Origin of the sequence: Variovorax sp. PAMC28562 (assembly GCF_014303735.1) — a bacterium.
Lineage (GTDB): Bacteria > Pseudomonadota > Gammaproteobacteria > Burkholderiales > Burkholderiaceae_C > Variovorax.
Map to the genome: position 1 here is coordinate 2,100,481 of NZ_CP060296.1, position 225,728 is coordinate 2,326,208.

At 63.0% G+C, this 225,728-nt stretch carries 230 protein-coding genes and 4 tRNA genes (2 of these 234 only partly in view); 140 read left to right on the forward strand and 94 right to left on the reverse strand.

Features of this window, described 5'->3' with window-relative positions; all coding sequences use genetic code 11:
• Positions 1-1,480, reverse strand: the 5' portion of a protein-coding gene (locus H7F36_RS09875; protein WP_187054500.1) for a phospholipase D family protein. It extends 137 nt beyond the left edge of the window; the window shows 1,480 of its 1,617 coding nt (coding positions 1-1,480); it begins with the start codon at positions 1,478-1,480; the stop codon falls past the left edge of the window.
• Positions 1,481-1,602: 122 nt separating this feature from the next.
• Here H7F36_RS09875 and H7F36_RS09880 point away from each other — a divergent pair, with 122 nt between their 5' ends.
• The 3 genes from H7F36_RS09880 to H7F36_RS09890 all read left to right on the forward strand — a co-directional run bounded on the left by H7F36_RS09880 (position 1,603) and on the right by H7F36_RS09890 (position 4,807).
• On the forward strand, positions 1,603-3,741 hold the full coding sequence (locus tag H7F36_RS09880; RefSeq protein ID WP_410003084.1) for a TonB-dependent receptor domain-containing protein: 2,139 nt from the start codon (positions 1,603-1,605) through the stop codon (positions 3,739-3,741).
• 353 nt (positions 3,742-4,094) lie between these two features.
• Positions 4,095-4,547, forward strand: a complete 453-nt coding sequence (locus H7F36_RS09885) for a DUF3429 domain-containing protein (protein ID WP_187054502.1) — start codon at positions 4,095-4,097, stop codon at positions 4,545-4,547.
• Positions 4,544-4,807: a TIGR03643 family protein gene (locus H7F36_RS09890; protein WP_222620454.1), complete on the forward strand. Its 264-nt coding sequence runs from the start codon at positions 4,544-4,546 to the stop codon at positions 4,805-4,807. The genes H7F36_RS09885 and H7F36_RS09890 overlap by 4 nt, the downstream gene beginning before the upstream one ends.
• Positions 4,808-4,852: 45 nt before the next feature.
• On the opposite strand, the gene metK is transcribed toward H7F36_RS09890, so the two are convergent.
• Positions 4,853-6,034, reverse strand: a complete 1,182-nt coding sequence (metK, locus tag H7F36_RS09895; protein WP_187054503.1) for a methionine adenosyltransferase — start codon at positions 6,032-6,034, stop codon at positions 4,853-4,855.
• A 246-nt stretch (positions 6,035-6,280) separates the two neighbouring features.
• Between metK and H7F36_RS09900 the strand changes: the two genes are divergently transcribed.
• Together H7F36_RS09900 and H7F36_RS09905 are read left to right on the forward strand one after the other, a co-directional pair.
• On the forward strand, positions 6,281-7,135 hold the full coding sequence (locus tag H7F36_RS09900; RefSeq protein WP_187054504.1) for a lysophospholipid acyltransferase family protein: 855 nt from the start codon (positions 6,281-6,283) through the stop codon (positions 7,133-7,135).
• Complete coding sequence (locus H7F36_RS09905) at positions 7,132-8,007, forward strand: lipid A biosynthesis acyltransferase (protein WP_187054505.1); 876 nt, start codon at positions 7,132-7,134, stop codon at positions 8,005-8,007. Before H7F36_RS09900 ends, H7F36_RS09905 begins: the two co-directional genes overlap by 4 nt.
• 15 nt (positions 8,008-8,022) lie before the next feature.
• On the opposite strand, the gene H7F36_RS09910 is transcribed toward H7F36_RS09905, so the two are convergent.
• Together H7F36_RS09910 and yihA are read right to left on the reverse strand one after the other, a co-directional pair.
• On the reverse strand, positions 8,023-8,940 hold the full coding sequence (locus H7F36_RS09910) for an alpha/beta fold hydrolase (protein WP_187054506.1): 918 nt from the start codon (positions 8,938-8,940) through the stop codon (positions 8,023-8,025).
• 24 nt (positions 8,941-8,964) lie between these two features.
• Complete coding sequence (gene yihA / locus H7F36_RS09915) at positions 8,965-9,690, reverse strand: ribosome biogenesis GTP-binding protein YihA/YsxC (RefSeq protein WP_187054507.1); 726 nt, start codon at positions 9,688-9,690, stop codon at positions 8,965-8,967.
• A gap of 70 nt (positions 9,691-9,760) precedes the next feature.
• On the opposite strand from yihA, the gene H7F36_RS09920 reads away from it, so the two are divergent.
• On the forward strand, positions 9,761-10,405 hold the full coding sequence (locus H7F36_RS09920; protein WP_187054508.1) for a c-type cytochrome: 645 nt from the start codon (positions 9,761-9,763) through the stop codon (positions 10,403-10,405).
• A gap of 35 nt (positions 10,406-10,440) precedes the next feature.
• Here H7F36_RS09920 and H7F36_RS09925 read toward each other — a convergent pair whose 3' ends face one another.
• Positions 10,441-10,605, reverse strand: a complete 165-nt coding sequence (locus H7F36_RS09925) for a hypothetical protein (protein ID WP_187054509.1) — start codon at positions 10,603-10,605, stop codon at positions 10,441-10,443.
• Between H7F36_RS09925 and H7F36_RS09930 the strand changes: the two genes are divergently transcribed.
• The 4 genes from H7F36_RS09930 (at position 10,604) to H7F36_RS09945 (ending at position 15,946) form a co-directional block, all read left to right on the forward strand.
• Positions 10,604-12,814: a cytochrome c biogenesis protein ResB gene (locus H7F36_RS09930; RefSeq protein WP_187054510.1), complete on the forward strand. Its 2,211-nt coding sequence runs from the start codon at positions 10,604-10,606 to the stop codon at positions 12,812-12,814. The genes H7F36_RS09925 and H7F36_RS09930 overlap by 2 nt on opposite strands.
• 26 nt (positions 12,815-12,840) lie before the next feature.
• Complete coding sequence (ccsB, locus tag H7F36_RS09935; protein ID WP_187054511.1) at positions 12,841-14,157, forward strand: c-type cytochrome biogenesis protein CcsB; 1,317 nt, start codon at positions 12,841-12,843, stop codon at positions 14,155-14,157.
• Between the two features lie 104 nt (positions 14,158-14,261).
• The gene (msrP, locus tag H7F36_RS09940; protein ID WP_187054512.1) at positions 14,262-15,254 is read left to right on the forward strand and encodes a protein-methionine-sulfoxide reductase catalytic subunit MsrP; all 993 of its coding nucleotides are present in this window, start codon (positions 14,262-14,264) and stop codon (positions 15,252-15,254) included.
• Positions 15,255-15,256: 2 nt separating this feature from the next.
• On the forward strand, positions 15,257-15,946 hold the full coding sequence (locus tag H7F36_RS09945; RefSeq protein ID WP_187054513.1) for a sulfite oxidase heme-binding subunit YedZ: 690 nt from the start codon (positions 15,257-15,259) through the stop codon (positions 15,944-15,946).
• On the opposite strand, the gene lysA is transcribed toward H7F36_RS09945, so the two are convergent.
• Positions 15,913-17,133 (reverse strand): diaminopimelate decarboxylase, encoded by a 1,221-nt coding sequence (gene lysA, locus H7F36_RS09950; RefSeq protein WP_261802565.1) that lies wholly within the window; start codon positions 17,131-17,133, stop codon positions 15,913-15,915. The genes H7F36_RS09945 and lysA overlap by 34 nt on opposite strands.
• A gap of 80 nt (positions 17,134-17,213) precedes the next feature.
• Positions 17,214-17,564 carry an LPS translocon maturation chaperone LptM gene (lptM, locus tag H7F36_RS22455; protein WP_410003074.1) on the reverse strand — a complete coding sequence of 117 codons (351 nt, stop codon included), beginning with the start codon at positions 17,562-17,564 and terminating at the stop codon, positions 17,214-17,216.
• Positions 17,565-17,576: 12 nt separating this feature from the next.
• On the opposite strand from lptM, the gene cyaY reads away from it, so the two are divergent.
• Positions 17,577-17,909 carry an iron donor protein CyaY gene (cyaY, locus tag H7F36_RS09960; RefSeq protein ID WP_187054515.1) on the forward strand — a complete coding sequence of 111 codons (333 nt, stop codon included), beginning with the start codon at positions 17,577-17,579 and terminating at the stop codon, positions 17,907-17,909.
• 22 nt (positions 17,910-17,931) lie between these two features.
• Here cyaY and H7F36_RS09965 read toward each other — a convergent pair whose 3' ends face one another.
• The gene (locus tag H7F36_RS09965) at positions 17,932-20,337 is read right to left on the reverse strand and encodes a penicillin-binding protein 1A (RefSeq protein WP_187054516.1); all 2,406 of its coding nucleotides are present in this window, start codon (positions 20,335-20,337) and stop codon (positions 17,932-17,934) included.
• A gap of 231 nt (positions 20,338-20,568) precedes the next feature.
• On the opposite strand from H7F36_RS09965, the gene H7F36_RS09970 reads away from it, so the two are divergent.
• The 40 genes from H7F36_RS09970 to tatC all read left to right on the forward strand — a co-directional run bounded on the left by H7F36_RS09970 (position 20,569) and on the right by tatC (position 56,589).
• Positions 20,569-21,648 carry a pilus assembly protein PilM gene (locus H7F36_RS09970; RefSeq protein WP_187054894.1) on the forward strand — a complete coding sequence of 360 codons (1,080 nt, stop codon included), beginning with the start codon at positions 20,569-20,571 and terminating at the stop codon, positions 21,646-21,648.
• Positions 21,645-22,262 (forward strand): PilN domain-containing protein, encoded by a 618-nt coding sequence (locus H7F36_RS09975; RefSeq protein WP_187054517.1) that lies wholly within the window; start codon positions 21,645-21,647, stop codon positions 22,260-22,262. The genes H7F36_RS09970 and H7F36_RS09975 overlap by 4 nt, the downstream gene beginning before the upstream one ends.
• A 6-nt stretch (positions 22,263-22,268) precedes the next feature.
• Positions 22,269-22,949, forward strand: a complete 681-nt coding sequence (locus tag H7F36_RS09980; RefSeq protein WP_187054518.1) for a type 4a pilus biogenesis protein PilO — start codon at positions 22,269-22,271, stop codon at positions 22,947-22,949.
• A complete protein-coding gene (locus H7F36_RS09985) occupies positions 22,946-23,485 on the forward strand; it encodes a pilus assembly protein PilP (protein ID WP_187054519.1) in 540 nt (179 codons plus the stop codon). Before H7F36_RS09980 ends, H7F36_RS09985 begins: the two co-directional genes overlap by 4 nt.
• The gene (gene pilQ, locus H7F36_RS09990; protein WP_187054520.1) at positions 23,482-25,626 is read left to right on the forward strand and encodes a type IV pilus secretin family protein; all 2,145 of its coding nucleotides are present in this window, start codon (positions 23,482-23,484) and stop codon (positions 25,624-25,626) included. Before H7F36_RS09985 ends, pilQ begins: the two co-directional genes overlap by 4 nt.
• Positions 25,627-25,651: 25 nt before the next feature.
• Positions 25,652-26,203 (forward strand): shikimate kinase, encoded by a 552-nt coding sequence (locus H7F36_RS09995; RefSeq protein ID WP_187054521.1) that lies wholly within the window; start codon positions 25,652-25,654, stop codon positions 26,201-26,203.
• 46 nt (positions 26,204-26,249) lie between these two features.
• Complete coding sequence (gene aroB, locus H7F36_RS10000) at positions 26,250-27,350, forward strand: 3-dehydroquinate synthase (RefSeq protein ID WP_187054522.1); 1,101 nt, start codon at positions 26,250-26,252, stop codon at positions 27,348-27,350.
• Positions 27,335-28,474 (forward strand): deoxyguanosinetriphosphate triphosphohydrolase, encoded by a 1,140-nt coding sequence (locus H7F36_RS10005; RefSeq protein ID WP_187054523.1) that lies wholly within the window; start codon positions 27,335-27,337, stop codon positions 28,472-28,474. Before aroB ends, H7F36_RS10005 begins: the two co-directional genes overlap by 16 nt.
• On the forward strand, positions 28,462-29,730 hold the full coding sequence (locus tag H7F36_RS10010) for a CynX/NimT family MFS transporter (RefSeq protein ID WP_187054524.1): 1,269 nt from the start codon (positions 28,462-28,464) through the stop codon (positions 29,728-29,730). The genes H7F36_RS10005 and H7F36_RS10010 overlap by 13 nt, the downstream gene beginning before the upstream one ends.
• A gap of 28 nt (positions 29,731-29,758) precedes the next feature.
• Positions 29,759-30,337, forward strand: coding sequence for a DUF1415 domain-containing protein (locus H7F36_RS10015; protein ID WP_187054525.1), 579 nt, complete (start codon positions 29,759-29,761; stop codon positions 30,335-30,337).
• Entirely contained in the window at positions 30,334-31,230 is an 897-nt protein-coding gene (locus tag H7F36_RS10020; RefSeq protein WP_187054526.1) for a class I SAM-dependent methyltransferase, read from the forward strand. Before H7F36_RS10015 ends, H7F36_RS10020 begins: the two co-directional genes overlap by 4 nt.
• Before the next feature lie 9 nt (positions 31,231-31,239).
• Positions 31,240-31,935: a transposase gene (locus H7F36_RS10025; RefSeq protein WP_187054527.1), complete on the forward strand. Its 696-nt coding sequence runs from the start codon at positions 31,240-31,242 to the stop codon at positions 31,933-31,935.
• A gap of 180 nt (positions 31,936-32,115) precedes the next feature.
• Positions 32,116-36,861, forward strand: a complete 4,746-nt coding sequence (locus H7F36_RS10030) for a glutamate synthase-related protein (protein WP_187054528.1) — start codon at positions 32,116-32,118, stop codon at positions 36,859-36,861.
• A 54-nt stretch (positions 36,862-36,915) separates the two neighbouring features.
• A complete protein-coding gene (locus tag H7F36_RS10035; RefSeq protein ID WP_187054529.1) occupies positions 36,916-38,394 on the forward strand; it encodes a glutamate synthase subunit beta in 1,479 nt (492 codons plus the stop codon).
• 69 nt (positions 38,395-38,463) lie between these two features.
• Entirely contained in the window at positions 38,464-39,318 is an 855-nt protein-coding gene (locus H7F36_RS10040) for an ABC transporter ATP-binding protein (RefSeq protein ID WP_187054530.1), read from the forward strand.
• On the forward strand, positions 39,315-40,097 hold the full coding sequence (gene mlaE, locus H7F36_RS10045) for a lipid asymmetry maintenance ABC transporter permease subunit MlaE (protein WP_187054531.1): 783 nt from the start codon (positions 39,315-39,317) through the stop codon (positions 40,095-40,097). Before H7F36_RS10040 ends, mlaE begins: the two co-directional genes overlap by 4 nt.
• Before the next feature lie 13 nt (positions 40,098-40,110).
• Positions 40,111-40,617 (forward strand): outer membrane lipid asymmetry maintenance protein MlaD, encoded by a 507-nt coding sequence (mlaD, locus tag H7F36_RS10050; RefSeq protein WP_187054532.1) that lies wholly within the window; start codon positions 40,111-40,113, stop codon positions 40,615-40,617.
• Between the two features lie 35 nt (positions 40,618-40,652).
• A complete protein-coding gene (locus H7F36_RS10055) occupies positions 40,653-41,363 on the forward strand; it encodes a VacJ family lipoprotein (protein WP_261802566.1) in 711 nt (236 codons plus the stop codon).
• Positions 41,364-41,504: 141 nt separating this feature from the next.
• Positions 41,505-42,164: a phospholipid-binding protein MlaC gene (locus H7F36_RS10060; protein WP_187054534.1), complete on the forward strand. Its 660-nt coding sequence runs from the start codon at positions 41,505-41,507 to the stop codon at positions 42,162-42,164.
• Positions 42,165-42,188: 24 nt separating this feature from the next.
• Positions 42,189-42,467, forward strand: coding sequence for a lipid asymmetry maintenance protein MlaB (locus H7F36_RS10065; protein WP_187054895.1), 279 nt, complete (start codon positions 42,189-42,191; stop codon positions 42,465-42,467).
• Positions 42,468-42,550: 83 nt separating this feature from the next.
• Complete coding sequence (locus tag H7F36_RS10070; RefSeq protein ID WP_187054535.1) at positions 42,551-43,498, forward strand: ABC transporter ATP-binding protein; 948 nt, start codon at positions 42,551-42,553, stop codon at positions 43,496-43,498.
• Positions 43,495-44,259, forward strand: a complete 765-nt coding sequence (locus tag H7F36_RS10075; protein ID WP_187054536.1) for an ABC transporter permease — start codon at positions 43,495-43,497, stop codon at positions 44,257-44,259. Before H7F36_RS10070 ends, H7F36_RS10075 begins: the two co-directional genes overlap by 4 nt.
• A 5-nt stretch (positions 44,260-44,264) precedes the next feature.
• A complete protein-coding gene (locus H7F36_RS10080) occupies positions 44,265-44,507 on the forward strand; it encodes a BolA family protein (RefSeq protein ID WP_187054537.1) in 243 nt (80 codons plus the stop codon).
• Positions 44,508-44,561: 54 nt separating this feature from the next.
• On the forward strand, positions 44,562-45,851 hold the full coding sequence (murA, locus tag H7F36_RS10085) for a UDP-N-acetylglucosamine 1-carboxyvinyltransferase (protein WP_187054538.1): 1,290 nt from the start codon (positions 44,562-44,564) through the stop codon (positions 45,849-45,851).
• Positions 45,848-46,492, forward strand: a complete 645-nt coding sequence (gene hisG / locus H7F36_RS10090) for an ATP phosphoribosyltransferase (RefSeq protein ID WP_187054539.1) — start codon at positions 45,848-45,850, stop codon at positions 46,490-46,492. The genes murA and hisG overlap by 4 nt, the downstream gene beginning before the upstream one ends.
• Before the next feature lie 50 nt (positions 46,493-46,542).
• A complete protein-coding gene (gene hisD / locus H7F36_RS10095) occupies positions 46,543-47,874 on the forward strand; it encodes a histidinol dehydrogenase (protein WP_187054540.1) in 1,332 nt (443 codons plus the stop codon).
• A 49-nt stretch (positions 47,875-47,923) separates the two neighbouring features.
• The gene (locus tag H7F36_RS10100) at positions 47,924-48,322 is read left to right on the forward strand and encodes a hypothetical protein (protein WP_261802567.1); all 399 of its coding nucleotides are present in this window, start codon (positions 47,924-47,926) and stop codon (positions 48,320-48,322) included.
• A 58-nt stretch (positions 48,323-48,380) separates the two neighbouring features.
• A complete protein-coding gene (gene hisC, locus H7F36_RS10105) occupies positions 48,381-49,505 on the forward strand; it encodes a histidinol-phosphate transaminase (RefSeq protein WP_187054541.1) in 1,125 nt (374 codons plus the stop codon).
• Entirely contained in the window at positions 49,502-50,158 is a 657-nt protein-coding gene (gene hisB, locus H7F36_RS10110; RefSeq protein WP_261802568.1) for an imidazoleglycerol-phosphate dehydratase HisB, read from the forward strand. Before hisC ends, hisB begins: the two co-directional genes overlap by 4 nt.
• 14 nt (positions 50,159-50,172) lie before the next feature.
• A complete protein-coding gene (gene hisH, locus H7F36_RS10115) occupies positions 50,173-50,820 on the forward strand; it encodes an imidazole glycerol phosphate synthase subunit HisH (protein WP_187054542.1) in 648 nt (215 codons plus the stop codon).
• A gap of 24 nt (positions 50,821-50,844) precedes the next feature.
• A complete protein-coding gene (gene hisA, locus H7F36_RS10120; protein ID WP_187054543.1) occupies positions 50,845-51,588 on the forward strand; it encodes a 1-(5-phosphoribosyl)-5-[(5-phosphoribosylamino)methylideneamino]imidazole-4-carboxamide isomerase in 744 nt (247 codons plus the stop codon).
• Between the two features lie 143 nt (positions 51,589-51,731).
• On the forward strand, positions 51,732-52,574 hold the full coding sequence (locus tag H7F36_RS10125) for a D-hexose-6-phosphate mutarotase (protein ID WP_187054544.1): 843 nt from the start codon (positions 51,732-51,734) through the stop codon (positions 52,572-52,574).
• Between the two features lie 44 nt (positions 52,575-52,618).
• Complete coding sequence (hisF, locus tag H7F36_RS10130; protein WP_187054545.1) at positions 52,619-53,419, forward strand: imidazole glycerol phosphate synthase subunit HisF; 801 nt, start codon at positions 52,619-52,621, stop codon at positions 53,417-53,419.
• A gap of 20 nt (positions 53,420-53,439) precedes the next feature.
• On the forward strand, positions 53,440-53,832 hold the full coding sequence (gene hisI, locus H7F36_RS10135; protein ID WP_187054546.1) for a phosphoribosyl-AMP cyclohydrolase: 393 nt from the start codon (positions 53,440-53,442) through the stop codon (positions 53,830-53,832).
• Positions 53,829-54,206, forward strand: a complete 378-nt coding sequence (locus tag H7F36_RS10140; RefSeq protein ID WP_187054547.1) for a phosphoribosyl-ATP diphosphatase — start codon at positions 53,829-53,831, stop codon at positions 54,204-54,206. The genes hisI and H7F36_RS10140 overlap by 4 nt, the downstream gene beginning before the upstream one ends.
• Before the next feature lie 9 nt (positions 54,207-54,215).
• Positions 54,216-54,605, forward strand: coding sequence for a DUF4870 family protein (locus tag H7F36_RS10145; protein WP_187054548.1), 390 nt, complete (start codon positions 54,216-54,218; stop codon positions 54,603-54,605).
• The gene (locus H7F36_RS10150) at positions 54,595-54,954 is read left to right on the forward strand and encodes a histidine triad nucleotide-binding protein (protein ID WP_187054549.1); all 360 of its coding nucleotides are present in this window, start codon (positions 54,595-54,597) and stop codon (positions 54,952-54,954) included. The genes H7F36_RS10145 and H7F36_RS10150 overlap by 11 nt, the downstream gene beginning before the upstream one ends.
• A gap of 44 nt (positions 54,955-54,998) precedes the next feature.
• Positions 54,999-55,235: a Sec-independent protein translocase subunit TatA gene (gene tatA, locus H7F36_RS10155; protein ID WP_187054550.1), complete on the forward strand. Its 237-nt coding sequence runs from the start codon at positions 54,999-55,001 to the stop codon at positions 55,233-55,235.
• Between the two features lie 13 nt (positions 55,236-55,248).
• The gene (gene tatB, locus H7F36_RS10160) at positions 55,249-55,710 is read left to right on the forward strand and encodes a Sec-independent protein translocase protein TatB (RefSeq protein ID WP_187054551.1); all 462 of its coding nucleotides are present in this window, start codon (positions 55,249-55,251) and stop codon (positions 55,708-55,710) included.
• A 69-nt stretch (positions 55,711-55,779) separates the two neighbouring features.
• Entirely contained in the window at positions 55,780-56,589 is an 810-nt protein-coding gene (tatC, locus tag H7F36_RS10165) for a twin-arginine translocase subunit TatC (protein WP_187054552.1), read from the forward strand.
• A gap of 72 nt (positions 56,590-56,661) precedes the next feature.
• Here the strand turns inward: tatC and H7F36_RS10170 are convergent, their stop codons facing one another.
• Positions 56,662-57,828 (reverse strand): Do family serine endopeptidase, encoded by a 1,167-nt coding sequence (locus H7F36_RS10170; RefSeq protein ID WP_187054553.1) that lies wholly within the window; start codon positions 57,826-57,828, stop codon positions 56,662-56,664.
• Positions 57,829-57,905: 77 nt separating this feature from the next.
• Here H7F36_RS10170 and H7F36_RS10175 point away from each other — a divergent pair, with 77 nt between their 5' ends.
• Entirely contained in the window at positions 57,906-58,679 is a 774-nt protein-coding gene (locus H7F36_RS10175; RefSeq protein WP_187054554.1) for a Nif3-like dinuclear metal center hexameric protein, read from the forward strand.
• A complete protein-coding gene (gene pdxA / locus H7F36_RS10180) occupies positions 58,676-59,746 on the forward strand; it encodes a 4-hydroxythreonine-4-phosphate dehydrogenase PdxA (RefSeq protein ID WP_187054555.1) in 1,071 nt (356 codons plus the stop codon). The genes H7F36_RS10175 and pdxA overlap by 4 nt, the downstream gene beginning before the upstream one ends.
• Here the strand turns inward: pdxA and mscL are convergent.
• A complete protein-coding gene (mscL, locus tag H7F36_RS10185; protein ID WP_187054556.1) occupies positions 59,733-60,161 on the reverse strand; it encodes a large conductance mechanosensitive channel protein MscL in 429 nt (142 codons plus the stop codon). The two genes, pdxA and mscL, sit on opposite strands and share 14 nt — an antisense overlap.
• A 162-nt stretch (positions 60,162-60,323) precedes the next feature.
• On the opposite strand from mscL, the gene petA reads away from it, so the two are divergent.
• The 6 genes from petA to H7F36_RS10215 all read left to right on the forward strand — a co-directional run bounded on the left by petA (position 60,324) and on the right by H7F36_RS10215 (position 64,684).
• On the forward strand, positions 60,324-60,944 hold the full coding sequence (gene petA, locus H7F36_RS10190; protein WP_187054557.1) for a ubiquinol-cytochrome c reductase iron-sulfur subunit: 621 nt from the start codon (positions 60,324-60,326) through the stop codon (positions 60,942-60,944).
• An 11-nt stretch (positions 60,945-60,955) separates the two neighbouring features.
• The gene (locus tag H7F36_RS10195) at positions 60,956-62,392 is read left to right on the forward strand and encodes a cytochrome b (protein ID WP_187054558.1); all 1,437 of its coding nucleotides are present in this window, start codon (positions 60,956-60,958) and stop codon (positions 62,390-62,392) included.
• A 54-nt stretch (positions 62,393-62,446) separates the two neighbouring features.
• Positions 62,447-63,235 (forward strand): cytochrome c1, encoded by a 789-nt coding sequence (locus H7F36_RS10200; RefSeq protein ID WP_187054898.1) that lies wholly within the window; start codon positions 62,447-62,449, stop codon positions 63,233-63,235.
• Between the two features lie 96 nt (positions 63,236-63,331).
• Positions 63,332-63,943 (forward strand): glutathione S-transferase N-terminal domain-containing protein, encoded by a 612-nt coding sequence (locus H7F36_RS10205; RefSeq protein WP_187054559.1) that lies wholly within the window; start codon positions 63,332-63,334, stop codon positions 63,941-63,943.
• Between the two features lie 27 nt (positions 63,944-63,970).
• Positions 63,971-64,540: a ClpXP protease specificity-enhancing factor gene (locus tag H7F36_RS10210; RefSeq protein ID WP_187054560.1), complete on the forward strand. Its 570-nt coding sequence runs from the start codon at positions 63,971-63,973 to the stop codon at positions 64,538-64,540.
• A gap of 68 nt (positions 64,541-64,608) precedes the next feature.
• Positions 64,609-64,684: transfer RNA gene (locus H7F36_RS10215), tRNA-Thr, on the forward strand.
• Here H7F36_RS10215 and H7F36_RS10220 read toward each other — a convergent pair.
• The gene (locus H7F36_RS10220) at positions 64,658-65,404 is read right to left on the reverse strand and encodes a TetR/AcrR family transcriptional regulator (protein WP_261802635.1); all 747 of its coding nucleotides are present in this window, start codon (positions 65,402-65,404) and stop codon (positions 64,658-64,660) included. The two genes, H7F36_RS10215 and H7F36_RS10220, sit on opposite strands and share 27 nt — an antisense overlap.
• Positions 65,405-65,466: 62 nt before the next feature.
• Between H7F36_RS10220 and H7F36_RS10225 the strand changes: the two genes are divergently transcribed.
• The 3 genes from H7F36_RS10225 (at position 65,467) to H7F36_RS10235 (ending at position 67,740) form a co-directional block, all read left to right on the forward strand.
• Positions 65,467-66,498 (forward strand): aromatic ring-hydroxylating oxygenase subunit alpha, encoded by a 1,032-nt coding sequence (locus H7F36_RS10225; protein ID WP_187054562.1) that lies wholly within the window; start codon positions 65,467-65,469, stop codon positions 66,496-66,498.
• A complete protein-coding gene (locus H7F36_RS10230; RefSeq protein WP_187054563.1) occupies positions 66,495-67,460 on the forward strand; it encodes a PDR/VanB family oxidoreductase in 966 nt (321 codons plus the stop codon). The genes H7F36_RS10225 and H7F36_RS10230 overlap by 4 nt, the downstream gene beginning before the upstream one ends.
• A gap of 79 nt (positions 67,461-67,539) precedes the next feature.
• The gene (locus H7F36_RS10235; RefSeq protein ID WP_187054564.1) at positions 67,540-67,740 is read left to right on the forward strand and encodes a hypothetical protein; all 201 of its coding nucleotides are present in this window, start codon (positions 67,540-67,542) and stop codon (positions 67,738-67,740) included.
• Positions 67,741-67,810: 70 nt separating this feature from the next.
• Here H7F36_RS10235 and H7F36_RS10240 read toward each other — a convergent pair whose 3' ends face one another.
• The gene (locus tag H7F36_RS10240) at positions 67,811-68,119 is read right to left on the reverse strand and encodes a DciA family protein (protein ID WP_187054565.1); all 309 of its coding nucleotides are present in this window, start codon (positions 68,117-68,119) and stop codon (positions 67,811-67,813) included.
• Between the two features lie 170 nt (positions 68,120-68,289).
• On the opposite strand from H7F36_RS10240, the gene secA reads away from it, so the two are divergent.
• From secA to H7F36_RS10260, 4 genes are read left to right on the forward strand one after another with little or no spacing between them, the layout of a single operon-like run.
• Positions 68,290-71,076, forward strand: a complete 2,787-nt coding sequence (gene secA, locus H7F36_RS10245; RefSeq protein ID WP_187054566.1) for a preprotein translocase subunit SecA — start codon at positions 68,290-68,292, stop codon at positions 71,074-71,076.
• A gap of 29 nt (positions 71,077-71,105) precedes the next feature.
• Positions 71,106-72,335: a bifunctional glutamate N-acetyltransferase/amino-acid acetyltransferase ArgJ gene (argJ, locus tag H7F36_RS10250; RefSeq protein WP_187054567.1), complete on the forward strand. Its 1,230-nt coding sequence runs from the start codon at positions 71,106-71,108 to the stop codon at positions 72,333-72,335.
• 13 nt (positions 72,336-72,348) lie between these two features.
• Positions 72,349-73,224 carry an ATP-binding protein gene (locus H7F36_RS10255; RefSeq protein WP_187054568.1) on the forward strand — a complete coding sequence of 292 codons (876 nt, stop codon included), beginning with the start codon at positions 72,349-72,351 and terminating at the stop codon, positions 73,222-73,224.
• Positions 73,221-73,670, forward strand: coding sequence for an NUDIX domain-containing protein (locus tag H7F36_RS10260; protein WP_261802569.1), 450 nt, complete (start codon positions 73,221-73,223; stop codon positions 73,668-73,670). The genes H7F36_RS10255 and H7F36_RS10260 overlap by 4 nt, the downstream gene beginning before the upstream one ends.
• 10 nt (positions 73,671-73,680) lie before the next feature.
• On the opposite strand, the gene H7F36_RS10265 is transcribed toward H7F36_RS10260, so the two are convergent.
• The 11 genes from H7F36_RS10265 to H7F36_RS10315 form a co-directional block, all read right to left on the reverse strand.
• On the reverse strand, positions 73,681-73,896 hold the full coding sequence (locus H7F36_RS10265; RefSeq protein WP_187054569.1) for a DNA gyrase inhibitor YacG: 216 nt from the start codon (positions 73,894-73,896) through the stop codon (positions 73,681-73,683).
• 23 nt (positions 73,897-73,919) lie between these two features.
• Positions 73,920-74,675: a cell division protein ZapD gene (zapD, locus tag H7F36_RS10270; RefSeq protein ID WP_187054570.1), complete on the reverse strand. Its 756-nt coding sequence runs from the start codon at positions 74,673-74,675 to the stop codon at positions 73,920-73,922.
• Between the two features lie 30 nt (positions 74,676-74,705).
• Entirely contained in the window at positions 74,706-75,716 is a 1,011-nt protein-coding gene (locus tag H7F36_RS10275) for a hypothetical protein (RefSeq protein WP_187054571.1), read from the reverse strand.
• On the reverse strand, positions 75,713-76,723 hold the full coding sequence (locus H7F36_RS10280) for a hypothetical protein (RefSeq protein ID WP_187054572.1): 1,011 nt from the start codon (positions 76,721-76,723) through the stop codon (positions 75,713-75,715). Before H7F36_RS10280 ends, H7F36_RS10275 begins: the two co-directional genes overlap by 4 nt.
• A 2-nt stretch (positions 76,724-76,725) precedes the next feature.
• Positions 76,726-78,219, reverse strand: a complete 1,494-nt coding sequence (locus H7F36_RS10285) for an MBOAT family O-acyltransferase (RefSeq protein WP_187054573.1) — start codon at positions 78,217-78,219, stop codon at positions 76,726-76,728.
• Positions 78,220-78,299: 80 nt separating this feature from the next.
• The gene (gene coaE, locus H7F36_RS10290; protein ID WP_187054574.1) at positions 78,300-78,902 is read right to left on the reverse strand and encodes a dephospho-CoA kinase; all 603 of its coding nucleotides are present in this window, start codon (positions 78,900-78,902) and stop codon (positions 78,300-78,302) included.
• Between the two features lie 18 nt (positions 78,903-78,920).
• Complete coding sequence (locus H7F36_RS10295; RefSeq protein ID WP_187054575.1) at positions 78,921-79,880, reverse strand: prepilin peptidase; 960 nt, start codon at positions 79,878-79,880, stop codon at positions 78,921-78,923.
• Positions 79,880-81,100 (reverse strand): type II secretion system F family protein, encoded by a 1,221-nt coding sequence (locus H7F36_RS10300; protein WP_187054576.1) that lies wholly within the window; start codon positions 81,098-81,100, stop codon positions 79,880-79,882. The genes H7F36_RS10295 and H7F36_RS10300 overlap by 1 nt, the downstream gene beginning before the upstream one ends.
• A 21-nt stretch (positions 81,101-81,121) precedes the next feature.
• Positions 81,122-82,855 carry a type IV-A pilus assembly ATPase PilB gene (pilB, locus tag H7F36_RS10305; RefSeq protein ID WP_187054577.1) on the reverse strand — a complete coding sequence of 578 codons (1,734 nt, stop codon included), beginning with the start codon at positions 82,853-82,855 and terminating at the stop codon, positions 81,122-81,124.
• A gap of 119 nt (positions 82,856-82,974) precedes the next feature.
• Positions 82,975-83,051: transfer RNA gene (locus H7F36_RS10310), tRNA-Pro, on the reverse strand.
• Positions 83,052-83,098: 47 nt separating this feature from the next.
• Entirely contained in the window at positions 83,099-84,097 is a 999-nt protein-coding gene (locus H7F36_RS10315) for a polyprenyl synthetase family protein (protein ID WP_187054578.1), read from the reverse strand.
• Positions 84,098-84,283: 186 nt separating this feature from the next.
• Between H7F36_RS10315 and rplU the strand changes: the two genes are divergently transcribed.
• The 4 genes from rplU (at position 84,284) to proB (ending at position 87,194) form a co-directional block, all read left to right on the forward strand.
• Entirely contained in the window at positions 84,284-84,595 is a 312-nt protein-coding gene (gene rplU / locus H7F36_RS10320; RefSeq protein ID WP_187054579.1) for a 50S ribosomal protein L21, read from the forward strand.
• Between the two features lie 12 nt (positions 84,596-84,607).
• Entirely contained in the window at positions 84,608-84,877 is a 270-nt protein-coding gene (gene rpmA / locus H7F36_RS10325) for a 50S ribosomal protein L27 (protein WP_187054580.1), read from the forward strand.
• 68 nt (positions 84,878-84,945) lie between these two features.
• Positions 84,946-86,013, forward strand: coding sequence for an Obg family GTPase CgtA (gene cgtA, locus H7F36_RS10330; protein WP_187054581.1), 1,068 nt, complete (start codon positions 84,946-84,948; stop codon positions 86,011-86,013).
• A 5-nt stretch (positions 86,014-86,018) separates the two neighbouring features.
• A complete protein-coding gene (gene proB, locus H7F36_RS10335) occupies positions 86,019-87,194 on the forward strand; it encodes a glutamate 5-kinase (protein WP_187054900.1) in 1,176 nt (391 codons plus the stop codon).
• Here proB and H7F36_RS10340 read toward each other — a convergent pair whose 3' ends face one another.
• Both H7F36_RS10340 and H7F36_RS10345 read right to left on the reverse strand, forming a co-directional pair.
• Positions 87,195-87,632, reverse strand: coding sequence for a CNP1-like family protein (locus tag H7F36_RS10340; RefSeq protein WP_261802570.1), 438 nt, complete (start codon positions 87,630-87,632; stop codon positions 87,195-87,197).
• A gap of 133 nt (positions 87,633-87,765) precedes the next feature.
• Complete coding sequence (locus tag H7F36_RS10345; RefSeq protein ID WP_187054901.1) at positions 87,766-88,434, reverse strand: RNA pyrophosphohydrolase; 669 nt, start codon at positions 88,432-88,434, stop codon at positions 87,766-87,768.
• Between the two features lie 124 nt (positions 88,435-88,558).
• Here H7F36_RS10345 and H7F36_RS10350 point away from each other — a divergent pair, with 124 nt between their 5' ends.
• Together H7F36_RS10350 and H7F36_RS10355 are read left to right on the forward strand one after the other, a co-directional pair.
• Positions 88,559-90,304, forward strand: coding sequence for a proline--tRNA ligase (locus H7F36_RS10350; RefSeq protein ID WP_187054583.1), 1,746 nt, complete (start codon positions 88,559-88,561; stop codon positions 90,302-90,304).
• Positions 90,301-91,017 (forward strand): lytic transglycosylase domain-containing protein, encoded by a 717-nt coding sequence (locus H7F36_RS10355; protein ID WP_187054584.1) that lies wholly within the window; start codon positions 90,301-90,303, stop codon positions 91,015-91,017. The genes H7F36_RS10350 and H7F36_RS10355 overlap by 4 nt, the downstream gene beginning before the upstream one ends.
• Before the next feature lie 27 nt (positions 91,018-91,044).
• Here the strand turns inward: H7F36_RS10355 and H7F36_RS10360 are convergent, their stop codons facing one another.
• Positions 91,045-92,334, reverse strand: coding sequence for a hemolysin family protein (locus tag H7F36_RS10360; RefSeq protein WP_187054585.1), 1,290 nt, complete (start codon positions 92,332-92,334; stop codon positions 91,045-91,047).
• A gap of 21 nt (positions 92,335-92,355) precedes the next feature.
• On the opposite strand from H7F36_RS10360, the gene H7F36_RS10365 reads away from it, so the two are divergent.
• Positions 92,356-92,646: a hypothetical protein gene (locus tag H7F36_RS10365; RefSeq protein ID WP_187054586.1), complete on the forward strand. Its 291-nt coding sequence runs from the start codon at positions 92,356-92,358 to the stop codon at positions 92,644-92,646.
• A 33-nt stretch (positions 92,647-92,679) separates the two neighbouring features.
• Here the strand turns inward: H7F36_RS10365 and H7F36_RS10370 are convergent, their stop codons facing one another.
• The 5 genes from H7F36_RS10370 to hemA all read right to left on the reverse strand — a co-directional run bounded on the left by H7F36_RS10370 (position 92,680) and on the right by hemA (position 96,846).
• A complete protein-coding gene (locus H7F36_RS10370; RefSeq protein WP_187054587.1) occupies positions 92,680-93,186 on the reverse strand; it encodes a cupin domain-containing protein in 507 nt (168 codons plus the stop codon).
• Positions 93,183-93,509 (reverse strand): Grx4 family monothiol glutaredoxin, encoded by a 327-nt coding sequence (gene grxD / locus H7F36_RS10375; RefSeq protein ID WP_187054588.1) that lies wholly within the window; start codon positions 93,507-93,509, stop codon positions 93,183-93,185. The genes H7F36_RS10370 and grxD overlap by 4 nt, the downstream gene beginning before the upstream one ends.
• A 34-nt stretch (positions 93,510-93,543) precedes the next feature.
• On the reverse strand, positions 93,544-94,371 hold the full coding sequence (gene prmC / locus H7F36_RS10380) for a peptide chain release factor N(5)-glutamine methyltransferase (protein ID WP_187054589.1): 828 nt from the start codon (positions 94,369-94,371) through the stop codon (positions 93,544-93,546).
• A complete protein-coding gene (gene prfA / locus H7F36_RS10385) occupies positions 94,368-95,456 on the reverse strand; it encodes a peptide chain release factor 1 (RefSeq protein ID WP_187054590.1) in 1,089 nt (362 codons plus the stop codon). Before prfA ends, prmC begins: the two co-directional genes overlap by 4 nt.
• 115 nt (positions 95,457-95,571) lie before the next feature.
• Positions 95,572-96,846 (reverse strand): glutamyl-tRNA reductase, encoded by a 1,275-nt coding sequence (gene hemA / locus H7F36_RS10390; RefSeq protein ID WP_187054591.1) that lies wholly within the window; start codon positions 96,844-96,846, stop codon positions 95,572-95,574.
• Positions 96,847-96,952: 106 nt separating this feature from the next.
• Here hemA and H7F36_RS10395 point away from each other — a divergent pair, with 106 nt between their 5' ends.
• Positions 96,953-97,231 (forward strand): hypothetical protein, encoded by a 279-nt coding sequence (locus H7F36_RS10395; RefSeq protein ID WP_187054592.1) that lies wholly within the window; start codon positions 96,953-96,955, stop codon positions 97,229-97,231.
• A 14-nt stretch (positions 97,232-97,245) separates the two neighbouring features.
• Here the strand turns inward: H7F36_RS10395 and H7F36_RS10400 are convergent, their stop codons facing one another.
• The 6 genes from H7F36_RS10400 to ugpB all read right to left on the reverse strand — a co-directional run bounded on the left by H7F36_RS10400 (position 97,246) and on the right by ugpB (position 104,643).
• Positions 97,246-99,672: a DUF3772 domain-containing protein gene (locus H7F36_RS10400; RefSeq protein WP_187054593.1), complete on the reverse strand. Its 2,427-nt coding sequence runs from the start codon at positions 99,670-99,672 to the stop codon at positions 97,246-97,248.
• 52 nt (positions 99,673-99,724) lie between these two features.
• Entirely contained in the window at positions 99,725-100,462 is a 738-nt protein-coding gene (gene ugpQ, locus H7F36_RS10405; RefSeq protein ID WP_187054594.1) for a glycerophosphodiester phosphodiesterase, read from the reverse strand.
• Positions 100,459-101,466, reverse strand: a complete 1,008-nt coding sequence (gene ugpC / locus H7F36_RS10410; protein WP_187054595.1) for a sn-glycerol-3-phosphate ABC transporter ATP-binding protein UgpC — start codon at positions 101,464-101,466, stop codon at positions 100,459-100,461. The genes ugpQ and ugpC overlap by 4 nt, the downstream gene beginning before the upstream one ends.
• 12 nt (positions 101,467-101,478) lie before the next feature.
• Positions 101,479-102,330, reverse strand: a complete 852-nt coding sequence (gene ugpE / locus H7F36_RS10415; RefSeq protein WP_187054596.1) for a sn-glycerol-3-phosphate ABC transporter permease UgpE — start codon at positions 102,328-102,330, stop codon at positions 101,479-101,481.
• 1 nt (position 102,331) lies between these two features.
• Entirely contained in the window at positions 102,332-103,213 is an 882-nt protein-coding gene (ugpA, locus tag H7F36_RS10420; protein ID WP_187054597.1) for a sn-glycerol-3-phosphate ABC transporter permease UgpA, read from the reverse strand.
• Between the two features lie 119 nt (positions 103,214-103,332).
• Positions 103,333-104,643 carry a sn-glycerol-3-phosphate ABC transporter substrate-binding protein UgpB gene (gene ugpB, locus H7F36_RS10425; protein WP_187054598.1) on the reverse strand — a complete coding sequence of 437 codons (1,311 nt, stop codon included), beginning with the start codon at positions 104,641-104,643 and terminating at the stop codon, positions 103,333-103,335.
• A 179-nt stretch (positions 104,644-104,822) separates the two neighbouring features.
• On the opposite strand from ugpB, the gene serA reads away from it, so the two are divergent.
• The 18 genes from serA (at position 104,823) to H7F36_RS10515 (ending at position 123,426) form a co-directional block, all read left to right on the forward strand.
• Complete coding sequence (gene serA / locus H7F36_RS10430; RefSeq protein ID WP_187054599.1) at positions 104,823-106,052, forward strand: phosphoglycerate dehydrogenase; 1,230 nt, start codon at positions 104,823-104,825, stop codon at positions 106,050-106,052.
• Between the two features lie 181 nt (positions 106,053-106,233).
• A complete protein-coding gene (locus H7F36_RS10435; RefSeq protein WP_187054600.1) occupies positions 106,234-110,151 on the forward strand; it encodes a DUF3683 domain-containing protein in 3,918 nt (1,305 codons plus the stop codon).
• Positions 110,152-110,294: 143 nt separating this feature from the next.
• The gene (locus H7F36_RS10440; protein ID WP_187054601.1) at positions 110,295-110,708 is read left to right on the forward strand and encodes a gamma-butyrobetaine hydroxylase-like domain-containing protein; all 414 of its coding nucleotides are present in this window, start codon (positions 110,295-110,297) and stop codon (positions 110,706-110,708) included.
• Positions 110,709-110,798: 90 nt separating this feature from the next.
• On the forward strand, positions 110,799-111,530 hold the full coding sequence (gene ubiE / locus H7F36_RS10445) for a bifunctional demethylmenaquinone methyltransferase/2-methoxy-6-polyprenyl-1,4-benzoquinol methylase UbiE (protein ID WP_187054602.1): 732 nt from the start codon (positions 110,799-110,801) through the stop codon (positions 111,528-111,530).
• A gap of 31 nt (positions 111,531-111,561) precedes the next feature.
• The gene (locus tag H7F36_RS10450; RefSeq protein WP_187054603.1) at positions 111,562-112,623 is read left to right on the forward strand and encodes a Tim44 domain-containing protein; all 1,062 of its coding nucleotides are present in this window, start codon (positions 111,562-111,564) and stop codon (positions 112,621-112,623) included.
• 58 nt (positions 112,624-112,681) lie between these two features.
• The gene (locus H7F36_RS10455; protein WP_187054604.1) at positions 112,682-113,266 is read left to right on the forward strand and encodes an SCP2 domain-containing protein; all 585 of its coding nucleotides are present in this window, start codon (positions 112,682-112,684) and stop codon (positions 113,264-113,266) included.
• Positions 113,263-114,828: a ubiquinone biosynthesis regulatory protein kinase UbiB gene (gene ubiB, locus H7F36_RS10460; protein ID WP_187054605.1), complete on the forward strand. Its 1,566-nt coding sequence runs from the start codon at positions 113,263-113,265 to the stop codon at positions 114,826-114,828. The genes H7F36_RS10455 and ubiB overlap by 4 nt, the downstream gene beginning before the upstream one ends.
• 13 nt (positions 114,829-114,841) lie before the next feature.
• Positions 114,842-116,290 carry a sodium:solute symporter family protein gene (locus H7F36_RS10465; RefSeq protein ID WP_187054606.1) on the forward strand — a complete coding sequence of 483 codons (1,449 nt, stop codon included), beginning with the start codon at positions 114,842-114,844 and terminating at the stop codon, positions 116,288-116,290.
• Between the two features lie 74 nt (positions 116,291-116,364).
• The gene (locus H7F36_RS10470; protein ID WP_187054607.1) at positions 116,365-116,757 is read left to right on the forward strand and encodes an FmdB family zinc ribbon protein; all 393 of its coding nucleotides are present in this window, start codon (positions 116,365-116,367) and stop codon (positions 116,755-116,757) included.
• 8 nt (positions 116,758-116,765) lie between these two features.
• On the forward strand, positions 116,766-117,389 hold the full coding sequence (locus H7F36_RS10475) for a DUF502 domain-containing protein (protein WP_187054608.1): 624 nt from the start codon (positions 116,766-116,768) through the stop codon (positions 117,387-117,389).
• A gap of 38 nt (positions 117,390-117,427) precedes the next feature.
• Positions 117,428-119,230 carry an aspartate--tRNA ligase gene (gene aspS / locus H7F36_RS10480; RefSeq protein ID WP_187054609.1) on the forward strand — a complete coding sequence of 601 codons (1,803 nt, stop codon included), beginning with the start codon at positions 117,428-117,430 and terminating at the stop codon, positions 119,228-119,230.
• Between the two features lie 17 nt (positions 119,231-119,247).
• The gene (nudB, locus tag H7F36_RS10485; protein ID WP_187054610.1) at positions 119,248-119,715 is read left to right on the forward strand and encodes a dihydroneopterin triphosphate diphosphatase; all 468 of its coding nucleotides are present in this window, start codon (positions 119,248-119,250) and stop codon (positions 119,713-119,715) included.
• Positions 119,712-120,452 carry an endonuclease/exonuclease/phosphatase family protein gene (locus H7F36_RS10490; protein ID WP_187054611.1) on the forward strand — a complete coding sequence of 247 codons (741 nt, stop codon included), beginning with the start codon at positions 119,712-119,714 and terminating at the stop codon, positions 120,450-120,452. The genes nudB and H7F36_RS10490 overlap by 4 nt, the downstream gene beginning before the upstream one ends.
• 16 nt (positions 120,453-120,468) lie before the next feature.
• Positions 120,469-121,200, forward strand: coding sequence for a GTP cyclohydrolase I (gene folE / locus H7F36_RS10495; protein WP_187054612.1), 732 nt, complete (start codon positions 120,469-120,471; stop codon positions 121,198-121,200).
• A gap of 3 nt (positions 121,201-121,203) precedes the next feature.
• Positions 121,204-121,626, forward strand: a complete 423-nt coding sequence (locus tag H7F36_RS10500; RefSeq protein WP_187054902.1) for a BLUF domain-containing protein — start codon at positions 121,204-121,206, stop codon at positions 121,624-121,626.
• A 90-nt stretch (positions 121,627-121,716) separates the two neighbouring features.
• A complete protein-coding gene (locus H7F36_RS10505) occupies positions 121,717-122,541 on the forward strand; it encodes a DUF429 domain-containing protein (protein WP_187054613.1) in 825 nt (274 codons plus the stop codon).
• Positions 122,542-122,668: 127 nt separating this feature from the next.
• Complete coding sequence (locus tag H7F36_RS10510; protein WP_187054614.1) at positions 122,669-122,866, forward strand: CsbD family protein; 198 nt, start codon at positions 122,669-122,671, stop codon at positions 122,864-122,866.
• A 101-nt stretch (positions 122,867-122,967) separates the two neighbouring features.
• Positions 122,968-123,426, forward strand: a complete 459-nt coding sequence (locus tag H7F36_RS10515; RefSeq protein WP_187054615.1) for a BON domain-containing protein — start codon at positions 122,968-122,970, stop codon at positions 123,424-123,426.
• A 103-nt stretch (positions 123,427-123,529) separates the two neighbouring features.
• Here the strand turns inward: H7F36_RS10515 and H7F36_RS22160 are convergent, their stop codons facing one another.
• The 5 genes from H7F36_RS22160 to H7F36_RS10540 form a co-directional block, all read right to left on the reverse strand.
• Entirely contained in the window at positions 123,530-123,814 is a 285-nt protein-coding gene (locus tag H7F36_RS22160; RefSeq protein WP_261802571.1) for a hypothetical protein, read from the reverse strand.
• Positions 123,815-124,031: 217 nt separating this feature from the next.
• On the reverse strand, positions 124,032-124,412 hold the full coding sequence (locus H7F36_RS10525; RefSeq protein WP_187054617.1) for a phage holin family protein: 381 nt from the start codon (positions 124,410-124,412) through the stop codon (positions 124,032-124,034).
• 37 nt (positions 124,413-124,449) lie between these two features.
• Positions 124,450-124,827, reverse strand: coding sequence for a hypothetical protein (locus tag H7F36_RS10530; RefSeq protein ID WP_187054618.1), 378 nt, complete (start codon positions 124,825-124,827; stop codon positions 124,450-124,452).
• A gap of 114 nt (positions 124,828-124,941) precedes the next feature.
• A complete protein-coding gene (locus tag H7F36_RS10535) occupies positions 124,942-125,106 on the reverse strand; it encodes a DUF1328 domain-containing protein (RefSeq protein WP_187054619.1) in 165 nt (54 codons plus the stop codon).
• Between the two features lie 120 nt (positions 125,107-125,226).
• Positions 125,227-126,579, reverse strand: a complete 1,353-nt coding sequence (locus H7F36_RS10540; protein ID WP_261802572.1) for a CHASE3 domain-containing protein — start codon at positions 126,577-126,579, stop codon at positions 125,227-125,229.
• A gap of 104 nt (positions 126,580-126,683) precedes the next feature.
• On the opposite strand from H7F36_RS10540, the gene H7F36_RS10545 reads away from it, so the two are divergent.
• Together H7F36_RS10545 and H7F36_RS10550 are read left to right on the forward strand one after the other, a co-directional pair.
• Complete coding sequence (locus H7F36_RS10545) at positions 126,684-127,316, forward strand: response regulator transcription factor (RefSeq protein ID WP_187054620.1); 633 nt, start codon at positions 126,684-126,686, stop codon at positions 127,314-127,316.
• Positions 127,317-127,428: 112 nt separating this feature from the next.
• Positions 127,429-129,474: an AsmA family protein gene (locus H7F36_RS10550; protein WP_187054621.1), complete on the forward strand. Its 2,046-nt coding sequence runs from the start codon at positions 127,429-127,431 to the stop codon at positions 129,472-129,474.
• Positions 129,475-129,523: 49 nt separating this feature from the next.
• Here H7F36_RS10550 and H7F36_RS10555 read toward each other — a convergent pair whose 3' ends face one another.
• The 3 genes from H7F36_RS10555 to gpmA all read right to left on the reverse strand — a co-directional run bounded on the left by H7F36_RS10555 (position 129,524) and on the right by gpmA (position 132,653).
• A complete protein-coding gene (locus H7F36_RS10555) occupies positions 129,524-130,312 on the reverse strand; it encodes a HesA/MoeB/ThiF family protein (RefSeq protein WP_187054622.1) in 789 nt (262 codons plus the stop codon).
• A gap of 30 nt (positions 130,313-130,342) precedes the next feature.
• On the reverse strand, positions 130,343-131,779 hold the full coding sequence (locus tag H7F36_RS10560; protein ID WP_187054623.1) for a S41 family peptidase: 1,437 nt from the start codon (positions 131,777-131,779) through the stop codon (positions 130,343-130,345).
• A gap of 130 nt (positions 131,780-131,909) precedes the next feature.
• Positions 131,910-132,653, reverse strand: a complete 744-nt coding sequence (gpmA, locus tag H7F36_RS10565) for a 2,3-diphosphoglycerate-dependent phosphoglycerate mutase (RefSeq protein ID WP_187054624.1) — start codon at positions 132,651-132,653, stop codon at positions 131,910-131,912.
• A gap of 69 nt (positions 132,654-132,722) precedes the next feature.
• Between gpmA and H7F36_RS10570 the strand changes: the two genes are divergently transcribed.
• From H7F36_RS10570 to H7F36_RS10585, 4 genes are all read left to right on the forward strand, one after another.
• Complete coding sequence (locus H7F36_RS10570) at positions 132,723-133,130, forward strand: rhodanese-like domain-containing protein (protein ID WP_187054625.1); 408 nt, start codon at positions 132,723-132,725, stop codon at positions 133,128-133,130.
• A gap of 52 nt (positions 133,131-133,182) precedes the next feature.
• Positions 133,183-133,458, forward strand: a complete 276-nt coding sequence (gene grxC, locus H7F36_RS10575) for a glutaredoxin 3 (RefSeq protein WP_187054626.1) — start codon at positions 133,183-133,185, stop codon at positions 133,456-133,458.
• A 101-nt stretch (positions 133,459-133,559) separates the two neighbouring features.
• The gene (secB, locus tag H7F36_RS10580; protein WP_187054627.1) at positions 133,560-134,018 is read left to right on the forward strand and encodes a protein-export chaperone SecB; all 459 of its coding nucleotides are present in this window, start codon (positions 133,560-133,562) and stop codon (positions 134,016-134,018) included.
• Between the two features lie 54 nt (positions 134,019-134,072).
• Positions 134,073-135,095, forward strand: coding sequence for an NAD(P)H-dependent glycerol-3-phosphate dehydrogenase (locus H7F36_RS10585; protein ID WP_187054628.1), 1,023 nt, complete (start codon positions 134,073-134,075; stop codon positions 135,093-135,095).
• Between the two features lie 158 nt (positions 135,096-135,253).
• Here H7F36_RS10585 and H7F36_RS10590 read toward each other — a convergent pair whose 3' ends face one another.
• Positions 135,254-136,120: a segregation and condensation protein A gene (locus tag H7F36_RS10590; RefSeq protein WP_187054629.1), complete on the reverse strand. Its 867-nt coding sequence runs from the start codon at positions 136,118-136,120 to the stop codon at positions 135,254-135,256.
• A 6-nt stretch (positions 136,121-136,126) separates the two neighbouring features.
• Positions 136,127-136,333 carry a DUF3460 family protein gene (locus H7F36_RS10595; RefSeq protein WP_187054630.1) on the reverse strand — a complete coding sequence of 69 codons (207 nt, stop codon included), beginning with the start codon at positions 136,331-136,333 and terminating at the stop codon, positions 136,127-136,129.
• A gap of 41 nt (positions 136,334-136,374) precedes the next feature.
• Between H7F36_RS10595 and H7F36_RS10600 the strand changes: the two genes are divergently transcribed.
• Positions 136,375-136,887 (forward strand): outer membrane protein assembly factor BamE, encoded by a 513-nt coding sequence (locus H7F36_RS10600; RefSeq protein ID WP_187054631.1) that lies wholly within the window; start codon positions 136,375-136,377, stop codon positions 136,885-136,887.
• A gap of 29 nt (positions 136,888-136,916) precedes the next feature.
• On the opposite strand, the gene H7F36_RS10605 is transcribed toward H7F36_RS10600, so the two are convergent.
• Together H7F36_RS10605 and metG are read right to left on the reverse strand one after the other, a co-directional pair.
• Positions 136,917-137,138, reverse strand: coding sequence for a hypothetical protein (locus H7F36_RS10605; RefSeq protein ID WP_187054632.1), 222 nt, complete (start codon positions 137,136-137,138; stop codon positions 136,917-136,919).
• A 1-nt stretch (position 137,139) separates the two neighbouring features.
• Positions 137,140-139,254: a methionine--tRNA ligase gene (metG, locus tag H7F36_RS10610; RefSeq protein WP_187054633.1), complete on the reverse strand. Its 2,115-nt coding sequence runs from the start codon at positions 139,252-139,254 to the stop codon at positions 137,140-137,142.
• Between the two features lie 103 nt (positions 139,255-139,357).
• Here metG and H7F36_RS10615 point away from each other — a divergent pair, with 103 nt between their 5' ends.
• From H7F36_RS10615 to fdhD, 5 genes are all read left to right on the forward strand, one after another.
• The gene (locus tag H7F36_RS10615; RefSeq protein ID WP_187054634.1) at positions 139,358-140,395 is read left to right on the forward strand and encodes an isocitrate/isopropylmalate dehydrogenase family protein; all 1,038 of its coding nucleotides are present in this window, start codon (positions 139,358-139,360) and stop codon (positions 140,393-140,395) included.
• 5 nt (positions 140,396-140,400) lie between these two features.
• Positions 140,401-141,060, forward strand: coding sequence for a YceH family protein (locus H7F36_RS10620; RefSeq protein ID WP_187054635.1), 660 nt, complete (start codon positions 140,401-140,403; stop codon positions 141,058-141,060).
• Between the two features lie 78 nt (positions 141,061-141,138).
• The gene (apbC, locus tag H7F36_RS10625) at positions 141,139-142,230 is read left to right on the forward strand and encodes an iron-sulfur cluster carrier protein ApbC (protein WP_187054636.1); all 1,092 of its coding nucleotides are present in this window, start codon (positions 141,139-141,141) and stop codon (positions 142,228-142,230) included.
• Between the two features lie 22 nt (positions 142,231-142,252).
• Positions 142,253-143,197, forward strand: coding sequence for a LysR family transcriptional regulator (locus tag H7F36_RS10630; RefSeq protein ID WP_187054637.1), 945 nt, complete (start codon positions 142,253-142,255; stop codon positions 143,195-143,197).
• A gap of 33 nt (positions 143,198-143,230) precedes the next feature.
• Positions 143,231-144,160: a formate dehydrogenase accessory sulfurtransferase FdhD gene (gene fdhD / locus H7F36_RS10635; protein ID WP_187054638.1), complete on the forward strand. Its 930-nt coding sequence runs from the start codon at positions 143,231-143,233 to the stop codon at positions 144,158-144,160.
• Here fdhD and mnmH read toward each other — a convergent pair whose 3' ends face one another.
• Genes mnmH through H7F36_RS10660 form a run of 5 tightly spaced genes read right to left on the reverse strand, consistent with a single transcriptional unit; the run spans position 144,161 to position 148,538 of the window.
• The gene (gene mnmH / locus H7F36_RS10640) at positions 144,161-145,222 is read right to left on the reverse strand and encodes a tRNA 2-selenouridine(34) synthase MnmH (protein WP_187054639.1); all 1,062 of its coding nucleotides are present in this window, start codon (positions 145,220-145,222) and stop codon (positions 144,161-144,163) included.
• A complete protein-coding gene (gene phnE / locus H7F36_RS10645; protein ID WP_187054640.1) occupies positions 145,215-146,021 on the reverse strand; it encodes a phosphonate ABC transporter, permease protein PhnE in 807 nt (268 codons plus the stop codon). The genes mnmH and phnE overlap by 8 nt, the downstream gene beginning before the upstream one ends.
• A complete protein-coding gene (locus tag H7F36_RS10650; RefSeq protein WP_187054641.1) occupies positions 146,018-146,872 on the reverse strand; it encodes a PhnE/PtxC family ABC transporter permease in 855 nt (284 codons plus the stop codon). Before H7F36_RS10650 ends, phnE begins: the two co-directional genes overlap by 4 nt.
• Complete coding sequence (locus H7F36_RS10655; protein ID WP_187054642.1) at positions 146,869-147,669, reverse strand: phosphonate ABC transporter ATP-binding protein; 801 nt, start codon at positions 147,667-147,669, stop codon at positions 146,869-146,871. The genes H7F36_RS10650 and H7F36_RS10655 overlap by 4 nt, the downstream gene beginning before the upstream one ends.
• The gene (locus H7F36_RS10660) at positions 147,666-148,538 is read right to left on the reverse strand and encodes a putative selenate ABC transporter substrate-binding protein (RefSeq protein ID WP_187054643.1); all 873 of its coding nucleotides are present in this window, start codon (positions 148,536-148,538) and stop codon (positions 147,666-147,668) included. The genes H7F36_RS10655 and H7F36_RS10660 overlap by 4 nt, the downstream gene beginning before the upstream one ends.
• A 32-nt stretch (positions 148,539-148,570) precedes the next feature.
• Here H7F36_RS10660 and selD point away from each other — a divergent pair, with 32 nt between their 5' ends.
• Entirely contained in the window at positions 148,571-149,638 is a 1,068-nt protein-coding gene (gene selD, locus H7F36_RS10665; RefSeq protein ID WP_261802573.1) for a selenide, water dikinase SelD, read from the forward strand.
• Positions 149,639-149,836: 198 nt separating this feature from the next.
• Here the strand turns inward: selD and H7F36_RS10670 are convergent, their stop codons facing one another.
• A complete protein-coding gene (locus H7F36_RS10670) occupies positions 149,837-150,658 on the reverse strand; it encodes a hypothetical protein (protein WP_187054644.1) in 822 nt (273 codons plus the stop codon).
• Positions 150,659-150,785: 127 nt separating this feature from the next.
• On the opposite strand from H7F36_RS10670, the gene H7F36_RS10675 reads away from it, so the two are divergent.
• From H7F36_RS10675 to H7F36_RS10685, 3 genes are read left to right on the forward strand one after another with little or no spacing between them, the layout of a single operon-like run.
• Complete coding sequence (locus H7F36_RS10675) at positions 150,786-151,028, forward strand: type II toxin-antitoxin system Phd/YefM family antitoxin (protein WP_187054905.1); 243 nt, start codon at positions 150,786-150,788, stop codon at positions 151,026-151,028.
• Entirely contained in the window at positions 151,025-151,288 is a 264-nt protein-coding gene (locus H7F36_RS10680) for a Txe/YoeB family addiction module toxin (protein ID WP_187054645.1), read from the forward strand. The genes H7F36_RS10675 and H7F36_RS10680 overlap by 4 nt, the downstream gene beginning before the upstream one ends.
• A complete protein-coding gene (locus H7F36_RS10685) occupies positions 151,285-151,677 on the forward strand; it encodes a hypothetical protein (protein ID WP_187054646.1) in 393 nt (130 codons plus the stop codon). The genes H7F36_RS10680 and H7F36_RS10685 overlap by 4 nt, the downstream gene beginning before the upstream one ends.
• A 29-nt stretch (positions 151,678-151,706) precedes the next feature.
• Here the strand turns inward: H7F36_RS10685 and H7F36_RS10690 are convergent, their stop codons facing one another.
• The 16 genes from H7F36_RS10690 to H7F36_RS10765 all read right to left on the reverse strand — a co-directional run bounded on the left by H7F36_RS10690 (position 151,707) and on the right by H7F36_RS10765 (position 171,096).
• Positions 151,707-153,581, reverse strand: a complete 1,875-nt coding sequence (locus tag H7F36_RS10690; RefSeq protein WP_187054647.1) for a DUF3857 domain-containing transglutaminase family protein — start codon at positions 153,579-153,581, stop codon at positions 151,707-151,709.
• Between the two features lie 296 nt (positions 153,582-153,877).
• Entirely contained in the window at positions 153,878-156,070 is a 2,193-nt protein-coding gene (gene paoC / locus H7F36_RS10695) for an aldehyde oxidoreductase molybdenum-binding subunit PaoC (protein WP_187054648.1), read from the reverse strand.
• Positions 156,071-156,074: 4 nt separating this feature from the next.
• Positions 156,075-157,019 carry an FAD binding domain-containing protein gene (locus tag H7F36_RS10700; protein WP_187054649.1) on the reverse strand — a complete coding sequence of 315 codons (945 nt, stop codon included), beginning with the start codon at positions 157,017-157,019 and terminating at the stop codon, positions 156,075-156,077.
• On the reverse strand, positions 157,016-157,675 hold the full coding sequence (gene paoA / locus H7F36_RS10705; RefSeq protein ID WP_187054650.1) for an aldehyde dehydrogenase iron-sulfur subunit PaoA: 660 nt from the start codon (positions 157,673-157,675) through the stop codon (positions 157,016-157,018). Before paoA ends, H7F36_RS10700 begins: the two co-directional genes overlap by 4 nt.
• A gap of 33 nt (positions 157,676-157,708) precedes the next feature.
• Positions 157,709-157,897: a hypothetical protein gene (locus tag H7F36_RS10710; protein WP_187054651.1), complete on the reverse strand. Its 189-nt coding sequence runs from the start codon at positions 157,895-157,897 to the stop codon at positions 157,709-157,711.
• Positions 157,898-158,082: 185 nt separating this feature from the next.
• Positions 158,083-158,175: transfer RNA gene (locus H7F36_RS10715), tRNA-Sec, on the reverse strand.
• A 54-nt stretch (positions 158,176-158,229) separates the two neighbouring features.
• Positions 158,230-160,224, reverse strand: a complete 1,995-nt coding sequence (gene selB / locus H7F36_RS10720; RefSeq protein WP_187054652.1) for a selenocysteine-specific translation elongation factor — start codon at positions 160,222-160,224, stop codon at positions 158,230-158,232.
• Positions 160,225-160,240: 16 nt separating this feature from the next.
• Entirely contained in the window at positions 160,241-161,437 is a 1,197-nt protein-coding gene (locus H7F36_RS10725; protein WP_187054653.1) for a ferritin-like domain-containing protein, read from the reverse strand.
• A complete protein-coding gene (locus H7F36_RS10730; RefSeq protein ID WP_187054654.1) occupies positions 161,403-162,266 on the reverse strand; it encodes a phosphate/phosphite/phosphonate ABC transporter substrate-binding protein in 864 nt (287 codons plus the stop codon). The genes H7F36_RS10725 and H7F36_RS10730 overlap by 35 nt, the downstream gene beginning before the upstream one ends.
• Positions 162,267-162,295: 29 nt before the next feature.
• Positions 162,296-163,423, reverse strand: a complete 1,128-nt coding sequence (locus H7F36_RS10735) for an acyl-CoA dehydrogenase family protein (protein ID WP_187054655.1) — start codon at positions 163,421-163,423, stop codon at positions 162,296-162,298.
• 25 nt (positions 163,424-163,448) lie between these two features.
• Positions 163,449-164,909 carry an L-seryl-tRNA(Sec) selenium transferase gene (gene selA, locus H7F36_RS10740; protein WP_187054656.1) on the reverse strand — a complete coding sequence of 487 codons (1,461 nt, stop codon included), beginning with the start codon at positions 164,907-164,909 and terminating at the stop codon, positions 163,449-163,451.
• Positions 164,909-165,958: a formate dehydrogenase accessory protein FdhE gene (fdhE, locus tag H7F36_RS10745; RefSeq protein WP_187054657.1), complete on the reverse strand. Its 1,050-nt coding sequence runs from the start codon at positions 165,956-165,958 to the stop codon at positions 164,909-164,911. The genes selA and fdhE overlap by 1 nt, the downstream gene beginning before the upstream one ends.
• Before the next feature lie 13 nt (positions 165,959-165,971).
• Positions 165,972-166,601 (reverse strand): formate dehydrogenase subunit gamma, encoded by a 630-nt coding sequence (locus tag H7F36_RS10750; RefSeq protein WP_187054658.1) that lies wholly within the window; start codon positions 166,599-166,601, stop codon positions 165,972-165,974.
• 10 nt (positions 166,602-166,611) lie between these two features.
• Complete coding sequence (fdxH, locus tag H7F36_RS10755; protein WP_187054659.1) at positions 166,612-167,613, reverse strand: formate dehydrogenase subunit beta; 1,002 nt, start codon at positions 167,611-167,613, stop codon at positions 166,612-166,614.
• A 3-nt stretch (positions 167,614-167,616) separates the two neighbouring features.
• The gene (gene fdnG, locus H7F36_RS10760; RefSeq protein WP_187054660.1) at positions 167,617-170,691 is read right to left on the reverse strand and encodes a formate dehydrogenase-N subunit alpha; all 3,075 of its coding nucleotides are present in this window, start codon (positions 170,689-170,691) and stop codon (positions 167,617-167,619) included.
• A gap of 93 nt (positions 170,692-170,784) precedes the next feature.
• Entirely contained in the window at positions 170,785-171,096 is a 312-nt protein-coding gene (locus H7F36_RS10765) for a hypothetical protein (protein WP_261802575.1), read from the reverse strand.
• A gap of 103 nt (positions 171,097-171,199) precedes the next feature.
• Between H7F36_RS10765 and H7F36_RS10770 the strand changes: the two genes are divergently transcribed.
• From H7F36_RS10770 to H7F36_RS10780, 3 genes are read left to right on the forward strand one after another with little or no spacing between them, the layout of a single operon-like run.
• The gene (locus tag H7F36_RS10770) at positions 171,200-173,716 is read left to right on the forward strand and encodes an ABC transporter permease (protein ID WP_187054661.1); all 2,517 of its coding nucleotides are present in this window, start codon (positions 171,200-171,202) and stop codon (positions 173,714-173,716) included.
• A gap of 32 nt (positions 173,717-173,748) precedes the next feature.
• Complete coding sequence (locus H7F36_RS10775) at positions 173,749-174,174, forward strand: group II truncated hemoglobin (protein WP_187054662.1); 426 nt, start codon at positions 173,749-173,751, stop codon at positions 174,172-174,174.
• Positions 174,175-174,206: 32 nt separating this feature from the next.
• Positions 174,207-175,436, forward strand: coding sequence for an NAD(P)/FAD-dependent oxidoreductase (locus H7F36_RS10780; protein WP_187054907.1), 1,230 nt, complete (start codon positions 174,207-174,209; stop codon positions 175,434-175,436).
• Between the two features lie 24 nt (positions 175,437-175,460).
• On the opposite strand, the gene H7F36_RS10785 is transcribed toward H7F36_RS10780, so the two are convergent.
• Positions 175,461-176,153: a Smr/MutS family protein gene (locus tag H7F36_RS10785; RefSeq protein ID WP_187054663.1), complete on the reverse strand. Its 693-nt coding sequence runs from the start codon at positions 176,151-176,153 to the stop codon at positions 175,461-175,463.
• Positions 176,153-176,830, reverse strand: coding sequence for a RadC family protein (gene radC / locus H7F36_RS10790; RefSeq protein ID WP_187054664.1), 678 nt, complete (start codon positions 176,828-176,830; stop codon positions 176,153-176,155). The genes H7F36_RS10785 and radC overlap by 1 nt, the downstream gene beginning before the upstream one ends.
• Positions 176,831-176,925: 95 nt before the next feature.
• Between radC and H7F36_RS10795 the strand changes: the two genes are divergently transcribed.
• The 6 genes from H7F36_RS10795 (at position 176,926) to H7F36_RS10820 (ending at position 182,543) form a co-directional block, all read left to right on the forward strand.
• Complete coding sequence (locus H7F36_RS10795) at positions 176,926-177,408, forward strand: peptidylprolyl isomerase (protein ID WP_261802636.1); 483 nt, start codon at positions 176,926-176,928, stop codon at positions 177,406-177,408.
• Positions 177,409-177,413: 5 nt separating this feature from the next.
• Entirely contained in the window at positions 177,414-178,379 is a 966-nt protein-coding gene (gene ispH, locus H7F36_RS10800) for a 4-hydroxy-3-methylbut-2-enyl diphosphate reductase (protein ID WP_187054909.1), read from the forward strand.
• Positions 178,376-179,338: a threonine/serine dehydratase gene (locus H7F36_RS10805; RefSeq protein WP_187054665.1), complete on the forward strand. Its 963-nt coding sequence runs from the start codon at positions 178,376-178,378 to the stop codon at positions 179,336-179,338. Before ispH ends, H7F36_RS10805 begins: the two co-directional genes overlap by 4 nt.
• 48 nt (positions 179,339-179,386) lie before the next feature.
• Entirely contained in the window at positions 179,387-180,730 is a 1,344-nt protein-coding gene (serS, locus tag H7F36_RS10810) for a serine--tRNA ligase (RefSeq protein ID WP_187054666.1), read from the forward strand.
• A gap of 15 nt (positions 180,731-180,745) precedes the next feature.
• Positions 180,746-180,833 (forward strand) — tRNA-Ser (locus H7F36_RS10815).
• A gap of 222 nt (positions 180,834-181,055) precedes the next feature.
• Positions 181,056-182,543 carry a sensor histidine kinase gene (locus H7F36_RS10820; RefSeq protein WP_261802576.1) on the forward strand — a complete coding sequence of 496 codons (1,488 nt, stop codon included), beginning with the start codon at positions 181,056-181,058 and terminating at the stop codon, positions 182,541-182,543.
• A gap of 52 nt (positions 182,544-182,595) precedes the next feature.
• Here H7F36_RS10820 and H7F36_RS10825 read toward each other — a convergent pair whose 3' ends face one another.
• From H7F36_RS10825 to H7F36_RS10860, 8 genes are all read right to left on the reverse strand, one after another.
• Positions 182,596-183,192, reverse strand: a complete 597-nt coding sequence (locus H7F36_RS10825) for a LuxR C-terminal-related transcriptional regulator (protein ID WP_187054667.1) — start codon at positions 183,190-183,192, stop codon at positions 182,596-182,598.
• A gap of 68 nt (positions 183,193-183,260) precedes the next feature.
• Positions 183,261-184,595: a tryptophan--tRNA ligase gene (locus tag H7F36_RS10830; RefSeq protein ID WP_187054668.1), complete on the reverse strand. Its 1,335-nt coding sequence runs from the start codon at positions 184,593-184,595 to the stop codon at positions 183,261-183,263.
• Positions 184,596-184,634: 39 nt separating this feature from the next.
• A complete protein-coding gene (locus H7F36_RS10835) occupies positions 184,635-185,306 on the reverse strand; it encodes a site-2 protease family protein (protein ID WP_187054669.1) in 672 nt (223 codons plus the stop codon).
• A 57-nt stretch (positions 185,307-185,363) separates the two neighbouring features.
• Positions 185,364-185,999 (reverse strand): L-threonylcarbamoyladenylate synthase, encoded by a 636-nt coding sequence (locus H7F36_RS10840; protein ID WP_187054670.1) that lies wholly within the window; start codon positions 185,997-185,999, stop codon positions 185,364-185,366.
• A 59-nt stretch (positions 186,000-186,058) separates the two neighbouring features.
• Positions 186,059-186,916: a DMT family transporter gene (locus H7F36_RS10845; RefSeq protein ID WP_261802638.1), complete on the reverse strand. Its 858-nt coding sequence runs from the start codon at positions 186,914-186,916 to the stop codon at positions 186,059-186,061.
• A 68-nt stretch (positions 186,917-186,984) separates the two neighbouring features.
• Positions 186,985-187,839 carry a 3',5'-nucleoside bisphosphate phosphatase gene (locus H7F36_RS10850; protein WP_187054671.1) on the reverse strand — a complete coding sequence of 285 codons (855 nt, stop codon included), beginning with the start codon at positions 187,837-187,839 and terminating at the stop codon, positions 186,985-186,987.
• Positions 187,840-187,894: 55 nt separating this feature from the next.
• Positions 187,895-188,956, reverse strand: a complete 1,062-nt coding sequence (locus tag H7F36_RS10855; RefSeq protein WP_410003075.1) for a transporter — start codon at positions 188,954-188,956, stop codon at positions 187,895-187,897.
• On the reverse strand, positions 188,953-190,593 hold the full coding sequence (locus H7F36_RS10860; RefSeq protein WP_187054672.1) for an inorganic phosphate transporter: 1,641 nt from the start codon (positions 190,591-190,593) through the stop codon (positions 188,953-188,955). The genes H7F36_RS10855 and H7F36_RS10860 overlap by 4 nt, the downstream gene beginning before the upstream one ends.
• 107 nt (positions 190,594-190,700) lie before the next feature.
• Between H7F36_RS10860 and H7F36_RS10865 the strand changes: the two genes are divergently transcribed.
• The 20 genes from H7F36_RS10865 to H7F36_RS10955 all read left to right on the forward strand — a co-directional run bounded on the left by H7F36_RS10865 (position 190,701) and on the right by H7F36_RS10955 (position 210,015).
• Positions 190,701-191,687: a Bug family tripartite tricarboxylate transporter substrate binding protein gene (locus H7F36_RS10865; RefSeq protein ID WP_187054673.1), complete on the forward strand. Its 987-nt coding sequence runs from the start codon at positions 190,701-190,703 to the stop codon at positions 191,685-191,687.
• A 7-nt stretch (positions 191,688-191,694) separates the two neighbouring features.
• A complete protein-coding gene (locus tag H7F36_RS10870; protein WP_187054674.1) occupies positions 191,695-192,096 on the forward strand; it encodes a hypothetical protein in 402 nt (133 codons plus the stop codon).
• Between the two features lie 100 nt (positions 192,097-192,196).
• Entirely contained in the window at positions 192,197-193,279 is a 1,083-nt protein-coding gene (locus H7F36_RS10875; RefSeq protein WP_187054675.1) for an alpha/beta hydrolase family esterase, read from the forward strand.
• A 109-nt stretch (positions 193,280-193,388) separates the two neighbouring features.
• On the forward strand, positions 193,389-194,657 hold the full coding sequence (gene urtA, locus H7F36_RS10880) for an urea ABC transporter substrate-binding protein (RefSeq protein WP_187054676.1): 1,269 nt from the start codon (positions 193,389-193,391) through the stop codon (positions 194,655-194,657).
• Positions 194,658-194,784: 127 nt separating this feature from the next.
• Entirely contained in the window at positions 194,785-196,347 is a 1,563-nt protein-coding gene (urtB, locus tag H7F36_RS10885) for an urea ABC transporter permease subunit UrtB (protein ID WP_187054913.1), read from the forward strand.
• Entirely contained in the window at positions 196,344-197,522 is a 1,179-nt protein-coding gene (urtC, locus tag H7F36_RS10890) for an urea ABC transporter permease subunit UrtC (protein WP_187054677.1), read from the forward strand. Before urtB ends, urtC begins: the two co-directional genes overlap by 4 nt.
• Entirely contained in the window at positions 197,519-198,394 is an 876-nt protein-coding gene (urtD, locus tag H7F36_RS10895; RefSeq protein WP_187054678.1) for an urea ABC transporter ATP-binding protein UrtD, read from the forward strand. The genes urtC and urtD overlap by 4 nt, the downstream gene beginning before the upstream one ends.
• Before the next feature lie 13 nt (positions 198,395-198,407).
• Positions 198,408-199,100, forward strand: coding sequence for an urea ABC transporter ATP-binding subunit UrtE (gene urtE / locus H7F36_RS10900; RefSeq protein ID WP_187054679.1), 693 nt, complete (start codon positions 198,408-198,410; stop codon positions 199,098-199,100).
• 89 nt (positions 199,101-199,189) lie between these two features.
• Positions 199,190-200,425 (forward strand): MFS transporter, encoded by a 1,236-nt coding sequence (locus H7F36_RS10905; RefSeq protein ID WP_187054680.1) that lies wholly within the window; start codon positions 199,190-199,192, stop codon positions 200,423-200,425.
• Between the two features lie 162 nt (positions 200,426-200,587).
• Positions 200,588-201,490 carry a prohibitin family protein gene (locus H7F36_RS10910; protein WP_187054681.1) on the forward strand — a complete coding sequence of 301 codons (903 nt, stop codon included), beginning with the start codon at positions 200,588-200,590 and terminating at the stop codon, positions 201,488-201,490.
• Positions 201,491-201,545: 55 nt separating this feature from the next.
• A complete protein-coding gene (locus H7F36_RS10915) occupies positions 201,546-202,556 on the forward strand; it encodes an aldo/keto reductase (RefSeq protein ID WP_187054682.1) in 1,011 nt (336 codons plus the stop codon).
• A gap of 54 nt (positions 202,557-202,610) precedes the next feature.
• Complete coding sequence (locus H7F36_RS10920; protein ID WP_187054683.1) at positions 202,611-203,216, forward strand: chemotaxis protein CheB; 606 nt, start codon at positions 202,611-202,613, stop codon at positions 203,214-203,216.
• 189 nt (positions 203,217-203,405) lie between these two features.
• A complete protein-coding gene (locus H7F36_RS22165; RefSeq protein WP_261802577.1) occupies positions 203,406-203,831 on the forward strand; it encodes a hypothetical protein in 426 nt (141 codons plus the stop codon).
• Complete coding sequence (locus H7F36_RS22170) at positions 203,774-204,088, forward strand: SDR family oxidoreductase (protein WP_261802578.1); 315 nt, start codon at positions 203,774-203,776, stop codon at positions 204,086-204,088. The genes H7F36_RS22165 and H7F36_RS22170 overlap by 58 nt, the downstream gene beginning before the upstream one ends.
• 184 nt (positions 204,089-204,272) lie before the next feature.
• The gene (locus H7F36_RS10930; protein WP_187054684.1) at positions 204,273-205,313 is read left to right on the forward strand and encodes a VTT domain-containing protein; all 1,041 of its coding nucleotides are present in this window, start codon (positions 204,273-204,275) and stop codon (positions 205,311-205,313) included.
• Positions 205,314-205,334: 21 nt separating this feature from the next.
• Complete coding sequence (locus H7F36_RS10935) at positions 205,335-206,570, forward strand: MFS transporter (RefSeq protein ID WP_187054685.1); 1,236 nt, start codon at positions 205,335-205,337, stop codon at positions 206,568-206,570.
• A 110-nt stretch (positions 206,571-206,680) separates the two neighbouring features.
• The gene (locus H7F36_RS10940; RefSeq protein ID WP_187054686.1) at positions 206,681-207,181 is read left to right on the forward strand and encodes a GNAT family N-acetyltransferase; all 501 of its coding nucleotides are present in this window, start codon (positions 206,681-206,683) and stop codon (positions 207,179-207,181) included.
• Between the two features lie 8 nt (positions 207,182-207,189).
• A complete protein-coding gene (locus H7F36_RS10945; protein WP_187054687.1) occupies positions 207,190-208,446 on the forward strand; it encodes a helix-turn-helix domain-containing protein in 1,257 nt (418 codons plus the stop codon).
• 46 nt (positions 208,447-208,492) lie between these two features.
• The gene (locus tag H7F36_RS10950) at positions 208,493-209,167 is read left to right on the forward strand and encodes a hypothetical protein (RefSeq protein WP_187054688.1); all 675 of its coding nucleotides are present in this window, start codon (positions 208,493-208,495) and stop codon (positions 209,165-209,167) included.
• A gap of 44 nt (positions 209,168-209,211) precedes the next feature.
• Positions 209,212-210,015, forward strand: coding sequence for a DUF899 domain-containing protein (locus tag H7F36_RS10955; RefSeq protein WP_187054689.1), 804 nt, complete (start codon positions 209,212-209,214; stop codon positions 210,013-210,015).
• Here H7F36_RS10955 and H7F36_RS10960 read toward each other — a convergent pair.
• Positions 209,971-211,533 carry an acyl-CoA synthetase gene (locus tag H7F36_RS10960; protein WP_261802579.1) on the reverse strand — a complete coding sequence of 521 codons (1,563 nt, stop codon included), beginning with the start codon at positions 211,531-211,533 and terminating at the stop codon, positions 209,971-209,973. The two genes, H7F36_RS10955 and H7F36_RS10960, sit on opposite strands and share 45 nt — an antisense overlap.
• A 98-nt stretch (positions 211,534-211,631) precedes the next feature.
• Here H7F36_RS10960 and H7F36_RS10965 point away from each other — a divergent pair, with 98 nt between their 5' ends.
• Positions 211,632-212,246: a DUF938 domain-containing protein gene (locus H7F36_RS10965; protein ID WP_187054915.1), complete on the forward strand. Its 615-nt coding sequence runs from the start codon at positions 211,632-211,634 to the stop codon at positions 212,244-212,246.
• A gap of 28 nt (positions 212,247-212,274) precedes the next feature.
• The gene (locus tag H7F36_RS10970; RefSeq protein ID WP_187054690.1) at positions 212,275-212,496 is read left to right on the forward strand and encodes a hypothetical protein; all 222 of its coding nucleotides are present in this window, start codon (positions 212,275-212,277) and stop codon (positions 212,494-212,496) included.
• A gap of 19 nt (positions 212,497-212,515) precedes the next feature.
• Here the strand turns inward: H7F36_RS10970 and katG are convergent, their stop codons facing one another.
• The 4 genes from katG to H7F36_RS10990 form a co-directional block, all read right to left on the reverse strand.
• Positions 212,516-214,762, reverse strand: coding sequence for a catalase/peroxidase HPI (gene katG / locus H7F36_RS10975; protein WP_187054691.1), 2,247 nt, complete (start codon positions 214,760-214,762; stop codon positions 212,516-212,518).
• 74 nt (positions 214,763-214,836) lie between these two features.
• Positions 214,837-215,844 carry a succinylglutamate desuccinylase/aspartoacylase family protein gene (locus H7F36_RS10980; protein ID WP_187054692.1) on the reverse strand — a complete coding sequence of 336 codons (1,008 nt, stop codon included), beginning with the start codon at positions 215,842-215,844 and terminating at the stop codon, positions 214,837-214,839.
• Positions 215,845-215,913: 69 nt separating this feature from the next.
• Entirely contained in the window at positions 215,914-216,471 is a 558-nt protein-coding gene (locus H7F36_RS10985) for a hypothetical protein (protein ID WP_187054693.1), read from the reverse strand.
• Positions 216,468-217,436, reverse strand: coding sequence for a DUF3829 domain-containing protein (locus tag H7F36_RS10990; RefSeq protein ID WP_187054694.1), 969 nt, complete (start codon positions 217,434-217,436; stop codon positions 216,468-216,470). Before H7F36_RS10990 ends, H7F36_RS10985 begins: the two co-directional genes overlap by 4 nt.
• Before the next feature lie 155 nt (positions 217,437-217,591).
• Between H7F36_RS10990 and H7F36_RS10995 the strand changes: the two genes are divergently transcribed.
• Entirely contained in the window at positions 217,592-218,356 is a 765-nt protein-coding gene (locus H7F36_RS10995) for a hypothetical protein (RefSeq protein WP_187054695.1), read from the forward strand.
• A gap of 78 nt (positions 218,357-218,434) precedes the next feature.
• Here the strand turns inward: H7F36_RS10995 and H7F36_RS11000 are convergent, their stop codons facing one another.
• The 8 genes from H7F36_RS11000 to H7F36_RS11030 form a co-directional block, all read right to left on the reverse strand.
• Positions 218,435-219,265 (reverse strand): urease accessory protein UreD, encoded by an 831-nt coding sequence (locus H7F36_RS11000; protein ID WP_187054696.1) that lies wholly within the window; start codon positions 219,263-219,265, stop codon positions 218,435-218,437.
• Positions 219,266-219,274: 9 nt separating this feature from the next.
• A complete protein-coding gene (locus tag H7F36_RS22175) occupies positions 219,275-219,409 on the reverse strand; it encodes a hypothetical protein (RefSeq protein ID WP_261802580.1) in 135 nt (44 codons plus the stop codon).
• A 95-nt stretch (positions 219,410-219,504) separates the two neighbouring features.
• Positions 219,505-219,981 (reverse strand): nucleoside deaminase, encoded by a 477-nt coding sequence (locus tag H7F36_RS11005; protein ID WP_187054697.1) that lies wholly within the window; start codon positions 219,979-219,981, stop codon positions 219,505-219,507.
• A gap of 29 nt (positions 219,982-220,010) precedes the next feature.
• Positions 220,011-220,781 (reverse strand): ABC transporter permease, encoded by a 771-nt coding sequence (locus tag H7F36_RS11010; RefSeq protein WP_187054916.1) that lies wholly within the window; start codon positions 220,779-220,781, stop codon positions 220,011-220,013.
• Between the two features lie 5 nt (positions 220,782-220,786).
• A complete protein-coding gene (locus H7F36_RS11015; RefSeq protein ID WP_187054698.1) occupies positions 220,787-221,653 on the reverse strand; it encodes an ABC transporter ATP-binding protein in 867 nt (288 codons plus the stop codon).
• Positions 221,653-222,681: an ABC transporter substrate-binding protein gene (locus H7F36_RS11020; protein ID WP_187054699.1), complete on the reverse strand. Its 1,029-nt coding sequence runs from the start codon at positions 222,679-222,681 to the stop codon at positions 221,653-221,655. The genes H7F36_RS11015 and H7F36_RS11020 overlap by 1 nt, the downstream gene beginning before the upstream one ends.
• 93 nt (positions 222,682-222,774) lie before the next feature.
• Positions 222,775-225,075, reverse strand: a complete 2,301-nt coding sequence (locus H7F36_RS11025; RefSeq protein ID WP_187054700.1) for an NADP-dependent malic enzyme — start codon at positions 225,073-225,075, stop codon at positions 222,775-222,777.
• A 99-nt stretch (positions 225,076-225,174) separates the two neighbouring features.
• Positions 225,175-225,728: the final stretch of a cytosine deaminase gene (locus H7F36_RS11030; protein WP_187054701.1), read on the reverse strand. The gene runs 781 nt beyond the window's last position; 554 of the gene's 1,335 nt are visible here — the last part of the coding sequence; its start codon lies off the right edge, out of view — the gene reads right to left on this strand; it ends in the stop codon at positions 225,175-225,177.

Genomic DNA, 225,728 nt, shown 5'->3' on the forward strand with positions numbered 1-225,728 from the left:
TCAGCGCCAGCCGGTAAACCCCCTGTGCTTCGTCGATCTGGAACGCTTCGATCAGTTGGTGCGCAAGCTCGAAGCTTTGCACCCGCACGCCCAACTCGGTGTTGAGCCGGGCCGAGCGCGGATCGAAATTCATCGAGCCGACCAGCACCGATTCGCGATCGATCAGCGCAAGTTTGGCGTGCAAGCGGCCACGCGATTGTGCGAACGTCTTGCGCAAGTTGAGGCTGCGCTTGATCTGCGCCGAGCTGACTTCGTACAGCTCGACGCCGAGCTTGAGCATCGCGACCCGGTAGTTGTTGTAGTTGATGTTGACCAGTGGCTCGTCGGTATCGGCGAGCGAATTGGTTCCGACGGTCATGCTCACGCCGCGGTCGCGCAGCTGCCGCATCTGCGCGAGGCCCGCGTCGCCGGGAATGAAATAGGGCGAGATCACCACGATGTCCGAGCGGGCGCTGTCGAAGAGCGCGTGCGTGCGCTCGGCCAGCGTTTGCGGCGTGCTGAAGCGGCCGGTGATGGAGCTGCCGCTGCCTTCGTCGAGTGCCTTCAACGGACTGTCGGCGGCGGCTTGGGCGCTGGCACGGATGAGGTCGAGGCGGCCCTGCGCCAAGGCGACGCCGATGGGCGCATCGCCGAACATGTCGGCGTCGGGCACGGGCGCCGGTTCTGGTGCCGAAGACGGCGCAGTCAGCACGTCGAAGTTGGCGCGCAGCTGTTCTCGCGAGGCGTGTGGCACGGCAATGCGCGCCAACGAATAGACCACCTCGCTGTTCCAGTAGGTGTCGAAGAGCGCCGAAAGTTCGGTCACGACCGACCCGGCCATCATCAGGTCGAGGTCGATGAAGTTGTCGCCGGCACCGCGCAGGAAGTACTCGTCGGCGAGATTGCGACCGCCCGCGATCGCCATCGCGCCGTCGGCCACGAAGAGCTTGTTGTGCATCCGGTGGTTGAGTCGTCGGAACTCGCTTGCAAAGCTGATCCAGCGCGTCGCCATGCTCTCGCGGCCGGAAGCGAAAGGGTTGAACAGGCGCACTTCGACATTCGGGTAAGACGCCAGGCCGAGGAGCATCGGATCGAGGCCGCCCGTGTAGAAATCGTCCAGCAGCAAGCGCACCCGTACACCGCGCAAGGCGGCGTTACGCAGTTCTCGCAAGATCAATTTGCCGGTCTTGTCGTTGCCGAGCAGGTAGTACTGCAGATCGAGCGACGACTGTGCGCGGCGGATGAGTTGCAGCCGCGCATCGAGAGCGAACTCGGGTTGCGGCAAGGCACGAATGCCCGACAGCGCGGTGCTCCCGTCGGGAGGCTCGGCACGGTAGGGCGCGGTGAGGCGCCCCAGTTCGGTCGTGGTCGATACCGCGATTGCATGCACCGGTGGCGCGGTCGAGGGCGCGGGCAAACCGGCACAGGCGTTGAGCAGCAGCACGCCGAGGGCGAATGACCAGCGCCAGAGCGACGAGCCGCAGTGAAAGACGATGCGCATGCAGTTCCGGCGGTTGAAGACAATCTAGACGATGAAGGGGTCGGGATCGAAGTGGCCCGGGAACCGGAGCATATGCGGGTCTAGACACCTGCAGCAAAATCGATCGGATGAAACGACACATCCTGAAGGTCGCCGCTTTCCAGTCGATCACTGCGCTGCTGGCGCAAGGGCTCGTGAGTGTGCCGGCCGGTGCCCAGACCGCGGCGGATACGGCGCCCGCGCTGCCCACGTTGCCCGCAATCACCGTATCGACGCCCCGTGGCGCCGCCTCGCCTTTCGATGTCGCCGGCTCGGTCGACCGGGTCGAAGGCAGCGATCTGCGCAACGACAAGCTGCAGGTCAACCTCTCTGAAAGTCTGGGCGCGGTGCCCGGCCTGCTGGTGCAGAACCGCCAGAACTATGCGCAAGACCTGCAGTTGTCCATACGCGGCTTCGGTGCCCGATCGACCTTCGGCGTGCGTGGGGTGCGCATCTACGTCGACGGCATTCCGGCCACGTTGCCGGACGGGCAAGGTCAGACGTCGAACATCGACATCGGCTCGGTCGATCGCGTCGAGGTGCTGCGCGGACCTTTCTCGGCGCTCTACGGCAACTCGTCGGGCGGCGTGATGCAGGTGTTCACCGAAAACGGAGCGGGACCACCCAAGCTCAGCTATTCGTTTGCCGCTGGCGCCTACGGTGCGTTGCGCCAAAGCACGATGGTCAGCGGCTCGTCCGGCGCCGTCGATTACTTGCTGAGCGGCAGCCACTTCAGCATCGATGGTTACCGCGCGCACAGCGCTGCGCAACGCGACATCGTCAACGGCAAGCTGGGCATCGCGCTGGACAACGGCGACAAGCTCACGCTGGTGGTCAACAGCGTCCACTTGAAGGCACAGGACGCACTCGGTCTCACGGCGGACCAGTACGCGATGGCGCCCCGCAGCGCGCCACTCGCGGTGCAATACGACACGCGCAAGACGGTCGATCAGACCCAGGCTGGCCTGACCTACGAGCGGCGCATCGACGCGTCGCAAACGTTGCGCCTGATGGTCTACACGGGCGAGCGAAAGACGACGCAGTTTCAGGCGATCCCGCCATCGGCTCAATTGAACCCGCTGCAGTCGGGCGGCGTGATCAATCTGGCACGCGATTACGGCGGCATCGACTTGCGCTGGTCTGCCAAGCTACAACTGGCCGACCGTCCCTTCGACATCGTCGCGGGCCTGGCGTACGACAGCCTGCGCGAATGGCGTACGGGCTATGAAAACTACATCGGTCGCATCACGGCGCCCATCCTCGGCGTGCAGGGCCGGCTGCGTCGCAACGAGCGCAACACCGTGTGGAACCTGGACCCCTACGCGCAGGCGACGTGGCAGTTCGCCGAGCGCTGGACGCTCGAAGCCGGCGTGCGACGCAGTGCGGTGCACTTCGATTCGCAAGACCGCTACATCATCGGCGCCAACGGCAATGACAGCGGCAGCGCCCGGTACGAAAAGACCTTGCCTGTCGTGTCACTGCGCTACGAGGTGACACCGGATGTGGCGGTGTACACCTCGGCCGGCCGAGGTTTCGAGACGCCGACGCTCAACGAGCTGTCGTACCGCGCTGGCGGCGCCAGCGGACTCAACTTCGCGTTGCAGCCGGCCGTCAACGACAGCGTGGAAGTAGGGGCCAAGGCCAAGGTCGGCGGTGGGTTGCTGACCGCCGCGTTGTTCCGCACCGGCACGCGGGACGAAATCGTCACCAACACCAACATCGGCGGTCGCGCCACCTTTCAGAACGCGGGGCGTACCCGTCGCGATGGGTTCGAGTTGGGATGGCAACACGAGACCGCGAACTATTGGCGCACGCAGCTCGCCTACACCTTGCTCGACGCGCGTTACCGGGATCAGTTCTGCTCGCCGTCACCTTGTGCCGCGAACAACACCGTGGCGGCCGGCAATCGAATACCTGGCATCGCGAGACAGTCGGTCTTCGCGTCGTTCGGCTGGGCGCCTCCGGAGGGCTGGCATGCGGGTGCGGAGCTGCGGGCACTGAGCCGCATCCAGGCCAACGATGTCAACAACGCGCGCGCGCCAGGCTACATGCTGGCCGCACTCGAAGCGGGCTATGCGAAGCGGCTCGAGCATTGGGAGTTGAACGCGTTCGCGCGGGTCGACAACCTGTTCAACCGACGCTATGTCGGCTCGGTCATCGTGAACGAAGGCAATGCGCGGTACTACGAACCGGCGCCCGGGCGTAACTGGACGGTGGGCGCGGGCGCTTCCTATCGCTTCTGAGGCGATGCGCGCCGGCTTGCAACGCCGGCAATGGGCTGCGAGTTGCAGGGACAAGGCGGCTGTGAGTCCCGCACACCAGCGCCACAGGCTAGGCTGCAACGCGAGTCCGCAATCCGGAGCTGTCGATGACCGCGGTGACTTTCCGAGCCTGACGTTCCAACTTTTTAAAGACCTTCTATGCCAGACGACGAACGCTGTTGCGGAACCGGTACCTGCATCATCGATGCGCGGGGCCACTGCTGGTGCGGCCAACAATGGGACGGAGAAAAAATGTGCCGTCCCAGCCAGCTCGAAGCACCCTCTGGCACGCCCGAAGCGCCGCAAAAGCAGCTGGGCACCCAAGCAGAATCCTCTTGACCGCAACTGTCCCGCTGGGCCCGACCCGTTGGGCACAGGCGCTTGGCTACGGTGGTTTGATGCCGTTCGTCGGGCTTGCGTTGGCGGTCTGGCTGCTGGGGCCGACCGACCGTGCCCGCAGCCTTTCAGCTCTGGTGGCCTACGGCGCTTCCATCCTCGGTTTTTTGGGTGCCGTCCACTGGGGCCTTGTCATGCGCGATGCGTCGGGTGGTCGGTCGACGGGTTCGCTCGTGTGGGGCGTGACACCCGCCCTGGTCGCCTGGATTGCGTTGCTGATCGACCCTGTGACGGGTCTCTGGATGGTCGCCGCCGGACTGTGGGCCTGTTTTGCGGTGGACAGCGTGACGTACCCGCACTTCGGAGTTCGCGGCTGGTTGCCGATGCGTCTGGCGCTGACCGTGGTCGCGAGTCTTTGCTGCGCTGCGGGTGCGATCAAGGTGATGCAATGAACGAAGCCGCGATGCCAAGTCTCAGCGATGCCGATATCTCCCGCATCGTCGAAATGGCCTGGGAGGATCGCACCGCATTCGAGGCGATCGCGCTGCAGTTCGGTCTGAACGACTCGGCGGTCGTCGCCCTCATGAGGCGTCAGTTGAAGCCCGCCTCGTTCAGGACGTGGCGCAAACGAATGGCCGGCCGGGTGACCAAACATGCGGCGCTGCGCAGCGCCGAAGTGCAGCGCCACCGCGCGACCCACACGCGGCAGTAGCTGACGTAGCGGGAGTTACCCGCCGCAGCTCGTCGTAAGCCCGCCTTACAGGCCGGCCGCTGCCCGCAGCTTGGGCGCGATGCTGGTGTTTTCCCAGGTGAACTCGGGCTCTTCGCGGCCGAAGTGGCCGTAGGCGGCAGTCTTCTGGTAGATCGGGCGGAGCAGGTCGAGCATCTGGATGATCCCCTTCGGACGCAGGTCGAAATGCTCGCGCACCAGGGCGGCTATCTTCTCGTCGGAGATCAGGCCCGTGCCTTCGGTGTAGACCGTGATGTTCATCGGCTCGGCCACGCCGATCGCATAGGCCACCTGGATCTGGCATTGCCGCGCGATGCCGGCGGCCACGATGTTCTTGGCCACGTAACGCGCGGCGTAGGCGGCCGAGCGGTCGACCTTCGACGGGTCCTTGCCCGAGAACGCGCCACCGCCGTGCGGGCAGGCGCCGCCGTAGGTGTCGACGATGATCTTTCGTCCTGTCAGGCCGCAATCGCCTTGCGGGCCGCCGATGACAAAGCGGCCGGTCGGATTGATCAGGTATCGGGTGTTCTTCAGCCATTCCTTCGGTAGCACCGGCTTGATGATCTCTTCGATGATGGCTTCGGTGAACGAGGCCTTCATCTTGGTTTGCGTCTCGCTCTGGTCGGGATGGTGCTGGGTGGAAAGCACCACGGTGTCGATGCTGTGCGGCTTGCCATCGAGGTAGCGCATGGTCACCTGGCTCTTGGCATCGGGGCGCAGGAAAGGCAGACGGCCGTCCTTGCGCAATTGCGCCTGGCGTTCCACGAGGCGGTGTGCGTAGTAGATGGGCGCGGGCATCAGCTCGGGCGTCTCGTCGCAGGCGTAGCCGAACATCAGGCCCTGGTCACCGGCGCCGGTGTTCAGGTGGTCGTCCGATGCGTGGTCGACGCCTTGCGCGATGTCGTTGGACTGCTTGTCGTAGCAGACCATCACGGCGCAACCCTTGTAGTCGATGCCGTACTCGGTGTTGTCGTAGCCGATGCGCTTGATAGTGTCGCGCGCCACCTGGATGTAGTCGACGTGCGCGTTGGTGGTGATCTCGCCGGCGAGCACCACCAGGCCGGTGTTGGTCAGCGTTTCAGCGGCGACCCGGCTGCGCGGGTCCTGCTCGAAAATCGCATCGAGGATCGCGTCAGAAATCTGGTCGGCAACCTTGTCGGGGTGGCCTTCGGAGACGGATTCGGAAGTGAAGAGAAAGTCGTTCGCCATTTTTTGAAACTCCATCAAAGTTGAAAAGGCGCGTTGCCGATTCCTTTGGGATCTCTGGCGAACGCTTTAGCAGAATGCCGATATGGCAATGCACAATCGCTCGGCGCTTGTGCGTGTCGCCCTGCAAGTAGTTCCATTAACTCAGCGACAATTTGAATTCTATTCGAGCTGCGCCGAGTGCGCATCGCCTGTGAATTTCATGTGCCGATGCGCAGGCTTCGTGTTTCAAAACCCCCCTCGTTTTCGATGATCACTCTGTTCCGCCTGCTCGCCCGCGTGCCGCTGCCATGGATGCATCGGATCGGCGCGGGGCTGGGCTGGCTGGTGTATGCGTGCTCTCCGACTTACCGCGGGCGCATGAAGGCCAACGCCGAGGCGGCGGGTTTCACGCGTGCGCAATACCGGCCTGCCATCGGCGCGGCCGGAAAGATGGTCGCGGAGCTGCCGTGGCTCTGGCTGCGACCACCCGGCGTCAGTGTGCTGACGCGTGTGCGCTGGTTCAATGAAGACGTGTTCGAGCAGGCACTCGCCACGGGGCGCGGCGTCATTCTCGCGACGCCCCATGTCGGCAGCTGGGAGATGATCGGCCAAGCCATCGCGGAGCGCTTCGCACCGGAGCACGGGCCGCTCACCGTGCTGTACCGCCCGGCGCGCAAGGCCTGGCTTGCGGACCTCACCGCAGGGTCGCGCGACCGGCCCGGCCTGAAGGCGCTGCCCACCACGCTGGCCGGCGTGCGCGGCCTGATGCGCGTGATGCGCAGCGGCGGCTACACCGGCCTGTTGCCCGACCAGGTGCCACCGCAAGGGCAGGGCGTGTGGGCGCCGTTCTTCGGCCGGCCGGCCTACACCATGACCTTGCTGGCGCGCCTTGCGCAGCAGACCGGCGCGCAGGTCCTCATGACCTGGTGTGAACGGCTGCCCGATGCGCGTTTTGTGATCCACTTCGAGGCAGTCGATGCGCCCGCGTTGCACGACGCTGGCGCGACACCCGAGGCCGCCGCCACTGCAATGAATGAGACCTTGATGCGACTGATCGAACGACTGCCCGGACAGTACCTTTGGGGCTATGGCCGCTACAAGCGACCGAGGGACGAAGCGTGAGCCTCGGTGCCAAGCTCGGCATCGGCTTCATGCGCATGCTGGCGCACGTGCCGTTGCCATTGATTCGCGGTTTCGGTGCCGCCATGGGCGTCTTGCTGCACACCGTCGCGCGACCGCGGCGGCACGTGGTCGACGTCAACCTGAAGCTCTGCTTTCCGGACTGGACGCCGCAACGGCGCCGCCGCGTGGCGCGCGAAACCTTCGTACATGTGGCACAGGCCTGGCTCGACCGCAGCTGGCTGTGGCATGCGCCGCTCGCGGTGGTCCAGGCGCGGTTGAATCTGCACGGCGCCTTGAGCGAGCTCGAAGGCGAGGCGCCGACCATCGTGTTCGCGCCGCACTTCTGCGGGCTCGATGCGGGCGGCACGGCGCTGTCGATCGGCGTTCCGCGTCCATGGACTTCGATCTTCACGCCGCAGCGCAATCCGCTCATCAACGACTGGCTGGAGGTGGGCCGCACGCGCTTTCATCGCGAGGTGCGGGTGTTCGATCGCACCTCGGGCGTGAAGCCGATCGTGAGCGGCTTGCGCAAGGGCGGCTTGTTGTACCTGTTACCCGACATGAATTTTGGGCCGCAGGAGTCGATCTTCGTGCCGTTTTACGGGGTGCCGGCGGCCACTGTGCCGTCGCTGTCGCGCTTCGCCCGGCTGGGTCGCGCGAAGATCGTGCCGGTGCTCTCGCGGATGACGAAGACCGGCTACGACATCGAAGTGCTCCCGTCGTGGCAGAACTTTCCGACCGACGACGTGGAGGCCGATACCGCCTTGATGAACAAGCGTCTCGAAGGCTACATAGACACCATGCCGTCGCAGTATTACTGGGTACACCGGCGTTTCAAGACGCGGCCTGACGGCGAGCCCGCGGTCTATTGACCGCTGGGTCGCGGGCTATCGATTCAGGAAAGTCTCGATCTCCCGTGCCACCAGCGCAGGCTGCTCGTGGACGATCCAGTGGGTCGCGTTCGGCACCTTCTTGACCGTCAGATTCGGCACGTAGTCTTCAAGCCCATCGAGCAGGCCCGGCAGCAGCGCGGCATCGTCGAGCGCCCAGAAGACGAAGGTCGGCACATCCACGGTGAAGCGCTCGCGCGGCAGCACGGGGATGCTGTCGATCCAACCCCCTGCCGCATCGGGCAAAGGCGGCTTCATCGGTGTCACGCGGTACAGGTTGCAGGCACCGGTCAGTCCGGCGCTCCACACCTCGCGGTACTGGTCCTTGACCGCTTCGGTGAGCCAGCCGAAGCCGTCCGGGCCTGCCTTCATCAAAGTGAAGAACGGCCACATGCGCTTGAAGTCGTCGGCTGACAGCAAAACCTCGGCATCGGGCCGCGACAGGAAGTGCATGTAGGCACTGGCCTTCTGCTGCGCCGGGTTGTCGCGCAACTCCCGCATGAAGGTGCCGGGATGCGGTGAATTGATGATGACCAGCTTGCCGACCTGCGCCGGAAAGGCGTTGCCGTAACCCCATGCGAACGCGCCGCCCCAGTCGTGCGCGACCAGCGCGGCCATGCTGCCGTCGGCGCTTTCGGTCGCGACGAGTTGCTGGATGTCCTGGATCAACAGATGCGCCTTGTAACTGGCCACGTCGGTTGGTGCGCTGGATTTCTCGAAGCCTCGCAGATTGGGCGCGACACAGCGATAACCACCGTGCGCATCGCTCGAAAAATACGCGAGCAACTCGTCCCAGATGAACGCTGCCTCCGGGAAGCCGTGCAGAAATACCATCAAGGGCCGTCCCGGCTTGCCGGCGGCCCGGCAACTCAGCGTGGTGCCGTTGGGCAAGGTGCGTTGAAAGGTCTCGATCATCAGTTCGTCTCCTGTTGTTTTGACTCAGTCTGGATCGGCAGGCGCCTCTTTCGCCGCCGGCTCGGGCACTTCAGGATGTGCCCATCGCCAGATCAACTCGGCCGCCTCGCCGACGCCCTGTTTCTTCAGGGCAGAAAACAGTTTGACCTCGCCGCCGCCGCTCTGCAGTCGCGCAATCGACAGTGCCTTTGCGCCTTCGGAGCGGGTCAGCTTGTCGGATTTGGTGAGCAGCACGAGAAACTTCAGCCCTTCGGCGACGCGGGGCCGAATCACGTCGAGCAGGATCTCGTCGAGTTCGGTCAGGCCGTGCCGCGGGTCGCACATCAGCACGACGCCGCGCAGCGTTTCGCGCGTCATGAGGTAGTTGCCCATCACGCGTTGCCATCGCAGCTTGGCTTCTTTGGGCACGGCTGCGTAGCCGTAGCCGGGCAGGTCGGCCAGCACGGCATCGTCTACCTTTTGCTTGCCCAGACCGAAGAGGTTGATGTGCTGGGTGCGCCCCGGCGTCTTCGATGCGAAGGCCAGCCGCGTTTGCTGCGTCAACGTGTTGATGGCAGTGGACTTGCCTGCGTTGGAGCGCCCGACGAAAGCGAATTCCGGGAGGTCGAGCGGCGGCAAGTGTTCCAGTTGCGGTGCACTGGTCAGGAAATGGGCGGTGTGCAGCCAGCCGAGCGCGATGCGTTCGCGTTCGGCGGTTGCGGGGTCCGGGCCGGGCCGGGTGTGGGCCGGCTTCGGCGAAGGGGTGGTCATCTGTAGGCTTTCGGAACGGGGCGCCATTGTAGAATCGCGGCGTTTTGCGCCATAAATTCGAGCCCCTGATATGAAGTTTGTTGCCCATTTTCTGCTTGCAGCCCTCCTGGGCATCGCCGTCAGTTCGAGCTTCGCTGCAGATGAGCCCGCGGCCGCGCCGGCCAAGCCAGCCAAGCCGGATCTGGTCAAAGGCGAGGCGGCGTTCGCTGCCAAGGCCTGCGCTTCGTGCCATAACGCGGACGGTAACTCGGCGGTGCCGGCCAACCCCAAGCTGGCGCAACAACACCCGGAGTATTTGTACAAGCAGTTGGTCGAGTTCAAGGCCGGCAAGCGCAAGAACGCGGTCATGCAGGGAATGGCCGCCACGTTGAGCGACGATGAAATGCGTGACATCGCGTGGTTCATGGGCTCCATAAAAATGAAGCCAGGCTTCGCGAAAGACAAGGCAACGGTCGCACTTGGAGAAAAGATCTATCGCGGCGGCATCGCCGATCGCCAGATTCCAGCTTGCGCCGGTTGCCACAGTCCCGATGGTGCGGGTATTCCCGCACAGTACCCGCGGCTCGGAGGCCAGCACGCCGACTACATCGCGACCGAACTCACCATGTTTCGCGATAACGTCCGCACGAACAGTATCCAGATGACGGGTGTCGCTGCCAAGCTTAACGACCGCGAGATCAAGGCTGTGTCTGATTACATTGCCGGATTGCGCTGAACTTGCCCCCAGGTTGGCTCACTGCGTGTAGCCGGTCACCCCCTGACCGGGGGCAGCACCAGCGGCCCGGCGAAGCCGGTTCCGCGGTGCTTCACGAACAGAAGCGCATGAAACGCAGTAGTCGTTTTTGAACTAACCGCCAATAAATCAGACCAACAGGCGGGCTTATCCAGGGGGATGGCCCGCTTTTTTGCTTTCATGTCTATCTCCACCCACGGTCTTCGTGTTCGTCGCGGCCCGCAATCGCTTCGCGCGGCGGTGGAACTGTTTTCGTCGATGCGGTTCGCGATCTCGTTGCTGACCATCATCTGCATCGCATCGATCATCGGCACGGTGCTGAAGCAACACGAACCGATCGGCAACTACATCAACCAGTTCGGCCCGTTTTGGTCCGAGCTTTTTCATACCGCCAAGCTCGATTCGATTTACAGCGCTTGGTGGTTTTTACTGATCCTGCTTTTTCTGGTGATCAGCACGTCGTTGTGCATCGGGCGCAACACGCCGCGTATCGCGGCCGACCTCAAGACTTTCAAGGAAGACATCCGCGCGCAGAGCCTGAAGGCTTTCGGCCAGCGCGCCGAGACGGTGCTGGCTGAAACGCCGGAGGCCGCAGCCAATCGCATCGGGCAGTTGCTTGCGGGCGGCGGCTGGAAGGTGAAGCTGCAGCGGCGGGACTTGTCGGTGAGCGCCGCCAACGGCTCGCCGGATGCTTCAGGCTGGATGGTCGCTGCGCGCGCCGGCGGCGCCCATAAGCTCGGCTACATCGCGGCCCACAGCGCCATCGTCTTGATATGCCTTGGGGGCCTGCTCGATGGCGACCTCGTGGTGCGTGCGCAGACCTGGTTCAACGGCAAGAGCGTGTTCGCCGGCGGCGGCATGATCGCCGACGTCGCGCCAGAGCATCGCCTGTCTGCCAGCAATCCGACCTTTCGCGGCAACATCCTGGTGCCCGAGGGCGGCCGATCGAGCGTCGCGATCCTGAACCAGTCCGACGGTGTGTTGTTGCAAGAGCTGCCGTTCTCGATCGAGCTCAAGAAGTTCATCGTCGACTACTACTCGACCGGCATGCCCAAGCTCTTTGCCAGCGAGGTGGTGCTGCACGACCGCGAAACCGGCAAGGAGACGCCGGCGCGCATCGAAGTGAACCACCCGGCGAGCTACAAGGGCGTCGAGATCTACCAGTCGAGCTTCGACGACGGCGGATCGAGCGTAAAGCTCAAGGCGGTGCCGATGGCGGCCGCCGCCAAGCCTTTCGAGGTCGAAGGCGTGATCGGCGGGCCGTCTGTCGCCATCACCAACGGGGCCGACAAGCTCACGCTCGAGTTCGCTGCGCTGCGGGTCATCAACGTCGAGAACTTTGCCGACCCGCAGGCCAACGGCGCGGTCGACGTGCGCAAGGTCGACCTTCGGCACGATTTCGAGTCGCGCCTGGGTGCCGCGAACAAAACCGACAAGCCCAAGACGCTGCGCAACATCGGCCCGAGCATCGGTTACAAGCTGCGCGACGCAGCGGGGCAGGCACGCGAGTACCAGAACTACATGATCCCGGTCGACACCGGCGACGGCCAGCCGGTGTTCTTGCTCGGCATGCGCGAACGGCCCGAAGACCAGTTCCGTTACCTGCGCGTGCCGGCCGACGATCAAGGCTCGATGGATGGTTTCGTGCGCATGCGCAGCGCGCTGGCCGACCCGGCCCTGCGGGCCCGCGCCATCGATCGCTACATCGCGCGCGCCGCCGATCCGAAGCGGCCAGAACTCGGCGAGCAGCTGCGTACCTCGGCGACGCGTGCGCTGGCCCTGTTCTCTGGCGCTGAACGAGCACGCTCCGACGCAGTGAGCGCCGGCGGCTGGCAGGCCATCGCCGAGTTCATGGAGGTCAATGTGCCGAAGGCCGAGCGCGAGCGGGCCGGCGCGGTGCTGGTACGCATCCTGAACGACGTGCTGTTCGAGGTGCTCAACCTGAGCCGCGAAACGGCGGGCCTCGCTGCCTTGCCGCCCGATGACAAGTCGCAGGCTTTCCTGACGCAATCGGTGCTGGCGATCAGCGACGCGCACTTCTATCCGGCACCGGTCGCGATGATGATGACGGACTTCAAGCAGGTGCAGGCCAGCGTGTTCCAGGTAGCGCGTGCGCCGGGCAAGAACGTGGTCTATCTCGGCTGCCTGTTGCTCATCACCGGCATTTTTGCGATGCTGTACGTGCGCGAGCGTCGGCTCTGGATCTGGCTTTCGCCGAAGCGCGCCGAGGGTGACGTGGTGTCGGGCACCGACGCATCGATGGCCTTTTCGGTGAACCGCAAAACGCTCGACAGCGACCGTGAGTTCGAGCATCTGAAGCACAAGTTGCTGGCCTTCTCGAAGCAGAATCCGGTTTCTCCAGTTTCCCCAGACTCCCCCCAGACTCCCTGACAACGCGGGTATCCAGGACAAAGCGCATGACTACGACGACCCTCACTCTCAACGACAGCTGGCGGTCGCGCCGCGACACCTTCGACTGGGTGTTTGCCGCGCTGGTGCTGGCCGGCGGGCTCTTTGCGTTCACGCGCTACGGCGCCTCGATGGACTATTACGAAAAGCCCATCCTGCTGGCCGCCATGGTCGCCGGCGTGTCGCTCGGCTGGTTCTGGCGGCCGCTGCGGGTGTTGGCCCTGGTTGTGGCCTTCGCGTCGCTGTTGGCGATCAGCTCGTACCAGGGCGACCTCGGGCGTGCCGATTCGGTGTTCTGGCTCAAGTACTTCCTGTCGAGCCAGTCGGCCATCCTGTGGATGAGCGTGCTGTTCTTCATGAGCACGACCTTTTACTGGCTCGGCTTGTTCGGTGGACGTCAAGGCAACGCACTCGAACTCATCGGCTCGCGCATTGCATGGGCCGGCGTCACCATGGCGCTGATCGGCACGATGGTGCGCTGGTACGAGAGCCACCTGCTCGGCCCCGACATCGGCCACATCCCGGTCAGCAACCTGTACGAGGTGTTCGTGCTGTTCAGCTGGCTGACGACCAGCTTTTATCTCTACTTCGAATCGACCTACAAGACCCGCTCGATGGGCGCCTTCGTGATGCTGGTGGTCAGTGCGGCGGTCGGCTTTCTGCTCTGGTACACGCTGGTCAAAGGCGCACATGAGATCCAGCCGCTGGTGCCGGCGCTGCAAAGCTGGTGGATGAAGCTGCACGTGCCCGCCAACTTCATCGGCTACGGCACTTTCTCGCTGGCCGCGATGGTCGCCTTTGCCTACCTCATCAAGGAACAAGCGCAGGAAAAACGCTGGTACAAGCTCACGCCCATCTGGCTGCTGGGTGTGGCGCTCTGCTTCGTGCCTGTGGCGTTTCGCCAGCGTGTGCAGGAAGCCGGCGGCAGTTACTGGGTGGTGTATGCGGGTATCTCGGCACTGATCGCCGCGGGCATTCTGTTGGGTCGCAAGCGCATCGCTGCACGGTTGCCGTCGAACGAGGTGCTGGACGATGTCATGTACAAGTCCATCACCGTGGGCTTCGCCTTCTTTACGATCGCGACGGTGCTCGGCGCGCTGTGGGCGGCGGACGCCTGGGGCGGCTACTGGAGTTGGGACCCCAAGGAAACCTGGGCGCTGATCGTCTGGCTCAACTACGCGGCCTGGCTGCACATGCGGCTCGTCAAGGGTTTGCGCGGCACTGTGGCGGCCTGGTGGGCGTTGGGTGGCCTGGCGGTGACCACCTTCGCGTTCCTGGGCGTCAACATGTTCCTGAGCGGGTTGCACAGCTACGGGACGTTGTAGGGTCGATTCAGCGTCCATCGAATCCGGGCGAGCGACTTGCGCGTAACCAAAGCAGGGTCGTGCACGAACTAACTTTTGCAACAACGATTCCGCGAAAGGTTTCCATGTCGATCGGTTCACGTCAAGATGGCTTCATTCACTCGTCTTCCAGCGAGATCACCCCACGCAGCATCTACGAGGGCCGGCGCGACCTCTTGAAGCTGATGGCTGGCGGCGCCGCTGGTGCGGCACTGGCCGGTTGGGCTTCGCGCGAAGCGATGGCGCAAACGGCCGGTCCCGGTAAGCTTGCCAAACTGCTTGGCGGAAAATCTGCCGTGGTGGGGGCGATGTCGACCGAAAAGGTGAGCGACTACAAAGACGCCACCACGTACAACAACTACTACGAGTTCGGCACGGACAAGGCCGATCCTGCAAAGAACGCCGGCACGCTCAAGACCCATCCGTGGACGGTGGAGGTCGAAGGCCTGGTCAAAAAGCCCGGCAAGTACGGCATCGAAGACCTCATCAAGATGAGCGCGCAGGAAGAGCGCATCTACCGCCTGCGCTGCGTCGAAGGCTGGTCGATGGTGATCCCATGGGTCGGCTACTCGCTGGCCGAACTCATCAAGAAGGTCGAGCCGCAAAGCAATGCGAAGTACGTCGAGTTCGTGACGCTAAATGACCCGAAGACGATGCCATTCGTCGGCTCGCGCATTCTCGATTGGCCATACGCCGAAGGGCTGCGAATGGACGAGGCAATGCACCCCCTTACGCTGCTGGCCTTCGGCATGTATGGGGAAGTGCTGCCGAACCAGAACGGTGCGCCGGTGCGCATCGTCGTGCCATGGAAGTACGGCTTCAAGTCGGCCAAGTCGATCGTCAAGATCCGCTTTGTCGAAAAAGAGCCGAGTACTGCCTGGAATAAGTCGGCGGCAAACGAATACGGCTTTTATTCGAACGTGAATCCGAGCGTCGACCATCCGCGCTGGAGTCAGGCCACCGAGCGACGCATCGGCGACGGCTTGTTCGCCAAGCGTCGCAAGACGGAAATGTTCAATGGCTATGAAGCACAGGTCGGCCAGCTCTACGCCGGCATGGACTTGAAGAAGTTCTACTAGCCATGGCAACGTCCGGGCCCGTGCTCGTGCTCAACAAGCTGTTGCTGCACAAGGCCGCAAAGCCGATCATCTTTCTGGTCTGCCTGCTGCCATTTATTCGGCTGGGCTACGGTGCTTTCACCGACGGACTTGGCGCCAATCCGGCGGAATTCCTGATCCGTGCGGCGGGCGACTGGACGCTGCGCTTTGTCTGCATCGTGCTGGCGGTCACGCCACTGCGTGTGATGACCAAGCTGAGCGGCTTGGCACGATTCCGCCGCATGCTCGGGCTCTTTGCCTACTTCTACGTCGTGTTTCACCTGCTGAGTTACAGCTGGTTCGACATGGGTTTCGACATTGCAGACATCGCGAAAGACATTGCCAAGCGGCCGTTTATTCTGGTGGGCTTTGCGGCCTTCGTGCTGCTCACGCCACTCGCGGCAACATCGTTCAATCGGGCTATCAAGGCGATGGGCGCCAAGCGCTGGCAGATGCTGCACAAGCTGGTTTATGTAATCGCCGGGCTCGGGCTGCTGCACTTCTTCTGGATGCGTGCGGGCAAGAACAATTTCAACGACGTGTTCGTCTACGCCGCCATCGTCGCAGCACTCCTCGGATGGCGCGTCTGGCACTTTTTCAGCAAGAAAAAGAAGATGCAATCGTCACCGGTGGTGCGTCCTCAGCCTTCGCGGGGAAGCTCGCTGCGGAGCTGATCCTCGAGCGTTTCGCGACGGCGGATCAATGTGGCTCGGTCGCCGCTGACCATCACTTCGGCGGCGCGGCCTCGCGTGTTGTAGTTGCTCGACATGCTCATGCAATACGCGCCTGAAGAGAGCACTGCGAGCAGATCGCCGGCTTGCACATTGAGCGAGCGGTCCCGGCCGATCCAGTCGCCGCTTTCGCAGATCGGACCGACCACGTCGTAAATCGTCCCGTCATCCGATCCACCAGATCGCATCTGCAGCGGCACGATATTCTGAAAGGCCTGGTACATCGCAGGACGCGGCAGGTCATTCATCGCCGCGTCGATGATGCAGAAGTTCTTGTCTTCACCCGGCTTGACGTAGAGCACTTCTGTCACGCACACCCCGGCGTTGCCCACCAGTGAACGACCGGGTTCGATGATCAGCTTGCGATTGCCGAAACCGCGCGCATCGAGCCGGGCCAGCAACTGCTTCCACAGCGCATCGGCAGCCGGTGGCACCTCTCCGTTGTAGTCGATGCCCAAGCCACCACCGAAGTCAAGATGATGGATTGGTACGCCCGCGGCTTCGATGGCTTCGACCAGATCGAGGATGCGTTCGCACGCATCCAGGTAAGGAGACATCTCGGTGATCTGCGACCCGATGTGGCAATCGATTCCTACGACGTCCAGTCCTGGCAGCTTCGCCGCATGGCGGTATGCGTGCAGTGCACGGTCGTGCGCGATGCCGAACTTGTTCCCCTTGAGACCCGTAGAGATATACGGATGCGTCTTGGGGTCGACGTTCGGGTTGATGCGAATGCTGATGCGGGCTCGTTGGTTGCTGGTCGATGCCACTTCGTCCAACACGTCGAGTTCGGCTTCGCTTTCAACGTTGAAGCAACCGATGCCGGCGTCCAGCGCCTGCTTCATCTCTGCGCGTGTCTTGCCGACGCCGGAAAAAATGATGCGGGCCGGATCGGCACCGACCGCGAGTGCACGCGAGAGCTCACCGCCCGACACGATGTCGAAGCCACAACCGGCTTCGGCAAAGACGCGCAGCACGCCGAGCGACGAATTGGCCTTCATCGCATAACAGATCAGCGCGTCCCTGCCGTCGAAGCCGCGTTGATAAGCGCCGAGCGCATCGAGCATCCACTGCTTCGAATAGACGAAAAGAGGCGTGCCGTGTTCGCGCGCCAGCGCAGCGAGCGACATGGCCTCAATTTGCAGTGTGTCGTCTCGTCGCGCGATGTGGGGATGGCCTGGAAGCGTCGCGGGTTCCTGGAGCTCTGCCGTCACTTGGTGGTCCCGCTTGTTTCAGGCGTTCCGGGCGGAGTCGTCATGGCTCGTGTTCCGGTTCCGCCCGGAGTTGCCTCGGTGCCGGGCGCTGCCGGCGTTGCAATCGGGGCATCCGTTGCGCCAGGCAAGCGTGGCGTCAGAAGGTCGGGCAGGGTTGCGCGATCCTTGGCTGCCGCATCCTTGGAAAGATAGAGCGGTCCGCGCTGACCGCAGCCGCTCAGTACGACGAGTGACGCCGCGCACAATACAGCAGCAAGCATCGACGTGCGAACCGTATGGCGACCTCTGCAGACCCTGTGCAGGTCGCGGCGGTGGTCGCTCACTAGAATTTGGAGAACATTCAACATGGCGAAATTGTAATGACCGACCTCGAATACCTGGACCACGCTGAATCCGCGCTCGCCGCCATCGAGCAAGCCTGCGATCGTATCAACGACGCGACCGATGCGGACATCGACAATCAGCGTGTCGGGGGAATGATCACGATCACTTTTCCCAACGCAAGCCAGTTGATCGTGAACCTGCAAGCGCCGTTGAAAGAGATCTGGCTCGCGGCGCGGTCGGGCGGTTACCACTATCGTCACGATGGCGCGGCTTGGGTCGACACCAAGACCGGCAGAGAGTTGTTCTCGCAATTTTCAGAAGAAGCCAGCACGCAAGCGGGGTTGCCGCTCGAGTTCACCGCCGACTAACTGCCGATCGAACGAAGCCAGCCTAGTTCCGGAACAGATCCAGGATTCGATTGCGCTCTTCGGGTGGCGGCGTCGGCGCAACGGGCGCACCGGTGAGCGCCTCGGCTGGCACCACCGGCGCCGTGTCCAGACCCAGGCTCGCCACACCACGGCCTGGCGCGTAGTCGTCGAAGTACCACTCGCCACCGACGTTGACCACGCCCGATGGCGGGGGCAACTCGGCTACCGGGACGCCCTTGAGGGCAGTCTCCATATACGAGATCCAGATCGGCAGACTCAGCCCGCCGCCCGTCTCGCGGTCGCCGAGCTTGCGGGGCGTGTCGTAACCCATCCAGGCAATGGCTGCCATGGTCGGTTGGAAGCCGGCAAACCAGGCATCGAGCGAATCGTTGGTGGTACCGGTCTTGCCATAAATGTCGGTGCGCTTGAGCGTCGCCTGTGCCTTGGCCGCGGTCCCGCCGCTGGCCACTGACTGCAGCAGGCTGTCGATCATCCAGGCATTGCGCTGAGGAATTGCGCGGATGGTTTCGTTTAACAGCGGCGGCTGCTTTTCGACGAGCACCTTGTCCTTGTGATCGGTGACTCGGGTCACGAGATACGGGTTGACACGATAGCCGCCATTGGCGAACACCGAATAGGCCGTCGCCATCTGCATCGGTGTGACCGAACCGGCACCGAGCGCCATCGGCAAATAAGCCGGATGCTTTTCGCGGTCGAAGCCGAAGTTGGTGATCCAGTCTTGCGCATAGTGAGTGCCAATCGACTGCAGGATGCGGATCGAGACCAGATTCTTCGACTTCATCAGCGCCCGGCGCATCGACATCGGCCCTTCGAAGCCGCCGTCGTAGTTCTTGGGCTCCCACGGTTGACCGCCTGTGGTGCCGGCATCGAAGAAGAGCGGGGCGTCGTTGATGACGGTCGCCGGCGAGAAGCCTTTTTCGAGCGCCGCCGAGTAGATGAAGGGCTTGAAGCTGGAGCCCGGCTGTCGCCATGCCTGGGTGACGTGGTTGAACTTGTTCTTGTTGAAGTCGAAGCCCCCGACCATCGCCTTGATCGCGCCATCGCGCGGATCGAGCGCGACGAACGCGCCTTCGACCTCTGGCAGCTGGGTGATTTCCCAAGTGTTCTTCGGTGTCTTGGCAACACGGATCACTGCACCACGGCGGATCTTGATGTTGGGGGGTGCCTTGTCGGACAGTCCGGATTGCGGCAGCTTCAGGCCTTCGCCGGTGATCTGAACCGCCTCGCCATCGGCGCGCACCGCATTGACTTCTTTCGGCGAAGCTTTGAGCACGACCACCGAAAGCAAGTCGCCGTTGTCCGGATGGTCGCTCAGCGCGTCGTCGATAGCTTCGTCGAATTCCTTCGGGTCGGCCGGCAAGTCGACGAATTTCTCGGGGCCGCGGTAGATCTGGCGGCGTTCGAAATCCATGATGCCTTTGCGCAGCGCTTTGTAAGCGGCTGCCTGGTCGGCGGCCACGAGCGAGGTGTAGACCTTGAGGCCGCGTGTGTAGGTGCTGTCTCCGTATTGCGCATACATCAGCTGACGCACGGTCTCGGCCACATATTCAGCGTGCAGCCGGTTCGTGTCCTGGCCGTCGCGAAGCTGGAGGTCTTCTTTCTTTGCCACTGCCGCCTGGTCGACCGTGATGAAGCCTGCTTCCTGCATGCGGTCGATCACGTACAGCTGTCGGCCGCGCGCGCGAGACGGATTGTTGACGGGATTGTTGGCGCCCGGCGCCTTGGGTAACCCTGCCAGCATGGCGGCCTGCGCGATAGAAATATCTTGCAGCGGCTTGCCGAAGTAAGCCTCCGAGGCGGCCGCGAAGCCGTAGGCGCGGTTGCCCAGATAGATCTGGTTCAGATAGATCTCGAATATCTGGTCCTTGCTCAGCATGTGCTCGAGCTTGAAGGTCAGCAAGATCTCATAGATCTTGCGGGTGAGCGTCTTTTCCGAGCTCAAGTACACGTTGCGCGCCACCTGCATCGTGATCGTGGAGGCGCCCTGGCTTTTCACGCGGTTGACGTTGGCCAGCCCTGCGCGAACCACGCCCTTGTAGTCGACGCCGCCATGTTCATAGAAGCGGGCATCTTCAGCCGCGAGGACTGCGTCTTTCATCACCTTCGGGATGGTGGCGATCGGGGTAAGGTTCCGGCGTTCTTCGCCGAATTCGCCGATCAGCGTGCCTTCCGAAGAGAAGACTCTCAGCGGCAACTTGGGTCGATAGTCAGAGAGCTCGGAAATGTCTGGAAGGTTGGGATATGCCACCGCCAACGCGACGGCGATCACACACAGAATCGACACCACGGCGGCAACAGCAAGCCCCAATGTCCAGAAAATGATCCGCAAAAGCCAGGTCAGCCATACCGACCTTTCAGGGGGTGGAGCGGGCTTGCGGGGGCCGTCGGGGCGTGTTGAGTCGGGCATTGAGCGGGATGGAGTCACCGCGCATTATAAAAAGTGAAATGCGCCGTATTGAAAGCGCCAACGCGCATAAAGTCGGCCGCGAAAATTCGTGACCTTTGTTGCAGGTCTCGTGACCTTTTGACAACGGATGCGCGCTCTACACCTTCTTCAGCTTTGTTGCCGGTGATTGTTGCTGATAGCATGCAACCACTCGCAAATATTTCCAATCGTTACAACCGACAGGACCGTAACTTGACCGACTTGGGATCGCTTTTTCGCCGGCAGCCTGCGCCATTGCTCGGCTTGGACGTTAGTTCGTCCAGCGTCAAGCTGGTAGAACTCGGTCGCGATGCCACCGGGAAACTGGTGCTGGAACGTTGCGCCATAGAACCGCTGGAACGCGGATGGATCACCGACGGCAACGTCGAGAAGTTCGACGAAGTTGCTGAAGCCGTGCGTCGCGTGGTCCGCAAAAGTGGCACCCGCACTAAAAACGTCGCACTGGCTTTGCCGCCTTCTGCCGTGATCACCAAGAAGATCGTGCTTCCGGGCGGTATGAGCGAGCAGGAACTCGAACTGCAGGTCGAGTCCGAAGCCAACCAATACATTCCCTTTTCCCTAGACGAAGTTAGTCTTGACTTCTGCGTGATGGGGCAGAGCGCCAACTCCACGGGAGACGTCGAGGTGCTCATAGCGGCATCCCGCAAGGAAAAGGTCCAGGACCGTCAGGGTCTGGCAGAAGCTGCCGGCCTGAAAGCGATGATCCTGGATGTCGAGTCTTATGCTTCTCGCCTTGCAACTGCAAGGTTGATCGAGCAGTTGCCGGGCCAAGGCCGGGACGCCGTCGTCGCGCTGTTCGAAGTCGGCGCGTTCACTACCAGCATGCAGGTGCTTCGGAATCAGGAAGTGCTGTATGACCGGGATCAGGCCTTCGGCGGCGCTCAACTCACTCAATTGATCGTGCGGCAATACGGTTTTTCGGCAGAAGAGGCTGAAACCAAAAAGCGCAGCGGCGATCTGCCTGACGACTACGGTTCCGGCGTGCTCCGGCCGTTCGTGGCCAGCATTGCGCAGGAAATTGCGCGGGCGCTCCAATTCTTTTTCACCAGTACGCCGCACAACCGTGTCGACTACGTACTTTTGGCCGGCGGTTCGGCTGCTTTGCCCGGCTTGACCAGTGCCGTCACCCGTCAAACTTCGTTTGCATGTTCGTTGGTCAATCCCTTCGACGGCATGGAAATCGGCGCAAATATCAGGGAGAAGAAGGTGCGTCGTGAAGCGCCCTCCTACCTGACTTCTTGCGGTTTGGCGATGCGGAGGTTCCTGCAGTGATTTTGATCAACCTGCTTCCGCACCGCGAAGCGGCTCGCAAACGCCGGAAAGAGACCTTTTACGCCTCGCTGGGCGCAGCTGCTTTGCTCGGCGTGCTGCTTGCCGGCGGCGCCTACGTTTGGTACCAAACGCAAATTTCGGGTCAGCAGTCCAAGAACACGTATCTTCACTCCGAGATCACCAAGCTCGAAAGCGAGATCAAGGAAATCTCGACGCTCCAATCTGAAATCGCAGCACTGCGCGCGCGGCAGACCGCCGTGGAAGATTTGCAGGGCGATCGCAATCTGCCGGTGCATCTGCTCAACGAATTGGTGCGCCAGTTACCGGATGGGGTTTATCTCACCAGCATGAAGCAGGACAACCAGACGGTGACGTTGCAAGGCATGGCGCAGTCGAACGAACGCGTCTCTGAACTGCTGCGCAACCTGGGCAACAACAGCCCCTGGCTTGTCAAGCCGGAACTGGTCGAAATCACGTCCGCCAGCGTCAACCTGACGCCGCGCGACCAGCGTCGGGTGGCTAACTTCACCATGCGCATCGGCGTCAAGCGACCGACCGATGTGGAAAAGGGCGCACCTGGCGCACCAGCGGCATCGGCCGCTGCAAAGGGGTAGGAAGCCATGGCAACACGACGCCCCACACGCAATATCGATTTCGCCGCCTCCATGCGGCGGTTCGGTGATCAGTTTCGCGGACTGAACCCTAACGATCCTTCGATGTGGCCATTAGCGCCACGCTTCGCGCTGTTCATTGCGGTAGTCATCGCCGTGCTTGCGGCACTCTGGTTCGTCTGGCTGACAAATTCGAATGACGAGTTGGAGGCAGAGCGCGCAAAGGAAGTGGCTCTGCGCGTCGACTTTCAAAAGAAGGTCGCACTGGCAGCCAACCTCGACCTCCTTAAAAAGCAGCGCGAGCAGGTCCAACAATATGTGACGTTGCTTGAGAAGCAGCTGCCCAGCAAGGCTGAAATGGACGCTTTGTTGTCGGACATCAACCAAGCCGGATTGGGTCGAAGTCTTCAGTTCGAGCTGTTCCGTCCTGGGCAGATCGTAGTGAAGGACTATTACGCTGAACTGCCTATCGCGCTGAAGGTGACCGGGCGCTATCACGATATGGGCGCCTTTGCCGCCGACGTCGCCAACCTGTCTCGCATCGTGACGCTGAACAATCTGGCGATAACGCCGCAGAAAGATGGCGGGCTCACCATGGACGCCACTGCGCGTACGTTCCGCTACCTGGATCCCGACGAGCAGGCTTCCCAACGCGCTGCCGCCGCAGCTGCAGCAAAGGGCAAGAAATGAGCGCGCGTGACTTGCTATGCATAGGTGCTGCAGCGTTTGCACTTACGGCATGCGGCAACTCCGACCGGGACGATCTTCAGCGCTGGATGGCGGAGCAGCGCGCGCAGGTCAAGCCGACCGTGCCGCCGATTTCCGAGCCCAAGAAATTCACCCCGCAGGCCTACACAGAGGCGGCTTCGTTCGAGCCCTTCAACATGCAGAAGCTGACGCAGGCTTTGCGCCGCGATTCGAACCAGCCGAGCAGCTCGGGCTTGATCGCCCCGGAGCTCTCCCGTCGGAAAGAATCGCTTGAAGCGTTTCCGCTGGATTCGATGGCGATGGTTGGTAGCCTGACCCGCAATGGGCAGCCGGTTGCGCTCGTGAGCGTTGACAAGCTGCTCTACCAAGTACGTGTGGGCAATCACCTTGGCCTTAACTACGGCCGCATTACCAATATCAGTGAAACCGAACTCGGCCTGCGTGAAATCGTGCAGGACGCCGCCGGTGAGTGGATCGAACGCGTGGCGACGTTGCAGTTGCAAGAGAAGGCAAAATGAACCGACAAAAAACAGTGCTTGCTCGGTGGCTGCGCGCCGCCAGCGTGACCCTCGTGGCGCTTGGGGTGGCTGCCATTGCGCAAGCGCAAAACGCCATTGAATCGATCACGAGTTCGGTCCAATCGGGCACGGAAGTCATCCGCATCGATTTGACCCAGCCGCTGTCGGCGGTGCCAACAGGCTTCGTCATACAGGCGCCTGCACGAATTGCGCTTGATTTCCCGGGCATCACCAATGCCATCGGTCGTTCCACTGTCGATGTCAACCAGGGTAACTTGCGTTCTGTGAACGTTGTCCAGGCAGGCGATCGGACGCGTCTGGTTATGAACCTCAAGCAGGCGACCGCATACAAGACCGAGATCCAGGGCAAGTCCCTGATCGTGTCCCTCGAGCCGGTGGCAGGTACCGCATTGGTTGCTTCGACCCAGTCGTCGTTCGCCGAGAACCGCAACCGCGATATGGTGCCGCTGCGCGATGTCGATTTCCGGCTCGGCGCCGACAACACAGGGCGTGTGATCGTCGATCTGGCGAACAACCAGGTCGGCGTCGACATCAAGCAGCAAGGCAAGAACCTGGTGGTCGAATTCACCAAGTCGACGCTGCCTGAAGGCCTTCGCCGTCGCCTCGACGTGTCCGACTTCGGTACGCCGGTACAACTCATCACCACCCAACAAGCCGGCGACCGTGTTCGCATGGTCATCGAGCCGCGCGGCGAGTGGGAGCACAGCGCCTACCAGAGCGAGAACCAATTTGTCGTCGAAGTGCGTCCCCGCAAGGTCGATCCGACGAAGCTGACGCAAGGCGTGGGCTACAACGGCGAAAAACTGTCGCTGAACTTTCAGAACATCGAAATTCGCTCGCTGCTCCAGGTTATCGCGGACTTCACGAACTTCAATATCGTGACGTCGGATTCGGTGACCGGCGCCCTGACGCTGCGTCTGAAAGATGTGCCTTGGGACCAAGCCCTTGAAATCATCATGCAGGCCAAGAACCTGGGCATGCGCAAGAACGGCACCGTGCTCTGGATCGCGCCGAAAGACGAAATCAACGCCAAGGAGAAGGTGGAGTTCGAAGCCAAGGCTGCGATCGAAAATCTAGAACCGTTGCGCACGCAATCGTTCCAGCTGAACTACACCAAGGCGGTGGACTTGCAAGGACAGATCACCGGTTCGGGGTCGGCAAGCGGTGGTTCGGGTTCCAGCAGCGCTCGCTTGTTGACAGCGCGCGGCAGCGTGATTGCCGAGCCGCGTACCAACCAGCTGTTCGTGACCGATATTCCGGCGCGGTTGGCTCAGGTTGCCGAAATGATCGCCAAGCTGGACATTCCGGTTCGCCAAGTTCTGATCGAAGCACGGATCGTCGAAGCATCCGACACCTTCGGCAAATCGCTTGGAGTACGGCTCGGGGGTGGCATCGGTGGCGGCGTTGTCGGATCAAACAACGGCAATCGTGTTTTCGGCAACCTCGGCGTGGGCCCGACCGTGACGCCTGCGACCGCGACCACTGCTGGCAGCGCGCTCACTACGTTCACCAACTCGAACTTCATCAATTTGCCTGCGACCAGTCCGAGTGGTACCGGCAACGCACCTGGCACCTTCGCCATCTCCCTGTTCAACTCCAGTTTCTCCCGGATGCTGAACCTCGAAATCTCCGCGCTCGAAGCCGACGGCAAGGGCAAAGTGGTGTCCGCTCCTCGCGTTGTGACTGCCGACCAGACCAAGGCGCTCATCGAGCAAGGCACAGAACTGCCGTACCAGGTTGCGACGTCCAGCGGTGCGACCTCGATCGCTTTCCGCAAGGCGAACTTGAAGCTGGAAGTGACGCCGCAGATCACACCGGAAGGCAACATCATCCTGACGCTCGACGTCAACAAGGACACGGTCGGGCAGGCAACGACCGCCGGCTTCGCGATCAACACCAAGCACGTGCAGACGTCGGTGCTGGTTGAGAACGGAGGCACTGTGGTGATCGGTGGTATCTTCGAACTCACCGAATCCAACGATGAATCGCGTGTACCGGTGCTCGGTGAAGTGCCCTACCTTGGCGCACTGTTCCGTACGCGCAATCGCGTTGCAAACAAGACCGAAATGCTCGTCTTTATCACCCCGAAGATGATTACCGACCGCAACGCCGCGCGCTGATCGCGCGCAGCGTCAGCCGACCCGCGTGGCGGTCGCATTCGTCGGTCTGCCCGGCGCCGGAAAATCCGCAGTAGGACGGCGCCTGGGTCAGCGCCTGCAGCTCCCTTTCGTCGACACAGACCAGGTTATCGAGCACCGCATCGGCTGCTCGATTCGCGAATTTTTCGATCGTGAAGGCGAAGTCGCTTTTCGGGACATCGAACAACAGGCGATTGCCGATCTGGCTGCGAACGCGCACGGCGTGCTGGCCACGGGCGGTGGTGCTGTGCTCCGCGAAGCCAATCGAACGCAGCTGCGCGATCATTTTCACGTCATCTATTTGCGTTCTTCGCCCGAGGATTTGTTTCGCAGACTGAGACACGACGTCAAACGCCCTTTGCTGCAGGTTGCCGATCCGCTGGGCCGGCTCCGTGAATTGCATGACGCGCGCGACCCCCTGTATCGGGACACCGCGCACGATGTCGTGGACACGGGCAGACCATCGGTCGCCATGCTGGTCAACATCATCGTGATGCAGCTGGAACTTGCCGGCATCGTCATCCCGGAACCGCAGGCGCAGATCGCGCCGCCGGTTTGACGCGGTGCGTCGCAGCCGCGTTGCCGTCACCTCTACACTCGGAGCCATGCCACAGACAGCACTTCGTGACCGTGTCGAGATCGATCTCGGCGACCGCAGCTACCCCATCCTGATTGCTGCCGATCTGCTCGACGAGCCCGATGCGTTCGACGCAGCGCCCGTCGCTTCGATGGCATTGATCGTCACCAATACGACGGTGGCGCCGCTGTATGCCGCCGCCTTGAAAACGACGCTCTCGAAGCGCTACCGCAGGGTCGAGACGCTTGCATTGCCTGATGGCGAAGTGCACAAGGATTGGGCGACACTCAATCTCATCTTCGACGCGTTGCTCGGGCACGGCGCCGATCGCAAGACCGTGCTGTTCGCGCTCGGCGGTGGTGTCGTCGGCGACATGACCGGCTTTGCGGCAGCGAGCTACATGCGCGGCGTGCCGTTTGTCCAGGTGCCGACGACGTTGCTGGCGCAGGTCGATTCGTCGGTGGGTGGCAAGACTGCCATCAATCATCCGCTCGGCAAGAACATGATCGGCGCGTTCTACCAGCCGCATCTGGTGCTCTGCGACCTTGCCACACTGCAAACGCTACCACCGCGCGAACTGAGCGCCGGGTTGGCGGAGGTGATCAAGTACGGTCCGATCTACGACATGGTGTTCTTTGACTGGATCGAGGCCAACGTCGATGCGCTGGTTGCGCTGGAGCCGGCCGCGCTGGCTCATGCGGTCAAGCGCAGTTGCGAGATCAAGGCCAAAGTGGTGGCGCAGGACGAGCGTGAAACAGGCCTTCGGGCCATTCTCAATTTCGGCCACACCTTCGGTCATGCGATCGAGTCCGGTCTGGGATACGGCGAGTGGCTTCATGGCGAAGCGGTTGGTTGCGGCATGGTGATGGCGGCCCATCTTTCTCACAAATTGGGAGGCGTCGACGCAGCGTTCGTCGCGCGACTCACCCGCTTGATTCAGCGAGCCGGCTTGCCCATTACAGGGCCGGCCCTGGGGGCAGAGCGCTACCTCGAACTGATGCGCGTCGACAAGAAATCGGAAGCCGGCGAGATCCGGTTCGTGGTCATCGACACGCCCGGCTCAGCCAAAGTGGCCGCTGCGCCTGAAGCCATGGTGCGCGAGGTGCTTGCTCAATGTTGCGAGGCCTGATCGCGCCTTACGCCTGCGACCCGGCGCAGTCGCGTGGCCGGCTGCATGACGAGCCACCAGCGCCCACGCGCGATGACTTTCAGCGTGACCGCGACCGCATCGTGCACTCCACCGCGTTCAGGCGGCTGGTCTACAAAACACAGGTGTTCCTGAACCACGAGGGCGATCTCTTTCGCACCCGCCTCACGCACTCGCTCGAAGTCGCGCAATTGGGACGATCCATCGCGCGTGCACTCCAGTTGAACGAAGACCTGGTCGAAGCGATCGCGCTGGCGCACGACCTTGGCCACACGCCCTTCGGCCATGCTGGTCAGGACGCGCTCAACGACTGTATGCGGACGCATGGCGGCTTCGAGCACAACTTGCAAAGCCTGCGAATGGTCGACACGCTCGAACATCGCTATCCGCAGTACGACGGGCTCAACCTCAGCTTCGAGACACGCGAGGGCATCCTCAAGCACTGCTCGCGCGCCAACGCCGAACGCATCGAAGCCGAAGAGCCCAATGGTGTGGCCCGGCGCTTTCTTGACGGCACACAACCCGCGCTTGAAGCGCAACTCTGCAATCTGGCCGACGAGATCGCCTACAACGCGCACGACATCGACGACGGAGTGCGCTCCGGACTGATCACCGTCGAAAGCCTGGCCGAGGTCGAACTGTTCGAGCGGTATCGGCGAGAAGCGCTGCAAGAACATCCGCAACTGCACGGACGGCGCGTGCTGTACGAGACGATTCGACGGATGCTCAGCGCGCAGGTCTACGACGTCATCGACGCAACCCAAGCTGCGCTCGCTGCTGCGACACCGGCCGATGCGGACGCCGTGCGTCGCTCTTCACCGCTGGTGCGGTTCAGTGAGCCGATGCGGGCGCAATCGATTCAACTCAAGCGGTTTTTGTTCGCTAACCTGTACCGTCATGCGCAGGTGACTGCGACCTCGGAGCGCGCCCAGGCGGTGGTACGCGGCCTGTTCGCGGCCTACCTCGATCGCGCGGACGACATGCCCGAATCGTTCGCCGCCCGCACCGATCGCCATCGTGCCGTGGCGGACTACATCGCCGGCATGACCGATCGCTTCGCGATGCGCGAGCACGAGCGCCTGACCGGCCAGCGATGGATGGCGTAGCGCCCGCCAACGTTCCGACGGCGCGCATACCCGCAGCAGCGTTCGCGGTGATCGCGGCCGGTGTGGGCGCAGCGCTTCATCTCGGCAAGCTTCCGCCAGCAGTGCCCGCGCTTCAGGCCACGCTCGGCATCGGTCTTGTCGAAGCAGGCTTTATGTTGTCTTTGGTGCAAGCTGCCGGCATGACTTTGGGGCTGCTGGTCGGGTTGGCCGCCGACACCATTGGACTGCGACGCAGCATGCTGATCGGGTTGCTCGTCGTCACTCTCGCCAGCATCGGCGGCGGCTGCGTGACGCCGGGGCCGTACGCGCTGCGGTTGCTTATGGTGCTGCGCGCATTGGAAGGCATCGGCTTTCTGCTGACGGTGATGCCCGCGCCTGGGCTCATTCGGGCTGTCGTCCCTGCCGGCCTAGAGAAGTTGGCGATGGGTTTTTGGGGCGCCTACATGCCGCTGGGGGTCGCTCTCGCGTTGCTGCTAGGTCCGATGCTTATCGCGTCGATGGGATGGCAAGGCTGGTGGTGGGCTTTGTCTGCCGTTTCAGCATGTGCTTGTGTCTGGGTTTGGCGGTCGGTGCCGGCCGATCTCGCGATCGCCGCGGTTGTCGCGGTCGGTGCGCAAGGTGGCCCACGTTGGACGTCGCGGCTCGGCGAAACCTTGCGCGCCGCAGGCCCGCGCCGCGTTTCGCTCGCCTTCGCGGTGTACTCGTCGCAGTGGATAGCAGTGATCGGTTTCCTGCCGGCGATCTATGCAGGAGTCGGCGTGCCGGCGGGTTGGAACGCAGTGCTGACTGCATTGGCGGCAGCGATGAACATCATCGGCAATCTGGTCGGCGGACGTCTGCTGCAGCAGGGCGTCGCGCCCGCGTTCGTGTTGCGATGCGGTTTCGGAACGATGGCGGTCGCCGGCATCGTGGCATTTGCCCAATGGGGCCACGGCGTCGACGCAGTGGTGTTGCCGCCGGCAGTTCGGTATGCGGCGGTGTGCCTCTTTTCGCTCAGCGGTGGGGTGGTGCCAGCAACGCTTTTCATGCTTGCCGTGCGAGTGGCGCCCAGCCCCACGACGATTTCCACGACCGTGGGCATGATGCAGCAGGCGTCGGCGCTCGGCCAGTTTCTTGCACCGCCCGTCGTGGCCTGGTTGGCGCATCGCGTCGGGGGATGGCAATGGACATGGGTCGTCACGTTGGCGTGCTCGGTGGTGGGCATCGTGCTGGCGGCCAGGCTAGGCAGCCCACGCACCTCGATGGGTGCGGCGTGAGGGTCCCATGGGCACCCATCAACGTGACATGAGCATCGCTGCCACAATCCCAGGGACGCAGGCAGAGGCCGATACGCGACACTGGCTCGAGCGTGCTGTCATCGGGCTCAACTTGTGTCCTTTTGCGAAGGCGGTGCACGTCAAGGGGCAGATCCGGTACGCCGTTTATTCGGCGGGAAATGACGATGCCGGCTTGATGGAAGCGCTGATGCACGAGGCGGCGGTGCTGGCGAAATGCGCGCCCTCCGAGCGGGACACCACACTTTTGATCGCACCCAACACCTTGGTGAATTTTTTGGACTTCAACGATTTCACGCAGCGTGCCGAGCGCAGACTGGCGCGGGCCGGTTTCGACGGCGAGCTTCAGCTCGCGAGCTTTCATCCGCGCTTCGAATTCGCGGGGGCCGCGCCGGACGACATCGCCAACGCCACCAATCGCGCGCCGTATCCGACGCTGCATCTGCTACGTGAAGAGAGCGTGAGTCGCGCCGTCGATGCCTTTCCCGAGGCGGACGCCATCTTCGAGCGAAACATTGAAACGCTGACAACGCTTGGGGCTGAAGGATGGGCTGCGCTCGATGTCGGCCCGGGAGGCTCATTCCGATGAGCACCTTTGTCAAAGCCGCTGGTGCGCACAAGACAGCGAAGGTCGGGAAAGCAGCGAAGGCCGAAGCGGATGTGCTCCAAGAGCTGCGCCCTGGGCAATCGATCGAGTTGCTGAAAGAGCTCCACATCCTGACCCGCGAAGGCCGGCTGAACCAGGATTCGCGGCGCAAGCTCAAGCAGGTGTATCACCTGTTCCAGTTCATCGAAAAACAGCTGCGGGAGTTGCCGGATGGCGGCGCGCATGCAACGCTGGCAGACCATGGTGCCGGCAAGTCTTACTTGGGTTTTATCGTCTACGACCTTTTCTTCAAAGCGCTTGGCGACGGTCGCGTGTATGGCATCGAGACGCGTGCGGAGCTCGTCGAAAAGTCACGCGTGCTGGCCGCTCAGCTCGGCTTCGGACGCATGTCTTTTCTCAACCTGACTGTGGCCGAGTCGACCGAATCTCTGGCGTTGCCCGACCGCATCGACATGGTGACCGCGCTGCATGCGTGCGACACCGCGACCGACGATGCCATCGCCTTCGGACTGGCCAAACAAGCGGCCTTCATGGTGCTGGTGCCGTGCTGTCAGGCGGAAGTGGCCGCATGCCTTCGCGAAACGAAAGCGCTGTCGCTCTCGCGCACGCCGCTCGCAGAACTGTGGCGCCATCCGCTTCACACGCGCGAGATCGGCAGTCAGCTCACCAACGTGCTGCGCTGCCTGCTGCTGGAAGCGCATGGCTACCAGGTGACCGTGACCGAGTTGGTGGGCTGGGAACACAGCATGAAGAACGAACTGATCATCGCGCGCCGCACCGGTCAGTTCAAAGCCAGTGCGGCCGAGCGGTTGAAGGGATTGCTGGGCGAGTTCGGCCTGTCGTCGTTGCTCGAAACTCGTTTTCGGCTGCCCTGAACGCGCGCTATGGCACGGCTGCCTCGACTCACGCTGGCGGACCTTCCGCACCACGTGATCCAGCGTGGCAACAACCGGCAGCCCATCTTTACGGACCGCATCGATCGCGAGCGACTGCTCGCACTCGTGGCGGACGCCGCCCCGCGATTGGGCGTGGCGTTGCATGCGTACGTGCTGATGGACAACCACTTTCATTTGCTGCTCACGCCTTCGACCGTCAGCGGTCTGCCACAGCTGATGCAGGCTGTGGGCAGAGGCTATGTGCGTTGGTTCAACGACCGGCATGGCCGCAGTGGCACCTTGTGGGAAGGCCGATATCGGTCGACCGTCATTCAGCCCGAGCTTTGGATGATGAGATGCATGGCCTACATGGACCTCAATCCATTGCGTTCGGGCGCGGCGATCGACGTGGCCGAATTTGCCTGGTCGAGCTACGGGCATTACGCTGGCCAACGGCATGACAAAGCGCTCACGCCGCCTCCGCAGTACTGGCTGCTCGGCAACACGCCTTTTGCGCGCGAGGCGGGCTATGCGGAGCTGGTGCGGCGGGGAATTTCGGCCTCCGAAGTCGCGTCATTGACCGACGCTGCCCTGCAAGGATGGGCATTGGGCGATGTGACGTTCGTCGAATCGTTACAGAAGACAACAGAGCGCCGGGTCATAAAGGCAAAGGCAGGCCGACCAGTGCGCGAACCGGCGCCGTAGAAGCGCCCTCGATGCATTGCCAGTGCTGACCTGGATGCTATTGTTTTTGATATGTCCCTTATTTAACTCGACAGCTCTGGTTTTTAAATAAATTGGAATCTGACCCCAAATAAAGTATTTGGCATTGTTTGTGCATCGCAATATCCTCGAAACCCCTGCGAAAAAAATGAAGGAGCGCCCATGACCACGGACGACGAAATCAAGCATCTCGAACAACACGGTCTGTATTCGGCCTCGAATGAGCACGACGCCTGCGGCCTCGGCTTCGTCGCCCACATCAAGGGCGAAAAGCGTCACGACATCGTGACGCAGGCGCTCAAGATCCTCGAGAACATCGACCATCGCGGCGCGGTCGGTGCAGACAAGCTGATGGGCGATGGCGCCGGCATCCTGATCCAGATTCCCGATGCGCTGTACCGCGAGGAGATGAGCAAGCTGGGCGTGACGTTGCCTCCGTACGGCGAGTACGGCGTCGGCATGATCTTCTTGCCGAAAGAGCATGCGTCGCGCATGGCCTGCGAGCAGGAGATGGAGCGCGCCATCAAGGCAGAAGGCCAAGTGCTATTGGGCTGGCGCGATGTGCCGGTCAACCGCGAGATGCCGATGTCGCCGGCGGTCAAGAAGACCGAACCGATACTGCGGCAGGTGTTTATCGGTCGCGGCAACGACGTCATCGTGCAGGACGCGCTGGAGCGCAAGCTCTACGTGATTCGCAAGACCGCGAGCGCCAACATCCAGAACCTGGCGCTCAAGCACAGCACCGAGTACTACGTGCCGAGCATGTCGAGCCGTACCGTGGTCTATAAGGGCCTGCTTCTGGCCGACCAGGTCGGCACCTACTATTTCGACTTGCTCGACGAGCGCTGCATCTCGGCCATCGGCCTGGTCCATCAGCGCTTTTCTACCAACACTTTCCCGAAGTGGCCCCTGGCGCATCCGTATCGCTACGTGGCGCACAACGGCGAAATCAACACGGTGCGCGGCAACTACAACTGGATGAAGGCGCGCGAAGGCGTGATGGCCTCGCCGGTGCTCGGCCCCGACCTGAAAAAGCTTTACCCAATCAGCTTTGCAGGTCAGTCGGACACCGCGACCTTCGACAACTGCCTCGAACTGATGACGATGGCCGGTTACCCGATCAGCCAGGCCGTGATGATGATGATCCCCGAGCCGTGGGAGCAGCACACCACGATGGACGAGCGCCGCCGCGCGTTCTACGAATACCACGCCGCGATGATGGAGCCGTGGGACGGCCCGGCATCGATCGTCTTCACCGACGGCCGCCAGATCGGCGCTACGCTCGACCGCAACGGGCTGCGTCCATCCCGTTACTGCGTGACCGACGACGACCTGGTCATCATGGCCAGCGAGTCGGGCGTGCTGCCGATTCCCGAGCACAAGATCCTGCGCAAATGGCGCCTGCAGCCGGGCAAGATGTTCCTGATCGACCTGGAACAGGGGCGCATGATCGACGACGACGAGCTCAAGGCCTACGTCGTCAACACCAAGCCGTACAAGCAGTGGATCGAGAACCTGCGCATCAAGCTCGACAGCGTCGGCTCGACTGTGACGCCGGTGGAAATTCCGGCGAGTGCGGTATCGCTGCTCGACCGTCAGCAGGCCTTTGGCTACACCCAGGAAGACATCAAGTTCTTGATGAGCCCGATGGCCCAGGCCGGCGAGGAGGCCATCGGCTCGATGGGCAACGACAGCCCGCTGGCGGTGCTCTCCAACAAGAACAAGCCGCTGTACAACTATTTCCGGCAGATGTTCGCGCAGGTGACGAACCCGCCGATCGACCCGATTCGCGAAGCCATCGTCATGTCGCTGGTGTCCTTTGTAGGCCCCAAGCCCAACCTGCTGGACATCAACCAGGTCAACCCGCCGATGCGGCTGGAGGTGAGCCAGCCGATTCTCGACTTTGCCGACATAGCCAAGTTGCGAGACATCGAGCAGCACACCAAGGGCAAGTTCAAGAGCACGACCCTCGACATCACCTACCCGGCCGATTGGGGCCGCGAAGGCGTCGAGGCCAAGCTCGCATCGCTCTGCGCTGAGGCGGTCGATGCGATCAAGAGCGGCAGCAACATTCTGATCGTCAGCGACCGCGCGGTCAGCCTGACGCAGGTTGCTATTCCTGCCTTGCTGGCGTCCAGCGCGATCCATCAGCACCTGGTTCGCGAAGGCTTGCGCACGACCGCCGGCCTGGTGGTCGAAACCGGCAGCGCCCGCGAAGTGCATCACTTCGGCGTGCTGGCCGGCTACGGTGCCGAAGCCGTGCACCCGTACCTCGCGATGGAAACGCTGGCGGCGATGCACGCTGATCTGCCAGGTGACCTGTCCGCAGAGAAGGCTGTCTACAACTACGTGAAGGCGATCGGCAAGGGCCTGTCGAAGATCATGTCCAAGATGGGCGTGAGCACCTACATGAGCTACTGTGGCGCGCAATTGTTCGAGGCCATCGGCCTGAACAGCGACACGATCGGCAAGTACTTCACCGGCACTGCGAGCCGGGTCGAAGGCATTGGCGTCTTCGAGATTGCGGAAGAAGCCCTGCGCATGCATGCCGCCGCGTTCGGCGACGATCCGGTGCTGGAAAGCATGCTGGATGCCGGCGGCGAATACGCCTGGCGCACGCGCGGCGAAGAACATATGTGGAGCCCCGACGCGATCGCCAAGCTGCAGCACAGCACGCGTGCCAACAACTGGAGCACGTACAAGGAATACGCGCAGATCATCAATGACCAGAGCCGTCGCCACATGACTTTGCGCGGCCTGTTCGAGTTCAAGCTCGATCCGTCCAAAGCGATTCCGGTGGAAGAGGTCGAATCGGCGGCCGACATCGTCAAGCGCTTTGCCACCGGCGCGATGTCGCTGGGCTCTATTTCGACCGAAGCTCATTCGACGCTGGCCGTCGCCATGAACCGCATCGGCGGCAAGAGCAACACGGGCGAGGGTGGTGAAGATCCGAACCGCTATCGCAACGAGCTCAAGGGCATCCCGATCAAGCTCGGCGACACGCTGAAAAGCGTGATCGGCGAGGCCAACGTCGAGGTCGATATGCCGCTGCAAGCCAACGATTCGCTGCGCTCGAAGATCAAGCAGGTGGCATCGGGCCGCTTCGGCGTCACGGCGGAATACCTGACTTCGGCCGATCAGATTCAGATCAAGATGGCGCAAGGTGCCAAGCCGGGCGAGGGCGGCCAGTTGCCCGGCGGCAAGGTGACCGAGTACATCGGCAAGCAGCGTTATTCGGTGCCGGGCGTGGGCCTGATCTCGCCGCCGCCGCATCACGATATCTATTCCATCGAAGACCTGGCGCAGCTGATTCACGACCTGAAAAACGTCGCACCGCACGCCACGATCAGCACCAAGCTCGTGAGCGAAGTGGGCGTGGGCACCGTCGCTACGGGCGTCACCAAGTGCAAGAGCGATCACATCGTGATTGCCGGACACGACGGCGGCACCGGCGCATCGCCGTGGTCGTCGATCAAGCATGCCGGTGGCCCGTGGGAAATCGGCCTGGCCGAGACGCAGCAGACGCTGGTGCTGAATCGCCTGCGCGGTCGCGTGCGGGTGCAGGCCGATGGCCAGATGAAGACCGGTCGCGACGTCGCGATCGGCGCGCTGCTGGGTGCCGATGAGTTCGGTTTTGCCACCGCGCCGCTGATCGTCGAAGGCTGCATCATGATGCGCAAGTGCCACCTGAACACCTGTCCGGTGGGCGTGGCCACGCAAGATCCGGTGCTGCGCAAGAAGTTCTCTGGCAAGCCTGAACACGTCGTCAACTACTTCTTCTTCGTCGCAGAAGAGATGCGCCAGATCATGGCGCAACTGGGCATGCGCACGGTCAACGAAATGATCGGCCGCGCCGACCTGCTCGACATGAAAAAGGGCATAGCGCACTGGAAGGCCAGCGGCCTCGATTTCAGTCGGCTGTTCGCGCTGCCGAACGTGCCGGCCGACGTGCCGCGTTTCCATGTCGAGAACCAGGACCACGGGCTGGAGCACAACCTCGACACCAAGCTCATCGAGAAGTCCCGTGCGGCCATCGACAAGGGCGAGAAGGTGCAGTTCATCGAGGTGGTTCGCAACGTCAACCGCACGGTTGGCGCCAAGCTGTCGGGCGCGCTGACGCGGGTGCATCCTGAAGGGCTGCCGGACGATTCGATTCGCATACAACTTGAAGGCACGGGCGGGCAATCGTTTGGTGCATTTCTGGCGCGCGGCATCACGCTGTACCTCATCGGCGATGCCAACGACTACACCGGCAAGGGCTTGTCGGGCGGTCGCATCGTGGTGCGCCCGAGCCTCGACTTCCGCGGAGAAGCGGTGCGCAACACCATCGTCGGCAACACGGTGATGTACGGCGCCACGACCGGCGAGGCCTACTTTTGCGGCGTGGGCGGCGAGCGCTTTGCCGTACGGCTTTCGGGCGCGACCGCGGTGGTCGAAGGCACGGGCGACCACGGCTGCGAGTACATGACCGGCGGCACGGTGGCGGTGCTCGGCAAGACCGGCCGTAACTTCGCGGCCGGCATGAGCGGCGGGGTGGCTTTCGTCTATGACGAAGACGGCCAGTTCGCTTCGCGCTGCAACATGGCGATGGTCACGCTCGAAAAGGTGCTGACCACCGCCGAGCAGACCGCGACCATCAAGCGCTCGATCTGGCACAACGGCATCACCGACGAAGCGCAACTGCGCAAGCTGCTCGAAGAGCATCACCGCTGGACCGGCAGCAAGCGCGCGCGCGAACTGCTCGACGACTGGCCGATGGCGCGCAGCAAGTTCGTGAAAGTGTTCCCGAACGAATACAAGCGCGCGCTCGGCGAGATCCACGACCGGAAGTTGGAACTCGCCAGCAGCGGCAACAACGCGCAGGCGGGGCTCGAATCCAAGGCGGTTCGCACGCCGGCCGCGGTCTGACGCGCAGCGCGCACCGATCACGACACGATCTACAAAAACAGACAGGACAGCACGATGGGAAAGATCACCGGCTTCATGGAGCATGAGCGCATCGAAGAGGGCTACAAGCCCATCGACGAGCGCGTCAAGCATTACAAGGAATTCGTCGTCGCCCTCACGCCCGACGAGGCCAAGGTGCAAGGCGCCCGCTGCATGGACTGCGGTACGCCGTTCTGCAATAGCGGCTGCCCGGTCAACAACGTCATTCCGGATTTCAACGACCTGGTTTATCGCAACGACTGGAAAAACGCCTTTGCGGTGCTCGACTCGACCAACAACTTCCCCGAGTTCACCGGCCGCATTTGCCCCGCGCCGTGCGAGGCCGCCTGCGTGCTGAATGTGAACGACGACCCGATCGGCATCAAATCCATCGAGCACGCCATCATCGACCGCGCATGGGACGAAGGCTGGGTCAAGCCGCGTGTGGCCAAGCACAGGACCGGCAAGAAGGTTGCCGTGGTCGGTGCCGGCCCGGCCGGACTGGCTGCGGCGCAGCAGTTGGCACGCGTTGGCCATGACGTGACGCTCTTCGAGAAGAACGACCGCATCGGCGGCCTGCTGCGCTACGGCATTCCGGACTTCAAGATGGAGAAGACGCACATCGATCGGCGCGTCGAACAGATGAAGGTCGAGGGCGTGACCTTTCGCACCAGCGTCGTCATTGGTGCTGCGAAGGAGCCGATGGGCAAGGGCTCGAAGGTTGTCAACCTGGCCAAGGAAACCGTCACGCCCGAGCAGCTCGACAAGGAGTTCGACGCGGTGCTGCTGACCGGTGGATCAGAGCAGTCGCGCGATTTGCCGGTGCCCGGCCGCGAACTGGACGGCATCTATTTCGCGATGGAATTCCTGCCGCAACAAAACCGGGTCAATGCGGGTGACAAGGTCAAAGGTCAGCTGCGTGCCGATGGCAAGCACGTCATCGTGATCGGCGGCGGCGACACCGGCTCGGATTGCGTCGGCACCAGCAACCGCCATGGCGCGGTGAGCGTGACGCAATTCGAAGTCATGCCACAGCCGCCGGAGGAAGAAAACCGGCCGATGACCTGGCCTTATTGGCCGATCAAGCTGCGCACCAGCTCCAGCCACCAGGAAGGGTGCGAGCGCGAGTTCGCTATCTCGACCAAGGAATTCATCGGCGAAAAAGGAAAGATCACCGGTCTCAAGACCGTCCGCGTGGAATGGAAGGACGGCAAGATGGTCGAAGTCGCGGGCAGTGACCAGATTCTGAAAGCCGACCTTGTATTGCTGGCGATGGGCTTCGTCAATCCGGTGGCCAATGTGCTCGACGCCTTCGGTATCGAAAAAGACGGACGCGGCAATGCCAAAGCCACGGTCGATTTCACTGGCGGTTATGCGACCAACGTCCCCAAGGTGTTTGCTGCGGGGGACATGCGGCGCGGTCAGTCGCTCGTGGTGTGGGCGATTCGCGAGGGTCGTCAGGCGGCAAGATCGGTCGATGAGTTCCTGATGGGGTTCAGCGACTTGCCGCGTTGAAGCGATTGATTCACCTGTAGCTGCAGTACAACGGTTGCCCCCTTATCATGGGGGAAACCCCACGCCGGGATGCCTCACGAGGCGCCCGGCTTTTTTTATTCAATGGACCCTTTGCCGCCTCCCCTCGTCGCGTTCCGTGAAGTCGTGTTCGGTTACGGCACGCGTCCAATTCTCGATGGCGTCTCTTTCGAGGTGCCACGCGGCAAGGTCACGGCATTGATGGGGGCTTCGGGCGGTGGCAAGACCACGGTGCTCAGGCTGATCGGTGGTCAGTTGCGGGCCCAGCGCGGCCAAGTGCTGCTCGATGGCAAGGACGTGGGTTTGATGAAAACCGACGCGTTGTATGCGGCGCGGCGACGCATGGGCATGCTGTCTCAGTTCGGCGCACTTTTTACCGATATGAGCGTGTTCGACAACGTCGCCTTTCCGATCCGCGAACACACGCGGCTCACAGAGGCGTTGATCCGCGACATCGTGCTGATGAAGCTCGACGCGGTCGGCCTCCGTGGCGCGCGAGATTTGATGCCGAGCGAGGTGTCCGGCGGGATGGCTCGGCGCGTGGCGCTGGCCCGCGCTATCGCTCTGGATCCCGAACTGGTGATGTACGACGAGCCGTTTGCCGGTCTCGACCCGATTTCGCTCGGCACCGCGGCGCGCCTGATTCGGAGTCTGAACGACACTTTGGGGCTGACCAGCATCGTCGTGTCGCACGACCTCGACGAGACGTTTCGCATCGCCGACCACGTGATCGTGCTGGCCAACGGCAAGATCGCCGCGCAGGGCAGTCCGAGCGACGTACGCCAGAGCGCTGATCCGCTGGTGCACCAGTTCGTCAACGCGCTGCCCGAGGGTCCGGTGCATTTCCACTATCCCAGTGTCAGTGTCGAAGAAGACTTCGGCCAGGTGAAGGGCGAGCAGCGATGAGTTGGTGGAAGCCTTCCGATATCGGTTTTGCGGTGCGCAGCAAACTGGCGAACCTGGGCTACGGTGCGCGGCTCTTCCTGCGCCTGCTGTTCCAGGGCGCGCGCAGCCTTCGTCGCTTCGGCCTCGTGCGCGACCAGATCCACTTTCTGGGCAACTATTCGCTGGCCATCATTGGCGTGTCCGGGTTGTTCGTCGGCTTCGTATTGGGGCTGCAGGGCTACTACACGCTTCAGCGCTACGGGTCCTCCGAAGCGCTCGGTTTGCTGGTCGCACTGGCGCTGGTGCGTGAGCTCGGTCCGGTGATCGCGGCCCTGCTTTTCGCAGGACGGGCTGGTACGTCGCTCACGGCCGAGATCGGTCTGATGAAGGCGGGTGAACAATTGAGCGCCATGGAAATGATGGCGGTCGACCCGGTGCAGCGCATCCTCGCGCCGCGCTTCTGGGCGGGCGTCATCACGATGCCGTTGCTTGCGGCGGTATTCAGTGCCGTGGGTGTCGGCGGCGGCTACGTCGTGGGCGTGCTGATGCTCGGCGTCGACCCCGGTGCGTTCTGGGGCCAGATGCAGGGCGGCATAGATGTGTGGCGCGACGTGGGCAACGGCGTTCTCAAGAGCATCGTCTTCGGTTTTACGGTCACCTTCATTGCGCTGCTGCAGGGCTTCGAGGCGCAGCCAACACCGGAAGGCGTCTCGCGCGCCACAACACGCACCGTGGTGGTGGCCTCGCTGGCCGTTCTCGGGCTCGATTTTCTGCTGACGGCAATGATGTTCAGCATCTAGAAAGACTACATCAATGCAACGCTCCAACAAAGATATATGGGTCGGGCTCTTCGTGCTGATCGGCGCGGCAGCGCTGTTGTTTCTCGCACTGCAATCAGCGAACTTGCTGAGCCTCAACTTTCAAAAGACTTACAGCGTCACGGCCCGCTTCGACAACATAGGTGGCCTCAAGCCACAGACGGCGGTCAAGAGCGCTGGTGTGGTGGTCGGGCGCGTCGAATCGATCACGTTCGACGACAAGAACTTTCAGGCAAGCGTGACGCTTGGGTTACAGAACCGCTACAGTTTCCCGAAAGACAGTTCCCTGAAAATTTTGACGAGCGGCCTGCTGGGTGAGCAATACATCGGGATTCAGGCCGGCGCAGACGAGAAAAATCTTCAGGCAGGCGACACGATCACCGACACCCAGTCGGCCGTCGTTCTCGAGAATCTGATCAGCCAGTTTTTGTTCAGCAAGGCGGCAGACGGAAATACGCCGCCAGCAGCCCCAGCGACCCAAGCGACTCCTAATAAAAAATGAAAACTACGATTGATTCGATGAGCGCTACCAAGAACATGGTGCGCTTTGCCCATTGGGCGACTGCGGCAGTCTTGCTTGCGTCGACGTTCGGCTGTGCAGCGGTCAGCGGCCAGGCGCCTAATCCGGCCGACCCTCTCGAGCCGTTCAACCGAAGCGTTTTCCGTTTCAACGAAGGCGTCGACCGAGCTGTGCTCCGCCCTGTTGCGACGGCTTACCGCGACACACTTCCGCTGATGGTGCGCACCGGTGTCAGCAACTTCTTCGGCAATCTCGGAGACGTCTGGAGCCTGGCAAATAACGTGATGCAGCTCAAGCTGCAAAACAGCGCCGAAACTTTCATGCGTCTTAACGTCAACACCATCTTTGGTCTGGGTGGCTTGCTCGACATCGCCTCGGAAGCCGGTATCGAGCGTCATCGCGAAGATTTCGGGCAGACACTTGGGCGCTGGGGTGTTCCTACGGGGCCCTATGTGGTTTTGCCGTTGCTTGGCCCGTCGACGGTCCGCGATACCGCCGCGTTGCCTGTCGATCACTATGGTGATGTGCTGTCGGTCGTGCACGACATTGGCGCACGAAACTCGCTCTACGCATTGAGAGTCGTCGACGAGCGCGCCACTTTCTTGCGAGCCGGTCAAATGCTTGACGAAATAGCGCTCGACAAGTATTCGTTTACGCGGGACGCGTTCATGCAGCATCGCCGCAGTGAAGTCTCAGGTGGCAGCGCCTCGGGCGGTGATGGCGAGTAGGCCGAAAAATGGCCACTGGCAATTCTTTTGTGCTTTGCATACGTTTACAAGCAGTGGCGATTGCCTGGGGAACCCTGTAGTCGGCGCCTCGCTCCAAACCGTTTCGACAGCAACACAGTTATTTTGCGGAGACTGAATCAAATGAAATCCACCACCATATTGCCGCGCAGAACTCTTGGGCGATTCGTGCTCGCCAGCGTGCTTCTGCTGGGCGGCGCAATGTCTGCCGTATCGTCCGCTCGGGCCGCGGATGAGTCGCCCGATGCGCTTGTAAAGCGCATTACCGCCGACGTCCTCGATACGATCAAAGCGGACACGTCGATCAAGGCCGGCGACACACGCAAGATCATGGCGCTGGTCGACAGCAAGATCATGCCGAACCTCGACTTCCAGCGCATGACCTCGTCGGCGGTCGGACCGGCTTGGCGTCAAGCCACCCCTGAGCAGCAAAAGCGGCTGCAGGATGAGTTCAAGTTGCTGCTGGTCCGTACTTACGCTGGCGCGTTGGACCAGGTGAGCGATCAAACCGTGACGGTTCGCCCGTACCGTGGCGCGCCGGACGACAAGGAAGCACTGGTGCGTACTGAAGTGCGTGGCCGTGGCGATCCGGTTCAACTCGACTACCGCCTGGTGCGCACGCCGGGCGATGGAAGCGGCTGGAAGGTCTACAACCTGAATGTTTTGGGCGTCTGGCTGGTGGATACTTACCGCACCCAGTTCGCCGAGCAGATCAACAGCAAGGGCATCGACGGTTTGATCGCGGCGCTGGCGGCACGCAACAAGACCGACGCCAAGAGCTGATATCGCCACCGCTTCAAACACATGATGCTTGTCCTGCCCTCCAAGCTCACGCATGAAGAGGCACCTGCGTGCATGCGCATGCTGCAGCAGGGCATGGCAGGCCAGTCGGAGCCCGGTACGGCGACAGTCATCGATGCCAGTGCGCTTTCGCATTTCGATTCGTCGGCGATCGCGGTGCTGCTCGAATGCCGTCGTGAAGCCAGCGCGCTCGGGCGCGGTTTTGCCGTCAAGGGGCTCTCGGCCCGCTTGCGTGAACTGGCCTCGCTCTACGGTGTTGCCGGCCTGTTGCCTGCCGCTCCTTGAAGTGGTGCCGGTGGTCGAATAAGCGCCGTGCTGCCCCTACGGCGCCCCAGATTCGCGCCGACCCGTAAAATCATCGGCTCCCCATGCCAGCGATCTCCTTTCAATCGGTCTCCAAGACCTATCCTCCCTCCCGTCAACAGCGCGCTCAAGGCAAACCCGGCTTGCGTGCGGTCGACGATGTCAATTTCCAGATCGAAGAGGGCGAATTCTTCGGCCTCCTGGGCCCGAACGGTGCGGGCAAGACGACGCTGATCAGCATGCTCGCCGGGCTTTCGCGCCCGACGACAGGCAGCATCAGCGTCCGCGGCTTCGACGTGCAACGCGACTTTGCCGATGCGCGACGTCAGCTCGGCGTGGTGCCGCAAGAACTCGTCTTCGACCCTTTCTTCAATGTGCGAGAGTCGTTGCGCATTCAGTCCGGCTACTTCGGCATCAAGAACAACGACGCGTGGATTGACGAGCTGTTGCAGAGCCTTGGTCTGGCCGACAAGGCGACCGCCAACATGCGCCAGCTCTCAGGCGGTATGAAGCGTCGCGTGCTGGTGGCTCAGGCGCTGGTGCACAAGCCTTCCGTGATCGTGCTGGACGAGCCTACCGCCGGTGTCGATGTCGAACTGCGCCAGACGCTCTGGCAATTCATCGCCAAGCTCAACAAGCAGGGCAGCACGGTGCTGCTCACCACGCACTACCTCGAAGAAGCCGAAGCGCTATGCAATCGCATCGCGATGCTGAAACAGGGCCGCGTGATTGCGCTCGACCGCACCAGCGCACTTCTCAGTTCGGCGGCCAGCAACGTGCTCCGTTTCAAGACGGATGCGTCGCTGCCTTGGGCCATCGCCCAACACGCCCGCATCACCGGGCGCATCGTGCAGTTGCCCGCGCAAAACGCGCACGAAGTGGAACAACTGCTGACCGCGATCCGCGAAGCTGGCGTGGCGGTGGAAGACGTCGAGATGCGCAAGGCCGATCTTGAAGACGTGTTCATCGACCTGATGGCGGGCGAGCGGGCTCCGTTGGAGGTGGCACGATGATCGCCGTCACAGGTTGGCACGCGTTGCTCTACAAGGAGGTGCTGCGCTTCTGGAAAGTTGGATTCCAGACGGTCGGGGCGCCTGTTCTCACCGCGGTGCTTTACCTCATGGTGTTCGGCCACGTGCTTGAAAACCACGTCAAGGTGTATGGCTCCGTCAGCTACACCGCGTTCCTGATTCCGGGTCTGGTGATGATGAGCGTGCTGCAAAACGCGTTCGCGAACAGCTCCTCGTCGATCATCCAGAGCAAGATCATGGGCAGCATGGTGTTCGTGTTGCTGACGCCGCTGTCGCACTGGGGCTGGTTCTTTGCTTACGTCGGTTCGTCGATCATCCGCGGCTTGGCAGTGGGGCTCGGCGTTTTCATCGTGACCATCTTCTTCGCCATGCCGCCGTTCGCGGCGCCGGTGTGGATCCTCGTGTTCGCGTTTTTGGGCTCGGCAATGCTCGGAACACTCGGTTTGATCGCTGGCCTGTGGGCTGAAAAGTTCGATCAAATGGCGGTGTTCCAGAACTTCCTCATCATGCCGATGACCTTTTTGTCGGGAGTGTTCTATTCAATCGGATCGCTGCCGCCGTTCTGGCAGGCCGTCAGTCACCTTAATCCGTTTTTCTACATGATCGACGGCTTCCGCTACGGCTTTTTCGGCGTGAGCGATGCGTCGCCTTGGCTCAGCTTCGGCATTGTCGGAGTCGCTTGGCTCGTCGTGAGCGCCATCGCCGTCAATCTGCTGCGCATTGGTTACAAGATTCGGGGCTGAGCAAGATGACATCCGATGAACTTCAATCGATCATTCAATCCGGCTTGCCGTGTGAGCACATCATGCTGGAAGGTGACGGCCGGCATTGGTATGCCACCATCGTGTCGGCGGAATTCGAAGGCAAGCGCGCCATCCAGCGACATCAGCGCGTCTACGCCACCCTCGGTGCGAAAATGCATACAGACGAAGTGCACGCACTCTCGATGAAGACTTTCACGCCGACCGAATGGGCGGCGTCGCAAACATAGCGGCTGCATTTTTGACAGCCGCCCGATGGCCCTGATTTTTTCGCTGGATTCTCGATGGACAAACTTCTTATTCGCGGTGGGCGCACGCTCCAGGGCGAAGTGCTCATTTCCGGCGCCAAGAACGCCGCGCTGCCCGAGTTGTGCGCGGCGCTGCTGACCGACCAGCCGGTGACGCTGCGCAATGTGCCGCGTCTGCAAGACGTGTCGACGATGCTCAAGCTGGTCCGCAACATGGGCGTCGCGGCCGAGCGCGACGACAACGGCATGGTGCGGCTCGACGCGAGCGATCTGACCAATCCGGAAGCGCCGTACGAACTGGTCAAAACCATGCGCGCCTCGGTACTGGCGCTCGGCCCGCTGCTGGCGCGCTTCGGTCACGCCAAGGTGTCGCTGCCGGGCGGCTGCGCCATCGGATCGCGTCCGGTCGACCAGCACATCAAGGGCCTGCAGGCCATGGGCGCCGAGATCGTCGTCGAGCACGGTTACATGATCGCGCGGCTGCCGGAGGGCCGTACGCGGCTGCGTGGCGCCAGCATCCTGACCGACATGGTGACGGTGACCGGCACCGAAAATTTCTTGATGGCTGCGGCCCTGGCCGAGGGTGAAACGCTGCTCGAAAATGCGGCGCAAGAACCCGAGATCGTCGACCTTGCTGAAATGCTCATCAAGATGGGCGCGAAGATCGAAGGCCACGGCACCAGCCACATCCGTGTCCAGGGCGTTGCCAAACTGCATGGCTGCGAACACGCAGTGGTGGCCGACCGCATCGAGGCCGGCACGTTCCTCTGTGCGGTGGCGGCCACCGGCGGCAATGTGCTGCTGCGCCATGCACGCGCCGAGCACATGGACGCGGTGATCGACAAGCTGCGCGAGGCCGGCTGCAAGGTGGCTGCGGAAGCGGGCGGCGTGCGCATCAGCTCGCAGGGGCCGGCGCACGCGCACCTTACGGCGCAGAGCTTCAGCACCACCGAGTACCCGGGCTTTCCGACCGACATGCAGGCGCAGTTCATGGCACTCAACGTGATCGCCAAGGGCGCCTCGATGGTCACGGAAACCATCTTCGAGAACCGCTTCATGCATGTGAACGAAATGGTTCGTCTCGGCGCGACCATTCACGTCGAAGGCAAGGTTGCGATGGTCGAGGGTGTAAAGCAGCTGTCGGGCGCCACGGTCATGGCGACCGATCTGCGAGCCTCCGCCAGCCTGGTCATCGCCGGCCTGGTGGCCGACGGTGAGACACTCATCGACCGCATTTACCACCTCGACCGCGGCTACGACCGCATGGAAACCAAGCTGCGCGGCCTGGGTGCCGACATCGAGCGCCTGACAGGAGCGCCTGCTTGATCACGCTGGCCTTATCAAAAGGGCGCATCTTCGACGAGACGCTGCCCATGCTGGCCGCGGCCGGGATCGAGGTCACTGAAGACCCTGAAAAATCGCGCAAGCTGATTCTCGCGACCAACCAGCCCGATGTGCGCGTGGTGCTGGTCCGGCCGTCCGATGTGCCTACTTATGTGCAGTGGGGCGGTGCCGATATCGGGGTCACCGGGCTCGACACCATGATCGAGCACGGCAACGCCGGCTTGTATCTGCCGCTCGACCTGAAGATCGCCGCCTGCCGCATGAGCGTGGCGGCGCGCGCCGACTTCGACTACGCCCATGCAGTGCGACAGGGCTCGCGCCTGAAGATCGCCACCAAGTTCGTCGGCATCGCGCGCGACTTCTTCGCCGTCAAGGGCGTGCACGTCGACCTCATCAAGCTCTACGGCAGCATGGAACTGGCGCCACTCACCGGGCTGGCCGACGCGATCGTCGACATCGTTTCGACCGGCAACACGCTGCGGGCCAACAACCTGGTCGAGGTGGAGCACATCATGGAAATCAGCGCCCGACTGGTGGTGAACCAAGCGGCGCTCAAGCTCAAACGCGAGCCCATCCGCCGCATCATCGATGCGTTCGCGTCGGCGATTGCGACGACATCTTGATCCTCGCGCCGTGACTCTTTCCGCCTTCTTCCCTCCGATCCTTTGACGTCATGAAATTGACCGCCTACCCAGCGCGACTCTCCACTGCATCGGCCAATTTCGAGGCCGAGTTCAAAGCGCGACTTCATTGGTCCGCCGAGGCGGATGCCGCCATCGAAAAAGTGGCGGCCGACATCCTCGCCGACGTACAACAGCGCGGCGATGCGGCGGTGCTCGCGTACACGCGCCGCTTCGACGGGCTCGATGCCGCATCGATGCAGCAAATCGAGCTCACGCAGGCGGAAATGAAAGCCGCTTTCGAGGAGTTGCCCGCCGTGCAGCGCGAGGCGCTCCAGTCCGCGGCTGCACGAGTGCGCAGCTTCCATGAGGCGCAGAAAAAGGCATCGGGCGAGAGCTGGCGTTATCGCGACGCCGACGGTACGCTGCTCGGCCAAAAGGTCACGCCGCTCGACCGCGTCGGCATCTATGTGCCGGGCGGCAAGGCAGCCTATCCGTCGAGCGTGCTGATGAACGCCATTCCCGCCCACGTCGCCGGAGTTGGCGAAATCATCATGGTCGTGCCGACGCCGCGCGGTGAAAAGAACCCGCTTGTGCTGGCTGCGGCTTATGTCGCCGGCGTTACGCGCGGCTTCACGATCGGCGGCGCTCAGGCCATTGGCGCGCTGGCTTACGGCACGCAAACCATTCCGGCCGTCGATAAGATCACTGGTCCGGGCAACGCCTACGTGGCGGCCGCCAAGCGCCGCGTGTTCGGCACCGTCGGCATCGACATGATCGCCGGCCCAAGCGAAATCCTGGTGTTGGCCGACGGCACCACGCCACCCGACTGGGTTGCTATGGACCTCTTCAGCCAGGCCGAGCACGACGAGTTGGCGCAGAGCGTGTTGTTGAGCCCCGATGCGGCGTACATCGATCGCGTGCAGCAGGAGATCGATCGGTTGCTGCCCGACATGCCGCGCGCCGGCATCATCGCTGCGTCGTTGAACGGCCGCGGTGCGCTCATCCACACGCGCAGCATGGAAGAAGCCTGCGAAATCAGCAACCGCATCGCGCCCGAGCATCTGGAGGTGTCGAGCAGCGAGCCGCATCGGTGGGAGCCGCTGCTGCGCCACGCCGGGGCCATTTTTCTGGGCGCTTTCACCAGTGAAACGCTCGGCGACTACTGCGCTGGGCCGAACCATGTCTTGCCGACGTCCGGCACGGCGCGCTTTTCAAGTCCGCTCGGCGTCTACGATTTTCAGAAACGCAGTAGTCTGATCGAGGTGAGCGAGCAGGGCGCGCAAACGCTCGGCCCGATAGCCGTCACGCTGGCCGAAGGCGAGGGGCTGTTCGCCCATGCCCGTGCAGCGGCGATGCGACTGCGCAACTCCCGGGGTTCCTGATTTCAGTGCTTCAGTCCTTCAGTCCCGCAACCAATTCGCGATGTCCGGTATGTTTTCTATGCTGAGGCGCTGGGCCACCTTTCATCGAATTTCAACGCTGACCAATTTGGGCGCGGTGTTCGTATTTGCAGTGTTGTGCACGACTGCCGCCAATGCGATGACGATCCGCCAGTTCAAGCTGCTCGAAGCAAACGAGAAAAACGGCAAGGTCTACGCCGGCTACTACCTGGTCGGCGTGATGGAGGGTTTGCGCGAGGCCAGCGAGGCGTCGCAGCGCGAAGGCCGGAAGCCACCGTTCTGCGTCGAGAATCGCAAGCTCGATCCTGAGATGGCGCGCTCGCTCTACCAGACAGAATTGAAGCGCAACGCCGAAAGTTATGAAGCCGATATGCCCGTTCAACTGGTGCTGTCGGCAGCGCTCCGCAACAGTTACCGCTGCACGCACTGACCGATCCCCGCGACGCACAATCTTGTGACCTCGCAACCTTTCGATCTCCTGATTGCCCATGACTCCTGCATCGTCCGCCGACGTTTCGAACCCCGCGCTGCAACGCTTTCGCGCCGACGTGAAATCAATGCATGCCTACGCGGTGCAAGACGCGAACGGCATGGTCAAGCTCGACGCGATGGAAAACCCGTTCGGCCTGCCTCCTGCGCTGCAGGCCGAACTGGGCGCGCGGCTTGGCGCGCTGGCCATCAACCGTTATCCCGGCGATCGAGGTGTGGACCTGCAGCGTGCGCTGGCTGCGCACGCCCGCATGCCCGAGGGTTTCGCGCTGATGCTCGGCAATGGGTCGGACGAGCTGATTTCGCTTTTGGCGCTGGCGTGCGACCTGCCCGGTGCGACGGTGCTGGCGCCGGTGCCCGGCTTTGTGATGTACGCGATGAGCGCGCACTTGCAGGGGCTTCGGTTCGTCGGTGTACCGCTCACCGCTAACTTCGAACTCGATGAAGCGGCGATGCTGGAAGCGATCGCGCTTGAGAAGCCCGCCATCGTCTACCTCGCTTATCCGAACAATCCCACCGCTAACTTGTGGGACGACGGCGTTATCGAGAAGATCGTCGATGTGCAAGGCGCGCAGGGCGGCTTGGTCGTGATGGACGAGGCCTACCAGCCCTTCGCTGGCAAAAGCTATATCGGCAGGATCGCTAAGCTTAGGCATGTGCTCTTGATGCGCACGCTGAGCAAGTTCGGGTTGGCCGGCGTGAGGCTCGGTTACCTGATGGGCCCGGCAGCGCTCATCGCCGAGGTCGACAAGGTGCGCCCGCCCTACAACATCAGCGTGCTGAATTGCGAGTGCGCGCTGTTCGCACTTGAGCATGCCGCGGTGTTCGAGGCACAGGCCGAAACCATCCGCGCCGAGCGCGCCAAGTTGCTCGCCGCGTTGACAGCGTTGCCCGGCGTGACCGTTTGGCCGAGCGACGCCAACATGATCCTGGTGCGCATCGAGGGGGATGGGCAGGCTGGCGGCGACCGCGCCGGAAAAACCTTCGATCGCATGAAGGCGCACGGCGTGCTCGTGAAGAACGTTTCTAAAATGCATCCACTGCTCGCGAACTGCCTGCGCCTCACAGTCGGAACCGCCGACGAGAACGCTCAGATGCTCGCGGCGATCCGAAAATCCTTATGAATACCCCCACGGCACCCGATCAGGTTCTCGCGGCCGCGGCCGGCGTTTCTTCCGGCGTGCCCGGCGCGCGTACGGCCTCCGTTACCCGCAACACGGCGGAAACAAAGATCACCGTCAGCGTCAATCTCGATGGCTCCGGCAGGGCGAAACTGTCAACCGGCATCGGTTTCTTCGACCACATGCTCGACCAGATCGCGCGCCACGGCCTGATCGATCTCGACATCCATTGCGAGGGCGACCTGCACATCGACGGCCACCATACGGTCGAAGACGTGGGTATCACGCTGGGCCAGGCGGTCGCCAAGGCGATCGGCGACAAGAAGGGCATTCGCCGCTACGGCCACGCCTACGTGCCGCTGGACGAAGCCTTGAGCCGTGTCGTGATCGATTTTTCGGGCCGTCCCGGGCTGGTCATGGACGTGCCGTTCACCAGCGGGATGATCGGCACTTTCGACAGCCAGCTTACCTACGAATTTTTTCAGGGCTTCGTGAACCACGCGTTCGTCACGCTGCACATCGACAACCTGAAAGGCGTCAATGCGCACCACCAGTGCGAGACGGTCTTCAAGGCGTTTGCGCGGGCCGTGAGAGCCGCGCTCGAAGTCGATCCGAGATCGATCGGCGTCATTCCGTCGACCAAAGGCTCCCTCTGAAAGATTCGAACGGCATGGCCAACACGGTTGCGGTGGTCGACTACGGCATGGGCAACCTGCGCTCGGTGTCGCAAGCCGTGCAGCACGCCGCCGACCAGGTCGGCGTACAGGTCTTTGTGACCTCCGACCCCGACGTCGTGCGCAAGGCTACGCGCGTGGTGCTGCCGGGCCAGGGTGCCATGCCCGACTGCATGCGCGAGCTGCGTGATTCGGGCCTGCAGGCGTCGGTGCTGGAGGCCGCAGCCAGCAAGCCACTGTTCGGCGTGTGCGTCGGCATGCAGATGCTGCTCTCGCACAGCCACGAAGGGCCGACCGATGGCCTCGGGCTCATTCCGGGTGACGTGGTCAAGTTCGACCTTGCGGGCAGGATGCAGCCCGACGGCAGCCGCTACAAGGTGCCGCAGATGGGGTGGAACCAGGTCCGCCAGGCGCAGCCGCACCCGATCTGGGCGGGTGTGCCCGACGGGAGCTACTTCTATTTCGTGCACAGCTTCTACGCGAAGCCGACCAATGCGAAGCACAGCGTCGGCGAGGCGGACTACGGCGCGCCCTTCACGGCCGCCATCGCACGCGATAATATTTTTGCTACCCAGTTTCATCCCGAAAAGAGCGCCGACTACGGTTTGCAGCTCTACCGCAATTTTCTTCACTGGAACCCTTGAGCCCCGTTTCCGGGCCGCCATGCCATGTTGCTGATTCCCGCCATCGATCTCAAGGACGGCCACTGCGTTCGCCTCAAGCAGGGCGACATGGGCCAATCGACCATCTTCAGCGAAGACCCGGCCGCCATGGCGCGCAAGTGGGTCGAGGCCGGCGCGCGGCGCCTGCATCTTGTCGACCTGAACGGCGCTTTTGCCGGCAAGCCGCAGAATCACGCCGCGATCAAGGCGATCCTGCGCGAAGTCGGCGACGAGATTCCGGTGCAGCTGGGCGGCGGGATTCGTGATCTCGACACCATCGAGCGCTACATCGACGACGGCCTCCGCTACGTGATCATCGGCACCGCCGCCGTCAAGAACCCGGGCTTTTTGAAAGATGCCTGCGTGGCGTTTGGCGGCCACATCATCGTCGGCCTCGACGCGAAGGATGGCAAGGTCGCGACCGATGGCTGGAGCAAGCTCACCGGCCACGAAGTCGCCGATCTGGGCAAGAAGTTCGAAGACTACGGCGTCGAATCGATCATCTACACCGACATCGGCCGCGACGGCATGTTGTCGGGCATCAATATCGAGGCGACGGTGCGGTTGGCGCAGGCGCTGACGATCCCGATCATCGCCTCCGGCGGCTTGTCGAACATGGACGACATCGACAAGCTGTGCGCGGTCGAAAGCGATGGTGTCGAGGGCGTGATCTGCGGTCGGGCGATCTATTCCGGCGATCTCGACTTCGCACTGGCGCAGGAACGCGCCGACGAACTCGGCGCGGCCTGACAGCCTGAGCCGGCGGCGACCCGGCCTGCCCCGTGCGAGACGCCGACAGCGAGGGTCGATCAACCTCTCGATCAGCCTCGGAAACACGTCCGACACCATGAAGGTGGACCGACCGACGCCGCACGCTCCATAGAATCGAGCGCATGCCGACTCAATCTCTACTTTTTCGCGGACAGCCAGCGCTGGCAGTGGCGCTGCCCGGCGGCGATCGCGCGGTGGTGGCGTTGCACGGCGCGCACCTGTTGTCGTGGACCACGGCCGATGGCATCGAGCGGATTTACCTGAGCCCGGCCGCGCAGTTCGACGGGAAGAGCGCGATCCGCGGCGGTGTGCCGGTGTGCTGGCCGCAGTTCAACGAGCGTGGCCCTCTGCCCAAGCATGGTTTTGCGCGGAACGTGCTTTGGGAGGCCGTGACCGAAGCTCCGGAAACCAAGGCGGGCGAGCTGACGCTGGTGCTGCGCGACAACGACGCCACCCGGGCGCTCTGGCCCCACACCTTTGATTTGCGCCTTGGTATTTCGCTGACACCCGGCAGTTTGCGCACCACTCTCGTGGCCATCAACACCGACAGTGCACCGTGGAGCTTCGCTGCCGCGCTGCACAGCTATCTGCACGTCGACGACATCGCCGATGCTCGGTTGGAAGGCCTGCAGAATGCGAAGCGCTGGGACTCGGTACGCAATGAACGGCACGTCGAGATGACTGAATCGCTGCACTTCGACGCCGAGTTCGACAGCGTTTACGGTGCACCGGTGGCGCCGCTGAAACTGGTCCAGCCTTCCGGCACACTGCAGATCGCCCAAAGCGCAAGTTGCACCGAAACCGTGGTCTGGAACCCAGGCGCCGCGCTCAGCGCCAAGATGACCGACATGCCGGATGACGGCTACAGGCACATGCTTTGCGTGGAAGCCGCGCGCATCGACGAGAACGTGCTGCTGGCACCCGGCGCGCAGTGGCAGTGCTGGCAACAATTCACCGTGCTCTGAATCTCTGTTTTTTCGATTTTCTGCTGACTCTTTACGACCGACCCATGCTCGCCAAACGGATCATTCCTTGCCTCGACGTCACCGGTGGCCGTGTCGTCAAGGGCGTCAACTTTCTCGAACTGCGCGATGCCGGCGACCCAGTGGAAATCGCAGCGCGCTACAACGCACAAGGCGCCGACGAACTCACGTTTCTCGACATCACCGCCACCAGCGACGGTCGCGATTTGATCCTGCCGATCATCGAAGCGGTGGCGTCGCAGGTATTCATTCCCCTGACCGTCGGCGGCGGCGTGCGCACCGTCGAAGACGTGCGGCGGCTGCTCAACGCGGGCGCCGACAAGACCAGCTTCAACTCCGCCGCCATCGCGAACCCGCAGGTCATCGACGACGCCTCGCACAAGTACGGCGCGCAATGCATCGTGGTCGCCATCGATGCCAAGCGTCGCAGCGCCGAAGAGGCTGAGCGCACCGGGCCGAACGGTCTGCGCGTCGGCCCCGGATGGGATGTGTACAGCCATGGCGGGCGGCAAAACACGGGATTGGATGCTGTGCAATGGGCCATCGAAATGGCACGCCGCGGCGCCGGCGAAATCCTGTTGACCAGCATGGACCGCGACGGCACCAAGAGCGGCTTCGACCTGGAACTCACGCGTGCCGTGAGCGATGCGATCGGCATCCCGGTGATCGCTTCCGGCGGCGTCGGCACACTGGCCGATCTGGCGGACGGCGTGCAGACCGGCGGTGCCGATGCGGTGCTGGCGGCGAGCATCTTTCATTACGGTGAGTTCACGGTCGGCGAGGCCAAGACCCTGATGGCCTCCCGTGGCATCCCGATGCGGATTTAGCGATCCGGGACAATGCACCAATGAATTGGCTCGATGAAGTGAAGTGGGACGCGAACGGCCTGGTGCCGGTCATCGCGCAGGAGCGCGGCAGCAACGACGTGTTGATGTTCGCCTGGATGAACCGCGAGGCGCTCGAAAAGACCGCCGAGCTCGGCCGCGCGGTGTATTACAGCCGGTCGCGCGAAAAGTTGTGGTTCAAGGGCGAGGAGTCGGGCCATGAACAAAAGGTCCACGAGATCCGGATGGACTGCGACAACGACGTCGTGTTGCTCAAGGTCACGCAACTCGGCCATGAACCCGGCATCGCCTGCCACACAGGGCGCCACAGCTGCTTCTTCAGCAAGTACGAAGGCGGGCAATGGACGGCGGTCGAGCCTGTCCTCAAAGACCCTGAAACGATCTATAAATCATGAGCACGAGCCGAATCGACGACGCACTCGATCGCCTTGCTGCGGTGATCGAAAGCCGGTTGCCCGCCCGCGGCGGCGATCCGGACACGAGCTACGTGGCCCGGTTGTTGCATCGTGGCCCGGATGCCTTTCTGAAAAAGATCGGCGAAGAAGCCACTGAAGTCGTGATGGCCGCCAAAGATGCCGACCACGGCGGCGACGCAAAAAAAATAGTGAACGAAGTGGCGGACTTGTGGTTCCACTGCATGGTGGCACTGGCACATTACGGGCTGTCGCCGCGTGACGTGGTGGCCGAGCTGGAGCGCCGCGAAGGCACAAGCGGCATCGAAGAAAAGTCCTTGCGCAAGGCGCAAGACCGCGAAGCATCAAACGACTGAAAGGACGTCATGGCCAACGACATCGTGACTGTTCAACCCGACAACTCGCTCAAGACCTGGGGCTGGGTCAGCTACGTGCTGCATTTGGTGGTCGCCATCGGCGCCGTGTTGCCCGGTGCCCAGGTGTCGGTCGTGCTGCTGCTGGTGGCGCTGGTGATCGACGTGGTCAAACGCGATGATGCGGCCGGCACTTGGCAGGCGTCGCACTTCAGCTGGCGCATTCGCTCAGTCTTGTGGGCTGGGGTGCTGTACCTGCTGACCTCGTGGCTCTGGCTGCTGCTGTTGGTGCCGGGCTGGATTGCCTGGGGCTTGATCTCCCTGTGGTTTCTCTACCGCATCGTCAAGGGAATGATCCGCATGAACGACGGCCGCCCGATGGACACCAGCAATGTCGTCTGACCCGAACTGCGTTTTCTGCAAGATCATCGAAGGCAAGATTCCTTCGCGCAAGGTCTACGAAGACGACGACCTGTTCGTCTTCCACGACATCGCGCCTTGGGCGCCGGTCCATTTCATGATGGTGCCCAAAGACCATATTCCGTCGATGGCGCAACTGACACCCGCACACGCCGCGCTGATGGGAAAAATTATGACGCTGGCGCCCAGCCTAGCGACGGAGCAGGGCTGCCGGCCTTACCCGGAAGGCGGCTTTCGCGTCGTAGTCAATACCGGCGCCGAAGGTGGGCAGGAAGTGCACCATCTCCATGTTCACGTCATGGGCGGCCCGCGTCCGTGGCTGCGCGGCTGAGATCGCCGCAAGACTAAAATTCATACATTCTTCAGGAGTCTTCCATGGGTTCTTTTTCTATCTGGCATTGGCTGATCGTGCTGCTGATCGTGGTGATGGTGTTCGGCACCAAGAAGTTGCGCAATATGGGCAGCGACCTCGGCGGTGCCGTCAAGGGTTTCAAGGACGGCGTCAAAGACGGGTCGAACACCGACACGGCGGTACCGCCTGCCGGTCATGTAACGTCGAACCCGGCCGCCGACAAGTCGACGATCGACGTCGAAGCGCGTCAGAAGTCCTGAGCCGCCGCACCCAGTGTTCGACCTCGGTCTAGAGAAGATGGCGCTGATCGGCGTGGTCGCGCTGGTCGTCATCGGTCCCGAAAAGCTGCCCCGCGTGGCGCGCACCGTCGGCATGCTGCTGGGCAAGGCGCAGCGCTATGTCAACGACGTCAAGTCCGAGGTCAATCGGTCGATGGAGCTCGATGAGTTGCGCAAGATGAAGAGCACTGTCGAAGACGCGGCGCGCGACGTTCAAAGCAGCATCCAGTCGAGCGCGAGCGATCTCGAAAAGCAGCTCTCCGGCAGCAGCGCCGAAACGTTGTCGGCGTTGGCTGAGCCGGAGCCGGTGGTTCCGGAATACAGGCATCCCCGCAAAAACTGGCGCCTGAAACAGGGCGCCACCCCGCAGTGGTACAAGTCGCGCAACGGTGTGCGCACCAAGGCGCTTTCGGGTGCGGCGCGCGTTGCGCGCTTCCGCCCCCACAAGATCAACTAGCGCACCACCCCAGCGACCCTCGCGCGCCGCACGGCGTCCGACAGCGCTCCTTGTTCTCCATTGCTCCCCATGGCTGATTCCGATACCCATAACAAAGAAGACGAACTGGCCGGCACCGAGCAGCCTTTCGTCGCGCATCTCGTGGAACTGCGCGATCGATTGCTGTATTGCGCCTACGGTCTTGCCGTCGCTGCGGCGCTGCTCGCCATCTGGCCCGGCCCCAGCGGTCTGATCGACATGATCGCGGTGCCGATTCGCGCGCACATGCCCACCGGGGGCAAGCTGATCGCCATTGGCGTGTTCTCGCCGTTTTTCGTGCCGCTCAAAGTGTTGGGCATGACCTCGGTGTTGCTGGCGCTGCCCTGGCTGATGTACCAGATCTGGATGTTCGTCGCGCCTGGCCTGTACAGCCACGAAAAACGCTTTGCCCTGCCGCTGATTTTCTTCGGCAGCTTGCTGGCGTACACCGGCATCGGCTTCGTGCAGTTCTTCGTGCTGGACAAGATGTTTGGCTTTATCCAGCGCTTCACGCCTGTGTCGGTAAGTGCGACGCCCGACATCTCGTCATACGTCGAAGCCATCCTGTCGCTGTACATCGCGTTCGGCGTCGCGTTTCAGGTGCCGATCGTGGTGATGTTGCTGGTGCGTTTCGAGATGGTCACCGTCGAAAAGCTCCGCTCTTTTCGTGGCTACTTCATCGTGGTCGCGTTCGTCGTCGCCGCCGTGTTGACGCCGCCCGACGTGGTGTCGCAACTGGCACTCGCCATCCCGATGTGCCTGCTGTACGAGATCGGCATTCTCGGCGCGAAATACTTCGTAAAGCACAGCAAGAAGCCCGACGACATCGCGGCATCGACCGAAGTCGATGCCAAGCTTTGAGCTGAAATTGGGCTGATGGGCTGATGGGCCGAAGGGCGCTTGAGCCGAACTCCGTCCAGCGGCGGTCGGCGCTTATTCGTTGTCTTGCGCAGGTGCCTTGCGAATCGGCGTCTTGGGTCGCAGGCCGGGCGTCACGTCGAGTTCCATCTTGTCGCCGCCGCGGCGCAAGGCGAAGCGCGAGGCGTTGCCCGGCTTGAGTCCGGCGACCGCGGTCAACAGCTCCTGCACGTTGTCGATCTTCTTGTCGCCCACACCGGTGATGACGTCACCCGGACGAATCCCCGCTTTGGCAGCCGGCCCGGCCTGCAGAACGCCGGTGATGATGACGCCGGTATCGGCCTTCACACCGAAGGTTTCGGCCAGCTCGGGCGACAGGTTGTTCGGCTCCACGCCGATCCAGCCGCGCCGCACCTGGCCTTCTTTGACGATGCCTTCAAGCACGATCTTCGCCATCGACACGGGGATCGCGAAGCCGATGCCCATGCTGCCGCCCGAGCGCGAATAGATCGCGGTATTGATGCCTTCGAGGTTGCCGTTCACGTCGATCAGCGCACCACCGGAATTGCCCGGGTTGATGGCGGCGTCGGTCTGAATAAAGTTCTCGAAGTTGTTGATGCCCAACTGGTTGCGGCCGAGTGCGGAGACGATGCCGCTGGTCACGGTCTGGCCGACGCCGAACGGGTTGCCGATGGCCAGCACCTGATCGCCCACTTCCAGCCCGTCCGAATTGCCAAGGGTAATGACCGGCAGCTTGTCGAGTTCGATCTTGAGCACGGCCAGGTCGGTATCGGGGTCGGTGCCGATGACTTTGCCATGCGCATGCCGGCTGTCGTTGAGCGTAACTTCGATCTCGTCGGCGCCCTCGACCACATGGTTGTTGGTCAGGATGTAGCCATCGGCGCTGACGATCACGCCGCTGCCCAGTCCGACTTGTGGCTGGTCGCCCCCCTGGTCGCCGAAGAAAAACTTGAACCACGGGTCGTTGCTGCGCGGATTGCGCTGTGCGGCCTTGCTGGTGTTGATGCTGACTACGGCGGGAGATGCCTTCTTGGCAGCAGCGCTCAAGCTGCCCGGCGCGATGTTGTTCAGTGCGCCTGCGGGCGCTTCGACGACCGACACCACTCCACCGAGCAACGTGGCACGTCGGTTGACCCATTCGGGCTTGAGCGTCGACACGACGAAAAAAGCTGCCAGCAGCACGGTGACGGCTTGGGCGAACAGCAGCCAGATACGTTTCATGGGAAGTGGAAAGGGGGAAAAAAAGAAAACGCATTGTCCCTCAGCGCCTGGCCTTCGGCCGCGGCCACAATGGCGTGATGAGCACGACCCGCCACGAACTCCTGCATGCGTTCGACCTGCTGCTGGCCCCCGCACGATTCAAGGACTACGGGCCCAATGGCCTGCAAGTCGAAGGCCGTACGGTGGTGCGCAAGATCGTATCCGGTGTCACTGCCAGCCGTGCGTTGATCGAAGCCGCCATTCATGCCGAAGCCGACGCGATTTTTGTCCACCACGGCTTGTTCTGGCGCGGGCAGGACGGGCGTGTCACCGGCTGGATGAAGCAGCGGCTCGGGCTGCTGCTTGGCGATGACGTAAATCTGTTCGCGTATCACCTGCCGCTCGACGCGCATCCCGACCTCGGCAACAACGCGCAGCTCGGGCTCAAGTTGGGCTTGGTCGCGCAACCCGGCTCCGGCGGTCGGTTCGGGGAGCAAGAGCTCGGGTTTCTCGGCGGACGTACCGATGGCGCATCGTTCCCCAGCGCCGCTTTGCTCGCGATTCATGTTGAAAAAATACTCGGACGCCCGGTCACGCTGGTTGATGGCGCGCATCGTCCGATCAAGACTATTGCGTGGTGCACCGGTGGCGCGCAAGGCCACTTCGAGGCAGCGATCGCGGCGGGTGCCGACGCCTTCATCACCGGAGAAATTTCAGAGCCGCAAGCGCATTACGCGCGCGAAATGGGTGTGGCGTATCTCGCCTGCGGCCATCACGCGACGGAACGCTACGGTGCGCCTGCTGTGGCCGGGCATATCGCTGCGCAGCTCGGCTTGGCCCACGAGTTCATCGACATCGACAACCCGGCATGAAGACGACGAAGCCCATTGCAATTACGTTGGGCGACCCGGCAGGTATCGGCCCCGAGATCATCGTCAAGGCTTTTCGGGATGCGCCGGATGCCACGCGAGGTTGCTTCGTTGCGGGTGATGTTGCGACGGTGCGCGCTGCATGTGCGGCGCTGGCGTCACCGGGGCAACTGGCTTGGCCGGTGGCATTGCTCGACAGCGCAAGCGAGGCGGTCGATGTTCCGCCTCGTTGCGTTCCGGTGCTGCAAGTGGTCGAGCCGCCGCCCGTTATCGCCGTGGGCATCGTGAGTGCATTGGCAGGAAAAGTGGCGGGCGAATGCGTGGTGTGGGCGGCGCGTGCTGCACTTCACGGTGACATCGCTGCGATCGTGACTGCGCCGCTTCACAAGGAGTCCCTGGCTGCGGCCGGTTTTCCATATCCCGGTCACACCGAGTTGCTGCAGGCCGAGTCGGCGGCGTATCTCGGGCGCCCTGTCTCCAAGGTGCCGGTGCGCATGATGCTGGCAACCGACGAGCTGCGAACTGTGCTCGTCAGCATCCACATGTCGCTTCGAAACGCTATCGATGCCGTGACGTTCGAAGGCGTGTTGCAGACGTTGCGCATCACGCATTCAGCTTTGGGAGCGGCGCTCGGGCACGCGCCGCGAATCGGTGTGGCTGGCCTCAATCCCCACGCAGGCGAGGGTGGGTTGTTCGGCTCGGAAGAGCAGCACATCATCGCGCCGGCGATAGCCGCGGCGCGTGCCGAAGGAATTGACGCGCACGGACCGTATGCGCCGGACACCGTGTTCATGCGCGCGCGCGGCAAGCCAGGGCGCAAAGGCGAGTTCGATGTGGTCGTCGCGATGTACCACGACCAGGGGCTGATTCCCGTCAAGTACCTTGGTGTCGATAAAGGCGTCAACGTGACGCTGGGCTTGCCGCTGGTCCGCACCAGCCCCGATCACGGCACGGCGTTCGACATTGCCGGCACCGGACGCGCAGATGCATCGAGCCTGATCGAGGCGCTGCGCGTGGCCCGCACGTTGGCTGGCGTCGGCAGAGATAAAGCTGCAGTTACGAGCGTTTGAGGCTGTCGCGGATTTCGCGCAACAACACGATGTCTTCGGGCGTCGGCGCAGGGGGTGGCGCCACGTCGTCGTGCCTGCGCAGTTTGTTGATCTGCTTAACCATAAGGAAAATGATGAAGGCAAGAATCGCGAAGTTCACCGCCACGGTGATGAAGTTGCCGTAGGCGAGCACGGGTACGCCAGCCTTCTTCAGGTCGGCCAGCGTGTTGGCTACGCCGGGTGGCGCTGTCCCCATCACGACGAAGTAGTTCGAAAAATCGAGCTTGCCGAAAACGAGCCCGACGATCGGCATGATGATGTCGCCGACCAGTGAGTCGACGATCTTGCCGAACGCTGCCCCGATGATCACGCCCACTGCCAGGTCAACGACGTTGCCTTTGACCGCGAACTCGCGAAATTCCTTGATAAAACTCATGCCGGTTCCTCGTGCGCTAGGGCTGATTCAGGCGTCGAGTATAGGAGACTGAAACGGCGTTGCGGGGTGGGCCGACGCCCCGCCGCACGTTGAATTCGCCTGTATCGCTCCGCTACAATCGCGGGTTGAGCCAAGCCCCAGCGAAGAAGATTGAGGACCCCCATGAGTGACATCACTGTCGGCCAACCCAGGATCGACACCAGCAGACGTACGTGGTTGATCGCATCCAGTTGTGCAGGCGCAGTGGGCGGCGTCGCCGTCGCAGTGCCCTTCATCAGCACTTTCGAGCCTTCGGAAAAAGCCAAGGCAGCGGGTGCACCGGTCGAAGTAGACATCAGCGCTCTGAAGGTCGGCGAGAAGATGACCGTCGAATGGCGCGGCAAGCCGGTCTGGATCCTGAAGCGCACACCAGCGCAACTCGCCGAGTTATCAAAGCTTGATCCGCAATTGGCGGATCCGCTTTCGAAGCGTCACCCCGACGAGTTCACTCCCAAATACGCGCAAAACGAGCACCGTTCGATCAAGCCTGAATTGCTGGTCGTCGTCGGCATCTGCACGCACCTCGGCTGCTCGCCGAGCGATCGCTTTCAGGCAGGTCCGCAGCCGTCGTTGCCCGCCGATTGGGAGGGCGGTTTCTTGTGCCCTTGCCATGGCTCGACCTTCGACCTGGCCGGCCGCGTGTTCAAGAACAAGCCCGCACCCGACAACCTTCCGGTGCCTCCGCACATGTACATGACCGACACGCGTTTGCTCATCGGCGAAGACAAAAACGCCAAGGCTTGAGAGACAAACACATGGCTGAATTCCACGAGATATCGCCCAATGCACCAGCCGGTGAAAAGCTGCTGAACTGGGTCGACAACCGGTTCCCGCTGACCAAGCTGTGGAACGATCAATGGGGCAAGTACTACGCTCCGAAAAGTCTCAACTTTTGGTACGTTTTCGGTTCGCTTGCGATGCTGGTGCTGGTCATACAGATCGTGACCGGCATTTTTCTGGTCATGCACTACAAGCCCGATGCAACGCAGGCGTTTGCGTCGGTCGAGTACATCATGCGCGATGTGCCCTGGGGTTGGCTCATCCGCTACATGCACTCGACGGGCGCCTCGGCGTTCTTCGTCGTGGTGTATCTGCACATGTTCCGCGGGCTTCTTTACGGCAGCTATCGCAAGCCGCGCGAACTGATCTGGGTCTTTGGTTGCGCGATCTTTCTGTGTCTGATGGCTGAAGCCTTCATGGGCTATCTGCTGCCATGGGGCCAGATGAGCTATTGGGGCGCTCAGGTGATCGTGAACCTGTTCGCCGCGATCCCGTTCGTCGGCCCTGACCTCGCATTGCTGATTCGCGGCGACTACGTGGTGAGCGACGCCACGCTCAACCGCTTTTTCAGCTTCCACGTGATCGCCGTGCCGCTGGTGTTGCTCGGCCTGGTGGTTGCGCATTTGATCGCGCTGCACGAGGTGGGATCGAACAATCCGGACGGCATCGAGATCAAGGCGAACCGCGGCGCCGATGGCCATCCGGTCGATGGCATCCCATCGCATCCTTACTACACGGTGCACGACATCTTCGGCGTGGTGGTGTTCCTCACTATCTTCTCGGCGGTGATCTTCTTCGCGCCTGAAGCGGGTGGCTACTTCCTGGAGTACAACAATTTCATCCCGGCCGATTCTTTGAAGACGCCGAACCACATCGCACCGGTCTGGTATTTCACTCCGTTCTATTCGATGCTGCGTGCGACCACTGACGACATGGTCAACGTGTTCGCGCTCATCCTCGCGATCGCGGCGGTCTGGAACTTCATCAAGGGTAAGTCGGGCATGTTCATCAAGGTGGCTGTCGTGGTCGCGGCTTTGGTGCTGATCGCCTTGCTGAAGTCGTTCGACGCCAAGTTTTGGGGCGTCGTGGTGATGGGTGGTTCGGTCATCATCCTGTTCTTCCTGCCGTGGCTCGATCACAGCGAAGTGCGGTCAATTCGTTATCGCCCGAGCTGGCACAAGTATGTGTACGGCGTGTTCGTGTTCTTCTTCTTGATCTTGGGGTACCTAGGCATCGAGCCGCCAGGCGTATGGGGCGGCATCACGATCGGCTCCCTCACGCTCGACATCGCGCAGACGGTTTCGCAAGTCGGCACGTTGCTCTACTTCGGTTTCTTTCTTCTGATGCCTCTCTGGAGTCGCGCAGGCGAGTTCAAGCCGGTGCCCGACCGCGTTGTTTTTGCTGCGCACTGAGGCCGGACCAGCATGACCAAAAAGACAAATACATCGACAGGCTCTGCGACCACGATGAAGACGCTGAAGCAGGGTATTGCCAGCTGGCTGGCAACGTTCAGCCTCGCCCTAGGCTTGGCCTTTGTGGTGGCTGCCCCGGCTGCTGCCGAGAGCGAAGGTTATGTGTGGGACAAGGCGCCCAACAAAACAAACGACGTTGCCGCGTTGCAAAACGGCGCCAAGCTCTTCGTCAACTACTGCCTGAACTGCCACTCGGCTGCGTTCATGCGCTACAACCGGCTGCAGGACATCGGCATCACCGAGCAGCAGATTAAGGACAATCTTCTGTTCACGACCGACAAGGTCGGCGAGACCATGAAGGCCAACATCGATCCTCGGCAGGCCAAGGAATGGTTCGGCGCCAATCCACCCGACCTGACTTTGGTCGCGCGCTCGCGCGCTGGCCATGGCGGCACTGGCGCTGACTATCTTTACACCTACCTGCGCACGTTCTACCGCGACGACACCAAAGCGACGGGCTGGAACAACATGGCCTACCCGAGCGTGGCCATGCCGCATGTGCTGTGGGAACTGCAAGGTGACCGTCGCCCGGTCTACGAGAAGATCGAGCAACACGGTCATGAGACCGAGGTGTTCAAAGGCTGGCAACAGGTCACTCCGGGCACCATGACGCCTTTGCAGTACGACCAGTCCATTGGCGATCTCGTCAGCTACCTTCAATGGATGGCCGAGCCTGCACAAAACACGCGTGTACGCATCGGTGTGTGGGTCTTGTTGTTCTTGCTGATGGCGGTGGTCTTTACGTGGCGGTTGAACGCGTCTTACTGGAAAGAAGTCAAGTAGCGTCCGCTTACCGCCGATCGGCCGCTGACGCGTCCGGTCCTCCAGAGTGGGTTGCTGATGCTGCCCACTCTTTTTGATTTTTAGGAGTCTTTCGCCATGATGGTTCTGTATTCAGGAACAACCTGCCCCTTTTCCCATCGCTGCCGCTTTGTCTTGTTCGAGAAGGGCATGGACTTCGAAATTCGCGACGTCGACCTCTATAACAAGCCAGAAGACATCAGCGTGATGAACCCGTACGGGCAAGTGCCGATCCTGGTCGAGCGCGACCTCATCCTGTACGAGTCGAACATCATCAACGAGTACATCGACGAGCGCTTTCCGCATCCGCAATTGATGCCCGGCGACCCGGTCGACCGCGCACGCGTCCGGCTGTTCCTGCTCAACTTCGAAAAGGAACTTTTCGTGCATGTGTCGACGCTCGAAAACCGCACGTCGAAAGGCAACGATAAGGCGCTTGAGAAGGCCCGTGCACACATTCGCGATCGCCTTACGCAGCTCGCGCCGGTTTTCTTGAAGAACAAGTACATGCTTGGCGACAACTTCTCGATGCTCGACGTCGCGATTGCACCGCTGCTTTGGCGCCTTGACTACTACGGCATCGATCTCAGCAAGAACGCTGCACCGCTGCTCAAGTACGCCGAACGCATTTTTTCGCGCCCGGCCTACATCGAAGCGCTGACGCCGTCTGAAAAGGTCATGCGCAAGTAAGCGCTCTTTGCCGGTGACTTTGTCGAAATGATCAACGCGCTCGAATCGTCTTCCACGCGACCGTACCTCATTCGGGCACTGTACGAATGGTGCACCGACAACGGGTTCACGCCCTATGTCGCGGTACTGGTCGACGAGACCGTGCAGGTCCCGCGCGAGTACGTCAAGAACGGCGAGATCGTGTTGAACATCAGCTTTGACGCGACGAGTTCGCTCAAGCTCGGCAACGACTTCATCGAGTTCAAGGCTCGCTTCGCAGGCACGGCGCGCGAGATCAACGTACCGGTCGGTCGCGTGATCGCCATCTACGCGCGTGAGAACGGGCAGGGGATGGCTTTTCCGGCGCCTGCGCAGCCGGCCGCTGCAAAAGGCCCACAGGTAACTCAGTCAACCGTTGATATAGGCGACGGGCGTTCACCGGTGCGCGCAGCGCAACGCGGCCACGGTGCCAGCGACACCAAAATCATGCACCTCGTCACTGGCGACGAGTTGCCCGGCCACCGTGGCACAGCCGAAGATGCACCGACGGATCAGGACGATCCGCCGCGGCCCCCAGCGGGCGGCGGCGCCAAGCCCTCGTTGAAACGCATCAAATAGTCGACGAAGTCGAGGCTACAAGTTGACACCGCGATGCGCGCTACGCGCACCGCTAAAATCAAGATCCCGCCGCTTTAGCTCAGTTGGTAGAGCAACCGCCTTGTAAGCGGTAGGTCGTCAGTTCGATTCCGACAAGCGGCACCATTCATGACCGGGGCTCAAGATGCCCCGCACAAACAATCCCAGCACGGCGCTCAGGCGCTTCATGCCACTGGCGAGCCTTGGCGGCTCGTAGTTCAGCCAGCGGCGCACCTCGATCAGGTACAGGCTGAAGATCAGCGAAGCGATCTGGTCGGCGGGCACGTCATCCTGTGCTTCTCCGCTTTTCTGTGCAGCGCGCACCATCTGTTCGATGTGGCCCAAGATCACCGGGCGGCGGGCGTAGAAGCGATGCGCCTCTTCGCCGTGGTTAGCCCCCGGCGCCAGAAATTCGGACGTCTCGCGCAGCGCCGGACGCGCCAGCCGCGGTTCGCTGGCCCAGTAGCGGTATCGGAGCTCGAAGTACGGTAGCAATCTTTCGCGCAGCGAGCCTGGTCTTTCCAGCAATGCTTGTCCTTTGAGATTGACCGCGTCGAGCTCGTCGTTGACCACCTGCAGCAACAAGTCGCGCTTGTCCTTGGCGTAGACGAATACCGTGCCGGTGGACACGTCAGCCCGCGTGGCGATCTCGCGGGTAGTCGCCGCCTCGTAGCCATGCTCGATGAACACAGCGCGCGCCGCCTCGATGATGCGCTTGCGTTTGTCGGTTTTGCTCCGCTCGCGCAGGCCCGCTCGGGGTGCTTGTGTCGGCTCAGTCTCAAAGTTGGGCATTTGCGCATTATCTAATCGTTGACGAGAAAATTGAGCAAAGTTATATTTGAGCACGCTCAATTAAATGATTCCATCGCCTGAATGGGCGAGCGCCATTCCACGAAAGAGAGACACGCATGTTCCCGAAGAATGCTTGGTATGTCGCCTGCATGCCCGAGGAAATCGACGACAAACCATTGGGTCGAAAGGTCTGCAATGAGGCGATCGTTTTTTATCGCGGCCCGGACAACGTGGTCGCAGCGCTCGAAGACTTTTGCCCGCATCGCGGTGCGCCGCTCTCACTCGGCTCAGTGGTCGAAGGCAAACTGGTCTGCGGTTATCACGGGCTGGAAATGGGATGCGACGGCAAGACCATCGCCATGCCGGGCCAACGCGTGCGCGGCTTTCCAGCGATACGTGCTTATCCGGTGATCGAGCGCTACGGCTTTGTCTGGGTCTGGCCCGGCGATCCAGCGCAAGCCGACGAGGCCAAGCTCCACCGGCTCGAGTGGGCCGAAAGCCCCGAATGGGCGTATGGCGGCGGGCTCTATCACATCGGATGCGACTACCGCCTCATGATCGACAACCTGATGGACCTGACGCACGAAACCTACGTTCATGCGACCAGCATAGGGCAGCCGGAAATCGACGAGACGCCGACCAAAACGACCACCGAGGGCGACGAAGTGATCACCGCCCGCCACATGGAAAACATCATGGCGCCGCCGTTCTGGCGCATGGCGTTGCGCGGCAACCATCTGGCCGACGACGTGCCGGTGGATCGGTGGCAAATCTGCCGCTTCACCCCTCCGAGTCACGTGCTCATCGAGGTGGGCGTCGCCCACGCAGGCAACGGCGGCTACAACGCCGACGCCAAGTTCAAGGCGTCGAGCATCGTGGTCGACTTCATCACGCCTGAAACCGAGACATCGATCTGGTACTTCTGGGGTATGGCGCGTAACTTCAATCCGAACGACAAGGCGTTGACAGCCAGCATTCGCGAAGGCCAGGCCAAAATTTTCGGTGAAGACCTCGAGATGCTCGAGCGCCAGCAAAAGAACCTGTCGGCGCACCCTCACCGCGCGTTGCTCAAGCTGAATATCGACTCGGGCGGAGTTCAGTCGCGCCGCGTGCTCGACCGCATCCTCGCGGCGGAGAGCGCTTCGTGACGGCCGGTGACCATCAGGTTCGCGTCGCTCGCAAGGTCGACGAGACCATCGACATTGCGACCTTCGAACTGGTCAGCATCAACGAGCGTCCCTTGCCGCCGTTCTCGGCAGGTTCCCATATCGACGTGCACTTGCCCAACGGCTTGACTCGCCAGTATTCGCTGTGCAACGACCCGAAAGAAGCGCATCGCTACCTGATCGGCGTGCTGCGCGACCCAGGCTCGCGTGGCGGCTCGCAAAGCCTTCACGATGCGGTCAACGAAGGCGACATCTTGCACATCGGCGCGCCGAAAAATCACTTTCCGCTGGCGCACGAAGCCAAGCACAGCGTGCTTGTCGCTGGAGGCATCGGGGTCACGCCGATTTTGTGTATGGCGGAGCGCCTCGCGGTGACGGGAGCGTCGCTGGAAATTCACTACTGCACTCGCTCGCCCGAGCGCACTGCGTTCCGTCAACGCATCGCAGCTTCTGCGTTTGCAGCGAAGGTGCAATTCCATTTCGACGACGGCGATTCAGCGCAGAAGCTGGACCTCGCCCGGTTGTTGTCCACGATGAACCCAGGGGTGCATTTGTATGTCTGCGGGCCCAAGGGCTTCATGGACTGGTTGCTGAATGCCGCCCGCGCCGCGGGCTGGCCGGCGGAGCAACTTCACTATGAATTTTTTGGCGCGGAAGTCGTCAAATCAAACGACGACGCGAGCTTCGAGGTGAAGCTTGCGAGTTCGGGCAAGGTCGTCTTCGTCTCCAAAGAGCAGACCGTGGTGCAAGCCCTGGCCGCCGCCGGCATCGAGGTGTTGACTTCGTGCGAGCAGGGCGTCTGTGGTACTTGTCTGACGCGCGTGCTCGAAGGCGAGCCCGACCATAGGGACATGTACCTGACGCCGGAAGAGCAGGCGGTCAACGACCAGTTCACGCCGTGTTGCTCGCGCTCGAAGTCTAGGCTTCTGGTGCTTGATTTGTGACCTTCAACTGCGAGATTTTCTGATGTCTTCCTCAATTTCAAAATTCGTTTTGGCGTTCTTCGTTGCCACCACTGCCGGCATGCTCAACACAGCTGATGCCGCGCCTGTGAGGCGACACGGCGCTCACCCGGTCAAAAAGGCGCAGACCGCTGTCGATGCACCCAAGCCGGAAAAACTGGTTCGGGCGCCCGGCGGCGTCATGGTGCCAAAGCAAGCAACGGCGGGACGCAACCCGGGCTTCATGGACGACGGAGCGAGCAAGCGCGGCGAGAAGCCCTGAGCCACTCGAGCAGCTTGCGCGCGCCCTGAGAAAGCAAAAAGCCGTGAGTCGGCCAAAGCGGCGCTCGCAGTCAGCGTCGAGTCTGCTGCACCTTGATTCGCAACGTCGCCACCTCCCAGCCCCGGGCCTTCAGGCGCGCAACGATCATGGGTGCAAGCTGGCGTAGCTTGGCAGCGGCTGCGCTGCCATTGACCAGTACGCACCACACATCGCCGTCGGCCGGGCCTGGCTGAACCGCGGCACGCATGTCTTTCGGGATCAGCTCTTCCACCGCTTTTAGACGTTCCGAGGCGTCGCGGGCGCGTGCCAGCAAGCCCGCGAGGGTGGGGGAGCCGTCGGCAGCCTGGAGCAATGTGAAGGTGGTTGTTCGGCGGATCATGGGGAAATAACGGACTGAAACAAGCCGGCTAAAATGCGCGGTTTGTCGGCGCATGCGCCTGACATCAGGGCCGCTTGCTTTTCATGGAAGTGCGCCCAATTGCTTTCACCATATCTTAGGGATCTGGATCGCAGCGCCCCGCGTACAGGGTGTCCGTCGATCCTCCACTCATGGCAACCAATTTCCTGACCCAGATTTTCGGCAGTCGCAACGACCGTCTCCTGAAGCAATATCGGAAGACGGTCGAGCGCATCAATGCGCTCGAATCCGAGTTCGAAAAGCTGAGCGACGACGCCCTGCGCGCCAAGACCGAGGAGTTCAAGGCTCGCGCCGCCAAGGGCGAAACCCTCGACGACCTGCTGCCCGAAGCCTTTGCGACCGTGCGAGAAGGTTCCAAGCGCGTCATGAAGATGCGCCACTTCGATGTGCAGTTGCTCGGCGGCATGGCCCTGCACAACGGCAAGATTTCTGAGATGCGTACCGGCGAGGGCAAAACGTTGACCGCCACGTTGCCGGTGTACCTGAACGCGCTGTCGGGCAAGGGAGTGCATGTCGTCACAGTGAACGACTACCTGGCCAGCCGCGACGCGAAATGGATGGGCCGGCTCTACAACTTTCTCGGTCTCTCGGTCGGCATCAACCTGCCGAACATGCCGCGCGAAGAAAAGCAGCAGGCCTACGGCAGCGACATCACGTACGGCACGAACAACGAGTACGGCTTCGACTATCTGCGCGACAACATGGTCTACGAGCCCGGCGATCGGGTTCAGCGCGGCCTGAACTACGCCATCGTCGACGAGGTCGATTCCATTCTGATCGACGAGGCTCGCACGCCACTGATCATCAGCGGCCAGGCCGAAGACCACACAGATACCTACCTCGCGATCAACAAGGTGGTACCGCTGCTCACCAAGCAGGAAGGTGAAGCCGATCCCCGCACCGGCGAGGGCGTTACCAAGCCCGGCGACTTCACCGTCGACGAAAAAACGCATCAGGTCTTTCTGACCGAAGACGGTCACGAGAATGCCGAGCGCATCCTCAGCGAGTTCAAGCTCTTGCCCGATGGCGCATCGCTCTACGACCCTGCCAACATCACGCTGATGCACCACCTCAACGCCGCGCTGCGTGCGCGGCACCTCTATCACCGCGATCAGCATTACGTGGTGCAAGAGGGGGAGGTCGTGATCGTCGACGAATTCACTGGCCGCCTGATGACGGGCCGCCGCTGGAGCGATGGTTTGCATCAGGCCGTCGAAGCCAAGGAAGGCGTGCAGATCCAGGCCGAGAACCAGACGCTGGCGTCGATCACGTTCCAGAACTATTTCCGCCTGTACGGCAAGCTGGCCGGCATGACGGGCACGGCAGACACCGAGGCCTACGAGTTCCAGGAAATCTACGGACTCGAAACCACGATCATTCCGCCGAACCGACACAGCAAGCGCGAAGACCAGCTCGACCGCGTCTACAAGACCACGCGCGAAAAGTACGAAGCTGCGATCGAGGATATTCGGGAGTGCTACGACCGCGGTCAGCCAGTGCTGGTCGGCACCTCGTCGATCGAGAACTCTGAAATCATCGACGAGCTGCTGAACAAGGCGGGCCTCCCGCACCAGGTGCTCAACGCGAAGCAGCATGCGCGTGAGGCCGACATCGTGGCGCAAGCCGGCCGCACGAAGATGATCACCATCGCGACCAACATGGCCGGTCGCGGCACCGACATCGTTCTTGGCGGCAACGTCGAGAAAATGATCGAGCTGGTCGAGGCCGACGAGGGCCTGGACGATGCGGGCAAGCAGGCTGAAATCGCAACGCTGCGCGTCGAATGGGACAAGGACCACGAGTTCGTGAAGTCGCTTGGCGGCTTGCGCATCATCGCGACCGAACGGCATGAATCGCGTCGTATCGACAATCAACTGCGTGGCCGCTCAGGCCGGCAAGGCGATACGGGCTCGTCGCGCTTTTACCTGAGCTTGGACGATCCGCTGATGCGTATTTTTGCAGGCGATCGGGTGAAGGCGATCATGGACCGGCTCAAGATGCCGGACGGAGAGGCCATCGAAGCCGGCATCGTCACGCGCAGCATCGAGAGCGCGCAGCGCAAGGTCGAGGCGCGCAATTTCGATGTGCGCAAGCAGTTGCTCGAGTACGACGATGTTTCGAACGATCAGCGCAAGGTCATCTATCAGCAGCGCAACGACATTCTTGATGCATCCGACCTGACGGCGCAGATCGAGGCGCTGCGAGAAGGCTGTTTTACCGATCTCGCGCGACAGTTCGTCCCGCCGGAATCGGTCGAAGAGCAATGGCAGCTGGCTGCGCTCGAACAGTCGTTGAACACCGAGTGGGGCCTCGACATTCCGTTGCAACAAGAAGTCGAATCGGCTGCATCCATTGCCGACGAAGAGGTCGTAGAAAAGGTCGTTGCAGCAGCCAATGCCGCCTTCGACGCCAAGGTGGCGTTGATCGGGCAAGAGAACTTCACGCAGTTCGAACGCATGGTCTTGCTGCAAAGCATCGACACGCATTGGCGCGAACATCTGGCATCGTTGGACTATCTGCGCCAGGGCATCCATCTGCGAGGCTATGCGCAAAAGCAGCCCAAGCAGGAATACAAGCGCGAGGCTTTCGAGCTCTTCGGCCAGCTGCTCGACTCGGTCAAGAACGACGTGACGCGTCAGTTGATGACGGTGCGGGTGCAGTCCGGTGAACAGCTCGAAGAAGCCGCCGAAGCGCTCGAGAGCCGCGGTGAGAACCTCGCCAACATTACCTACTCGGCGCCGACGGAATCGGGCGAAGTCGAAGTGCGCGTTGAGGAAGAAAGCCAGCGTCGCATCGCCGCGGCCGGGCTCGGCACGCTGGGCGCCGAAGCCGCCGCGTTGGCGCGCGTCGGGCGCAACGATCCATGCCCGTGTGGCAGCGGAAAGAAATTCAAACACTGCCACGGCAAGTTGAGCTGATTGGCAAGGAACCAGAACCATCTACCGCCATGCCCGTCAATCTGTCTGCCCCTGATCCTGCCGCCCTGTTCGCGGTGCCTGGCGTTCGCATCGGTGTGACCGAAGCGGGCGTACGCAAAGCCAATCGCAAAGACCTGACGGTCGTGTTGATCGACGAAGGTGCGGCGGTCGGCGGTGTTTTCACCCAGAACCGCTTTTGCGCCGCGCCGGTGCAGGTGTGCCGCGATCATCTGAAGGCGGACCATGGCATTCGTGCCATGGTCATCAACACGGGCAACGCCAATGCCGGCACTGGAGAAGATGGCCTGGCGCGCACGCGGACGGTGTGTGTTGCGCTGGCGCGGCATCTGAACATTTCACCAGAGCAGATTCTGCCGTTTTCGACGGGCGTGATCATGGAGCCGTTGCCCGTCGATCGCATCGAAGCCGGCTTGCAGGCGGCCCTGGCCGATGCGGCCCCTGAGCATTGGGCGCGTGCGGCCGAAGGCATCATGACCACCGACACCGTGCCCAAAGCCTTCAGCGAACGTGTGCTGATTGGCGGCGCCACGGTGACGATCACCGGGATCAGCAAGGGCGCAGGAATGATCCGGCCCAACATGGCGACCATGCTCGGCTTCATGGCGACCGACGCAAAGATCGACGCGTCGTTGATTCAGCCGCTGGCGCAGCAATTGGCCGATGCGTCCTTCAATCGCATCACCATCGACGGTGATACCTCGACCAACGACTCGTTCGTTGTCATCGCGACGCAGAAGGCTGGCAACCAGCGCATCACATCGCTCGATTCGGCAGACGGTCAGGTTTTGGTGGCGGCGATGCAGAACGTGGCGCGCCAGCTCGCACAGGCGATCGTTCGTGACGGCGAGGGCGCGACCAAGTTCATCACGATCCGTGTCGAAGGCGGCAAGAACTCGGCGGAGTGCCGCCAGGTCGCGTACGCCGTCGCACACTCGCCGCTCGTCAAGACCGCCTTCTTTGCCAGCGACCCCAATCTCGGTCGCATCCTGGCCGCTGTGGGCTATGCGGGCATCGACGATCTCGACCAGACCGGCATCGATCTCTATCTCGACGACGTGCATGTGGCCGTGCACGGAGGGCGCGCCCCTGACTATCGAGAAGAAGATGGCCAGCGCGTGATGAAGCAAAGCGAGATCAATGTACGCATCGGCCTGGGTCGAGGCGATGCCAGCGACACCGTGTGGACATGCGACCTGAGCCACGACTACGTGTCGATCAACGCCGACTACCGCTCCTGACCAGGCGCACGCGATGAACGAGAACTTCGAACACCTGCTCGTACGCGCTGAGCAACTCATCGCGCGCATCGAATCGATTCTTCCGCAACCGTTGGTCGCACCGACCGACTGGAACGCGTCGATCGCGTGGCGCTACCGCCGTCGCAGCTCGGGCCATGGTTCGCTGGAGCCGGTTCGCCACGTCGCCACCATGCCGCTCGATGCGCTGAAAGAAATCGAAGTTCAGAAAGAAAAGATCGAGCGCAATACGCGGCAGTTCGTCGAGGGAAAGCCTGCCAATAACGTGCTGCTGACGGGCGCTCGCGGCACCGGTAAATCGTCGCTCATCCGCGCATGTTTGCAGGCTTATGCACCGCAAGGCCTGCGCTTGATCGAGGTGGACAAGGCGGAGCTGGTGGACTTGCCGGACATCGTGGATGTCGTGTCGGGTCGGCCGGAGAAATTCATCGTCTTCAGCGATGACTTGAGCTTCGACGAAGGCGAGCCCGGCTACAAGGCGCTGAAGTCGATTCTCGATGGATCCATCTCCGCGCCGACGCCGAACGTGTTGATCTACGCGACCAGCAACCGGCGTCACTTGCTGCCGGAGTACATGAAGGACAACCTCAGCTACACCCACACAGAAGAAGGCGAAGTACACCCTGGCGAGGTGATCGAGGAGAAGATCTCGTTATCGGAGCGCTTCGGCCTGTGGGTCAGTTTCTATCCGTTCAGTCAAAACGAGTACCTGACGATCGTGGCGCAGTGGTTGTCTTCTTTCGATATCGACGCCGCGGCCATCGATGCGGCCAAGCCTGAAGCGCTGGTGTGGGCCTTGGAGCGTGGCTCCCGAAGTGGGAGGGTGGCTTACCAGTTCGCGCGCGACTATGCGGGGCGGAGGGCGGTGTGAGCGACGTGCGCAACGCGAGCGACGTGATCACCGAGACGCGTCTTCACACCGAAGTCGCTGTCGGCATCCTTATCCGGAAAAGCGACGATGCCTTGCTCCTGTCGACGCGCCCGGATGGCAAACCTTACGCCGGTTACTGGGAGTTTCCGGGCGGCAAGGTAGAGGCGGGTGAAAGCATAGAGGAAGCATTGCGGCGCGAGCTGCACGAAGAGCTCGGCATCACGATCGACAGCGCCTCGGTGTGGAAGGTGACCGAGCACGACTACCCGCATGCGCTGGTACGGCTGCACTGGTGCAAGGTCACCGCTTGGACCGGTGAACTAGAGATGCGCGAAGGCCAGGCGATGCGGTGGCAGCAGCTGCCGTTGGACGTCGCGCCAGTGTTACCCGGCGCAGTCCCAGTGCTGGGTTGGCTGGCTGCCGAGCGCGGTGTGCCCGGCCCCTGATCCTGCCCGTCTACTGAAGCCGCGGGTCGCCGAACGGATCATCATCGGGCGGTGCATCGGTCGGCATCCTGAACTCTTCACTTGCCCAGGCGCCCAGGTCGATGCCCTTGCAGCGCGCGCTGCAGAACGGCCGATTCGGATTGGCTGGCCCATAGACGCTATCGCCGCCGCATGCGGGACAGCGAACGATCCGGTCGCCGGCCTTGTTCACTTTGCTCGTCGCCACGTCTTCTCTCCTCCCGTCCTATCTCAAGCGCACAGGGTCAGCTCGAGCGGCGCGTCATCGGTGCTCTGGTGCAACCGGTCGTCGTCCTCGTGGCGCATCAATCTCACCGAGACCATCAAGCGGTTGCCGCTGATCTCAGGAATCAAGCCGAGCTTCGGATCGATGCGGAGGCGCAGCAACTGGAAGCTGCGTCCTTGCGGCAACGTTTGCTGAAACTGGCCGTGGGCTGCGATCACCTTGTAAGGAACATCGGCATCACGCAGCAGCTTGAGCAAGAGGTAAATCGATTCGGCCAATGGCGCGAGGGTCGTCAGCCAGCGCTCGATGTCGGTTCGACGCATCTTGGCCGTACCGTTTTGCCACGCAAAGTACGCGGGCAAATCGAACTGGCACGTTCCGCCGGGAATGCCGACGCGGCTGCGGATACTCATCAGCCATTCGTTTTCCGTGAGCGACTGTCCGGCCTTTCCAGGCACGGTATTGAGCGCGGCGAAGTTGCGTTCCAACTGCGCAACCACCTGGTCGAGCGCGGCCACCGAGATTTGCGGATTGCCGCGATAACTGTTGAAAACGTTCTTGTGCTTGTCGAGATCGCGCAGCACATCGGCCTTCAAGTCGGCGCGCGCTGCCACGTCCATGATCTCGAAGATCGTGACGAGTGCGTAGTGGTGCAACAGCGCGGAGTCGGAGGGCACCAACTCGCCAAGGCGGCGAAAGAGATGCTCCAGCCGAAGGTAGGTCCGGATGCGCTCGTTGAAGGGGTACTCGTAGAGGATCACGCTGTTCCGTGCTGGTCGGGAATCATAGTCTCACGGCACCCGCGGCGCGGGCGGCGCCAAGACTTGGCGGACAGCCTGCAGCATGCGGTCGCCCACGATCAATTGGCCATGCATCGAGAGGTGCGTGTCATTTGGGAAATAGAAATCGCGGACTCTGGCGCGCTCATCGGCGGCAAAACTGAAAAGGTCAGGACCCAGGTCTGCAGTCTTGAAGGCCGCGACGAAGGGGGCTGCATGTTGCGTGTCGACGTACACCGTCGTCTTGTCGGGAATCACCATCCAGACGAACTTGAGATCGGATTGAGCTTGAGTAAATATCTTCATTTGCTCGACCGCCTCCGGTTTGAGCGGTGGATTGTCTGTGTCCTCGACAAAGAAGAGAGCCTTCTCGCACAGCTTGTGACTGAAGTAGCTGCAACCGCCCGGAACCGGGCGCACCCAGGTCTCGTCTCCAAAGAGCGCATCGCCCGAGAGCTTGCGGACTTTTCTCATGTTGGTGTACGTGATGAGTCCGGTCGTCAACTTGGCGCTCCAGTTCAGCGCAAAGCCGGGCACGGCTTCGAGTGGTTCGAGAAACGGAACGGTCTTGACGACGGGCTCCTTCGACATGGTCGTACAGGTGGAGCCCCCCTTGAGCCGGTCACCCAGCAGGCGCTCGACACTCTCGACCACGACGAGCTTGCCCTTGAATCCGGCGCGCCGTATCCAAGGTGTGAAGTCTTTGCACAGCGGGCCGGTCTGGCCCCAGTAGATCGTCGCTACTTGGTATCCCTCTTTGACGAGTCGTGATTGCCAACGCAGCGTCATTGAAAAGCTGTCACCCACCACCAGCACGTCAGCTTGGTCCAAAGGCACGCCTTTGATGTGTGCCTTCGTTACGATCGGAGGTGCGGCTTGCCACCCGAACTCTGCATCCGAAAGACGGCCGATTCGCGTGAGGTCGCCATAAGGCGCCGGAGTGAAGAGCGTCACCAGAAGCATCGTGACAATGACCACGAAGCCCGCGGCAAAGTAGCGAAGCCACAAACGCGCCGGCATCATTTTTCAGAGTCCTTTACGGCTTGCAACATACGGGCGCCGACCAACTGATAGCCGGCAGGAGAAAGATGCGTGTCATTCGGTGAGTAGAGGTCCATTACATGGTGCCGGCTGTTGGCGGCAAGCGCAAAAAGATCGGGACCCAGGTGCAGCGCACCAAGCGCCTGCACAAAAGAAGACGCGTGGTCTTGATTCAGGTACACCGTGGTCTTGTTCGGGATCACCATCCAGATAATCTTGGGCATTCCGGCTAGCCCGTCGAATCGAGCCATCAAAGCGGCAGAGCTTGGACTCAGCATTGGATTGCGATCGTCATCAACCAGAAAGATTCCCTTATTACACAGGCGATTGCTGAATTCCTTGCAACCGTTTGGCAAAGGACGCGACACGATCAAGTCGCCCCATCTCGGGTGGTCGAATACGAGATCGGCCCGACTCGTCTTGATGGCCCGCGTATGAATGTAGGTCAGCCAGCCGCTTGCCCACTCGGCGTCCCAGTTCAGGCGCTGCGGCAGCGTCATGGCGGTGTCCGCAGCCAGTTGGGTGGCGCGTGGAATGGCCTGAAACGGCAGCGACATGGTTGTGCACGCCGCAGCTTCGTCGAGACGTTCAGGAAGAAGGCGTTCGATGCTTTCAATGATGACGTAGCGCCCCTTGAACCCTGAGCGACGCAGCCACTCGGGAAAGTTGGCGCACAACGGGCCAGTCTTGTCCCAGTGCGTCGTGACGACGCGGTAACCACCTTCGACCAGTGCTGCTTGCCAGGCAAAGCGGATCGAAAAACTGTCGCCGATGACGAGCACGTCGGCTGCGGAGACGGGGGAGTCGACCAAATACGCACTATCGAACTTGGGACCCGGTCGACGCGCCGCAAACTCGGTTTCGGAAATGCGCCCGACGCGTGTCAAGTCTCCGTAGGCAATCGGGGTGAGCAGGGTGATCCAGAGCAACGCAAAGCAGACGACAAAGCCGACGCCGTAAATGCGAAGCCACAGAACTCCCGGCTTCATGACTAGAACTGGAAATACAGGAAAGGGCTGTAAGTGCCCAGCCGCGACACGCAGAGGCCCAGAAGAATGACGGTGCCCAGCGCGGTCAGTGCCGGCGCGATCCGCGCGAGCACCGCACGATGGGCGACAGCGCCAGGAACTGGAATCCAGCGATCGAGCGAGATGGTCGGCGGCAATGCAAGGCAAATCACCATGCCGACCAACAGCGTCTGGAAGAACTCAGGCTTGCGGAAGGGCACGACGAACTCGGCAAAGGCGCTGACCGGTGCGCCGTGTATACCCAGCATGCCCTTGTAGATCTCGATCGCCGCATTCATGCTTTCGGCGCGGAAAACGACCCAAGCCACCATGACGCAAACGAAGGTCAGGAACCAGCCCAGCACGCTTGCAAGCCGACCGCTGGACGGTTTGCCATGACGTACTTTGCTGGTCCAGAGGTGGTTGATGACAAGGAATGCGCCGTGTAGCGCACCCCAGATCACGAATGTCCATGCGGCACCGTGCCAGAGGCCGCCCAGCAGCATCGTCATGAAGAGGTTGAAGTAGCGGCGACCGGGGCCCTTGCGGTTGCCGCCCAGCGGGATGTAGAGGTAGTCCCGCAGAAAGGTCGACAACGAGATATGCCAACGCCGCCAGAACTCGATGATGTTGGTCGATTTGTAGGGCGAGCGGAAATTCAGCGGGAGCTGTACGCCCAAGCAAAGCGACAGCCCGACAGCCATGTCGGAGTAGCCGGAAAAGTCGAAATAAATCTGCAGTGTGTAGGCGAGCACGCCCAGCCAAGACGTATACAGCGAGGGCAGAACGCCGGTGTGCACGCCGTTGAACACCATGTCGGCGTATTGGCCGAGACGGTCCGCAATCAGCAACTTCTTGGCGAGCCCGAAGGTGAAGATGGCAATGCCGAGCGCTAGCTTGTTGCTGTCCGCGCGGTAGGTCAAGGGGTTGGCGAACTGCGGCATCATTTGGGCGTGATGCAGCACCGGCCCGGCCACCAGGTGCGGAAAGTACGTGACGAACAAGACGTACGGAATGAACCGCCGCTCCTTCACCTTTCCCTGCCAGCAGTCGACCAAAAAAGCGATCTGCGTGAACGTATAGAACGAGATGCCGATGGGCAACGCGAGGTGCAGCAGCGGCAGCGGGGTTGCGCCGCCCGCCGTCAGACCTGCATTGACGTTCTCCATGAAGAAGTTCGCGTACTTGAAGACGGCGAGCACACCCAGGTTGATCGTGAGCGCCACGATCAAGGTGCGTTTGCGGATGGCGTCGACGCGGCCGGGCTCGGGCGTCAGGCGCTGCGCGATCCAGTAGTTGAAGCAGATCGAGGCGAGCAGCAGCGGCAGCGCCTTGACGCTCCACCAGCCGTAGAAGAAGAGCGACGCCAGGGCGAGAAAGCCGGCGGCTGCCCGCGCGTTCCGGTGACCGATCAGAAAAAACCCGATCAACACCAACGGAAAGAAGAAAAAGATGAACGCGTACGAATTGAAAAGCATCGAGGGATCGGACTGACGTCTTAAGACTCTTTGGGGGTCTTGTAAGTTCGTGGTGGCTCGGCGCCGAGCGTGGCCGCGAATTATCGCGTAGGTCGCTCGGCCCAGTGACCCATCAGTACCTTCACCTCGTTGGCCAACTGTGCGAATGACTTTCCGACGTTGAAGATGACTGCATCCGCGGCTTTCAGTCGCGAGCTTCTGCTGGCTTGCAAGACGAGTACGGACAATGTCATTTCCTCAGTCCAGTTCGAGCGGTCCATGACGCGGGCCACCTGGACTTCAGCGGTGGCGTCGACCACCAGTATGCGATCGACCTTCTGACGCCAGCGACCCGATTCGACCAGGAGAGGTACGTCGAACACGACCAACGGGCCCTGGGCTATCGTCGCCTGCCGATCGCATTCGGCGCCGATCATCGGGTGAAGAATGGCTTCGAGCCTGGTTTTTTTGGCTGGATTTTCGAAGACGATCGATCGCATCTGCGCGCGGTCGAGTGAGCCGTCCATTGCAATGACGGCGTCGCCAAATGCCTCTCTGATAGACCCTATGGCCGCTCCGGAAGGCTGCGTCAGGGCGCGCGAAATCGCATCGGTGTCTACCAACGCGGCGCCGCATGCGACGAGCATGGCCGCCACGGTGCTCTTGCCGCTGCCGATTCCGCCGGTGAGACCGAGGCGTTGCATCAGTCGGTCCGTTGCGTCTCAGGTCGATCCGAACGGAAACACGAAAGGGAAGTGCTGGCGAACTTCGACCGGACCGATCACGAGGCATAGCAACCCCGCCCCGGCAAGGAACGGGCCGAACGAGATTGGGATGTCCTTGTGCGCGATCCGGCCTGCCCAAAGCAGGATCACTCCCAGAATGGCGCCGACAACCGACGACATCAGGATGATTGCGATGAGGTAGTCGGAGCCGAGCCAGGCACCCAGCGCGGCCAGCAGCTTGAAGTCGCCATAGCCCATGCCTTCCTTGCCAGTTGCAAGGCGATAGGCGTGGTAGACCAGCCAAAGGCTCAGGTAGCCCAGTGCGGCACCCCAGACGGCGGCTGGCAACGAGGTTCCAGTCAAGCCCAGCGCCGCTCCCAACAGACCAAGCCACAACAGCACATAGTTGAGCGAATCCGGCAGCAATTGGGTGTCGAGGTCGATCAAAAATTGACACACCAGCAAAGCAGCGAAGGTGGCCCACAGCGCACCAGTGAAAGTGATGCCGAAGCGGTAGGCGCACAACGCAAAAAGCACACCGGTCACGACTTCGACGATCGGGTAGCGAACGCTGATCGAGGTCTTGCACTGCGAGCATCGCCCGCGGAGCGCCAGATAGCTCATCACCGGGATGTTTTCGTACCAGCGAATCGCGTGACCACAAGCGCCGCAGCGCGATGCGGGCTTTGCCAGATCGAGCGTGGGGAGTGCGTCGAGCGCTGCGCGAGCTTCGGCCGCACTGGACTCGAGTCGGGCTGGTACCGGCACCTTGGTGCCGAAGACTTGAGTCCAAAGGGAAGGGCCGACTGGTGGGCGCAGCAGGCCGCCGACGGACTCGTCGAGCCAGCCACGCAACATCATCACCGGAAGCCGGTAGATCACGACATTGAGAAAGCTGCCTATGACAAGTCCGAGCATGCCAGCGAACCCGGCATCGATCCCCTGCGACACCAACATCAGACGACTTGACCGAGCTTGAAGATGGGCAGGTACATGGACACCACGATGCCGCCGATGAGCACGCCCAAAAACACGATGATGATGGGCTCCATCAGGCTCGACAGGCCAGCGACCATGTCGTCGACTTCGGATTCGTAGAAGTCGGCCGCCTTGCCGAGCATGTGATCGATGGAGCCCGACTCTTCGCCGATGGCCGTCATCTGCAAAACCATCGATGGGAACAGGTTCGCGTTGGTCATTGCGCTCGTCAGGCTGGTGCCGGTAGAAACCTCTTGCTGAATCTTGACGGTGGCGTCGGCGTACACCGAGTTGCCCGAAGCGCCCCCCACGGAATCGAGCGCCTCGACCAAAGGCACGCCGGCTGCGAACATCGTCGACAACGTGCGAGTCCATCGTGCCACGCAGGATTTGTCGATAAGCGCACCGAAGATAGGCAACTTCAGCAGCACCCGGTCCATCACCTTTTGAACGCGTTCGTTGCGCTTCCATGCCTGCATGAAAAAGTACAGACCGCCGCCGATGACGCCGAAGATCAACCACCAGTAAGCCACGAAAAATTCGCTGATCCCCATCACGATCAACGTGGGAGCCGGCAGGTCCGCCCCGAATGAACTGAAAACCGACTTGAACGCCGGGATCACGAAAATCATGATGATCGCAACCACCACGAAGGCCACTACAACGACCGATGCGGGATACATCAAAGCCGATTTAATCTTCGACTTGATCGCTTCGGTCTTTTCCATGTAAGTGGCCAGGCGGTCGAGCAACTCCTCCAAAATACCGGCCGCTTCACCTGCCTCGACCAGATTGCAGTAGAGGTTGTCAAAATACTTCGGGAACTTGCGGAACGCCGAGGAGAGCGAAGTGCCTGTTTCCACGTCGCTGCGCACGTCGTTGAGCAGTTTGGAAACGCTGGGGTTGGCGTTGCCTCGGCCCACGATGTCGAACGACTGCAAAAGCGGCACGCCTGCTTTCATCATGGTCGCGAGTTGGCGCGTGAAGATGGCGATGTCTTTAGGCTTGATCGACTTGCCGGAGCGCATCCGGCGCTTCTTGATCTTCGATGCGAGCACGCCCTGGCGGCGCAACGCGGCCTGGACTTGGTTCTCGCCCGCCGCGCGCACTTCGCCGCGGACAGCCTTGCCATTGCGGTCCTTGCCTTCCCATTCGAAGACGAATTCTTTAAGAGTGCGTGTCGATGCGGCGGTGGCCATGTGATCTCCGGTTCGCAGTGTTTATTGGTTGGTGCACGCGACCACTTCTTCGAGTGATGTCAGCCCCTGCATGACTTTCCGAAGGCCGGATTGACGCAGCGAACGAACGCCCTCCGCCTCGGACTGCCGAGCGATGTCCAGCGCACTGCCGTCGCGCAGGATGATTTTTTGAATTTCTTCGGTGATCGGCATCACCTGGTAAATGCCGACGCGGCCTTTGTAGCCGCCGTTGCATGCCGAACAGCCCACGGGGCGGTAGGGCGTCCAGCCGCTGTCGGCGTCCGTCGCCGAAAAGCCGGCGTCCAGCAATGCTTCGCGCGGAATTTCGGCCGGCGTCCGGCACACGATGCAAAGGCGCCGAGCCAGCCGTTGCGCCGTGATCAGGATGACGCTCGATGCGATGTTGAAAGGCGCAATCCCCATATTGCGCATGCGGGTCAACGTGGTCGGCGCGTCGTTGGTGTGAAGGGTCGACAGCACCAGGTGGCCCGTTTGTGCCGCTTTGATGGAAATGTCTGCAGTCTCCAGATCCCGGATTTCGCCGACCATGATGATGTCGGGGTCCTGCCGCAAGAAGGCGCGCAGGGCCGTCGCAAAGGTCAGTCCGGCCTTTTCGTTGACGTTTACCTGATTGACGCCCGGCAAGTTGATCTCAGACGGGTCTTCCGCGGTGGCGATATTCACACCCGGCTTGTTAAGCAAATTCAGGCAGGTGTAGAGCGACACCGTCTTTCCCGAGCCGGTGGGTCCGGTCACCAGAACCATGCCGTAAGGACGACCGATGGCCTGAAGCAAACGCGCCTTCTCGTCGGCGTCGTAACCCAGTGCGTCGATGCCCAGCCGGGCGCTGCTCGGATCGAGAATCCGGATAACGATCTTTTCGCCGAACAAGGTCGGCAGCGTGCTGACCCGGAAATCGATGACACGGTCGGCGCCGATCTTGAGCTTCATGCGACCGTCTTGCGGCACGCGCTTTTCAGAAATGTCGAGCCGCGATATGACCTTGATGCGTGATGCCAGCTTGTCTTTGATGACTGTCGGCGGGCTCGCAATCTCGCGCAATTCACCGTCTACGCGAAATCGAACGCGGTAGTTGTGTTCGTACGGCTCGAAGTGAATGTCCGACGCGCGCATGCTAAAGGCGTCCAGCAGCATCTTGTGCAGGAAGCGCACCACGGGCGCGTCTTCGACTTCGGCGACGGCCTGCTCATTGGCGTCACCCGATGTGTCGGCCGTGACTTCGTCGAACTCGAATTCGGCGCCAACGATGTTGTCGATGGTTTCTGCCGCGCTGACCGCATTGGCCTCGACCATGCGCGAAAGCTTGTCGTACTCGGCGATGACCCAGTCGACGCCCATTTGCGACGCAAACTTGATCTTCTCGGCGGCTTGCTGGTCTGACGGGTCGGCGGTAGCGACGATGAGTCGGTTGTTTCGCTTGCTGAGAACGACGATGCGGTAAGCCTGACATAGCTTGGTATCGAGCAGGTCTTTGGGCAGACGCTGTGGGTCGATTGCATCGAGGTCTAGCAGCGGAGCGCCGAAAGCGCTGGAGAGCGTGTGGGCAAGGTCGGCGGCCGACACTGCGCCTGTGCCGGTCAATTCGGCAATGAAACTGGTGCGACTCGACTGCGACTTTTGATAGATATCTTCAGCCGTCTTGGCAGGCAATTTGCCGGCGGAGATCAGAGCGCGCGCTAGACCGGGCAGCGCAACTGGCAGGTTTTCTTTGACGAGAGGTTCGGCAGCGGCCATGCAGCGAGTGTAAAAAGCGTGAGAAAATGCTTCACGATCATCGCTGATCGCCTTAATACTGTAAACCGCAATCGCTGTGCCGTATCGCGCAGCTTTTGGCATTACAGCCACACAAAGGCTGGTCGGGGTGAGAGGATTCGAACCTCCGGCCTCTACGTCCCGAACGTAGCGCTCTACCAGGCTAAGCTACACCCCGATTTGTTGCAGCACGGCGGCGCTTCGGGGCTCGCACTTTGCGAATTCCTAAGCGCGCCGGTCGAGTAACTGAGCCGCTAATTGTAGCAAACCGTTCGTGTGCGAATTGGATGGAAAGTCCCGGAGAGCGTCGATAGCGCGTTGCGCTTCAGTCGCAGCCGCGGCTCGCGTGGCGTCGAGTGCGCCGGTCTGGCGCACGATCTCGACAATAAGCGGCAATTGGCTTGTATCGCCTGCTTCGATCGCTGCTCTTACCAGGGCGCTCTCGTCCGGCTGCGCTCGTTGCATCGCAAGAATCAACGGCAAAGTCGTCTTGCCTTCGCGTAGATCGTCACCCAGGTTTTTGCCGGTTTCGCTGGCGTCTCCGGCATAGTCGAGCACATCGTCGATCACCTGAAATGCGGTGCCGAGTGCCTGACCGTAGGTCGCGCATGACTCTTCCACGTCTGCGCCAGCGCCAGCCAAAACCGCGGCGAGCCGGGTGCTGGCCTCAAACAGCTTTGCCGTCTTGGAGCGGATCACCCTTAGATAAGCGACCTCATTGAGCGATGCGTCGTGCATGTTCATCAGCTGCAAAACCTCGCCTTCAGCGATCACGTTCGTCGCTTCTGCCAGGATTTGCATGACGCGCATGTTGTTTGCATCCAGCATCATTTGGAATGCCCGCGAGTACAGAAAATCGCCGACCAGAACGCTGGCGGGGTTGCCGAAAGACTCGTTGGCCGTGGGGCGACCGCGTCGCAGGGTCGACTCGTCGACAACGTCGTCGTGCAGCAACGTTGCGGTATGAATGAACTCGACCACTGCAGCCAGGTTATATCGCTGGTCGCCGGTGTAGCCCAGCGCACCGGTCATCAGCAGCAGCAGCGCAGGGCGGAGGCGCTTTCCGCCGGCAGCGATGATGTACTGCGAAACGTGACTGACCAAAGGAACGCCCGTGTCCAGTCGCGCAGCAATCACGCGGTCGACTGCCTGCATGTCATTGGCAATCAAGCCGAGCACGGCGGCTGTGGAGGAGGCTGATGCGTCAGCGGGGGGAACTGGCAAAGCAAGGGCGCCGGAGCGCTAAAAATGGGCGTCGAAACGGGCCGAAGCCGTGGGGCGCTAATTATAGGGAGCAGCGAGCTCGTGTCGTTCGCCGAGGCATCAAACCATGTTAGCGACCGCAAACCGTGCTATAATCTCGGGCTCTACGGAATTCGTCCGTGGAGCTTCCTATTCAAGAGGTCATTCATGTACGCGGTCATAAAAACCGGGGGCAAGCAGTATCGTGTTGCTTCCGGCGAAAAAATTAAAGTAGAACAGATTGCTGCGGACGTAGGCCAGGAAATCGTGATCGACCAGGTTTTGGCTGTCGGAGACGGCAGTGAAATCAAAGTTGGCACGCCCCTGGTGTCCGGCGCAACCGTGACAGTCACAGTACTGTCGCACGGCAAGCACGACAAAGTGCACATCTTCAAGATGCGCCGTCGGAAGCACTATCAGAAACGTCAAGGCCATCGCCAGCAGTTCACCGAACTGCAAATCGGCGCGATCGCCGGCTAAGGAACCGACACCATGGCACAGAAAAAAGGCGGCGGCTCAACGCGAAACGGGCGCGATTCAAAGCCCAAGATGCTCGGCGTCAAGGCCTTTGGCGGCGAAATGATCAGCGCAGGCGCGATCATCGTGCGCCAACGTGGCACCCGGTTCCACCCCGGCGTGAATGTCGGCATCGGCAAGGACCACACGCTGTTCGCTCTTGTGAGCGGACATGTTTCGTTCGCCATCAAGGGTTCGCTGAATAAGCACACCGTCAACGTGATGCCGGCGGCTACCCAAGCCTGATCGATCGCTCGATCCGCTCCAAGGAGCCCCGCTTGTCGGGGCTTCTTCATTTGTAAACTGGATATCCCATGAAGTTCGTCGACGAAGCTTTTATCGACATCGCTGCTGGCGATGGCGGCGACGGCTGCGTGTCGTTCCGGCATGAAAAGTACAAAGAATTTGGTGGTCCGAATGGCGGCGACGGTGGTCGAGGCGGTCACGTCTTCGCCGTGGCCGACTCCAACCTCAATACGTTGGTGGATTTTCGTTTCTCGCGCCGGCATGACGCCAAGCGCGGCCAGCATGGAATGGGTTCCGACATGTTCGGCGCCGCAGGTGACGACGTCACGTTGAAGATGCCGGTCGGCACGATCATCACCGATGCAGAAACCGGCGAAGTCTTGTTCGAACTGCTGGCACCGGGCGAAGTCATCACCATTGCCAAAGGTGGCGACGGAGGTTTCGGCAACATGCGCTTCAAGAGCGCAATCAATCGAGCTCCTCGTCAAAAAACGCCCGGATGGCCAGGCGACAAACGCAGCCTCAAGCTCGAACTCAAGGTGTTGGCTGACGTCGGGTTGCTTGGCATGCCCAACGCAGGCAAGTCGACACTCATTACTGCGATTTCAAACGCGCGCCCGCGCATCGCAGACTATCCGTTCACTACGCTCCATCCGAACCTCGGCGTGGTGCGCGTAGGCCCCGAGCAGAGCTTCGTGGTTGCTGATCTGCCTGGTCTGATCGAAGGTGCGGCAGAAGGCGCCGGACTCGGCCATTTGTTTTTGCGTCATCTCCAGCGCACGCGGTTGCTGCTGCACGTCATCGATATCGCTCCTTTCGACGAAGGTGTCGACCCGGTTGTTCAGGCGAGAGCGATCGTCGGCGAGCTGAAGAAATACGACGCAGCGCTGTACGAGAAGCCTCGCTGGCTGGTGTTGAACAAGCTGGACATGGTGCCCGACGAAGAGCGTGCCGCCCGCGTCAAAGATCTCGTAAAACGGCTGCGCTTCAAAGGTCCGGTATTCGAGATATCTGCGCTCACGCGGGAAGGTTGCGAACTGCTGGTGCAGGCCGTCTACCGTCACGTGAAAGCGCAGCAACTTGCCGAACAGCCCCCGGCCGAAGTCGATCCGCGCTTCGCCGAACCGGCGCCTTGAAGATGGTGGCATCCACCGTCTTGCGCGACGCGCGGCGTATTGTCGTCAAAGTCGGCTCGAGCCTTGTAACGAACGAAGGGCGCGGCCTCGACGAACATGCGATTGGTCAATGGTGCCGGCAACTCGCGACGCTGGTGCGCGAAGGGCGCGAAGTGGTCATGGTGTCGAGCGGCGCCATCGCCGAGGGCATGAAGCGGCTGGGCTGGCGGGTGCGGCCGCACGAGATCAACGAGCTGCAAGCGGCCGCGGCCGTGGGCCAAATGGGCTTGGCGCAGATCTACGAAACCAAGCTGCGCGAGAATGGCATCGGCAGCGCGCAAGTGCTGTTGACGCACGCTGATTTGGCCGATCGCGAACGCTATCTCAACGCCCGGTCGACACTCGTTACGCTGCTGCGCCTCGGCGTGGTTCCGGTCATCAACGAAAACGACACGGTCGTCAACGACGAGATCAAGTTCGGCGACAACGACACGCTGGGTGCGCTGGTCGCCAACCTCGTCGAAGCCGATGCATTGGTCATCCTCACCGATCAACGCGGACTCTTCACGGCCGATCCGCGGAAGGATGCTGAAGCTCAATTCGTCCACGAAGCAGCTGCGGGCGATGCATCACTTGAGGCCATGGCGGGGGGCGCCGGTTCGAGCTTGGGCCGAGGCGGCATGATCACGAAGATTCTGGCAGCCAAGCGTGCGGCCGGCTCGGGTGCCTCCACAGTCATTGCGTGGGGACGTGAGCCCGATGCCCTGCTGCGCCTTACTCGCGGTGAGTCGATCGGCACGTTGCTGATCGCACAAACCGCGAAGCACCAGGCCCGCAAGCGCTGGATGGCAGATCACCTGCAGATGCGTGGCGCGGTGCGGGTCGATGCCGGCGCTGCTGCCAAAGTGCGAGGCGAAGGCAAGAGCTTGCTACCGATCGGCATGACCGCGGTGGAGGGCGACTTCTCGCGGGGCGATGTGATCGCTGTGCGTGACGAGGCCGGCGTCGAGCTGGCGCGTGGCCTTGCCAACTATTCGAGCAGCGAGGCGCGGTTGCTCTGCCGCAAGCCTTCTGCCGAATTCGAGCGCTTGCTCGGCTACGTCGCCGAGCCGGAAATGGTCCACCGGGACAACATGGTGCTTATGCCGTCGGCTTCGGCTACGACGACCGGCCAATCCAACGGATCGTTCGGCGGACGCTGATCACTGCATGCCGGGGATTTCCGGTTCGCGCATCGGCTGCTTTATATAGCGAACGATCTCGGCGACCGAGGCACGTGGCGCGTGACCTCTACACAACCCCTGATTCGCCAGTTCCTTCGCATAACTGGACCGCAAATCGCGAAAGCTCTTCCACTCCGGGTTGGTTGCGGCACGCCAGCCATCGCTCCCATAGCGCGCATAGCTCTTCGTCTCGTCGCTCGCACAGCGCACGCCTTCATAGAACGCGTTGATACCGCCACCAGTTGAATTTGAAGCCACGACCACATAGCGAACGATGCCGTCGCCGGTGATCACGATGGTGGCCGGATCCACGCCAAACTTCGAAGTCATATACGAAGGCATTTCGATCGACAGGAGCCTGTTCGCATCGAACTTGGGCGGCGCTGGAACTTCAGTCTCTTTCCACTCGACGTCCATGCTGGTGCGCGTTGGCAGTGGTGGCGAGCCGGCTTGAGCCCAGTCGGGATTGCTCGTATCCCGCCCCGAGCTTGCGCAACCCACACCAGCGACCGAGACAAGCGTGCACCAGCAAGCAAATGTGAGAGCGCGTTTAGCGCGGCGCGTGAAGCGGATCGGGAGGGTAGGGAACATCGTTCGCAAGGTTGGCATTGGCAGGAGCACTCGGGTCAGGGTCGAAGCTGGCCCCTGGTGGAAGCTCGAAGTTGGATTCATAGCCTGCAGCAGAAGGATGGCGCTCGAATTCTCGGGCGCGCACATTGCTGCGCAGGAAACGGTTACGAAAATCCTGTCTAGGCAGGTAGCGTGAAAGTTCGGTGAGCGCCATTTCATAAACGCCGCGTTTGAATTCGACCACCACGTCAAGCGGCACCCAGTAGTCGTGCCAGCGCCAGGCGTCGAATTCCGGATGATCGGTCGCGCGCAGGTTCAGATCCCAGTCGTGACCGGTGAGCTGCAGTAAATACCAGATCTGTTTCTGGCCCTTGTAGTGACCTCGTGCGTCCCGGCGAATAAACCGATCCGGCACCTCGTAGCGCAACCAGTCGCGGGTACGGGCAACGATTCGCACATGCTCCGGCTGGAGCCCTACTTCTTCATGCAGTTCCCGGAACATCGCTTGCTCCGGACTCTCGCCTCGATCGATGCCACCCTGCGGAAACTGCCAGGAGTGAGTGCGTATGCGCTTGCCCCAAAAAACCTGGTTTCTCTGGTTGAGCAGGATGATGCCGACGTTGGGCCTGAAGCCGTCCCGGTCGAGCATAATCAAACCCCAAATTTCTATGAACTGAGTCGATTATGCACGCCGTGTTACGCACGGCAAGCGACCGGTTTTGAGGGCTTTACCGGCCTTCTTCTTCCCTTTAGATCGTCCTGGCGCGCGCAAGATGAAAGCATCCCGTTTTTTTGTCTCCACCTTGAAAGAAGCTCCGGCAGATGCAGAGGTCGCGAGTCATCGTCTGATGATGCGCGCCGGCATGATCAAAAAGCTCGGCATCGGCATCTACACGTACATGCCGATGGGCCTGCGCGTGATCCGCAAAATCGAGGCGATCGTGCGTGAAGAGATGAACCGGGCCGGCGCCGTCGAGCTCGCGATGCCGGTGGTTCAGCCGGCAGAGTTCTGGCAAGAGAGCGGCCGTTTCGAGAAGATGGGCCCTGAGTTGCTTCGCATCAAGGACCGGCATGACCGCGACTACGTCGTCCAGCCGACCAGCGAAGAAGTGGTGACCGACATCGCGCGGCAGGAGATCCGCAGCTACAAGCAGCTGCCTAAGAATTTCTATCAAATTCAGACCAAGTTCCGGGATGAACGACGCCCGCGCTTTGGCCTCATGCGCGGACGCGAGTTCACGATGAAAGATGCGTACAGCTTCGATCGCGACCTTGACGCTGCCAAGCTCAGCTACAAGGCCATGTCCGATGCCTACCGCCTCATCTTCGATCGCTTCGGACTGCGCTATCGCGCTGTCGCTGCCGACAGCGGCGCCATCGGCGGCGACCTGAGCGAAGAGTTTCAGGTCATCGCCGCCACCGGCGAAGACGCCATCGTGTATTGCGCTGACAGCGACTATGCCGCCAACATGGAAAAGGCCGAGGCGCTGGCGCCAGCCGGCACTCGGCCAGACGCTTTCAATGCGCTCGCCAAGACGCCGACGCCCGGCAAGAGCACCTGCGCCGACGTGGCGGAACTGTTGGGCGTGCCGCTGTCCAGCACTGTCAAGACGCTGGTTCTGGCCACCGACATCGTCGACGCTACAGGCGACATCAAAGGCGCGAAAGTCTGGCTGTTGCTGCTGCGCGGCGATCACGACATGAACGAGATCAAGGTCGGCAAAATCGCCGGGCTCGACCAGGGCTTCCGCTTTGCCACGATCTCCGAAATCGACGATCACTTCGGCTGCAAGCCCGGCTACCTCGGTCCGCTGAATCTCAAGAAACCGCTCTCCATCGTTGCCGATCGCGAAGTGGCTGTCATGGCCGACTGGATCACCGGCGCCAACCAAGTCGACTTCCATATGAACGGCGTGAACTGGGGCCGCGACCTGCCTGAGCCCGACGTAGTGGCGGACATCCGCAACGTCGTCGCTGGCGATCCTTCGCCGGACGGCAAGGGCGTGCTGGCGATCGAGCGTGGCATCGAGGTCGGGCACGTCTTCGTGCTCGGCACCAAATACAGCAAGGCGATGAACGCCACGTTTCTCGACGAGGGCGGAAAGCCGCAATTTCTCGAAATGGGCTGCTACGGCATCGGCATCACGCGCCTGCCTGCCGCCGCCATCGAGCAGAACCACGACGAGCGCGGCATCATCTGGCCCGACGCGATCGCGCCCTTCACCGTCGTGGTGTGCCCGATCGGCATGGACCGCAGCGCCGACGTCAAAGCGACAGCCGAGTCGCTCTACGAAACGCTGCTGGCATCCGGTGTCGACGTGCTGATCGACGACCGCGGTGAGCGCCCCGGCGCCATGTTCGCGGACTGGGAACTGATAGGTGTACCGCACCGTATCGTCATCTCAGACCGCGGCATCAAGGAAGGCCAGTTCGAGTATCAGCATCGCCGGGACACAGCGGCGACGAAGGTGCCAGCCGGCGAGGCCGCTGCGTTCCTGAAAGCGCGACTGGCGGGATGAGCGGCCGCGCGCTGCCAGCGCCGTTGGCGGCGCGCACTGTTCCAGGCCCGGCGGCTTTGTCGCGGCGGCGTCTGGTGCTCGGCGCGTCGCTGGCACCCTTGGCGATGTCGATTCACGAGTCGGCCCACGCCGGCGCACAAATCGAAGAGCCGCTGATCGACTCCGTTCGAACGGCCTTGTCGTCAGCCATTCATAACAAGGCACCGCCGATCCCGGAATTCAGCGACACCGAATCGCGCCTGCGCTACCTTCGATGGCTAGGGGCCATGAGCGAACGCCTGTTGAAGAAAGTGCCGGACTGGCCGACCCGCAAAGAGCTTTTGCAAACGATTTGGTACGAATCCAAGCGGTCCGGGCTCGACGTGAGCCTGGTGCTCGGGCTGGTCCAGGTCGAGAGCAACTTCCGCAAGTTTGCAGTGTCGAGTGCCGGCGCTCGCGGCTACATGCAGGTCATGCCGTTCTGGACTCGCGTGATAGGCGACAGCGATCCGGCCAAGCTGTTCCACATGCAGACCAACCTGCGCTTCGGCTGCGTCATCCTGCGTCACTACCTCCAGCGCGAGAACGGCGATTTGTTCATGACGCTTGGCCGCTATAACGGCAGCCGTGGTCGCTCGCCGTACCCGGATGCGGTGTTTGCCAATCAGCGCCCGTGGCTCTTCGCCGACCGTACACCCGACAAGATCCCGCCCGTCGAGCCGCCGCGCGGATAGTCGTCCCAGTCGTCCTGCGTTCCTGGATCAGGCTTTCTTGCTGACCAGCACTTGGTCCACGCGGTGGTTGTCGACGTCGACCACTTCGAACGCGTAGCCGCCCCAGTTCACGCAATCGGTGCGCTTGGGCACGCGGCGCAGCATCACCATCAGAAAGCCCGCCAGCGTTTCGTATTCGTCGGCGTGCGGCAGCGTATCGATGTGGAGCGCACGCATCACATCCTGCACCGGCGTCACGCCGTCGATCAACCAAGAGGTGTCGTCGCGCTTGACGATCTGCTGCTCCTCGTCTTGCGCACCGACGAGGTCGCCCATCACCGTGCTCATCACGTCGTTGAGCGTGATGACGCCGACCACCAGGCTGTATTCATTGACGATGATCGCGAAGTCTTCGTGCGCCTGCTGGAACTGTTCGAGCACTTCGGTCAGCGACAAGCGATCCGGGATAACCAGCGCCTTGTGCAGCGGCACGCCCTGGTCGAGCGCCAGCGGCTGGCCGCTCAACACACGCTGGAACATGTCCTTGGCATCGACATAGCCGAGCACGTGATCGATATCCCCGTCGCACACCGGATACGCGGAGAAGGGTTCGGCCACGATGCGCGCACGCAGCACCGATTCAGGGTCGTCCTTTTGAAACCATGCAATGCGGTCGCGAGAAGTCATCACGCTGTGAACCAGTCGCGTGTCGAGCTCGAAGACGTTGGCGATCACCTGTTGCTCCCGCACCGCAAGCACGCCGGCCCGCGCGCCCGCTTCGGTCATCGCGAGAATATCGGCCGACGTGATCTTGTCGATGCGCTGCAGCGGAATGCCGAGCAGTTTGAAGAGCACATCCGTGCTGCGCGTGAAGAACCAGACGAGTGGCTTGAAGGTCGTGATCAGCACGCTCATCGGACCGACCATGCGCACCGCGAGGTGTTCCGGGTCGCTCATGCCGAGCCGCTTGGGGAAGAGATCGGCGAACACCAGGAACACCGCGATGATCGTCACGAACGAGGCCAGAAATGCGCCGGTCTTCGCTGTATCGGGCCCGAACCAGATGCCGAGCAAACCTTCGAAGAACGGGCTGAGCGCGCCTTCGCCCACCACGCCGCCCAAAATGGCGACCGCGTTGAGACCGATCTGCACCACGGTGAAATAGTGGCCCGGCTGCTCCTGCACTTTCAGCACTTGCTCCGCCCTGGCATCGCCTTCGTCGGCCATCTGCCGCAGCCGCAGGCGGCGCGATGCAGCAAGCGTGATTTCAGCAAGAGAAAAGAACGCGCTCGTCGCGATCAGAACGACGATGGCGAGCAGGCTTTGGGTCAGGGTCATGGCAAGTCGATGGAGAGTGCCATGGTGCCATCGAAACGGCGGTGCCCGGGGCCGGGCCTCGACCTACTGCGCGAAGCCGATGCGGCTTTTTCCAGCGGCTGCACGGGAAGCCGTGCCGACTATCTGCGGCACCCGCGTAGTTTTTTTTACGATTCGCGCGGCAATGCGATCTACGTCGGGAAAACAGAAAAGCTGGACCTCTGGTCGGAAGCAAACAATGCGCTCGCTCGGGACAGGATGGAACTGCAACGTGTTCGGCCCGTTGACCATCCCCGCACCAATGTCGTCTTCAAGCCGGCATTCCACACCTGAAATGACCCAAACCCCGTGGCTCTGCCGAGGTGCTTACACCGCGCCTTGCGGGTGCGTCGGATCGATCCAGAGAACAGACTCGGGCTTTTCCACCGGTGCGATGTCGAGGTTGACGGCCACCGCCTCGCCGTCGCTTCGGCACAGCACGCATTCGAGTGCTTCTGTCGCGCTCGCATTGATTTCCTGGTGTGGCACGTAGGGCGGCACGTAGATGAAATCACCTGGGCCGGCTTCCGCGGTGAACTCGAGGTGATCGCCCCACCGCATGCGGGCCTTGCCTCGGATTACGTAGATCACAGACTCGAGGTGCCCGTGGTGATGTGCACCGGTCTTGGCGTCCGCATGGATCGTTACCGTGCCGGCCCACAGCTTTTGCGCGCCGACGCGGGCAAAGTTGATGGCGGCCGCGCGGTTCATGCCCGGCGTTTGCGCCGTGTTCACGTCGAGCTGACCTGCCTTGACGACGCGCACGCCATCGTGCTTCCAGGCCGGCTCGCCGTGCGGATGCACGCGGCCGTCGCCTTCGTGTTCGTGACTCAAGCCGCGCTGCCGTTCAACGCCTGTTGCAGCTCACCCGACTCGTACATCTCCATCAGGATGTCAGAGCCGCCGACGAATTCGCCCTTGATGTAGAGCTGCGGAATGGTCGGCCAGTTGCTGTATTCCTTGATGCCCTGACGGACTTCCGGGTCGTCGAGCACGTTGACGGTCTTGAGCGACTTGGTGTCGACGCCCACGGCCTTCAGGATCTGGATGGCTCGGCCGGAAAAGCCGCACATCGGAAAGCTGGCGTTGCCCTTCATGAAGAGCACGATTTCGTTGGTCTTGACGAGGTCGTCGATGCGTTGCTGGGCGTCGGACATGGGGAGCTCCTTTATGGAATACGAATTGATGGGATTATTTCACCGTGCGCCAAACCCCGCCGGAGCAACGCGCGATGCCGGCGAGGTCATTCCGGCTTTGCACTTCGGCAAAGCCGCGCTCGGCCAGCAAGGCCCGTACGGCGGCGGCTTGATCGTGGCCGTGTTCGAGCAGCAGCCATCCACCTTCGGACAGGTGCGGCGGCGCGGCGCGCACGATGCGGCGCAGATCGTCGAGGCCGTCCGCGCCGGCGGCCAGGGCGGCAATGGGCTCATGCCGCAGAGCGGCAAGGTGGCGGTCATCGGCCGCGATGTAGGGCGGGTTCGAGACGATGACGTCGTAACTGACCGCGGCGCCATCCAGCCAGTCGGCCAGAGTGAATTGCACCGTCAAGCGCAGCCGCGTGGCATTCGCTGCGGCCACTGCCAATGCATCGGCGCTGGCATCGATCGCACGCACCAAAGCATCGGGCCGTGCGTGAGCCAGCGCCAGGGCGATAGCACCGCTGCCGGTGCCGAGGTCGAGCACGGTGGGTGACGCCAACGCGTCGAGCCGCTCCAGCGCCCAATCGACCAGCGTTTCAGTGTCGGGCCGTGGAACCAATACGCGGGCATCGATCTTCAAGGTAAGCCCGTGGAATTCCTTCTCGCCGACGAGGTAGGCCAGAGGCTCGCCGGTCGCACGTCGCTCTACCTGCCGTGCGAAGGCCGGCCACGTCGATTCGGAAAGTTCGTCGGTGTCGTGCGCCAGTAACCAGGCCCGGTCGTGCAGCGGGCGTCCGATCGCATGGAGCAAGAGCAGCTGCGCATCGAGCCGGTCGATGCCGAGTGCCAGCGCCGCAACCAATGCCTGCGCGATCGTCATGCCGGCAGGCTCGATTCGAGTTCGGCCAACTGCTCGGCTTCGCGTGCGGCTTGCAACGCGGCCAGCACGTCGCCCAGGTCGCCTTCCATGATCGCCAGCAGCTTGTAGAGCGTCAGGTTGATGCGGTGGTCGGTGAGTCGCCCCTGCGGGAAGTTGTAGGTGCGAATGCGATCGCTGCGGTCGCCGGTGCCGATCAGGCCCTTGCGCTCGGCCGCGTCCTTGGCCGCGCGCTCGCTGCGGTCCTTTTCATGGATGCGGGCGGTCAGCACTTTCATGGCCTGGGCCTTGTTGCCGTGCTGGCTGCGACCGTCCTGGCACTCGGCGACGATGCCGGTCGGAAGGTGCGTGATGCGCACCGCCGAATCGGTCTTGTTGATGTGCTGGCCGCCCGCGCCGCTGGCACGGTAGGTGTCGATGCGCAGGTCGGCCGGGTTGATCTTGATGGCCTCCTGTTCGTCTGGCTCGGCCAACACCGCGACCGTGCAGGCGCTGGTGTGGATGCGGCCTTGCGTCTCGGTCGTCGGCACCCGCTGCACCCGGTGGCCGCCCGACTCGAAGCGCAACTGGCCAAACACATCGGTGCCGATTACGCGGACCACGACTTCCTTGTAGCCACCCAGTTCGCTCTGGCTTTCGCTGACGATCTCGCAGCGCCAGCCCATGCGCTCGGCGTAGCGCGTGTACATGCGAAGCAGGTCGGCCGCGAAGAGTGCCGATTCGTCGCCACCGGTGCCGGCGCGGATTTCGACGAACGCGTTGCGCGAGTCGTCCGGGTCCTTGGGTAGCAGGAGGCGCTGCAGCTCTTCTTCGAGCTGAGCCAAATCGGCTTCGGCGCCTGCGATTTCGTCGCGCGCCATGTCGACCATTTCCGGGTCCGCGAGCATCCCGCGTGCGCCCGCAATGTCGGACTCCCGCCGCACATAGCGCGCATAGCGGCCGGCGATTTGCGTGACCTCGGCATGCTCGCGCGAGATGGTGCGGTACTGCGCCATGTCGCTCATGATGTCTTCGCGCGACAGCAGGAAGTCGAGCTCTTCCAGGCGTAACGCATAACGCTCGAGTTGATGGCGCAGGAATGATTTCAAGGTGGAAAGACCAAAGGCAATAGGAAAAGGGGACGCCGCCATTGGCGACTGAAGCGGCTGCACTCGACAAATGCGCACACCGCTGAACGGGCCATCGGCCCACCGGCCAGCGTCGCTAACGCTCTTTGCGCAGGAACAGGCGCGAGATGGTCTGCGCGGTTTGCTCGCGCGCTGCGACGTCGCCGGCGTGAAGCTCGGTCATTGCGCCGTGCAACATCTTCTGCGTCAGCCCGCGCGCCATGGCTTCGAGTACCGCCTCGACCGGCTCGCCCTTGGCCAGCATCTTGCGGGCACGTGCCATCTCCGTTGCACGCCATTCATCGCTCTGAGCGTTGAGCTGTTGAATGAGCGGCACCGTACCGCGCTGGTCCAGCCACTGCATGAAGCTCTGGACGCCGGCGTCGATGATGACTTCGGCTTGCGCCACCGCGGCCTGGCGGTTGGCCTGGCCCTGCTGCACCACCTGCGCCAGATCGTCCACTGTGTAAAGGTACACGTCTTCGAGCGCCTTCACTTCGGGCTCGATGTCGCGTGGTACGGCCAGATCCACCATGAACATCGGCCGGTGCTTGCGTGCCTTGAGCGCCCGCTCGACCGCGCCGAGGCCAATCAGTGGCAACGTGCTCGCAGTGCAACTCACCACGATGTCGAACTCTGCGAGTCGACCCGGCAAATCGGCCAGGCGCATGGATTCGGCGCCGAAGCGCGCGGCCAGCACTTCGCCGCGCGCCTGAGTGCGATTGGCGATGGTGATCGACTTGGGCTCCTTCGCCGCGAAGTGCGTCACCGCCAGATCGATCATTTCGCCGGCGCCGACGAACAGTATCCGAGTCTGTTTCAGGTCTTCGAACAATTGGCCGGCGAGGCGCACCGCCGCCGCCGCCATGCTGATCGAATGCGCACCGATCTCGGTGGCAGTGCGGACTTCTTTCGCGACCGCGAACGAGCGCTGAAACAATTGGTTGAGCGTGCTGCCCAGCGCACCGGCCGTTTCGGCGGCGCGCACCGCGTCTTTCATCTGGCCGAGGATCTGCGCCTCGCCAAGCACCATCGAATCGAGCCCGCTGGCGACGCGGAACGCGTGACGCGCAACATCGTCGTTGTGCAGGGTGTAGGCATGCGAGCGAAGCAGGGCAGGGGCCACGCCGCCGCTCTGGGCCAACCAGCCCATCGTGTGGTCGAGCGCGATGTCGTCTGCTGCGGCGCAATAAATCTCGGTGCGATTGCAGGTCGAAAGGATCGCGGCTTCGATTTGGGGATGGCGACCAGCGGGGAAAGAACTGCGCAGGCTCTGCAACGTCGGGGCCAACTGGTCGATCGCGAACGCGAAACGACCGCGCAGGTCGAGCGGCGCGGTCGTGTGGTTCAAGCCGAGAGCCCAGACTGACATAGCTGACAATTATAAAATTTATAGCGCCCCAGGGCGGGCGGTCTCCATGTGGCCGAGACTATCAGCGGTTTAGCCTACGCCGCCCCGCTTTTTTTTGATCCCCGCCGTGTCTCCATTTCAACTGCTCGACTCCCTGCTCAACCTCGTAGCGCCGGCCTTTTTCATCGCGCTGGTGCTGGCGTTGGCAACCCGTTTTTTGATGAGACGACGAGCAGGAGCGCCAGGGTTCTGGACGCAGACAGGCATCAATTTCCTGGCGGGTACTGCGGTGATGGTTGCCGGTCTGGTCCTCTACGGCCATGACGGCATGATGTGGACCTATGGCGCCTTGGTGATCGTCTGCGGTACCGGGCAATGGCTGCTGGCCGGCGGTGCACGGCGATAGAAGGAACGGGCAGGTCACGCAGGGCGCGGTCCCGGGTCCGGGCCTGGAACTTCGGCAGGTTGCGATGCAGAGGCGGGCGGCGCGACTGGCATTGGCGCAGCGGCATAGGCCGCCAGCGGCAATTGCGCCTTGTTTAGCTCGTCGAGGATCGTGAAGAGCAGGTCGCTCCGCACACCACCCGCCAACCTCGGGTTCTGCACATAGGCGATCAGCTGGAAGATCAAAAACCCGCCTTCGATGCCATCCAGCATGAGCGATGGTTCCGGGGTCGGCAGCACGCCCGGATGCGCACTGCAGGCCGACAGCATCACATCGCGCGCCCGGTGCGCATCGGTGGTCAACGGCATCGGCAAACGAATCAAGACACGGCCCTCTGCATTCGCCAGCGTCATGTTGCGGACGGTCTTGGTGATGAATTCCGAGTTGGGCACGATCAAGGTCGACCGGTCGCCCAGCTGGATTTCGGTGGCACGCACGTTGATTCGCTTCACATCTCCTTCGGCCGTGCCCAGCACCACCCAATCACCTACTTTGACCGGCCGCTCCGCCAGCAGGATCAAGCCGGAAATAAAGTTCTGCACGATGGCCTGCAGCCCAAAGCCGATGCCGACCGACAGCGCGCTCGCGACCCAGGCGATGCGATTCACACCGATGCCGAGCGCAGACAAGGCAAACGCGATCACCACGATCGTCCCGACGTAGCCAAGCAGCGTCGTGAGCGAACTGCGCATGCCGACTTCGAGGCTGGTCTCCGGCAGGTAGCTGTTTTCGAGCCAGCGCTTGAACACGCGCAGCAAGATAAAGCCGATGAGCAACGCGGTGATCGCGCTCACGATGGCGCCCGGCACCAGCTGGAACTCACCGACCTTCAGTCCGTTGCCGTAAGTGCCGCTGCGCTGAAACACCTCGGCGGGGCTCGTGCCCAGTGGGGTGATGAGCGACACCAGCATGTAGAAGAAGAGGGCGACGCGGCCCAGCCCGGAAAGCACGACCGCGGCTTGGTCGAGCGTTTGCGGCTGCAGGTCGAAGGCCTTCTGCAGCCGTTGACCGAAGCTGCTCTTCGATGCGACGACCGCCATGAACAGGTCGTCGACGAACTTGAACAGCACGTAGAAGGCCATCGCCACGATGCCGGCCCATGTCAGCTGCGTGGCCAGAAAGCTCGCCAGCGCCACATACCCAAGCGCGACCAGCACCCATATCGCGACCGTCAACACGGCGATGGCGGCGAGCAGCAAACCGACCCACATCGGACGTTCGGCAGGCTTGCCGGTGTCTGGGTCGGCTTCGGCGCTCAGTGGCTTGACGCGATGCAGCACGATGGCGGTCAACGCGGTGAGCCCGAGCGCTGTGAGCACGTGCGTGGCAACCACCGCCGCGAAGCTCGCGTCGACCAGCGCATTGATGCGCGCCGGTGCCCAGACCAGCGCAGCCACTACCGCAACGAACCAGGGAAGCGGGGCGAGCCTTGCCGCAGCGGCTTCGGACATCGGCGGCAGCCGCCACGAAGGTCGGCCGGCCGACAACAGCGCTCGCCCGAGACCAATCACGAACGCGAGGAAGATCAACGACTGCACGACGCCCCGCACCGCCGTGCGCGATTGTTGCGGCCACAAGTCGCGCTGATCGAGCATGTAGAACGCCCAGTGCCCGGCGATGGCGACAAGCAGCACGTTGGTGGTCACGATGGCGATCACCAGCAGGGAGCGTCGCAGTCGGCCTACCGGCAGAATGCGCGCCGCAAGTCGTGCCAGGCCTTTCTCGGCGGCCCAATTGCCGAGTGTGGCGATCAGCAACGCCGCCAGCAGCACCGCGACCACCGCATCGCGGTGCGGTGGCTGGCTCGCCACGGCAATGCCACCTTTGACCGCTTCGATCAGTTTGCCGATGCGCGCCGTGTCGTCGGGCCATGCATCGTGCAGGTCGTTCCAGAAATCGCTTCCGAGCGGCGAGGCGGCGCGCTCGGTGAGCTGCGCCTCGAACAGCGAACGACGCTGCGCCAGCAAGTCGCTGCCGCGCTGCTGCGAGTCGATGATAAGCAGCCGCGCAAGCCGGATATCGGCGTCGAGCCCGTTGCGCTCCTTGGTGAGCGCAGCACGTTGGCGCGTGATGTCGGGGTCTTCGGTCGCGCCCGCAGCCGGCGCGTTGCCGAGCTCGCCCAGCCGCGCGTTGATGTCAGCGAGCTGGCCGGCATGCGATGCCACGAAAGCCTCGCCCTGTTGGCCGATGTCGTTGATCTGCGTCAGCCTTGCGCCAACGTCTTTCGCGCTGTCCAGCGCGGCGGGCAGCCGGTCGAGCTGGGCTCGCAGTTCGGCCACGCTCGGTTCGGGGACGGCTGCCGCAGCGGAAGCGCTGTTGTCCTGCGCATGGGCCGCAGCGCACAGCACAACGGCGAGCAGGAGCGCCGGCAGGTGCGAGATCCAGGTCTTGGTGCTGATCATCGAGCCTATTACACCGCGACGCCCATCCGGCGGCCCCATGGGCTCGCTCCGGTCACGATGCCGGACTGAAGAGGTCGATGCGGTCGGTGATGATGCCGTCGGTGCCCAGCGTCAGCAGACGCTGCACGGCACAGTCGTCGTTCACGGTGTAGCTCAGGGTGCGCATGCCGGCCGCCCTGGCTTCGGCCACCGTCGCCGCGTCCCACAACGCGTGGTCGCAGACGATGGCAACGCAGCCGAGGCGACGTGCGGTGTCGAGCCAGCCTTCGCTCAAGTGGTCGAGGAGCAACCCGCGTGGCAGATCGGGCTGAGTGGCCGCTGCACCTTCGAGAGCTTCGACCTGAAACGATGTCAGCAGCGGCGGTACCGCAGCGTCTTGCCAGAGTCGCGCGGCATGCGAGGCCACGACCTCGCCCGTCTCGCGTTCGTTGCCGGGCGTCGGCTTGATCTCGATGTTGAGGAAGTAGTCGTTCGCCAGGCAAAAGCGAGCGACGCTTGCGAGCGTGGCAAGCGGTTCGCCGGCGAAAACGCGTGAATGCCAGCTGCCGGCATCGAGCAGCGCCAGATCGCTCCACGGCAATTTGCCGCCGATGCCCTGACCGCTGGTGGTGCGATCGAGCGCGGCGTCGTGCATCAGGAAGGGCACGCCGTCGGCGCTCAGCTTGGCGTCGCACTCGAACATGCGGTAGCCGTGCGCGGCGCCGACGCGGATCGCAGCCAGCGTGTTTTCAGGCGCCAGCTTGCCCGCACCGCGGTGAGCGACCCAGCGCGGATAAGGCCACGGCGTCAATCTGCGCGCTTTCCGGAGCCGGCATCGAACCAGTGCAGCTTGTCTTGCCGCGCCGCGATCTTCACGCTGTCGCCGGCAACCGGTGGATGGTCGCCCTCGTCGGTGCGCATGATGATTTGCTCGTCGCCGATGCGGCCGTAAACCAGCCGTTCGGCGCCCAGCAGCTCGACTTGCTCGACCTGCACCGTCCAGCCGTTTTCGTCGAGCTTCATGTGCTCGGGCCGGATGCCCAGAATATGACCCGACCTGACGCCCGGTGCATGCCGCAGCAGGTTCATCGGCGGCGAACCGATGAAGCTCGCGACGAAGGTGGTGGCAGGGCGGTTGTAGACCTCTTCGGGTGTTGCGAACTGGTCCATCACGCCACCGTTCATCACGATGATCCTTTGGGCCAGCGTCATTGCCTCGACCTGGTCGTGCGTGACGAAGAGCGATGTGATGCCGAGCTCGCGGTGCAGCTTCTGGATCTCGAGACGCGTTTGAGCGCGCAGCTTGGCGTCGAGGTTGGAAAGCGGTTCGTCGAACAAGAACACCTGCGGTTGCCGCACGATCGCGCGACCCATCGCCACGCGCTGCCGCTGGCCTCCGGAAAGCTCGCGCGGCTTGCGTTGGAGCAGGCTGCCGAGTTCGAGAATCTTGGCGGCCTTGTCGACACGCGTCTTGATCTCCGGCACCGGCACCTTGGCGATTTTCAGGCCGTAGGCCATGTTGTCGAACACGCTCATGTGCGGATACAGCGCGTAGTTCTGGAACACCATCGCGATGTCGCGCTCCGACGGCTCGAGGTCGTTGACCACGCGGTCCCCGATGCGGATTTCGCCCGCTGAAACTTCTTCGAGCCCCGCGACCATGCGCAGCAGCGTCGACTTGCCGCAGCCCGAAGGCCCGACGATGACGATGAATTCATGGTCGGCAATCTCGGCGCTCACGCCGTGGATAACCTGATTCGCCTTCGGCCCGATGCCGTAGCGCTTGATGACGTTGCGTAGTGAAAGAGAAGCCATATTTTCTTTGTCTTATTTTTCAGTGTCCACGAGGCCCTTGACGAACCACTTCTGCATCAAAACCACGACCAGCGCGGGCGGCAGCATCGCGAGGATCGCGGTCGCCATCACCACGTTCCAGTCGTTGGACGCGTCGCCGCCGGCCATCATGAGCTTGATGCCGACCACCACCGGGTACATGTCTTCGCCCGTGGTCGCCAACAGCGGCCAGAGGTACTGATTCCAGCCGTAGATGAACTGGATCACGAAGAGCGCCGCAATCGAGGTTTTCGACAACGGCAGCAGCACGTCAATGAAGAAGCGCATCGGGCTCGCGCCGTCCATGCGGGAGGCTTCGGTGAGCTCGTCCGGCACCGTCATGAAGAATTGCCGAAACAGGAAGGTCGCGGTGGCCGATGCGATCAGCGGGACCGTGAGGCCGGCGTAGGTATTGAGCATGTGCAGGTTCGACAGCACCTGGTAGGTGGGCAGGATGCGCACCTCGACCGGCAGCATCAGCGTCACGAAGATCATCCAGAACACGATCTTCCTGAAGCGGAACCTGAAATACACGATGGCAAAGGCCGACAGCAAGGAAATGCTGATCTTGCCGATCGAGATGACCATCGCGGTCACGAAGCTGACCCACATCATGTGGGCCACCGGCGCGTTCGATCCATTGCTGGTTTCGCGGCCGAAGAGCGCGGCCTTGTAGCTCTCCCACATATGGCTTCCGGGCAGCAGCGGCATGGGGGCCTGAACGATTTCCTGTGCCGTATGCGTCGATGCGACGAAGGCAAGATACAGAGGGAAGGCGACGACCAGCACGCCGAGAATCATGACGACGTGCGCCAGGATGCCGTGGGTTCCGCGTTTTTCGACCATGTCAGTAGTTCACTTTCTTTTCGATGTAGCGGAACTGCACCACCGTCAACGCCACCACGATCACCATCAGCACGACGGACTGCGCAGCCGAGCCACCCAGGTCCATCGCCTTGAAGCCATCGTGATAGACCTTGTAGACCAGGATCGAAGTGTCCTGGCCCGGACCGCCGTGCGTGGCCGCATCGACGATCGCAAAGGTGTCGAAAAACGCATAGACCACGTTGATGACCAGCAGGAAGAAGGTGGTTGGCGTCAGCAAGGGGAACTGCACCGTCCAGAAGCGGCGCCAAGGTTTGGCTCCGTCGATGGCCGCGGCTTCGATCAACGATTTCGGGATCGACTGCAGGCCTGCCAGGAAAAACAGAAAGTTGTACGACAGCTGCTTCCAGATGGCCGCCATCACGATCAATGCCATGGCCTGGCCCGAATTGAGCAGATGGTTCCAGTCGATACCGAACTTGCCCAGCGCATACGACACCACGCCGAGCGAGGGCGAAAACATGAAGACCCACAGCACTGCGGCCACCGATGGTGCGACCGCGTACGGCAGGATGAGCATCGTCTTGTAGAACATGCCGCCACGCACGATGCGATCGGCGAAGACGGCCAGCATGAGTGCCAGTGAAATGCCGATGCTGGCGACCAGTACCGAGAAGAAAGCCGTCGTCTTGAAAGACGCCGCATAGCTCGGGTCGGCGATCAATTGCCTGAAGTTGTCGAAGCCTACGAATTCGATCGAGGTGCCGAACGCATCCTGTTGCTGCAACGACTGAAAAACGGCTTGGGCGGCCGGCCAGAAGAAGAACACCAGGATGACGACCGCCTGCGGGAGGATCAACAGCCAGGGCAGCCAGCCGGATCGAAAGACGACGCGTTTTTCCATGGGGTCCTTACGTGAAAATCCCGCCCGACCGTCCTTGCAGCAGGACCGGCGGGGCGGGCGATATTAGCCGGAGCCGGGCACGGCGCCGGACGCGGGCCCGGCGAGGGCGACCGCGAGGGTTAGCTCTTGTTTGCCTTCTGGAAACGCTCCAGTTGCTCGTCGCCGCGCTTGACGATTTCGTCGAGCGCTTCCTTGGCCGTCTTCTTGCCGTTCCAGACCTGTTCGAGTTCTTCGTCCTCGATGGTGCGAATCTGCAGGTAGTTGCCCAGCCGCACGCCGCGGCTTTTGTCGGTCACCTTGCGGATCATCTGGGTCACTGCGACATCGGTGCCCGGCTTTTCCTTGTAGAAGCCCGACTCCTCGGTCAGTTTGTAGGCCGCCGTCGTGATGGGCAGATAGCCCGTGCGCTTGTGGCTGGCCGACTGCACTTCGGGCTGCGACAGGAAAGTGAAGAATTTAGCGATGCCTTTGTACTTTTCAGGCGTCTTGCCCGACATGACCCAAAGGCTGGCGCCGCCGATCACGGTGTTCTGCGGCGCGCCGGGAACGTCCGGGTAAAAGGGCAGTGGGGCCAGGCCATAGGCAAACTTGGCGTTCTTGGCGACGTCGCCGTAGAAGCCGGAAGACGTCTGGATCATGGCGCATTCACCTGAAGTGAACGAGGCTTGCGGCACGCTGCTGCGGCCCTTGTAGATAAACAAGCCCTGCTTGGCCATGTTGGCCAGGTTCTCGATGTGGCGCTGGTGCAGCGGCGAGTTGACCTTCAGGCGTGCGTCCAGGCCCTGCAGTCCGTTGCTCTTGGTCGCGAACTCGACGTTGTGCCAGGCCGAGAAGCTCTCGAGCTGCGTCCAGTTCTGCCACGCTGTGGTGAACGGGCACTTGTGACCGCTGGCCTTGAGCTTGGCGGCGGCAGCGACCACTTCCGGCCAGGTCGACGGTGCCTTGTCGGTCGGCAGGCCAGCGGCCTTGAAGGCGTCCTTGTTCCAGTAGAAGATCGTCGTCGAGCTATTGAAGGGGAAGCTCAACATCTGGCCGTTCGGTGCCGTGTAATAGCCAGCCACCGCGGGCACGTAGCCGCTCGGATCGAACTTTTCGCCCGCGTCCTTCATGACCTTGCCGACTGGAATCACGGCGCCCTTGCTGGCCATCATGGTGGCGGTGCCCACTTCGAACACTTGCAGGATGTCGGGCGCGTTGCCCGCGCGAAACGCTGCGATGGCGGCAGTCATCGACTCCGAATATTCGCCCTTGAAGGTCGGGACGATCTTGTATTCCTTCTGGCTCTCGTTGAACTGCTTTGCCAGGTCGTTGACCCACTCGTTGTTGACGGCGGTCATCGAATGCCACCACTGGATCTCGGTCTGGGCCTGCGCCGTGTGGAACAGCGTCGCGGCCAACGCCGAAACCACGGCGAGCGTCTTGAATCGCATGAAGACTCCTGAAAATTGGGAAAATAAAGGGGCGGATGCTAGGTCATCTTTGTGACGGTTCCGCGTCGCCATTTGTCGCATGGAAGACTCGTGCCAACCAGCCGGGGAAACCCTTTTTGAAGCGCCGCTATCCAGATAGGGGCGTCGCTTGCTGCGATGCACCATGCTAGCCTTTGGGTATGAGCAAGACCTCTCTCGACAAAAGCAAAATCAAGTTTCTTCTGCTGGAGGGCATCCATCCTTCAGCGCTCGAAGTGATCCGCGGCGCTGGCTACACGCAGATCGAAACGCTGCCCAAGGCACTGCAGGGCGAAGAGCTGAAAGCCAAGCTGGCCGATGTTCATTTTTTGGGGATTCGGTCGCAGAGCAAGCTCACCGCCGACGTGCTGTCGGCGGCGCCCAAGCTGGTGGCGGTGGGGTGCTTTTGCATCGGCACCAATCAGGTCGATTTGAATGCTGCCCGCGAGCGCGGCGTGGCGGTGTTCAACGCGCCGTACTCCAACACTCGCTCGGTGGCTGAGCTGGTACTGGCTGAAGCCATTCTTTTGCTGCGCGGCATCCCCGCCAAAAACGCGCTGGTGCATCGCGGCGGGTGGATGAAGTCCGCCGCCAACTCGCATGAAATTCGCGGCAAGACGCTCGGCATCGTCGGTTATGGGTCGATCGGCACGCAGTTGTCGGTACTGGCCGAAGGGCTGGGCATGCACGTCACGTTCTATGACGTCGTGAGCAAGTTGCCGCTGGGCAATGCGCGTCAGATCCCGCAACTGCACGACCTGCTGGCGCAGAGCGATATTGTGAGCCTGCATGTCCCGGAGTTGCCGTCGACGAAATGGATGATCGGGCCAGCCGAGATCGCCGCGATGAAGCCGGGCGGCATTCTGATCAACGCGGCGCGTGGCACGGTGGTCGATATCGATGCGCTGGCCGAGGGCATCAAGAGCCAGAAACTCTGGGGCGCGGCCATCGATGTGTTCCCGGTCGAACCTGGCAGCAACAACGAAGAATTCCAGTCGCCGCTGCGAGGTCTGGACAACGTGATTTTGACGCCACACGTGGGCGGCTCGACGATGGAGGCGCAGGCCAACATCGGCGGTGAGGTGGCTGAAAAGCTGGTCAAGTACAGCGACAACGGCACCTCGGTTTCGTCGGTGAACTTTCCGGAAGTGGCGCTGCCGGCGCATCCGGGCAAGCATCGTCTGCTGCACATCCATCACAACGTGCCGGGCGTTCTGTCGGAGATCAACAGGATCTTTTCTGACAACCACATCAACATCGCGTCGCAGTTTCTGCAGACAAATGAAAAGGTCGGGTACGTGGTGACGGACATCGATGCGGCTTCTTCGGATCTGGCGTTGGAGAAGTTGGCGCAGGTGCCTGGGACGATTCGAAGCCGGGTGTTGTTTTAGTTGTCGTTGGCGGGGAGCGTATTTGTCGAAGGTTTAAGCGGGGAAGCTCCGCTGCTGCTCCCCTCGGAAAGCGGGGTCCGCGCAAACACCGGACGCGAAGAGCAGTCAACACCACCGCTGACCTAAAATCACAATCCCGGCAAGAGGGTGCGCAGCGCCCGACCGAGGCCCACTTTCCCCGATGAATGCACCGACCGCTTTGACTGCGTTGTTGTCGCAGGCCGCAGAGCCCGCACGATTGCGTGAGATCCCGTACAACTACACCAGCTTCTCCGATCGCGAGATCGTGATTCGCCTGCTGGGCGAACGCGGTTGGGAGTTGCTGCAGAACTTGCGCTCGGAGCGCCGTACCGGCCGCTCGGCTCGCATGCTCTACGAAGTGCTCGGCGACATCTGGGTCGTGCAGCGCAATCCGTATCTGGTGGACGATCTGCTCGACAACCCGCGCCGTCGCGGTCAGTTGGTCGATGCGTTGAACCACCGGCTGACCGAGGTCGGCAAGCGCCGCACTCCTGATGCCGATGCCGAGCGAGACGCGTTGGTCGGCGAACTCACCGCGTTGGTGAGTTACGCCATCGTAGCGTTCGACGCCATGTTCCGCGATGTCGCCGCCTTGCGTCGGAAAGCCACCCGCGTGCTGCGCCGACTGACAGCCAAAGACAACATCAAGTTCGACGGACTTTCCCGCGTATCGCACGTGACCGACGCGACCGATTGGCGAGTCGAATATCCGTTCGTTGTGCTGTGCCCGGACACCGAGGCCGAGATGGCGGGCATGGTCAAGGGCTGCATCGACTTGGGCCTGACCATCATCCCGCGCGGCGGCGGCACCGGCTACACCGGCGGCGCGATTCCGCTGACCTGGAACAGCGCGGTGATCAACACCGAAAAGCTCGAAGCCATGACCGAGGTCGAGCTGATGGCGTTGCCCGGCCTAGCTGCGTCGGTGCCGACGGTCTGGACCGAAGCCGGCGTGGTGACGCAGCGCGTCGCCGATGCGGCCGAGCGCGCGGGCTACGTCTTTGCGGTCGATCCGACTTCGGCCGAAGCCTCTTGCGTCGGCGGTAATGTCGCGATGAACGCGGGCGGCAAGAAGGCCGTGCTGTGGGGCACCGCGCTCGACAACCTGGCTTCCTGGCGCATGGTGACGCCACAGGCCGAGTGGCTCGAAGTCACACGCGTCGGCCACAACCTCGGCAAGATTCACGATGCTGACAACGCAGTGTTCGACCTGCAGTATTTCGCGGCCGATGGCACGACGAAATTGCGCAGCGAGCGCCTGACGATCCCGGGCAAGACCTTCCGCAAGGAAGGCCTCGGTAAGGACGTGACCGACAAGTTTTTGTCGGGCCTGCCGGGCATCCAGAAAGAGGGCTGCGACGGGCTGATCACCAGCTGCCGCTGGATCGTGCACAAGATGCCGGTGCACACGCGCACCGTGTGTCTGGAGTTTTTCGGCAACGCCAAGGACGCGGTGCCCAGCATCGTCGAGATCAAGGACTTCATGTTCGCCGAGCAAAAGCGCAGCGGCGTGCTGCTGGCCGGCTTGGAGCATCTGGACGATCGCTACCTGAAGGCGGTCGGCTACGCCACCAAATCGAAGAAGCACGGTGGCCTACCGAAGATGGTCTTGTTCGGCGACATCGCGGGTGACGACGCCGACGACGTGGCGCGCGCCACCTCGGAAGTGGTGCGCATCGCCAACTCGCGCAACGGCGAAGGTTTCATCGCCATCAGTCCGGAAGCGCGCAAGAAGTTCTGGCTCGACCGCAAGCGCACGGCCGCCATCAGCAAGCACACCAACGCTTTCAAGATCAACGAAGACGTGGTGATTCCGCTGCCGCGCATGGCCGAGTACACCGACGGCATCGAGCGCATCAATATCGAGCTGTCGCTGCAGAACAAGATCGCATTCGCGGATGCGCTGGAAGCGTTTTTTACGCGCGGTAGTCTGCCGCTCGGCAAGACAGACGATGCCAACGACATACCTTCGGCTGAACTGCTCGAAGACCGTGTGGGCCAGGCAATCGATCTGCTTCGAGAAGTGCGCGCGCTGTGGGCCGGTTGGCTCCAAAGCGTCGATGCGCTCTTCCCACAGTTGCAGGACCATTCGTTGCGCGCCAGCTGGAAGACGCAGATCCGTCTGCCGCTGCAAAGCATCTTCACCGGCGCGGAGTTTCAGCCGATCCTCGACGAGTGCAACGCCATTCACCAGCGCGTGCTCAAGGGCCGCGTGTGGATCGCCCTGCACATGCATGCCGGCGACGGCAACGTACACACCAACATCCCCGTCAACAGCGACAACTACGACATGCTGCAGACCGCGCACGCCGCGGTGGTGCGCATCATGAAACTGGCGCGGGAACTGGACGGCGTGATCTCGGGTGAGCATGGCATCGGCATCACCAAGCTGGAATTCCTGACCGATGAGGAACTGCAGCCGTTCACCGACTACAAGATGCGTGTCGATCCGGAAGGGCGGTTCAACAGGGGCAAGCTGTTGCGCGTGACAGCGCAGAGCGCGCTCCACGCGGACCTTACCAACGCCTACACGCCGAGCTTCGGTCTCATGGGCCATGAGTCGTTGATCATGCAGCAGAGCGACATCGGCGCCATTGCCGATTCGGTCAAGGATTGCCTGCGCTGCGGCAAGTGCAAGCCGGTCTGCGCGACCCATGTGCCACGCGCCAACCTGCTCTATTCGCCGCGCAACAAGATCCTCGCGACCTCGCTGCTGGTCGAGGCCTTTCTGTACGAAGAGCAGACGCGGCGCGGCATCAGCCTGAAGCATTGGGAAGAGTTCGAAGACGTGGCCGACCACTGCACGGTTTGCCATAAGTGCCTGTCGCCGTGCCCGGTCAACATCGACTTCGGCGAGGTCTCGATGAACATGCGCAATCTGCTGCGCAAGATGGGGCAGAAGAGCTTCCGGCCCGGCAACGCAGCGGCGATGCTCTTTCTGAACGCGACCAATCCGCAGACCATCAAGGCGATGCGCGTCGGCATCGTCGGTATCGGCTTCAGGGCGCAGCGTCTGGCAAACGACCTGTTGCGCCGCGTCGCGAAGAAGCAGACCGCCGCGCCGCCATCGACGCTAGGCCCGGCACCGATCAAGGAACAGATCGTCCACTTCATCAACAAGAAGATGCCGGGCGGCCTGCCGAAGAAGACCGCGCGGGCGCTGCTCGACATCGAGGATGCGGACTACGTGCCGATCATTCGCGACCCGAAGACGACGACGTCGGAAACCGAGGCCGTCTTCTACTTTCCGGGGTGCGGATCGGAGCGATTGTTCTCGCAAGTCGGGCTCGCAACGCAGGCGATGCTGTGGCATGCCGGTGTGCAAACAGTGCTGCCGCCGGGTTACCTGTGTTGCGGCTATCCGCAGCGCGGCAGCGGCCAGTTCGACAAGGCCGAGAAGATGATCACCGACAACCGGGTGCTCTTCCACCGTGTGGCCAACACGCTCAACTACCTCGACATCAAGACAGTGGTGGTGAGCTGCGGCACCTGCTATGACCAGCTGCAGGGCTACCAGTTCGACAAGATCTTTCCGGGCTGCCGGATCATCGACATCCACGAGTACCTGCTCGAAAAAGGCATCACGCTGGCGGGTGCGGTCAATGGCGCAATGAACGGTGCCAAAGATGGCGCGGCAGGCGGCTACCTGTACCACGACCCCTGCCACAGCCCGATGAAACTGCAGGACCCGATGAAGACCGTGAGAGCGCTGGTCGGCAACGCAGCTGGAGACAACGTGCTGAAGAACGATCGCTGCTGTGGTGAATCGGGCACGCTCGGTGTCACGCGGCCCGACATCTCCACTCAGATCCGCTTTCGAAAGGAAGAAGAACTGAAAAAAGGCGAGACCGACTTGCGGGCGACCGGCACTGTCGCGGCACAAGGCAACGTCAAGATATTGACCAGCTGCCCGAGCTGCCTCCAAGGCCTTAGCCGCTATGGCAACGACCTGAACAACGGCTTGCTCGAAGCAGACTACATCGTGGTCGAAATGGCCAATCTGATCCTCGGCGCAGACTGGCTGCCGAACTACGTGGCCGCGGCCAACCATGGCGGCATCGAGCGCGTACTCGTATAGATGAAGCTCGCCCCCACGCTCGCGCACTTCGTGTCGCTCCGCCGGCCCCCTGCCGGGGGCAACACCGGCGGCCCGGCGAAGCCGGTTCCACGGTGTTTCTTTAACGAATCCTGTGCGGCCTGGTCGCACAATTGAGGGCAAACATGGCAGGCTTGAAACTGGGCGCACCGACGCCACAATCGATCACCGTACATGGCCAATCGCGCGTGCTGGAGGTCGGTTTCTCGGATGGAGCGAGCTTCCGGATTCCGTTCGAGCTGATGCGCATCTATTCGCCGTCGGCGGAAGTGCAAGGTCACGGGCCGGGTCAGGAGATCCTGCAAACGGGCAAGCGCGAGGTGACGCTGGTCGAACTCGAATCGGTAGGCAACTACGCGGTCAAGCCGGTGTTCAGCGATGGGCACGAGTCCGGCATCTACTCGTGGGACTTGCTGTACGAACTGGGCGCTAGGCAGGACGACTTATGGGCTGAGTACGAGCGTCGCCTTGCCTCTGCGGGGGTCGATCGCGACGCACCGATGCCCGGCAAGGGCGGCCACGCCTGCGGCAGTCATTGACGCGCTGGGAGCAGAGTCACTGATGCAGTAGCCATTGGCTTTGCGGGGTCGTCGTCTTGATGTCAATGCTTCCGCCCTAACATCGGGCGCATGAGTACCACCCATTTCGGCTACGAGAAGGTCGACGAGAAAGCGAAAGCCAGTCGCGTGCGCGGCGTTTTCGATTCGGTCGCGACACGCTACGACCTCATGAACGACCTCATGTCGGGCGGCCTCCATCGCGCCTGGAAAGCCTACACCGTGATGGTCGCCAACGTCGGTGAAGGCTCCAAAGTGCTCGACATCGCGGGTGGCACCGGCGACCTCGCACTCGCGTTTGCCAAGAAGGTGGGCGTCACCGGCGAAGTGGTACATACCGACATCAACGAAGCCATGCTGCGCACTGGCCGCGACCGCCTGCTCGATGCCGGTGTCGCATTGCCGACGATGGTGTGCGATGCAGAAAAGCTCCCGTTTGCCGACAACCATTTCGACGTCGTGGCCGTGGCGTTCGGCCTCCGCAACATGACTCACAAAGACGTGGCACTGAAGGAAATGAACCGCGTGCTGAAGCCGCGCGGCAAGCTGCTGGTGCTGGAGTTTTCGAAGGTTGCCAAGCCGCTCGCCAAAGCCTACGACTGGTATTCGTTCAAGGTGTTGCCGGCCCTCGGCAAGCTGGTGGCGGGCGACGACGCGAGCTATCGCTACCTTGCCGAATCGATCCGGATGCATCCCGACCAAGACGACCTCAAGACCCTCATGAAAGAGGGCGGTTTCGGGCACGTGGACTATCACAACATGACTGGTGGCGTGGTTGCCTTGCATGTTGGAATCAAATGTTGAAAAGGCGATTTCTCGCCGAAGAGGAGACGATATGAACAAGGTATGGACGGTTTTGGTTGCAGGCGCTCTGGTGCTGGGCAGCGTGCAGGCCGACGCGGCTCGACTTGGCGGCGGCGGCAAGTCTTTCGGTCGCCAGTCGGGCAACGTGACGCAGCGTCAGGCGACCGTGCCGGCTACGACGCCAGGCTCGCCCGCGGCGCCGGCGCAGAACGCCAGCCCGACGGCTCCGCGTCCGGCCACGCCCACGCCCGCCGCCGCGGCACCCAAGCGCCCTTGGGGCGCCATGCTCGGTGGCCTTGCCGCCGGTCTCGGTCTGGCGTGGCTCGCACACTCGCTCGGTCTCGGCGCCGGCTTCGGCAACATCCTGATGATCGGCCTACTCGTGCTGGCAGCCGTGGTCGCATGGCGCATGTTCGCAGCCCGCTCGCGCAACGGCGCATCGGCTGGCGGTAACCGGCAGGGCGGCTTGGCTTTCGAAGGGGCAGGCAACCCGGCCAACGTCAGCGCCCCTGCGCAGTACAGCCCCGGCAATGTCGGCAACGACGCGTCGGCGCGGCCTTGGGAGCGTCCTGCGCCCGCCGCTTTCGATGCGACGCCGGCTTCGTCCGGGCTTGGTGGCAGCAGCTTGTCTGCCGCTGGTGCGGCAGCCGGTGCAGCTGGCGGCAGCATGATCGGTTCAGCACTGGGCGGGTCTCAGTCGTGGGGAATCCCGTCCGGCTTCGATGTCGACGGCTTTCTCATCGCGGCCAAGCGCAACTTCGTGACCCTGCAAGATGCCTGGGATCGTGCCGACGTTTCCATGCTGCGCTCGATGATGACGGACGACATGGTCGAAGAAATTCGCACCCAGTTGGCCGATCGCGCCGGCCACACCGGTGGCGCATCGAACAAGACCGACGTGGTCGCGCTCGACGCCAAGCTGCTCGGCATCGAAGAAATGCCCGACGTCTACTTGGCCAGTGTCGAGTTCTCTGGAATGATCCGCGAAGACGCTTCTTCCGGGCCAAGCCCGTTCCGTGAAGTTTGGAACATGACCAAGCCGACCGGCGGTACCAGCGGCTGGCTCGTGGCTGGCGTGCAAGCCCTGCAATAGCCGACGGCCTACGCGCTGGCGGCTCACTCGAGTCGCCCGCTCACGCAATAATGGGGACATGGTCAAACCGTCGTCCCCATTCGCTTTTCTGAATGATCTGCTCAACCGCGTCGGAAGTAGATTGCAGCCGCCGCCGTGGGCCGTCCACGAGGTGCAACACCGCGCCGTTCTGTTCCTCAACCACGTCCTGCAACAAGAGCCCGAAGCGCAGCAGCGGGTGTTGCGGCAGCAGGGCAAAGTGGTGCAGTTTCGGTGGCGCTTTGTCAAGATGGCCTTGGTCGCGACGCCGGCCGGCCTGCTCGACTTGGCTTCCGAAGGCGCCGTGCCCGACCTCACGCTCACACTGACCGAGGCATCGCCTTTCGACCTCGCCCGTACCACCTTGAGCGGCGATAAGCCGCCGGTGCAAATCGTCGGCGACGTGCAACTGGCGGCAGAAGTCAACTGGCTGGTCGACCATGTGCGCTGGGATGTCGAAGACGACCTGGCGCGCGTGATCGGCGACGTACCGGCACACGCTGTGAGCAATGCGGCGCGCCGCGGGGTCCAGGCCTTGCGCAAGTTCGTTGGTGACCGCCGCGCCGCCACCGGCGCAGCCCCGGGCGCCGACGCGAGCAGCGTCGGGCCCGCAGGCACCGCATGAGTCGTTTCTATCGGGGCATCTTTATCGTCTGGGTGGCACTGCGCTACGGCCTCGACGAGATAGTGCTGACGAGCTTCAAGAAGCCTTGGCTGGGCGTGCTCGCGCGCATGATTTCGGTCGGCCGCAACCTCGATGCACCTCGCGGTCAGCGCTTGCGCGAGGCACTCGAGCGTCTCGGGCCGATCTTCGTGAAGTTCGGGCAGGTGCTGTCGACCCGGCGCGACCTGCTGCCGCCAGACATCGCCGACGAGCTGGCCTTCCTGCAGGACCGCGTGCCGCCGTTTGCTTCGTCGATCGCGATTGCGACCATCGAGCGGGCGTTCCGGCGGCGGGTGAGCGAAGTCTTCGTGCAGTTCGACGAGACGCCGGTCGCCAGCGCGTCGATCGCGCAGGTGCACTTCGGCAAGGTGCTACTGCGCGACGGCACGTTGCGCGATGTCGCGGTCAAGGTGCTGCGGCCCAACATGCGCGGCATTATCGAAAAGGACCTGGCGCTGATGGCCATGATGGCTGGCTGGCTGGAGAGCCTGTCGGCCGACGGCAAGCGGCTGAAGCCCCGTGAAGTCATCGGTGAGTTCGACAAGTACTTGCACGACGAGCTAGACCTCGTGCGCGAGGCGGCCAACGCCGCCCAGTTGCGTCGCAACATGGTCAAACTGGAGCTGGTGATGATCCCGGAAATGTTCTGGGATTTCTGCCACCCGGAAGTCATCGTGATGGAGCGCATGACCGGCGTGCCGATCGCACAACTCGACCGAATCCGGGCGGCCGGTGTCGACATTCCCAAGCTGGCGCGCGACGGCGTGACCATCTTTTTCACGCAGGTGTTTCGCGACGGCTTTTTCCATGCCGACATGCACCCGGGCAACATCCAGGTCAGTCTGGAGCCGGCGACCTTCGGACGCTACATCTCGCTGGACTTCGGGATCATCGGCACGCTGACCGAATCCGACAAGGAGTACTTGGCGCAGAACTTCGTCGCGTTCTTCCGGCGCGACTACAAGCGGGTGGCGGAGTTGCATCTGGAAAGTGGCTGGGTGCCCGAGGGCACACGCATCGACGAACTCGAAGGCGCGATCCGTACCGTGTGCGAGCCGTACTTCGATCGGCCGTTGCGCGAGATCTCGCTCGGCATGGTGCTGATGCGGCTGTTTCAGACCTCACGCCGCTTCCACGTGGAGATTCAGCCGCAACTGGTGCTGCTGCAAAAGACGCTGCTCAACATCGAGGGGCTGGGGCGACAGCTGGACCCGGAACTGGATCTTTGGGCGACGGCCAAGCCCTTCCTCGAAAAATGGATGGTCGACCAGATCGGCCCGCGCAAGCTCTTGGAGCAGCTCAAAGCCGAGGCGCCGCGCTACGCGAAGCTGTTGCCGCAGCTGCCGCGGCTTTTGCACGACTACCTGGAAAATCGCCCGGCCGACCATCGTCGCGAGCTGATGGAATTGCTGGCAGCGCAGAAGCGCACCAACAAGCTTTTGCAGGCGATCGTCTACGGTGGCATGGGTTTTGTATTGGGTCTGCTCGCCATGCAGTTGTTGCTGCGGGTACGGATTTTCTAGAGGAGAGCTGGCCGTGCTGCTCACGTTGGTCGCTGTCTACCTGCTGATCACCATCGCCATTGGCCTGTATGCGGCCCGGCGCGTCAAAAACACCACCGACTTCGCAATCGCCGGGCGGCATCTGCCGCTGTACATGATCGTGACGACGACATTCGCGACTTGGTTCGGCTCGGAAACGGTGCTCGGCATTCCCGCCAAGTTCATCGAAAGCGGGCTGCACGGCGTGATCGAAGACCCGTTCGGCGCAGGCACCTGCCTGATCCTTGTCGGGCTCTTCTTTGCCGGCAAGCTCTACCGGATGACGTTGCTGACGATCAGCGACTACTACCGCGAGCGCTACGGCCGCATCGTCGAGGTGGCGTGCTCCCTCATCATCATGCTGAGTTATCTGGGTTGGGTGTCGGCACAGGTCACCGCGCTGGGGCTGGTGTTCAATGTGTTGTCGGCCGGTGCCATCAGCATCCCGATCGGCATGACGATAGGTGTGGTGTCGATCCTGGCGTACACGCTTTTCGGCGGCATGTGGGCAGTCGCGGTGACCGACTTCATCCAGATGATCATCCTGGTGCTGGGCCTGGCCGTGATAGCGGTGTTTGCGGGCAACATGGCGGGTGGTGCCGGCAAGGTCATCGACTTCGCGACCAGCAAGGACCTCTTCAAGTTCTGGCCCGAGCCGAGCTTCAAGGACATGATCTTCTTCTTTGCTGCGGCCATCACGATGATGCTGGGCTCCATTCCTCAGCAGGATGTGTTCCAGCGCGTCATGTCGGCCAACAGCGTCAAGTCGGCAACGCGCGGGCCGATCATCGGCGGGGTGGCGTACATCCTCTTCGCCTTCGTGCCGATGTTCCTCGTGGCCAGCGCGCTTTTGATCATGCCGGAGGAGGCGGCGCAGCTGCTCAAGGACGATCCGCAGAAGGTGCTGCCGACGCTGGTGCTCGAAAAGATGCCGTTCGTGATGCAGGTGCTGTTTTTTGGTGCATTGCTGTCGGCCATCAAATCGACCGCCTCCGCGACGCTGCTGGCCCCGAGCGTGACTTTCACCGAGAACATCTGGCGGCAGTTTCGCCCGGCCGGCAACGACAAATCGAATCTCAAGACGATGCGCGTGACCGTGCTGGTATTTAGCGGTGCCGTGCTGGCCTATGCGATCCGGATGCAGGGCACTCCAATCTATGAACTGGTTTCCGGCGCTTACCAGGTGCCATTGGTGGGCGCCTTCGTGCCGTTGGTGTGTGGACTGTACTGGCGGCGCGCGACCACGCAGGGCGCCATTGCTTCGATCGTTCTGGGCATCGGTTTTTGGGTGTTGTTTTTGGCGATGCCTTGGGGAGCCGTCTTCCCGGCGCAACTGGCAGGCCTCGTAGCCTCGTTTGTCGGGATCGTGGGCGGCTCGCTCGCACCCCAGTGGGTCGGCAACACGCACACTCCGCATCGTCCGCTGGCGACCGAGCTAGCCTGAACTTCAGTAGGGGAGCGCCCTTATAATCGAGGGCTTTGCAAGCGGCGTTCTGCCGCATTTTTGCTTGCCCCTACATGCCCATTTACGCCTATAAATGCAGTTCCTGCGGCTTCGCCAAAGACTCGCTGCAAAAAATGTCCGACGCACCGCTCACGGTGTGTCCGAACTGCGGCAAGAGCACGTTCGAGAAGCAGGTGACCGCGGCAGGCTTTCAGCTCAAGGGCTCGGGCTGGTACGTGACCGACTTCCGCGAGGGTGGAGGCAAGAAGCCGGCAGACAAATCAGACAAGCCCGGCGACACGCCGGATCAGAAGTCGGATGCCAAGTCGGCCGAACCCGCCAGCGGCGGCAGCGCCGACGCACCGGCTGCAAGCCCCGCAGCGCCGGCCGCTTCGCCCGCGCCCGCCGTGGCCAGCACGCCTGCCGCCGCGCCGCCTTCGCCAAAGCCAGCAGCCAAGGGCGACTGAGACTTTTCATGCACGCGATTCGCAAATGGCTCCTGTCAGGCTTGCTGGTCATCGTGCCGCTGGTCATCACGCTGGGCGTGCTGAACTGGATCATCGGCACGCTCGACCAGACGTTGTGGCTGCTGCCCGACGACTGGCAAAAGTGGCTGTTCGACCACAAGGTGCGCGGCCTGGGCGTGCTGCTTACGCTGGCCATCCTGCTGGCAGTGGGCGCGGTCGCCAGCAATTTCGTCGGCAAGCGGTTGCTGGGATGGGGCGACGCGGTAGTGCGGCGCATTCCGGTCGTGCGGTCTATTTATTCGAGCGTGAAGCAGGTGTCCGATACGCTGTTCTCCGAGAACGGCAATGCGTTTCGTACGGCCGTGCTGGTGCAATGGCCGCGTGAGGGTCTCTGGACCATCGCTTTCGTGACGGGCACGCCGGGTGCCGATGTGCTCGAGCACATGGGTGGCGGGGACTATCTCGGAGTCTATGTGCCGACCACGCCCAATCCGACAGGTGGCTACTTCGTGATGCTCAAGCGAAGCGATTGCATTGAATTGAAGATGAGCGTGGACGACGCGCTCAAGTACATCGTGTCGATGGGGGTGGTCGTTCCAGGCGGTCCGTCCACGGTGGCGATCAAGCAGTAAACAAGACAAGACGCGCCCCGCGGGCGCCGGAAATCATCATGCTCATGCGTTCTGAATATTGCGGTCTGGTGACCGAGGCCCGATTGGGTGAAACCGTCAGCCTTTGCGGTTGGGTCAATCGTCGGCGCGACCATGGCGGCGTCATCTTCATCGATCTGCGCGACCGCGAAGGCTACGTGCAGGTGGTGTGCGATCCCGACCGTGCCGGGCAGTTCGCTATTGCCGAAGACTTGCGCAATGAGTTCTGCGTGCAGGTCAAGGGCCTGGTGCGAGCACGGCCTGAAGGCACGGTCAACGACACGCTCAAGAGCGGCAAGATCGAAGTGCTGTGCCATGAAATCAAGGTGCTCAACCCGTCCGTGACCCCACCGTTCACACTGGACGACGACAACCTGAGCGAGACGACGCGCCTCACGCACCGCGTGCTCGACCTGCGCCGCCCCGCGATGCAGCGCAACATGATGCTGCGCTACAAGGTGACGATGGAGGCGCGCAAGTTCCTCGATGCCAACGGCTTCATCGACATCGAGACGCCGATGCTCGGCAAGTCGACGCCCGAAGGCGCGCGCGACTACCTGGTGCCGAGTCGTGTGCACGACGGCAGCTTCTTCGCGCTGCCGCAGTCGCCGCAGCTCTTCAAGCAGCTCCTGATGGTGGCCGGCTACGACCGCTACTACCAGATCGTCAAATGCTTCCGCGACGAAGACCTGCGCGCCGACCGCCAGCCGGAGTTCACGCAGATCGACATTGAAACCTCGTTCATGGCGGAAGAAGAAATCCGCGAGATGTTCGAAAAGATGATTCGCCAGGTGTTTCGCTCGGCGGCCGCCATCGATTTGCCCGTGTTCCCGACGATGACGTACTCGGACGCCATGTTCAAGTACGGCTCCGACAAGCCCGACCTGCGCGTCAAGCTCGAGTTCACCGAGCTGACCGAACTCATGAAGCGCGTCGACTTCAAGGTGTTCTCGAACGCCGCGACGATGGATGGCGGCCGCGTCGTCGCCCTGCGCGTCAAGGGTGGCGGCGGTGAAGGCGGCATGCCGCGCAGCGAGATCGATGCCTACACTGAGTTCGTCAAGATCTACGGTGCCAAGGGCCTGGCGTACATCAAGGTGAACGATGCAGCGGCCGGCCGTGAAGGCCTGCAAAGCCCGATCGTGAAGAACCTCGACGACGCCACTCTGGCCGAGATCATCGCGCGCACCGGCGCCCGCAACGGCGACATCCTGTTCTTCGGCGCCGACAAGGAAAAGGTCGTGAACGACGCGATCGGCGCGTTGCGCGTGAAGATCGGTCACAGCGCTTTCGGCAAGAAGGCCGGGCTCTTCGACGACCGCTGGGCACCGCTTTGGGTGGTCGACTTTCCAATGTTCGAATTCGACGAAGAAGGTCAGCGCTGGTCGGCCGTACATCACCCGTTCACCGCGCCCAAGGACGGTCATGAAGACCTGATGGACACGGCACCGGAGAAGTGCATCGCCAAGGCCTACGACATGGTGCTCAACGGCATCGAGATGGGCGGCGGCTCGGTGCGTATCCATCGCGAGGAAGTTCAAAGCAAGGTGTTCCGCGCGCTCAAGATCAACGCAGAAGACGCGCAGCACAAGTTCGGCTTCCTGCTCGACGCGCTGCAATACGGCGCGCCGCCGCACGGCGGCATCGCCATCGGTCTCGACCGCCTGGTGATGCTCATGACGGGCGCCGAATCGATCCGCGACGTCATCGCTTTTCCCAAAACCCAGCGCGCGCAGGACTTGCTCACGCAGGCGCCGAGCCCGGTCGACGAGAAGCAACTGCGCGAGCTCCACATCAAGCTGCGTAACGTCCAGGAAGCCTGACGGCATCGGGAGGCACGATGACCGAACGTGCCTGGAAAATCCCCGAGTCGGTGTTGGTAGTGATCCATACGCCTGCACTCGACGTACTACTCATCAGACGCGCCGACGCCGATGAGTTCTGGCAGTCGGTCACCGGCAGCAAAGATGCGCTTAAGGAGCCGTTGGCACTGACCGCCGCACGCGAAGTCGGAGAAGAAACCGGTATCGAGTGCGGCGAAGACAGCGCGTTGGCATCGCAACTGGTCGACTGGCAGGTACAAAACGTGTACGAAATCTATTCGCAGTGGCTTGGTCGATACGCGCCAGGCACAAGGCACAACACCGAACACCTGTTCAGCTTGCGCGTGCCCGAGCGGTTGGTGCCTACGCTCGCACCGCGGGAGCACACCGCTTGGAAATGGCTGCCTTACCGGGATGCGGCCGACGCCTGCTTTTCGCCGTCCAACGCCGAAGCTATTCTGTTACTGCCACAATTTGCGCAATGACCGGTTCGAGCTCGACATTGCGTGTGGCCACCTACAACATCCATAAAGGTGTGCAAGGGATCGGCCCCGCGCGTCGACTGGAAATCCATAACTTGGGGCATGCCATCGAGCAGCTCGACGCCGACATCGTCTGCCTGCAGGAAGTGCGCAAGATGAACCGGCAGGCGGCAGCGCGCTTCAGCCAGTGGCCCGAATTGCCGCAAGCAGATTTTTTGGCGCCCGAGGGGTATACGGCGGTCTACGAAACCAACGCGGTGACACGGCACGGCGAACACGGCAATGCGTTGCTCACGCGTTGGCCGGTACTGCGCCAGGGCCACCATGATATTTCAGACCACCGATTCGAGCAGCGCGGCCTGCTGCATGTAGTCATTGACATCAACGACCGACCGGTGCACGCCATCGTCGTTCACTTGGGCCTGATCAAGGGCAGCCGCGTGCGGCAGATCGTGCGACTGCGTGAGTTCATCGAGCGTGAGATTTCGCCCGACGAAGCCGTCATCGTAGCGGGCGACTTCAACGACTGGGGCGCGCGCATGCGCGTCGCAATGAATGCAATGGGCCTGCGTGACGTGCACGGTACGCGCACGCTGACCTACCCATCGCGATTGCCCGTCGCGCAGCTCGATTTTATTTATGGGCGCCATATCGAGCCGGTCGAATGCTCTGCCCCGCGCGGTCCCATCTGGTCGCGCATGTCGGATCACCTGCCCTTGGTGACCGATTTTTTGCTTTGATTGATAGGATTCCAGCATGTTGAAGAAAGCTGATACCGCACAGGGCGCCGACCGCGGCGATGACGACGAAGGCACGCCCGTGTCGGTCAAGATTCGTGAGCGGCTGACCGCGGCGCGCAAGCGCTTCAACGCCAACGACAACATCGCCGACTTCATTGAGCCGGGGGAAATGGCGGCGTTGCTCGACGAGGTCGAGATCAAGATGAAGGGCGTGCTCGAAAGCCTGGTGATCGACGTCGAGCACGATCACAACACCGACAACACAGCGCGGCGCGTTGCCAAGATGTACCTCAACGAGGTGTTCGCCGGCCGCTATGTTCCGCCGCCCAAGCTGACCGAGTTTCCCAATGCCGAGCACTTGAACGAACTGATGATCGTCGGGCCGATTACGGTGCGCAGCGCATGTTCGCACCACTTCTGCCCGATCATCGGCAAGCTCTGGATCGGCATCATGCCGAACGAGCACACCAACGTGATCGGGCTGTCCAAGTACGCACGGCTTGCCGAATGGGTGATGGGTCGTCCTCAGATCCAGGAAGAGGCCGTGGTGCAACTTGCCGACCTCATTCAAGAAAAGACGCAGCCCGATGGCCTCGCCCTCGTCATGGAAGCAGAGCACTTCTGCATGGCATGGCGCGGCGTGAAGGAAATGGACAGCAAGATGATCAACTCCGTCATGCGCGGCGTGTTTCTTAAAGACCCTAACCTGCGTCGCGAATTCCTTTCACTTCTGCCGCGAAAGGGCTGAATGATGTTGGTCCGACTTCTCTATGCAAGCCGCGCGGTCGACACCAGCGCGGCAGCCATCGAATCCATCCTCGGTCCCTCGCGCGCACACAACACCGCGTGTGGCATTACCGGCATTCTTTGCTATGGGCAAGGCATCTTCTTGCAGGCGATCGAAGGCGGACGTACCGCTATCAGCGAGTTGTACGGGCACATTCAGAAAGATCCCCGCCACAAGGACGTGCTCCTGTTGCATTTCGAGGAAATCACCGAGCGTCGCTTCGGCGGCTGGACGATGGGCCAGGTCAATCTGTCGCGGCTCAATTCTTCCACGCTGCTCAAGTATTCTGAAAAGCCCGAACTCAATCCGTATGCAGTGTCAGGCAAGGTGTCGATGGCCTTGCTGGAGGAGTTGATGGCGGGTGCGGCGATCGTGGGTCGGCACTGACCTGTGGTCTGACGCCGGCTTGAATACGGCGGTCGGTTCAGTGTTCACGCTAGCTTCTGCCCCGGCGCATTCGATCGCAGGCTCGTCGTCATGCTTCTCTTAGGCTGCGACTTTTCTAGCGCGCCCACCTCGCGCAAGCCGATCGTCGTCGCGGTCGGCACTCTTCACGGCAGCCATGTCGTCCTCGGCCGCTTCGAACATTTCGCTTCGCTCGATCAATGGGCCAATTGGCTCCATGCGACGCCTGAATGGACCGGAGGATTCGATCTCCCGTTCGGACTGCCGCGCGAACTGGTCGAGCAACTCGGCTGGCCCCTGGAGTGGGTGGCCTTGATGGCGCACTACGCTGCGCTGGCCCGTGCCGACATTCGGCTCGCATTCTCTGCGTTCTGCGCAGCGCGCCCTGTGGGCGGCAAGTTCGCGCACCGCGCTACCGATGGTCCGGCGGGGTCGAGTCCATCAATGAAGTGGGTCAATCCGCCAGTGGCTTTCATGCTGCACGCGGGCGTTCCGCGACTCATCGCTGCGGGCGCTGCATTCCCGGGCTTGCAGGCTAGAAGCGACAAGTCCCGGCGCATCGCGTTGGAGGCATATCCCGGCATGCTGGCGCGTGAACTGATCGGGCGCCGCAGCTACAAGAGCGACGATGTCAAAAAGCAGACGCCCGAACGTGCCGTCGCACGCGCCGACTTGCTGTCTGCTTTGGAGCAGGGAGCAACGCGGCTCGGCCTTGCGCTTAAATTGAACGACCCGCAGCGTGCCCTGCTCCTCGCCGATGCGCGTGGCGACCGCCTCGATGCCGCACTGTGTCTGGTGCAAGCAGCATGGGCGCTGGCGCGAAAAAACGAGCCACCGGTTGGGTTCGGTTTGCCCTCTGGCATCGATCCGCTTGAAGGATGGATCCTTACGGCGTGAGCTTCGTTGTCCTACGTCGGTATGCGGCCTGCGGCCCCATCGGTATTTGCGCTACACATTTAGATTGACACCAGTGGTTCTTATTTCTGAGCCACGTGTTCATCTACTCATTTGGAAGGAAAACGTCATGAACAAGGATCAAGTTGAAGGTCGTCTGGATCAAGCCAAGGGCAAGGTCAAGGAAGTTGCTGGCAAGGTCGTGGGCAACGAAAAGCTCCAAGGCGAAGGCTTGGGCGACCAGGCTTCCGGTAAGGTGCAAAGCACTTACGGCGATGTCAAGGAAAAGGCAAAAGACGCCATCAAGTCGGGCGCTGACAAGCTCTGACTTCGACCGTACCGCACCGCGTGCAGGTGCCCGCCAACGTGCGAGCGTTTGCGGGCAATCCATGCGATGGACCAAGCGTCGCAATCGGCAGGAGCTTCTCTATGAACAAAGCGATTCGCACCTTTCCGCGGCCAATGGCCGCGTTTTTCGTTCTCGCGATCGCAGGGGCCGCAGCGCTTTCGGCCTGTGACAGCGGCAACAACCGAACCGTAGGCGAGAAGGTCGACGCGGGCATTGCCAAGACCGAGCAGGCTGCAAAAACCGCGGCGGCGAAGACCGGGGAAATGATTGCGGACCCTAAGCTCAAGGCTGATATCAAGGATGCGGGCGCGGCAATCTCCGCCACGGTAGACGATGCGGCGATCACCGCCGCTGTGGCTGCCGGCCTTGCGAAAGACCCTGACTTGAGCGCGATCAAGATAAACGTCACCACCACCGCCGGGGTGGTCAATCTCAAAGGCCCAGCGCCTACCGCAGAGGCCAAGTCACGCGCCGAAGACATCGCCAAGAGCGTACACGGGGTGACTTCTGTAAAGAATCAGCTGGAGGTTCGAGCCTGAAGTGTGTCGATTTCAAACATGCAGCAAAAAGCCCGGTCACCCGGGCTTTTTGCTGCATGAGTGCGACCAACTTGTCTGTCGCAGGAATGGACTGCTCCTGCAATCACCCGTTCGCGGATTTAGATGATTCGTCCGGAACGCGGTTTTGCATCAACGTATTTACAACATCGGCAATGTCGGATGTCTTCATCGCAGCCGCAATGACCGCAGTCACCGAGAGCAGTCGCCAAGGCTTGACCAACACCAGCACTGCACCGGCTGCAGTGGCAATGGCGACCAGCTTGAAGGGTTGCTGACGCGCGTAATGCTCCAGCAGTGGCTGGGCAAGCTGTCCTACCGTATTGGCGGGATGGCGGCGCCACCAGCGTTGGCCAACACGCTTGGCCATCGAAGTCCATGCGAATCGGTCTAGAAGCCCTGGACGGTCGCCTTTGCCGACGTACGCTTCATTGTCATAGTTGGTGCCGCCGTTGCCGTCGCCGTCCCCAAAGCTCTCGCTTACCGCAGGCTCCGGCCGCCCGCCTCGCAGCTGGTGAACCAGCGCTCTGCGAGACAGTGCAAGGCGCTCTTGCGCGGTCAACGCGAAAGACGACGAAGAGGATGCATTAGCGGCCACGGTGTTCTCCAGCTGCGTGAAGAGCACTCATGTCGGCACCGAGTTGCTCGCGGAAGTCGTCGAACGGGTGGAACGCAGAAGGCCGCGCCGCGAGGTAGCCAGATATAGCCGCAACGAACACTGCAACTCCCGGAACAATCACCAGCACCCAATTGAACGAACCATGCAGCACGCCGAGCATGACGGCAATGCCGATTAGCCCAAGCGCCAACAGGGCGCTAACGATGGCCAGCACGCTGGCAATGATCCGTCGGAAGACACCGCGCCCTGCGGCCGCAGTTTCTTCTTTCAAAAGAGCGGCGTAATTGGCAATGTGATCGGCGACCAGTTCCGGGTGCCCGAGCACCGTTGAAAAAATGGGATGAAGCATGTCGTGCGTTGGGCGAGAGCAAGCCTGGCTTCAGCGGCTAGTAGTCGTCCCGACGGCGGCTTGCGAGCACAATCAACGCGGTGATGGCCGCACCGGCCGCTGCTGCGACAAGCACCGAACGAACCGGCTGGTCGGAGATGTACCGGCCGGTGACATCCGCGGCCTTTTCGATGTTGCGTTGCGCACGTGCGCTGGTGCTCGATGCGGCGTCGAGACCGCGCTGAACTGCTTGCTGGACACGTGCCGCCAACTGTTCGACGCTGGGTTCGAAGTCGCGCTTCATGTCGCGTACTTTTTCACCCGCAGCATTCACTGCGTTTTGTGCGTAGGCACGGGTACTGTCAATGGCGTCGTTGGCCGTTTGGCGTGCATCGTCGGCAAGTTGCGATGCGGTCTTGGAAGCGGTGGTATTCATTGTCGAATTTCCTTTCAGTGAGTGTGACAGCGTAGCGGACGGAGGTGATTTTTGAACTGAGGCGTTTTCCGCAAGTATCCGGACTCCGTCGGTGGATTGAAACCCTTCAGGCGTTCACCCTTTGCGGGAGCGGCCCATGAAGAAGCTGATCAGGGTGAGCACCGCGAAGACGAAGAAAAGTATCTTGGCGATGCCAACGGCGCCGGCAGCGATGCCACCAAAGCCAAACACCGCAGCAATCAGCGCGATGACCAGAAAGACAACTGTGTAGTGCAGCATGAAGGGCTCCTTGGAATACCTCCGTCCACCTGCTGGACGGATGCTTTACACAGTAAGTGGCGCTACTCAAAACCCCTGTCAGCAGCGGCGGTCGCAGGGCGTAGGAGAGGGACGAATCGGTCAATCCGGTGACGGAGCTTTGGTAGCCGGCAGCATGGCACTTACCAGAGTCCCCTGTCCATCCGTCGATGTAATGGTCAGCTTGCCGTGTGCTGCTTCCACACGATGACGCATGCCGGCGAGTCCGTGCGTTGCCGGGCGTACCTTGCGCGGATCGAAGCCCTTGCCGTTGTCTCGAACTTCGGCAATCACATGGTTTTCGTAGTTCTTCAGAACGATCGTCGCCTCGTTGGCTTCCGCGTACTTGCCGATGTTGGTCAGGCTCTCCTGGACCATGCGATAGATGGTGAGCTGAAGCCCCTCGTCCAGCACCACTTGCTCCAGCGCCATCTCGACCCGGATGCCCGAGCGGTCAGCAAATTCGCGCCCCAGAATCTCCAGCGATGCAATGAGACCCAGGTTCGACAGCGACGATGGCCGCAAATCTTCGATGATGCGGCGCTTGAGGGCGATGCCGCTGTTGAGCAGATCGGTCAAATGTTGGAGTCGCTGCGTCGCGTCGGCCGAGTCGGCCAGCTTCGACTTCAACCGCGCAACGTCCAGCTTGGCTGCCGTAAGCAGCGAGCCGAGTTCATCGTGCAGCTCGCGGGCGAGATAGCCTCGCTCGTTTTCACGTACGTCCTGCAGGTGGGTTGCCAGCTCGGCGAGCATGGCCGTGCGGTTGCGCACTTCGTCTTCCAGCACGTTGCGTTCGCGCTGCAAGGCTTCTTGCTGGCGCTCTCCGGCCGACTGGAGTGCATGACTCTGCCGCAAATACAGGTAGAAGGCGACCAGGGCCGCAAGTGCGACGACCGCGATGCCGATGCGTGCCAGCTTCAAGGCTTCGGCGATCTGTGCCTGCCCCTTGAACAGCGCTTCGTTGCTGACGGCCACCAACTGGTCGGCCTGTGTGCGGATGGCGTTCATCTCTTCGCGGCCGACATCCGTCGTCATCACGAACTTCCATGCGTCTTCGGCGCCGGACTTTCGCAGCCTTACGCTCATGTCCATTTCCGCTTGCTTGCGTGATACGTGGCTTGCCAGCAACGAAAGGCGCGCGAGCTCGACGGGATGGTCGGTGTACAGCGTGCGGAGCATCGCAAGCTGCCCGTCGATCTGCTTTGCCGCCGCATCGTAGGGTTCGCGGTAGCGTTCATCGCCCGTCAACAGATATCCCCGTTGGCCCGTTTCTGCATCGAGGATGGTCTGCATCAACCCGTTGAGGACCAGGCGAACCTGTTGTGCCTGGCTGATTTCTGCCAGTGCGCGGTTCGATTGACGGAACCCCACTTCATTGATGCCGACCAGCGCGCAAGCGGCCAGAACGGCCAGGGTAAGGCCGAGGGCCATCTTCGGGAACGCTAACCAACGCATGAACTCTCAGGATGCTCCGTGTTCAATTTCGGGAATAATCTGTGGGATCAGGGACCGGACAATCAGCAGTGCATCGACCTGCGATGCAACGTAGAAAGTAACAGATGATCAAGATCGGGATTGTGGACGACCACGCCATCGTGCGCTCGGGGCTGCGTCAGTTTTTCTCCGAGCATGTCGACCTGCGAGTAGCAGGCGAAGCGGCGAGCGGTCGGGAGGCCATCGAACTGGTGCGAACCACGGAACTGGATGTTCTCGTGATGGACTTGTCCATGCCGGGTCAAAGCGGAATCGACGCTCTGGCAATGATTCGCGCCAAGGCGCCCGACGTCGGAATCCTGATTCTGAGCGGATACCCTGAAGAGCATTACGCGATGAACCTGATTCGCCAAGGCGCGAGCGGTTACCTCAACAAGGAATGCGATCCGATCGAAATCGTGAACGCGATCCGTACCGTGTCGATGGGCCGCCGCTACATCACGCCGGCCGTGGCCGAACTGCTGGCGCGTCAGCTCGACCGGAAGGACGACGCAGCGCCGCATGAGCAATTGTCGGAGCGCGAATTCCAGGTCTTCCTGAAACTGGCCAAGGGCGAAACCGCCGGCGACATCGCCAAGACATTGTCGCTGTCGGTCAAGACGGTCAGTACCTACCGCACGCGTTTGATGGAAAAGATGAACCTGTCGTCGAACAGCGATCTGACCTACTACGCATTGAAGAACAAGTTGATCGACTGATCCGACCTGCTACACCCGGCACGCCAGCGCGTGCAGGGCGTAGGCAATGCCGCACGCCTTGTGCGGCCCGGCACCGACCTCCTTCCGGCCAACGGCCCGGTAGTCTCCGCGCATGAATGCAAGCGCTACGAGCCCATCTTCTCGCCCGACGCAGCGCCCGCTCGCGCTCAAGGTGCTGACAGTGGTCGTCGCGTTGCTCCTCGTACTGGCTCTGGTTGTCGTGTTCTTTCCGTGGGATGTGCTTCGCGGACCGATCAACCGGTACGTCAGCGAAAAAACCGGCCGCAAGTTCGAGATCACGCGGCACCTCGATGTGGGCGTCGGCCTTCGTGGCGCGACAATCAAGTTCGACGGCATCGAATTCGCCAACCCTTCCTGGGCGCGCGAACCTTACCTTGTTAAGGCGGACCGCGCTGAGTTCGACATCCGGTTTTGGCCGCTGCTCGCCAAGAAGGTGATCATCCCCCGTTTGTCGCTGACCTCACCCGTCCTCGGGTTACAGATGGAGCAGGACGGAAGACGTACTTGGGCGCTCGGCAAAGACACCTCGGACACCAGCACCACGCCGACGATCGGACTGCTCCAGGTCGATGGCGGCGCAGTTGACTTTCTCGCCAAACACCTGGGTGTCGACTTGCATGTCGACTTCAACTTCGACACCAGTCGCGGCGAGATGCCGCTCGACTACAAGGTCAAGGGCACATACCAAAAGCAGCCGTTGACCGCTGTCGGCCGGACCGGCAACGTCTTGCAATTAAAAGCCGCCGGTGCGCCGCCGTTTCCGCTGGAGATCAAGGCGACCGCAGGTCACACCACACTGAGCGTGCACGGCACGGCTGCCGAGTTGTCAACGCTGGAAGGCATCGACGCCAAGTTCGACATCAAGGGCCAGAACCTCGGCGACCTGTTCCCGCTGCTCGGCATCGCATTGCCGCAAACCTCGCCTTACGCACTCGGCGGCGAGCTTCGCAAGAACGGCAAGCTCTGGAGCGTGGCGGCCATGAAAGGCAAGCTGGGCTTGTCCGACATCGGCGGCGATATGAAATTCGACCAGGGACATAAGCTGCCCTACCTTTCGGGTAGCTTGCGTTCGCGTGTCATGGACATGGACGATCTCGGCCCGTTGATCGGCCTACCGCCGACAGAGCGGTCTGCCAACGCGGTAGAAGGCGTTGCCCCTCCGCCCACGATTTCGCAAGTCAAGAAGGCCCAACGCGATCCGGGTACCCGCGTGCTGCCGACCGCGAGGCTCGACTTCGAGCGACTGCGCGCCATGAACGCCGACGTCTCCTATGTGGCGGATCGCATTACCAACGTGCGACAGGTGCCGCTGGACCGGGGCAGCGTGAAGGTGAAGTTGGCCGACGGCGTGTTGACCCTCGATCCGCTCGACCTCGGCGTGGCCAGCGGCAGGATCGGCGGTGCGATTCGCATCGACGCGGCAAAGAATCCTGCCGACATCCGCGCGTCGCTCGATGTGCGGGGTATGCAGCTCAACCGGTTGATCCCGAAGGTCGAAACCTTGAAGACCAGCTTCGGCAAACTCGATGGGCGAGTGAATCTGTCGGGTCAGGGCAACTCGGTCGCATCGTGGCTTGCGACCTCGTCGGGCGATATCGCAGCCATCACTGGCAAGGGCCAGTTCAGTAATCTGCTACTCGAGTTTTTAGGACTGGACGGTGGCGAGATCATCAAGTTCTTGCTGCGTGGAGACCACAATGTGACGCTGCGATGTGGCGCGGTCGCGCTCAACGTCGACAAGGGGTTGATGAGTACACGCACCATCGTCTTCGACACCGATGACACTGTCTTCAACGCGACGGGCAATGCGAGCTTTGCCAACGAGTCTCTGGACTTCGTGATCAAGCCTCAGCCCAAAGACATGAGCATCCTGTCGTTGCGTACGCCGTTGACGATCAAGGGTACGTTTGGCTCACCCAAGCCATTTATCGAAGTGGCGCCACTCGCGGGTCGCGGCCTGGTGGCCCTGGCGCTGGGCGCGATCAACCCGTTGCTCGCTCTGGCCGCCACGATCGAAACCGGACCAGGTCAGGATGCCGATTGCGAGGGCGTGCTGGCGGACGCGCAAAAGCCGGGTGTGGGTGCTGCCGCCAGCGGCGCCGCCAAGGCAAAGTCTGCCAAGACCGCTGTCCCATAAACAGGCAGCCGAGCGCCCATGCATCGGTAGCGCGACGACAGCCGTCTATCTATCCGCGGCTCGCGCAGACGGGGCAACTCGGATCGCGCGCCACCTTCACTTGGTCGAAGGTCGTCGCCAGCCCATCGAACATCAGCAGCCGGCCCGCCAGGGAAGTGCCTATGCCTGCCAGTAGCTTCAATGCCTCGTGGGCCTGCAAGGTGCCGATTGTGCCGACGACGGGAGCAAAGACGCCCAGCACGCTGCACTGCGTTTCTTCGACCTCGGCGTCTGGCGGGAACACGCAGGCATAGCAGGGCGACTGATCGTTGCGCAGGTCATATACGCCGAGTTGTCCGTCGAATCGAATGGCTGCACCGGCCACGAGCGGTCGGAGATGCATGACGCAGGCGCGATTGACGGCATGGCGGGTGGCGAAATTGTCCGAGCAATCGACGATCAGATTCGACGAAGCGACCAGCCGGTCCAACAGGCCACCGTCCGCCCGCTCGCCGATCGCTTCGATCGTGATGTCTGGGTTGATCGCACGCATTGCAGCTGCAGCGGAGTCGACCTTGCGCTGTCCGACGCGCGCGGTGGTGTGCGCGATCTGACGCTGCAAGTTGGTGAGATCCACCGTGTCATCATCGATGAGGGTGATGTGGCCGACCCCCGCCGCGGCGAGGTAAAGCGCCACAGGGGAACCAAGTCCGCCGACGCCGACAACCAGAACACGCGCTGCAGTGAGCCGCGCCTGGCCGTCGATATCGAGTTCTTCCAGCAGCAGGTGCCGGGAATACCGAAGCAAAGCTCGGTCATCCTCGCTGTTCCCCCCGCTGTTTGCCTCATCGTCGTCCATGGGAAAAACAGACTCGCTCAGTTCAATCGCTCAATTTTCTTTCTTCTCTTCCTTGCGCTCGACCTGCGTATTGCTCACAACCACCGGGTTGCCTTTGAGCTTCGCCAGTGCCTGCACCAGAGCGAAGTCCTTGTCGGTGCCGAACTCAGGCACCTTGCGATCTTGCGGCGGCTTCTTGGCTTCCTCTTCGAGGCGCTTGCGTGCGTCATCGCGGGCCTTTTCGCGTTCCGGGTCTTTGACCTCCGCACCCTGACCGCTGGAAAGATGCTTTTCGAGATCGGCTTCGCGCATACGCAGCGCGGCGAACGGGCTCCCCTCGGCGCTCTCGTCGACCAGCACGTTTGGCACGATGCCCTTGGCCTGGATCGAGGTGCCGCTCGGCGTGTAGTAACGCGCCGTGGTGATCTTCAGGCCGGTGTCCGGACCCAGCGGACGCACGGTCTGCACCGAGCCCTTGCCGAAGGTCTGGCTGCCCATGACGGTACCGCGCTTATGGTCTTGCAGCGCGCCCGCCACGATCTCGCTCGCGGATGCAGAGCCTTCATTGACCAGCACCACCAACGGCACGGTCTTGAGGCCTGCGGGCAGGCTCTTCAACGGATCGCTGCCGGCACGGCGCTGATAGAACTCGGGGGACGCCTTGTAGACCGACTTGCTTTCAGCCAGTTGACCGTCGGTCGTCACCACAGTCACGTTCTCCGGCAAGAAGGCAGCAGAAATGGCGACGGCCGCATCCAGCAAGCCGCCCGGATCGTTGCGCAGATCGAGCACCATGCCCTTAAGGTTGGGCTCCTGCTTGTAGATTTCTTCGACCCTCTTCACGAAGTCGTCGACAGTGCGTTCCTGGAACTGCGACAGGCGAATCCATGCATAGCCGGGTTCCATGACCTTGCCGCGAACCGACTGCGTGCGGATTTCTTCGCGCGTGATGGTCACGGGAAAAGTGCGGTTCTCGTCCTTGCGAAAGATGGTGAGTAGCACCTTCGTGCCCGACTCGCCGCGCATGCGTTTGACCGAGTCGTTGAGGCTCAGGCCGCGCACCGCCGTGTCGTCGATCTTGGTGATCAGATCGTTCGGCTTCAGGCCCGCGCGGAAGGCCGGTGAGCCCTCGATCGGTGATACGACTTTGATGAGCCCGTCTTCCTGCGAAATCTCGATGCCGACGCCGACGAAGCGGCCGGTCGTGCCTTCGCGAAATTCCTTGAAGGACTTCTTGTCGAAGTACTGCGAGTGCGGGTCGAGACCGGCGACCATGCCGGAAATTGCATCGGAGATGAGCTTCTTTTCGTCGATCGGCTCGACGTAATCGCTTTTCACCATGCCGAAAACGGCCGCGAGTTGTTGCAATTCTTCGAGTGGCAACGGGGCGAGAGAGCCCCGTGCAACCGTCTGCAAAGAGACGGTGGTCAACACGCCAGCAACGGCGCCGGCGGCGATCCAGCCGGTGATCTTCAGTTTCTGGCCCATTTGAGAGTGTCCTTGTGGCTCAAACCAATATACACAGCTTGGAAGCAATTTGCCTGCCGGGGTTCCCCAGCCTTGGCACAAACAGTCAACGCATCGACAAGCGGCATGCGCTCCTGCGTCAACGGTGGCTTCAGCCCTTGCCTTGCGATGCAACCGCGGCCGCAGCTTTGGCTGCCGCGTCTGCATCGCCGAGGTAGTAGTGTCGCAGCGGTTTTAAATCGTCGTCGAGTTCATAGACGAGCGGAATGCCGTTTGGAATATTGAGGCCGACGATATCCGAATCGGAAATGCCATCGAGGTATTTGACCAACGCTCGGATCGAGTTGCCGTGCGCTGCGACGACGAGGCGCCGACCGGAGCGGATGGCCGGTGCCATCGACTCGTTCCAGAACGGCAAAACGCGCGCCACCGTGTCCTTCAGGCATTCGGTCAACGGAATCTGCTCTGCCGCCAGCTTGGCATAGCGCACGTCGCCGCGTTCGCTGCGTGGGTCGGTCGGCTCCAGCGGCGGCGGCGGCGTGTCGTAGCTGCGGCGCCAGACCAGCACCTGCTCGTCACCGTATTTCTTGGCCGTCTCGGCCTTGTTCAACCCTTGCAGGCCGCCGTAATGGCGCTCGTTGAGACGCCATGAATGCACCACCGGCAGCCAGGTGCGATCGAGTTCGTCCAGCGTGTGCCAGAGCGTGCGCGTGGCGCGCTTCAGCACGCTGGTGTAGGCCACGTCGAACTCATAGCCTTCGGCCTTGAGCAGGCGCCCGGCCTGCTTGGCCTGGTCGACACCGGTCGGCGTCAGGTCGACGTCGGTCCAGCCGGTGAAGCGGTTTTCGAGATTCCAGGTCGATTCGCCATGGCGAATCAGTACCAACTTGTGCATTTGGGGCCTTTGGCGACGCGTACGAAACGTGCCATTCTAAAATCGGCGGTTTGCCATTCAAGGACTACCGTGAAATTCATCATCGACAACTGGGTGCTCATCCTGATTGCGCTCAGTTCGGGCGCGATGCTCGCATGGCCGCTGATTCGCGGCGGAGCAGGCGGCTCGCTCACAGCGCAGGGCGCGGTGCAACTCATCAACCGCGAGCGCGCAGTGGTCGTCGATGTGCGCGAGCCCGATGAGTACGCTGCTGGCCACGTGACCAACTCGCGCAACGTGCCGTTCGACCAGTTGGAGGCCAAGCTGTCGAACACGGTCAAGAACAAGTCGCTGCCGGTCTTGCTGATGTGCGCGACGGGTGCCCGCGCCGGCCGCGCGCTGGCCATCGCAAAGAAACTGGGTTACGAGCAGGCCCAAGTGGTGGGCGGCGGTCTCAAGGGCTGGAAAGACGCTAACCTGCCCATAGAAAAGGCTTGAGCGCCTCGCCTCACTACTGACGGGCCTCCCACGGCCCCAGAACTGGATGACCATGCAACCCGTAAAGATGTACACCACCGCCGTTTGCCCGTACTGCATTCGCGCCAAGCAGATTTTGAAAGCCAAGGGCGTCGAGCAGATCGAAGAGATCCGCATCGACAGCGATCCGGCCGCACGCGCCACGATGATGGAAGTGACACAGCGCCGTACCGTGCCGCAAATCTTCATCGGCGACACGCACGTCGGTGGCTGCGATGAGCTGATGGCGCTCGACAGCCGCGGCGGCCTGGTGCCTTTGCTTCAAGGGACGCAGAGCGCGTCCGTCTGATTCCCTGAGTTCGGCGCGGCGATAATCTCCGGCTACCCTCCATCAGCCCGCTGCAGAAATATGTCTCCGGCGGGCATTGTTTTGATCCTCGAAAGTTAGCCATGGCAGACACCCTCGATCCCGTGTTCCAGATTCAACGCGTCTACCTCAAGGACCTGTCGCTCGAGCAGCCGAACTCGCCCGGCATCCTGCTGGAGCAAGAGCAGCCGACGGTCGACATCCAACTCGGCGTCGATGCCCAGCCGGTGACCGAAGGCATCTACGAGATCACCGTGTCGGCCACCGTGCAGACCAAGATCCAGGACAAGACCGTGTTTCTGGTCGAAGCCAAGCAAGCCGGCATCTTCGAGATCCGTAACCTGCCCGAAGACCAGATGGGTCCGATCCTAGGCATCGCTTGCCCGCAAATCGTCTACCCGTACCTGCGCGGCAACGTCGCCGACGTGATCCAGCGCGGCGGCTTCCCGCCGGTGCACCTGGCCGAGATCAACTTCCAGGCTATGTACGAGCAGCAGCAGGCGCAGGCCGCCGGTCAGCCGCAGGCGATCACGACGCAATAAGCGTTTCGGGCTTCGGTAACTCGCTGGGCCTGGAGTTCCCATTCCGTTGAAGCCATGAAGATCAGCGTGATCGGCGCCGGCGCCTGGGGCACTGCGTTGGCGGTCAACGCGGCAGCGCGGCACGAAGTGGTCTTGTGGGCACGCGATGCTGCACAGGCCGAACGCATGTCAGCCGCGCGAGAGAACGTGCGCTACCTACGGGGCATTCACTTTCCCGCAGGCATGTCGGTCCGCGCGGTTGGGCAAGGCCATCTTGTTGCCGATGCCGAACTGGTCATCGTCGCGACGCCAGTGGCGGCGTTACGCAGCCAGCTCGTAAGCCTCCGCGGCACTGCGGTGCCGGTTGTATGGCTCTGCAAGGGCGTTGAATCGGCGTTGGTGGCTCCGGGCTGCGAGCTTGGCGACAAGCCTTTCTTTGGCTTGCTCGCTCATGAAGTCCAGGCGCAGGTGGCGCCAGAACTGCTGGCCGGCGTACTCAGCGGGCCCAGCTTCGCGCAGGAAGTAGCGCAGTCGAATCCCACTGCCTTGGTTGCCGCAAGCCGTCATGCAACCGTACGCACGGCGCTTGTAGAAGCTTTCCACGGTCCCAGCCTCCGCGTCTATGCAAACGACGATATCGTTGGCGTCGAGGTGGGCGGCGCCGTCAAGAACGTGCTGGCGATCGCGACCGGTTTGTGCGATGGCCTGGCGCTCGGACTCAACGCGCGTGCAGCGTTGATCACTCGCGGCCTGGCCGAGATGACGCGCTTCGGCGTGGCGCTGGGTGCGCGACCTGAAACCTTCATGGGTCTATCAGGGCTTGGCGATCTCGTTTTGACCGCCACTGGCGACCTGTCGCGCAATCGCAAGATCGGACTGCTGCTGGCAGAAGGCCGTTCGCTCGAACAGTCGGTCGCGTCGCTGGGTCACGTGGCAGAAGGTGTGTACTGCGCGCGCACGGTGGTGCAGCGCGCGCGCTATCTTGGGATCGATATGCCGATCGCAGAAGGCGTCGTGGCCTTGCTGAACGGATCGCAGAGCACGGCCGCGGTAGTCGCCGCATTGATGGGTCGCGAGGCATCGGCTGAAGGCAGCTGAGAGGGGCTCAAAAGGCGCCTGAGAGTAACGTTGGGACCAGCCGACTTGCCGGAAACGCGTAGTGCGCGTTACGGCTCGATACACTCGAGACGACGGGCGCTGCGGGTCGGCGCTACCCCTTCGTATCGAACCCAACCCGGTTCGTCGGGTGGCGTGTCTTAAACGTGCGTCGCTGGGGCGGGCGTGTATGCCAACCTCACATAGATCGGGGCGAATGCCTCGGCCTGCGTGATGTCGATCAACGTTTCTTTCGCAAGCTCGAGCATCGCGATGAAGGTGACGATCAGCACCGGCGTGCCGCGCGTCACGTCGAAGAGCTTTTCGAACTCGACGAACTGGCGCCCCTGCAAGTGCCGCAGGACGATGCTCATGTGCTCGCGCACGCTCAGCTCTTCACGCGAAATGTGGTGGTGCTGCACGAGCTTCGCGCGCTTCAGGATGTCGGCCCAGGCGTCGCGCAGATCGACCGCGTCCACATCGGGAAACCGCGGCTTGAGCGATTGTTCGATATAAACCTGCCCTTTCCAGAAATCGCGGCCGTGTTGCGGCGCTGCGCTGAGGGCAGCGGCATGCAATTTGGTCTGCTCGTACTCGCGCAGCCGGCGCACCAGTTCGGCCCGAGGGTCTTCGGCTTCTTCGCCATCGGCCGTCTTTTTAGGCGGCAGCAGCATGCGCGACTTGATCTCGATCAGCATCGCTGCCATCAGCAAGTACTCGGCGGCCAGCTCGAGGTTGGTGTGGCGAATTTCGTCGACGTAGGTGAGGTACTGCCGCGTCAACCCCGCCATCGGAATGTCGAGGATGTTGAAGTTCTGTTTCCGGATGAGGTAGAGCAACAGATCGAGCGGCCCTTCGAAAGCTTCGAGAAAAACTTGCAGCGCCTCGGGCGGGATGTACAGGTCTTTCGGCATTGCGAAAAGCGGCTCGCCATACAGGCGGGCCAACGCGACCTGATCGACCACCTCGGGCATAAGTGCGACGACCTCGTCGCCGTCGCTGTTGCCGCTCCGCGCGTCTCTGCGCATCGACGCTTACTTGACGATCGTCTGGTAGACGTAGGGCTGCATCGGCACCCGCGCTTCACCGTACTCGTCGAGGAGGCCGCGGTCGAGGTGCTTGTCCCACAGCAAGGCTCGCCCGGCGCGTTGCTCAGCCTCCAGGGTCGGCTTCTTTTCCTTCATTTCTTTGATGAAGCTGGTGATCTCGGACGTGTAGTGGGCGCGGCGAAAGAAGGACATAGACTGAAACCTCGGTTAGCTCAATTTTACGGGGGGAAGCGATGCGCGGACGAAACTGGATTCACGGGTGGGCGGCCGTCTGCCTTGTGGCACTGCTGACCATGCTGGCGGGCTGCGACAACCAGGCCATCCGCGAGCTGGAAGAGGGCGTTGCGACCGAAGCGGACGTGCGCGCCCGGTTCGGGCAACCCGAGAACGTCTGGGATGCGCCCGGATCGCCTGGCAGTCGGGTGTTCGAATACAACCGCCAGCCGCAAGGCCAAAAGAACTACATGATCACCATCGGCCCCGACGGCAGAATGACCGCGCTGCGACAGGTGCTGACACCCGAGAACTTTGCCAAAGTGCAGGCCGGCATGCCGATGGAAGTGCTCCGCAAGCTGCTCGGCAAGCCGGCCAAGGTCACGCCCTATGCGCTAAAGCGCGAGACCGAATGGGAATGGCGCTGGGTGCAGCCGCCGAATTCGCCGATGGTGTTCACTGCGGTGTTGAACGACGATCAACGCGTGGTGCGCAGCGGCTCTTCTCCAGACAAGGGGACCGAGGCGCCCTGATCGATGCGCAAGTCCCGCCCGCGCGGCGCTCAATCCTTGCTGGGAATCACCGCATCGGCTGCAGCACCGACCGCCTTGCCGGTGATGCGCGCGGTGCCGATGACCGCATCTGCGCCCAATCCGACGACCCCGGCCCCCACGCTGACCACGGTGCTCGCGACCGACACCACCGCGCAGCCCGAAAGCAGCGCACAGCCCGCGACCACGAGTGCCAATGCCGGCGTGGTCAGTGCGAGCCGCAAGCGCATCATTTCATCGCACCCGCATCCCCGGCACCGCACCCGGCCAAGGTTCCAGCACGTGGATTCCTGGATTGGCTTTTTCGTCCGCGTGACTCGCGGCGAGCACCATGCCTTCGCTGATGCCGAACTTCATCTTGCGAGGCGCCAAGTTGGCGACCAGCACGGTCAGCTTGCCGACCAGTTGTGCGGGTTGGTAGGCTGAGGCGATGCCGCTGAACACGTTGCGCATCTTGCCCTCGCCCGCATCGAGCGTGAGCCGCAGCAGCTTGGTCGACCCTTCGACTTTTTCGCATGCAACGATCTTTGCAATGCGCAAATCGATTTTGGTGAAATCGTCGATTGTGATGGTCGAAGCGATGGCTTCGCCGCCCGGCGCGACGTCGGCGGCCACGGTTTCGACTTCGGTCTTCAGATCGGGCACGGGCACGGCCGCTTCGTTGGGCTCGAACAATACGTCGAGCACCTTGGCATCGACGCGCTGCATCAGGTGCTTGTAGTCGCCGATCACGTGTCCCGCAGCAAGGGGATGGTTGGCATCCATCCAAGTCAGCGGCTCGATGGCCAGGAAGGCCTCGACGTTGAGCGCCAACGCCGGCAGCACCGGCTTCAGGTAGAGCGTGAGCAAACGGAAAGCCTCGATGCAGACGGTGCATACGTCGTGCAGCCGCGCTTCCATTCCTTCTTTCTTGGCTAGCTCCCATGGCTTGTTGGCATCGACGTAAGCGTTGACGCGGTCGGCCAACGCCATCGTGTCTCGCAGGGCGCGCGCGAAGTCGCGATCGTCGTACAGCTTGGCGATATCCGCCGCGCCAGCACGCAGCGCCGCGAGCAGTTCGGCGCCATCACCTGACGCCTCGCCCAGCTTGCCGCCGAAGCGCTTGCCGATGAATCCCGCCGCGCGGCTCGCGATGTTGATGTACTTGCCGACCAGGTCGCTGTTGACCCGCGCCACGAAGTCGTCGGGGTTGAAGTCCAGGTCTTCGTTGCGGCCGTTGAGTTTGGCCGCCAGGTAGTAGCGCAGCCATTCCGGATTGAGGCCGACCGACAAATACTTGAGCGGGTCGATGCCGGTGCCGCGGCTCTTGCTCATCTTCTCGCCGCTGACGGTCAAGTGGCCGTGCACATAGATCGCGTCGGGCGTCTTGCGGCCGCTGAAGTGCAGCATGGCGGGCCAGAACAGCGTGTGGAAGGTGATGATGTCCTTGCCGATGAAGTGCACCTGCTCCAGATCGGGGTCGGCCATGTACTCGGTGTACGAGATGCCATCGCCGCCCAGCTCGATGCAGCGCTTGTCCAACAAGTTCTTTAGCGATGCAAGGTAGCCGACCGGCGCATCCATCCAGACGTAGAAATACTTGCCGGGCGCGTCCGGGATTTCAATGCCGAAGTACGGCGCGTCGCGGCTGATGTCCCAGTCGCCCAAGCCACCGTTACCGTCTTCGTCCTTGTAGAGCCACTCGCGAATCTTGTTCTGCACCTCTGTCTGCACGTGGCCGGGGGCCGTGGTCCAGTTCTTCAGGTACGCCTCGCAGCGCGGGTCCGACAGCTTGAAGAAGAAGTGCTCGGAACTGCGAAGCTCGGGCTTCACGCCGGACAGTGCCGAATATGGGTCGATCAGCTCGGTCGGCGCGTACACCGCGCCGCACACTTCGCAGTTGTCGCCGTACTGGTCTTTCGAGTGGCACACCGGGCATTCGCCCTTGATGAATCGATCGGCCAGGAACATACCCTTGGCCGCGTCGTAGAACTGCTCGACCGTCTTCACCGTCACCAAGCCTGCCTTGTCGCGCAGGTCGCGGTAGATCTCCTGTGCGAGCTGGTGGTTCTCCGGTGAATCGGTCGTGCTCCAGTTGTCAAAGGCGATATGAAAGCCGTCGAGGTAGGGCTTGCGGCCGGCCGCGATCTCGGCCACGAAGGCCTGCGGCGTGATGCCGGCCTTGTCGGCCGCGATGGTGATGGCGGCTCCGTGCGCGTCGTCGGCACAAACGAAATTGACCTCCGCGCCCTGCATGCGCTGAAACCGCACCCAGATGTCGGCCTGGATGTATTCCATGATGTGGCCGATGTGGAACTTGCCGTTGGCGTAGGGCAGGGCAGTGGTAACGAAGAGCTTGCGCGGGGACATCGAGAGACGCTTTCAGAGGGAGACCGGCATTTTAGGCGGCGTATGCTGCCTGCCAGCGTGCCCGCTCGGACGCCCCCATTTCCCTGAACTGTCGAGAGGCTTCATGACGTCCATCACCATCCCCGCAACACTAATCCCCGGCGACGGCATCGGCCCCGAAATCGTCGACGCCACGCTGGCCGCGCTCGATGCATTGCAAGCGCCGTTCGAATGGGACCGCCAGGTCGCAGGCCTCGGCGGCGTGCAACTGGCCGGCGACCCGCTGCCGGCGGCCACGCTCGACAGCATCCGCCGCACGCGCCTCGCGTTGAAGGGCCCGCTCGAGACACCGTCGGGCGGCGGCTACCGTTCGTCGAACGTGCGTCTGCGCGAAGAGTTCCAGCTCTACGCCAACCTGCGCCCGGCGCGCACCGTCATTCCGGGCGGGCGCTTCGACAAGATCGACTTGTTGGTGGTGCGCGAAAACCTCGAGGGTCTCTACATCGGCCATGAGCACTATGTGCGCATCGACGACGATCCGCACGCGGTCGGCATGGCAACCGGCATCAACACGCGGCAAGGCTGCCGCCACATTCTCAAATACGCCTTCGACACCGCCATCGCCACCGGCCGCAAGAAGGTGACGCTGGTGCACAAGGCCAACATCATGAAGGTGCTGACCGGGCTGTTCCTCGAGACCGGCCTGCAGATGTACGAAGACGCGCAATACAAGGGCAAGTTCGAGCTCGACACCATCATCGTCGACGCCTGCGCGATGAAGCTGGTGCTCAACCCGTGGCAGTTCGACATGCTGGTAACCACCAATCTTTTCGGCGACATCCTGTCCGATCTGGTGGCTGGTTTGGTCGGTGGACTGGGCATGGCGCCGGGGGCCAACATCGGTGCCGATGCGGCCATCTTCGAAGCGGTGCATGGCTCTGCGCCCGACATCGCCGGCAAGGGCATCGCCAACCCTATCGCGCTGCTGCTGGCCTCGGCCTTGATGCTCGACCACTGCAAGATGCCGCAGCTGGCGACGCGGCTGCGAAGCGCGATCGATCAGACGCTCAACATCGACAAGGTGCGCACAGGCGACCTCGGCGGCACCGCGAACACGGCGGCCTTCACCAAGGCGCTGGTCGCCCGCATCAAAGGAGGCTGAAGCGCATGGCGCAACCTCTGCCAACGCTGTCGCTGCTCGAAACCCGCGTGCTCGGCGTGCTCGCCGAAAAGCAGCGCACCGTGCCCGACAGCTATCCGCTCACGCTCAACGTGCTGGTGTCGGGCTGCAACCAGAAGACCAGTCGCAACCCGGTGATCGAGGCGACCGATACCGAAGTGCAGGGCGCCATCGACAGCCTGAAGGGCTACAGCCTGGTGAGCGAAACCAGCGGCGGCCGGAGCTTTCGGTATGCGCACAATGCCGACCGCGTGCTGCAGGTGCCGTCGCAGTCGATCATCCTGTTGACCGTGCTGATGCTGCGCGGCCCGCAGACGCCAGGCGAGTTGCGCATCGCCTGTGACCGCATGCACAATTTTGCCGATATCTCGTCGGTCGAGGGCTTCCTGGACGAGCTGGCGGAGCGACCCGCGGGCGCGTTGGTGATGAAGCTGGCACGCTTGCCCGGTGCGCGCGAAAGTCGATGGGCGCAGCTGCTCAGCGGCACGCCGGCGGAAGATGCAGCACGGCCCGAGTCGACTGCGAGCGGCGATGTGTCGCTGGGCGAAGTCGCTGCGCTCAAGGCCAACGTGGCGCGGCTCGAAGCCGAAGTCGCCGATCTGAAAGCGCTCGTCGCCCGCATTTGTTCCGAGCTCGGGATGACCTGATCCCGGCCTAAGGAATGGCCCGAGCAACCACTGAAGACGGGGGTGCGCACTAGACTACTCGCCATTCAGGAGTTATCCATGGCAGTTACCCAAGAGGCGCTGATCGCCGCGCTCAAGCCGGTCGTCGATCCGAACACCGGCAAGTCTTTCGTCGACAGCAAATCGCTGAAGAACGTGCAGATCGCCGACGGCGACGTTTCTTTCGACCTCGAACTCGGCTACCCGGCCAAAAGCCAATACCCGGCGCTGCGCAAAGCGCTGGTCGCGGCGGCCAAATCATTGCCGGGCATCGACAACGTGTCGGTCAACATCACCCTGAACGTGGTGAGCCACGCGGTGCAGCGTGGTGTGCAGCTGATGCCCAATGTCAAGAACATCATTGCGGTTGCGTCGGGCAAGGGCGGTGTCGGCAAGAGCACCACCGCCACCAATTTGGCGCTGGCGCTGGCCGCCGAAGGCGCTTCGGTCGGCCTGCTCGATGCCGACATCTACGGACCGAGCCAGCCGATGATGATGGGCATCGAAGGCAAGCCCCCGAGCATCGACGGCAAGACGATGGAGCCGATGCGCAACTACGGCGTGCAGGTGATGTCGATCGGTTTTCTGGTCGATCAGGACCAGGCCATGATCTGGCGCGGCCCGATGGCGACGCAGGCGCTCGACCAGCTCCTGCGCCAGACCAACTGGAAAGACCTCGACTACCTGATCGTCGACATGCCGCCCGGCACCGGTGACATCCAGCTGACGCTCAGCCAGCGCGTGCCGATGACCGGCGCTGTGATCGTCACCACGCCGCAAGACATCGCACTGCTCGATGCGCGCAAGGGCATCAAGATGTTCGAGAAGGTCGGCGTGCCGATCCTCGGCATCGTCGAGAACATGGCAGTGCACGTCTGCTCCAACTGCGGCCAGGTGGAGCACATCTTCGGCGCCGATGGCGGCAAGAAGATGGCGGCGCAGTACGACATGGCGTATCTGGGCGCGCTGCCGCTCGACATCAACATTCGCCTGCAGGCCGACAGCGGCAAGCCGACGGTCATAGCCGACCCCGACGGTGAAGTGGCCGGCCTCTACAAGGCGGTGGCGCGCCAGGTCGCAGTCGGTATCGCGGAAAAGGCCAAGGACTTTTCGGCCAAGTTCCCGACCATCTCGATCAGCAAGAACACCTGAAGACTCAGGGCGCGTCTAAGCAATGAACCTGCTCGCCTCGATGCGCTACCTGGTCGCGTTGAGCGAGCACCGCCACTTCGGCCGTGCGGCCGAGGCGTCGCACATCACACAGCCGGCGTTGTCGAACGCATTGCGCGCACTCGAAGACGAGTTCGGCGTGGTCATCGTCAAGCGGGGCCGCGCGTATGTCGGCCTCACGCATGAAGGCGAGCGCGTGCTGGCGACAGGCCAGCGCATGCTGCGCGACAACGAGGTGCTGCAGCAGGAACTGCGCAGCGACGAGGCGCACCCGCGCGGGCACCTGCGGATGGCCGCGGTGCCCACCGCCATTCCGATGCTGGCACGCTTCGCCGCGATGCTCCAGCAGCGGCAGCCGGGCATCGTGCCGACGGTTCTTTCGATGAGCTCGCAGCAACTCGAAATGGGCCTGGAGAACCTGTCGCTCGACCTCGCGCTGGGCTACACCGAACGCATGCGGCTGAAAAACGTGAAGCTCACCGCCTGGCCGCAGAGCATCGAGCACTACTACCTGTTGCGCCGCGCGCCCAAGCCTTCGAAAGACAAGCTCGCCATCGGCGCACCGATGCGATGGGCCGATGCCGGCGCGCTGCCCCTGTGCCTGCTCACGCCCGACATGCACAACCGCACGATCATCGATCTGGCACTGCGCGAGGCCGGCGTGGAGGTCGCGCCGGCGATCGAGACCAACTCCGTGTTGACGCTGGCGCTCGCGGTGATCGCAGGCGACGTGTGCAGCGTGCTGCCGGGCGCCATGGTCGCTGCCGTGCGCGGGTTGCGCGAGCTCGAGGCACTGCCGTTGGTCGCGCCTGAAGTGCGCACACCCATCGGCTTTTTGACGCAAGACGGCGTGCGGCCGTCACGCGCGCTCGGCGCGGCGCTCGAATTGCTGCAAACCCCCGAGTGGAAGGCGCAGATCGCCCAGCACAGCGGCGCGCTGGACGCGTAGCAGACGACGCGCCGTTCGGCTATCGTGACGACGATGTCAGTTCCAGCCACCGCTCCTACCGCTCCCAGCCCGGCCACCGCACGACGCAACGCTTCCGGCGAGCTGTCGATCGCACCGGTCGAGCGCCGCGCCGTTCGCGTCTACGGCGAAAAATCCATACCCGCCGAGGGCGTGGTGCGCGATGACACGCTCGCCGCCGAAGTGCCCGTCGCACTTGTCTTCAACGGCGTTTCGCACGCGGTGATGATGGCGACGCCGCAAGACCTCGAAGCCTTCGCGCTCGGCTTTGCGCTGAGCGAAGGCATCTTCGACACAGCATCCGATTGCCGTGGCATCGAGGTCGTGTCGATCTCAGCGCGCGATGCCGGCTTGCCCGACGGCATGCCCGCCATCGAAGTGCAGCTCGATATTTCGACGCGCAGCTTCGAGCGCCTGAAAGACCGGCGCCGCAGCCTCGCGGGCCGCACCGGTTGCGGCATTTGCGGCGTCGAAAGCTTCGCGGCGCTCGACCTCACGCCGCTGCCGTTGCCACCGCGCGACTGGATCGAGCGCATCGACCTCGCGACCGTGCTGCGGGCTTTCGATGCGTTGCCGCCGCGGCAGACGCTGAACCGCGAAGCCGGCGCCATTCACGCGGCCGGCTGGGCCACGGTTCAAGGCGATCTCGTCGAAGTGATGGAAGACGTCGGCCGTCATAACGCGCTCGACAAACTGCTCGGCCACCTCGCACAAACCGGGCAACTGGGCGAGCCGGGTTTCGTGCTGATGTCGAGCCGCGGCAGCCACGAGCTGGTGCGCAAGTGCGCGCGATTGGGATTGAGCGCGATGGCGACCATCTCGGCGCCCACCGCGATGGGCGTGCGCATGGCCGAACTCACCGGCCTTCGGCTGTGGGGCTTGTGCCGTGCGCCGCGCGCAGTGCTCTATGCATCGGGCGCGGGTGAGTCTTCGGCGGCGGCGTGATCACTTGCCGTGAAGGGCAAGCACTGCGTCGGCTGCGAGTTCGATGCCGCCTCCGGGCTGCGCAGACAAATCAGCGACAACGACCTTGCTTCGCTCCGGCCACTGTTGGAAATGAGACGTTTGAGACCTGTCGTAGAGCGGGTCGTAGTGCAGCGCCATCAGCTCGGCGAACAGCGGTGACAGCGCGCCACTGAGCGCCCAGGCCTGCCAGCGCGCGACCGTTTCCTTGCCCCGCATTTCTTTCAGCTTGCCGAGTTGCATCGCCAGCAGTTCAGCATCGTCGCCGAGGTAGGCATAGTCGCGCAGCAGGAAATCGAGGCGGGCTTCGGCACTGGCTTCGATCTCGATACACGGCGCCGCCCGCATATTGCCGACCAACGGGATCGGCACCGACAACCGCCCAATGCGTGCGCTCTCGCCCTCGACATACAGCGGCTTCGACAGATCGAGTGCTTCAAACGCCGTCGCGATGAGCGTCTCGAAGTGCTTTTGCGATGGCTGTTCGATGCCGGGCAGCGCGCCGAGCAGCGACCCTTTGTGGCGCGCGCAATCTTCCAGGTCGAGCACCTGCGCACCGCGCGCGGCCATGGCTTGCAGCACGCGCGTCTTGGCGCTGCCGGTCGGCCCGCAGATGATGCGCAGGTCGAGCTGCGGCGACATCGTTTCGATCACTGTCAGCACCTCGCGCCGGAAGCTCTTGTAGCCACCGGCCAATTGCTTGGCGTCCCAGCCGACCAGCCGCAACCAGCTGACCATCGACCCGCTGCGCAACCCGCCGCGCCAGCAATAGACCAGCGGCTTCCACTTGGCCGGCTTGTCGGCGAACTGTTCGCGCAGATGCTTTGCCAGGTTGGCCGCGACCATCGCGCCACCCACGCGCCGGGCCTCGAAAGCGCCGGTCTGTTTGTAGATGGTGCCGACAATGCGCCGCTCGTCGTCGTCGAGCACCGGGCAGTTGATGGCACCCGGAATATGGTCGAGCGCGAATTCCGCCGGCGAGCGCGCATCGATGACCGTTTCGAAGCTCTTGCGGTCTCCGACTTCGGTGGGTTTTCTATGCATAGGCTGGCCCCAGAACGCGCCGCAACCGGGCGCTCGCGAAATCGACGATGGCCACGAGCACGAACATCGCGATCAGCACGGTCATCGCCTGTTGTTGTTGAAAGATCGAAAGGTGAAAGTACAAAAGTTGCCCCAAGCCGCCACCACCGACGAAGCCGAGCACTGCGGCCATGCGAATATTCATCTCCCAACGGTACAGCGTATAGGCCAGCCATTGCGGCATCACGATGGGCAAACTTGCGTAGCCGAAGGCGGCGATGCTGCCCGAGCCCGCCAGCACCAGCGCCTGTTCGGGTTCGCGAGGCGCGTTCTCAAGGCTTTCGGCAAAGAGGCGGCCGAGTACGCCGGTCGTGTGCAGCGCCAGCGCCAGCACGCCGGCAAAAGGCCCGATGCCGGCCGCCAACACCATCAGCGCAGCCCAGACCAACTCGGGCACGCTGCGCAAGAAATTCAGCACGAAGCGCGTCGCGCTCCGCGGCACCACGCCCCAGCGGCCCGAGGCAGGCAAGGCCAGCACCGCGCCGACCAGTGCCGCGAGCAGCGTGCCGAGGGCCGATACCGCCAGCGTCTGCAGGGTGCCCCAGCCGACCTTGCCCAAGAACGCCGGCGATACGTCCGGTGGAAAGAACTCGGCGATGAATTTCGCCATGAGCCGCAGCGATTCGCCCGAGCCCAGCGCGCGAAAGTCGATGCCCAGATAGACGAAGCTGGCGACCACCGCCACGAGCACCAGCCCGATGGCCGTCCAGCAGCGCAGGCAAGGCGATGGCGCGGGAGGCAATACGGGAGAAGCGCTCATGCGAGCAGCTTGCGCAACAGGGTGCTCAGCATGTCGGCAAACAACACGAGCGCCAGGAACACCAGCAGGATGCTGCTGGCCTCGCCGCCGGCCAGCATCTTCATCGACTGGTCCATCAGCTGGCCGAGCCCGCCGGCGCCGACGAAGCCCATCACCACCGACGCGCGCACCGCGCATTCCCATCGATAGACGGTGTACGACGCCAGCTCTTGCCCGGTGTTGGGCAACAGGCCGTAGAGCAGCGCGGTGACGCGCCCGCTGCCGCCTTCGAGCAGGGCGCGCGCGGGCCGCGTGTCGGTCGACTCGAAGATCTCCGAGTAAACCTTGCCCAGCATGCCGCCGTAGGTGATGGCCAGCGCCAGCACACCCGCGGCGGGGCCGAGCCCGAGTGCGCGCACGAAGATCAGCGCCCAGACGATTTCAGGAATGGCGCGCAGCACCATCAGCACCGATCGGCCTGCTTGCCGCACGACCACAGATCGCACCCGGCCCGGCCCCGGCCCGATGCGCGACACCGACAGCGCCCGCGTGGTGATGAAGGCGAGCGGCACTGCGATGACGAAGGCAAGGGCTGTCCCGGCAGTCGCCATCGCCACCGTTTCGAGCGTCGCCTTCAGCAGCAGCTTCAGGAACTCGGGTTGGGTCGATGGCGGAAAGAAGCCCGCCAGAAAGCCGCCCATGACCGACAGGTTGCCGGGTGCGAACAGCGCAGCCGGGTTGAACTCGGCCAACTGCAGCATCGGCCAGCACAACACCAGCGCGAAGACGAGCCAGCCGAGGCGACGCTGCGCCAGCGGATCGCGCAGAGTGCGCTCCGGGGCGCGTGCCGGGATAGGCACCGGGATATTCATGCGCGGCAGACCGCGAGATGCATCGGCACTGCGCTGTCGGCAGCGCCTTGCGCGGTGTGCTCGTTCGCATACAACGCCGTCAACATCTCCTGCGTGACCTCGTCCCTCGGCCTGTCGAACACGACGCGCCCTTCGCGCATGCCGACGATGCGCGGGAACCAGCGCAGCGCCAGGTCGACCGCATGCAGCGAGGCGATGAAAGTGGCACCGGTCGCTTCGCTCTGCGCGACCAACTCGCGCAGCGTGGCATCTGCCAGCGTCGGGTCGAGGGCGGAAACGGGCTCGTCGGCGAGCAGCAACGCCGGTCGCTGGTACATCGCCCGCGCCACGCCCACGCGTTGCAACTGCCCGCCGGAGAGCCGGTCGCAGCGGTCGAACAAACGGTCCTGGAGCGACACGCGCGTCAGCGCTTCGTGCGCGCCGGCGATGTCCGATGGGTGCAGCAGCGACGCAATGGCGCGCGGCAGCGTCCATTCCCCCAAGCGCCCCGACAGCACCGCAGTCACCACGCGCAGCCGCGGCGCGATGGGCGGCGCCTGGTGCACGGTCGCGATGCGGGCGCGCAGTTTGCGCAACGCGGACGGCGACAGTTTCCAGGGATCGACGTCGAGCACCGCGACACGCCCTTCGACCGGATGCAGCGCCGCACCCAGCACGCGCAACAGCGTCGTCTTGCCTGCGCCCGAAGGCCCGATCACCGCCAGCCTTTCGCCGGCACCCGCCGACAGCGAAATGCCGGTCAGCGCACGGTGCCCGTTGGCGTGAACGAAACCGACGCCGTCGAGCGCGAAGCTCACTTGATCAGGCCAGCCGATTTGCCAGCGGTCTCGATGCTGTCGTAGTTGGACGATTGGGTCGGAATGAACTTGCTGGCGCGTTGCAGGCCCATGATTTCCTTCTGTGCCGGATTGGCCGGGTCCAGCTTCAGGAAAGCATCGGTCAGCTTCTTCTGCAGCGCCGGATCCATGCCGGGGCGAACCGTCCAGTTGTAGTCGTAGAAAGGCGGCGTGGTCGCCAGCACCCGCACCTTGGCGGCATTCGGGTTCTTGGACTCCACCAGCTTGTCCCACACCGATGCGTTGAGCACGCCGGCCTCGGCGCGCGATGCGGCCACGAAGGCCACGGTGGCGTCGTGCGCGCCGGAGAACGCGACCGTCTTGAAGTCTTTTTCCGGGTCGATGCCGGCTTGCAGCAAAAAGTAGCGCGGCATCAGGCTGCCCGAAGTCGACGACGGCGCGCCGAAAGCGAAGGTCTTGCCTTTGAGGTCGGCCAGCGTCCTCGCGGTGCTGTCGATCGGCACGATGAACTTGCTGGTGAACACCTCGTCTTCAGCGCGCTGCACGATCGGCACCACGCCGCCGTTGGTGCGAATGCGCGCCTGCACGTAGGTGAAGCCGCCAAGCCACGCCAAGTCGATCTTGTTGGAGGCGAGGCCTTCGACCACGGCGGCGTAGTCGGTCACGGGCGTGAACACCACGTCCATGCCCGTTTCCTTCTTCAGGTAGTCGCCCAGGGGCGTGAACTTGCGCTGCAGCTCGGTCGGCGCCTCGTCGGGGATGGCGGACACGCGCAGCACGTTGGCGCTCTGAGCGTGCGCACCGAGGGCTGCGAACGAAACGGAAAACGCGAGCACGAAACGAGTGATTGCGTGGGTAAATGTCTTCATGGGGGAAATGTCCTGCTTCGATAATGCACGTCATGAAACCAACACTGATGAACCCGCTGGCGCCGCTGCGCCTCACGAGCTTTTCTCATGGTGGCGGCTGCGGCTGCAAGATCGCGCCGGGTGTGCTGTCGCAAATTCTAAAGAGCGGCGGCAGCGGACTGATTCCGAAGGAATTGATGGTCGGCATCGAGACCGCCGACGACGCCGCCGTCTACCGCCTGAACGACGAACAGGCGCTCATCGCGACCACCGACTTCTTCATGCCGATCGTCGACGACCCGTATGAGTTCGGCCGCATCGCAGCCACCAACGCCATCAGCGACGTGTACGCCATGGGCGGCAAACCCATCATGGCGCTGGCGTTGGTCGCCATGCCCATCGACAAGCTGCCCGTCGAAGTCATCGGCGAGATCGTGCGCGGCGGCCAGGACGTGTGTCGCGCGGCCGGCATCCCCATCGCGGGCGGCCACACCATCGACTCGGTCGAGCCGATCTACGGCCTGGTCGTGATGGGCCTGGTGCACCCCGATCGCGTGCGCCGCAATACCGGCGCCAAGGCCGGCGATGTGCTGATCCTCGGCAAGCCGCTCGGCGTCGGCGTGCTGTCGGCGGCGCTGAAGAAGGAGCAGTTGTCAGAGGCCGGGTATCGGCAACTGATTGACACGACGACCAAACTCAACACGCCCGGCATCGCACTGGCGCAGCTCGACGGCGTGCATGCACTGACCGACGTGACCGGCTTCGGCCTGGCCGGCCATGTGCTGGAACTGGCGCGGGGTGCGGGGCTGACTGCGGTGATCGAGTGGTCGAAGGTGCCGCTGCTGGAGGGCGTCGAAGCGATGGTGGCCGAAGGGTTTGTGACCGGGGCTTCGGGGCGGAACTGGGAAGGCTACGGCGCTGATGTCCAGTTGGCGGAGGGACTTTCGAAGACTGCGCAGAGTCTGTTGAGCGATCCGCAGACTTCGGGGGGGCTGTTGGTGAGTTGTTCGGCTGAAGCGGTGGACGCTGTGCTGGAGGTGTTCAGGACCGAAGGGTTTGGCGGCGCTGCTGTCGTTGGGCGGGTCGAGAGCGGGTCTGCGGGTCTGCGGGTCCACTCCTGAGCTGTGAACGCCAGCTTCAGAAGGCAGACTCAACCGGTCTACGCAAGAGATTCCGGATCGCAAGGCCTCGGCGGTGGTTCCTGATTTCCCCATGATGAACGATGGCCGCCGCATGAACAAGAAGGCGTCGAAGGGGCACGTACGATTGCCACAGCACCTCACCCGGTAGAGCGGTGGGCAACTGCTTTTGAAATGGCGTCAAAAAGATCGCACGCCGACCGAGTCGAGTGACCGCGTCCAATGCCCTGGAGAAATAGGCGCTGCCGTGCTTGTGTCCGGTTCCTGACGGAAAATGATCGGCGCGTCACCGTTCGCGAGAAATTGGCGAATTTCATCAGATAGCTCATGTTCCGGATGCGGGTCGAAGAGCGGAAACTCCCCGCTGTGGCGCGGTTGAGGCCAATCCGGCTGGTCCTTGGCAAACCACGACGGAAACAAGGTCAGCGAAAGATCCGCGACGGTATGCATATGCTCGACCAAGTGCGCCACTGGCTCAAGCCCTTTGCGTTGACGCTCTTTGTTCAAGTCTGGGACGGCGATCCGATCGATCAGTTTGGCGTCAATGCCGTTCCAGATCCAACGACGCCAGCTAATCGGCAGCCACGCAGGAATACCAATTGGCCCTATCGTCAGAGGATCGTGGACGGTTCGCATATTCGCCGGCGCCAGATAGCCGCCAACGATCGGCAAGTCGGGCCGTTCAGCCCGCGCCAGCGATGCCGCGGGCAGCGCGAAGGGATGAGTGAGCAGCAGGCACTGCTCATCTGCTGGCAAGGCTCTGACGAAGGTCGGGATCTCCACCAAGATGGAAAGGACACCGCGCCACAGCGTTTCGAACGCCTTCCGTGAATCCCAAAGGTCGGGATTATTGATGAGAGCGAAATAGTCCTCGCGGCTCCCAAGCGCATGAAACGCGAATCCAGCCTCCCGAACTAGTTCCTCATGAACGGCCGGGGCCAGGAACGTGATCCGGTGTCCTCTCCGTTGCAGGGCCTGCCCAAGGCTGATGAATGGATTCACATCACCAAGTGTGCCAATTGAGACCACGACGATATGAGCTGCTAGGCGCGCAGATTTTGTCCAAGGAATGAAAGTTGACCGACGGTACGTTTTTTCGTACGCTATCGAATGTTTGGAGAACACCATGATCACCCCTATCACAGCGAGCGAAGCTCGTGCAAGCTTGTACCGTCTGATCGATCAAACCAGCGAGTCGCATCAGCCGATTCTTATCTCGGGCAAGCGCAGTAGTGCGGTCCTTGTTTCGGCCGATGATTGGCAGGCGATACAGGAAACGCTGTATCTGCTGTCCGTCCCCGGCATGCGCGAATCCATCAAGAAAGGCATGGCCGAGCCGTTGGACAAGAGCGCCAAGAAGCTTTGCTGGTGAGGTGGGAAGTCGTTTATGCGAAGCACGCAATCAAGGATGCCAAAAAGCTTGCTGCGGCGGGCTTGAAAGGCAAGGCTCTGGAACTGCTCGAAGTACTGGTCGTCGATCCATTTCAGAATCCGCCACCGTACGAAAAGCTTGTCGGGGATCTTGATGGCGCGTACTCGCGGCGAATCAACATCCAACATCGCCTTGTGTATGAAGTTTTCAAAAAGGAGCGCATCGTTCGCGTGCTTCGAATGTGGAGTCACTACGAATGAATCAGGTTCGAATCGGCGGCGGGTCTGAATATGTTCTCTTCGAACTCCTTTCGCACGAAGTGACTGATGGCTGGTATGAAATGCGGGCAAGTGTCGCTGTCCCTGGTTTCACTTCCGCAGTCAACGCGTTCCTTGAACCGACCGACTTCGCTCGATTCGAGCAGCAACTCAAAGTGCTGTACGACACACTTCAGGGAACGGCTGAACTTCATCCACGTGAGTCGCAAATCAACGTCGTTCTCACTGGAAACGGCCGCGGCGGCATTGAAGTGACCGGCGACATTTCTTCAATCAGTTGGACGAACAAGCTTCAATACGGCTTCACGATCGACCAGACCTTTCTGGTAGACACACTGGCCCAGCTTGAGCAACTCGGTTCAGGCGTTTGAGGCTTGCAGAATTCGCTTGCTTGCCCGCATCACTCATACAGCAACTGCGTCCGAAGACTCCGCTCCACCTTCCGTGCAAACACCTTTTGCGCTTCCATGTCCGTCCCCGCACACACCGGCTGCGTCGCGACCATCGTCATGGTCCGCACGAGCTTGAGTGATCCGGCTTCTCGCTGAACTGTCTGCCGATACTCGATGCGGCTGCCGGTCACGTCGAGCGTGTGGTGTTCGGAAGGCGGGTCTCGCAGTAGGCGCACGTTGTCGGGTAGCTTGAGCTCGACTGTCTCGCTGACTTCGCCGTTGGGGCAACCGTAGGGATAGTGGCGCTCCGTCCTCAGCGATGCCACCCAGGGCGCCAGGGCATTGAAGCCTGACGGAGGCATGCGGATCGCACCGGGTCCGGGCAAGTCCAGAAAGTTTTTTGTGTCGTAGTCCAGGCCGAATTCTGCTTCTGCGCTGTCTGCACGCAGGTCAGGCCGGCGCAGTACGCCCGTGCCGTTGGCGCCTGCTTGGGCGAGCATTGACGTCACCACCTGCGCATCGGAAATCGATTGCATCGCCGCGAATGTTCCGCGCAATGTGGCGGCACCCAAGCCGGTGCCACGAACGGAAGTCTTGACGACGGCCGATTCATCTCGCGCGACATCGATCACCTGCTTCACCGCCGTCAACCCGCCGTCGGACAGCGGGGTGCTGGCCCATTGGCCCGACTTCACATGGAGCACCTGCTTGCCGCCGTCGGCGAAAGGCAAGGTGCCAAAGGCGTTGTAGCGTGCCGTGCTGTCCAAGTACAGGTTCAGCTGCGGCACGTAAGTGATCATGTGGTTGAACGCCTGGAGTGTTCCGGCGCGCGGCATCCAGAACGCGTTGCCCGCGCCGATCAACACGGGCGTGCTGTCGATTCCCTTGGCGCGCAGCAATGCGCCGAGCAAGACCGCCTGGTCCTTGCAGTCGCCATAGGCGTTCGAAAGAATGCTGTCGAGCGGTCTCGGAATGAAGCCACCGCGTTCGAGGACAACGTTCACATAGCGGATGTTCAGACGCACCCAGTTGTAGAGTGCCTCGGCCTGTTTGCGCGGGTCCGACACGCCCTGGGTCAGTTGATCCGCCAGCGCAACGATGCGCGCAGTGGGCGCAGAAATATCGCCAGTCAATTGACCGTAGGCGGTGGCAAGGGCAGCACCGTCGGCCATGGTGCTGACGACCATCCTCGGGCTGTAGTCGCTTCGCGCCACGCTGCCTGCTTCGGGCGCGACCGCCTTTGCGTTGTCGCTGCTAAAGACGTGCTTCACCCGGCCATCGGCCAGCGTTTCCTGCACATGCGGAAGGTCGATGGTTTGCACGTCCAGTGGCATGTCCGCAGGGGCGGTAACCGTGAAAACAAAATCCTGTCGCGCGGAGTGCGGCGAGATGAACTCCATGGCGCTGAACTGGCCTGGGAGGATCGGAACGCGCTGAGTCACACGCGTCTTCAACAGGATTTTTGCGCCTGGCGTGACTTGTGGAAAAACGATGGTCTTGACCTTCTGGTCACTGAACATCGGCGCGGCCTGCGATGCATAGGGTTCCTGCACGAAGATGGCGGACGGCGGGACGTCGATCTCCTTGCCGTCCGGCGTGATCAGCCGCGCCAACACGATTTCGGTGGTTTCCAGGCTGGCGCTGTACGACTGCGCGATTTGCGCGACTTCGCGCACGCCGGCATCGTTGAGCACCACTCGGATCGAGTCGATTTCCTTGACGAAGCGGCCGTCGCGTTCGACGATGTAGTCGACATGGCGCCGCTCGTAGGCAATGCCGGGCGTGAAGCCGGTCTCCGCACTTGATGCAGCCGGCAACGCTGACTGCGCGACGGCGTGGTGAGAGACCGCCAGCAAAGCAAGAACCATCCAGTAGCGGATCATTTTTTTCTCCCTGTGCGTTTTCTGCTGGCTTGGGCGGTGAGGCCTTGGCTGTGCGGCGCAGTTTAGTTTGCGCGGCGAAAGATGCAACAGGAGGTGTGCTGCGCGCAGTTCCAGTCAAACGACTCCAACCGCACGCGAAAGATACCTGTGATTACCGCGGTAGTCGGCAAAGGCCGGCGTCTTGTCGTCGACCATTTCGAGAAAGCCGCGCGGCCCACCGCTGTGCTGAACGTGGGATCAGCCGGTTGTTGACACCGTGGCTATGTAGAAACTGTTTTGCGGCCGGCGTTTAGACGCTAAGCCAATGACCGAATGATCTTGTCCAGCGTCAGCGGATAGTCCCGCACCCGCACGCCACAGGCGTTGTAGACCGCATTGGCGATGGCCGCCGCGCTGCCGCACAAGCCCAGCTCACCGACACCCTTCGCTTTCATCGGCGACGATTTGTCGTCCACCTCGTCGAGGAAGAACACGTCCTGCTTCGGAACGTCGGCGTGCACCGGCACGTGGTACTCGGCCAGGTCGTGATTGACGAAGTAGCCATAACGCGTGTCGACGACCAGCTCCTCCATCAGCGCTGCGCCGAGGCCCATGGTCATCGCGCCGATCACCTGGCTGCGGGCGGTCTTCGGGTTGAGGATGCGGCCGGCCGCGAAGGCGCCGCTCATGCGCCGCACGCGCACTTCGCCGGTGGCCGCATCGACGCCGACTTCCGCGAAGTGCGCACCGAAGGTGGCCTGCGCGTAGGTCTTGGCCAGGTCGCCGAACTCGATGCCGTCTTCCACGCTGATGCCTTGCCGGCCTGCCACTTCGGCGAGTGTGAAGCTGCGGTTGCCCGAAATGATCTTGCCCTCGTCGAAGCGCGCATCGCCCGCCATCAGGCCGGCCTTGCGTGCAATGGCTTCGCGCAATTTCATGCAGGCCGCATAGACACCGGCCGTCGAACTGTTGCCACCCCATTGCCCACCCGATCCGGCCGATACCGGAAAGTCCGAGTCGCCCAGCCGCACGACCACCTGTTCGAGCGGCACGCCGAGCATTTCCGCCGCGGTCTGCGCAATGATCGTGTAGCTGCCGGTGCCGATGTCCGTCATGTCGGTCGAGATCGTGACCACGCCCTTGCCGTCCACCGCGGCGCGCGCCGCCGATTTCATGGTTAGGTTGCCGCGGAACGCGCTGGCCATGCCCATGCCGACCAGCCATCGGCCATCGCGCACCAAGCCGGGCGTGGCACGCCGTTGGTCCCAGCCGAAGCGCTGTGAGCCGATGCGCAGGCAGCCGATGAGGTCGCGGTGCGAGAACGCACGGCCAGGCTTCTCGGGATCGACCTGGGTGTCGTTCGCGATGCGCAGCGCAACGGGGTCCATCTTCAGGCGCTCCGCCAGCTCGTCCATGGCGATTTCGAGCGCCATCAAGCCGGAGGCCTCGCCCGGCGCACGCATGGCGTTGCCTTCGGGTAAATCGAGCGTGGCGAGACGGTGGGAGGTGATGCGGTTGTCAGCCGCGTAGAGCAGGCGCGTCTGCATCGCGGCGGTCTCGGGCTGACCGCCGGGCAGGTCACCGGACCAGCTCTCGTGCGAGATGGCGACCAGCTTGCCGTCGTTGCCGGCGCCCAGCTGGATGCGCTGGATCGTCGCGGGACGATGGGTCGTGTTGTTGGGAATTTGCGGCCGCGCGAGCGCTACCTTGACCGGTCGGCCGGCCACGCGTGCCGCCAGCGCCGCCATGACGACGTCGCTGCGAATCCACAGCTTGGAGCCGAAGCCCCCACCGACATAGCTCGACACCACACGAACGTCCGCCGGCTGCAGGCCGAGCACTTCCGCCAGGTCGCGCTTCGCCCAGGCGATCATCTGATTCGAGGTCCACACCGTGAGCTTGCCCTCCTGCCACGACGCGATGCTGGCAAAGGGCTCCATCGCCGAGTGGCTCTGGTGGGGCGTGGTGTAGGTCTGGTCAACCTTGACGGCGGCGTTCGCGAAGGCCTCGGCGAAGTTGCCGACGGCAGTGTCCGGCGGGTCGTCCATCTTCGGCTTCACGGCCGAGGCACGTTCTTTGGCCAGGTCGAAGCGCCCTTCGACGCGGTCGTACTCGACCACGATGAGCTGCGTGGCCGCTCTGGCCTGCTCGAACGTCGAGGCCACCACGATGGCTACCGCCTGATCGAAGTGATCGATGTCGGGCCCCGCCATCAGTTTGGCGGTGATGGCCTGGGCCTTGTCGACCTTGCCGGCGTTCTCATGGGTGACCACGGCGATCACGCCGGGTGCCGCGCGCGCGGCGCTGGTGTCCAGGCGCCGGATGCGTCCTTTGGCGATGGCGGCGCCGAGGATGACGCCGTACGCCTGATTCGGCACCACGTCATGCCGCTCATAGGCATAGGGCGCGGTGCCGGTGGTTTTGAGCGGGCCGTCGATGCGGTCGTGCGGCTTGCCGACCACCTTGAGACGGTCAATCGGATTGCGGGTCGCGGGTTGATCGAATTTCATGATTTCAACTCCTCGCTTCTGCCAGCACCGAGGCCAGCGTACGTTCCACCAGCAACGGCTTGAACGCGTTGTGTTCGCTGGTGCGTGCGCCTGCGAGCGTGACGCGCGCAATCGACGCAGCATCGGCCTGCGATTCGGCCGCCTCGACGCGCCACGGCTTCGGTGCCAGACCGCCATAGGCAAAGCGCCCCCGCCCATCGGGCTGGACCACCGCAGCCACCGAGATCAGCGCAAACGCATACGACGCGCGATCGCGCACCTTGCGGTAAATGTGCTTGCCGCCCAACGGCGCCGGCAGCGTTACTGAGGTGATCATTTCGTCGCGCGCCAGGGTGTTTTCAACCTGTGGCGTGGTGCCGGGCAGGCGATAGAAATCGGCGATCGAGATCGCGCGTCGCGTGCCGTCGGCTCGCACCGTTTCCACCGAGGCGTCGAGCAGGCGCATGGCGACCGCCATGTCGCTCGGATGCGTTGCGATGCACTGGTCGCTGGTCGACAAAATCGCCAGGTTGCGATCGAAGCCGCCGATTGCCGTGCAGCCAGAGCCCGGCTGACGCTTGTTGCAAGGCTTGGTCGTGTCATAGAAATAGGGGCAGCGCGTGCGTTGCAGCAGGTTGCCCGCGGTCGTCGCCTTGTTGCGCAACTGGCCCGAGGCGCCCGACATCAAAGCGCGACTGAGCACGGCGTAGTCGGCGCGCACGCGCGGGTGTGCAGCGAGGTCGGTGTTGCGTACGAGCGCGCCGATACGCAACCCGCCGCCTTGCATGTCTTCGACCTGGCCCAGGTTCAGGCGGTTGATGTCGATGAGGTGCGTCGGCGTTTCGATCTGCAGCTTCATCAGGTCGAGCAGGTTGGTGCCGCCTGCGATGAGCTTGGCGCCGGGCGTATTGGCCAGCGAAGCGGCCGCACCTGCGGGCGTCGTGGCGCGCTCAAAAGTGAACTGCTTCATGCGGCGTCTCCGGCGACTTCCTGGATGGCGTCGAGGATGTTGGCGTAGGCGCCGCAGCGGCAGATGTTGCCGCTCATGCGCTCACGGATTTCTTCCGGCGTGGCCCGTTGGATGGCCTTGATGTCGACACTTACGTGGCTCGGTATGCCAGCCTTGATTTCCTGCAGCGTGCCCACTGCAGAACAGATCTGGCCTGGCGTGCAGTAGCCGCACTGGAAGCCGTCATGCTTGATGAAGGCGGCCTGCATCGGATGCAGTTTTCCGGGCGCTCCCAGCCCTTCGATCGTCGTGATCTCGTCGCCGTCGTGCAGCACTGCCAGCGTCAGGCAACTGTTGATGCGTCGACCGTTGACCAGCACGGTACAGGCACCGCATTGGCCGTGGTCGCAACCCTTCTTGGAGCCGGTCAGATGGAGGTGTTCTCGCAGCGTGTCCAGCAAGGTGGTGCGGGTGTCGAGGTCGAGTGCGTGCGTCTGGCCGTTGACTTTGAGTTCGATGGGCATCATGGGCAGGGGTCCCGCGCCTTTGGGTGCAGATGTTTCGGCCGTTTGCGCACGGCTCGCCGCAATGGGCAGCACTGTGCCGGCGGCAGTGGCCAGGCCGCTCGCGAGCACGTCGCGCCTGCGGACTTCATAAGAGTCTGGTTGTATCGACATGGTGGGTTTCAGGGATGGTTACCGGTCTGTTCTTCAAGGCGCCTCTTCGGGCGCCTGGTGGGGAATGACGTCTTCGGGGCTGGGCGAGTTCTGGCCGCCTTCGGACTTCACGGTGCCCTCTTCGAGGTGCAGCTCAGCCATCTTTTCCTGGGCCTCGTGTCTCGCTTGCTCCAGCAGCGATTCGTTATCGAGCGCGTCGGGGGTCGGTGATGTTGCAGACATGGGAGTTCCTTGCGTGGGGCAGGCGACTAAGTGCCCGAGGTATCGACGTTGGAGGCGTTGCTGACCTTTTCATCAGAACGATTCAAAACACCTTGCCTCGGCACCGCGCCGTGCCGCGTCGGACTTGACGCCGAGCACTGGTGCTCCGGCAACAGGAGAACGCTACCGTCTCGCTGGAGCGCGGGCGGAAGGGAGAGGGAGTCGAACCCTCCCGGCGACGCGTGGCGCCACCCACCGGGTTTGAAGCCCGGCCGCCCCACCAGGGACGATTCCCTTCCATGTCTTGTTGCTCATGGAATGATTCATGTCGACGACGACGACGACGACGACGACTACGACGCAGCAGGCTTGCTGCTGCCCGACGCACCGAACAGCACGGTATCGGGCCGCAGCAAATGCACATCCTTGACGCGTCGCGTGTAGCCGACGCGGTCGAAAAACTCGAGCAGCTGGATCGCGCGCTTGCGACCGAGGCCGGTCGCGTCTCTGAAGCTCGCGGCTTGCAGCCCTTCCGGCAACGCGAGGCAGTCGCGTGCCAGTGCGGCCAGCCGCTCGATGGTCGCCGCTGGATAGTACAAGTCCTTGACCACCTGGAATGTCAGACCGCGCCGCGCCAGGCTGGCGAGGGTCTGGCGCACGACCGCATCCGATGCGCCGCAGCCTTTGGCGAGGTCGCGCACCCATGCGGGATCGAAGCCGCCGTCTGCAAGCACGGGCAACAGCTTTTGACCCAGCCGCTCTTCGGTGGCGCTGAGCACGGCCGCATGCGCGGGCAGATGCAGCCAGTGGCCGCTGCGTGCCAATGCGCCGTGGTCTAGCAGCGCCTCGATGGCGTGCAGCCACAGCGCATCGCCGGTGCGTGGTGCGGCGAGTCGCTTGAGGCGGCGCGGGTCGGGGCCGACTTCTTCGGGTGATGTAGCGTGGAATTCAGCGAGGCGGTCGGTGATGCGCTGTTGCAGCGCAGCGAAGTGCGTGCCGGCGATGAGTGCGCCGGTGTTCAGCGCGCTTGCAATCGATGCGCCGGCCAGCCGCACGGCATCGGCTGGCAACGGCAACGCCACGTCTGGCTGCAGCGCGAGCGCACGCGTCACGCGGTTTGCATCGATGCCGAGCGGCGCGCTGGCGAGGAGCGCCGCCACGAGCGCGGCGCGGTCGTCCAACGCCCACGCTGCCAGCGCGTGCAGGCGCTCCGGCGTTCGTCGATAGCGCACGGGCGCAAAGGGATCGAGCACGCGCACGCCTGCGATGGTTCGCACCGCGGATGCGTCGCGCAGCACGCCGCGGTCGCCGTGCCATGCGGCCATCGGCTCGCGCAGCACGAGTTGCGCGAGCGCGGTGTCGCCGGGTCCCAGCACATCGCGGTCGAGCAATGCGACCGAAGCCATCACGTCGCTGGTGCCGAGGTGCGTGTGCACGGTCGTGCCCGAGCGCAACGCGTGTGCTTCGCCGGGCCACAGCATGAGCTGCACGTCGATGCGATCGGTGCTCAGCGCGATGCCGGGCGCGCAAACCCACTGGCCGCGATGGACCTCGTCTTTGGCAACGCCGGCCAGCGCGAGGGCGCAGCGCTGACCGACATGCGCGGACTCGGCTTGCTCGTTCTGTGCGTGGATGCCGCGCACGCGCACCTTGCGCTCGCCGGGGACGATGAGGAGTTCGTCGCCGATGCGGACGTGGCCGGCCATGACCGAGCCGGTGACGACAGTGCCAACGCCGGGGAGGGTGAAGGAGCGGTCTACTGCGAGGCGGAAGGCTTGGGGTGCGTTGGGTGCTTGCCCCCATCCCTGCCTTCCCTCGGGAAGGGAAGGAGCAACACGGGCTGCCTCGGCGACCAGGTGGTTGCGCAGGGCATCTACGCCTTCGCCGGTCGTTGCCGACAGCGCGAAGCCCGGCGCGCCTGCAAGCGAGGTGTCGGCGAGCAGGGCATCGATGTCGGCGCGCACCTGTGCCACGCGCACGTCGCGTTCGGCGGTATCGATGCGGTCGATCTTGGTGATGGCGACGGTCCCGCGTTGCAGGCCGAGCAACGCGACCACGGCCAGGTGCTCGCGCGTCTGCGGCATCACGCCGTCGTCGGCCGCCACCACCAGCAAGGCGTGGTCGACGCCGGTGGCGCCGGCCAGCATGGTGTGCAGCAGGCGCTCGTGGCCGGGCACATCGACGAAGCCCAGTGAAATGTCATCGGCAGTGCGCAGGTACGCGTAGCCCAGCTCGATAGAGATGCCACGCCGCTTCTCTTCGGGCAGCCAGTCGGTGTCGACACCGGTGAGCGCGCGCACCAGCGTCGTCTTGCCGTGGTCGATGTGACCTGCGGTGCCGATGATCATGGCGCGCGCCTGGCCATCACATGAAGTTGCGCGTGTGCATGTCAGCCAGGCGATCTGCTTCAGCACGCGCGAAGCCCAACCGCCCGAGCCGCGCACGCCGGCCGGCAGACATGTCGCGCTTGAGTTGCTGCACCGCCTCGTGCCCACGCGCGATGGCCGGCACCGTGAGCTCGCCGGCGGCCAGCAGCACCAGCGCATCGAACACTTCTTCGTTCAGGCCCGCGCTGTTGGCAAGCGCGTCGTAGCGCTGCTCGATCGCATTGCGCAAACGGATCTGGTAGTCGGGCTCCTCGGCCAAGCGGTACTCCAAGTGCGCCATACCGAAGGCCACGTGCCGCGCCTCGTCGCGCGCTGCCAGCCGGGCGATCTGCCGCGTCACCGGATCGGGCGCGTGCGCATGCAGGAAGTTGAGCAGATTGATGAAGCTGCCTTCACCGAGCACCGACAGCAGGAAGGTCGCGATCGAGAAATCCGGCGCCTCGAAGAGCGACTGCAAGCTGGCCTGGCCGCCCGCGGTCGACAACGCAGGTTTGCCGCCGCGCAAGGCCACGCGGCGCGTGAACACTTCGATGTGTCGCGCCTCGTCGGCGCATTGCAGCGCCAGCAGTTGCAGCACTTCGCGGTAGTGCGGATGGATCTGGCCGAGGTGCCGCGCCGGCACCAGCAGCGCGGCGTTCTCGTTTTCGATCAGGTACGTCATCACCTGTACCACGGCCGCTTCGACGGCGGGCGGCAGGTCGAAAGGTGTGTCCCAATCGACGGCAGTGGCCGGATCCCATTGCGCTGCGGCGGCTTGCGCGTAGAGCGCGCCGGCGGTCTCTGCCCACAGCTCGTTGCGGCGATGCAGTGTGAAGGCGAAGGGCGGGCTGCCGGCTTCGACCGTGGCACCGCGTGCGGCCAGACCCCAGCCAGCGAGGGCGTCTTCGGCCGGCGCGTCGCTTGCAGACTGCGCGCCATGCCAGCGCCCTTCGGCGTGCGAAGCGCGGGTCAACAGCGCCTGCGTTGCGCCGGACTCGCCCGTGTCGAAGCGCACGCCGTGCCCTTGCTGCCGGCACCATGCTTCCAGGTGAATGTCCCAGGCCGGCGCCGTGCCTTGCACACGCAGTTCGCCGCTCGCAGGCACCTCGGCCAGCGCACGGCGGATGAGCAGCAGGGCGCCTTGTTCGAGCCCGAGCGACTCAATATCGATAGTCGGTGTTGAGGATGCGGCCATCTTGGCTGTAGAACTTTTCGTTGTCGACGGCGCGTTCGAGTTGCGCGTAGCCACTGGTGCGGCCGGCGCGCCATTCGCGCAGGCCTTCGAGTTCGAGCAGCGGGCGCACCAGCGGGTCGTCCCAGCGCATCGACAGCAGCAGCGTCACGAAGTGTTCGATCTGACGTTCCGGCGCGCCGGGGCTGGTCGTGAAGTTGCAATGGTCGAAGGGCGCTGTGCTCGCGATGACGCGTGTGCTGCCGGCGGGCAACGTGCCGTCGAGCCCGAAGGCCAGGTGGTTGCCCGCGATGAGGCAGCACGCATCGACCTCGTGGGCCATCAACGCGCGTGCCGCATCCCGTTCGCCGCCGATGTGGTCGCCATGCTTGCCCCCGAGCACGTCGAAGATCCTGAGCGTGAAATCGTCGCGCTGGATCAGGCCTTCTTCGGTCCGCAGATGGTCCAGTGGAATGAGCGTGGCCTGGGGCGAATCGAGCGCACCGGCGCCCAGCGTCTTGTCGCGCAGGTCGGATGCTTTTTCGATGTCACTGTCGGCGCGCACGACGATCACCGAGCGCAGGTCGATGTCGGTGTCGCGCATCGCGACCGACTTCACCTGCAGCCCCTTGCTGCGCGCGATGCGGTCGGCCCGCACCCACGCCAGCGGCGAGTTCCACGCGAGGTGGATCGAGCCATCGAACTGCGCCTCGACCTGTCGTTCGTAGTTCGAATACAGCACGTAGTCGAAAAGCAGGCCGTGCGCGATGAAGAAGGCCTTGAAGCCTTCCCAGATGGTGACGACCTTGGGCGCATAGGCGACTGCGCCCATCACCAGAGTTTGTTCTGACATGCGGTGTTCTTTCAGTGATTGATCGATGTTCAGAACAGCGGCAGGCCGGTGATGGCCTTGCCGATGAAGTCGTACAGCACGTCGGACGTCGGCGCCATCACGCTCGATGCGCGTGCATCGCGGAACAGACGCTCGATGCCGGCTTCCTTGCGAAAGGCGGCGCCACCGCACACGCGCATCGCGATGTCGGTCACTTCGAGCGCGGTCTCGGCGGCAGCGGCCTTGACTTCGAGCACGCGCAGCATGGTGTCGGCGCGGCCGGCACCGATGGCGGCCACCGTGTCGTCCAGCAGCGCCTGCGCCATGTCGGTCTTGATGCGGCCGCGTGCCAGGTAGGCGCGGATCGTCGGCAGGTCGGCCAGCGAGCTGTCGAGATGCAGGTGGCGCGTCTGGCTCACATGGCCGATGGCGCGCGACATGGCGCCTTCCATCAGGCCGACGGAGCACGCCGCGGCGAGCGAGGTGAACCATGGCAGCACGACGCCCATCATGGTGTCGAAACCCTTGCCGTCTTCGCCCAACTGATCGGTCGCCGCGACGCGGACGCCTTCGGCCGTGACAGGTGTCGATGCGTTGCCGCGCAAGCCGAGTCCATCGAATTTGAAGGGCTGGCTGAGCCCTGCCGCCTTGGCTTCCACGTACCAGAGCGTGCTGGCGCCTTCGGCCGCGAGCGGCTTGCTCGACCACACATAGCTGTCGGCTTCGAAGGCCGATGTGACCCAGCTCTTGCGCGCGTCGAGCACCACCGCATCGCCCTGGTCGCCACTGTCGAGCCGTGCGGTGCCGGTGGGCGCCCAGAAGTGGCTGCGCGAATCGGCTTCGGAGAAAGCCAGCGTGCTGAGATGCTTGCCCGCGGCGATGGCCTTGCGCACCGACTCGTTGCCCTGTTGCTCGATGACCGCCGTCGCGCAGTAGTGCATGCAGACGACCATCGCCGTCGAAGGGCAGGTCTGCGCGATGCGCGACACCATCTGCACTGCTTCTGCAAGGCCCTTGCCCATGCCGCCCACGCTGGTCGCGGAGACGAGTCCGAGCAGGCCCGCACTGCCCAAAGCCCGGATCACCTCGCGCGGAAAGCGGCCCTCGGTGTCGGTGCGCTGGGCCAGTGGCGCCAGCGTGTCGGCGAGGATGGGGGTAAGCAGGTCGAGATGGGACATGGGATGAATCAAGCGTAAGTGGGGTCTATTGCAGTCGTTCGCGCAGGGCGGGCAACTGGTCGACGAAGGGCGCGCTGTTTTCGAGGCACCGCAGGTCGAGCAACAGCCGATCATCCGCGATGCGGCCGATCACCGGCAGCGGCAGGCTGCGCAGCGCGGTCGCCAGCGCATCGAGCGCGGTGCCGATGCCCTTCTTCGACGTGCCCGCAGGCGCCAGCGCAAGACCGGCGGAAGGCAGGCGTTCGACCGGCAATGAGCCGGAACCGATCTGGCCGAGCAGTTCGACCACCTCGACGGTGAAGCGCGGGCTGACCGCGTCGGCCACCGCACCCCGAACCGCATGCGCCAATGCCCGGATGGCGTCGGCCGGCCGGGTCAGCAGGCGCAGCGTCGGCAGGTCTTGTGCCAGCCGCTCGGGCCGCAGGTAGAGCATGAGAGTCGCTTCGAGGGCAGCCAACGGCAGCTTGCTCATGCGGAGCGCGCGCTTCATCGGGTACTTGCGGATGCGGCCGACAGCCTCTTTGCTGCCGACGATCAAGCCCGCCTGCGGACCACCGAGCAGCTTGTCGCCGGAAAAGGTGACGACATCGCAGCCGGCCGCCAGCATCTCTTGCGGCAACGGCTCGCGCGGCAAGCCGTAGTGCGCAAGATCGATGAGCGAGCCGCTGCCCAGATCCGTAGCGAGCGGCACGCCGCGCGCATGGGCGATGGGCGCCAGCACGGCTTCGTCGACTGTCGCGGTGAAGCCTTGCACCATGTAATTGCTGGTGTGCACCTTCATCACGAGTGCAGTGCGGTCGCTGATGGCGCGCTCGTAGTCGGCGGGATGGGTGCGGTTGGTGGTGCCGACCTCGACCATGCGCGCGCCGGCGCTCGCCATCACGTCCGGCATGCGAAAGGCGCCGCCGATCTCGACCAGCTCACCGCGCGAGACGATGACTTCGCTCTTGTCCGGCGTCGCGCCCGCCAGCGCCGCGATGGTCAGCAGTACGGCGGCAGCGTTGTTGTTGACGACCGTCGCAGCCTCTGCGCCGGTGATCGTGCAGAGCAGTTCCTCGACGATCGAATCGCGATCGCCACGGCCACCGGACGCCAGGTCGTATTCGAGGTTGTTGGGCGACGCCATCAGCGTGAGCATGTGCTGCAACGCTGCATCGGCCAACAGGGCGCGGCCGAAGTTGGTGTGAATGACGGTGCCGGTGAGATTGAACACGGCCTGCATGCGCGGTGCGAGGCGTCTTCGCACGCGAGCGGTCAGCGCATCGGCGACGGCTTCGGGCTTTACTGCTTCTGCTTGCAACGTACCGGCAACTGCTTGCGCACGCAGACTATCGAGCAGCGCACGCGCTTCCTTCACCACCAGCGTGTGGCCGTGCTCGTGAAGCAAAGCGCTTGCCGTTGCACCGCGCAGCAGCAAGTCGACCGAAGGCAGATCCTGGGGCCTTGCCTTCGAGCCGTGGACCACGGACTCTTCGGGCGCGGCCATCAGCCGCCTCCGCCGTCGTGGTCTGGCGGACTCGGCTCCGGGTCGCCGAAGAGCAGCATCAGGTTGTGGCCGCTGCGCTCGAAACCGGCTTCGGACACGAGCAGGTCGAGCGCTACGCTGGCGAGGTCGTCGGCGACGGGCTCGACCTCGGGGTCTTTCTCCATCGAGACCTGCTTCAGGTAATGGCCGCAGGTGTCGCAGCATTCGGCCTTGACGGCGCCCGCTTTTGCGCCCGGCAACCCAGCGGTGGTCCTAGGCGCAGCGCCTTGTTCGACCGCCAGCTCCTGGTAATGGATGCCTTCGGTACTCTCGCAATGCGTGCACTTGATGCGAACGAAATGCCACTGCGTGCTGCACAGCGAACAGTGCAGATAGCGAAAGCCGGCGTCTTCAGCGCCGATGCGCGTGATGCTGGTGGTCGGTACGCTGCCGCAGCACGGGCATTCGGTCGCGGGCTCGGTTTGGCCGAAGACGCGTTCGCCGTGCGTGTCGGCAGTGAGCATCGCCAGCTGTGCCCAATACGTCTGCAGGCCGGCGGCGATCAACGGTGCCGTCGCCAGGTCGAGCCCTAAAGTGATGCGACGCGAGAGGTGATCGGCCTGGTGCTCGATCCAATGGTCGGGGCTGGCGAGCAACCGGTCGACGGTGTCGCGCGCCGGCCCTGCGGTCAGTCGCTCCCTGAACACGCCGAGCAGCCGCCGCAGGCCATCTCGCCAAACCGGGTCGCGCGGCCAGCCGAAGGCCGGCATCGGCGGCTTCAAGGCTTTGGCGGCGGCCTGGCAGGCTTCGGTATCCGGTAGTGCGACCGCCGGGTAGTTTTGCAGCACTTCGTGCTGTGCCGTTGCCAGGTCTGCGATGAAGATCAGGTACTCGCGCATCGGGTGCGACGCGGCGAGCTGACGCAGCCGAAGTTGCCGGTCGGAGAACAGATTGAGGCGCTCGGGCGGGCGCACGAACGGCATCTGCCGCCCGGCCTGCAAGGCGATTTCTTCGGCACTCAGAACCCGAATATTGCGGACAGGAGGGGCGTTGCCGGTATTGCTTGTCATCGGAGCCGATTATTCACGGCTTGTCATTCCCGGTCATTTCGCGGTGCCACAACGGGTGGTTGAGCTTGGCCCACGCTTCGGTCACCGTGCCGCGCGTCATCGCCCGCGTTGTCCCCTTGACCCAGATCGCGGCGTAAACGTGTGTGATGACCGACAGGATCAGCACGATGGCCGAGAACGCATGCACCAGCACCGAAATGCGCCGCAGGGTGATCGGAAAGAAGCCGACGAACCAGGGGCTCCAGAAAACAAAGCCGGTGAGAAATAGCAGCACCAAGCTGACGCCGAAGGCCCAGAACACCAGTTTTTGCCCGGCGTTGTATTTGCCGACCGGCGGCATCTTGGACTTGTCGCCCTTGAGCATGCTCGGCGCGTTCTTCATCCATTCGACGTCGACGCGATTCAACACGTTGTCGCGCCACACCGTAAAGAACAGGATGGCGAAGCCGAGCACCATCGCGACGCCCATGAACGGGTGCAGCACACGCGTCCACGGACCGCCGCCGAACAGTCCGCTCAGGAAGAACAGGCTCGGGTGAAAGAAGGCCAGCCCCGAAAGGGCGGCTGCGACGAACATCATCGCCACGAACCAATGGTTCAGGCGGGTCGAGTCCGGGTAGCGGCGCAGGTAGCGAATCGTCATGGCGTGCTCCTTATTCCACAGGCGGCACATCGGCACGCGAAGACGGACCCGACCTTGCCAGCGCAATGCGTGCCGCGTCGTTAGGCGGTGGCGGCGGCCCTTCGATGATCTCCACGTCGCCGCTGGCGTCGCCGTCGATGCCGGCTTTTTCTTTCGGCTCGATCGGCCCGACCTTCATGTAGTGGAAGAAGCTGCCGACCACCGCGCCGGCCATTGCCAGCACCGCCAGTGGCTTTGCCACGCCTTTCCACAGCGAAACGAACGGGCTGATGTGCGGGTCTTTAGGCAGGCCGCTGTAAAGGCCCGGCCGGTCGGCATGCTGCAGCACGTACATCACGTGCGTACCGCCCACGCCAGCAGGGTCGTACACGCCGGCATTCGCGAAGCCGCGCTCCTTCAGGTCGACGATGCGCTCGTCGGCGTACTCGTGCATGGCTTCCTTGGTGCCGAAGTGAATCGCACCGGTCGGGCAGGCCTTGACGCACGCCGGCTCCAGGCCTACGCCCACGCGGTCGGAGCACAGCGAGCACTTGTAGGCCTTGTTGTCGCCCTTGCTGATGCGCGGCACGTCGAAAGGGCAGCCCGTGACGCAATTGCCGCACCCTACGCAATGCTCGCTGATGAAGTCGACGATGCCGTTGCTGTATTTGACGATCGCGCCCGGTGCTGGGCATGACTTCAAGCAACCGGGGTCTTCGCAATGCATGCAGCCGTCCTTGCGGATCAGCCATTCGAGCTTGCCGGGTTCGGGCTCGACTTCGGCAAAGCGCATGACGGTCCACGAGGCGGGCGTCAGGTCGTTCGGGTTGTTGTAGCTGCCGACGTTTTCACCGATCTCGTCGCGCAGGTCGTTCCATTCCATGCAAGCGACCTGGCAGGCCTTGCAGCCGATGCAGGTCGATACATCGATCAGTTTGGCAACCTCCATTACGGCCGGACGATGCCGCACGTCGGGCGAAGGTTGCGTAGTGGCCGAGCGGGCGGCGATGTCCAGAGTTTGAAGTGAGGACATGGATTAAGCCTTCTCGATGTTCACGGTAAACGACTTGTACTCAGGCGTCTGCGTGTTGGCATCACCGACAAAAGGCGTCAGCGTGTTGACCAGATAGCCCGGCTTGGCCAAGCCCGTGAAGCCCCAATGGTTCGGCATCCCCACCGTGTGCACGGTGCGTCCGTCGACTTGCAAGCCAGGGATGCGCTTGGTCACCAGCGCCACCGCCTTGATGAAGCCACGCTTGCTGCTGACCTTGACCATATCCCCGTTGGCAATGCCCTTGTCCTTGGCCAGTTCCTCGCCGATTTCGACGAACTGCTGCGGCTGGATGATGGCCGACGTGCGCACGTGCTTGGTCCATTGCTGGAAGTGCTCTGTCAAGCGGTAGCTCGTTGCCACATAAGGGAAGTCCTTCGGCACGCCAAGGCGTTCCAGGTCGCCCTTGAAAATGCGTGCCGCCGGGTTCGCGCGCGCCACCTTGCTGTTCGGGTGCATCAGGTTGTTGACCAGCGGCGACTCGAAAGGTTCGTAGTGCTCGGGCAATGGCCCCTCGGCCAGACCGGTAGGCGCAAACAATCGAGCCACCCCTTCTGCCGTCATGATGAATGGCCGCACCGCATCGACTGCGAACGGATCGGCATCCGGGCGAATGTCGGGGATGTCGGAGCCCGACCACTTCTTGCCATCCCAGCTGATCAATCCGCGCTTGGCGATCCACGGTTTGCCGGTGGCCGGATCGGCGCCTGCCGCGTTGTACAAAATGCGCCGGTTGGCCGGCCATGCCCACGCCCAGTTCAGCGCCTGGCCGATACCGTACGGGTCGGCGTTGTCGCGTCGCGCCATCTGGTTGCCGGCCTGTGTCCAGGCGCCTGCGTAAATCCAGCAGCCGCTGGCCGTACTGCCATCGTCGCGCAGCAATCCGAAGCCGGGAAGCTGCTCACCTGCCTTGGCCAGCACCTTGGTTGGATCGGTCGGATCCAGCAGATCGGTCAGTGCCTTGCCGTTGTATTCCATCGCAACCTCTTGCGCGGAGGGCGAGGAAGGAATCTTGTAGCTCCAGTTGAGCTTGACGATCGGGTCGGGGAAGGCACCACCATCCTTGATGTAGGCCTGGCGCAACTTGTTGTAGATTCCGGCCACGATCTCCAGGTCACCCTTCGCCTCGCCGGGTCCTTCGGCGCCTTTCAGGTGCCATTGAAGCCAGCGACTCGAATTCGTGAGCGACCCTTCTTCTTCGGCGAAGCAGTTCGCCGGCAGACGGAACACGGTGGTCTGGATCTCGGCCGTCTTGACGTCGTTGAATTCGCCGTAGTTCTTCCAGAATTCGCTGGTTTCCGTAATGAGCGGGTCGATCGTCACCAGGAACTTGAGCTTGGACAAGCCGCCGATGATCTTGTTTTTGTCGGGCAGTGCGCCCACCGGGTTGAAGCCCTGGCAGATGTAGCCGTTGATCTTGCCCTGGCTCATCAGCTCGAAGGCCTGCAGCACGTCGTACACCTTGTCGATTTTGGGCAGGTAGTGAAAAGCCCAATCGTTGTCGGCGGTGGCAGCATTGCCCCACCAGGCTTTTTGCATGCTGACGAAGAACTTCGGGTAGTTCTGCCAGTAGCTCATCTGGTTTGGACGCAACGGCTTGAGCGCGCGGCTCTTGTAGTAAACGTCGAGCGTCTGCTCCGAATCGCGCGCCAGCGACATGTAGCCCGGCAGCGAGTTCGACAGCAGCCCCAGATCGGTCAGGCCCTGAATGTTGCTGTGACCACGCAACGCATTCATGCCGCCGCCCGAGGCACCGATGTTGCCCAGCAGCAGTTGCATGATGGCGGCGGTGCGGATCATCTGCGTGCCTTGGCTGTGCTGTGTCCAGCCCAGCGCGTACAGCACCGTCATGGTCCTGTCGGTGGTGCTCGTGCTGGCGATGTACTCGCACACCTTCAGGAATTTGTCTTGCGGCGTACCCGTGATGCGGCTCACCAGTTCTGGGGTGTAGCGCGAGAAATGGCGCTTCATGACCTGCAGCACGCACTGCGGGTCCTGCATGGTCATATCGACTTTCGCCATGCCGGCGTCATCGAGCGCATAGCCCCACGACTTCGCATCGTATGTGCGCTTTTCTGCGTTGTACCCGCTGAAGATGCCTTCCTCGAACTTGTAGTCCGGCCCGACGATGAACGTCGCGTTGGTGTAGTTGCGAACGTACTCTGTCTGGATCTTGTTGTTGCTCAACAGGAAGTTCAGCACGCCGCCCAGGAACGCGATGTCCGAGCCGGCACGCACCGGTGCGTAGTAGTCGGCCACGGCGGCCGAGCGCGTGAAGCGCGGGTCGACCACCACCAGCTTTGCCTTGTTCTGTTTCTTGGCTTCAATGACCCACTTGAAGCCGCAGGGATGCGCCTCCGCAGCGTTGCCACCCATGATCAGCACCACATCCGCATTTTGGATGTCTTGCCAATGGTTGGTCATTGCACCTCGTCCGAACGTCGGGGCCAGACTGGCCACCGTAGGTCCGTGTCAAACGCGTGCCTGGTTATCGAAGACGAGCATCCCGGTGGAGCGGAATGCTTTGTGCGTCAGGTACCCGGTTTCGTTGGACGAGGCCGATGCACACAGCATGCCCGTGGTAGTCCAGCGGTTGACGGTCTTGCCTTCGGCGTTGGTCGGCTGGAAGTTGGCGTCGCGATCGGCCTTCAGCAAAGTTGCGATTTGCTCGAAAGCACTGTCCCAACTGATGCGCTTCCATTCGTTGCTGCCCGGTTCGCGCATCTCTGGATACTTGAGCCGGCTGGGGCTGTGCACGAAGTCGAGCAGGCCCGCGCCTTTGGGGCACAGCGTGCCCCGGTTGACCGGGTGATCCGGGTCGCCCTCGATATGCAGGATCGCCGGGATCACGTTCTTGGCCTTGTCGCCCAGGCTGTACATGATGATGCCGCAACCTACCGAGCAATACGGGCAGGTATTGCGCGTTTCGGTGGTGCGGGCCAGCTTGAAGTTGCGTGCCTCGGCCAGTGCGGCCGTCGGCGAAAAACCAAGGGCGACCAGGCTGGAACCGACCAGCCCGGCACTGCTGACACGGAAGAAGTGGCGGCGATTCATGTCCATGAGGCTGCCTTTTTGAACGGTGCGTTTTTCATCGGGGTTCTACTTATTCGAAAAGAGTTGGAAACGTAATCAGGGTCTGCGCAGTGGAGGATGTCACTTGGCCTTGCCATCTCCCCCGGTCGGCGCAGCAGCGCCGCCGTTACCCGAAGTGGCAGCCTGGCCAGATGTCATCCCGCCAATGGCGGTGCCGCCTTCGGACGGTCCTTTGTGTGTCGAGGTGGAATCGACTTTATCGCCCGATCCGGCAGGAACGATGCCGGCAGGGTATTCGCCGGAACGCGTGCTCCCCGAGGCGCTGGTCGGCAGCGGCGGCGTCGAAGGTTTCCTGTCACAGGCGCCTAAGGCCAGCAGCGCCACCAGACCCATGGTCGTGGCGAATGCTTTGAAGAGATGACGTGGGCTCAAGCTTGACTCCTTTTCAAATTAGTCTAGCAATGGAACAAAGTCCTTGCACCGTGGCATCACCCTACAGACAAATTCCGCCGGCCACGTCGGCTATCGTCGCCAGATGAACGCTTCTTTTCGCCTTGGCTGGCGCACCCTCTGGCGCGATTTGCGCGCGGGCGAACTGCGCCTTTTGATCGTCGCCGTGCTGCTCGCGGTCGCGGCGCTCACGGCCGTCGGGTTCTTTGCCGATCGGCTCAAGGGTGGTTTGCAGCGCGATGCGCGGCAATTGCTCGGCGGCGATGCGGTGCTGGCCAGCGACAACCCGACGCCACCGGCATTTGTCGAAAAGGCAAAGTCCCTTGGGTTGCAGGCCGCGGGAACCTACGGCTTTCCGACCATGGCGCGCGCCAGCGATGACCAAGGCGGCGCCAGCAAGCTGGTCGCGCTGAAAGCGGTCGAGGCCGGCTATCCGTTACGAGGCCGCCTGCAAACCTCTGTCACGGCCGAAGGCGCCGGCGAGCCGACACGCGACATTCCCGCACCCGGCGACGTGTGGATCGATGCGTCGCTGCTCGAATCGCTCGGCTTGAAGGTCGGCGACATGATGTTGCTGGGCGACACGCAATTGAAGATCGCGCGCATCGTCGTGCTCGAACCCGACCGCGGCGCCGGCTTCATGAGCTTCGCACCGCGCGTGATGCTGAACCAGGCCGACGTCGCCCGCACCGGGCTCGTGCAGCCGGCCAGCCGTATCAGCTATCGCTTTGCCGTGGCGGGCGATGCGGCGGCGGTCAAGTCGTTCAGCGACTTCACCGATGCGACGCTGAAGAAGGGCGAGCTGCGTGGCGCACGGCTCGACTCGTTCGAAACCGGCCGGCCCGAAATGCGGCAGACACTCGACCGCGCCGAAAAGTTCCTGAACCTCGTGGCACTGCTTGCCGCGTTGCTGTCGGCCGTGGCCGTGGCGCTCGCGGCGCGCGGCTTCGCAGCCAGCCATCTCGACGACTGCGCCATGCTGCGGGTGCTCGGGCAGAGCCAGCGCACCATCGCCATGGCGTACGCATTCGAGTTCCTGATCATCGGCCTGGTAGCGAGCGGGCTCGGCGTCGCGATCGGCTTCGGCGTGCACTACGTCTTCGTCGCGCTGCTCGCCGGACTGGTCGATGCGTCGCTGCCGGCGGCCACTTTATGGCCCGTCGCTTTCGGCTTCGGCATGGGCTTGACTCTGCTGTTCGCCTTCGGCCTGCCGCCTGTGTTGCAGCTTGCCAAGGTGCCCCCGCTGCGGGTGATCCGGCGCGATGTCGGCGGCCTCAAGCCGGCGTCGATCGCAGTGCTCACCGTCGGCGTGCTGGGCTTCGCTGCGCTGCTGCTCGCGGCCAGCAGCGACATCAAGCTCGGGCTCATCGCAGTCGGCGGTTTTGCTGCAGCGGTCGCGTTGTTCGCGGCGTTGAGCTGGCTTGCGGTCAAGGTCTTGCGACGCAGTGTCAACGAGACCACGGCCCCACGCTGGCTGGTGCTGGCGACGCGGCAGATCTCGGCGCGCCCCGTGTACGCCGTGGTGCAGGTCAGTGCGCTGGCTGTCGGACTGCTCGCGCTCATCTTGCTGGTGCTGCTGCGCACCGACCTCGTCTCGAGCTGGCGCAAGGCAACGCCGCCCGATGCGCCCAACCGCTTCGTCATCAACGTGATGCCCGAGCAGAGCGACCCGTTCCAGAAGTCGCTGCGCGATGCGGGCGTGTCAAAGTTCGACTGGTACCCGATGATCCGCGGGCGCCTGATCGCGATCAACGACAAGCCGATCGCGCCCGACGACTATGCCGACGACCGCGCCAAGCGACTGGTCGATCGCGAGTTCAACCTCAGCAACAGCGCCGACGCGCCGGCGCACAACACCATCACCTCCGGCAGGTGGACACCCGATGCCAAGGGCGAGATCAGCGTCGAAGAAGGCCTGGCCGAAACGCTCGGGCTGAAGCTCGGCGACACCCTGCGCTTCGATGTCGGCGGCATCCCGAGCGATGCGCGCATCACCTCGCTGCGCAAGGTCGACTGGGGCTCGCTGCACGCCAACTTCTTCGTCATGTACACGGTCGCGACGCTGCCCGATGTGCCGGCGACCTACCTCGCCGCGTTCCGTGCGCCGCCGGTCAAGGGCTTCGACAATGCGTTGGTGCGCAGCTACCCGAACATCACCAACGTCGACATGAGCGCGACCATCGCGCAGGTGCAGCGTGTGCTCGACCAGGTCATCAGCGCGGTCGAATTCTTGTTCGGCTTCACTTTGGCAGCCGGGCTCGTCGTGCTGTTCGCTGCGGTGACTGCGACGCGCGAAGAGCGGGCGCGCGAGTTCGCCGTGATGCGCGCGGTCGGTGCACGCGCCAGCTTGCTGCGGCAAGTGCAGCGGGCCGAGCTGATCGGCGTCGGCTTGCTGGCTGGACTGCTCGCCAGCGTCGTGGCGTCGGCCATCGGGTGGGCGCTGGCGCGCTACGTCTTCGAGTTCACCTGGACCGCGTCGCCGCTGGTGCCGCTGGGCGGCGCGTTGACAGGTGCGGTGCTGGCGCTGGCGGCCGGTTGGTGGGGCTTGCGAGAGGTGCTGCGCCGGCCGGTGGTCGAGACGCTGCGCCGCGCGGCCGAGTGAGCACTGCAAAGACCATCGCGACAATCGACCCCATGCAGATCGAAGAAAAACCCAAGTTCGATTCACCTTTCGTGTGGATCGGCGGTGAAGAAAAAGTAAAGGCGCTGGTCGACCGTTTCTACGACCTGATGGAGATCGAGCCCGCCTATGCGGTGCTGCGCGCTGTCCATGGCAACACGCTCGACAACGCGCGCCAGCGTCTCTTCTGGTTCCTGTGCGGATGGCTCGGCGGACCGCAGCATTACACCGACCGGTTCGGTAACCCGATGCTGCGTGCGCGGCATCTGCCGCAGAGCATCGGGGGCCACAGCATCGGCATCAAGGAGCGCGACCAGTGGCTTGCGTGCATGGACCAGGCGATGGGTGAGACGGGTGTCGACGAAGCGCTGCGGGAGCGGCTGCGCGACTCCTTTTTCAAGACCGCGGACTGGATGCGTAACAGGGGAGAGGCGGTGTGAGTGGCATGAACGAAATGAACAACGTGAACAAAATGAACGACATCGTGATCATCGGCGGCGGTCACGCGGCGGCGCAGCTGTGCGCTTCGCTGGTCGAGGCCGGGCAGGGTGCCCGTGTGCATCTGGTGTGCGAGGAGCCTTGCGAGCCGTATCACCGGCCGCCGTTGTCCAAGGCATTCCTGAAAAGCGCTGAAGAAACGACGCAGCCGCACAAGGCCGCTGACTGGTATCGCGAGGCCGGCATCACGTTGCATCTCGGCAATGAGGCCACGGTGATCGACCGCGCTGCGCACACCGTCACGCTGCGCTCAGGCGCCGTACTGCCGTGGGAACGACTGGTGCTCGCGACGGGCACGCGTGCGCGTCGTCTTTCCGGCTTGCCCGATGGCCTTGCCAATGTCGCGATGCTGCGAGCGGCCGACGAGGCGCACCGCCTGCGCACGCAGCTCGCGTCGGCGCAGCACGTCATCGTGCTCGGCGGCGGCTTCATCGGACTCGAAGTGGCGGCCACTGCCAAGGCGATGGGCAAGACGGTCCGCGTTGTCGAAGCCGCCCCTCGGCTGATGGGCCGCGCCGTCTCACCCGAGTTATCGGCGCATGTGCTGGCGGTGCATCGCGCGGCCGACATCGACATCGTTTTGAACGCCAAGGTTGGCGGTTTCGAAATCTCTGGAGACCGCCTGCAGTCGATCGAGATCGATGGCGTGAAGGTGGCGGTCGACCTGCTGCTGCTCGGCATCGGTGCGGTGCCCGAAACCACCTTGGCCGAGGCGACCGGACTGGAATGCGCCGACGGCATCGTGGTCGACGCGCACATGCAGACCAGCGACGCGGCGGTGCTGGCGATCGGCGACTGCACGCGCTTTCCGGACCGGCGCGCCGGCCGTGCGCTGCGGCTCGAATCGGTCGCCAACGCGAACGAGCAGGCACGCACCGCGGCCGCCACGCTCACTGGCGCGCCGCGGCCGCACGATGCGTTGCCGTGGTTCTGGTCGGAGCAGGGCGGAATGCGATTGCAGATGGTCGGGCTGGTGCCGGACGAGAGCACACCGGGCCAGGTTACGGTGCGGCGGCCTGGCCCAGGCGCTAACCCCAATGCCTTCTCGCTGTTCCATTACGTCGATGGCCAACTGGTGTGCGTCGAGTCGGCCAACGCACCGGTCGATCACATGATGAGCCGCAAGCTGCTGGAGGCGCAGCGCAACCCCGAGCCGGCGGCGGTGGCCGATGTGGCGGTGCCGTTGAAATCGCTTCTGGTTTAGCTGGCCGGCATTGCGCCGACAGCGCTATTGGCGTCCCACCGGCGCCAGCAGCACCACCAGCGCGCCCGCGCCGCCTTCGGCCGGCTTGGCCTGCACGAAGGCCAGCACTTCGATCTTCTGGATCAGCCAGCGCTGCGTCTTGGTCTTGAGCACCGGCATCTTGCCGGGCGAGCCCAGTCCCTTTCCGTGCACGACGCGTACGCAACGGATCCCTTGACGGTGCGAGGTGCGGATGAAGGCGCCGAGCGCCTCACGCGCTTCGTCGCTTCGCAGTCCATGCAGGTCGCACTGTCGCTGGATCGACCACTCGCCTGCACGCAGCTTGCGCGTGACGTCGGTACCGATGCCGGGGCGGCGAAAGCTCATCGCGTCGTCGACATCGAGCAGCGTGGTGACGTCGAATTCGTCGCTGATCGATTCGCGCATCACGCGTTGTTCGTCGAGCTGATGTTGGAATGGAATGGGTGCGGGCGGTTCGGGCGTCAGCACCACAGACGCTTTGCGCCGCAGCGGTTCGGTGGCGCCGATAGCGCGGCTGAACAGGTCTTTTTCCGCGGCGCGTTTTTTTTCGGCGGCGAGTCGCAACGCGTCGGCGGCGGCCTCGCGTTCGCGCTCCGCCGCCAGCGTTTGCTGAATCTGCTTCAGGTCGGCGAGTGAGCGCAGGCCAGGGCGCAGGCCCGCAGGTGGTTTGCCGGAATCCGCTTTGACGCGTGCCATCAGATCAATCCTTTTTCTGCCATCGACAGGGTCTGGCCCGCCGCGACGATCACATGATCGAGCACGCGGACATCGACCAGCGCCAGCGCCGCTTTCAATGTCTGTGTTAGCGACTCGTCGGCGCGCGATGGCTCGACGCTGCCGCTCGGATGGTTGTGCGCCAGCACCACGGCCGCGGCGTGATGGTGCAGTGCGCGGATGACGACCTCGCGCGGGTAGACGCTGGTTTGCGTCAGCGTGCCGCGAAACAGTTCTTCGAGCGCGATCAACCGGTGTTGCGCGTCGAGGAACAACGCTGCGAAAACTTCATGTGGCCGCGATGCGATGTGCAGTTGCAGGTAGTGCTTGACGGCTTCCGGCGAGTCGAACACCGCCCGCTCTTTCAGCCGCTCGGCCATGGCACGGCGAGCGAGTTCCAGCACGGCCGTGAGTTCGGCGCGCTTGGCGGGGCCGCCGAGTCCCTTTATCTTCTTCAGATCGTCCAGGCTGGTGTTGAGCAAGCCGGCGAGGCCGCCGAAGGTGTCGAGCAGTTCCTGCGACAGCTGGAGCACGTTCTTGCCGACCATGCCGGTGCGCAGCAGCAGCGCCAGCAGTTCAACGTCGCCCAGCGCACCGGCGCCGCGAGCAAGCAGCTTCTCGCGCGGGCGGGCATCGGCGGGGAGGTCCTTGAAGGCCATGCAGGCAGTCGGTGAGGGAATTGGGCGCGGAACTGGAGCCTGCGAGCCCGGCTCCCTAAAATGAGGGCCAGTTTATCGGGACACCCATTTTGTCTTTGCCTCCCATCGCCGTTTCTGCCGCTGCCCCCCACGTTACCGCGCCTGTCGTGAATGCGGGCTCGTTCCTCACCTTGCATTACCGGCTCGCCGGTCCGGCGGGCGACGTCATCAACACCTTCGCGGACAAACCAGCGACGCTTTCGCTCGGCAACGGCGAGCTGTCACCCGCGATGGAAGCACGGCTGATCGGACTTGAAGAAGGCGCGCATGACACCTTCCAGCTACCCGCCGGTGAAGCTTTCGGCGACCGCAATCTCGAGATGCAGCAGTGGGTCGCCAAGACGTTGCTCGCCAAAATGGGCGACCCCGACGAGCGCTATGCGGTCGGCGATGTGGTCCAGTTTCCGACGCCCGATGGCACCGGAAGCTACGCCGGTGCGGTGATCGAGTCGAACGCGACGGCGGTGCGCTTCGACTTCAACCATCCGCTGGCCGGACAGCCCGTGACTTTCGAAGTGCAGCTGATCGGCGTGCTGTGACCGAAGTGAAAACGCTCGACGAAATCGTGTTGGCCGAGCCACGCGGCTTTTGCGCAGGTGTCGACCGCGCCATCGAAATCGTGGAGCGCGCTCTGGCCAAGTTCGGTGCGCCGATCTATGTACGCCACGAGATCGTGCACAACACCTACGTGGTGAACGAGCTCAAGTCGAAGGGCGCGATCTTCATCGAAGACCTGGCCGATGTGCCGCCGGGCTCGACGCTGGTGTTCAGCGCGCACGGTGTCAGCAAGGCGGTGCAGCAAGAGGCCCGCGCGCGGGGCTTCGACATCTTCGACGCGACCTGCCCGCTCGTCACCAAGGTGCACGTCGAGGTCGCCAAGCTCGCCAAGGAGGGCTACGAATTCATCATGATCGGCCACAAGGGGCATCCTGAAGTCGAGGGCACGATGGGCCAGCTCACGGGCGGCATCCACCTTGTCGAAGACGTCGCCGATGTGGCGACCGTGCAGCCGGCACAGAGCGAAAAACTGGCGGTCGTGACGCAGACAACACTGAGCGTGGACGACGCGGCCGAGATCGCCGCCGCCGTGCGCGCGCGCTTTCCGAAGGTGCGCGAGCCCAAGCAGCAGGACATCTGCTACGCGACGCAAAACCGGCAGGACGCGATCAAGATCATGAGCCCGCAAGTCGACCTGGTGATCGTCGTCGGCAGCCCGACCAGCTCCAACAGCAATCGCTTGCGCGAACTGGCGCAGCGCCTGGGCACCGAGAGCTACATGGTCGATTCGGCGGACGAACTTCAGCCCGCATGGTTCGAAGGCAAGAGTCGCATCGGGATCACTGCCGGCGCCTCTGCGCCGGAGATTCTGGTGACGGAAGTGATCGATCGCGTGAAGGCGCTCGGGGCGGTGTCGGTGCGCAAGATGGACGGGATCGTGGAGACGGTCAAGTTCCCGCTGCCGAAGGGGCTTCGGCTCGCTGGCCAATCTTCACCAGGGCATATCTCTTGAGCACGACAACGATCGACTGGCGCCGCGAGATCGAAGACGCGGCGCAACGGCTGCACGCGCGTGCCGGGCACTTCCTGCTCCAGACCCCGCTGTGGAAACTGCCGGCATCGGCCGTTGGCTTGGTAGCACCTGGTGCCGAGGTCTGGTTGAAGCTGGAACACCTGCAGGTCAGCGGCAGCTTCAAGGCGCGCGGCATGATGAACCGGCTGCTGGCCAACGACATACCGGCCAGCGGCGTGGTGGTCGCATCGGGCGGTAACGCAGGCATCGCGACGGCGGCGGCGGCGCGTGCGTTGGGCGTGCGCTGTGAGGTGTTTTTGCCCGGTGTGTCGCCCGAAGCCAAGCGTGCCCGGCTGCGTGACTTGGGTGCGGAAGTGGTCGTGGTCGGCGAGATTTACCCGGATGCGCTGGCCGCTTGCATCGCGCGCCAAAAGGAAACCGGTGCGTTGCTGACCCACGCCTACGACCAACGCGAAGTGGTGGCCGGTGCCGGCACGCTGGGCCGCGAAATCGAAGCGCAGGGCGGCTTGCCCGATTCGGTTCTGGTGAGCGTCGGTGGCGGTGGGCTGATCGGCGGGCTGGCGGCCTGGTTCGAGCAGCGCAGCCGCGTGGTCGCGATCGAACCCGAACACGCGCCGACGCTGTTCCGTGCCCGCGAAGCCGGCGAGCCGGTCGATGTGCAAGTTGGCGGTATCGCTGCCGATTCGCTCGGTGCCAAGCGCATCGGCGCGCTGTCGTGGGACATCACCCAGCGCCAGGTGCGCGATGCGCTGCTGCTGCCGGACGATGCGATTCGCGCGGCGCAGCGATGGCTATGGAAAGAGATGAAGCTGGCGGTCGAGCCGGCGGCGGCGTTGCCGCTGGCGGCGCTGCAAACCGGCGCATACCGGGTGCGCGACGGCGAGCGCGTCTGCCTGATCGTCTGCGGCGCGAATGTCGATCCGGCTATGGTCGGCTGAAGCCCGCTGCCGAAGTCTGGTGGAAGTCGGGCCAACTAAAATCTGCAGATGCTCGACATCACCCTGCTCCGCAAGGACCTCCCCTCGGTCGTTGCCCGACTCGAAACCCGCAAAGCCAACCAGACCTTCCTTGATGTCCACGCCTTCACCGCGCTGGAGGCCGAACGCAAGATCCTTCAGGTCCGAACCGAAGAGTTGCAGGCACGGCGCAATACGCTCAACAAGCAGATCGGCCCACTGAAAGCCAAGGGCGAATCTGTCGATGCATTGATGACCGAGGTCAACGCGCTCAAGACCGAGCAAGAGGCGCAAGGCGGTCGCCTCGAAGCCATCCAGCCGGAATTGCAGGCGCTGTTGCTGGCAGTGCCCAACTTGCCGCATGCCAGCGTGCCGGTCGGCACCGACGAGCACGGCAATGTCGAAGTGCGTCGCTGGGCGCCGCAAGGCGGTGCCGGCGCCGCGGCCACGCCGCTCGGCTTCGAAGCGAAAGACCATGTCGACCTGGGCGAACCGCTCGGCCTCGACTTCGAAATGGGCACCAAGCTCGCTGGTTCGCGCTTCAGCGTGTTGAAAGGGTCGATCGCCCGGCTGCATCGCGCGCTCGCACAGTTCATGCTCGACATGCAGACAGAGAAACACGGCTACACGGAATGCTATGTGCCGTACATCGTCAACGCGGCATCGCTCAGCGGCACCGGCCAGTTGCCCAAGTTCGAGGGCGACCTTTTCGCCGCCAAAAAGGGCGGGCAAGACGGCGAGCCGGTGCCAGACAACCAGGCGCTCTACCTCATCCCGACCAGCGAAGTTCCGCTGACCAACTTCGTGCGCGATGAGGTCGTGGCCGAGTCGACGTTGCCGATCAAGCTGACCGCGCACTCGCCGTGTTTTCGCTCTGAAGCCGGCAGCGCCGGGCGCGACACGCGCGGCATGATCCGGCAGCACCAGTTCGACAAGGTCGAGATGGTGCAGATCACGCACCCCGATCGCAGCTACGAAGCGCTCGAAGCCATGACCGGCCATGCCGAGGCGGTGCTGCAGGCGCTGGAGTTGCCGTACCGCGTGGTGCTGTTGTGCACCGGCGACATGGGCTTTGGTTCCAGCAAGACCTACGACCTGGAAGTCTGGTTGCCGGCGCAGGACACGTACCGCGAGATCAGCTCGGTCTCCAACTGCGAAGCTTTTCAGGCGCGCCGATTGCAGGCGCGGTTCAAGAACGCGCAAGGCAAGAACGAACTCGTGCACACGCTCAACGGCTCTGGGCTGGCGGTCGGACGCACGCTGGTCGCAGTGCTCGAAAATCATCAGAACGCCGATGGGTCCATCACCGTGCCGCGAGCGTTGCATCCTTACCTCGGCGGCCTCGAAACGCTCCGAGCCTCTGCTAGAATCTGAGGCTCGACAGCGACCGGAGAGGTGGCAGAGTGGTCGAATGTACCTGACTCGAAATCAGGCGTACGGAAACGTACCGAGGGTTCGAATCCCTCCCTCTCCTCCAGCGATGGATTGCTAAAGCCCCGCCAGCCGGGGCTTTTTTGCGTCTGTTCTGCGGTTAAGAGTTGCGCCGGTGCGACGCTGTCGGGGAAACTTTCGGTGACAATGTAGGACCCCTCGACCGTCAACGGCAGGCAAGTCGCGAGGCGCACAGGTCGGGGAAACCTACAAGGCATGCGGGGTTCAGCTTGATTCGTGACTGCTTCGCTCTCTTTCAGGGGCCCCTTTGTCGAAGGGGCTTTTTTGTAGACCCTGCGGCGGGGTGCCATTCGGAAACATGAAGGGCAATTCTTCCTTCGCCGGCCTGGGCAATTCGTCCTTCGCCAGCCTCACGCCGGCGCCGGCCTCGGCCGATGAAGCTGAACCGTGGGTCCGCGGTGAGCTGATCCGAAGTTTGATGCGGGCATCCCGCGGCTCGCATTTTCTGGCTGCGGCACTGCTGCCTGCCATGATCGGGTTGAGCTGGGGCTACGTGCCGCTGTGGCAACTGATGGTGTGGCTGGCTATCGGGGTCGCCGCCACGTGCTGCCGCGTCTGGGGCGAACAGGTCTACACGCGCCGCTATGCCGATCGCGACTCCGACGGGCAGCAGCGGTTTGTCGAGAAATATCACTTTCTATGGAGCATCAGCGCCTTTGCCTGGGGCCTGTCGATCCTGATCTTTTTCGAGCGCACGCCGCTCATCAACCAGTTCATGAGCTGGTTGATCGTGGCCGGCGTGGCGACGTTTCCGCTCAACGGGCTGGCACTGCATCCGCCATTGCTCAAGCGCTACGTCAACACGCTCTTCATCACGATGCTCGCCGCGGTGCTGTTCCGCGTCGTCGAGATGAATTTCGAGAAGCCGCATTTCAACTACGGCTTTCTGCTGCTGCCGATGCTGCATTGGTGGCTGCTGCTGCGCGCCGGCCGGCGCATCCACGAGACGGCCCGCAACAGCTTCGAACTGCTCTTTCATAACCACATCCTGATTGCCTCGCTGACCCAGCAACGGCAGGCCGCCGTGTCGGCCGTGGCGATGAAAAACCGTTTCCTGGCGAGCGCGGCCCACGACATGCGGCAGCCCGTGCTGGCGCTGTCTCTCTACGCCGACTGGCTCCGCAACGAGCCGGAGCTGGTGCAGGAGATCGCGCCGAAGATCGTCCGCGCCACGCATGCGGTCAACGCGCTGTTCGATTCGCTGTTCGACCTGGCGCGCATCGATTCCGGTCAGGTGCGGCTGCACATCGAGCGGGTCGATGTTGGCCAACTGCTGCACGACTTGGAGCTGCAGTACCGGCCGGTGGCGGAGGCCAAGGGCTTGAAGTTCCAAGTGCACATTGCCAAAGGCACGGTGCTGACCGATCCCATTCGCGTGCGCCGGATGATCGGCAATCTGATTGCCAACGCCATCAAGTACACCGTCGAGGGGGGCGTGCTGCTGGCGTCGCGGCAAACGCGCGATGGCCTCCGGGTCGAGGTGTGGGATACCGGCATCGGCATCGCGCGCGAACATCTGCGCGACGTGTTCCTGGAGTTCTACAAGGTGGCCGACCATGCCGGCACGTCCGATGGTTTCGGCCTCGGACTCGCCATCGTGGCTCGCCTGTCTCACGCGCTAGGCCACCCGGTGAGCGTTCGATCGCGGCTCGGGCGTGGCAGCGTATTTCGGGTTGCATTGCACGACGCCGATGAATCGCAGGCGCAATCCCGGGTCAGTTCTGCGGTCGGCTGATAAACCCCTGGTTGGGGGGGTCCTGGAGTTAGCCGGAAGGCTAACCAATCAATCAGCCGGACAGCAAACCGTTGGTCCGTGCGTAATGCAGCGCCTGCGTACGGCTCTTCACGCCGAGTCGCCGGAACAGACGCCACAGATGCACCTTGACCGTGTGTTCGCTGATTTCGAGCTCAGACGCGATGTCGCGATTGCTCATGCCCTTGTCGAGCATGGCGATGAGCTGCGTCTGGCGCTTCGACAACTTGCTGTTGGCGGCTGCCGCAGGCTCTTCGACATCCGAGTCGGCCATCAAGAGACCGCGCAGGGCGGCCGTCAATTCGGCGGAACTGGCCGACTTTTCGATGTACTGGTCGGCACCCGCTTCGATGCAGGCTTCTTCCATGTCTGCAGCAGGTGAGGCCGAGTACACCGCGATCGGCACATCCGGATAGGTCTGCTTGACCGCGATCACGCCGGAAACACCGGTCGTGTCGGGCAATTTGAGGTCGAGGCAAAACAGGCCGGGCGTACCGTGCTGCTTGACTGCGTTGGCGAGCTTGTCGAGGCGCTCGAGTTCCACGATGTTCTCGGCTGGCCGCAGGCGCCGCAGCACCATGACGATGGCGTCGCGCATCAAGGGGTGATCATCGATGACGTAAATGCTCATGTTTTGCTTTCGTGTGTGCGCAACTTGTATATTGACTGTTGCTAGGCGCGCGAATCTCTCCCTTTACTTCAGCTCGCCTGACCGGCGAGTTCCTCGAGCGCAGCCATCACGGCGCGCCGCCCGTCATTGTCGACCGGTTCCAGCTGTTCTGCGAGCGCAGCGAGTGCTTCATTCGGTTGGTATTGCAATGCCCCGATGGCGCGTCCGGCTTCTTGCGGCGACTGAAAGCCACGGCTTTGCAGCAGCGTGTCGTTGTGGGTATCGAGCAGCTTGAAATAAAAGAGTCCGTCGCGCTCGCGGTATTGCTTGAAGGTCGGCTTGCCCGTCTTGCCGCCCTTGCCGGCTTTCTTGCCGACACCCGCATCCTGACCGCCCAGGCTGGCAAGGCTGCGCAGCCCGACAGCGTGGCGCAGCGTCGCCATGAAAGGACGAGAAAGTTCGCGGGCCTTGTCGGCACCGATCAGCAAGGTGCGCTCGATCTGCGCGGGGTCATTCATCAACGCTTCGTAGCGCTCGCGAAGCGGTGTCAGTTCTCGGTCGATCCGCTCGAAGACCATTTGCTTGGCGTCGCCCCAGCCGATGCCTTCGACGTAGGCCTTGCGCATTGCGGCTGTTTCGTCGGCAGTCGCGAACGCCTGAAAAATCTGGAACAGGGCCGAGCCCTCGGTCTCCTTCGGCTCGCCCGGCGCGCGCGAGTCGGTCACGATACCGGCGATGAGTTTTTGCAGCTGGGCACGCGGCGAGAACAGCGGAATGGTGTTGTCGTAACTCTTGCTCATCTTGCGGCCGTCGAGGCCGGGCAAGGTGGCAACCGCGTCGTCGACCTCGGCTTCGGGCAACACGAAGTGCTCTCCGTACGAGTGATTGAAGCGCTGCGCGATGTCGCGCGCCATTTCGATGTGCTGGATCTGGTCGCGCCCGACCGGCACCTTGTGCGCGTTGAACATCAGGATGTCCGCGCCCATCAGCACCGGGTACATGAAGAGGCCCGCGGTAACGTCCGCATCCGGGTCTTCACCCTTGGCGATGTTTTTGTCGACAGAGGCTTTGTACGCATGCGCACGGTTCAGGATGCCTTTGCCGGTGACGCACGTCAGCAGCCAGGTGAGTTCCGGAATCTCCGGGATGTCGGATTGGCGATAGAAGACAACGCGCTCGGGGTCGAGCCCGCAGGCCAACCAGCTGGCAGCAATTTCAAGCGTCGAACGCTGGATGCGCGCCGGGTCATCGATCTTGATGAGGGCGTGGTAGTCCGCCATGAAATAAAAGCTCTGCACATCGGCGCGCTGGCTGAAGCGCACCGACGGCCGCACCAGGCCGGCGTAGTTGCCGAGATGCGGCGTGCCGGATGTGGTGATGCCGGTCAGAAACCGGGTTGCTTTGGGGGGTGTGGATGAAGCCATGTCGAAGTGCGCAGAAATATCGCAAGAACAGACGCGCGGTCAGCGCAGCAACGCCGTCAGCGGCGAAATCAGCAGTTCGATGGCCTGGTAGCCGAGCGCCATCAGCGGGCTGAGCCAGTATTTGCTGACCACGCCGGCAAGCACCAACGCCATCACGATGAAAAAGCCATAGGGCTCGATGCGCGCCAAAAACGTCTGGGCTTGTCCGCGCGGCAGCAGGCCTGCGAGCACTCGACCGCCATCGAGCGGTGGCAGCGGGAAAAGATTGAATGCGCACATCACCAGGTTCACCAGCACGCCGCCCTGCGCCATCTTGATGAAAAACGGTTCGCTCACCCCCGCAGCGATGAGACCGACGAAGACCAGCGCCCAGAGGATCGCCTGGATGAAGTTCGAGCCCGGTCCCGCGAGTGCGACCCAGATCATGTCGCGCTTTGGGTTGCGCAGATTGCCGAAGTTGACCGGCACCGGTTTGGCATACCCGAACAGGAACGCGCCCGAGGTCGCGAAGTACAGCATCAACGGCATCAGGATCGTGCCGATCGGGTCGATGTGCTTGAACGGATTGAGGGTCACCCGGCCCATCACATAGGCCGTGTTGTCACCGAAGTGCCGGGCCACGTAGCCGTGGGCCGCCTCATGCACTGTGATCGCGAAGAGCACGGGCAACGCGTAGATGAGGATGCTTTGAATCAGGTTGGGAATGTCCACCGGTTCGATTGTCTCAGACGAAAGTGAGGAGGCTCTTCGTGACCGTCGGCAATCGGGTCACAACCCCAGCAGCGCGAGCGAGCCGCGGCCCATGCGGATCACGACCGGGTCGTCGCCTGTACCCATCGGCGTCAGGTCGACCACGGTGGTCGGCTCGGACGGGCAGGCGCCGGCGTCGATGACGGCGCCGAGCTGCTTTTCGAAGCGCTCGCGAATCGTCTGCGCGTCGTTCAGCGCCTCGGTCTCGCCGGGGGGGATCAGCGTGGTCGCGAGCAGCGGCGCGCCGTGCAGCGTGAGCAGCTCGCTCAACACCTTGTGATCCGGTACGCGCAGGCCGATGGTTTTGCGCTGCGGATGGCTGACGCGCCGCGGCACTTCCTTTGTCGCTTCGAGCAGAAAGGTGTACGGGCCGGGTGTCGCCGCTTTCAACAGCCGGTACTGCTTGTTGTCGACGCGGGCGTAGTGCGACACCTCGCTCAGGTCGCGACACAGCAGGGTGAGGTGGTGCTTCTCGTCGACCTGCCGGATGCGGCGCAGCTGGTCGACCGCGTCCTTGTCGTCGAGGTGGCATGCCAGCGCGTAGCTGGAGTCGGTCGGCACGGCGACGATTTCGCCGCGCGCGAGCAAAGCAACCGCTTGCTTCAGCAGTCGTTGCTGCGGGTTTTCAGGGTGCACTTCAAAAAACTGGGCCATGGCAATCGATCAGGTTCGCGGGCTCGGGGTGAGCCGATTCAAAAACAGGTTGAGCAGGTTCAGCCCTCGGCCGGCTCGATGGGCAAGCGCCGCTCTTTGACGGTCAGCCAGGCGCCGGCCGCGCCGCATACCGCGATCAGCCCGATGCCCGCCAGCGACGCAATGTCCGGCACGTGCGAGAACATCAGCCAGCCGCCGAGCATCGCAAAGCCGATCTGGGCATAGAGGTACGGGGTGAGCGTCGATGCGGCTGCGCGCTGGTACGCCAGGATGAGCAAAAAATGGCCGACCGTGCCCATGAACCCCATCAGGCACAGCAGCGCCCACCAGTGCCACGAGGGCAGCGCCGTCCAGACGAAGGGCAGGGCGCACGACGCGATCAGCGTGCCGACCCAGCCGGTATAGAAATGCATGGTGAGCGGATTCTCGGTCTGCGCCAGCTTGCTCGTCAGCAGCTGGAACCATGCGTTGGTCAGCACCAGCCCGATCGGCAGCAAGATCGCCCAGCTGAAGCTGCTGCCACCCGGGCGCAGGATGACCAGCGTGCCAAGGAAGCCGCCACATACCAGCGTCCAGCGCAGCGGAGACACGCGCTCTTTGAAGATCGTGGCGGCCAGCAGTGTGATGACCAGCGGCGCGATCAACACGATGGAGGTGAACTCCGGGAGCGGCATGTAGCGCAGGCTGAAAAAAGCGAAAAGGCTGGTCGTCAGCAGCAAAGCGCCGCGCAGCACGTGGTACCTGGGGTGTGCCGTGGCCAGCAAGGATGTCCCATAGGCCGGCAGCAACACAGCTGTCGTCGCGACCGCCTGGAAGGCATAGCGAAACCACACGCCCATGATGATCGGCACCGCGCCGACCGAAATCTTGGTTGCGGTGTCGAGCGTCGAAAAACAGGCCACTGCCAAAACCACCATGCCGATACCGGCCAGGATGCGTTCGGATTCGAGATCGCGCGCGCCCCGCTCCGCTGGCTGCACCGCGCTCACTGAATGCGGTTTTCGAGCAGTTCCCAGACCGGCGTGAGTTTGCCGGGCAGCCAGGGGAGCTTGCCGAGGTCCATGTGACTTTCGTCGGGGCTATGGAAGTCGCTGCCGCGCGATGCCGCAAAGCCGAATTCAAGTGCCTTGTCGGCGTACTCGACGTACTCGGCCGGCGTGTGGCTCCCCGTGACAACCTCGATCGCCTTGCCGCCGTGCGCCTGGAATTCGAGGAATAGCGCGTACTCCTCGTTGGCGGTGAACTTGTAGCGACCCGGATGCGCGATCACAGCGATGCCCTTGGCCTCGGTGATCCAGCGGATCGCGTCCTTGAGCGTGGCCCAGCGGTGCGGCACGTAGCCCGGCTTGCCCTCGGTCAGGTACTTGCGAAAGACCTCGTAGGTGTCTTTGCAAACACCGCTTTCGACCAGGAACCGCGCGAAGTGCGTGCGCGAAATCAATTCAGGGTTGCCGACGAAAGTGAGTGCGCCTTCGTAGGCACCCTTGATACCGACCTTGGCCAGCCCCTCGGACATTTCCATGGCCCGCTTGCTGCGTCCGCCGCGCGTGTCGTAAAGGCCCTGACTGATGGCGGCGTCGTCCGGGTCGAACCCGAGCCCGACGATGTGCACCGTTTCATTCGCGAAGGTGACGGAGATCTCGGTGCCCGTCAGATAGCGCATGCCGTTTTCGCGGGCCGCTGCGGCTGCGCGGTGCTGACCGCCGACTTCGTCGTGGTCGGTGAGCGCCCACAACTCGACGCCGTTCGCCGCTGCGCGGGCGGCGAGCGCCTCGGGCGTCATGGTGCCGTCGGAAACAACGGAATGGCAATGCAGGTCGGCGTTCAGGATGTTGTGCACGCCATAATTTTATGCCTTGCACTCTGCGCGCGCAGCCCTGGCCGCAAACGCCCCGCTAGCGTCCCTTCTTCTTGCGGAAAGCAATTCGCGCGGCCACCACGGTGAAACTCATGATGAGCGCCACCACGATCCAGAAGCCCTGCTTGTGTTCGGCCAGCGGAATGCCGCCGACGTTCATACCGAACAGGCCGGCCATGATGTTGATCGGCAATGCCAGCACCGTGACCACCGTCAGCACGAAAAGGCTGCGGTTGTTGTCTTCGTTGACGTTGGCTGCAATCTCTTCCTGCAGCAGCTTGATGCGTTCCTGCAAGGCCTGCATGTCGCGCAACACCACCGAAAACTCCTCGGTCGAGCCGCGCAGCTCCTGCGCATCGGCTTCGGCCATCCAGCCGGGCGGGTTTTGCAACAAGCGGAACAGCGCCGCCGGCTCGGGTGCCAGCAAGCGCTGCAAACGTACCAGCATCCGGCGCAGCCCGCCGAGCCGCGCACGTTTGTTGTCCAGGCGCGCGGCCAGCAGGTCGTCTTCGATGGCGTCGATGCGAGAAGTCGCGTCGCGCACGATTTGCACCAGCACGTCGGCCTGCGCGCGCAGCAGGTGCTCGAGCAATTCCGTGCTCGACCTCGGCGCGTCGCCGGCATTCACCGCCGTGCGCAGCGCGTCGACCGACCGCAGCGGCTTGGTGCGCGCCGTCACCACGAGCTGGGGGCCGACACTGATCCACAGCGTCGAGATGTCCGATGGCTCGAAGCTGAACTCGAAGTGCACGTCGTTGATGACGGCGATGAGCGCATCGTCGGCGCGCTCGATGCGGGTCGACGGCAGGCCTTCGTGCAGCGTCTCGAAGAAGGTGTCGGAGAGGTGCGCGTGCCGGCGGAGCCACCGCTCGGCCTGGGCATGGCTCAGGTTGAAGTGCAGCCAGAGATAACTGTTGTCGTGGCCTGCAATTCCGGCTGCAGCCGTCTGGGCAAGGTAGGCGGCAGCCGCTGCCGAATCGAGCGGGCGGACCGGCTTGGACGCCGCGGCGTCGAACAGATAGCCGCAGATGAGCCCAGCTTCGTCACCGCCATAGGAGGCTGCGACCCCGCCATTCACCGCACCGATCGCCGTGCTCAAAAGATGTGCGTGAAGAGCCAGTACAACGAGCCTGACAGCAGCATCGCCACCGGCAAGGTCAGCACCCACGCCATCGCCAGGTTCCGCAGCGTCGACATCTGCAAGCCGGAGCCGTTTGCGACCATCGAGCCCGCCACGCCGGAAGACAGCACGTGCGTGGTCGACACCGGCAGCCCGTACATATCGGCTGCACCGATGGTCACCATCGCGACCAGTTCGGCAGAAGCACCTTGTGCATAGCTCAGGTGCGTCTTGCCGATCTTCTCTCCGACGGTGACCACGATGCGCTTCCAGCCGATCATGGTTCCGAGGCCCAGGGCGATCGCGACGGCGACCTTGACCCACAGGGGAATGAACTTGGTGGCATCGTCGATTTCCTTGCGGAACTCGCCGACCTTGGTCGTGGTGTCGGTATCGAAATGCGCAGCGTCGCTCTTGCCCAGATGCCGCAGCGCTTCCGACGCGAGGTACATGTCGTTTCGCACGTTGGCCACTGCCTCTGCCGGCACGCCAGCGAGCGAGCCGTGTTCCTTCACCTGCTGTGCGATGCTGCCGGCCGTCGCGCCGAGTGCAGGCACGACCGACGGATTGAACTCGCGTGTGCGCACATAGGTCGACAGCACTTCGCGTGCCGCCGCAGGCTGCAGCGCAGGCAGCGATGCGACCGCCGATGCATTGCGGTTCAGCGCGCTTTGTGCGCTCTCTGCGACCGCGACGAAGCGCACCGTTTGATCTGCCGGCATCGAGCGATTGAGCGCGTACGCCATCGGCACCGTGCCGACGAGGATCAGCATGATCAGCCCCATGCCTTTTTGCCCATCGTTGGAGCCGTGCGCGAACGATACGCCGGTGCAGGTCAGGATCAACAGGCCGCGAATCCACCAGGGCGGAGGAGCCTCGCCGCGTGGCTCTTCGTAGAGTGCGCGGTTCTTGACGAATGTGCGCAGCGCGAGCAGCAGCAAGGCCGCGCAGCCGAAGCCGACGAGCGGCGACAGCAGCAGCGAGTAGCCGATCTTCACGGCTTGCGGCCAGTCGACGCCACTGGTGCCGTCGCGCCCGTGCATCAGCGCATTGGCAACGCCGACACCGATGATTGAGCCGATCAACGTGTGCGAAGAAGAAGCTGGCAAACCGAGCCACCAAGTGCCGAGGTTCCACATGATGGCGGCGATCAGCAGTGCGAAGACCATCGCGAAGCCGGCCCCCGAGCCCACCTGCAGGATGAGCTCGACCGGCAGCAGCGAGATGATGCCGAAAGCCACCGCACCGCTCGACACCAGCACGCCCAGAAAATTGAAGAAGCCCGACCACACGACCGCGAAATTTGGCGGCAGCGAGTGCGTGTAGATCACCGTCGCGACGGCGTTGGCCGTGTCGTGGAAACCATTGACGAATTCGAAGCCCAGCGCCACCAACAAGGCAACGCCCAGCAGGATGTACGGCACCCACGTCGTCGCTTGCGCGCCGGTTGCGCGCACGTCGTTCGTAAGGCTCCAGGCGGTGAACAAAAGCCCGGCGGCGAGCAAGCCCGCGAAGACGATCAGGGTGACCGGTCCGGGCTTGGCGTCGAGCTTTGGCCGTTGCGCCGGCTTCGGATGTACCGGGAGATTCGCGTCGGAAGCCGCAAGGGTGTTCATGGCGTTGTTTTTGATGTTGGAGTAACCCCGCGCATCGTGGCGGCTGCCGATGACAGGCATGTGTCACTGTGGCAAGGTCGGGATCGATCAAACAAGGGACTCACCAAATGATTCAGCGCCGCACCCTCGCCGCCGTTCTGCCACTTTTCGCTGCCGCTGCGCTACTGCCCGGCCTTGCGCTGGCACAGGCGCCGCCCTGGCCCACCAAGCAATCGATCAGGATCATTTCGCCTTACGCGCCCGGTGGCACCACCGACGTTTTGGCGCGCCTGCTCGCGCAGCCGCTGCAGCAAAAGCTGGGGCAGACCGTCATCGTCGAAAACAAGGGCGGGGCGGGCGGCAACGTCGGCACCGACTACGTCGCGAAGGCCGCGCCCGATGGCTACACGCTGTTGCTGGCCGCCAGCGGGCCGATCGTGATTTCGCCTTCGCTCTACGCGAAGATCCCGTACGACTCGATCAAGGACTTCACCTTCGTTGCGCCGATCGCCAACGCATCGTTCGTGGTGCTGGCCAATCCGGCGTCGGGCATCACGTCCATCAAGGACCTGATCGCGCGCGCCAAGAAGGGTGAAAAGATCAACTTCGCCTCGGCCGGCTCGGGCACGCCGCAGCACATCATCGGAGAGATGTTCAACCAGGCGGCCGGCATCAAGATGCAGCACATTCCCTACAAGGGCTCGGGCCCGGCGATGAACGATCTGCTGGCCGGCCAGGTGCCGATTTCGTTCGAGAACCCGGTGCCCGCCATGCCGCACGTCAAGGCTGGCAAGGTCAAGGTGCTGGCCAGCACCGGTGCGGTTCGGTCCGCGGCTTTCCCCGACATCCCGACCGTGGCCGAACTCGGCCTGCCGGGCTTCGATGCCAAGCCGTGGTACGGCCTCATGGCGCCGGCTGGCCTGGATCCGGCCATTGCGAAGAAGCTCAACGATGCGGTGCGTGAAGCGCTCTCCAGCACCGAGATGAAGGCCCGCCTTTTCACGCTCGGTGCCGAGCCGATGGCCATGACGACGCCGGAGTTCCAGGCCTTCGCGGAAAAGGATCGCGACAAGTGGACCAAGGTCGTGAAGACCTCGGGCGCCACGCCTGACTGACGCCTCGATGCCGGCGCTCACCGCCGTACAGATCGTTGCGATCGCTCTGCAGTACACGCCGCCCGATGCGGTGTGTGCCTGCAGCGCGCTGCAGTGCCCCGGTTGGGAAAGTCTGCCCGCCACCTTCGACGCGTCTTTGCTGCGGCTCGTGGGACGGACCAACAATCGCGATCCGTACGACGAGCCGACGCTCGAAGAACACCATCCGCAAGGCACCCGCTACGACGCTGCCGATGCACCGGTCGCGCTCGGCCACTTTCCCTACAACCGCTGCGAGGTCTGGCAGTGCGTTCGTTGCGCGCGGCCGTTGCTTCGCTACACCGAATACGGCGGCTACTACGTCGACCAGCGCATACGCGAGCTGAATGGCGCGCTCGTGGTCGACACCGCCGCCAGTCGAGGCCGATAGCAGGTCGAAAGACCCGATGCTGACCGCCAGCACTGGTGGAGACCGATGCAACGCATTCCGGACTCCTGACAACGTCATCTACGGCGTGCACACTGGCGTCATGGCCCGTCGCAGCTCCATCTCCTCCCTGACGTCTTCGCTGACGTCTTCATTCACGCGCGCCTATCAGCGCAACGTGCGCGCGCTCACCAAAGCCGCGCTCAAAGCAGGGAAGAAGGCCGCGATCAAGACCGGCAAGCGTGCGGTCAGCGAAGTGCAGCGCGCGGCAGTCAAGCAACTGAAGCCGCCACCCGGCAAGGGCGACTGGCTCGCCGGCATGGCACTCGGCCCTGGCGGCGCGCGGCGCTATCACCTGTTTCGCCCATCGGACCTCGACCTCGCACCGGGCGAGAAGCTTCCACTGATGGTCATGCTGCACGGCTGCGGCCAGACCGGACGCGACTTCGCCGCCATTACTCGCATGAATGCGCTGGCCACCCGCCATCGCTTTCTCGTGCTCTACCCCGAGCAAGACAGGCTCCACCATCCGCAAGGCTGCTGGAACTGGTACGAGACCCGCTCGGGCAAGTCGGCCGCCGAAGCCGCAACGCTGATGGCGGCGGTCGATCAGGTCTGCGTGCTGTATGCGGCCGACCGCGCGCGCGTCGCGGTCGCCGGGCTCTCGGCCGGTGCCGGCATGGCGGCGCTGCTGGCCACGCACTATCCCGCGCGCTTTCGGGCGGTGGTCATGCACTCCGGCGTGGCGCCCGGTGCGGCGCGGTCGTCCGCCACCGCACTGGGTGCGATGCGCGGGCGGCACGTACCGCCCATGCCGGTCACGGCGGTCGGCAAGGCAATGGGCGCCGCCGCCGCGATGACAACGCTGCCGCCCTTGCTCATCCTGCACGGCGACCGCGATGTCGTCGTGTCTTCGAGCAATGCCGGCAGCGCCGCTGCGGTGTGGGCCGCAGCCACCGGTGCAGTGCCTGCCGCGTCACGCCGACTGCAGCGCGGGCGGCGGCATCCGATGCGCGTGACCGACTTCAAGCTGCGCGGCAAGACCAGCGTCACGTTGTGCGAGATCGCTGGCCTGGGTCACGCATGGAGCGGTGGCGCTGCGCGCCTGGCCTTCAGCGACCCGGCGGGTCCGGACGCGACGCGGATGGCGTGGGCCTTTGCGGCGCGGCAGTTCGCCCGCGCCTGATCTCGTACGCCACCCGGCGTATTTGTAGGAGACGACCTCGTTAGCACACTCCGTCCATCGACAGCGAAGGTGCTGGCGACAAGTTCAATACAACCGGAGAAGGATGCACATGCAACGTCGTTTCACACTCAAGGCACTTACCGCCAGCGTCGCTTTTGCGGCACTGGGCGTGGCCCCTGCTTTCGCAGCCGACACCATCAAGGTCGGCATCCTTCACTCCCTTTCGGGCACGATGGCGATCTCCGAAACGGCGCTGAAAGACATGGCGCTGATGACGATCGAAGAGATCAACAAAAAGGGCGGCGTGATGGGCAAGCAGCTCGAGCCCGTGATCGTCGACCCGGCTTCCAACTGGCCGCTGTTCGCTGAAAAGACCAAGCAACTGCTGGGTCAGGACAAGGTCGCCGTGATCTTCGGCTGCTGGACCTCGGTGTCGCGCAAGTCGGTGTTGCCGGTGATCGAAGAGCAGAACGGCCTCTTGTTCTACCCCGTGCAATACGAAGGCGAAGAGCTCTCCAAGAACGTGTTCTACACGGGTGCAGCGCCTAACCAGCAAGCCATTCCCGCTGTCGAGTATTTGATGAGCAAGGCCGGCGGCGGCGCCAAGCGCTTCGTGCTGCTGGGCACCGACTACGTCTACCCGCGCACCACCAACAAGATCCTGCGCGCCTTCCTGAAGAGCAAGGGTGTGAAGGACTCGGACATCGACGAGAAGTACACGCCGTTCGGCCACAGCGACTATCAAACCATCGTTGCCGACATCAAGAAGTTCTCTCAAGGTGGCAAGACGGCCGTGATCTCGACGATCAACGGTGACTCCAACGTGCCGTTCTACAAGGAACTCGGCAACGCCGGCCTGAAGGCCAAGGACGTGCCGGTCGTCGCCTTCTCGGTAGGCGAAGAAGAACTCCGTGGCGTGGACACCAAGCCACTCGTCGGCCACCTTGCTGCATGGAACTACTTCATGTCGGTCAAGAATCCGACCAACACCGCTTGGATCAAGACGTGGAGCGACTACGCCAAGGCGAAGAAGCTGCCGGGTCAGATGGACAAGCCTTTGACCAACGATCCGATGGAAGCCACCTACGTCGGCATCCACATGTGGAAGCAGGCCGTCGAGAAGGCCAAGTCGACCGACACCGACAAGGTCATCGCCGCCATGGCCGGCCAGACATTCAAGGCACCGGACGGCTTCACCGTCGAAATGGACCCGAAGAACCATCACCTGCACAAGCCGGTGTTCATCGGCGAAATCAAGGCCGACGGCCAGTTCGGTGTGGTGTGGAAAACGCCGGCGCCAGTCAAGGCCCAGCCCTGGAGCCCGTTCATCGAAGGCAACGACAAAAAGCCTGACCAGCCAGCAGGGAAATCCTCTTAACTTTCGCTCGCCTCGTCCAAGTGACCTGTCTTGGGCTCGATCTTTTCTTGGGGGATCGGGCCCTGTTTTATTTGAGGATGATGTGAATACAGCCCCGCGCCGAATCTTGCATGCCGCTTTCGCCGCGCTGCTTCTGGTGGCCGCACATGCGCATGCATTGACCGCAGACGAAGCCAAGGCCATCGCCACCGGCGAGACCGAAGACCGCGTTGCCGCGCTCAACAAGGCCGTCGCCACCGCCGACGACAAGACGACTGCCTTCATTCAGGCGCTGACCGACGATGCCGTCAAGATCACCGAAGACAAGGTCTTCGTGATGAAGGACCAGAACGGAGAAGTAAAAGGCTACGACCCGGTCACCGGTGCCGAGCTCAAGATGCCCGACATGGCCGAAGACGTGGTCAACAACAACCTGATGCGCGGCGCCCTCGATGCCGCGAAATCGATGCTCACCCTGATGAGCAGCAAGGACGAGGCGGTGCGCCTCGAAGCCGCCAACGCGCTGCTCAAAGATCCGGACGAGTCGCGTATTCCGATGGTCGAGAAGGTGCTGGCCGGCGAGACCAACACCGCCATCAAGGCCAAGCTCGAACTGGTGCGCGCGGCCTCGCTGCTCAACAGCGCCGATGCCGCCAAGCGCATCGCCGCTGCGGCCGCGTTGTCCGAAAGCAAGAACCCCGACACCAAGCTGCTGCTGAACGAACGCCTGACCGACGAGACCGACCCGACCGTCAAGGCGGCGCTGCAAAAAGCCATTGCCAGCATCGACGGTGCGCTGGTGTGGGGCGACCGTATCAACGCGGTGTTCAGCGGCATCAGCCTCGGCTCGGTGCTGTTGCTGGCCGCACTCGGCCTTGCCATCACCTACGGCCTGATGGGCGTCATCAACATGGCGCACGGCGAGCTGATGATGATCGGCGCCTACGCCACCTACATGATGCAGGGGCTGTTTCAGCGTTACCTCCCGGAGTCGTGGTTCGGCGGTTATCTCATCGCCGCGATCCCGGTTTCGTTTCTGGCGTCGGCGCTGGTCGGCGCCATCCTCGAACGCGGCGTCATCCGCTTTCTGTACGGCCGACCGCTCGAAACATTGCTCGCCACCTGGGGCATCAGCCTGATGCTGCAGCAGCTGGTGCGCACGCTGTTCGGCGCGCAGAACGTGGGCGTCGAAAACCCGTCGTGGATGAGCGGTGGCTTCACCATGCTCGGCAACGTCGCGCTGCCCTGGAACCGTATCTGCATCATCGTCTTCGCGGTGCTGGTGTTGCTGGCGATGGGTTGGCTCATCGGCAAGACACGACTCGGTTTGTTCGTTCGCGGCGTCACGCAAAACCGACCGATCGCCTCGTGCATGGGCGTTAACACCGCACGCATCGACACCTACGCGTTCGCGCTCGGCTCGGGCATCGCAGGACTCGCGGGTTGTGCGCTCAGCCAGATCGGCAACGTCGGTCCCGATCTCGGCCAAAGCTACATCGTCGACTCCTTCATGGTGGTCGTGATGGGTGGTGTCGGGCAGCTGGCCGGCACGGTGTACGCGGCGCTCGGCCTCGGCATCCTGAACAAGTTCATCGAAGGCTGGGCCGGCGCGGTGCTCGCAAAGATATGCGTGCTCGTCTTCCTCATCATCTTCATCCAGAAGCGGCCCCAAGGCATCTTCGCGATCAAGGGCCGGAGTGCAGAAGCATGACCAATATCAGCAAAGTCAAACTCCCCGCCAAGGGCCCGCTGATGAGCGGAAAAGGCTGGACGATTTTCTTCATCGCGCTGATCGTTATTTGCGCGGTGGCACCGGTGCTCAACATCGTCGTGCCGGACGGCAGCCCGCTGCACATGAGCGACTACGCGGTGGCACTGGTCGGCAAGATCATGTGCTACGCGATCTGCGCGCTGGCGATGGACCTCATCTGGGGCTATACCGGCATCCTGTCGCTCGGCCACGGCCTGTTCTTTGCGCTCGGCGGCTACATGATGGGCATGTACCTGATGCGCCAGATCGGCCGCGACGGCAACTACAAGAGCGACCTGCCGGACTTCATGGTGTTCCTCGACTGGAAAGAACTGCCGTGGCACTGGACCTTCAGCGGCAGCTTTATCGCGACGCTGATTCTCATCGTGCTGGTGCCCGGTCTGATCGCGCTGGTGTTCGGCTTCTTCGCCTTCCGTTCGCGCATCAAGGGCGTGTACTTTTCGATCATTACGCAGGCGCTGACCTTCGCGGCGCTGCTGCTCTTTTTCCGCAACGAGACGGGCTTCGGCGGCAACAACGGCTTCACCGACTTCAAGCGCATCCTGGGTATTCCGATTGCCACGCAAGAGATGCGCATGACGATCTTCGCGCTCACCGGTATCACGTTGCTGCTGTTCTTTTTGTTCTCGAAGTGGCTCATCGGCAGCAAGTTCGGCCGTGTGCTGCAGGCCATTCGCGATGCCGAAACGCGCGTGATGTTCTCGGGCTACAACCCACTGCCGTACAAGCTCACCATCTGGGTCATCTCGGCCATCATGTGCGGCGTGGCGGGCGCCCTGTACGTTCCGCAGGTCGGCATCATCAACCCCGGTGAAATGAGCACGGCCAACTCGATCGAGATCGCCATCTGGGCGGCAGTGGGCGGCCGCGCGACGCTCATCGGGCCGATCATCGGCGCCTTCATCGTCAACGGCGCAAAGAGCTGGCTGACGGTCGCGTACCCGGAGTACTGGCTGTACTTCCTCGGCGCTATCTTCATTGCAGTGACGCTCTTCTTGCCGGACGGCATCGTCGGGCTGGTCAAGAAATTGTGGAAGTGCGACAACGCGCCGACCGCTGCAAGGCTCGAAGCGCAACGCTCGCTCGCGGCTGAAACCGGAGGAGCAGGCGCATGACACCCGACTTGATGGAAGAAGGTGCGCAACGCGTCGCCAAATTGCGTGGCCCCGACCACGGCTCGACGACCGAGTCAGGTGGCCGCGAGGCGGGCTACGGCCGCATCGGTACGCCGGGCGAAGTCGACGTCACCCACGGCCGCATCCTGTACCTCGAAGACGTCAGCGTGAGCTTCGACGGCTTCAAGGCGATCAACAAGCTGAGCCTGGACATCGCGCCCGGCGAGCTGCGCTGCATCATCGGCCCCAACGGCGCCGGCAAGACCACGATGATGGACATCATCACCGGCAAGACGCGCCCCGATTCGGGCACGGTGTTCTTCGGCAGCACCATCGACCTCCTGCGTCACAAGGAAGCCGACATCGCACAGCTCGGCATCGGTCGCAAGTTCCAGAAGCCGACGGTATTCGAGCATCTCACCGTGTTCGAGAACCTCGAGCTTGCGTTGAAGACCGACAAAGGCGTACGGCGCTCGATGTTCTTCAAACTCGACTCGACGCAGAGCGATCGGCTTGCTGAAATCCTGGAGACGATTCACTTGTCGGACAGCGTGTCGCGCATGGCGGGCAACCTGAGCCACGGACAAAAGCAGTGGCTCGAGATCGGCATGCTGTTGATGCAGGACCCGAAGCTGCTGCTGCTCGACGAGCCTGTCGCTGGCATGACGGACGAAGAAACGGCGCGCACCGCCGAGCTTTTTCTGACGCTCAAGGGCAAGCACTCCTTGATGGTGGTGGAGCACGACATGAGCTTCATCCGGACGATCTCCGAGATCGTCACCGTGCTGTGCGATGGCTCTGTACTGGCGCAGGGAACGCTGGACGAGGTGCAGGCGGATGAGCGGGTCATCGAGGTTTATCTTGGCCGCTGAAGAAAGAACACCCATGCTCACAGTCAAGAACATTCACCAGTACTACGGCGGTTCGCACATCCTGCGCGACGTGAGCTTCACGGCAACGCTCGGCAAGGTCACCGTGCTGCTCGGTCGCAACGGCGTCGGCAAGACGACCTTGCTCAAGTCGTTGATTGGCCTGGTGCCGATCAAGAGTGGCAGCATGGAGTTCGACGGGCAGGCGATCCAGAAGAAGACACCTTACGAGCGCGCGCGTTCGGGCATGGGCTTCGTGCCGCAAGGTCGCGAGATTTTTGCGCGTTTGACGGTCGAAGAAAACTTGCGCATGGGGCTGGCCTACAGGAGCGGCAGCACGCCGATTCCGCCTGAGCTGTACGAGCTTTTTCCCGTCCTCAAGCAGATGCTGCATCGACGCGGCGGCGATCTTTCCGGTGGTCAGCAGCAGCAACTCGCCATCGCGCGGGCACTCGCACCGGGACCGAAGCTGCTCATCCTCGACGAGCCGACCGAGGGCATCCAGCCGTCGATCATCAAGGACATCGGTCGTGTCATTCGCATGCTGGCCGACCGCGGCGACATGGCGATCGTGCTGTGCGAGCAGTACTACGACTTCGCGCAGGAGCTGGCCGACGACTACCTCGTGATGGAGCGAGGCGGAGTCATCGCGCGCGGTCTGGGCAAGGACATGGAAGCGCAGGGCGTGCGCCAGCTGGTTGCGATCTAGGGGGTGTCTCGGGCTTGGACAGGGATTTAGGGGTTTACCCTAAAATCCAGCCTAGCCCGCGGGTCGCCGGGCCTTCCAAGGATCCGGTTTTGAATTCCTCTGTTGCTGCCTCTACCGAGGCGGAAACCACTGCACCGTCCAACGTCAACTTCGGCCGCGCCATGCTCGCGCTCGGCGTGGGCGGCTTCGCTATCGGCACGGGTGAATTCGTCATCATGGGTTTGCTGCCTGAAGTGGCAGCCGACATCGGGGTCAGCATTCCGCAAGCCGGACACGTCATCAGCGCCTATGCGTTGGGCGTCGTCATCGGTGCGCCGGTATTGGCCGTGATGGCTGCGGGCTGGCATCGCCGGGCGCTGCTCATCGCGCTGATGGCGGTGTTCGCAGCCGGCAACTTCGCCAGCGCGCTCGCGCCGGGCTACCTCTCGCTCAACCTGTTGCGCTTCGCTACAGGCCTGCCGCACGGAACCTACTTCGGCGTCGCCGCACTGGTGGCCGCCGCACTTGCACCGCCCGATCGACGCGCGCGCGCAGTCGGTCTCGTGATGCTCGGGCTGACGGGCGCCACGCTGATCGGCGTGCCGATCGCGGCGTGGCTCGGGCAGGTGTTCGGATGGCGCGCTGCCTTCGTCTTCGTCGGCGTGATCGCTTTGATCGCCATCGTGCTGCTGAACCGCGACATCCCCGACATCGCACCTAAAGCCGGTGCCAGCCCGTGGCGCGAACTGGGTGCACTCAAGCGCAAGCAAGTGTGGTTCACGCTCGGCATCGGTGCCATCGGCTTCGGCGGCATGTTCTCGGTGTTCAGCTACATCAAGCCGACGTTGATCGAAGTGGCGGGGTTGCCGCTGGCCGGCGTGCCCTTCGTGCTGGCGTTGTTCGGCCTGGGCATGGTGGCCGGCAACCTGGTGGGCGCGCGGCTTGCCGACAAGTCGTTGCTGCGCACCATCGGCGGTCTCTTGGTTTGGTCGGCGCTGGTGCTGGCGCTGTTCTCTTTTGCGGCGCACCACGTCGTCACAGCGGCCATCAATGTCTTCCTGCTGGGCACCATCGTCGCCATCGCACCGGCCTTGCAGATCCGGCTGATGGACGTGGCGGGTGACGCGCAGACGCTGGCGGCTGCGCTCAACCACTCGGCTTTTAATATGGCCAACGCCCTCGGCGCGTGGCTTGGCGGCGCGGCGATCAGCGCCGGCCTGGGCTGGACCTCGACCGGCTGGGTCGGCGTCTTGCTCGCATTCGCGGGCATGGGTGTGTTCGCGTGGTCGATCACCAGTGCGCGGGCCGATACTCGGATGGCGCTGGCCCGCCAGATGACACGCTGATTCCGCTGCTTCGATGGTGGCCCGCGGTGACTGGCCGCTTTTGGTTCCGTAGCGAAATGCGGCACAAATTCGCGGAACCTCGGCTTCTGCAGCGACTGAAGTGAAAAGTCTTGGGTACCTTCGCTGGTCACTCAAACAAAAGACTCAGGAGGAATTTCAGCCATGAATATCGACACCACAGGCATCCAGCGGAGCCACATCCGCAACTCGGTCATCGCAGTCATCGCATTGGTCATGCTGGTCGCCTTCTGGCCACTCACGAGCGTGCCAACCGGTTACCGTGGCGTCATCACGGTCGGCGGCGCCATCAAGAGCCTGAAGGAAGAAGGGTACGTGCTGCTCTGGCCATGGGAAAAGAAGGTGGACTTCAACATTCGAGCCGAACAGGCCGACGTCGAAAAGGCCGAAGGCAGCACGCTGGATACGCAACCGGTCAATGTCAGCCTGACCGTGCGCTATTCGATCAGCCTGGACCGCGTCACGGAGGTGTACGAAAAGTACAGCCATGACGGTAACTTGGCGAGTTATGTGCAGACTGCGACGGCCGAAGTGTTCAAGGCCGTCACCGCGCGCTACACGGCAACCGATCTGATCGCGAAGCGTTCCAGCGTCAGCAACGACATCAGCGCCCTGCTGCGCGACAAAATGAAAGTGTTCGGCGCGCAGATCATCAGCATCGACATGCGCAACTTCAGCTTCAGTCCGTCGTACATGGCGGCGATCAACGAGAAGGTCACGCAGGAACAATTGCGGCAGGCGGCGGACAACAAGCTCAAGACGGTGGAGTCCGAACAAAAGCAGAAGGTCGCGGTGGCCGAGGCCGAGGCTGACGCCGCAAGGAAAACAGCAGACGGTGAAGCCTATGCACAGCTCAAGATCGCGACGGCACAGGCGGACTCGCTGAAGATCCAGAACGCGGCACTGGCGCAAAACAAGGACGTGCTCGAACTTCGTCGAATCGAGGTCGAGTTGGAAAAGGCGCGCAAGTGGAACGGGGCGTTGCCCACGAGCATCTACGCCGGAGCGCCGATCCCGTTCTTGAATCTCGAAAAGTCTTCGAGGTAGGCCACTCACCTCGCTGCCGTCAACGCGTTTCACCCGCCGTGTCTATCATGACCGTATGAGCATCCCCACCACCCGACTCGGCCGCACCGGCCTCACCGTGTCGCGACTCGCGCTCGGCACCATGACCTTCGGCCTGCAGACCGATGAAGCGACGTCGTTTCGCATCCTCGACAAGGCGACCGAAGGTGGCATCAACTTCCTCGACACGGCCGACGTGTACCCGCTCGGCGGCACTGTCGAGACGGCGGGCCGCACCGAAGAGATCATCGGCCGCTGGCTGAACGCCAAGGGCAAAAGCCGGCGCAGCGAGTTCATCCTTGCGACGAAGGCGGCGAACAAGGTCGGACCCAATCCGTGGGACCAGGGCAACTCGCGCAAGCACCTGCTGGACGCGATCGACCTTTCGCTCAAGCGTTTGCAGACCGATCACGTCGACCTGTACCAGCTCCATCACAACGACCCGCACACCCCGCTCGACGAAAGCCTCGAAGCGCTCGACACCATCGTGCGGTCGGGCCGTGCGCGCTACATCGGCGTGTCGAACTTTCTGGCTTATCGACTGGCGCGCGCCATCGGCCGGACCGAACTGCACAAGCTCACCAAGCTGGTGTCGGTGCAGCCGCGCTACAGCCTGCTGTTCCGCGAAATCGAACGCGAGTTGCTGCCGCTGGCGGACGAAGACGGCATCGGCGTCATTCCGTACAACCCGCTGGCTGGCGGCATGCTGACGGGCAAGTACAAACCGGATTCGAAGCCCGAAGACCAAACGCGCTTCACGCTCGGCACGGCCGGCGCGATGTACCAGGACCGCTACTGGAACGATCGCAGCTTTGCGACGATCGCGCAGCTGCATGCGCTGGCCGACGAAGCCAGCGTGCCGTTGGCGACACTGGCGGTGGCATGGGTGATGGCCAATCCGCTCATCACCGCGCCGTTGCTCGGCGCCAGTCGGCCCGAGCAGCTCGACGCCACGCTGGCTGCGGCCGAGTACAAGCTCGACCCCGCACTCAAACTGAAACTGGACGAGCTGACAGCCGACTACCGCAAGGGCGATGCACCCCGTTGACACCGCGGTACCAAGCCGGGAAAAATAACGGCGTTCTCCTTCACGGGAGCGAGCATGTCAGTCGGTCGTGATCTCATCGTGATCGGCGGCTCGGTGGGCGGTTTGAGCGCACTGTGCCGCTTCGTGGTGCCGTTGGCCGCCAACTTTCCCGCGGCCATCGTCGTCGCGATCTACAACGGATCGGCCGCGGGTTCCGGCGCCAACGACAGCACACAGCTGCCTGCCATCGTGGCCCAGCACACGCGATTGCCGGTGCTCGATGCGGTCGATGGCGAAGAATTTCATCCTGGCAGCATCTATCTGGCACCCCAAGGTCATCACATCGTCGTCCTGCCCACCGGCCGCTTCGACTCGTACGACGCGGCCAAGGTGCGCTACCCGGCACCGGCAGCCGACCCGTTGTTCCGCTCGGCGGCCGCTTCCTACGGGCGCCGCGTCATCGGCATCGTGCTCAGTGGCACCGAAGACGACGGCACCGCCGGCCTGAAAGCCATCCATAGGGAAGGCGGCATCTGCATCGTGCAGAGTCCATCGGACGCCACCGCGCGCGGCATGCCGACCAGTGCCTTGCTGTCGAATCACACCGACTTCTGCGTGCTGCTCGACGAAATACCCAAACTGCTGCTGTCGCTGGTGAGCCCGACGGGCCGCGCCGGCTGAAACTGTCGGAGCAGTCAGTTAACCGCCGTCGCGCGCATGCACGGTGGGATGGAGAGCGAGACCAGCGTCGATGGCATCAATACCATCGGCTTCAGCGTGGCGCCCTCCGCACTGCCCGATTCGATTAAAGAGGCCGCATAGTCTCGGCGCTGACAATCATGCTCATCAATCTGTTTCGTAAAGACAAAAATGCCCGACACCCTGCTTGGCGGTTTGCGAATTCTGGTGACGCAGGCGGACGACTTCATGGGGCCGACGTTGTGCGAAGTCCTGGCCGAGCACGGTGCGGACGTCATCGCGAGTCGGGAATCGCTGATCGACCCGACCGCGCCCGCCGCTGTCGTCACGGCTGCCGGACGCGTCGATGTGTTGATTGCGAATCTGGCCGTTCCGTCACCGTCTACCGAAGTGGTTTCCATCAGCGACGATGAATGGCGCGCTACTTTTGCAGCGCTGGTCGATCCGCTGCCGCGGCTGGTGCGGGCCGTGCTGCCTTCGATGATCGAGCGCAGGCGGGACGCATTCTCGTCATGGGCAGCGCGACGGCTTTGCGCGGAATGCGCCGCACGGCGACGTACGGCGCGGCCCGCGCGGCCCAGATCGGGTACGTCCTGAGTGCGGCCCTCGAGGCCGCTCAGCACAACGTGCAGATCAACGCGATTGCCCAGAATTTTGTGGAGAACCCGACGTACTACCCGGTCGAGGTCCAGGCCAAGCCACGCTTCCAGGAGTTCATGAAGCGTGAGGTGCCGCTCGGCAGACTCGTCACCGCGAGGGAGGACGCCGAGTTCGCCGCTTACCTGTGCAGCAAAGCAGCGGCGTGCTTCGTAGGCCAGGTATTTCCCGTTGCCGGGGGTTGGGCGATTCGATGACGCGCTGACCCGATGCCATCCGGGTCGCCCAGCTCGGGACCGATGCCGAGGCCGCGGTGGCTGCCGCAGCAGCAAGCAATTTCCTTCGCGCTGAACGTTCTTCGCTTCTGCCGCAAAATCTTGGCGACATGCAGCGCTTTGCCCCTCTCCTCGATCACATCAGCGCGCGGGCGCGGGAGTTGCCATGGCGCAACTGATGACGCTCATGATCGAGAACGCGCTCGCCCTGATCTTCGGGGTCAGCGTGGCCGCCCGTCTCGGCTTGCCGGTGCCGGCCGCGCCGGTGCTGGTGGTGGCCGGCGCACTGGTGTCCATCGGCCAGGTGTCGCTGCCAGGCGCGCTGCTGGTCGCCGTGCTCGGCAACCTGATCGGCGACGGGGCCTGGTTCTATGCGGGCCGTCGCTACGGTCATCGCTTCATGCGGCTGCTGTGCCGCATCTCGCTGTCGCCGGATTCATGCGTACGCCGCAGCGAATCGCTCATCACGCGCTGGGGCGGCTTGTCGCTGCTGGCGGCCAAGTTCGTGCCCGGCGTGTCGGTCGTGGCACCGCCGATGGCAGGTGCGCTCGGCATGTCGTCCTCGCGCTTCGTGCTGTTCGAAGTCGGTGCTGCATTGGTTTGGGCAGGCGTGTTTCTTGGTTTGGGCTACGCCTTCCGCGACAGTGTGCAGAGCGTGTTGAATGGCCTGGCCGATGCCGGCGGCGTCGCGACCCTCGTGGTGGTGGGTGCGGTGCTCGCGACACTGGCGGTTCGATACGAGCGACGGCGGCGCTTCATTCAACTGACCCGCATGCCGCGCATCGCGGTGAACGAGTTGTATGACTTGATGGGCACCGAAACGCCACCGCTGGTCATCGACGTGCGCGGCAACGCGAGCATTCAGATCGACCCGCGCCGCATTCCCGGCGCACTGCCCTTGAGCCTCAAAGACATCCAGCGTCGCCGCACCGCAAATGCATTCGATGGTGCGCGCGATGTGGTTCTCTATTGCGATTGTCCGAATGACGTTTCGGCTGCCCTGGCAGCGGGCGCGCTGGCCGCGCAAGGCGTGCCGCGCGCCCGGCCACTGGCGGGAGGACTCGATGCGTGGGTGGCGGCGGGCCGGCCGACGTCGTTGCACGCGATAGCGACGGTGGAACGCAAGGCCGGTGCGCCGGACGCCACCGCGGGCGCCATTGCAAACGCCATTGCAGACGCCACTGTCCTGCCCGGCGTCAATCTCTGAATCGCTCCAAGACACTCGCTCGTGCCCTTACCGACAGCCCCGCTCGCCAAACCGTCGGTCGTCGATTCGTCCCCACCCCAAGGACTCACCACCGGCCTGACCTTCGTCTTTGCCGTCGCCTGCGGTTTGTGCGTTGCCAACATCTACTACGCGCAGCCGTTGCTCGGTCCGATCTCCGCCAGCCTCGGCCTGCACGCGGGCCTGGCCGGGCTGATCATGACGTTGATCCAACTCGGCTTCGGCAGCGGCCTGTTGCTGCTGGTGCCGCTGGCCGACGTCATCGAGAACCGGCGCCTCATCTGCTGCATGCTTTCGGTAGTGGTGGTCGGCTTGGGCGGCATCGCGTTGTCCAATTCGGCCGTTACTTTCCTGGCGGGATCTTTCGTGGTCGGCCTATGCGCCGTGGCAGCGCAGGTGCTCGTTCCATTCGCTTCCCACCTGGCGCCGGAGGCCACGCGTGGCAAGGTGGTCGGCAACATCATGGCGGGGTTGCTGGCCGGCATCATGCTGGCGCGGCCGTTCTCCAGCCTGGTCGCGGCGGGCTTCGGTTGGCGCGCTGTGTTCTGGATTTCCGCTGTGGTCATGGCCGCGCTCATCGTCGTGCTGTGGCGTGCGTTGCCGGAACGCCATCCGCATGGGTCGGTCGGATACAGGCGCACCATGGCGTCCTTGCCTGGGATCGTGTGGCGCACGCCGTTGCTGCGGCGCCGGGCGTTCTACCAGGGGATGATGTTCGCGGCTTTCCAGACCTTCTGGACTGCCGTGCCGCTGGCCCTGGTGCATGAGTTCGGCATGGGGCAGGGCGGCATCGCCGCCTTCGCACTTGCCGGTGCCGCAGGTGCATTGGCCGCCCCCTGGTCGGGCCGTCTGGCCGACCGCGGCTTGATGCGTCCTGCCACTGGCTGGGCCATCGCGGTGGGGCTGCTGTCCTTCATGATCGGCGCCGTGTCGGTGCACTACCACTCGCTCGCAGGACTGGTGGCGTCTGCCGTGTTGCTCGACGGTGCGGTGCAGCTTTGCCAGGTGCTCAGCATCCGGAGCATCTTCATGCTGGCGCCGGAACTGCGCGGCCGTTTGAACGGCCTCTTCATGACGTTCATTTTCCTTTGCGCCGCCGTGGCGTCGGGCCTCGCAGCAGCGGTGTACGCCTTTCACGGATGGACGGCGCTGTGTCTTCTGGGTGGCGGCTTCATCTTTGCGGCGGCGCTGCTGTATGCGACCGAATTTCGCAGTCGTCGGATGCTGGCGGCGGCTTGATCTGAGCGTCATACTGACGCCGTCCTGATCACTGGAGCGCACGATATGAAGCGGGTCCCGTTTGTCGGCCAAACGCCGGAACCGTCGATTTCCCCATTCGTCCGCGACGCATGACTGAAATCGCAATGCGAATCGGCACAGCGACAGCGGCAGACCTCGATGGAATCGTGGCGTTGCAGGCGTCCAATCAAACCTCGCTCGGTGGCATGTTGTCGGCTGAAATTGCGCGCTCCCGCATCGAGGCGATGATGCAAAGCATGCCGATGATCGTCGTGCGGTGCGCGCACCGCATCACCGGCTTTCTCATGGCGGCACCGCGCGAGATCAATGCCGATCTGCCGGTCGTACAGGCAATGTTCAATGCCTATCCGGGTGCGGCAAATGCGTATGTCTACGGTCCGGTCTGCGTGGCGCAGGAAGAGCGCGGCAAGGGCCTCGCGGCAGCGATGTTCTCTGAGCTGCGACGCCTGGAGCCGGGGCGCGAAGGCGTTCTGTTCATTCGTGGCGACAATGTCGCGTCGCTTCGTTCTCACGAAAAAATGGGCATGCGAGAGGTCGGCAGGTTCGGCTTGAACGGACTCGATTTCGCCGTTTTTGCGTATGTCGGATAACGGTTGGTATGGACTCCCTCATAGCCGCCTCTGCGCGCTCGCTCGCTGCCGGTGACGCGCTCGGCGCCCTCAAGCGGGTGGCCCTGCGCGACGATCCGCCGGCATTGGCGCTGCGCGGCATCGCGATGGCACAACTCGGCGATTACCCCCGCGCCCGCGAACTGTTGCGACGCGCGGCGCGTGGCTTCGGCACGCATGAAGAAGCGGCACGCGCTCGTTGCATCGTCGCCGAGGCGGAGGTGGCGCTGGCGATGCGCGACCTTGGCAGCTCTTTCCCGTCTTTGCGCTCGCTGGCTGCGGCGGCGACCACCCTGGAGGCGAGAGCCGATCGCGCCGATACGACCGATCTTGGCAACGCGCTGCAGGCACGCTTGATCGTGGCGCGCAGATTGCTGTTGCTCGGTCGTCTCGACGAGGCTGCGGACGCGTTGGCACAGCTCGACGTGCGCGCTTTGCCGTCGCCTTTTGCGGCTGTCGCAGCGGTGGCAGAACTGACAGCGGCCGAGCTGGCGCTGCGTTCGCTGCGGGTGGCGCAGGCGCATGCGGCGCTCGGGCGCGCGCAAGAAGCGGCCGCGCGTGCCCGCGTGCCTGCGCTGATGGCCGAGGTCGCGGAGGCGCAAGCTGGGTTCGACCGTCCGGCCGCGCGGCGCGTTGTCGCCGGCATCGAACTGACACTGCGGCTCGACCAGGTCGCAGCGCTGTTCGCCTCGAACGCCCTGGTGGTCGACGCCTGCCGCCGCGGACTGCAGGCGGGCGATGCGTGGCTGCCACTGGCCAGCCGGCCGGTGCTGTTCGTGCTGCTGCGTGCGCTGGCTGAAGCATGGCCCGGCGAGGTGAACCGCGAAGCTCTGATCGCCAGCGCGTTTCGCATTCGGCGCCCCGACGAGACGCACCGCGCGCGGTTGCGGGTCGAGATCGGCCGTCTGCGCGCGCTGGTGAGCGCATCGACGCAGATCGAGGCCACGGCGCGCGGCTTCGCGCTTCGACCACAGGGCGCGCGCGAGGTTGCCGTGCTGGCACCGCCCATCGATGGCGACCAGGCGTCGCTGGTGGCGTTGCTGTCCGATGGCGCGGCATGGTCGACGTCAGCACTTGCGCTGGCTTTAGGCGCCAGCCAGCGCACCGTGCAGCGCGCGCTGGCCGAGCTCGAAGCCGAGGGCAGGGTGCGCGCCATCGGCCAGGCGCGGGCGCGCCGCTGGCTGGCGCCGCCGCTGACCGGATTCACGACGATCTTGTTACTCCCCGCTGCGCTGCGGATTCAATAAAGTTGTCTCCACGGCGCCGATTTCAGCGCGCTGAAAGGAGTCAGAGATGAATAGCAATGTGAGCAAAGAGAGACCGGCGGCCAAGGTTCGCCCGGCAGAAATCGTCGGTGAGTACGGGCCGTTCGTCGGTTCCGACAAGGTGCACGGCGTGACCCACGACGGCCACAACGTGTGGGCCGCCACCGGCGCCTTGCTGGTCGCCTTCGACCCGTCGAACGGTGCCATTGCACGCACGCTCGACCGCCCCTGCGACGCCGGCACCGCGTTCGACGGCACGCATCTCTATCAAATCGCCGAGACGCGCATCGACAAGATCGACCCGAAGACGGGCGCGGTCGTGGCGTCGATCCCGGCGCCCGGCAGCGGCAGTGATTCAGGGCTCACCTGGGCCGAAGGCAGCTTGTGGGTCGGCCAATACCGCGACCGCAAGATCCATCAGATCAATCCGGAAACGGGCGCAGTGATCCGATCGATCGAGTCGAACCGCTTCGTCACCGGCGTGACCTGGGTCGACGGCGAACTCTGGCACGGCACCTGGGAAGCCGAAGAGAGCGAACTGCGCCGCATCGATCCGCAAAGCGGCACCGTGCTGGATCGGCTCGCGATGCCGAGCGGCACCGGTGTCAGCGGACTCGAGTCCGATGGCGCCGACCTCTTCTATTGCGGCGGCGGAGACAGCGGAAAGGTCCGCGCCGTGCGACGCCCGAAGCAACGGGCCTGATCGGGCCGACGATCGAAACGATTCAATCAATCAAGGAGCACATCATGAACACCGCCGTCGATGAAGCGAAGGGCCTGAACCATTCCGTCGTGTCGAACGAGCGCTGGCTAAGCGCGCGCCAGGCGCTGCTCGTGCGCGAAAAGGAGTTGATGCGGATGCAGGACCAACTCGCGCGTGACCGCCGTTCGCTGCCGTGGCAACGCGTCGAAAACAACTACGTGTTCGATGCGTCCGAAGGCCGTCGCACGCTGTCTGAACTGTTCGAGAGCCGCAGCCAGTTGCTGGTGCAGCACTTCATGTTGGGTCCCGGTTGGGAGCAAGGCTGCCCGAGCTGCTCCTTCATGGCAGACCACACCGACGGCATGACCCTGCACCTGGCGCACCGCGACGTCACGATGGTCGCTGTGTCACGCGCACCGCTCTCCCAGATCGAACGCTTTCGTGAGCGCATGGGCTGGAAGTTCAAGTGGGTGTCGTCCAACGGCAGTGACTTCAACTACGACTTCGGTGTCAGCTTCAGGCCCGACGCGCTGGCCAGGGGCGAGGTCGACTACAACTTCCACATGACTTCGTTTCCAGGCGCAGAAGCGCCCGGCATCAGTGCCTTCTACAAAGACGATTCCGGTCAGGTCTTTCGCACCTATTCGACGTATGGCCGCGGGGTGGAAGTCATGATGGGCACCTACCACATGCTCGATCTCATGCCGCTGGGCCGAGCCGAGCGTGACGTGCCCTACAAGATGGAATGGGTGCGGCACCACGATCGCTACGAGCCGGCACAGAAGGTACCGACGACGGCGACGTCAATTGACTTCGCGAGTCCGGCCTTCCCAATAGGGCTTCCGTAGCTCTGTCTTCAGAATCTTCCCAGCGCCCGTCATCGGCAGCGCATCGCGAAACTCCGTGCTGCGCGGGCACTTGTAGCCGGCGATCAGTTGGCGGCAATGGTCCGCCAGTTGCTTTGTCGTCGCGCTGGCGCCCGGTTTGCACACCACCACCGCGTGCACCGACTCGCCCCACTCGTCGCTGGGAATGCCGATCACGGCGCATGCGGCCACAGCGGGGTGCTGGCTGAGGGCGTTCTCGACCTCGGCCGAATACACGTTCTCGCCGCCGCTCACGATCATGTCCTTCATGCGGTCGACGATGTAGAGGTAGCCGTCGTCGTCCATGCGGCCACCGTCGCCGGTATGCATCCAGCCATCGCGCAACGCGGCGGCGGTTTGCTCCGGTTTGTTCCAGTAGCCGAGCATCACGTTGGCACCACGCACCGCCACCTCGCCGACAGTGCCGCGCGGCACCTCGACGCCCAGCGGGTCGACCACGCGCACCTCGGTCGTGAGTGACGCGCGGCCGGCCGATCGCAGCAGGCCGGTCTGTGCCGCTTCGCTCTTGTGATCCGCAAAGCTGAGATACGTCGCGCAGGGCGACAGCTCGGTCATGCCATAGGCCTGGACGAAGTCGGCACCGGGAAAGCGCTTCATTGCCCGCTGCAGCACGCCTTCGCTGATGACCGACCCGCCATAGCTCATCACCTTCACAGTGCTCAGGTCGTACTGCGCCGCGTCCGGATGGTCGGTGGCCAGCTGGATCATGGTGGGCACGAGCATCAGGTGCGTCACGCGTTGCGCCTGGATGACCTGCAGCGTGCCCAGCGGAGTGAACATCGGGGCGATGATGAAGGTGCCGCCGGCGGCCGCATGGGCGAGCATCAGCGCCGCACAGGCGATGTGGAACATGGGCGCGATCAGCAAAGCGCGGCCGCTCGCTTCGGTGAGACCTTCGCCGAGTGCCGACAACGCGTTGGCACACAGGCTGTCGTGCGTGAGCATCACGCCTTTGGGAAATCCGGTGGTGCCCCCGGTGTACATCACGCCGGCGAGATCCTGGCCACTGCGAGCGGCGTCGGGAACAGGGGCTGCGGCCGCCACGATGGCTTCGTAGTCGAGCATGCCTTCGGGCGTCTCGCCATCGCCGACGTAGACCAGCGTCTGCAGCACCTTGCTTCTACTGCGCAGATCGAGCCCCACCGCTTTGAACTGCTCGTCGACCAGCAGGATGCGGGTTTCGCAATCGTCCAGCGAATAGGCGATCTCGGCTGCGCTCCATCGGATGTTGACCGGATTGACCGCACCGCCACCCCACCAGGTACCGAAGTAGAACTCCAGATAGCGATCGGAGTTGAGACTCAACATGCCGACGCGATCGCCGCGTGCCATGCCCAGTACCTGCAGTGCACCCGCCAGTTTGGCGACGCGATCTGCGTACTGCGCGTAACTGTGTTGGCGTGGTCCGCAGATCGTTGCGGTCCGCCGGGGATGCTGCTGCACCGCACGGTGCAGTCCTTGCGTGAGATACAGCGGCATGGGCTTCTCCTCGACAGTTTCTGGGTTTACCGGCGCGACGTTATCGGCAAACGGCAGCGGCAATGCCTAGGCAGAACCCGTGCTGCAAGATGCCGCACATGATCGAACTTCCCCACAGCCCCGCCGCCGACCGCAACAAGCAACCCATCCTCGATGCGCTGAGTCGGGTCTTGGGAGCGCGCGGCAATGCATTGGAGATTGCTTCCGGAACGGGCCAGCATGTCGCCGCATTCGCGTCGGCTCTGCGCGAATGGGTGTGGCAGCCCACCGATGTCGACGCCAGCATGTTGCCCGCGCTGGCGAGCCGCATCGAGGACGCCGGGCTGCCCAATCTGCGACCGCCGCTTCTGCTCGACGTGACGGCGCCTCAGTGGCCGTCTCATGGCTCAGCTCTGACCAAAAGCTTCGACGCGATCTATTGCGCCAACATGTTGCACATCGCGCCGCCCGCCGCGTGCGCCGGCCTCATGCGAGGGGCAGCGCGGCATCTGCTTTCCGGCGGAATGCTCATCACGTACGGCCCGTACTTCGACGAAAGCCCGCCGGCGCCGAGCAACCGAGCGTTCGATGAAAGCTTGCGTGCCCGCAATCCGCTCTGGGGAATCCGACGCTTGAAGGATGTCGCGGCAGAGGCCCAGCGCCACGGCCTCGTGTTGCGTGAGCGGCACGAGATGCCCGCGAACAATCTGCTGCTGGTCTTCGTGCTCGCGTGAGACCGAGGAGGTGCTTCAGAATGCGCACATGGACCCGCGCTCGAACGATGTTGCAACCCTGACCGACTCCGCCCTGGCAGAGGCCGCGTTCATGGAGCGACGCAAGGCCGCGCAAGGTAATTTCTACGCGCTGGAGCGCGCGCAGGAGTTGGAGAGCGAACTGCGCCGTCGCGCGGGCATCGTCAGCACACTGGGCGCGCCGCTCGCGTTCGCGCGGCCACGGCGGGCTCCGTGGTGGCGCTTCTGGTAACGCGATTGCGCGGCTGAACTCAGGCGATGTCGAAGCGATCCAGGTTCATCACCTTGGTCCATGCCGCCACGAAGTCAGCGACGAACTTCTGCTTTCCGTCCGAGCTTCCGTAGACTTCGGCGACAGCGCGCAGCTGCGCGTTCGAGCCGAACACCAGATCCGCGCGCGTGCCGGTCCACTTGACTTCGCTCGACTTGCGGTCGCGCCCTTCGAACTGCTCACCGGCACCGGCGACAGATTTCCACTCCGTGCCCATGTCGAGCAGGTTGACAAAGAAGTCATTGCTCAACGTGCCCGGCTTGCTGGTGAGAACACCATGCTTCGAGTTCCCGGTATTGGCGCCGAGTACCCGCAGGCCACCAACGAGCACCGTCATTTCGGGCGCCGTAAGCATCAGCAACTGCGACCGGTCGATCAACATGGCTTCAGCGCTTACGCCCCAGCCTGCCTTCATGTAATTGCGAAAGCCATCGGCTACCGGTTCCAACTGAGCGAACGAATCCACATCGGTTTGCTCTTGCGTGGTGTCCATGCGCCCCGGCGTGAAGGGCACGACGACGCCGCCGTCTGCCGCTTGTTCCACGCCGACACCGCCGGCCAGCACGATCAGGTCGGCCACAGAGACCTTCTTGCCGCCGTTTTGGGCGCCGTTGAATTCGCTCTGGATGCCTTCGAGCGTTTTCAGAACCTTCGACAGCTGGTCTGGCTGGTTGACAGCCCAATCCTTCTGCGGGGCCAGCCGAATCCGTGCACCGTTCGCACCGCCGCGTTTGTCGGAGCCGCGGAAAGTCGAAGCCGACGCCCAGGCGGTCGAGACCAGCTGCGCGTTGGTCAAGCCCGACGACGCGATCTTCTTCTTCAGGGTTTCGATGTCTTGTGCATCGACCACGGCGTGGTCGAGCGCAGGGATCGGGTCCTGCCAGATCAAGACTTCAGCCGGCACGTCGGAACCGAGGTAGCGAACGCGTGGTCCCATGTCGCGGTGCGTCAGCTTGAACCAGGCGCGGGCGAACGCGTCGGCAAACTGGTCGGGGTTCGCGAGGAAGCGACGCGAAATCTTTTCGTAGGCCGGGTCTGCGCGCATCGCGATGTCTGTGGTCAACATCATCGGAGACAGGCGCTTTGAAGAGTCGAACGCGTGCGGGATCGTGCCGGCACCGGCGCCGTTCTTCGGCGTCCACTGGTGCGCACCTGCAGGGCTCTTCGTCAATTCCCAGTCGTATGCGAACAGGTTTTCGAAGTAGCTGTTGCTCCACTTCGTCGGCGTTGTCGACCAGGTGACTTCGAGGCCGCTGCTGATCGCATCGACGCCCTTGCCGGTGCGAAAGCTGCTCTTCCAGCCGAGTCCTTGTTCGTCGACGTGGGAGCCCTCGGGCTCAAACCCGACGTGCTCCGTGGGGCCTGCACCATGGGTCTTGCCGAAAGTGTGGCCGCCGGCGTTCAATGCCACGGTTTCCTCGTCGTTCATTGCCATGCGGCTGAACGTTTCGCGGATGTCATGGGCAGAGGCGGCCGGGTCGGGATTGCCGTCCGGGCCTTCGGGGTTGACGTAGATCAAGCCCATCTGCACCGCGCCGAGCGGCTGCTCGAGCACGCGCGAGTGCGGTACTTCGCTGTTGTCGTCTGCGGGCAGGACACCGTGCGTCTTTTCGACGCCCGGCGAGCCCTGTGCATAGCGGATGTCGCCACCCAGCCACTTGGTTTCACGGCCCCAATACACGTCCTGATCGGGTTCCCACACGTCCACGCGGCCACCGGCGAAACCGAAGGTCTTGAACCCCATGCTCTCCAACGCGACGTTGCCCGTGAGGATCATCAGATCGGCCCAGGAGATCTGGTTGCCGTATTTCTGCTTTATAGGCCAGAGCAGGCGGCGCGCCTTGTCCAGATTGGCGTTGTCCGGCCAGCTGTTGATGGGCGAGAAACGTTGCTGACCGCGGGCTGCACCGCCACGACCATCGCCGATGCGGTAAGTGCCGGCGCTGTGCCATGCCATGCGGATGAAGAGGCCGCCGTAATGACCGAAGTCGGCTGGCCACCAGTCCTGCGAATCGGTCATCAGAGCAGTGAGGTCCGACTTCAGTGCGGTCAGGTCCAGCTTCTTGAATTCTTCGGCGTAGTTGAAGTCGGGTCCCAGCGGGTCTGACTTTGACGAGTGCTGATGCAGCAGATCCACGCGCAATTGATTCGGCCACCATTCACGGGTCGTCGTGCCGGCGCCGGTGGCCTGGTTGAAGGGACACTTCGCTTCGCTCTTTTCACTCATGGGGATGCTCCTGTGGTTTTCAGTACGGGTGGGGAGCAAATTCTGTCGCAGAAACTGGGCAGAAGCGAATAGGACTACCTAATGCCAGTGATAGCGGGCGGGTCCTGCGCCGCGATGCGTCGCCGATGCGCAAAGCGAACTACCGTGACGCCGGCCCGTGCCTGCCGCAGCGAAGGCATGACCAACACGCAATCGTCATACGGCGTCAAGATTGGCTCGCCACCGTTGATGCCGATCACGGTGCCCGCTGCGGGGATCACCTCCAGCCCCTTCAAAGGCCTGACGAACTCGACCCCCCCGGCGCGTGCGACGACGCCACCGGTAACCTCCAAAATCCACGGCTTGGCCACGTCGGGCAGTCGCCATGTCGGCAGCACATTTTGTGCATCGGCTTCGTCGACGATGCCCGATGCCAGCAGAAAGCGCAGGCACTGATCCTGCGCCACGTCGCGGCTTCGCAGGTCGCCATGAAAACCGCATTCCACCAACAGCGAACGGGCACCGGCGGCCACGCCGTCAGCACTGCCGAAGCGGCCATAGTCGCGCATGCGAATACCGTCTTTGTGCCCTGCGTCGACCACGATGTGCTCGGCGGCTTTCATCTGCACCGCAAGGTCGATGTTCGCGGGCTGAAGGCCGCTCAGCGTCAATGGCGGTCCAGGTTCATGCATCGAATGGAGGTCGAGCAACCAGTCGGCTTCGCGCACGAAAGGCTCGAGCGCTGCGGCCCTACGTCGCTCAATGGTCACAGGCTCCGCCAGGCGCTCCGACGACCATTGGCGGTTCAGGTCTTCGTCCACGAAGCGCGATGCGTCGTGGTTCGCTGCGTCGAAGCGATCGAAGGCTGCGAGGTTGCACAACGCCAGTGTCAGCTGGCCGCGGCGCGGACGCACGCCGGCCTCGAGCAGCCCTTTCAGCGCCCAGGCGCCGCAAAGTTCGTTGCCATGCACCAGCGCCGAGATCATCACGTGCCGCCCCGGCGCACCACTGTCGAAGCGCCAGACGCCTTCGACGCCGGTGTTGCCGACGCGCCAAGGCGTGATGTCCGGAGCCGTGAGCGCGAAAGCGGGGATGTCTTGCATGCTGACTTGTCCTAGGTATTGCGAACGGCACGATCTTGCAGCAAGTGGCCGACGCTCGGCCTCTGGGGCTTATGTCGCCATGTTTCTTTGAGCGCCCGACTGTGCCTTGCGAGCTTGGTAAACGGCCATCCCGATTCCGGCAACGCTCCCGGTGAGCGCCTGGACGGACAGCCCTTTGGTCAGTAAGAAAAGGTCGAGTGCGATCAAGCCGCTGCCCAGAACGCACGCCACCGCGACACGCCAGCGCGGTGCCGCAGCCCAGCCACCCAGCACGAAGCCGAGGTGGCTCAGGAGTGAACCCAATGGCTGGAGCAAGTACACGAACGCCATATCCTCATCCCCGATGTGGAAGACGCCGATGAAGGCCCGCAAAAGCCAGGTTAGAGCGAGCAAGCCAAGCAACGCGAACGGAAGCACCGCGGCCCATCGCCCGATATCCGGCCAGGTTCGCATTCCCTTGAAGCCGCCGCTGTCGTCGATGCTGAGAAAGCTTGGCTTCTTTGTTGGCTTCGGGCTGGGCGACTCCGCGTTGCCCGGTTTCTTTTTGACTCGGACGAACAAGGCGACAACGACGGCGATCATCGCCAGGGAGAAGAGAAGGGAGAGCGTATTTGGCATGTTGGTCAATGCCCGCATTGGTTGGACGCTTCAACCGTCTTGTTGCGCGCGTTGGACCATGCAGTGGCGGCTGAGGCGATTGCCTGACCGTCGCCGGCCTCGACGAGTCCCGCTAACGTGCGGGTCGCACCCATGAGCGAATCGACCGACGACTTGTACATTTCGCACACCGGGTCCCACGCAGGCTTGGCCTTGGGGTCGCGCTTCATCGTGCCGAGTTCTGCGTTGGCGAGGCTCAGTGCCTGCAGCGGCGCTGCGATGGCTGCGACTTGCGCCTTGTCGGACAGACCGGCTTTCACCGCGATCGTGAGCTTGCGCACTTCGAGCGACACCTTGAGCTTGTGGAAGCGCACCGTGCCGGGCGGGAGCGAGGCCAACTCGGCCTCGTCGCGTTTGAGCGTTTGCTTTGAAAGGGCGGTGCCGAACACGCTGGTCGCCTTGCCGGCAGCGATGAGCGCTACCACGAACGGACCGTCCATCGCCCGCGCTTTGACGCCCTTGTCGCTCAGGTATTCCTTGGTCTTCTCGTAGGTGTCGGCTTCTTTCAGCAGCGGGTTCAGTCTTTCGAGCGCGGCCTTGAGCGCCGTGGCTGGTTCGTCGAGTTCCGGCAGTGATTCGCTGATCGCCGTCGCCCGGTCGAAGGCCTGCAATGGCGCGTCGACATCGTTGCCATTCACCCGGTAACTGTCGAGCGGCGGATTGCCCTTGGCATTCATCTTCGGGTTGGACTGGCGATAGTCTTTGAGGATGTTGCCGAAGTCGTGCCATGGCAGCAACTTGTTGTAGGCGACCACATAGGCGTTGAGTTTCTCGGTCTCTTGCTTTTCCGGCACCACGAGGCCGGCGAGTTTGGGCACGACGTCGGGCTTGCAGGCAGCGAGAGAAAGGGTGAGGGCAAGAGTCGCCGCGCCACAGGCGAGGCAGACACAAAGCCGCGCGGCGGACGCGCGTGGTGAAACCGACATGATCGTCATGAAATTCCTCCTGAATCTTTTTGTATGAGCCGGGGACTCTACACAGCACACACCTGCTTTTGCCCATAGTCACGTGCCTTTGTCGACGGTTTCACAGAGAGCCTGTGCATCTGGTGTGCCTTTTGACTTTTGCTGCGCTCACTACACTGAACCCCATGCGTCGAGCCACCCACTTGCATCGCGATCCAACTCGCCTTACTTCCTATTTCCGGGGTGGCTTTGTGATGCGCAGCCGAAGCGTGAGCGACATCGTGTTGTCGGCCGTCCTCGATGTGCCTGCGCTTTCAGGGAGGTTGATGGCCGACTGGGAAAGAGAGATCTCTGTGCGCCTGGGCCTCGAACCCGGTGATGTCGAGCCTTTGCCCTTGACGCGCGCACGTGCGCGCTGGCCGGACTACAAGCACTGCGTTAAGGCGGCATCGGACTGGACGCGCGCGATCGGACTCGAAGAGGTCATCGCCACCAGTGACATCGCGCTGATGGCGTGCCGCGGCGCGAGGTACCACCACGACGGCGCGCAGTACGGCGGTGCCGCTTTCTGCAATCTCTTCCTGAGCGAGGACAAGGGGCTCGACGTGCACTTCCCGGTGAGCGGACATCGCATTCCGCTGGTCAGGGGCACGGTGCTGGTATTCGATACGGGCCAGCCGCACGCGGTGATCAGGCGCGACCGCGGCGGCTTCAATGCAGCCGATTTCGCATCCGATCTGGATTGCACTCAAGTCTTCCTGACATGGGAACTTCCAATCGAAAACATCGATGTCGCGCGCGCATTGGGAGTCGACTTCGACATCGAGCCCTCGATCGCGTCACGGCTGGAGGAAGAGCAAGTCTGGCGGAACGACGCACCAATGATCGTATGCCCGGAATCCGGGACTTGTCAGTTGCCGATGGGCGTTGGCGGTGCGCATGGCAAATGAAAGACATTGAACTCTTCCCGCCGGCCGGCACCTTCAAGACAAAAGCGGATATGGCCACAGTGCAAATATCGCAGCTATCTACATCGCCCAGATCCGGGGCGCCGCCGCTCGCAGTGCCCACACTTCCGCGCGCCACGCGAGCCACACCTGACGCAGCAACTGCATGGCCGGCTCCACAACCGGCGCCAGCACGCGCAGCACGATCACCTCCGGCTGCGGACTGGTCGTGCCGACCGATTCGCAGAGGCTGTGCGCATCGCTCAAGGCGCGCGCAATGTCGAGCAAGGTATCGCGCCGTGCCTTCGGCATGGGTGAACCACTGATGAAAAATAGCGACGCCATGCAGCGGTTGCCAGCCAATCCGATGGGGCTCTGGAGCAACCGCCGGTCGGCCGCGTCGATGCGCCCGCGCTCCAGCCACTTGCCCGGCACTTCGATGTGCTGCAGCAGCGTGCCGCGGTCGAAGGGCAGGTTGGCGTGCGGCAGGCCGAGGGCGGTCACGTCCCAGCCGATGAGTTCGGCGCCCGGTGCGGCATCGATGGTGATGTGGTTCTCGGCGCGGCAGCCGCTGTAGCAGATCGCCTCCAGCGGCAACCATTCGAGGCGTGCCTCCGGTGCCAGTGAGAGGTGCGTTCGTTGCAAAGCCAACTCGCCGTCGGAGCGATAGAAGCGCGATGCGCCGGGCGTCGTGATCAGGCCGTGACTGCCGCCTGCGACCTTGACGTCGATGTCGAGCGTGTCGCCGCCGACCAGTCCGCCGGGTGGGTGGACCAGCACGTTATGGCACACCGCATCGCCTTCGGGATACAGGCTCTGCAGGATGCGCAGTGGACCGTCGTGCCTGAAGCGGGCGACGCTGCGGTTTTGTTCGTTCTGGTAGTCGAGATGAAGTCGGGCGTGCCACGGCATGCGGCGAGTCTAAGGGGCCGACTCGAGGCCCTCGTGTGCCGCAGCGGCGTCGTGGATCAGCGCAGGCCCGATGCCCGACCAGACGATGGCGCCCGCGCACATCACGCAAGGCTCGCCCAAGGTGCCGACGAGGAAAACGCACACCAAAACACCTGGGCAGCACACACGGGTGCCTCCGATCCGCTTGAAAGAAGGACCGAGATCGAGGCCATGCTGGACTGATCGACCAGCGCGCCTTGTCAGCGTGTTTCCCAGAAGCCGCGGTGCGTCGCAATCATCTCGCCGGTCAACGCCGGCACCGGGCCGATCACCTCGACCGCCTTCTGCCCGCGTGCGAACACCTCGCGGCACGGCAGGCTCAAGGTCGGGTTCTCGGGATGGTCGCCGGTGAGCGCGAGCAGGTCGGCTTCTTCGGCGCCGTAGACGATGCGACCGATGTTCGCCCAGTACGCGGTGCCCGCACACATCGCGCAGGGCTCGAAGGTCGTGACCAGCGTGCACTGCCACAGGTAGTCCGCGGGCCAGTTCCGTGCCGCGTGGCGCGCCAGCGTCGCCTCTGCATGATGGACCGTGTCGATGTTGCCCTGCTCGGCCAGCACCGTCTCGCCGTCGGGTGCGATGAGCACTGCCCCGAACGGGTGTCGGCCCATCGCCATGGCGCGTCGCGCGACTGCGTCTGCCCGGCGCAACGCTTGCGCTATCTGTTCATCGGTCATTCGTTGATCACGCGTGGATCACGCGTGGATCACTCACCCTGCGAGCCTCGGTGCGCCCAGCCGGTCGTGTGCTTTTCAATCACGCTGAAGAGCTCGTACATCGCCATCGCCATCGCGCCCACCACCATCAGCCCGGCGAAAGCCAGGCCCATCTGCATGGCCGAGCCGGCGGAGATCAGCAGGTAGCCGATACCTTCGTTGGCAGCCGTCATTTCCGACACCGTGGTGCCGACGAAGGCCAGCGTGATTGCCACCTTGAGCGATGCGTAGAAGTACGGCATCGAACGCGGCAGCCCGATCTTGATCAGCACGTCCCAGCGCTTGGCGCCGAGCACGCGCAGCACGTCTTCCAGCTCGGGCTCCAGCGTGGCGAGGCCGGTCGCGATGTTGACCATGATCGGGAAGAAGCTGATCAAGAACGCGGTGAGGATGGCCGGCCCGGCGCCGATGCCGAACCACACGACAAGGATCGGCACGAAGGCCGCCTTGGGCAGCGCGTTGAAGGCCGTCATGAGCGGGTACATCGCCGCATACGCCAGTCGCGAGCTGCCGACCACGAAGCCGAGCAGCACGCCCACCACGATCGCCAGCCCGAAGCCCGCCATCGTCACCCAGTAAGTGCGCCACGCATGGCCAGCGATGATGAGTTTGAACTCCCAGAATTGCGTCCAGATGCGCCACGGGCTCGGAAAGATGAACTCGGAAACGCCGAAGCCGTCGCAGATGATTTGCCACAGCACCAGCACCGCCACCAACAAAAGCCACGGCGACCAGCGTTCGATCTGCTTGCTGTTTTTCATCATCATCATGTCGATACCGCCGCCGAAGTTGCCGCAGCGCTGATGCTTGTATTCCGGATGGCGCCGATGTGGCTGCGCAGCTCCAGCACGATGTCGGTGAACTCCTTGGTGTAGGTGAGTTCGAGTTCGCGTGGGCGCGGCAATTCGATCTCTCGTTTGACGACGAAGCGGCCGGGGCTCTTGCTCATCACATACACCGTGTCGGCCAGAAAAGCCGACTCGCGCAGGTCGTGCGTCACCAGGATCACGTTGAACTGCTGCTCGGTCCAGAGGTCGCGCAGGATGCACCAGAGTTCTTCGCGGGTGAAGGCATCGAGCGCGCCGAAAGGTTCGTCGAGCAACAGCATCTTGGGCTCATGAATGAGCGCGCGGCAGATGCTGGCGCGTTGCTGCATGCCGCCCGACAGCTGCCACGGAAACTTGTCTTCGTAGCCCGCGAGGCCGACCTTTTGCAGCAGCTTGCGGGCGCGCTCGACGTACTCCTTGCGATTGCGCTTGAACGACGAGCGATAGGGCTCGACGATCTCCAGCGGCAGCAGCACGTTGTCGACCGTGGTGCGCCAGGGCAGCAGCGACGGCGCCTGAAACGCCATGCCCGAAATCTTGAGTGGCCCGGTCACCGGCGCACCGTCGATGCGGATGCGGCCCATCGACGGCATGCGCAGCCCGGTCGTGAGCTTCATGAAGGTCGACTTGCCGCAGCCCGAAGGTCCGACGATGGCGATGAACTCGCCGCGCTTCACCTTGAGGTCGATCGCTTCGACTGCAAAGTGATTGGCGCGCAGCAACTCTTCGTTGTAGGCGAGCCAGACGTCCTGGAAGTCGACGAAAGGGGCGTCCGGTTGGTCGGTCGGACCCGCAGTCCCGGCCATCACTTCTTCAGGACGTTGAGCTCGGCCGCGCTCGGCAGCATGGTCCCGTTCCACACGGCATCGGGGCTGACACGGGTCTTGGTGGCGAAGGCGTCCGACACCTGCGATGCCATCAGCGCCATGCGGCCGGGGTTCACGTTGCCGAAGCCTTCGGTGCGCGCGTCGGGCGTGTTGATGACGGTGTCGATGGCGAGCTGCAGGCGACGCGTTTCGAGTTTGCTGTCAATGATGCCGTCACGCGCCTTCACCGATTCGATTGCGACGGTCGGGCTCGCGATCACTTCCTTCATGCCCTTGGCAAAGGCCGCGAGAAACGCCTTCACCGCCGCCGGGTTTTCTTTCAGCAGCTTTGGGGATACGACGATGGCATTGCCATAGAGCTTCACCCCGTAGTCGGGATAGGGCAGCACCACCACGTCGGCCGCCTTGGCGCCGCGCGCTTCGAGGTTGAGCAGCGAGGTGAAGGTGAAGCCGGTGATCGCATCGATGTCGCCGCGCATGAGCATGGTCTCGCGCAGCGCCGGGTCCATGGTGGTCCATTGCACCGCGCCGATGTTGTTGGCCTTGGCGAAGATCGGAAAGGCGCGACGACCGGCGTCGAACACCGGCGCGCCGAGCTTCTTGCCCGTCAGGTCGGCCGGCTTGGTGATGCCGCTTTTCTTGAGCGCCATGACCGACGCCGGCGTGTTGTTGTAGACCATCATCACGGCGATGGGTTTGTTCGGTGCGTCGGGGTTGTTGGCGTGAAACTCCATCAGCGCCGCCATGTCGGCAAAGCCCATGTCGTAAGCACCCGATGCAACGCGAGTGACCGTGCCGCCCGAGCCGTTGCCCGCATCGACCGCCACGTCAAGTCCCGCGGCCTTGAAATAGCCTTTGGCCGCAGGATGAAGAAAGAGCGCCGCCGGGCCCTCGAAGCGCCAGTCGAGCTGGAACTTGAGCGGCGTCATCGTCTGTGCGCCGGCGGCAAGGCCGAAGCTGAGCGCCGAGGCGGAGAGGAAGGTCTGGAGCAGTTGGCGTTTGTTCATTCTGGAATCCGGTGAGTGATGCACCGGATTCAAGCAAAAACGGTGCCCGCACGCACTTGGTGCGAACCCGCTCGCGTCTTTTGCGTGGCGCGGCTACTTCTGGATATTGGCGTTTGCGACGGCCAGCGCGGTCATGTTGACGACCCGTCGCACCGTCGCCGACGGCGTCAGTACATGCGCCGAGCGGGTTGCACCGAGCAGGATCGGGCCGACCGTGATGCCGTTGCCGCCGGTCATCTTCAACACGTTGAACAGGATGTTCGCGGCGTCGAGGTTCGGGCAGATCAGCAGGTTGGCCGAACCGGTGAGGGTGCTGTCGGGCATCGACTGAAAGCGCACTTCTTCAGACAGGGCGGCGTCGCCGTGCATCTCGCCGTCGCACTCGATGTCGGGCGCCATCTTGGCAAACAGGTCGCGGGCGATGCGCATCTTGCGAGCCGAGCCGCGCTCGGACGTGCCGAAGTTCGAATGCGACAAGAAGGCCACCTTGGGCGGCAGCCCGAAGCGGCGCACTTCTTCGGCGGCCATCATGGCGATCTGCGCCAGTGTCTCGGCGCTCGGATCTTCATGCACGTTGGTGTCGGCGATGAAGAGGGTGTGCTTTTCCAGGGTCAGCGCGTTCAGCGTAGCGAAGCCGGGGCCACCGCGCTGCGTTCCGAGCAGCTGGCCGAGGATCTTCAAGTGGCTGTCGAAGCGACCGACCAGGCCGCACAACATCGCGTCGGCATCGCCCAGATGCACCATCAACGCCGCGATGGTCGTGTTGGAGCGGCGCACCATCGCCTTCGAGGCCTCCGGAGAGATGCCGCGGCGGCCCATGAGCTTGTGATACGCCTCCCAATAGGTGCGAAAGCGCGGGTCGTTTTCGGGGTCGACGATGTCGACGTCCTTCTCCAGGTTCAGATGCAGCCCGGCCTTCTTGACACGCGCCTCGATGACCGCCGGCCGGCCGATCAGCACCGGCCGCGCCAGGCCTTCGTCGACTGCCAATTGCGCCGCGCGGAGCACGCGGTCGTCTTCGCCTTCTGCATAGGCCACGCGCTTGGCCTTCGCCAGCTTGGCTGCACTGAACACCGGCCGCATGAACATGCCGGTCTGGTAGACGAACTGCGTGAGGTGCTGGCGATACGCTTCCAGGTCTTCGATGGGCCGTAGCGCCACGCCCGAGTCGGCTGCGGCCTTGGCGACGGCCGGTGCGATGCGCAGGATCAACCGCGAATCGAACGGTTTCGGAATGATGTAGTCGGGCCCGAACACCAGCTCCTGCCCCGCATAGGCGGTCGCAACTTCTTCGCTGATGTCGGCCTTGGTCAAGTCGGCGATTTCGCGCACACAGGCGAGCTTCATTTCTTCGGTGATCTTGCTGGCGCCACAGTCGAGCGCGCCGCGAAAGATATACGGAAAGCACAGCACGTTGTTGACCTGGTTCGGATAGTCCGAGCGGCCCGTCGCGATGATGCAGTCGGGCCGCACCGCCTTTGCCAGCTCGGGGCGGATCTCAGGCTCCGGGTTGGCCAGCGCCAGGATGATGGGCTGGCTGCCCATGCTCTTGACCATGTCCTGCGTGACCACGCCGGGCGCCGAGCAGCCGAGGAACACGTCGGCGTTTTTCATGACGTCGGCCAGCGTGCGGGCTCCGGTGTCTTTTTGTGCATAGCGCGACTTCGAATCGTCGAAACCACCGGCACGGCCCATGAAGATCAGGCCCTTCGAATCGACCGCGTAGATGTTGCTGTGCTTGGCACCCAGGCCGACCATCACGTCGAGGCAGGCGATGGCTGCCGCACCCGCACCCGACACGGCGATCTTCACGTCTTCGATCTTCTTGCCGACGAGTTCGAGCCCGTTGATGAGCGCCGCAGCGGAGATGATGGCGGTGCCATGCTGGTCGTCGTGGAACACCGGAATGTTCATGCGCTCGCGCAGCTTGCGCTCGATGTAGAAGCACTCGGGCGCCTTGATGTCCTCGAGGTTGATGCCACCCAGCGTCGGCTCCAGTGCCGCGATGATGTCGACCAGTTTGTCGGGGTCGTTCTCGGCCAGCTCGATGTCGAACACGTCGATGCCCGCGAACTTCTTGAACAGGCAGGCCTTGCCTTCCATCACCGGCTTGCTGGCGAGCGGACCGATGTTGCCCAGTCCCAGTACCGCGGTGCCGTTGGTCACCACGCCGACCAGGTTGCCGCGCGATGTGTAGACCGCCGCCAGCGACGGGTCGGCCTGGATGTCGAGGCATGGGTATGCCACGCCGGGGGAGTAGGCCAGCGACAGGTCGCGCTGGTTCAGCAGCGGCTTGGTCGGCGTGATCGAGATCTTGCCGCGCACAGGGCTGCGGTGGTACTCGCGTGCGGCGTCGCGCAGTGCTTGTTCTGCGGGGGAAAGGTCGGCTGCCATGAAGTGTCTCCTGGTTCTTTGGGCGAAAGAAACAGGCTACTGCAAAGCATGGTTTCCATGTGTAGTGGAAATACCTTCAAGCCGGCGCCAACTCCGGCTTCAGAGGTGCACGATGTCGTCGAGAAGCCGGTAGTCGGGCAGCGAGGTGTCGATTGCCTTGCCGTCGCGGATCACGGTGCGGTCGAACTGCGTACGCGCCAGCATCTCGGAATAGTTGCGCGCCTTGAGCACGATCAGGTCGGCCGGCATGCCCACCGCGAGCGTGCCGCGGTCGATGCCCATGATGGCGGCCGGGGTGGCCGTGGCGGCCTTGATCCAGTCGTCCAGCGGATGGTCCAGATGCAGGATCTTCACGGCCTGCGTGAAGGTGTCGAGCATGTCGTGATCGCCGTAGGCATAGTACGGGTCGCGGCAGTTGTCGCCGGCCACCGCCACGCGCAAGCCGGTCGCCTTCATTTCGTGCAGCGTGGTGACGCCGCGCCAACGCGGCGTGCGCGCCGTCGGGCTGCGGTCTTGCAGGTACATGTTGACTGTCGGCAGGCTGACGATGTCGATGCCGGCATCGCGGCAGGCCGCGATCGTCTCTTCGATGAACTCATCGGTCTGCAAGGCCAGCGCGGTGCAATGCCCGCACAGGATGCGGCCGGCAAAGT

Coding starts and splice junctions, on each gene's coding strand:
- H7F36_RS10455 (WP_187054604.1), top strand. CDS start 112,682: ATGGTCAAACCGTCGTCCCCATTCGCTTTTCTGAATGATCTGCTCAAC.
- H7F36_RS10345 (WP_187054901.1), bottom strand. CDS start 88,434: ATGCTCGACCGGGACGGCTTCAGGCCCAACGTCGGCATCATCCTGCTC.
- ugpA (WP_187054597.1), bottom strand. CDS start 103,213: ATGGAAAAACGCGTCGTCTTTCGATCCGGCTGGCTGCCCTGGCTGTTG.
- H7F36_RS10030 (WP_187054528.1), top strand. CDS start 32,116: ATGACCACGGACGACGAAATCAAGCATCTCGAACAACACGGTCTGTAT.
- H7F36_RS10970 (WP_187054690.1), top strand. CDS start 212,275: ATGGACCCGCGCTCGAACGATGTTGCAACCCTGACCGACTCCGCCCTG.
- H7F36_RS10555 (WP_187054622.1), bottom strand. CDS start 130,312: ATGGACGACGATGAGGCAAACAGCGGGGGGAACAGCGAGGATGACCGA.
- H7F36_RS10830 (WP_187054668.1), bottom strand. CDS start 184,595: ATGGCTTCATCCACACCCCCCAAAGCAACCCGGTTTCTGACCGGCATC.
- mscL (WP_187054556.1), bottom strand. CDS start 60,161: ATGAGTTTTATCAAGGAATTTCGCGAGTTCGCGGTCAAAGGCAACGTC.
- H7F36_RS10470 (WP_187054607.1), top strand. CDS start 116,365: ATGCCCATTTACGCCTATAAATGCAGTTCCTGCGGCTTCGCCAAAGAC.
- H7F36_RS10440 (WP_187054601.1), top strand. CDS start 110,295: ATGGCAGGCTTGAAACTGGGCGCACCGACGCCACAATCGATCACCGTA.
- H7F36_RS10590 (WP_187054629.1), bottom strand. CDS start 136,120: ATGCGCAGAGACGCGCGGAGCGGCAACAGCGACGGCGACGAGGTCGTC.
- H7F36_RS11015 (WP_187054698.1), bottom strand. CDS start 221,653: ATGGCCGGGACTGCGGGTCCGACCGACCAACCGGACGCCCCTTTCGTC.
- H7F36_RS10450 (WP_187054603.1), top strand. CDS start 111,562: ATGAACAAGGTATGGACGGTTTTGGTTGCAGGCGCTCTGGTGCTGGGC.
- H7F36_RS10075 (WP_187054536.1), top strand. CDS start 43,495: ATGATCGCCGTCACAGGTTGGCACGCGTTGCTCTACAAGGAGGTGCTG.
- H7F36_RS10285 (WP_187054573.1), bottom strand. CDS start 78,219: ATGCTTTTCAATTCGTACGCGTTCATCTTTTTCTTCTTTCCGTTGGTG.
- H7F36_RS10940 (WP_187054686.1), top strand. CDS start 206,681: ATGACTGAAATCGCAATGCGAATCGGCACAGCGACAGCGGCAGACCTC.
- H7F36_RS10735 (WP_187054655.1), bottom strand. CDS start 163,423: ATGTCCCATCTCGACCTGCTTACCCCCATCCTCGCCGACACGCTGGCG.
- H7F36_RS10620 (WP_187054635.1), top strand. CDS start 140,401: ATGGCGCAACCTCTGCCAACGCTGTCGCTGCTCGAAACCCGCGTGCTC.
- H7F36_RS09985 (WP_187054519.1), top strand. CDS start 22,946: ATGAGCGCGCGTGACTTGCTATGCATAGGTGCTGCAGCGTTTGCACTT.
- H7F36_RS10015 (WP_187054525.1), top strand. CDS start 29,759: ATGAGCATCGCTGCCACAATCCCAGGGACGCAGGCAGAGGCCGATACG.
- petA (WP_187054557.1), top strand. CDS start 60,324: ATGAGTGACATCACTGTCGGCCAACCCAGGATCGACACCAGCAGACGT.
- grxD (WP_187054588.1), bottom strand. CDS start 93,509: ATGTCCGACGCCCAGCAACGCATCGACGACCTCGTCAAGACCAACGAA.
- serA (WP_187054599.1), top strand. CDS start 104,823: ATGAGCAAGACCTCTCTCGACAAAAGCAAAATCAAGTTTCTTCTGCTG.
- radC (WP_187054664.1), bottom strand. CDS start 176,830: ATGGCCTTCAAGGACCTCCCCGCCGATGCCCGCCCGCGCGAGAAGCTG.
- ubiB (WP_187054605.1), top strand. CDS start 113,263: ATGAGTCGTTTCTATCGGGGCATCTTTATCGTCTGGGTGGCACTGCGC.
- rpmA (WP_187054580.1), top strand. CDS start 84,608: ATGGCACAGAAAAAAGGCGGCGGCTCAACGCGAAACGGGCGCGATTCA.
- secA (WP_187054566.1), top strand. CDS start 68,290: ATGGCAACCAATTTCCTGACCCAGATTTTCGGCAGTCGCAACGACCGT.
- H7F36_RS10065 (WP_187054895.1), top strand. CDS start 42,189: ATGCTTGTCCTGCCCTCCAAGCTCACGCATGAAGAGGCACCTGCGTGC.
- murA (WP_187054538.1), top strand. CDS start 44,562: ATGGACAAACTTCTTATTCGCGGTGGGCGCACGCTCCAGGGCGAAGTG.
- aspS (WP_187054609.1), top strand. CDS start 117,428: ATGCTCATGCGTTCTGAATATTGCGGTCTGGTGACCGAGGCCCGATTG.
- H7F36_RS10730 (WP_187054654.1), bottom strand. CDS start 162,266: ATGTCAGAACAAACTCTGGTGATGGGCGCAGTCGCCTATGCGCCCAAG.
- H7F36_RS11005 (WP_187054697.1), bottom strand. CDS start 219,981: ATGACCGATGAACAGATAGCGCAAGCGTTGCGCCGGGCAGACGCAGTC.
- apbC (WP_187054636.1), top strand. CDS start 141,139: ATGGCAGTTACCCAAGAGGCGCTGATCGCCGCGCTCAAGCCGGTCGTC.
- serS (WP_187054666.1), top strand. CDS start 179,387: ATGCTCGACATCACCCTGCTCCGCAAGGACCTCCCCTCGGTCGTTGCC.
- paoA (WP_187054650.1), bottom strand. CDS start 157,675: ATGTCGATACAACCAGACTCTTATGAAGTCCGCAGGCGCGACGTGCTC.
- H7F36_RS10235 (WP_187054564.1), top strand. CDS start 67,540: ATGCTCAACACAGCTGATGCCGCGCCTGTGAGGCGACACGGCGCTCAC.
- H7F36_RS10550 (WP_187054621.1), top strand. CDS start 127,429: ATGAATGCAAGCGCTACGAGCCCATCTTCTCGCCCGACGCAGCGCCCG.
- H7F36_RS10585 (WP_187054628.1), top strand. CDS start 134,073: ATGAAGATCAGCGTGATCGGCGCCGGCGCCTGGGGCACTGCGTTGGCG.
- H7F36_RS10340 (WP_261802570.1), bottom strand. CDS start 87,632: ATGGACGTCGAGTGGAAAGAGACTGAAGTTCCAGCGCCGCCCAAGTTC.
- pilB (WP_187054577.1), bottom strand. CDS start 82,855: ATGGCCGCTGCCGAACCTCTCGTCAAAGAAAACCTGCCAGTTGCGCTG.
- H7F36_RS10170 (WP_187054553.1), bottom strand. CDS start 57,828: ATGAAACGTATCTGGCTGCTGTTCGCCCAAGCCGTCACCGTGCTGCTG.
- H7F36_RS10825 (WP_187054667.1), bottom strand. CDS start 183,192: ATGAGCATTTACGTCATCGATGATCACCCCTTGATGCGCGACGCCATC.
- H7F36_RS10025 (WP_187054527.1), top strand. CDS start 31,240: ATGGCACGGCTGCCTCGACTCACGCTGGCGGACCTTCCGCACCACGTG.
- H7F36_RS10960 (WP_261802579.1), bottom strand. CDS start 211,533: ATGCCGCTGTATCTCACGCAAGGACTGCACCGTGCGGTGCAGCAGCAT.
- H7F36_RS10280 (WP_187054572.1), bottom strand. CDS start 76,723: ATGAAGCCGGGAGTTCTGTGGCTTCGCATTTACGGCGTCGGCTTTGTC.
- pdxA (WP_187054555.1), top strand. CDS start 58,676: ATGAAGACGACGAAGCCCATTGCAATTACGTTGGGCGACCCGGCAGGT.
- urtA (WP_187054676.1), top strand. CDS start 193,389: ATGCAACGTCGTTTCACACTCAAGGCACTTACCGCCAGCGTCGCTTTT.
- lptM (WP_410003074.1), bottom strand. CDS start 17,564: ATGTTGAATGTTCTCCAAATTCTAGTGAGCGACCACCGCCGCGACCTG.
- H7F36_RS10510 (WP_187054614.1), top strand. CDS start 122,669: ATGAACAAGGATCAAGTTGAAGGTCGTCTGGATCAAGCCAAGGGCAAG.
- H7F36_RS11010 (WP_187054916.1), bottom strand. CDS start 220,781: ATGAAAAACAGCAAGCAGATCGAACGCTGGTCGCCGTGGCTTTTGTTG.
- rplU (WP_187054579.1), top strand. CDS start 84,284: ATGTACGCGGTCATAAAAACCGGGGGCAAGCAGTATCGTGTTGCTTCC.
- H7F36_RS10530 (WP_187054618.1), bottom strand. CDS start 124,827: ATGAATACCACCGCTTCCAAGACCGCATCGCAACTTGCCGACGATGCA.
- H7F36_RS10365 (WP_187054586.1), top strand. CDS start 92,356: ATGGTGCCATCGAAACGGCGGTGCCCGGGGCCGGGCCTCGACCTACTG.
- H7F36_RS09980 (WP_187054518.1), top strand. CDS start 22,269: ATGGCAACACGACGCCCCACACGCAATATCGATTTCGCCGCCTCCATG.
- H7F36_RS10615 (WP_187054634.1), top strand. CDS start 139,358: ATGACGTCCATCACCATCCCCGCAACACTAATCCCCGGCGACGGCATC.
- H7F36_RS22170 (WP_261802578.1), top strand. CDS start 203,774: ATGCGCCGCACGGCGACGTACGGCGCGGCCCGCGCGGCCCAGATCGGG.
- H7F36_RS10020 (WP_187054526.1), top strand. CDS start 30,334: ATGAGCACCTTTGTCAAAGCCGCTGGTGCGCACAAGACAGCGAAGGTC.
- H7F36_RS10560 (WP_187054623.1), bottom strand. CDS start 131,779: ATGGGCCAGAAACTGAAGATCACCGGCTGGATCGCCGCCGGCGCCGTT.
- selD (WP_261802573.1), top strand. CDS start 148,571: ATGAAACCAACACTGATGAACCCGCTGGCGCCGCTGCGCCTCACGAGC.
- H7F36_RS10255 (WP_187054568.1), top strand. CDS start 72,349: ATGAACGAGAACTTCGAACACCTGCTCGTACGCGCTGAGCAACTCATC.
- H7F36_RS10595 (WP_187054630.1), bottom strand. CDS start 136,333: ATGTCCTTCTTTCGCCGCGCCCACTACACGTCCGAGATCACCAGCTTC.
- ugpC (WP_187054595.1), bottom strand. CDS start 101,466: ATGGCTTCTCTTTCACTACGCAACGTCATCAAGCGCTACGGCATCGGG.
- H7F36_RS11000 (WP_187054696.1), bottom strand. CDS start 219,265: ATGCCGTGGCACGCCCGACTTCATCTCGACTACCAGAACGAACAAAAC.
- H7F36_RS10070 (WP_187054535.1), top strand. CDS start 42,551: ATGCCAGCGATCTCCTTTCAATCGGTCTCCAAGACCTATCCTCCCTCC.
- fdhE (WP_187054657.1), bottom strand. CDS start 165,958: ATGACAAGCAATACCGGCAACGCCCCTCCTGTCCGCAATATTCGGGTT.
- tatC (WP_187054552.1), top strand. CDS start 55,780: ATGGCTGATTCCGATACCCATAACAAAGAAGACGAACTGGCCGGCACC.
- H7F36_RS22160 (WP_261802571.1), bottom strand. CDS start 123,814: ATGGCCAAGCGTGTTGGCCAACGCTGGTGGCGCCGCCATCCCGCCAAT.
- H7F36_RS10600 (WP_187054631.1), top strand. CDS start 136,375: ATGCGCGGACGAAACTGGATTCACGGGTGGGCGGCCGTCTGCCTTGTG.
- H7F36_RS10515 (WP_187054615.1), top strand. CDS start 122,968: ATGAACAAAGCGATTCGCACCTTTCCGCGGCCAATGGCCGCGTTTTTC.
- H7F36_RS10490 (WP_187054611.1), top strand. CDS start 119,712: ATGACCGGTTCGAGCTCGACATTGCGTGTGGCCACCTACAACATCCAT.
- H7F36_RS10040 (WP_187054530.1), top strand. CDS start 38,464: ATGCCTCACGAGGCGCCCGGCTTTTTTTATTCAATGGACCCTTTGCCG.
- H7F36_RS09900 (WP_187054504.1), top strand. CDS start 6,281: ATGATCACTCTGTTCCGCCTGCTCGCCCGCGTGCCGCTGCCATGGATG.
- argJ (WP_187054567.1), top strand. CDS start 71,106: ATGCCCGTCAATCTGTCTGCCCCTGATCCTGCCGCCCTGTTCGCGGTG.
- H7F36_RS09925 (WP_187054509.1), bottom strand. CDS start 10,605: ATGAAAGCAAAAAAGCGGGCCATCCCCCTGGATAAGCCCGCCTGTTGG.
- urtC (WP_187054677.1), top strand. CDS start 196,344: ATGACCAATATCAGCAAAGTCAAACTCCCCGCCAAGGGCCCGCTGATG.
- H7F36_RS10240 (WP_187054565.1), bottom strand. CDS start 68,119: ATGATCCGCCGAACAACCACCTTCACATTGCTCCAGGCTGCCGACGGC.
- H7F36_RS10910 (WP_187054681.1), top strand. CDS start 200,588: ATGAATATCGACACCACAGGCATCCAGCGGAGCCACATCCGCAACTCG.
- H7F36_RS10700 (WP_187054649.1), bottom strand. CDS start 157,019: ATGAAGCAGTTCACTTTTGAGCGCGCCACGACGCCCGCAGGTGCGGCC.
- H7F36_RS10400 (WP_187054593.1), bottom strand. CDS start 99,672: ATGATCAGCACCAAGACCTGGATCTCGCACCTGCCGGCGCTCCTGCTC.
- H7F36_RS10295 (WP_187054575.1), bottom strand. CDS start 79,880: ATGTTGGTGTCGCAGGGGATCGATGCCGGGTTCGCTGGCATGCTCGGA.
- hisI (WP_187054546.1), top strand. CDS start 53,440: ATGAATTGGCTCGATGAAGTGAAGTGGGACGCGAACGGCCTGGTGCCG.
- H7F36_RS10930 (WP_187054684.1), top strand. CDS start 204,273: ATGGCGCAACTGATGACGCTCATGATCGAGAACGCGCTCGCCCTGATC.
- metG (WP_187054633.1), bottom strand. CDS start 139,254: ATGTCCCCGCGCAAGCTCTTCGTTACCACTGCCCTGCCCTACGCCAAC.
- H7F36_RS10915 (WP_187054682.1), top strand. CDS start 201,546: ATGAGCATCCCCACCACCCGACTCGGCCGCACCGGCCTCACCGTGTCG.
- prmC (WP_187054589.1), bottom strand. CDS start 94,371: ATGACGATCGCGCAGGCATTGGTTGCGGCGCTGGCACTCGGCATCGAC.
- H7F36_RS10275 (WP_187054571.1), bottom strand. CDS start 75,716: ATGATGCCGGCGCGTTTGTGGCTTCGCTACTTTGCCGCGGGCTTCGTG.
- lysA (WP_261802565.1), bottom strand. CDS start 17,133: ATGTCGCTCGCTGCGCTGGCGCGCGAACACGGCACGCCTCTTTTCGTC.
- hisA (WP_187054543.1), top strand. CDS start 50,845: ATGTTGCTGATTCCCGCCATCGATCTCAAGGACGGCCACTGCGTTCGC.
- H7F36_RS10505 (WP_187054613.1), top strand. CDS start 121,717: ATGCTTCTCTTAGGCTGCGACTTTTCTAGCGCGCCCACCTCGCGCAAG.
- H7F36_RS10035 (WP_187054529.1), top strand. CDS start 36,916: ATGGGAAAGATCACCGGCTTCATGGAGCATGAGCGCATCGAAGAGGGC.
- H7F36_RS10920 (WP_187054683.1), top strand. CDS start 202,611: ATGTCAGTCGGTCGTGATCTCATCGTGATCGGCGGCTCGGTGGGCGGT.
- mnmH (WP_187054639.1), bottom strand. CDS start 145,222: ATGCATAGAAAACCCACCGAAGTCGGAGACCGCAAGAGCTTCGAAACG.
- H7F36_RS10005 (WP_187054523.1), top strand. CDS start 27,335: ATGTTGCGAGGCCTGATCGCGCCTTACGCCTGCGACCCGGCGCAGTCG.
- paoC (WP_187054648.1), bottom strand. CDS start 156,070: ATGAAATTCGATCAACCCGCGACCCGCAATCCGATTGACCGTCTCAAG.
- H7F36_RS09920 (WP_187054508.1), top strand. CDS start 9,761: ATGAAGTTTGTTGCCCATTTTCTGCTTGCAGCCCTCCTGGGCATCGCC.
- H7F36_RS10690 (WP_187054647.1), bottom strand. CDS start 153,581: ATGATCCGCTACTGGATGGTTCTTGCTTTGCTGGCGGTCTCTCACCAC.
- H7F36_RS10685 (WP_187054646.1), top strand. CDS start 151,285: ATGAATCAGGTTCGAATCGGCGGCGGGTCTGAATATGTTCTCTTCGAA.
- H7F36_RS10210 (WP_187054560.1), top strand. CDS start 63,971: ATGATCAACGCGCTCGAATCGTCTTCCACGCGACCGTACCTCATTCGG.
- H7F36_RS10955 (WP_187054689.1), top strand. CDS start 209,212: ATGAACACCGCCGTCGATGAAGCGAAGGGCCTGAACCATTCCGTCGTG.
- gpmA (WP_187054624.1), bottom strand. CDS start 132,653: ATGCACAAGTTGGTACTGATTCGCCATGGCGAATCGACCTGGAATCTC.
- H7F36_RS09945 (WP_187054513.1), top strand. CDS start 15,257: ATGGCAACGTCCGGGCCCGTGCTCGTGCTCAACAAGCTGTTGCTGCAC.
- H7F36_RS10860 (WP_187054672.1), bottom strand. CDS start 190,593: ATGAACACCCTTGCGGCTTCCGACGCGAATCTCCCGGTACATCCGAAG.
- H7F36_RS10140 (WP_187054547.1), top strand. CDS start 53,829: ATGAGCACGAGCCGAATCGACGACGCACTCGATCGCCTTGCTGCGGTG.
- H7F36_RS10200 (WP_187054898.1), top strand. CDS start 62,447: ATGAAGACGCTGAAGCAGGGTATTGCCAGCTGGCTGGCAACGTTCAGC.
- yihA (WP_187054507.1), bottom strand. CDS start 9,690: ATGACCACCCCTTCGCCGAAGCCGGCCCACACCCGGCCCGGCCCGGAC.
- H7F36_RS10350 (WP_187054583.1), top strand. CDS start 88,559: ATGAAAGCATCCCGTTTTTTTGTCTCCACCTTGAAAGAAGCTCCGGCA.
- H7F36_RS10360 (WP_187054585.1), bottom strand. CDS start 92,334: ATGACCCTGACCCAAAGCCTGCTCGCCATCGTCGTTCTGATCGCGACG.
- ccsB (WP_187054511.1), top strand. CDS start 12,841: ATGACTACGACGACCCTCACTCTCAACGACAGCTGGCGGTCGCGCCGC.
- H7F36_RS10875 (WP_187054675.1), top strand. CDS start 192,197: ATGGCCCGTCGCAGCTCCATCTCCTCCCTGACGTCTTCGCTGACGTCT.
- tatA (WP_187054550.1), top strand. CDS start 54,999: ATGGGTTCTTTTTCTATCTGGCATTGGCTGATCGTGCTGCTGATCGTG.
- cgtA (WP_187054581.1), top strand. CDS start 84,946: ATGAAGTTCGTCGACGAAGCTTTTATCGACATCGCTGCTGGCGATGGC.
- mlaD (WP_187054532.1), top strand. CDS start 40,111: ATGCAACGCTCCAACAAAGATATATGGGTCGGGCTCTTCGTGCTGATC.
- ugpE (WP_187054596.1), bottom strand. CDS start 102,330: ATGGTCGAAAAACGCGGAACCCACGGCATCCTGGCGCACGTCGTCATG.
- H7F36_RS10525 (WP_187054617.1), bottom strand. CDS start 124,412: ATGCTTCATCCCATTTTTTCAACGGTGCTCGGGCACCCGGAACTGGTC.
- secB (WP_187054627.1), top strand. CDS start 133,560: ATGGCAGACACCCTCGATCCCGTGTTCCAGATTCAACGCGTCTACCTC.
- hisD (WP_187054540.1), top strand. CDS start 46,543: ATGAAATTGACCGCCTACCCAGCGCGACTCTCCACTGCATCGGCCAAT.
- selB (WP_187054652.1), bottom strand. CDS start 160,224: ATGATCATCGGCACCGCAGGTCACATCGACCACGGCAAGACGACGCTG.
- H7F36_RS10355 (WP_187054584.1), top strand. CDS start 90,301: ATGAGCGGCCGCGCGCTGCCAGCGCCGTTGGCGGCGCGCACTGTTCCA.
- H7F36_RS09910 (WP_187054506.1), bottom strand. CDS start 8,940: ATGATCGAGACCTTTCAACGCACCTTGCCCAACGGCACCACGCTGAGT.
- hisB (WP_261802568.1), top strand. CDS start 49,502: ATGAATACCCCCACGGCACCCGATCAGGTTCTCGCGGCCGCGGCCGGC.
- hisH (WP_187054542.1), top strand. CDS start 50,173: ATGGCCAACACGGTTGCGGTGGTCGACTACGGCATGGGCAACCTGCGC.
- H7F36_RS10865 (WP_187054673.1), top strand. CDS start 190,701: ATGATTCAGCGCCGCACCCTCGCCGCCGTTCTGCCACTTTTCGCTGCC.
- katG (WP_187054691.1), bottom strand. CDS start 214,762: ATGAGTGAAAAGAGCGAAGCGAAGTGTCCCTTCAACCAGGCCACCGGC.
- H7F36_RS10060 (WP_187054534.1), top strand. CDS start 41,505: ATGAAATCCACCACCATATTGCCGCGCAGAACTCTTGGGCGATTCGTG.
- H7F36_RS11020 (WP_187054699.1), bottom strand. CDS start 222,681: ATGAACAAACGCCAACTGCTCCAGACCTTCCTCTCCGCCTCGGCGCTC.
- H7F36_RS10535 (WP_187054619.1), bottom strand. CDS start 125,106: ATGCTGCACTACACAGTTGTCTTTCTGGTCATCGCGCTGATTGCTGCG.
- H7F36_RS10660 (WP_187054643.1), bottom strand. CDS start 148,538: ATGAAGACATTTACCCACGCAATCACTCGTTTCGTGCTCGCGTTTTCC.
- H7F36_RS09930 (WP_187054510.1), top strand. CDS start 10,604: ATGTCTATCTCCACCCACGGTCTTCGTGTTCGTCGCGGCCCGCAATCG.
- H7F36_RS10545 (WP_187054620.1), top strand. CDS start 126,684: ATGATCAAGATCGGGATTGTGGACGACCACGCCATCGTGCGCTCGGGG.
- urtE (WP_187054679.1), top strand. CDS start 198,408: ATGCTCACAGTCAAGAACATTCACCAGTACTACGGCGGTTCGCACATC.
- folE (WP_187054612.1), top strand. CDS start 120,469: ATGTTGAAGAAAGCTGATACCGCACAGGGCGCCGACCGCGGCGATGAC.
- hisF (WP_187054545.1), top strand. CDS start 52,619: ATGCTCGCCAAACGGATCATTCCTTGCCTCGACGTCACCGGTGGCCGT.
- H7F36_RS10980 (WP_187054692.1), bottom strand. CDS start 215,844: ATGCAAGACATCCCCGCTTTCGCGCTCACGGCTCCGGACATCACGCCT.
- H7F36_RS10630 (WP_187054637.1), top strand. CDS start 142,253: ATGAACCTGCTCGCCTCGATGCGCTACCTGGTCGCGTTGAGCGAGCAC.
- H7F36_RS10710 (WP_187054651.1), bottom strand. CDS start 157,897: ATGTCTGCAACATCACCGACCCCCGACGCGCTCGATAACGAATCGCTG.
- H7F36_RS10080 (WP_187054537.1), top strand. CDS start 44,265: ATGACATCCGATGAACTTCAATCGATCATTCAATCCGGCTTGCCGTGT.
- H7F36_RS10195 (WP_187054558.1), top strand. CDS start 60,956: ATGGCTGAATTCCACGAGATATCGCCCAATGCACCAGCCGGTGAAAAG.
- H7F36_RS10435 (WP_187054600.1), top strand. CDS start 106,234: ATGAATGCACCGACCGCTTTGACTGCGTTGTTGTCGCAGGCCGCAGAG.
- H7F36_RS10475 (WP_187054608.1), top strand. CDS start 116,766: ATGCACGCGATTCGCAAATGGCTCCTGTCAGGCTTGCTGGTCATCGTG.
- H7F36_RS10300 (WP_187054576.1), bottom strand. CDS start 81,100: ATGGCCACCGCCGCATCGACACGCACTCTTAAAGAATTCGTCTTCGAA.
- nudB (WP_187054610.1), top strand. CDS start 119,248: ATGACCGAACGTGCCTGGAAAATCCCCGAGTCGGTGTTGGTAGTGATC.
- H7F36_RS10225 (WP_187054562.1), top strand. CDS start 65,467: ATGTTCCCGAAGAATGCTTGGTATGTCGCCTGCATGCCCGAGGAAATC.
- H7F36_RS10725 (WP_187054653.1), bottom strand. CDS start 161,437: ATGGCCGCATCCTCAACACCGACTATCGATATTGAGTCGCTCGGGCTC.
- H7F36_RS10125 (WP_187054544.1), top strand. CDS start 51,732: ATGCCGACTCAATCTCTACTTTTTCGCGGACAGCCAGCGCTGGCAGTG.
- mlaE (WP_187054531.1), top strand. CDS start 39,315: ATGAGTTGGTGGAAGCCTTCCGATATCGGTTTTGCGGTGCGCAGCAAA.
- H7F36_RS10145 (WP_187054548.1), top strand. CDS start 54,216: ATGGCCAACGACATCGTGACTGTTCAACCCGACAACTCGCTCAAGACC.
- H7F36_RS10010 (WP_187054524.1), top strand. CDS start 28,462: ATGGATGGCGTAGCGCCCGCCAACGTTCCGACGGCGCGCATACCCGCA.
- coaE (WP_187054574.1), bottom strand. CDS start 78,902: ATGCAACGCCTCGGTCTCACCGGCGGAATCGGCAGCGGCAAGAGCACC.
- H7F36_RS10995 (WP_187054695.1), top strand. CDS start 217,592: ATGCGTCGAGCCACCCACTTGCATCGCGATCCAACTCGCCTTACTTCC.
- metK (WP_187054503.1), bottom strand. CDS start 6,034: ATGGCGAACGACTTTCTCTTCACTTCCGAATCCGTCTCCGAAGGCCAC.
- H7F36_RS10965 (WP_187054915.1), top strand. CDS start 211,632: ATGATCGAACTTCCCCACAGCCCCGCCGCCGACCGCAACAAGCAACCC.
- H7F36_RS10840 (WP_187054670.1), bottom strand. CDS start 185,999: ATGGCCCAGTTTTTTGAAGTGCACCCTGAAAACCCGCAGCAACGACTG.
- H7F36_RS09890 (WP_222620454.1), top strand. CDS start 4,544: ATGAACGAAGCCGCGATGCCAAGTCTCAGCGATGCCGATATCTCCCGC.
- urtD (WP_187054678.1), top strand. CDS start 197,519: ATGACACCCGACTTGATGGAAGAAGGTGCGCAACGCGTCGCCAAATTG.
- H7F36_RS10775 (WP_187054662.1), top strand. CDS start 173,749: ATGCAGATCGAAGAAAAACCCAAGTTCGATTCACCTTTCGTGTGGATC.
- aroB (WP_187054522.1), top strand. CDS start 26,250: ATGCCACAGACAGCACTTCGTGACCGTGTCGAGATCGATCTCGGCGAC.
- H7F36_RS10540 (WP_261802572.1), bottom strand. CDS start 126,579: ATGCGTTGGTTAGCGTTCCCGAAGATGGCCCTCGGCCTTACCCTGGCC.
- selA (WP_187054656.1), bottom strand. CDS start 164,909: ATGGCCGCGCCCGAAGAGTCCGTGGTCCACGGCTCGAAGGCAAGGCCC.
- fdhD (WP_187054638.1), top strand. CDS start 143,231: ATGTCAGTTCCAGCCACCGCTCCTACCGCTCCCAGCCCGGCCACCGCA.
- grxC (WP_187054626.1), top strand. CDS start 133,183: ATGCAACCCGTAAAGATGTACACCACCGCCGTTTGCCCGTACTGCATT.
- pilQ (WP_187054520.1), top strand. CDS start 23,482: ATGAACCGACAAAAAACAGTGCTTGCTCGGTGGCTGCGCGCCGCCAGC.
- H7F36_RS10990 (WP_187054694.1), bottom strand. CDS start 217,436: ATGACGATCATGTCGGTTTCACCACGCGCGTCCGCCGCGCGGCTTTGT.
- msrP (WP_187054512.1), top strand. CDS start 14,262: ATGTCGATCGGTTCACGTCAAGATGGCTTCATTCACTCGTCTTCCAGC.
- ugpB (WP_187054598.1), bottom strand. CDS start 104,643: ATGCGATTCAAGACGCTCGCCGTGGTTTCGGCGTTGGCCGCGACGCTG.
- H7F36_RS10785 (WP_187054663.1), bottom strand. CDS start 176,153: ATGGCACGCGTCAAAGCGGATTCCGGCAAACCACCTGCGGGCCTGCGC.
- ubiE (WP_187054602.1), top strand. CDS start 110,799: ATGAGTACCACCCATTTCGGCTACGAGAAGGTCGACGAGAAAGCGAAA.
- H7F36_RS10205 (WP_187054559.1), top strand. CDS start 63,332: ATGATGGTTCTGTATTCAGGAACAACCTGCCCCTTTTCCCATCGCTGC.
- H7F36_RS10870 (WP_187054674.1), top strand. CDS start 191,695: ATGCCGGCGCTCACCGCCGTACAGATCGTTGCGATCGCTCTGCAGTAC.
- H7F36_RS10100 (WP_261802567.1), top strand. CDS start 47,924: ATGTTTTCTATGCTGAGGCGCTGGGCCACCTTTCATCGAATTTCAACG.
- H7F36_RS09965 (WP_187054516.1), bottom strand. CDS start 20,337: ATGCCCGACTCAACACGCCCCGACGGCCCCCGCAAGCCCGCTCCACCC.
- H7F36_RS10770 (WP_187054661.1), top strand. CDS start 171,200: ATGAACGCTTCTTTTCGCCTTGGCTGGCGCACCCTCTGGCGCGATTTG.
- H7F36_RS11025 (WP_187054700.1), bottom strand. CDS start 225,075: ATGGCAGCCGACCTTTCCCCCGCAGAACAAGCACTGCGCGACGCCGCA.
- fdxH (WP_187054659.1), bottom strand. CDS start 167,613: ATGTCCTCACTTCAAACTCTGGACATCGCCGCCCGCTCGGCCACTACG.
- H7F36_RS10605 (WP_187054632.1), bottom strand. CDS start 137,138: ATGATGCGCTTGCGGCTCGCACTGACCACGCCGGCATTGGCACTCGTG.
- H7F36_RS10950 (WP_187054688.1), top strand. CDS start 208,493: ATGAATAGCAATGTGAGCAAAGAGAGACCGGCGGCCAAGGTTCGCCCG.
- H7F36_RS10500 (WP_187054902.1), top strand. CDS start 121,204: ATGTTGGTCCGACTTCTCTATGCAAGCCGCGCGGTCGACACCAGCGCG.
- H7F36_RS10780 (WP_187054907.1), top strand. CDS start 174,207: ATGAACGACATCGTGATCATCGGCGGCGGTCACGCGGCGGCGCAGCTG.
- H7F36_RS10945 (WP_187054687.1), top strand. CDS start 207,190: ATGGACTCCCTCATAGCCGCCTCTGCGCGCTCGCTCGCTGCCGGTGAC.
- H7F36_RS10750 (WP_187054658.1), bottom strand. CDS start 166,601: ATGACGATTCGCTACCTGCGCCGCTACCCGGACTCGACCCGCCTGAAC.
- hemA (WP_187054591.1), bottom strand. CDS start 96,846: ATGTCAGTCTGGGCTCTCGGCTTGAACCACACGACCGCGCCGCTCGAC.
- cyaY (WP_187054515.1), top strand. CDS start 17,577: ATGACCGACCTCGAATACCTGGACCACGCTGAATCCGCGCTCGCCGCC.
- H7F36_RS10055 (WP_261802566.1), top strand. CDS start 40,653: ATGGTGCGCTTTGCCCATTGGGCGACTGCGGCAGTCTTGCTTGCGTCG.
- H7F36_RS10650 (WP_187054641.1), bottom strand. CDS start 146,872: ATGAATATCCCGGTGCCTATCCCGGCACGCGCCCCGGAGCGCACTCTG.
- H7F36_RS10175 (WP_187054554.1), top strand. CDS start 57,906: ATGAGCACGACCCGCCACGAACTCCTGCATGCGTTCGACCTGCTGCTG.
- H7F36_RS10150 (WP_187054549.1), top strand. CDS start 54,595: ATGTCGTCTGACCCGAACTGCGTTTTCTGCAAGATCATCGAAGGCAAG.
- phnE (WP_187054640.1), bottom strand. CDS start 146,021: ATGAGCGCTTCTCCCGTATTGCCTCCCGCGCCATCGCCTTGCCTGCGC.
- H7F36_RS22165 (WP_261802577.1), top strand. CDS start 203,406: ATGCCCGACACCCTGCTTGGCGGTTTGCGAATTCTGGTGACGCAGGCG.
- H7F36_RS10845 (WP_261802638.1), bottom strand. CDS start 186,916: ATGGTGGTTTTGGCAGTGGCCTGTTTTTCGACGCTCGACACCGCAACC.
- hisC (WP_187054541.1), top strand. CDS start 48,381: ATGACTCCTGCATCGTCCGCCGACGTTTCGAACCCCGCGCTGCAACGC.